General features: G+C 44.2%; 201 protein-coding genes, 2 tRNA genes, 1 other RNA gene, 2 pseudogenes and 1 riboswitch (2 of these 207 only partly in view). Of the genes and pseudogenes, 144 read left to right on the top strand and 62 right to left on the bottom strand.

What is annotated here, in order from left to right:
• Positions 1 to 428, top strand: the 3' portion of a protein-coding gene (locus tag MHI32_RS09725; protein ID WP_036679228.1) for an RICIN domain-containing protein. The gene continues 811 nt to the left of window position 1, outside the view; only the last 428 of its 1239 coding nucleotides appear in the window; the start codon falls outside the window, past its left edge; it ends in the stop codon at positions 426 to 428.
• A gap of 17 nt (positions 429 to 445) precedes the next feature.
• Here MHI32_RS09725 and MHI32_RS09730 read toward each other — a convergent pair whose 3' ends face one another.
• Entirely contained in the window at positions 446 to 1399 is a 954-nt protein-coding gene (locus MHI32_RS09730) for a glycosyltransferase family 8 protein (RefSeq protein ID WP_076184303.1), read from the bottom strand.
• A 165-nt stretch (positions 1400 to 1564) separates the two neighbouring features.
• The gene (gene coaA, locus MHI32_RS09735; protein ID WP_076124954.1) at positions 1565 to 2500 is read right to left on the bottom strand and encodes a type I pantothenate kinase; all 936 of its coding nucleotides are present in this window, start codon (positions 2498 to 2500) and stop codon (positions 1565 to 1567) included.
• A gap of 180 nt (positions 2501 to 2680) precedes the next feature.
• Here coaA and MHI32_RS09740 point away from each other — a divergent pair, with 180 nt between their 5' ends.
• Positions 2681 to 3772 carry a hypothetical protein gene (locus tag MHI32_RS09740; RefSeq protein WP_340012250.1) on the top strand — a complete coding sequence of 364 codons (1092 nt, stop codon included), beginning with the start codon at positions 2681 to 2683 and terminating at the stop codon, positions 3770 to 3772.
• Between the two features lie 60 nt (positions 3773 to 3832).
• The gene (locus tag MHI32_RS09745) at positions 3833 to 4483 is read left to right on the top strand and encodes a suppressor of fused domain protein (RefSeq protein ID WP_076124958.1); all 651 of its coding nucleotides are present in this window, start codon (positions 3833 to 3835) and stop codon (positions 4481 to 4483) included.
• Positions 4484 to 4514: 31 nt separating this feature from the next.
• Here MHI32_RS09745 and MHI32_RS09750 read toward each other — a convergent pair whose 3' ends face one another.
• On the bottom strand, positions 4515 to 4895 hold the full coding sequence (locus tag MHI32_RS09750) for a VOC family protein (protein ID WP_340012251.1): 381 nt from the start codon (positions 4893 to 4895) through the stop codon (positions 4515 to 4517).
• Between the two features lie 246 nt (positions 4896 to 5141).
• Here MHI32_RS09750 and MHI32_RS09755 point away from each other — a divergent pair, with 246 nt between their 5' ends.
• Together MHI32_RS09755 and MHI32_RS09760 are read left to right on the top strand one after the other, a co-directional pair.
• Positions 5142 to 6179, top strand: a complete 1038-nt coding sequence (locus tag MHI32_RS09755) for an NADH:flavin oxidoreductase/NADH oxidase (protein WP_076191218.1) — start codon at positions 5142 to 5144, stop codon at positions 6177 to 6179.
• Positions 6180 to 6387: 208 nt separating this feature from the next.
• Positions 6388 to 6825, top strand: coding sequence for a helix-turn-helix domain-containing protein (locus tag MHI32_RS09760; protein ID WP_081386204.1), 438 nt, complete (start codon positions 6388 to 6390; stop codon positions 6823 to 6825).
• Positions 6826 to 6925: 100 nt separating this feature from the next.
• On the opposite strand, the gene MHI32_RS09765 is transcribed toward MHI32_RS09760, so the two are convergent.
• Positions 6926 to 7513 (bottom strand): GNAT family N-acetyltransferase, encoded by a 588-nt coding sequence (locus MHI32_RS09765; protein ID WP_340012252.1) that lies wholly within the window; start codon positions 7511 to 7513, stop codon positions 6926 to 6928.
• Between the two features lie 223 nt (positions 7514 to 7736).
• Here MHI32_RS09765 and MHI32_RS09770 point away from each other — a divergent pair, with 223 nt between their 5' ends.
• The 6 genes from MHI32_RS09770 to MHI32_RS09795 all read left to right on the top strand — a co-directional run bounded on the left by MHI32_RS09770 (position 7737) and on the right by MHI32_RS09795 (position 22090).
• Positions 7737 to 11495 (top strand): alpha-L-arabinofuranosidase C-terminal domain-containing protein, encoded by a 3759-nt coding sequence (locus tag MHI32_RS09770; protein WP_340012254.1) that lies wholly within the window; start codon positions 7737 to 7739, stop codon positions 11493 to 11495.
• A gap of 262 nt (positions 11496 to 11757) precedes the next feature.
• Positions 11758 to 12279 (top strand): serine acetyltransferase, encoded by a 522-nt coding sequence (locus tag MHI32_RS09775; RefSeq protein ID WP_036679239.1) that lies wholly within the window; start codon positions 11758 to 11760, stop codon positions 12277 to 12279.
• A gap of 115 nt (positions 12280 to 12394) precedes the next feature.
• Positions 12395 to 14230 carry a UbiD family decarboxylase gene (locus MHI32_RS09780; protein WP_076191224.1) on the top strand — a complete coding sequence of 612 codons (1836 nt, stop codon included), beginning with the start codon at positions 12395 to 12397 and terminating at the stop codon, positions 14228 to 14230.
• Between the two features lie 148 nt (positions 14231 to 14378).
• Positions 14379 to 14927, top strand: a complete 549-nt coding sequence (locus tag MHI32_RS09785; RefSeq protein ID WP_175618910.1) for a GNAT family protein — start codon at positions 14379 to 14381, stop codon at positions 14925 to 14927.
• A 360-nt stretch (positions 14928 to 15287) separates the two neighbouring features.
• On the top strand, positions 15288 to 21476 hold the full coding sequence (locus MHI32_RS09790; protein ID WP_340012256.1) for an SGNH/GDSL hydrolase family protein: 6189 nt from the start codon (positions 15288 to 15290) through the stop codon (positions 21474 to 21476).
• A gap of 149 nt (positions 21477 to 21625) precedes the next feature.
• Positions 21626 to 22090 carry a DUF2269 family protein gene (locus MHI32_RS09795; RefSeq protein ID WP_248549305.1) on the top strand — a complete coding sequence of 155 codons (465 nt, stop codon included), beginning with the start codon at positions 21626 to 21628 and terminating at the stop codon, positions 22088 to 22090.
• On the opposite strand, the gene MHI32_RS09800 is transcribed toward MHI32_RS09795, so the two are convergent.
• The 5 genes from MHI32_RS09800 to MHI32_RS09820 all read right to left on the bottom strand — a co-directional run bounded on the left by MHI32_RS09800 (position 22062) and on the right by MHI32_RS09820 (position 29259).
• Positions 22062 to 23222 carry a glycosyltransferase family 1 protein gene (locus MHI32_RS09800; protein WP_340012258.1) on the bottom strand — a complete coding sequence of 387 codons (1161 nt, stop codon included), beginning with the start codon at positions 23220 to 23222 and terminating at the stop codon, positions 22062 to 22064. The two genes, MHI32_RS09795 and MHI32_RS09800, sit on opposite strands and share 29 nt — an antisense overlap.
• A gap of 152 nt (positions 23223 to 23374) precedes the next feature.
• Complete coding sequence (locus MHI32_RS09805; RefSeq protein WP_076124970.1) at positions 23375 to 24217, bottom strand: sugar phosphate isomerase/epimerase; 843 nt, start codon at positions 24215 to 24217, stop codon at positions 23375 to 23377.
• A 17-nt stretch (positions 24218 to 24234) separates the two neighbouring features.
• A complete protein-coding gene (locus tag MHI32_RS09810; protein WP_076184308.1) occupies positions 24235 to 25335 on the bottom strand; it encodes a mandelate racemase/muconate lactonizing enzyme family protein in 1101 nt (366 codons plus the stop codon).
• 13 nt (positions 25336 to 25348) lie between these two features.
• Positions 25349 to 26803 (bottom strand): GDSL-type esterase/lipase family protein, encoded by a 1455-nt coding sequence (locus MHI32_RS09815; RefSeq protein ID WP_339172825.1) that lies wholly within the window; start codon positions 26801 to 26803, stop codon positions 25349 to 25351.
• Positions 26804 to 26913: 110 nt separating this feature from the next.
• Positions 26914 to 29259 carry a helix-turn-helix domain-containing protein gene (locus MHI32_RS09820; RefSeq protein ID WP_076184310.1) on the bottom strand — a complete coding sequence of 782 codons (2346 nt, stop codon included), beginning with the start codon at positions 29257 to 29259 and terminating at the stop codon, positions 26914 to 26916.
• 180 nt (positions 29260 to 29439) lie between these two features.
• Between MHI32_RS09820 and MHI32_RS09825 the strand changes: the two genes are divergently transcribed.
• The 8 genes from MHI32_RS09825 to MHI32_RS09860 all read left to right on the top strand — a co-directional run bounded on the left by MHI32_RS09825 (position 29440) and on the right by MHI32_RS09860 (position 39503).
• The gene (locus MHI32_RS09825; RefSeq protein WP_340012259.1) at positions 29440 to 30957 is read left to right on the top strand and encodes an extracellular solute-binding protein; all 1518 of its coding nucleotides are present in this window, start codon (positions 29440 to 29442) and stop codon (positions 30955 to 30957) included.
• Positions 30958 to 31146: 189 nt separating this feature from the next.
• Positions 31147 to 32703 carry an extracellular solute-binding protein gene (locus MHI32_RS09830; RefSeq protein WP_076191234.1) on the top strand — a complete coding sequence of 519 codons (1557 nt, stop codon included), beginning with the start codon at positions 31147 to 31149 and terminating at the stop codon, positions 32701 to 32703.
• A 133-nt stretch (positions 32704 to 32836) separates the two neighbouring features.
• Positions 32837 to 33811 carry a sugar ABC transporter permease gene (locus MHI32_RS09835; RefSeq protein WP_036679252.1) on the top strand — a complete coding sequence of 325 codons (975 nt, stop codon included), beginning with the start codon at positions 32837 to 32839 and terminating at the stop codon, positions 33809 to 33811.
• Positions 33812 to 33832: 21 nt separating this feature from the next.
• Complete coding sequence (locus MHI32_RS09840; RefSeq protein ID WP_036679255.1) at positions 33833 to 34708, top strand: carbohydrate ABC transporter permease; 876 nt, start codon at positions 33833 to 33835, stop codon at positions 34706 to 34708.
• 40 nt (positions 34709 to 34748) lie between these two features.
• On the top strand, positions 34749 to 35852 hold the full coding sequence (locus tag MHI32_RS09845) for a glycoside hydrolase family 88 protein (protein ID WP_076124980.1): 1104 nt from the start codon (positions 34749 to 34751) through the stop codon (positions 35850 to 35852).
• Positions 35853 to 36002: 150 nt separating this feature from the next.
• Entirely contained in the window at positions 36003 to 37124 is a 1122-nt protein-coding gene (locus tag MHI32_RS09850; protein WP_076308268.1) for a glycoside hydrolase family 88 protein, read from the top strand.
• A 21-nt stretch (positions 37125 to 37145) separates the two neighbouring features.
• Positions 37146 to 38507: a glycoside hydrolase family 28 protein gene (locus MHI32_RS09855; protein ID WP_340012260.1), complete on the top strand. Its 1362-nt coding sequence runs from the start codon at positions 37146 to 37148 to the stop codon at positions 38505 to 38507.
• Between the two features lie 39 nt (positions 38508 to 38546).
• Positions 38547 to 39503, top strand: coding sequence for a pectinesterase family protein (locus MHI32_RS09860; RefSeq protein WP_340012711.1), 957 nt, complete (start codon positions 38547 to 38549; stop codon positions 39501 to 39503).
• A gap of 88 nt (positions 39504 to 39591) precedes the next feature.
• Here the strand turns inward: MHI32_RS09860 and MHI32_RS09865 are convergent, their stop codons facing one another.
• Both MHI32_RS09865 and MHI32_RS09870 read right to left on the bottom strand, forming a co-directional pair.
• Positions 39592 to 40590 (bottom strand): NADP-dependent oxidoreductase, encoded by a 999-nt coding sequence (locus MHI32_RS09865; RefSeq protein WP_340012261.1) that lies wholly within the window; start codon positions 40588 to 40590, stop codon positions 39592 to 39594.
• Positions 40591 to 40608: 18 nt separating this feature from the next.
• The gene (locus MHI32_RS09870) at positions 40609 to 41073 is read right to left on the bottom strand and encodes a MerR family transcriptional regulator (RefSeq protein ID WP_076124989.1); all 465 of its coding nucleotides are present in this window, start codon (positions 41071 to 41073) and stop codon (positions 40609 to 40611) included.
• Between the two features lie 176 nt (positions 41074 to 41249).
• Between MHI32_RS09870 and MHI32_RS09875 the strand changes: the two genes are divergently transcribed.
• The 5 genes from MHI32_RS09875 to MHI32_RS09895 all read left to right on the top strand — a co-directional run bounded on the left by MHI32_RS09875 (position 41250) and on the right by MHI32_RS09895 (position 48497).
• Complete coding sequence (locus tag MHI32_RS09875; protein ID WP_340012263.1) at positions 41250 to 42101, top strand: SDR family NAD(P)-dependent oxidoreductase; 852 nt, start codon at positions 41250 to 41252, stop codon at positions 42099 to 42101.
• 99 nt (positions 42102 to 42200) lie between these two features.
• Entirely contained in the window at positions 42201 to 44180 is a 1980-nt protein-coding gene (locus MHI32_RS09880; RefSeq protein WP_076184363.1) for an ATP-dependent DNA helicase, read from the top strand.
• 218 nt (positions 44181 to 44398) lie between these two features.
• Positions 44399 to 45442 carry a YeiH family protein gene (locus MHI32_RS09885; RefSeq protein ID WP_076184311.1) on the top strand — a complete coding sequence of 348 codons (1044 nt, stop codon included), beginning with the start codon at positions 44399 to 44401 and terminating at the stop codon, positions 45440 to 45442.
• Between the two features lie 110 nt (positions 45443 to 45552).
• Positions 45553 to 46362 (top strand): MerR family transcriptional regulator, encoded by an 810-nt coding sequence (locus MHI32_RS09890; RefSeq protein ID WP_076124994.1) that lies wholly within the window; start codon positions 45553 to 45555, stop codon positions 46360 to 46362.
• 200 nt (positions 46363 to 46562) lie between these two features.
• Complete coding sequence (locus MHI32_RS09895; protein ID WP_340012264.1) at positions 46563 to 48497, top strand: FAD-dependent oxidoreductase; 1935 nt, start codon at positions 46563 to 46565, stop codon at positions 48495 to 48497.
• Positions 48498 to 48573: 76 nt separating this feature from the next.
• On the opposite strand, the gene MHI32_RS09900 is transcribed toward MHI32_RS09895, so the two are convergent.
• Positions 48574 to 48990, bottom strand: coding sequence for a helix-turn-helix domain-containing protein (locus MHI32_RS09900; protein WP_340012265.1), 417 nt, complete (start codon positions 48988 to 48990; stop codon positions 48574 to 48576).
• Between the two features lie 135 nt (positions 48991 to 49125).
• Between MHI32_RS09900 and MHI32_RS09905 the strand changes: the two genes are divergently transcribed.
• Entirely contained in the window at positions 49126 to 49587 is a 462-nt protein-coding gene (locus tag MHI32_RS09905) for a DUF2798 domain-containing protein (RefSeq protein ID WP_076218537.1), read from the top strand.
• A gap of 108 nt (positions 49588 to 49695) precedes the next feature.
• Here the strand turns inward: MHI32_RS09905 and MHI32_RS09910 are convergent, their stop codons facing one another.
• Positions 49696 to 50637 carry a MerR family transcriptional regulator gene (locus MHI32_RS09910; protein ID WP_340012267.1) on the bottom strand — a complete coding sequence of 314 codons (942 nt, stop codon included), beginning with the start codon at positions 50635 to 50637 and terminating at the stop codon, positions 49696 to 49698.
• Positions 50638 to 50982: 345 nt separating this feature from the next.
• Between MHI32_RS09910 and MHI32_RS09915 the strand changes: the two genes are divergently transcribed.
• Positions 50983 to 52779, top strand: a complete 1797-nt coding sequence (locus MHI32_RS09915; RefSeq protein WP_340012269.1) for a methyl-accepting chemotaxis protein — start codon at positions 50983 to 50985, stop codon at positions 52777 to 52779.
• 461 nt (positions 52780 to 53240) lie between these two features.
• On the opposite strand, the gene MHI32_RS09920 is transcribed toward MHI32_RS09915, so the two are convergent.
• From MHI32_RS09920 to MHI32_RS09930, 3 genes and pseudogenes are all read right to left on the bottom strand, one after another.
• A complete protein-coding gene (locus tag MHI32_RS09920) occupies positions 53241 to 54128 on the bottom strand; it encodes an NAD-dependent epimerase/dehydratase family protein (RefSeq protein WP_248549292.1) in 888 nt (295 codons plus the stop codon).
• 467 nt (positions 54129 to 54595) lie between these two features.
• Positions 54596 to 55516: a sigma factor-like helix-turn-helix DNA-binding protein gene (locus MHI32_RS09925; protein WP_340012713.1), complete on the bottom strand. Its 921-nt coding sequence runs from the start codon at positions 55514 to 55516 to the stop codon at positions 54596 to 54598.
• Positions 55514 to 55615: pseudogene (locus MHI32_RS09930) on the bottom strand (sigma factor); the annotation flags it as partial. The pseudogene MHI32_RS09930 and the gene MHI32_RS09925, both read right to left, overlap by 3 nt.
• A 243-nt stretch (positions 55616 to 55858) precedes the next feature.
• Here MHI32_RS09930 and clpP point away from each other — a divergent pair.
• Positions 55859 to 56440 (top strand): ATP-dependent Clp endopeptidase proteolytic subunit ClpP, encoded by a 582-nt coding sequence (clpP, locus tag MHI32_RS09935; protein ID WP_036679301.1) that lies wholly within the window; start codon positions 55859 to 55861, stop codon positions 56438 to 56440.
• Between the two features lie 21 nt (positions 56441 to 56461).
• A complete protein-coding gene (locus tag MHI32_RS09940; RefSeq protein ID WP_076125006.1) occupies positions 56462 to 56668 on the top strand; it encodes a hypothetical protein in 207 nt (68 codons plus the stop codon).
• Between the two features lie 48 nt (positions 56669 to 56716).
• Here MHI32_RS09940 and MHI32_RS09945 read toward each other — a convergent pair whose 3' ends face one another.
• Positions 56717 to 57712 (bottom strand): LacI family DNA-binding transcriptional regulator, encoded by a 996-nt coding sequence (locus tag MHI32_RS09945; protein ID WP_256717185.1) that lies wholly within the window; start codon positions 57710 to 57712, stop codon positions 56717 to 56719.
• A 274-nt stretch (positions 57713 to 57986) separates the two neighbouring features.
• Here MHI32_RS09945 and MHI32_RS09950 point away from each other — a divergent pair, with 274 nt between their 5' ends.
• Together MHI32_RS09950 and MHI32_RS09955 are read left to right on the top strand one after the other, a co-directional pair.
• Positions 57987 to 59735 (top strand): alpha-glucosidase, encoded by a 1749-nt coding sequence (locus MHI32_RS09950; RefSeq protein ID WP_340012271.1) that lies wholly within the window; start codon positions 57987 to 57989, stop codon positions 59733 to 59735.
• A 239-nt stretch (positions 59736 to 59974) separates the two neighbouring features.
• Positions 59975 to 63577 carry a M14 family metallopeptidase gene (locus MHI32_RS09955; RefSeq protein ID WP_340012274.1) on the top strand — a complete coding sequence of 1201 codons (3603 nt, stop codon included), beginning with the start codon at positions 59975 to 59977 and terminating at the stop codon, positions 63575 to 63577.
• Between the two features lie 69 nt (positions 63578 to 63646).
• On the opposite strand, the gene MHI32_RS09960 is transcribed toward MHI32_RS09955, so the two are convergent.
• A complete protein-coding gene (locus MHI32_RS09960; RefSeq protein ID WP_340012276.1) occupies positions 63647 to 65524 on the bottom strand; it encodes an LTA synthase family protein in 1878 nt (625 codons plus the stop codon).
• 304 nt (positions 65525 to 65828) lie between these two features.
• On the opposite strand from MHI32_RS09960, the gene MHI32_RS09965 reads away from it, so the two are divergent.
• The 11 genes from MHI32_RS09965 (at position 65829) to MHI32_RS10015 (ending at position 78945) form a co-directional block, all read left to right on the top strand.
• Positions 65829 to 66830, top strand: a complete 1002-nt coding sequence (locus MHI32_RS09965) for a DUF4830 domain-containing protein (RefSeq protein WP_340012277.1) — start codon at positions 65829 to 65831, stop codon at positions 66828 to 66830.
• A 43-nt stretch (positions 66831 to 66873) separates the two neighbouring features.
• Positions 66874 to 68367 (top strand): stalk domain-containing protein, encoded by a 1494-nt coding sequence (locus MHI32_RS09970; protein WP_340012278.1) that lies wholly within the window; start codon positions 66874 to 66876, stop codon positions 68365 to 68367.
• A gap of 659 nt (positions 68368 to 69026) precedes the next feature.
• Positions 69027 to 70226, top strand: a complete 1200-nt coding sequence (locus MHI32_RS09975; RefSeq protein ID WP_036679313.1) for a saccharopine dehydrogenase family protein — start codon at positions 69027 to 69029, stop codon at positions 70224 to 70226.
• 10 nt (positions 70227 to 70236) lie between these two features.
• Positions 70237 to 71373 carry a carboxynorspermidine decarboxylase gene (gene nspC, locus MHI32_RS09980; protein ID WP_076125019.1) on the top strand — a complete coding sequence of 379 codons (1137 nt, stop codon included), beginning with the start codon at positions 70237 to 70239 and terminating at the stop codon, positions 71371 to 71373.
• A gap of 500 nt (positions 71374 to 71873) precedes the next feature.
• A complete protein-coding gene (locus MHI32_RS09985) occupies positions 71874 to 72497 on the top strand; it encodes a deoxynucleoside kinase (RefSeq protein ID WP_076278612.1) in 624 nt (207 codons plus the stop codon).
• Positions 72494 to 73147: a deoxynucleoside kinase gene (locus MHI32_RS09990; protein ID WP_076125023.1), complete on the top strand. Its 654-nt coding sequence runs from the start codon at positions 72494 to 72496 to the stop codon at positions 73145 to 73147. The genes MHI32_RS09985 and MHI32_RS09990 overlap by 4 nt, the downstream gene beginning before the upstream one ends.
• A gap of 283 nt (positions 73148 to 73430) precedes the next feature.
• Positions 73431 to 74624 carry a collagen-like protein gene (locus tag MHI32_RS09995; RefSeq protein WP_303048559.1) on the top strand — a complete coding sequence of 398 codons (1194 nt, stop codon included), beginning with the start codon at positions 73431 to 73433 and terminating at the stop codon, positions 74622 to 74624.
• Positions 74625 to 74934: 310 nt separating this feature from the next.
• The gene (locus MHI32_RS10000; RefSeq protein ID WP_076278615.1) at positions 74935 to 76116 is read left to right on the top strand and encodes a MalY/PatB family protein; all 1182 of its coding nucleotides are present in this window, start codon (positions 74935 to 74937) and stop codon (positions 76114 to 76116) included.
• A gap of 117 nt (positions 76117 to 76233) precedes the next feature.
• Entirely contained in the window at positions 76234 to 76524 is a 291-nt protein-coding gene (locus tag MHI32_RS10005; protein ID WP_036679330.1) for a hypothetical protein, read from the top strand.
• A 63-nt stretch (positions 76525 to 76587) separates the two neighbouring features.
• Positions 76588 to 77538: a nucleoside hydrolase gene (locus MHI32_RS10010; protein WP_076280989.1), complete on the top strand. Its 951-nt coding sequence runs from the start codon at positions 76588 to 76590 to the stop codon at positions 77536 to 77538.
• 189 nt (positions 77539 to 77727) lie between these two features.
• Positions 77728 to 78945: a stalk domain-containing protein gene (locus MHI32_RS10015; RefSeq protein ID WP_254847646.1), complete on the top strand. Its 1218-nt coding sequence runs from the start codon at positions 77728 to 77730 to the stop codon at positions 78943 to 78945.
• 581 nt (positions 78946 to 79526) lie between these two features.
• Here MHI32_RS10015 and MHI32_RS10020 read toward each other — a convergent pair.
• Both MHI32_RS10020 and MHI32_RS10025 read right to left on the bottom strand, forming a co-directional pair.
• The gene (locus MHI32_RS10020) at positions 79527 to 80081 is read right to left on the bottom strand and encodes a hypothetical protein (RefSeq protein ID WP_076191281.1); all 555 of its coding nucleotides are present in this window, start codon (positions 80079 to 80081) and stop codon (positions 79527 to 79529) included.
• 40 nt (positions 80082 to 80121) lie between these two features.
• The gene (locus tag MHI32_RS10025; protein WP_139331008.1) at positions 80122 to 80517 is read right to left on the bottom strand and encodes a hypothetical protein; all 396 of its coding nucleotides are present in this window, start codon (positions 80515 to 80517) and stop codon (positions 80122 to 80124) included.
• A gap of 1163 nt (positions 80518 to 81680) precedes the next feature.
• On the opposite strand from MHI32_RS10025, the gene MHI32_RS10030 reads away from it, so the two are divergent.
• The 3 genes from MHI32_RS10030 to MHI32_RS10040 all read left to right on the top strand — a co-directional run bounded on the left by MHI32_RS10030 (position 81681) and on the right by MHI32_RS10040 (position 86031).
• Entirely contained in the window at positions 81681 to 82634 is a 954-nt protein-coding gene (locus tag MHI32_RS10030) for a radical SAM protein (RefSeq protein WP_038569765.1), read from the top strand.
• Between the two features lie 120 nt (positions 82635 to 82754).
• Positions 82755 to 83801 carry a bile acid:sodium symporter family protein gene (locus tag MHI32_RS10035; protein ID WP_076125035.1) on the top strand — a complete coding sequence of 349 codons (1047 nt, stop codon included), beginning with the start codon at positions 82755 to 82757 and terminating at the stop codon, positions 83799 to 83801.
• A 196-nt stretch (positions 83802 to 83997) separates the two neighbouring features.
• The gene (locus tag MHI32_RS10040) at positions 83998 to 86031 is read left to right on the top strand and encodes a methyl-accepting chemotaxis protein (protein ID WP_340012280.1); all 2034 of its coding nucleotides are present in this window, start codon (positions 83998 to 84000) and stop codon (positions 86029 to 86031) included.
• Between the two features lie 165 nt (positions 86032 to 86196).
• Here MHI32_RS10040 and MHI32_RS10045 read toward each other — a convergent pair whose 3' ends face one another.
• Positions 86197 to 87474 (bottom strand): histidine--tRNA ligase, encoded by a 1278-nt coding sequence (locus tag MHI32_RS10045; RefSeq protein ID WP_340012281.1) that lies wholly within the window; start codon positions 87472 to 87474, stop codon positions 86197 to 86199.
• A 354-nt stretch (positions 87475 to 87828) separates the two neighbouring features.
• On the opposite strand from MHI32_RS10045, the gene MHI32_RS10050 reads away from it, so the two are divergent.
• The 3 genes from MHI32_RS10050 to MHI32_RS10060 all read left to right on the top strand — a co-directional run bounded on the left by MHI32_RS10050 (position 87829) and on the right by MHI32_RS10060 (position 90608).
• Entirely contained in the window at positions 87829 to 88482 is a 654-nt protein-coding gene (locus MHI32_RS10050; protein WP_076276371.1) for an HD domain-containing protein, read from the top strand.
• Between the two features lie 86 nt (positions 88483 to 88568).
• Positions 88569 to 90014, top strand: coding sequence for a DEAD/DEAH box helicase (locus tag MHI32_RS10055; RefSeq protein WP_076184329.1), 1446 nt, complete (start codon positions 88569 to 88571; stop codon positions 90012 to 90014).
• Between the two features lie 255 nt (positions 90015 to 90269).
• Positions 90270 to 90608: a hypothetical protein gene (locus MHI32_RS10060; protein ID WP_280767909.1), complete on the top strand. Its 339-nt coding sequence runs from the start codon at positions 90270 to 90272 to the stop codon at positions 90606 to 90608.
• Here the strand turns inward: MHI32_RS10060 and MHI32_RS10065 are convergent.
• A complete protein-coding gene (locus tag MHI32_RS10065) occupies positions 90576 to 91034 on the bottom strand; it encodes a hypothetical protein (protein WP_280752718.1) in 459 nt (152 codons plus the stop codon). The genes MHI32_RS10060 and MHI32_RS10065 overlap by 33 nt on opposite strands.
• Before the next feature lie 334 nt (positions 91035 to 91368).
• On the opposite strand from MHI32_RS10065, the gene MHI32_RS10070 reads away from it, so the two are divergent.
• Positions 91369 to 93684 carry an endo-1,4-beta-xylanase gene (locus MHI32_RS10070; RefSeq protein WP_340012282.1) on the top strand — a complete coding sequence of 772 codons (2316 nt, stop codon included), beginning with the start codon at positions 91369 to 91371 and terminating at the stop codon, positions 93682 to 93684.
• Between the two features lie 337 nt (positions 93685 to 94021).
• Here MHI32_RS10070 and MHI32_RS10075 read toward each other — a convergent pair whose 3' ends face one another.
• Positions 94022 to 95737, bottom strand: a complete 1716-nt coding sequence (locus MHI32_RS10075) for an ABC transporter ATP-binding protein (RefSeq protein ID WP_076125049.1) — start codon at positions 95735 to 95737, stop codon at positions 94022 to 94024.
• 286 nt (positions 95738 to 96023) lie between these two features.
• Between MHI32_RS10075 and MHI32_RS10080 the strand changes: the two genes are divergently transcribed.
• Complete coding sequence (locus tag MHI32_RS10080) at positions 96024 to 97202, top strand: MFS transporter (RefSeq protein WP_248549329.1); 1179 nt, start codon at positions 96024 to 96026, stop codon at positions 97200 to 97202.
• A 91-nt stretch (positions 97203 to 97293) separates the two neighbouring features.
• Here the strand turns inward: MHI32_RS10080 and MHI32_RS10085 are convergent, their stop codons facing one another.
• Positions 97294 to 98055, bottom strand: a complete 762-nt coding sequence (locus MHI32_RS10085) for a methyltransferase domain-containing protein (RefSeq protein WP_076125053.1) — start codon at positions 98053 to 98055, stop codon at positions 97294 to 97296.
• Positions 98056 to 98292: 237 nt separating this feature from the next.
• On the opposite strand from MHI32_RS10085, the gene MHI32_RS10090 reads away from it, so the two are divergent.
• The 8 genes from MHI32_RS10090 to MHI32_RS10125 all read left to right on the top strand — a co-directional run bounded on the left by MHI32_RS10090 (position 98293) and on the right by MHI32_RS10125 (position 106543).
• Positions 98293 to 98376: transfer RNA gene (locus MHI32_RS10090), tRNA-Leu, on the top strand.
• Between the two features lie 174 nt (positions 98377 to 98550).
• A complete protein-coding gene (locus tag MHI32_RS10095; RefSeq protein ID WP_076125055.1) occupies positions 98551 to 98991 on the top strand; it encodes an OsmC family protein in 441 nt (146 codons plus the stop codon).
• Between the two features lie 57 nt (positions 98992 to 99048).
• A complete protein-coding gene (lpdA, locus tag MHI32_RS10100; RefSeq protein ID WP_076125057.1) occupies positions 99049 to 100737 on the top strand; it encodes a dihydrolipoyl dehydrogenase in 1689 nt (562 codons plus the stop codon).
• 186 nt (positions 100738 to 100923) lie between these two features.
• Positions 100924 to 101337, top strand: a complete 414-nt coding sequence (locus MHI32_RS10105; RefSeq protein ID WP_312149251.1) for a MarR family transcriptional regulator — start codon at positions 100924 to 100926, stop codon at positions 101335 to 101337.
• A gap of 530 nt (positions 101338 to 101867) precedes the next feature.
• Complete coding sequence (locus MHI32_RS10110; protein ID WP_076125061.1) at positions 101868 to 102197, top strand: helix-turn-helix transcriptional regulator; 330 nt, start codon at positions 101868 to 101870, stop codon at positions 102195 to 102197.
• Positions 102194 to 102751, top strand: a complete 558-nt coding sequence (locus tag MHI32_RS10115) for a DUF2812 domain-containing protein (protein WP_076125063.1) — start codon at positions 102194 to 102196, stop codon at positions 102749 to 102751. Before MHI32_RS10110 ends, MHI32_RS10115 begins: the two co-directional genes overlap by 4 nt.
• Positions 102752 to 102956: 205 nt before the next feature.
• On the top strand, positions 102957 to 106061 hold the full coding sequence (locus tag MHI32_RS10120; RefSeq protein WP_340012283.1) for a PAS domain S-box protein: 3105 nt from the start codon (positions 102957 to 102959) through the stop codon (positions 106059 to 106061).
• 86 nt (positions 106062 to 106147) lie between these two features.
• Positions 106148 to 106543, top strand: coding sequence for a NusG domain II-containing protein (locus MHI32_RS10125; RefSeq protein WP_036679457.1), 396 nt, complete (start codon positions 106148 to 106150; stop codon positions 106541 to 106543).
• On the opposite strand, the gene MHI32_RS10130 is transcribed toward MHI32_RS10125, so the two are convergent.
• Genes MHI32_RS10130 through MHI32_RS10140 form a run of 3 tightly spaced genes read right to left on the bottom strand, consistent with a single transcriptional unit; the run spans position 106536 to position 109476 of the window.
• Positions 106536 to 107411, bottom strand: a complete 876-nt coding sequence (locus MHI32_RS10130) for a TIGR03943 family protein (protein WP_339281911.1) — start codon at positions 107409 to 107411, stop codon at positions 106536 to 106538. The genes MHI32_RS10125 and MHI32_RS10130 overlap by 8 nt on opposite strands.
• Positions 107412 to 107461: 50 nt before the next feature.
• A complete protein-coding gene (locus MHI32_RS10135) occupies positions 107462 to 108451 on the bottom strand; it encodes a permease (protein ID WP_248549273.1) in 990 nt (329 codons plus the stop codon).
• Positions 108448 to 109476, bottom strand: coding sequence for a GTP-binding protein (locus MHI32_RS10140; protein WP_036679372.1), 1029 nt, complete (start codon positions 109474 to 109476; stop codon positions 108448 to 108450). Before MHI32_RS10140 ends, MHI32_RS10135 begins: the two co-directional genes overlap by 4 nt.
• 203 nt (positions 109477 to 109679) lie before the next feature.
• Between MHI32_RS10140 and rpmG the strand changes: the two genes are divergently transcribed.
• The 10 genes from rpmG to MHI32_RS10190 all read left to right on the top strand — a co-directional run bounded on the left by rpmG (position 109680) and on the right by MHI32_RS10190 (position 116542).
• Positions 109680 to 109829, top strand: coding sequence for a 50S ribosomal protein L33 (gene rpmG, locus MHI32_RS10145; RefSeq protein WP_076098468.1), 150 nt, complete (start codon positions 109680 to 109682; stop codon positions 109827 to 109829).
• Positions 109830 to 109877: 48 nt separating this feature from the next.
• Positions 109878 to 111086, top strand: coding sequence for a GTP-binding protein (locus MHI32_RS10150; protein WP_076125069.1), 1209 nt, complete (start codon positions 109878 to 109880; stop codon positions 111084 to 111086).
• A gap of 218 nt (positions 111087 to 111304) precedes the next feature.
• Positions 111305 to 112012 (top strand): metal ABC transporter ATP-binding protein, encoded by a 708-nt coding sequence (locus MHI32_RS10155; RefSeq protein ID WP_340012716.1) that lies wholly within the window; start codon positions 111305 to 111307, stop codon positions 112010 to 112012.
• Positions 111958 to 112824, top strand: a complete 867-nt coding sequence (locus MHI32_RS10160; protein ID WP_076125073.1) for a metal ABC transporter permease — start codon at positions 111958 to 111960, stop codon at positions 112822 to 112824. The genes MHI32_RS10155 and MHI32_RS10160 overlap by 55 nt, the downstream gene beginning before the upstream one ends.
• Positions 112814 to 113893: a metal ABC transporter substrate-binding protein gene (locus tag MHI32_RS10165; RefSeq protein ID WP_076301230.1), complete on the top strand. Its 1080-nt coding sequence runs from the start codon at positions 112814 to 112816 to the stop codon at positions 113891 to 113893. The genes MHI32_RS10160 and MHI32_RS10165 overlap by 11 nt, the downstream gene beginning before the upstream one ends.
• A gap of 26 nt (positions 113894 to 113919) precedes the next feature.
• Positions 113920 to 114189, top strand: coding sequence for a 30S ribosomal protein S14 (gene rpsN, locus MHI32_RS10170; RefSeq protein WP_038569786.1), 270 nt, complete (start codon positions 113920 to 113922; stop codon positions 114187 to 114189).
• Between the two features lie 149 nt (positions 114190 to 114338).
• Positions 114339 to 114773, top strand: a complete 435-nt coding sequence (locus MHI32_RS10175) for a DUF6157 family protein (protein WP_340012285.1) — start codon at positions 114339 to 114341, stop codon at positions 114771 to 114773.
• Positions 114751 to 115521: a GNAT family N-acetyltransferase gene (locus MHI32_RS10180; RefSeq protein WP_081390515.1), complete on the top strand. Its 771-nt coding sequence runs from the start codon at positions 114751 to 114753 to the stop codon at positions 115519 to 115521. Before MHI32_RS10175 ends, MHI32_RS10180 begins: the two co-directional genes overlap by 23 nt.
• Positions 115522 to 115537: 16 nt before the next feature.
• Positions 115538 to 115903 carry a hypothetical protein gene (locus tag MHI32_RS10185; protein ID WP_076125079.1) on the top strand — a complete coding sequence of 122 codons (366 nt, stop codon included), beginning with the start codon at positions 115538 to 115540 and terminating at the stop codon, positions 115901 to 115903.
• A 3-nt stretch (positions 115904 to 115906) separates the two neighbouring features.
• The gene (locus MHI32_RS10190) at positions 115907 to 116542 is read left to right on the top strand and encodes a class I SAM-dependent methyltransferase (protein WP_076125081.1); all 636 of its coding nucleotides are present in this window, start codon (positions 115907 to 115909) and stop codon (positions 116540 to 116542) included.
• Positions 116543 to 116654: 112 nt separating this feature from the next.
• On the opposite strand, the gene MHI32_RS10195 is transcribed toward MHI32_RS10190, so the two are convergent.
• Both MHI32_RS10195 and MHI32_RS10200 read right to left on the bottom strand, forming a co-directional pair.
• A complete protein-coding gene (locus tag MHI32_RS10195) occupies positions 116655 to 117458 on the bottom strand; it encodes an MBL fold metallo-hydrolase (protein WP_076184343.1) in 804 nt (267 codons plus the stop codon).
• Between the two features lie 152 nt (positions 117459 to 117610).
• Entirely contained in the window at positions 117611 to 118195 is a 585-nt protein-coding gene (locus MHI32_RS10200) for a helix-turn-helix transcriptional regulator (protein ID WP_036679391.1), read from the bottom strand.
• A gap of 164 nt (positions 118196 to 118359) precedes the next feature.
• Here MHI32_RS10200 and MHI32_RS10205 point away from each other — a divergent pair, with 164 nt between their 5' ends.
• The 9 genes from MHI32_RS10205 to MHI32_RS10245 all read left to right on the top strand — a co-directional run bounded on the left by MHI32_RS10205 (position 118360) and on the right by MHI32_RS10245 (position 124246).
• Positions 118360 to 118647 (top strand): Dabb family protein, encoded by a 288-nt coding sequence (locus MHI32_RS10205; RefSeq protein ID WP_036689213.1) that lies wholly within the window; start codon positions 118360 to 118362, stop codon positions 118645 to 118647.
• Positions 118648 to 118854: 207 nt separating this feature from the next.
• Positions 118855 to 119295, top strand: a complete 441-nt coding sequence (locus tag MHI32_RS10210) for a HepT-like ribonuclease domain-containing protein (protein ID WP_076184344.1) — start codon at positions 118855 to 118857, stop codon at positions 119293 to 119295.
• Positions 119296 to 119353: 58 nt separating this feature from the next.
• Positions 119354 to 120019 (top strand): metalloregulator ArsR/SmtB family transcription factor, encoded by a 666-nt coding sequence (locus tag MHI32_RS10215; RefSeq protein ID WP_076184345.1) that lies wholly within the window; start codon positions 119354 to 119356, stop codon positions 120017 to 120019.
• 100 nt (positions 120020 to 120119) lie between these two features.
• A complete protein-coding gene (locus MHI32_RS10220; RefSeq protein ID WP_076125087.1) occupies positions 120120 to 120599 on the top strand; it encodes a YtxH domain-containing protein in 480 nt (159 codons plus the stop codon).
• Between the two features lie 255 nt (positions 120600 to 120854).
• Entirely contained in the window at positions 120855 to 121661 is an 807-nt protein-coding gene (racE, locus tag MHI32_RS10225; RefSeq protein WP_036689641.1) for a glutamate racemase, read from the top strand.
• A gap of 306 nt (positions 121662 to 121967) precedes the next feature.
• The gene (locus MHI32_RS10230) at positions 121968 to 123176 is read left to right on the top strand and encodes a M14 family metallopeptidase (RefSeq protein WP_340012286.1); all 1209 of its coding nucleotides are present in this window, start codon (positions 121968 to 121970) and stop codon (positions 123174 to 123176) included.
• A gap of 110 nt (positions 123177 to 123286) precedes the next feature.
• A complete protein-coding gene (locus MHI32_RS10235) occupies positions 123287 to 123541 on the top strand; it encodes a hypothetical protein (RefSeq protein ID WP_076125091.1) in 255 nt (84 codons plus the stop codon).
• A 121-nt stretch (positions 123542 to 123662) separates the two neighbouring features.
• Complete coding sequence (locus MHI32_RS10240; RefSeq protein ID WP_036689223.1) at positions 123663 to 123965, top strand: heme biosynthesis protein HemY; 303 nt, start codon at positions 123663 to 123665, stop codon at positions 123963 to 123965.
• A gap of 41 nt (positions 123966 to 124006) precedes the next feature.
• A complete protein-coding gene (locus MHI32_RS10245; RefSeq protein WP_036689224.1) occupies positions 124007 to 124246 on the top strand; it encodes a DUF1450 domain-containing protein in 240 nt (79 codons plus the stop codon).
• 13 nt (positions 124247 to 124259) lie between these two features.
• On the opposite strand, the gene MHI32_RS10250 is transcribed toward MHI32_RS10245, so the two are convergent.
• The 3 genes from MHI32_RS10250 to MHI32_RS10260 form a co-directional block, all read right to left on the bottom strand.
• Positions 124260 to 124424: a hypothetical protein gene (locus MHI32_RS10250; RefSeq protein ID WP_175617317.1), complete on the bottom strand. Its 165-nt coding sequence runs from the start codon at positions 124422 to 124424 to the stop codon at positions 124260 to 124262.
• 393 nt (positions 124425 to 124817) lie between these two features.
• Entirely contained in the window at positions 124818 to 126857 is a 2040-nt protein-coding gene (locus MHI32_RS10255) for an LTA synthase family protein (RefSeq protein ID WP_340012288.1), read from the bottom strand.
• Positions 126858 to 127062: 205 nt separating this feature from the next.
• The gene (locus MHI32_RS10260; protein ID WP_036689227.1) at positions 127063 to 128202 is read right to left on the bottom strand and encodes a class I SAM-dependent RNA methyltransferase; all 1140 of its coding nucleotides are present in this window, start codon (positions 128200 to 128202) and stop codon (positions 127063 to 127065) included.
• Positions 128203 to 128404: 202 nt separating this feature from the next.
• On the opposite strand from MHI32_RS10260, the gene MHI32_RS10265 reads away from it, so the two are divergent.
• The gene (locus MHI32_RS10265) at positions 128405 to 129034 is read left to right on the top strand and encodes an O-methyltransferase (protein ID WP_076184347.1); all 630 of its coding nucleotides are present in this window, start codon (positions 128405 to 128407) and stop codon (positions 129032 to 129034) included.
• Between the two features lie 4 nt (positions 129035 to 129038).
• Here the strand turns inward: MHI32_RS10265 and MHI32_RS10270 are convergent, their stop codons facing one another.
• Positions 129039 to 130259, bottom strand: coding sequence for an MFS transporter (locus MHI32_RS10270; RefSeq protein ID WP_038569803.1), 1221 nt, complete (start codon positions 130257 to 130259; stop codon positions 129039 to 129041).
• A gap of 231 nt (positions 130260 to 130490) precedes the next feature.
• Between MHI32_RS10270 and hemE the strand changes: the two genes are divergently transcribed.
• The 10 genes from hemE (at position 130491) to MHI32_RS10320 (ending at position 140947) form a co-directional block, all read left to right on the top strand.
• On the top strand, positions 130491 to 131552 hold the full coding sequence (gene hemE, locus MHI32_RS10275; protein ID WP_340012290.1) for a uroporphyrinogen decarboxylase: 1062 nt from the start codon (positions 130491 to 130493) through the stop codon (positions 131550 to 131552).
• 54 nt (positions 131553 to 131606) lie between these two features.
• Positions 131607 to 132563, top strand: coding sequence for a ferrochelatase (gene hemH / locus MHI32_RS10280; RefSeq protein ID WP_076125099.1), 957 nt, complete (start codon positions 131607 to 131609; stop codon positions 132561 to 132563).
• A complete protein-coding gene (gene hemG, locus MHI32_RS10285) occupies positions 132560 to 133984 on the top strand; it encodes a protoporphyrinogen oxidase (protein WP_340012291.1) in 1425 nt (474 codons plus the stop codon). Before hemH ends, hemG begins: the two co-directional genes overlap by 4 nt.
• Before the next feature lie 162 nt (positions 133985 to 134146).
• Complete coding sequence (locus MHI32_RS10290) at positions 134147 to 135544, top strand: CapA family protein (RefSeq protein ID WP_076125103.1); 1398 nt, start codon at positions 134147 to 134149, stop codon at positions 135542 to 135544.
• A gap of 18 nt (positions 135545 to 135562) precedes the next feature.
• On the top strand, positions 135563 to 136297 hold the full coding sequence (locus MHI32_RS10295) for a glycerophosphodiester phosphodiesterase family protein (protein ID WP_235219576.1): 735 nt from the start codon (positions 135563 to 135565) through the stop codon (positions 136295 to 136297).
• A gap of 36 nt (positions 136298 to 136333) precedes the next feature.
• Entirely contained in the window at positions 136334 to 136957 is a 624-nt protein-coding gene (locus tag MHI32_RS10300; RefSeq protein ID WP_036689251.1) for a fumarylacetoacetate hydrolase family protein, read from the top strand.
• Positions 136958 to 136979: 22 nt separating this feature from the next.
• Positions 136980 to 137783 (top strand): DUF92 domain-containing protein, encoded by an 804-nt coding sequence (locus MHI32_RS10305; protein ID WP_076184351.1) that lies wholly within the window; start codon positions 136980 to 136982, stop codon positions 137781 to 137783.
• A gap of 44 nt (positions 137784 to 137827) precedes the next feature.
• A complete protein-coding gene (locus MHI32_RS10310) occupies positions 137828 to 138397 on the top strand; it encodes a TetR/AcrR family transcriptional regulator (protein WP_036689257.1) in 570 nt (189 codons plus the stop codon).
• A gap of 87 nt (positions 138398 to 138484) precedes the next feature.
• A complete protein-coding gene (locus MHI32_RS10315; protein ID WP_340012292.1) occupies positions 138485 to 140419 on the top strand; it encodes an ABC-F family ATP-binding cassette domain-containing protein in 1935 nt (644 codons plus the stop codon).
• A gap of 42 nt (positions 140420 to 140461) precedes the next feature.
• Complete coding sequence (locus MHI32_RS10320; protein WP_256716069.1) at positions 140462 to 140947, top strand: tetratricopeptide repeat protein; 486 nt, start codon at positions 140462 to 140464, stop codon at positions 140945 to 140947.
• Positions 140948 to 141299: 352 nt separating this feature from the next.
• Here the strand turns inward: MHI32_RS10320 and MHI32_RS10325 are convergent, their stop codons facing one another.
• The 6 genes from MHI32_RS10325 to MHI32_RS10350 form a co-directional block, all read right to left on the bottom strand.
• On the bottom strand, positions 141300 to 142037 hold the full coding sequence (locus MHI32_RS10325; RefSeq protein WP_254857037.1) for a hypothetical protein: 738 nt from the start codon (positions 142035 to 142037) through the stop codon (positions 141300 to 141302).
• Between the two features lie 76 nt (positions 142038 to 142113).
• A complete protein-coding gene (locus MHI32_RS10330) occupies positions 142114 to 143154 on the bottom strand; it encodes a M42 family metallopeptidase (protein WP_076184364.1) in 1041 nt (346 codons plus the stop codon).
• A gap of 2 nt (positions 143155 to 143156) precedes the next feature.
• Positions 143157 to 143468, bottom strand: coding sequence for a lipopolysaccharide assembly protein LapA domain-containing protein (locus MHI32_RS10335; protein WP_042126298.1), 312 nt, complete (start codon positions 143466 to 143468; stop codon positions 143157 to 143159).
• An 88-nt stretch (positions 143469 to 143556) separates the two neighbouring features.
• Complete coding sequence (gene pepF, locus MHI32_RS10340; protein WP_076125113.1) at positions 143557 to 145347, bottom strand: oligoendopeptidase F; 1791 nt, start codon at positions 145345 to 145347, stop codon at positions 143557 to 143559.
• A gap of 212 nt (positions 145348 to 145559) precedes the next feature.
• Positions 145560 to 145730 (bottom strand): hypothetical protein, encoded by a 171-nt coding sequence (locus MHI32_RS10345; protein ID WP_036689267.1) that lies wholly within the window; start codon positions 145728 to 145730, stop codon positions 145560 to 145562.
• 6 nt (positions 145731 to 145736) lie between these two features.
• Positions 145737 to 145970, bottom strand: coding sequence for a hypothetical protein (locus MHI32_RS10350; protein ID WP_036689271.1), 234 nt, complete (start codon positions 145968 to 145970; stop codon positions 145737 to 145739).
• Between the two features lie 173 nt (positions 145971 to 146143).
• On the opposite strand from MHI32_RS10350, the gene MHI32_RS10355 reads away from it, so the two are divergent.
• A complete protein-coding gene (locus MHI32_RS10355) occupies positions 146144 to 146341 on the top strand; it encodes a cold shock domain-containing protein (protein WP_036689272.1) in 198 nt (65 codons plus the stop codon).
• A gap of 214 nt (positions 146342 to 146555) precedes the next feature.
• On the opposite strand, the gene MHI32_RS10360 is transcribed toward MHI32_RS10355, so the two are convergent.
• Positions 146556 to 147806: an MFS transporter gene (locus tag MHI32_RS10360; protein WP_076125115.1), complete on the bottom strand. Its 1251-nt coding sequence runs from the start codon at positions 147804 to 147806 to the stop codon at positions 146556 to 146558.
• Positions 147807 to 147999: 193 nt separating this feature from the next.
• On the opposite strand from MHI32_RS10360, the gene MHI32_RS10365 reads away from it, so the two are divergent.
• Together MHI32_RS10365 and pfkA are read left to right on the top strand one after the other, a co-directional pair.
• On the top strand, positions 148000 to 149082 hold the full coding sequence (locus MHI32_RS10365) for a tetraprenyl-beta-curcumene synthase family protein (RefSeq protein WP_036689648.1): 1083 nt from the start codon (positions 148000 to 148002) through the stop codon (positions 149080 to 149082).
• Positions 149083 to 149148: 66 nt separating this feature from the next.
• On the top strand, positions 149149 to 150120 hold the full coding sequence (gene pfkA, locus MHI32_RS10370) for a 6-phosphofructokinase (protein ID WP_036689277.1): 972 nt from the start codon (positions 149149 to 149151) through the stop codon (positions 150118 to 150120).
• Between the two features lie 71 nt (positions 150121 to 150191).
• On the opposite strand, the gene MHI32_RS10375 is transcribed toward pfkA, so the two are convergent.
• The 4 genes from MHI32_RS10375 to MHI32_RS10390 form a co-directional block, all read right to left on the bottom strand.
• Positions 150192 to 151565 carry an MATE family efflux transporter gene (locus MHI32_RS10375; protein ID WP_340012295.1) on the bottom strand — a complete coding sequence of 458 codons (1374 nt, stop codon included), beginning with the start codon at positions 151563 to 151565 and terminating at the stop codon, positions 150192 to 150194.
• A gap of 135 nt (positions 151566 to 151700) precedes the next feature.
• Positions 151701 to 152912 (bottom strand): putative glycoside hydrolase, encoded by a 1212-nt coding sequence (locus MHI32_RS10380; RefSeq protein WP_076125118.1) that lies wholly within the window; start codon positions 152910 to 152912, stop codon positions 151701 to 151703.
• Between the two features lie 231 nt (positions 152913 to 153143).
• Entirely contained in the window at positions 153144 to 153332 is a 189-nt protein-coding gene (locus tag MHI32_RS10385) for a hypothetical protein (protein ID WP_036689649.1), read from the bottom strand.
• A gap of 180 nt (positions 153333 to 153512) precedes the next feature.
• Positions 153513 to 154346 (bottom strand): YitT family protein, encoded by an 834-nt coding sequence (locus MHI32_RS10390; RefSeq protein ID WP_036689285.1) that lies wholly within the window; start codon positions 154344 to 154346, stop codon positions 153513 to 153515.
• Between the two features lie 335 nt (positions 154347 to 154681).
• Between MHI32_RS10390 and MHI32_RS10395 the strand changes: the two genes are divergently transcribed.
• Positions 154682 to 156334, top strand: coding sequence for a DEAD/DEAH box helicase (locus tag MHI32_RS10395; RefSeq protein ID WP_036689288.1), 1653 nt, complete (start codon positions 154682 to 154684; stop codon positions 156332 to 156334).
• A 127-nt stretch (positions 156335 to 156461) separates the two neighbouring features.
• Here the strand turns inward: MHI32_RS10395 and MHI32_RS10400 are convergent, their stop codons facing one another.
• On the bottom strand, positions 156462 to 156560 hold the full coding sequence (locus MHI32_RS10400) for a hypothetical protein (RefSeq protein ID WP_036689290.1): 99 nt from the start codon (positions 156558 to 156560) through the stop codon (positions 156462 to 156464).
• A 187-nt stretch (positions 156561 to 156747) separates the two neighbouring features.
• Here MHI32_RS10400 and MHI32_RS10405 point away from each other — a divergent pair, with 187 nt between their 5' ends.
• The 3 genes from MHI32_RS10405 (at position 156748) to MHI32_RS10415 (ending at position 158429) form a co-directional block, all read left to right on the top strand.
• A complete protein-coding gene (locus MHI32_RS10405; RefSeq protein WP_076125120.1) occupies positions 156748 to 157584 on the top strand; it encodes a DUF624 domain-containing protein in 837 nt (278 codons plus the stop codon).
• Between the two features lie 104 nt (positions 157585 to 157688).
• A non-coding RNA gene (gene ssrS / locus MHI32_RS10410) (6S RNA) lies at positions 157689 to 157880 on the top strand.
• A gap of 159 nt (positions 157881 to 158039) precedes the next feature.
• On the top strand, positions 158040 to 158429 hold the full coding sequence (locus tag MHI32_RS10415) for a DUF1499 domain-containing protein (protein WP_036689295.1): 390 nt from the start codon (positions 158040 to 158042) through the stop codon (positions 158427 to 158429).
• Positions 158430 to 158618: 189 nt separating this feature from the next.
• On the opposite strand, the gene tpx is transcribed toward MHI32_RS10415, so the two are convergent.
• On the bottom strand, positions 158619 to 159137 hold the full coding sequence (gene tpx, locus MHI32_RS10420) for a thiol peroxidase (RefSeq protein ID WP_076125122.1): 519 nt from the start codon (positions 159135 to 159137) through the stop codon (positions 158619 to 158621).
• 117 nt (positions 159138 to 159254) lie between these two features.
• Here tpx and MHI32_RS10425 point away from each other — a divergent pair, with 117 nt between their 5' ends.
• Both MHI32_RS10425 and MHI32_RS10430 read left to right on the top strand, forming a co-directional pair.
• Positions 159255 to 159890, top strand: a complete 636-nt coding sequence (locus tag MHI32_RS10425) for a rhomboid family intramembrane serine protease (protein ID WP_076125160.1) — start codon at positions 159255 to 159257, stop codon at positions 159888 to 159890.
• A 4-nt stretch (positions 159891 to 159894) separates the two neighbouring features.
• Positions 159895 to 160809 carry a LysR family transcriptional regulator gene (locus tag MHI32_RS10430; protein WP_076125124.1) on the top strand — a complete coding sequence of 305 codons (915 nt, stop codon included), beginning with the start codon at positions 159895 to 159897 and terminating at the stop codon, positions 160807 to 160809.
• 36 nt (positions 160810 to 160845) lie between these two features.
• Here MHI32_RS10430 and MHI32_RS10435 read toward each other — a convergent pair whose 3' ends face one another.
• Both MHI32_RS10435 and MHI32_RS10440 read right to left on the bottom strand, forming a co-directional pair.
• Complete coding sequence (locus MHI32_RS10435; RefSeq protein ID WP_076125126.1) at positions 160846 to 161517, bottom strand: zinc metallopeptidase; 672 nt, start codon at positions 161515 to 161517, stop codon at positions 160846 to 160848.
• Positions 161518 to 161552: 35 nt separating this feature from the next.
• Positions 161553 to 161984, bottom strand: coding sequence for a MerR family transcriptional regulator (locus MHI32_RS10440; protein ID WP_036689305.1), 432 nt, complete (start codon positions 161982 to 161984; stop codon positions 161553 to 161555).
• A 548-nt stretch (positions 161985 to 162532) separates the two neighbouring features.
• Between MHI32_RS10440 and MHI32_RS10445 the strand changes: the two genes are divergently transcribed.
• Genes MHI32_RS10445 through MHI32_RS10455 form a run of 3 tightly spaced genes read left to right on the top strand, consistent with a single transcriptional unit; the run spans position 162533 to position 165786 of the window.
• Positions 162533 to 163927 (top strand): ammonium transporter, encoded by a 1395-nt coding sequence (locus MHI32_RS10445; RefSeq protein ID WP_036689307.1) that lies wholly within the window; start codon positions 162533 to 162535, stop codon positions 163925 to 163927.
• A gap of 39 nt (positions 163928 to 163966) precedes the next feature.
• Positions 163967 to 165040, top strand: a complete 1074-nt coding sequence (locus MHI32_RS10450) for a DUF294 nucleotidyltransferase-like domain-containing protein (protein ID WP_340012717.1) — start codon at positions 163967 to 163969, stop codon at positions 165038 to 165040.
• On the top strand, positions 165037 to 165786 hold the full coding sequence (locus tag MHI32_RS10455) for an exonuclease domain-containing protein (RefSeq protein WP_038569828.1): 750 nt from the start codon (positions 165037 to 165039) through the stop codon (positions 165784 to 165786). The genes MHI32_RS10450 and MHI32_RS10455 overlap by 4 nt, the downstream gene beginning before the upstream one ends.
• On the opposite strand, the gene MHI32_RS10460 is transcribed toward MHI32_RS10455, so the two are convergent.
• Positions 165768 to 166247 (bottom strand): M67 family metallopeptidase, encoded by a 480-nt coding sequence (locus tag MHI32_RS10460; RefSeq protein WP_340012299.1) that lies wholly within the window; start codon positions 166245 to 166247, stop codon positions 165768 to 165770. The two genes, MHI32_RS10455 and MHI32_RS10460, sit on opposite strands and share 19 nt — an antisense overlap.
• A 160-nt stretch (positions 166248 to 166407) precedes the next feature.
• On the opposite strand from MHI32_RS10460, the gene MHI32_RS10465 reads away from it, so the two are divergent.
• Positions 166408 to 166971 (top strand): TlpA disulfide reductase family protein, encoded by a 564-nt coding sequence (locus MHI32_RS10465; protein ID WP_076220683.1) that lies wholly within the window; start codon positions 166408 to 166410, stop codon positions 166969 to 166971.
• Between the two features lie 597 nt (positions 166972 to 167568).
• Here MHI32_RS10465 and cimA read toward each other — a convergent pair.
• The gene (gene cimA / locus MHI32_RS10470) at positions 167569 to 169188 is read right to left on the bottom strand and encodes a citramalate synthase (protein WP_340012301.1); all 1620 of its coding nucleotides are present in this window, start codon (positions 169186 to 169188) and stop codon (positions 167569 to 167571) included.
• 156 nt (positions 169189 to 169344) lie between these two features.
• Here cimA and MHI32_RS10475 point away from each other — a divergent pair, with 156 nt between their 5' ends.
• From MHI32_RS10475 to MHI32_RS10485, 3 genes are all read left to right on the top strand, one after another.
• Positions 169345 to 170637: a DNA polymerase IV gene (locus MHI32_RS10475; protein WP_076130151.1), complete on the top strand. Its 1293-nt coding sequence runs from the start codon at positions 169345 to 169347 to the stop codon at positions 170635 to 170637.
• A gap of 161 nt (positions 170638 to 170798) precedes the next feature.
• Positions 170799 to 171041 (top strand): ferredoxin, encoded by a 243-nt coding sequence (locus MHI32_RS10480; protein ID WP_036689316.1) that lies wholly within the window; start codon positions 170799 to 170801, stop codon positions 171039 to 171041.
• 134 nt (positions 171042 to 171175) lie between these two features.
• Positions 171176 to 172609: a L,D-transpeptidase gene (locus MHI32_RS10485; protein WP_340012302.1), complete on the top strand. Its 1434-nt coding sequence runs from the start codon at positions 171176 to 171178 to the stop codon at positions 172607 to 172609.
• On the opposite strand, the gene MHI32_RS10490 is transcribed toward MHI32_RS10485, so the two are convergent.
• On the bottom strand, positions 172606 to 172743 hold the full coding sequence (locus MHI32_RS10490) for a hypothetical protein (RefSeq protein WP_167348489.1): 138 nt from the start codon (positions 172741 to 172743) through the stop codon (positions 172606 to 172608). The genes MHI32_RS10485 and MHI32_RS10490 overlap by 4 nt on opposite strands.
• 209 nt (positions 172744 to 172952) lie before the next feature.
• On the opposite strand from MHI32_RS10490, the gene MHI32_RS10495 reads away from it, so the two are divergent.
• From MHI32_RS10495 to MHI32_RS10520, 6 genes are all read left to right on the top strand, one after another.
• A complete protein-coding gene (locus MHI32_RS10495) occupies positions 172953 to 174047 on the top strand; it encodes a quinone-dependent dihydroorotate dehydrogenase (RefSeq protein WP_076305905.1) in 1095 nt (364 codons plus the stop codon).
• A gap of 34 nt (positions 174048 to 174081) precedes the next feature.
• A complete protein-coding gene (locus MHI32_RS10500; protein ID WP_036689325.1) occupies positions 174082 to 174894 on the top strand; it encodes a GTP pyrophosphokinase family protein in 813 nt (270 codons plus the stop codon).
• A complete protein-coding gene (locus MHI32_RS10505; RefSeq protein ID WP_340012303.1) occupies positions 174884 to 175336 on the top strand; it encodes a DUF309 domain-containing protein in 453 nt (150 codons plus the stop codon). Before MHI32_RS10500 ends, MHI32_RS10505 begins: the two co-directional genes overlap by 11 nt.
• A 101-nt stretch (positions 175337 to 175437) precedes the next feature.
• Positions 175438 to 176958, top strand: coding sequence for an RsmB/NOP family class I SAM-dependent RNA methyltransferase (locus MHI32_RS10510; protein WP_076280261.1), 1521 nt, complete (start codon positions 175438 to 175440; stop codon positions 176956 to 176958).
• A gap of 2 nt (positions 176959 to 176960) precedes the next feature.
• On the top strand, positions 176961 to 177725 hold the full coding sequence (locus MHI32_RS10515) for a pseudouridine synthase (protein ID WP_076186699.1): 765 nt from the start codon (positions 176961 to 176963) through the stop codon (positions 177723 to 177725).
• 261 nt (positions 177726 to 177986) lie between these two features.
• Positions 177987 to 178787 (top strand): Cof-type HAD-IIB family hydrolase, encoded by an 801-nt coding sequence (locus MHI32_RS10520; protein ID WP_076280260.1) that lies wholly within the window; start codon positions 177987 to 177989, stop codon positions 178785 to 178787.
• Positions 178788 to 178939: 152 nt separating this feature from the next.
• Here the strand turns inward: MHI32_RS10520 and MHI32_RS10525 are convergent, their stop codons facing one another.
• Both MHI32_RS10525 and MHI32_RS10530 read right to left on the bottom strand, forming a co-directional pair.
• Entirely contained in the window at positions 178940 to 180553 is a 1614-nt protein-coding gene (locus MHI32_RS10525) for a DUF4179 domain-containing protein (protein ID WP_340012304.1), read from the bottom strand.
• On the bottom strand, positions 180537 to 181055 hold the full coding sequence (locus MHI32_RS10530) for an RNA polymerase sigma factor (RefSeq protein WP_036689341.1): 519 nt from the start codon (positions 181053 to 181055) through the stop codon (positions 180537 to 180539). Before MHI32_RS10530 ends, MHI32_RS10525 begins: the two co-directional genes overlap by 17 nt.
• A 204-nt stretch (positions 181056 to 181259) precedes the next feature.
• Positions 181260 to 181351, top strand: a riboswitch (cyclic di-GMP riboswitch).
• Between the two features lie 117 nt (positions 181352 to 181468).
• Here MHI32_RS10530 and MHI32_RS10535 point away from each other — a divergent pair.
• Together MHI32_RS10535 and MHI32_RS10540 are read left to right on the top strand one after the other, a co-directional pair.
• Complete coding sequence (locus tag MHI32_RS10535) at positions 181469 to 182317, top strand: DUF6612 family protein (RefSeq protein WP_076301216.1); 849 nt, start codon at positions 181469 to 181471, stop codon at positions 182315 to 182317.
• A 172-nt stretch (positions 182318 to 182489) separates the two neighbouring features.
• A complete protein-coding gene (locus MHI32_RS10540) occupies positions 182490 to 183593 on the top strand; it encodes an NADH-dependent flavin oxidoreductase (RefSeq protein ID WP_076301374.1) in 1104 nt (367 codons plus the stop codon).
• Positions 183594 to 183671: 78 nt separating this feature from the next.
• On the opposite strand, the gene MHI32_RS10545 is transcribed toward MHI32_RS10540, so the two are convergent.
• Positions 183672 to 184688 (bottom strand): CapA family protein, encoded by a 1017-nt coding sequence (locus MHI32_RS10545; RefSeq protein ID WP_076305902.1) that lies wholly within the window; start codon positions 184686 to 184688, stop codon positions 183672 to 183674.
• A 269-nt stretch (positions 184689 to 184957) separates the two neighbouring features.
• On the opposite strand from MHI32_RS10545, the gene MHI32_RS10550 reads away from it, so the two are divergent.
• The 22 genes from MHI32_RS10550 to MHI32_RS10655 all read left to right on the top strand — a co-directional run bounded on the left by MHI32_RS10550 (position 184958) and on the right by MHI32_RS10655 (position 213566).
• Positions 184958 to 186196 carry an FprA family A-type flavoprotein gene (locus MHI32_RS10550; protein WP_036689344.1) on the top strand — a complete coding sequence of 413 codons (1239 nt, stop codon included), beginning with the start codon at positions 184958 to 184960 and terminating at the stop codon, positions 186194 to 186196.
• Between the two features lie 16 nt (positions 186197 to 186212).
• Entirely contained in the window at positions 186213 to 187427 is a 1215-nt protein-coding gene (locus MHI32_RS10555) for an FAD-dependent oxidoreductase (RefSeq protein WP_036689346.1), read from the top strand.
• Between the two features lie 28 nt (positions 187428 to 187455).
• On the top strand, positions 187456 to 187638 hold the full coding sequence (gene rd, locus MHI32_RS10560) for a rubredoxin (protein WP_076130123.1): 183 nt from the start codon (positions 187456 to 187458) through the stop codon (positions 187636 to 187638).
• Positions 187639 to 187685: 47 nt separating this feature from the next.
• Entirely contained in the window at positions 187686 to 188396 is a 711-nt protein-coding gene (locus MHI32_RS10565) for a Crp/Fnr family transcriptional regulator (RefSeq protein WP_051491610.1), read from the top strand.
• Between the two features lie 167 nt (positions 188397 to 188563).
• Complete coding sequence (locus tag MHI32_RS10570) at positions 188564 to 189973, top strand: extracellular solute-binding protein (RefSeq protein ID WP_076191356.1); 1410 nt, start codon at positions 188564 to 188566, stop codon at positions 189971 to 189973.
• A 222-nt stretch (positions 189974 to 190195) separates the two neighbouring features.
• Positions 190196 to 191260 (top strand): GDSL-type esterase/lipase family protein, encoded by a 1065-nt coding sequence (locus tag MHI32_RS10575; protein ID WP_076191358.1) that lies wholly within the window; start codon positions 190196 to 190198, stop codon positions 191258 to 191260.
• 16 nt (positions 191261 to 191276) lie between these two features.
• Positions 191277 to 192830 carry an extracellular solute-binding protein gene (locus tag MHI32_RS10580; protein ID WP_076130127.1) on the top strand — a complete coding sequence of 518 codons (1554 nt, stop codon included), beginning with the start codon at positions 191277 to 191279 and terminating at the stop codon, positions 192828 to 192830.
• A 74-nt stretch (positions 192831 to 192904) separates the two neighbouring features.
• Complete coding sequence (locus MHI32_RS10585) at positions 192905 to 197158, top strand: alpha/beta hydrolase fold domain-containing protein (protein WP_340012306.1); 4254 nt, start codon at positions 192905 to 192907, stop codon at positions 197156 to 197158.
• A 103-nt stretch (positions 197159 to 197261) separates the two neighbouring features.
• Positions 197262 to 197468, top strand: a complete 207-nt coding sequence (locus MHI32_RS10590) for a tautomerase family protein (protein WP_076130129.1) — start codon at positions 197262 to 197264, stop codon at positions 197466 to 197468.
• A complete protein-coding gene (locus MHI32_RS10595; RefSeq protein WP_076130130.1) occupies positions 197458 to 198414 on the top strand; it encodes an ABC transporter permease subunit in 957 nt (318 codons plus the stop codon). The genes MHI32_RS10590 and MHI32_RS10595 overlap by 11 nt, the downstream gene beginning before the upstream one ends.
• 21 nt (positions 198415 to 198435) lie before the next feature.
• A complete protein-coding gene (locus MHI32_RS10600; protein WP_139329962.1) occupies positions 198436 to 199320 on the top strand; it encodes a carbohydrate ABC transporter permease in 885 nt (294 codons plus the stop codon).
• Between the two features lie 64 nt (positions 199321 to 199384).
• Positions 199385 to 200416 carry a response regulator gene (locus MHI32_RS10605; protein WP_340012309.1) on the top strand — a complete coding sequence of 344 codons (1032 nt, stop codon included), beginning with the start codon at positions 199385 to 199387 and terminating at the stop codon, positions 200414 to 200416.
• Complete coding sequence (locus MHI32_RS10610; protein ID WP_076316549.1) at positions 200416 to 202212, top strand: sensor histidine kinase; 1797 nt, start codon at positions 200416 to 200418, stop codon at positions 202210 to 202212. The genes MHI32_RS10605 and MHI32_RS10610 overlap by 1 nt, the downstream gene beginning before the upstream one ends.
• Before the next feature lie 47 nt (positions 202213 to 202259).
• Positions 202260 to 203021 carry a glucose 1-dehydrogenase gene (locus MHI32_RS10615; protein ID WP_076130134.1) on the top strand — a complete coding sequence of 254 codons (762 nt, stop codon included), beginning with the start codon at positions 202260 to 202262 and terminating at the stop codon, positions 203019 to 203021.
• Complete coding sequence (locus tag MHI32_RS10620; RefSeq protein WP_340012311.1) at positions 203018 to 205096, top strand: heparinase II/III family protein; 2079 nt, start codon at positions 203018 to 203020, stop codon at positions 205094 to 205096. The genes MHI32_RS10615 and MHI32_RS10620 overlap by 4 nt, the downstream gene beginning before the upstream one ends.
• A gap of 2 nt (positions 205097 to 205098) precedes the next feature.
• On the top strand, positions 205099 to 207393 hold the full coding sequence (locus tag MHI32_RS10625) for a DUF4962 domain-containing protein (protein ID WP_340012312.1): 2295 nt from the start codon (positions 205099 to 205101) through the stop codon (positions 207391 to 207393).
• A gap of 57 nt (positions 207394 to 207450) precedes the next feature.
• Complete coding sequence (locus tag MHI32_RS10630) at positions 207451 to 209007, top strand: extracellular solute-binding protein (protein ID WP_076130137.1); 1557 nt, start codon at positions 207451 to 207453, stop codon at positions 209005 to 209007.
• Between the two features lie 167 nt (positions 209008 to 209174).
• The gene (locus tag MHI32_RS10635) at positions 209175 to 209567 is read left to right on the top strand and encodes a hypothetical protein (RefSeq protein WP_139332023.1); all 393 of its coding nucleotides are present in this window, start codon (positions 209175 to 209177) and stop codon (positions 209565 to 209567) included.
• 143 nt (positions 209568 to 209710) lie between these two features.
• Complete coding sequence (locus MHI32_RS10640) at positions 209711 to 210883, top strand: serine hydrolase domain-containing protein (RefSeq protein ID WP_076191371.1); 1173 nt, start codon at positions 209711 to 209713, stop codon at positions 210881 to 210883.
• A 49-nt stretch (positions 210884 to 210932) separates the two neighbouring features.
• A complete protein-coding gene (locus MHI32_RS10645; RefSeq protein ID WP_340012314.1) occupies positions 210933 to 211754 on the top strand; it encodes an ABC-2 family transporter protein in 822 nt (273 codons plus the stop codon).
• Positions 211751 to 212533, top strand: coding sequence for an ABC-2 family transporter protein (locus tag MHI32_RS10650; RefSeq protein WP_036689373.1), 783 nt, complete (start codon positions 211751 to 211753; stop codon positions 212531 to 212533). Before MHI32_RS10645 ends, MHI32_RS10650 begins: the two co-directional genes overlap by 4 nt.
• A gap of 34 nt (positions 212534 to 212567) precedes the next feature.
• Entirely contained in the window at positions 212568 to 213566 is a 999-nt protein-coding gene (locus tag MHI32_RS10655) for an ATP-binding cassette domain-containing protein (RefSeq protein ID WP_248549246.1), read from the top strand.
• Here MHI32_RS10655 and MHI32_RS10660 read toward each other — a convergent pair.
• On the bottom strand, positions 213557 to 214126 hold the full coding sequence (locus MHI32_RS10660) for a TetR/AcrR family transcriptional regulator (RefSeq protein WP_076309873.1): 570 nt from the start codon (positions 214124 to 214126) through the stop codon (positions 213557 to 213559). The genes MHI32_RS10655 and MHI32_RS10660 overlap by 10 nt on opposite strands.
• A 163-nt stretch (positions 214127 to 214289) precedes the next feature.
• Between MHI32_RS10660 and MHI32_RS10665 the strand changes: the two genes are divergently transcribed.
• The 3 genes and pseudogenes from MHI32_RS10665 to MHI32_RS10675 all read left to right on the top strand — a co-directional run bounded on the left by MHI32_RS10665 (position 214290) and on the right by MHI32_RS10675 (position 216271).
• Positions 214290 to 215228 (top strand): 2-dehydropantoate 2-reductase N-terminal domain-containing protein, encoded by a 939-nt coding sequence (locus tag MHI32_RS10665; protein ID WP_340012315.1) that lies wholly within the window; start codon positions 214290 to 214292, stop codon positions 215226 to 215228.
• Between the two features lie 27 nt (positions 215229 to 215255).
• Positions 215256 to 215897 carry a histidine phosphatase family protein gene (locus tag MHI32_RS10670; protein WP_076191382.1) on the top strand — a complete coding sequence of 214 codons (642 nt, stop codon included), beginning with the start codon at positions 215256 to 215258 and terminating at the stop codon, positions 215895 to 215897.
• Between the two features lie 15 nt (positions 215898 to 215912).
• Positions 215913 to 216271 (top strand): annotated as a pseudogene (locus MHI32_RS10675) (hypothetical protein).
• Positions 216272 to 216342: 71 nt separating this feature from the next.
• Here MHI32_RS10675 and MHI32_RS10680 read toward each other — a convergent pair.
• Both MHI32_RS10680 and MHI32_RS10685 read right to left on the bottom strand, forming a co-directional pair.
• Entirely contained in the window at positions 216343 to 216438 is a 96-nt protein-coding gene (locus tag MHI32_RS10680; protein WP_081383126.1) for a sporulation protein YjcZ, read from the bottom strand.
• Positions 216439 to 216550: 112 nt separating this feature from the next.
• Entirely contained in the window at positions 216551 to 217951 is a 1401-nt protein-coding gene (locus MHI32_RS10685; protein ID WP_076305890.1) for an RsmB/NOP family class I SAM-dependent RNA methyltransferase, read from the bottom strand.
• Positions 217952 to 218108: 157 nt separating this feature from the next.
• On the opposite strand from MHI32_RS10685, the gene MHI32_RS10690 reads away from it, so the two are divergent.
• From MHI32_RS10690 to MHI32_RS10705, 4 genes are read left to right on the top strand one after another with little or no spacing between them, the layout of a single operon-like run.
• Entirely contained in the window at positions 218109 to 219245 is a 1137-nt protein-coding gene (locus tag MHI32_RS10690; protein WP_076191391.1) for a glycosyltransferase family 4 protein, read from the top strand.
• A gap of 6 nt (positions 219246 to 219251) precedes the next feature.
• Entirely contained in the window at positions 219252 to 220604 is a 1353-nt protein-coding gene (locus MHI32_RS10695) for a DNA repair exonuclease (protein WP_076191394.1), read from the top strand.
• Positions 220594 to 222399 (top strand): AAA family ATPase, encoded by a 1806-nt coding sequence (locus tag MHI32_RS10700; RefSeq protein ID WP_340012318.1) that lies wholly within the window; start codon positions 220594 to 220596, stop codon positions 222397 to 222399. The genes MHI32_RS10695 and MHI32_RS10700 overlap by 11 nt, the downstream gene beginning before the upstream one ends.
• A complete protein-coding gene (locus MHI32_RS10705) occupies positions 222396 to 223832 on the top strand; it encodes a hypothetical protein (RefSeq protein ID WP_340012319.1) in 1437 nt (478 codons plus the stop codon). The genes MHI32_RS10700 and MHI32_RS10705 overlap by 4 nt, the downstream gene beginning before the upstream one ends.
• Here the strand turns inward: MHI32_RS10705 and MHI32_RS10710 are convergent.
• Entirely contained in the window at positions 223819 to 224940 is a 1122-nt protein-coding gene (locus tag MHI32_RS10710) for a GerAB/ArcD/ProY family transporter (protein WP_340012320.1), read from the bottom strand. The two genes, MHI32_RS10705 and MHI32_RS10710, sit on opposite strands and share 14 nt — an antisense overlap.
• Positions 224941 to 225136: 196 nt before the next feature.
• On the opposite strand from MHI32_RS10710, the gene MHI32_RS10715 reads away from it, so the two are divergent.
• The 3 genes from MHI32_RS10715 (at position 225137) to MHI32_RS10725 (ending at position 226462) form a co-directional block, all read left to right on the top strand.
• Positions 225137 to 225709 carry a xanthine phosphoribosyltransferase gene (locus MHI32_RS10715; protein ID WP_038569895.1) on the top strand — a complete coding sequence of 191 codons (573 nt, stop codon included), beginning with the start codon at positions 225137 to 225139 and terminating at the stop codon, positions 225707 to 225709.
• A 101-nt stretch (positions 225710 to 225810) separates the two neighbouring features.
• Positions 225811 to 226128 carry a hypothetical protein gene (locus tag MHI32_RS10720; protein WP_036689410.1) on the top strand — a complete coding sequence of 106 codons (318 nt, stop codon included), beginning with the start codon at positions 225811 to 225813 and terminating at the stop codon, positions 226126 to 226128.
• Positions 226129 to 226243: 115 nt separating this feature from the next.
• Entirely contained in the window at positions 226244 to 226462 is a 219-nt protein-coding gene (locus MHI32_RS10725) for a hypothetical protein (RefSeq protein WP_036689413.1), read from the top strand.
• Between the two features lie 96 nt (positions 226463 to 226558).
• On the opposite strand, the gene MHI32_RS10730 is transcribed toward MHI32_RS10725, so the two are convergent.
• Positions 226559 to 227005 (bottom strand): hypothetical protein, encoded by a 447-nt coding sequence (locus MHI32_RS10730; protein ID WP_051491615.1) that lies wholly within the window; start codon positions 227003 to 227005, stop codon positions 226559 to 226561.
• A 182-nt stretch (positions 227006 to 227187) separates the two neighbouring features.
• Here MHI32_RS10730 and MHI32_RS10735 point away from each other — a divergent pair.
• Positions 227188 to 227271 (top strand) — tRNA-Leu (locus MHI32_RS10735).
• A 1789-nt stretch (positions 227272 to 229060) separates the two neighbouring features.
• Here the strand turns inward: MHI32_RS10735 and MHI32_RS10740 are convergent.
• The 3 genes in view from MHI32_RS10740 to MHI32_RS10750 are tightly spaced (each overlapping or abutting the next) and all read right to left on the bottom strand, a layout consistent with a single transcriptional unit that may run on beyond the window.
• Entirely contained in the window at positions 229061 to 229744 is a 684-nt protein-coding gene (locus MHI32_RS10740) for a hypothetical protein (RefSeq protein ID WP_076219465.1), read from the bottom strand.
• On the bottom strand, positions 229744 to 230634 hold the full coding sequence (locus tag MHI32_RS10745; RefSeq protein ID WP_076280938.1) for an ABC transporter ATP-binding protein: 891 nt from the start codon (positions 230632 to 230634) through the stop codon (positions 229744 to 229746). The genes MHI32_RS10740 and MHI32_RS10745 overlap by 1 nt, the downstream gene beginning before the upstream one ends.
• Positions 230631 to 230686 carry the end of a GntR family transcriptional regulator gene (locus MHI32_RS10750; RefSeq protein WP_036689422.1) on the bottom strand. Its footprint extends 316 nt past the window's final position, so the window shows 56 of its 372 coding nt (coding positions 317-372); its start codon lies beyond the right edge, outside the window — the gene reads right to left on this strand; it ends in the stop codon at positions 230631 to 230633. The genes MHI32_RS10745 and MHI32_RS10750 overlap by 4 nt, the downstream gene beginning before the upstream one ends.

Below are 230686 nucleotides of genomic sequence, written 5' to 3' on the forward strand. Positions count from 1 at the left end.
GTGGTGGGATTTACACTTTAGCTGACAAGGCTAGTGGTAAGGTTCTGGACGTAGTAGATGTATCCACAGCAAGCGGGGCGAAAATGCAGCAATGGACCAATTACACTGCCAATAATCAGAAATTTAAAGTGGAGAGTACAGGCGACGGTTATTACAAGCTTACGGCGGTGCATAGTGGAAAAGTGTTGGATGTGCCGAACTCATCAACCGCGAGCGGTGTACAGCTGCAGCAATGGGATGACAATGGTACCAACGCTCAGCGATGGAGCATTATTGATGTTGGAGGGGGCTATTATAAGCTTATTTCAAAAGTGAGCGGATTAGCCATGGATGTATCCGGAGCATCAACAGCCGATGGTGCAGCAGTTCAGCAGTGGACGGATAACGGGAGTGATGCTCAGAAATGGTTTTTTACGAAAGTGAACTAAAGAAATGCCGCCCCATATCAAATGGGGCTTTTTCTAATCGGTCTAATCGGTCTAATTTGTTTTAAATCGGCTAAAAGAATAGGGGTTAAGTTCAACTGAACAATTTTTATTTTCTGCTTGTTTCTTTTTCGGGTGAGGTGTGGTTTTAAAGGGCTGCTTTTCCGTTTTCTTCGTCTGGTTTTGGCTCTGGTGATTCTCCAAGGGGTTAGCTTTAGGAATTGCTGATATAGGGATGAACCCGCGGAATCTTTATTCCAGCATTTATCATCTCCGGCAAAATGGATGATTTTGTTAGTGAAATCATGGTCCGGAATGTTTGTGTTGAACGAATTAAAACGGATATCAAGGGGGAGGTAATTCCCACCAAAAACTGCATTCAGAACATCCTGATCTGGCATGGTGACATCAGGAAAGGTACGTAGGAAGGTTAGCATTTCTTCGTACCAGTTGGTATTCTGGCGGATATTATGCAAAGAAAATAAAATCACTCCGGAATTAAAATAAAGATCAGGATTTAATCCCTTAGCGCTCACAATATGAGCAACCTCTCTAATTCCCTGGTCCCAAATTGCAGCCAAATACTTGTCATTCAGTTCAACCTGCCATAATTCAGTAATGTCCATATTCACTAATACATCGCAGTCCAGATAGATGATTTTGTCCACGGGTATTAGTGCAGGAAGAAGCAATCGATACATACATGCCTGCGTCCATACATTAATGGAGTTAACATTGGCTAGCACCTGAGTTAGATCATCAGGCATAGTGATTGAATAAAAGCTAAGGGTATGATTATGTTTTGTAGTTAATGCGCTAAGCCTGCGCTTATTAGTTTCACTTAAAGAAACATCATGTAAAATATGAATATGAATTGGGGAACTCGTATGATGAAAAATTGACGCTAGAACGACTCCGGCATGTTCAGCATATTTCCCATCCTTATCTTGAAAAGCCAAGGCGATATCGATCATTTGATTTATCCTCTCTTCACGTTTGTGTACGAATGTACCACAGTATACGTTCGCCTTGATCAGAGGACAGAGACATTAAACCCAGAATATTCACCCAATTTCATGTGAACACCAAAAAACCAAGTGCTGAATCTCAGCAACTTGGTCGGCTAAGGACTTCAATCTTTATTTTCGCAGCTTAATTTGATCTACGTGATGATTGTTGTCCTTATGCATTATAAGATCGGCACGATTTCGGGTGGGCAGAATATTTTGCTGCAAATTAACGTAGTTTATTTCTTTCCAGATCCGCTTTGAGATTTCAATAGATTCCTCTAGAGACAGCTGTGCATATTTTTTGAAATAAGATTGTTCATCTTGGAAGGCAGTATCTCTGAGTTTAATAAACCGATCAATGTACCATGTCTCGATATCGTTCACATCGGCATCCACATAAATAGAAAAATCAAAGAAATCAGATACAAAATAGTTAGGCATATTATGATTATTTGTAATCGCAGTCTGAAGAACATTTAAGCCCTCAACAATTAGAATATCCGGATTCTCAATCGTAATATATTCATCTGGCACAATATCATAAGTTAAGTGAGAGTATACAGGGCTTTGGACCCGCGGCACCCCAGACTTCACATCCGTTAAAAAAGAAATTAAACTACGCGTGTCGTAGCTTTCAGGAAAGCCCTTTTTCGTCATTATACCGCGCTTTTCCAGCTCTGCGTTGGGATGTAGAAAACCATCAGTCGTAACTAAATCCACTTTTGGATGGGAAGGTAATTGTGAGAGGAGTTTTTGTAGGAGTCTGGCCGTAGTGCTTTTACCAACAGCGACACTTCCCGCGATACCTATGATAAATGGACCTTTTTTTAGATCATTGTTCAGAAAGTGATTTATAGACTCATTAAATTTATGAGCAGATAGAAGTTGCAGATTTAGTAAATTGGACAGAGGAAGATAGACTTCGTTAACATCCTCGCTGGAGATTTTTTCATTAATACTTTGGACTTCCATAAGTTCTTCTTCTGATAATTGGATAGCGGTGAAATCGCTTAGTTTTTTCCAATCCTCACGTAAATAAAGTGTATATGCTGAATTATTCACCATTAAATTTTCCACATCCCTGAAGTTTTTAGAGATTTCTTATGCACTTAGGTATTATAACCGTTCATACAGCTTCATTCCATTCATTGTAATCGACATAATTATGGACATTAAGGAGATTGCATTTCAGTAAATGGGAAAATCAATTAAAATATAGAATATTAGGAAGGATGGGGTGGGGCAATGGGAATTTTTCGAAAAGTTGAATTATTGAAGGATTACACACGCACGGAAACGTTCCAAGAAGAGTCAGAGGGAAGGAAAATAGTTATAAGTATTTATTATCCGGATACAGAGGGTGTATTAAATAAAAACGCATCTGCAATGAAATATATGGAGCTTTTCGGGCCCTGTGAACAACAGGCGAGAGAGCTTCTACAAGATATTGGCATGAACATGGAAATCATAAATACATTATCTACCTCAATCAGCGATCGGACCTTTCAAAGCAAATCCAAACGCTCCTATCCAGTCATCATCTACTCACCTGCATTAGGTTTAGATAGAGATATGTATATTTATAATATAGAAGCGCTGGCCAAGCAAGGTTTCATAGTGGTAACGGTCAGTGCTGCGTACGAAGCTATGTTTACTGTTTGCCCTAGTGGAGAATTTATTAATCAATCCGAAGCCATGAGGCAAATAAAAGCTGCGGATTATACCGATTTACATAACTTAATTTCCATTCGAAAAAAAGATATTCAATACGTTCTGGATCACCTGTCCACGCTTAATTCTATGGATAAAGATGTGAAGGGCTTATTTGATATGAATAAGATTGGTATTATCGGCCATTCCATCGGCGGTGCTACTGCATTAGATTTAACTATGGAAGACGATAGAATTAAAGCTGCTATTTTATTAGATGCAAGCATGCACTTATATATTGAGAATGAAGAGAAGAACAATACTGTGCCGCTTCTTGTATTAAGGCAAAAGGCCTCGACCTTAAAATCCTTAAGTAATATATTACAGGAGAAACTGGCAAATGATTTCATCAAAGGACAAGAGGCGCTTTTTCAGAATTGGAAGGGACATAAATCTTTTCTAAAAATACGAAAGGCTACACATATGTCATTTAGCGATCTGCCCCTTTATGAGGAAGGAGAGACTTTAAAACAAAGAACCTGTGAAATTCATACTTGCCTAAATGAGCTTATAAGTAAGTTCCTTTTGGAGCATCTTTTAGATCAGGGGCAAGGTTATTCGGCATTAATTAGTAGGGTTCATAAAGATTTTTGCGAGATCCATGGTAGTGGAGAAGAAATTCTGTGAATTAGCAATAAACTCTCCTTTGTTTATACCGATAAACATATATAAGGGAGGGAATTATGAATGCATTCTGCTCAGTCTAATGAGAAAATATGTAATCATATTGAAAAATACATAGGTGTTATTGATAATGTTTTTAAAGAAATTATTTCAGGTGTTCTGTCGATAGATATTCTAATTCTTGATCCGACGCCTGAGCGGAACTTCTATACTTTAATTACCTCTGGAATGAGCGAATTACCGATGACGGTGCCAGAAGGTGCAGAAGAATATCAATATGCTGAACTAATGATTTGTCTCCCTCCTACCTGGAAGCTGTCGGATGAGGCTTTTAAGGATGAACGGAATTATTGGCCGATTCGAGCCCTGAAAACAATGGCTAGGTTTCCGCATGAATATAATACATGGCTTTATATGGGGCATACGCTTGTGAACGGTAATCCCGCCCAGCCTTATAGTGAGGATACAGGATTTCAAGGGATGTTCGTTTGGGTTCCAGATGTAAAAGATAAAGCCGGTTTCTTTAATTTAGAAATGAGCCATGAGAAAGTGGTGCACTTTTATACGTTAATTCCGCTCTATGGGGAGGAGTTAGATTATAAAATCAAGCATAGCGAGGAAGAGTTACTACACAAGTTAAATAAGATTGGGGTTACGGATGTTTTGGATCCTTCCCGTAAAAATAGTTGTAAGAAGTTATGGGGACTCTTTTAAATACAAGAAAAAACGGCTGAGAGCCGTTTTTTTATTTTTTGATTCCAAAAGCAATCCAGCGACCATCCACATCTTCGATCACAAATTCCTTGTTATTATAATCGGTGTTTGATAAAGAACGAACAATATGAACACCGGCGGCTTCGAACTCCTTCTCCAACTCTTGTTGCTGCTTCGTAATAAAATAGGCATCGTATCCATAACCGTACAACTCTCGATTGGGAATGACCTTTTGTCCATGGGATTGCGTAAGGATAATCTCTGTATCGTCACGATACAAACAAAGATGTGGTTCTTGTGTATCTAAATAGGGTACAGCTTTAAAACCTAAGTACTGGCTGTAGAAGTCAGCGGTTTGCTCAATATTCAACGTAGGGAAAATACTATGCGATTGTAAGAGCTTTTTGTCCACGAGTGAGGTCATCCTTTCAAAGAAAAATAGATATCCATATATTACCTTAAGATAGAAGTTTCAACAATACACGGAGTTTCCATTAAGCTGAAGATTATTCACGGTTGACATCATCGCTATTCTATAATAATATACATGCATGAGCATGCATTTATAAATATTTTATATAAGATGAACTTAGAAACTCATGTTCACTGGAAGCATTGATCATACTATACTTAGTTTTTTATAAAGAGGAGAGATATCATGAAGGACTTGTTCACCCCGTATGAATTGAAGGATTTGAAGCTGAAGAACCGCGTGGTTATGCCTCCAATGTGTCAGTATTCAGTGTCTAACAAAGACGGAATTGCTACGGATTGGCATTATAATCATTACGTAAGCCGCGCTGTTGGCGGAACCGGATTAATTATTATTGAAATGACGGACGTGGAGCCTGATGGCCGGATTACTGATTTTGATCTTGGTATTTGGTCTGATGAGCAAATTCCTGCACTGGCCAGAATCGTTGAAGCTTGTCATTCTTATGGCGCTAAAGTAGGTATTCAAATTGCACACGCCGGACGTAAAGCAGAAGATGCAGCAGTTCCTGTATCCTCCTCTAACGTTCCTTTTGATGCTGACTCCAAAACACCACGTGCCTTAACAACTGAAGAAGTGAAAACTATGGTTGAGAAATTCCGGTTGGGCGTGAAGCGGGCGATACAAGCGGGATTTGATGTTATCGAGCTTCATGGAGCGCATGGTTACCTTATTCATCAGTTCCATTCCCCTCTAACCAATCAAAGAACAGATGAATATGGCAAGGATTTAACACTGTTTGGTACAGAAGTCATTCGCGCAGCAAAAAGTGAAATGCCGGAAGGAATGCCATTGATTATGCGTATCTCCGCTCAAGAATATGTTGAGGGCGGGTACGGTATCAAAGAAAGCTTGGAATTTAGTAAAGCTTACAAAGAAGCAGGCGCAGATATTTTCCATATCAGTGCAGGTGGTGAAGGTCCTATCGCAGCTGCCGGGAAACCAGGGACGCATGCAGCTTATCAGGTTCCTTTGGCCAGAGAAATCAAGTATGGCTTGAATGTTCCGGTTATTGCGGTTGGCAGATTGGATGAGCCTGTACTTGCTAATGCCGTGATTGGGAATGAGGAAGCTGATCTTGTTGCCGTGGGCCGGGGCATGTTGAGAAATCCATACTGGACGCTGGAAGCAGGGGTTGAGCTTCAGAAAGATGCGGGTATTCCCAGACAATATTCTTTCGGGTTTCCAAGAATTAATGGGTAAAGACTAATTTAAATAGTGTGAAGTCTAAACAAAATAATTGTAAAGTGTGGAGGGGCCGGCTTCTTGGAGAAACGGTCTCTCCTTTTTTTTAAAATAAAATAAAGTATAAGTATCGAACCTATACTTTATGTATGGTTGTGGATTGTAGTACTATTATATAGAAGGAAAAAATCATGAAAAGCCATACACCCGGGAGATGAATAATAAAATGGGCGACATTCTTAACAATGAACTTATAACGAGTTGGTTGACGTTAACGCATATACAAATGAATGTGACGAATGAATTGGAAGCTAATCTACAAGCCAAACATGGCTTATCCTTAAAAGAATTTTATTTGCTGTTATTTTTGTCGGAAGCGCCGGAGAAGAAACTGAAATTGCAGAAACTCGAAGCTATGGTGGGTTTAAGCCAGAGTGCAGTTTCCCGACTGGTTAGTCGGTTTGAGGCCAAAGGCTGTGGCGCTTTAGAAAGAAAAGCGTGTGATGCTGATCGCAGAAGTATCTATACTGCCTTGACTGCCATTGGCGAAGACAAGCTCCTTCGTGCACAAGATACCTTTCAAGAGACCCTGCTTGCAGCTTTTCCAGAAAAAGATGTGAAAGAGCTTTTGGATCAAATGCTTCGCATGAAGCAACAGTCATGAATTCACAATAAAACCTCTGTTTTGGTAAATGGACCGAATCTCCATTTCCCATACAGAGGTTTTTTAGTGTGGGGCGCTATTTACATCCTACCTGTTCATTCTACTGTTGCTGGGAAAGCCGGTAATAATTATAGTCTTCATGTTCAATTGTAATCTCGTCAAGAAGCTCGAAACCACATTTTTGAATGACTCTATTAGACGGGGTATTGTGTTTCAGAGCAATGGCGTTTAATACATCGGTAGAGCTATTATCAAACAAATACTTAATTAATCCCTTGGCAGCTTGAGTAGTGTAGCCTTTACCGCGATGATCCTTGGATATGGCATACATAATCTCTCTGTTAGGAACGGGCAATTCATCCTTAATTCCTGTACAACACCAACCAATAAACTCACCGGACTCTTTTAAAATAATGCCTAAACGAAGACGAAGCTCTCCGATATCTCCGCCCGCTGAGATCGCTTGAAGAAACTGCTGGTTCTCTTTTATTTCATAGTTTATTAACCAGTCCAACCGTTGTTCTTTAGGAACATTCCAATCTGGCAAGAATTCAATAATTTCAGGCTGTAGAGTAAGCGCATGAAACTCCTCTAAATCCTCCACGCTATACTCCCGCAGAAAAATATCTTTACAATCAATCGTAAATAAATCACTAGAATTGGCCTTATCATTCACAACCTCGCTCACTTGTACCACTCCTTTATTAACTAACAGATATTTTACCATGAAACAAATGATTGATTTGGTAATATTTGATTATAAAAATTGTTTTCTTTTATTTCACATAAATATTAATTGGTTAATATATTAATTGACTATAAAATATGTTATTATGTTTCGTATAAACGGCAATGAACTAATTTGGTTAGGTTTTTAAGATTTCTACTATAAAGATAACAGGTGATCTTCTATGAAAAATGACAACGGTAACAAATTTATTAATGGTAGTCTAATTGCGCATTATAAGTTTGATAATCCAGAGGATGTAGGTCAAGATTTCTCGGGGAACGGCAATGATGGAACCGCTTCAGGTACGAAGCTGCCGGCTATTAAATCCGTAGCAGGTAGACAAGCTGTTTCGCTTGCTGGGGGAGAACATGGCACATCCTATATTTCATTACCTAACGATCTGCTTAAAGAGGTCAGTGACCATACAGGAATTACGATTTCGACCTGGATGTATGTAAGCAAAGCTTCAAGCTTATGGGAAAGAATTTTTGATTTTGGTAAAGGTGAAACAGGACCTTATCTTTTTGTAACCCGCAATTTACGGGGCACTTGTTTTGCAGGGGAAGACTTAATTGCAGATCCAGGGAAATCCTTTGCGACTGATGAATGGGTACACGTTTCCTTTGCAGTTACAGGCACAAAAGGTGGAACACTAAGCAGTGCAGGTCCTGTGATGTATGTAAATGGTGAAGTAGTTGCGGATGGAATGATCAGCCAAACCTCTAGTGGCACATATGCTAAGCTGCGCACATGGTTTGCTACTTTTGAAGATCAACTGAATTATAGCAATAATACAATCGGGAAATCCCAGTACGCGGCAGATGTTGATTTTGGCGGCTATATTTCGGACTTCCGTGTATATAAAGCTGGCTTAACTCAAGATGAAGTGATTGAAATTATGTGCGAATCTTTGACGGATGAAGATATCGTTAAGCTTGCAAAAGATAAATACTTAACCTTCCCAAGCTCGATTATTACCAAAGATATCGAATTGCCAGCTTCGCTGATGGGCGGGAAAGTTGACGTATCTTGGGTATCCAGCGATACCAAAGTTATTTCTAATGAAGGCGTTGTGAATAAAGGAGTTCAATCTGCTCAAGGCGTAACACTTACAGCACATTTGAAAAAGGGAGCTAATATAGTAGAAAAGAGCTTCACTGTGTCTGTGCTTCCGGAAGATTTGCCACCTTACACCTTAACGATAGACGGCAATCAGGAGATTTTGGATGTTAGCCAAATTCTATATGGTTTATTCTATGAGGACATTAACAATGCAGCAGACGGTGGGATCTATGCAGAGCTAGTGCAGAATCGCTCCTTCGAATCTTTTGCTTTTGACAGCTATTCGCATGTATGTGGTGTACATGGTGCTTCCACCGGAAGAAATTATACACCTCTTCACGCATGGTCTGGGGATACAGACCAAATGACTGTCCATAATACAGGCGGATTAAACGATTTCTTCGGCATCGATGATAAAGATATGAATGCGCATTATGTGACGGTAGCGGATGGCGCGACGATTAATAATAGAGGTTTTGCCGATTCCAATCAGCACTGCTCGATGTTTATTCAGGAAGATGCCAAGTACAACTTCACGATTTGGGCGAAGGCAGAAGCAGCGGGCACAATTACCTTGCAATTGCTCGACAAAGACGGTAAAGCCATCAGCGATACTGCAGTTGTTGAAGTAAACGGTGACGGCAGCTGGAAGAAGTATGGTATCGATTCAAAGCTTGTATTAACAGGATCTGAAACTGTGCTTGGTCAGCTGGCTTTAACCTTTAACGGTGAGATCTCCATTGATATGGTTTCCTTAATTCCTGATGACGTTTGGGGCGCTGGTGAAGAGGAACGTTCTGCTACAGCTCATGCTAACTATAAAGGAAATTCAAACTATAGATTGCGAAAAGACTTAGTGAATGCACTCGTTGATCTTCATCCTACCTTCCTGCGTTTCCCTGGGGGTTGTATTTCTGAAGGTTCTCACATTTGGGAGAACGTGTACGATTGGAAAGAGTCCGTCAACGATATCGAATTGCGCAAAGAGAACTATAACGTATGGGGCTACATGATGACCATGGGTCTTGGATATATGGAGTATTTCCAATTAGCCGAGGATTTGAACGCAACACCACTTCCGGTTATGGCCTGCGGCGTACTCTGTCAAGCTCGTTCGGATTATGCGAATCCAGCTGGCGGTGCGTTAAGAGATTATTATGTGAAGAACTTTACGGATCTGATTGATTTTGCGATTAGCATGGATTTTGACAATAATGAGTGGGCTGCATTGCGTAAAAAGATGGGCCATGAAGCAGCGTTTGATCTGCGTTATTTGGGTGTGGGGAATGAAAACTGGGGTACAGAGTTTTTCGCCAACTTCGAATATTTTAAAACAGTGATTGATGAGTATATGGTGAAGAACTATCCTGATCATGAATTGACTATTCTCTCTACCGTGGGTGCACAGGCAGATGATGATGCTTACCAGCAAGGTTGGAAATTCCTAAGCGGAAATTTACAGGGCTCGGAAAAAATCAGCTTTACGGATGGTACATCGAGCATCGAAGAGACTGTTACCTGGTACGAAAAACAAAAGAACTACATGGATACCATTGCGGATGAGCATTACTACCGTTCCAATGAATATTTGTTAGAGAATGCTGATCGTTACAACTACTATTACAGAGCCTATAAGGAAGACGGCAGCTTGGATGAGGCTGAAACTTCAAAGGTTTTTGTGGGTGAATATGCTTCCACAGATAAAAACACATTGGCAGGAGCTGTTGCTGAGGCGGCGATTATGTCCAGCTTCGAGAATAACTCTGATGTGATTAGATTGGCGGCAACGGCACCGTTGTTCAACAAGGTTCTGACAGATGGCACCTATAGATGGACACCGGATTGCATCTGGTTCGATGATGAAACCGTATGGTACACACCGAACTATTATGTTCAGCAGCTGTATGCTAAATACCTGGGAACCAAAGTGGTTGGCACCTCATTTTCGACTTATCGCAACGGGGAGAAGGTAGACCTCATTCCTCATGGAGGAATTGAAGTGGCTGCCGGGAAATCAGCTGTGATCGTGAAACGGGTGAAAGTGACTTCGAATGTAGATGGCAGTGTATGGTTGGATCAAGATTTCACGCAGCCGCTGGATGAAGCTTGGAAAGTGATTCCTGGCTCTGCCGGATATACGATTGATCCTTCCAAAGGTCTGGTATTGAAAGCGCAGAATGGCGGATTGAATGGATTGTATATCCTTAATGATGCGTGGACTAATTATAAAGTAGAGGTTGTAGCTGAAAAAGCTTCTGGCGAAGATGGCTTCTATGTCGGCGCAGGTCTGACAGAAATCTCACCGGAAAATAAAGATGTTATCGAATATGCAATTGGCTATAATGGCGATGCCACAGGAGTCAAGGTGTACAAGCAAGGGATTGAGGCTTATACTCTCGGCGATTATTCCTCTAGTACCGCTGCTGGTAACCTTAGAGCCAGTTGCTATGAAGAGCTTGCGGATCATACGGAATATACCATCACCGTTAATTATGGCGGAGCAGATGGCAAACATTTGATTTGCTCTTATACAGATGGCAAGGTAACAAGCAAAGTACTGGATTATAAGCTTGAGGCTTATAACAGAGAGGTATACAATTCCGTAACTAAAGATGATAAGCATCTTTATGTGAAGCTTGTAAATGCGGATGGTGTAGAAAAAGCAACGAAGCTTGATCTAAAAGGCTTAAAAGTAGCTGCTACGGGTAAACGGATTACCTTAACCGGAGAAGCCTCGCTGGTTCACACACCTAATGTGAACAGAAAAAATGATGAGAAGGTTACACCAGTTGAAACGGAAATCGTAATTGATAAAGACACGGCAATTGTGAAGCTAGCTGCCAATTCCGTGAATGTGATTGTTCTGGATCTGATTTAATAGAAAATATGCTGTTCAACACGCGCCGATCTTTTTGTTCGGCGCGTGTTGTTGTTTAACAAGCCTCTAAATCGGTTGATGATTATATAGAGAGAACTGTCCACTTGCTTGATGAATCTCAGAATCTATCTTACACTGGTGAAAGTACATCACCCGACTGACCCTCCAGTCTGCGATCCTTCCAGATGTTTTTTCCACAGCTGCCTTCATTACTCCAGAATACAGTGCATACCCCCTAGCCCCTAAAAAGGAGAACGATAAAATGATGAAATCATTCAAAACGGACTGGAAAGCAAATCTGAAAAATCCTCAAACGATTATGGCCTTGTTTACTTATCGTTATGGAAATTGGGTGTATTATCGAGTGAAGAATGGCATCGTGCGAAAACCTTTGTGGCTTTTGTATCGGATAATGGATGTGCTTTTTGTCCGTATTCTTGCGAATGGCGAGCTTCACGCTCAAGCTCAAATTGGTGACGCGCTTCATTTACCGCATGGTTTAAATGGGATTATCATTAGTCCTAAAGCGGTGCTTGGAAGCCATGCTACTATTTTTCATCAAGTGACTATTGGCGGGAGAAATAACTTAGGAGAGCCAGTGATTGGAGACAGAGCTTTTATTGGAGTAGGCTCCAAGATTCTTGGACCGGTTGTCATTGGTAACGATGTTAATATCGGGGCCATGTCTGTCGTGGTAAAGGATGTGCCGGATAACGCTTCGGCTGTAGGTATTCCTGCTAAAAATATATTGCGGAGTGAACCGAAACCAGAGAATACAAGATAAAGACGTTAGGTTCTAGTACATAGGGTACGCGTGCGCTTTATTTTAATATCTTACAGGGTATAATTAAAGCATCCAAGTAATCTTGTAATAACCTTCTAGAGATCGGAGTAATGAAATGAAATATAGCAATTTAGAAGAGTGTGTTAATGATTTAGAGAAACACGGACATTTAGTTCGTATTCATGAAGAAGTGGACCCTTATCTAGAGATGGCGGCGATTCACCTAAAGGTTTATGAGGCTGGCGGACCTGCATTATTATTTGAAAATGTAAAAGGCTCGAAGTTTCGGGCCGTATCTAACCTTTTTGGAACGTTAGAGCGCAGTAAGTTTATCTTTCGGCGTACTTGGGACTCCACACATAACGTAATTGCCCTTCGCAACGATCCCGTAAAAGCACTCAAAAATCCATTTAAATATGTTGGTACCGGATTATCCGCGAGAAAAGCATTGCCTATTAAAAAGCCAGGGGGTCTGCCAAGCGGTTTTCAGGAAATTAGTATCTCTGATCTTCCGCTAATCACACATTGGCCGGGAGATGGTGGTGCTTTTGTAACCTTGCCGCAGGTGTATTCAGAAGATCCGGACAAGCCGGGCATTATGAACTCCAATCTGGGAATGTACCGTGTGCAGCTGACTGGAAATGAGTATGAATTAAATAAAGAAGTGGGCATTCATTATCAAATTCATCGCGGCATTGGCGTACATCAGGAAAAAGCGAACCGCCAAGGACAACCGCTTAAAGTAAGTTGTTTTATCGGTGGACCACCCGCTCACTCTTTATCGGCGGTTATGCCTTTGCCTGAGGGAATGAGTGAGATGATCGTTGCAGGATTACTTTCAGGACGCCATTTCAGCTATAGCTATGTGGATGGTTATTGTATCAGCAATGATGCGGACTTTGTAATAACAGGTGAAATTCACCCTGGTGAGACGAAGCCGGAGGGGCCTTTTGGCGACCATTTAGGCTATTATAGCTTGGTTCACCCTTTCCCAGTAATGAGAGTACATAAAGTGTACGCCAGAAAAAATGCAATCTTTCCATTTACGGTTGTCGGCCGGCCGCCACAAGAGGATACCGCGTTTGGTGAGTTAATTCACGAGCTGACAGGTGGGGCTATCCGCCAAGAAATTCCGGGCGTCAAAGAAGTTCATGCAGTCGATGCTGCGGGTGTTCATCCCCTGCTGTTCGCCATTGGCAGTGAACGTTATACGCCTTATCAGCAAGTAAAGCAGCCAGCAGAAATTCTGACCATTGCTAACCGGATTTTAGGGACGGGTCAGCTTAGTTTAGCTAAGTTTTTGTTTATTACAGCAGAAGAGAATCAGCCTATCAGCACACATAATATCGAGGATTTCTTGACGTATATCTTAGAGCGGATTAATCTTCATAGAGATATTCATTTTTATACCAATACCACGATTGATACACTTGATTATTCCGGCACAGGATTAAACAGCGGAAGTAAAGTGATCTTCGCAGCAGTAGGGGATAAGAAAAGAGAGCTATGTACAGAGGTGCCAGGCCTGCTGAAAGAATTACAGGGATTTGAACATGCACGAATGGTGATGCCTGGTCTTGTTGCCCTTCAAGGCGCTAAATTCACAAGCTACGCTGAAGCAGCACTGGAAATGAACAAGCTTAGTGAAGCTATTCAGGAGCAAGGGTCACTTCCTTCTTGCCCAATGATTATTTTGTGTGATGATAGCGAGTTTTTGAGTGAAAAGATCGACAATTTCCTATGGGCGACATTCACCCGCAGTAATCCATCTCATGATATCTATGGAGTGAACAGTTCTACTGAGTATAAACATTGGTCCTGTGATAACGTGATTATTGATGCTCGGGTAAAACCCCATCAAGCCCCGCCACTGATCCCAGACCCAACCGTTCAGAAGCATATCGAACGATTATTTGCGTCAGGTGGCAGTTTAAGCAGAGTTAAGATATAGAGAAACATTCATCGGCCTTCTTGGGAATCCAAGGAGGCCTATTTGCTGTTTGTGAAATGATTTTACTCATATGAAATAAAAAAGGAATAGGGGTATTATGGGGTGTATGGTATATATTTACTATTAATATTGGGGAAGTGTTGTTCTGATGGAAATTATGGAAACCGAACGTTTATGGATTAGAAGGTTCTCAGCAGAGGATTGGAAAGACCTTCATGAATATTTGTCGCAAGAAAGTGTTGTGAAATATGAGCCCTATTCCGTGTTTAATGCAGATGAATCTCGCACTGAGGCGCTCAGACGGTCATCGGACCGTGCTTTTTGGGCAGTCTGTCTTAAATCTACGACAAAAATGATCGGCAACTTATATTTTCAAGCGAGCGAACCAAAGGTTTTTGGCGTTTGGGAATTTGGATATGTTTTTAACCCTGATTTTCAGGGAAGCGGGTATGCTACAGAGGCTTGTAATCAATTGTTAAACTATGGCTTTGATAATCTGAAAATGAGACGTGTGATTGCGAACTGTGATCCCGAAAATACACGCTCATGGAAACTGCTTGAACGATTGAAGCTTCGTCGAGAAGGACATTTTTTGCAGACGGGTTATTTTAAATACGATAGTAATGGAGAGCCAATCTGGCATGATACTTATTCCTATGGATTGCTCAGAAGCGAATGGTTAAGGATGAAGGAATAGCAAAACTGTTGTCGTAATCTCAAAAGCGGGTGTCCCCTCACTGATTCTTCTGTCCTAACTTCTTCCCAAATCGTAGGTTTTTATAACTATAGGCGAAGAAATTGAACGGTTTAGTGTATGATAAAATCTGTTTTTTAAATGTTCAGAGTGACACTTAGGTGGTAGTATCGTGTTGGATATGAGTGAAACTGGAATCATCTACCATCCAGCTTCCTGAGCAAAGAGGAGGGGATACGCGCACGAAGTGAACTTATATTTGAAGAACGAATGACAACGAAGCTTATTGTAAGCGTTTACTACAACGGGGCTAGATGCGTACTAAGTTCTTTCAATCATAAGAAAGCGGGTGAAGCACGGAAGATGAAGAGGAATAAGCTTGGAAATAAAATATTTATGGTGTTATTGTCGTGGATCTTCATTTGTTCATCAATACTTCCATCTACAACATTTGGGGTGCAACAGGCCAGTGCAGCTTCAGGTCCAATAACCTTGCAATATGATTTTGGAACAGCAACAAGTCCTGTTATGAGTGGTTATACAGGCGTGCATGAATCTAAGTTATATACGAATGAGCTAGGGTATGGTTTAGATCAGGCGGTTGCTTCAAGGAATCGTTCGGGTGGAGACGATATGACCAACGATTTTGTATTGGGACTGTCCTATTCTTTTTTGGTGGATCTTCCTAATGGGGATTACGATGTGACTGTATACTCAGGAGATTTACTAGCGGGTACAAGTACAACCAAAACTACGATTACTTTGGAAGGTAGCACGGCTGGGTCGATAAGCAGCAAGCAAGCTGTAAATCAAGCTACCTACCGGACGACTGTTCAAGATGGTCAACTGACCGTCGGCATTACGGGTACAGGGGTTGGCGGATATTTAAATGGACTAATTATTCAGCAGATTGTACCAGGTCCATTGAAAGCCCCTGAGGGATTAGTGGTTCATAATATCACTCCCACTGAGGTATCTCTAGGGTGGAGCAGCGTGACCGAAGCAGTCTATTACAATATTTATCGAACGGTTCTTCCTAGTGGAAGCCTTCAAGCCATAGGTCAAGCTGCTGCTAACAGCTACGTGGATTCAGATGTAAATGAAGGCAGTGGTTACATTTACAATGTGTCAGCAGTAAATGGAAAGGGTGAGGAGTCTGCTTTGAGCGCATCTGTGACCGTAGACAAAATTCCGGGGGTAGAGGTTCCCGCAGCACCAACCGGTCTTTCAATTGTCAGTGTCGGTGTAAGTTCTGTTCAACTGAATTGGAACAGTGTGGCTGGAGCTAGCCGCTATACGATCTTAAGGTCTGATTCAGCAGATGGAACATTCCATGAGATTGGTCAGTCAGAGAAGACGATATTTACGGATGCCTCAGCGGACACCTCAAAACAGCAATATTATGGGGTGAAGGCAGCCAATGACCAAGGCGAATCAGAGCTATCTAACAAGGTGGAAAGCGCCGTGTATACGCCTCCTGGAACTTTGCCAGAAGGGGATGTTTATTCCTTTGATTTTGGTCCGGGTGCTGTGGCTGAAGGTTATCTTAAGGTAGATGCAGGGGTATCTTATTCCTCTGAGGTTAAATATGGATTTACAGATATATCGAGAGTAACTGGGGTAGACCGAGGAACCTCAGATCCTTTGCGATCAGATTTTGTGGTCCCTAAGGATGCAACTTTTAATGTAGATTTACCGAATGGCGATTATACAGTGTCACTTATCGCTGGTGACAGCGCCGGAGATACAGAGATTGGCATCAAAGTCGAATCCATTCAAAAAGTTCAACAGACGAGCAAAACAGCAGGCCAGTATTTGGAAATGAGCTTTGACATTGCTTTGGTGGATGGACAAATGAACTTGGTGTTCTCTGGCACTAAGCCAAATATCAATGCACTGGTGATTACTAAGCAGCCAGACCGTCCTGCTAATGAATTGCCAACGGTTTATATTGCGGGTGATTCAACCGTGCAGACTTATGATCCTTATTGGATACCACAAGCAGGCTGGGGACAAATGATTCCTGATTTCTTTAGTGAGGAAGTAACGTTTAAGAATCACGCTATCGGAGGCCGCAGTTCTAAGTCATTTATTGTCGAGGGAAGGCTGGATGAAGTGCTGCGTAAGATCCAACCGGGTGATTATTTCCTGATCCAGTTTGGTCATAATGACGCAACGATTAGCGTTCCAGACCGATATGCTTCTCCAGCCGATTACAAAGTTTATTTAAAAACATATGTCAATGGAGCTAGGCAAAGAGGAGCAACTCCGATTCTGGTGACCCCCATGGGGCGCAGAGATTATAATGCTGCGAGCGAAAAATTCAATGTGAGCTTTCCAGAATATGTGCAGGCTATGAAAGAGGTAGCAAGTGAACTTGATGTTGATTTGGTCGATCTTAGCGCACTCAGTGTAGCTTTTTACAATTCTATCGGTTTTGCAGCTACACGCTCTGTATTCCTTCACCTCGATGCAGGGATATATGGTGCTTTCCCAAATGGCTCGACAGACGATACTCACTTTCAAGAATACGGAGCCATTCAAATGGCCCGTCTGCTGGCCAAAGGAATAGGGGAATTAAATATTCCACTCTCCAGCTTTGTGCAGGACATCAAACAGCCGGAAACGGTGCCTGTGAAGCCTGAAGGTCTTGTAGCTGGGAGTATCAGTAATGCAGGTGCAGTACTGAAATGGAATAAAGTAGAAGGTACAGATATCTATAAAATCTATCGTAAGCTAGCGGCAGAAGCCGAATCTGCTTATACATTAGCGGGAACTTCAACTGTCCCTTCATTGACATTAAGCGGGTTGGTTGAAGGTCAAAGCTACTCGGTAAGAGTGACTGCAGTGAACGGGCTAGGAGAGTCTGAGCCTTCAGATGAAGTGAAGCTGACTACGAAATCCGCTCAGTATCGTTATGATTTTGGACCTGTTGGTTCACCCGTTGCTGCGGGTTATACGGAAGTGAATGTGAATGTCCTGTATACCCCAGAACGTGGATATGGTTTGACCTCGAGTGCAGGGATGATTGATCGGGATCGGGGAAATGCGACGGACGATCTGCGCAGAGATTTTGTGATTTATTTTGGAGGATCGTATGAATTCAAAGTTGATTTACCCAATGGTTATTATTCTGTTAAGACCTATACAGGAGATTGGATTGGATCTGCCAAGACGAATGTAGCCATTGAAGGCAAAGATTACGGAACAGTCTCCTCAGGTAAGGAAAATATTGCTGAGAAGCTGTATAACCAGATTGCTGTCAAAGACGGGCAGATGAATCTTGTCTTTAGTGGCACAACCGCTCATCTCAATGGGCTGGAGATCACACCGTTATTATTAGCCCCAACGAATCTGAAACTGGGTAGCCTGGATTTAAACAGTGAGCCTATCACTGCTAATCTTTCTTGGGATAGTATGGAGGGTGCGCTGAAATACCGTGTATATCGTCAGGCTACGGTTGCGAATAGTGCAGAGCTGCTGGGCGAGACAACAGAGCCGCTCTACACAGATACCACTGCGGATATTGGTATGGAATATATCTATACGGTAACTTCGGTCGACAGCACGGGACTGGAATCTGTAGGCTCCAATGCGCTAAAAGTGTCTATGATTGACCCCTCCGTAGCAAAAGCAGCCGTACCTAGTGGTCTAGCTGTACAATCTACGAACAAAAATGATGTGACCTTTACTTGGAATGAGGTACCGGATGCACGGATGTTCAACATTTATCGTGCGAAATCCTCAGACAGTGAGTTCATCCTGATCGGCAAATCATTCGAAGCTTCGTACACAGACACGACCGTTCTGACTACCATTCCTTACTATTACAAAGTAGCCTCGGTAAATGCAGGCGGCATCTCTGATCTATCCGCTACGTTGGAAACCTCAGCGGTGACAACTTTATACCGGAAGATGGAGGCGCTGGATCGTGCGCCTGTAGCGGTTAAGACAGATGAGGGTGTTTATATCAGCTGGCGGATGTTAGGTCTGGATCCAGAAACGATAGGATTCAATCTGTATCGTGGCGATAAGAAACTTAATGATTCGTTGATTACTCAAAACACGAACTATCTCGATACTAAAGGCACGGAGGATGCCAAATATAGAATCACATCAGTAATCAATGGAGTCGAGAAATCTGCTTCGGAACCATTCAGCGTATGGCAGAAGCAATATCTATCGATCCCTTTGCAAAAGCCAGCAGATGATTACACCAAGGATGGTCAACCGTATACGTATAGTGCGGGAGATGCAAGTGTAGGTGATTTGGACGGTGATGGTGTATATGAAATCATCATGTTGTGGTCACCTTCGAACAGCAAGGATAACTCTCAAGCTGGGTATACTGGACTTGTCTATATGGACGCTTATAAATTAGATGGAACTCGCTTATGGCGGATTAATTTAGGGCCTAATATTCGTGCCGGCGCACACTATTCTCCATTCCTGGTATATGATCTGGATAGTGATGGACGTGCCGAAATTATGATCAAGACGGCAGATGGCACAGTGGACGGTCAAGGAAAAGTCATCGGCAATGCCAGTGCAGACTATCGTAACAGTTCGGGTTATGTGCTGCTGGGCAATGAATATTTAACGGTGTTCGAAGGGGCAACAGGCCGGGCATTGGATACCGTTGATTATGATCCGCCACGTGGAGATGTTGGCGCTTGGGGGGATACCTATGGTAACCGTGTAGACCGCTTTTTGGCAGCTGTAGCTTATTTAGACGGCGAGCAGCCAAGCGTGATTTTTAGCCGCGGTTATTATACTAGAACCGTACTTGCAGCTTACAATTATCGCGAGGGCAAGCTCGAGAAAGTATGGCGTTTCGATTCTAATGATGAAGGATATGGAGACTACGTTGGTCAAGGAAACCACAATCTTTCTGTAGGAGATGTGGACGGCGACGGCAAGGACGAAATAACCTTCGGCGCGATGGCAATCGACGATGACGGATTGCCGCTGTATAATACAAAGCTTGGCCATGGTGATGCAATTCATTTCGGAGACCTTGATCCTACCAGACCCGGGCTGGAAGTCTTTGATGTTCATGAGCATACCGATTCGAAGTATGGGATTGAAATGCGTGATGCAGCTACAGGAGAAATATTATGGGGTGTATTCACGGGGATTGATACTGGACGGGGAATGTCAGCAGATATTGATCCGCGATATGCTGGCGAAGAGGTATGGGCTGCAACGATCACCAACGAGGAGCATATACCTGTTACGGGCCTATACAGTGCGCAAGGGGAACTAATCACTAAAAAACTGCCTTCCTCCACGAATTTTGGTATTTGGTGGGATAGTGATCTTTTACGTGAATTACTGGATGCGAATCGAGTGGATAAGTGGGACTATACCAACCAGACAACGGTTAACTTATTGACGGCTGTAGGTGCTTCTTCAAATAATGGCACCAAGGCGAATCCAAGCTTGCAGGCAGATCTGTTCGGGGATTGGCGTGAAGAAGTGATCTGGCGGGCAACGGACAGTTCTGAACTACGCATCTACACAACAACGGATATGACAGATTATCGTATTCGCACATTGATGCATGATCCGATCTACCGCCTGGCAGTAGCTTGGCAAAATGTAGGCTATAATCAACCTCCGCACCCTGGATTCTTTCTTGGTGAAGGGATGGAACAACCAGCGGCTCCAAAAATTCAATATGTAGGCTCACCGGGAGAAACTGAAGATACTACACCACCTACGATTTCTGGTTTACCTTCTGCTCAAATGAGTGAAACGGATGTATTGAAGGTGCAGGTCGTAGCGGAAGATCCAGAGTCTGGCATTCGCAGTCTGGATATTACCTTTGATGGTAAACCTGTCGTTTATGGAGATGAGATTCTACTCACAGGGCTTGCGGGAGCGCATACGTTCATCGCAACAGCCATTAATAACGCTGGACTTTCGACGACAGAACAAGTGATTGTGTTCGTAAGTGGACCTCAGAAGGCTACAGGTGTTCCGGGGCAATGGGTTCTATCCAATAATAATGGGCAGGATACAGGACTTTTGGACGGGGATTACCAAATCACAATGAATATGTGGTGGGGCAATAATGGTACGGTCTACAAGCTATATGAGAATGGTGCCTTAATCGACACGCAAACCTTACGTGATGATTCCCCAGCTGCACAGACTGCAGTGACTAATATTACCGGAAAAGAAAACGGATCCTACACCTATACGGCTGAGCTGACCAATTCTTTTGGCACAACGGTGTCTGCTGCTCATGTGGTTATCGTGAAGGATGCTGCACCAGCTAAGCCGGTGTTGTCCAATGACAACTGGGATGGTGATGGAGAGTATAAAGTGACTATGAATTTATGGTGGGGGATGAACGGCAAAGAGTATCGCTTGTATGAGAACGGAATACTGATCGATACTCAGACTTTAACAGCGGGTACCCCAAACGCACAAACGGCTTCTACTTCTATCACTAACCGTTCTCCAGGCGTCTATGAATACCGGGCTGAGCTGTTGAATGATCAAGGAGTAAATGAGAGTGCGATCATGAAAGTTACGGTAAAATAACTGAATATTTGTTAAAAAAGCGCCTAAGTCGGTAATATCCGGCTAGGCGCTTTTTTAAGATTATCTAAGATTTAAAGGATTCTGCAAGACTAATTCTCCTATCAGCCTCATATGAATCTAAACAACGAATGATAGGGGGGATTGTAAATATGGATTTGACGCATATGATCTCAAAGCTTGTGGTAGTTATACATGTTATAGCATCCATAGTGGGAATTGGACCAGCTTTTGTGCTGCCAATACTGACAAGCTCAGCCAAGACAGGCAGTCAGCTTCGTTTTGTATTTGGTCTTATGAAGAAAATAAACAGATTCCCTAAGACAGGTGGGATCACCCTGATCGTTACAGGTATTTTGTTAATGATCATAGATAAAATGGGCTTGTCGGTGTTGTGGTTAAATCTGTCGTTATTATTTTTTATCGTGATCGAAGTGATTATTATTGGAATGGTTGAGCCCCGATTGAAAAAGCTAACCCAGCTCGTAATGAGCAGCGAAGGGGAGGAAATTCCTGATGGTTACACTACCGCTATGAACAAAATCGCTCCGCTAGAAGCGGCGGTTCATGTACTTACTATCGTCATTATTATATTAATGGTAGTAAAGCCGGTATAAGATCATAACGTCTATTCTCAATGATCTCTTCATAATCGCGGATGAGTCCATCAAAAATATTCTCCCAAGAGCGGCCGAGTGCGAGCTTTCGACCTTCATGCCCCATAGCAGCCAGCTTTTGAGGGTGCTCTACACATGCACAAATCTCACGAATAAAAGCATCCGGGCAGCGGGGCTCGACAATCATTCCTGTGCGGCCGGGTGTGACCAGATCCTTCACCCCACCTTCATTTACTGCGAGGACAGGCAGTCCCGAGGCCATCGCCTCAAGGAGAACATTACCGAAGGTTTCTGTACTGGAAGGGAAGACGAATAGATCTGCTGAGGCATATAATTGGGCAAGCTCGTCACCATGTTTATAGCCTGTAAACGTGACATTATGCGGCGCCTGTGCCCGCATTTCCGGCAGAAGGGGACCGTCTCCAACGACCAGCCAATGAACCTGAGATTGCGTAGATTCGGGCAATTGCTGCATGGCGAGAGCAAGGGTCTGTATATCTTTTTCAGGAGCGATCCTTCCCACATATAGAAGCAGTAACGGTGCGGTAATTCCGTAGCGCTCACGGACCTCATGGCTGCGTTTTTTGGGGGTATACAGCTGGCAGTCGATGCCTCTGGACCATAGCTTCAGGCGATGAAAGCCTTGAGCTTGGAGGGAATTGAGGGTTTCGTAGGATGGTGCAAAGGTGGCATCACAGGAGCGGTGAAACCACTTCATGTATTTCCAATAGAGCGGAGCGATTTTTTTCATCCGGTAATATTCAAGATAGCGGTCAAAATGGGTATGATAGGAGGCGACATGGGGCAGATCATGTTTTCGCGCATAACGAAGGCCGCAGAGACCGATATTGAACGGAGTTGCCATATGAAGCAGATCGGGACGAAAAGCTTTCAGCTCTGATTGGATAGAGGACATATTGGGCAGTGCGAGTCTACATTCAGGGTATAAGAAAAAGGGGATGCTGGTAATGGGTCGTATGGGATCGGCATAACTGTCTTCAGGAGCAGATTTTGGTGAGAAAAGCAGATGTTCAATACCGCGCTCTTTCAAATGGGTGGTTAATCGTTGAAGCGTACGTGAAACTCCGTTGGTTTGCGGAAGAAATGTGTCCGTGAATAAAGCAAGACGCATGGAACCCCTCCCAGGTACTCTTGATGCCCTGATCATAACAGGCGATTATTTGATGGAGGTCAAACGGATGTTAAACAGAATATAAAAATCCACTGCACCAGGTAAGATAAAGAGGTGTGCAGTGGATTTATTAGTTTTAATGGGATGAAGCCCTACAAGGATTCGTATATCTGTTGCAAAAAGGTAATGCTTTCTCCTAAATGTGACTCAGGAGTGCTTTCCAGGATTCCTTGAATATGAGGACGTTCATATTTCATATAACGAAGGATCGGCTCAAACTCTAGCCACCCTTGACCTACAGGGACTATTTTTATGGCTCCTTCTTGGACGATAAAGTCTTTTAAATGAATGACAGCAATTCGATTTCCTAGAAGCTTCAAAGCCTCCGTAATAATAGCTTCTTGATGCAAGTAATTTGTAGGCGACATTAGATTTGCGCAATCCAATATGACCTGAAGATTGTTAGAAGGGACTTCATCCAGAAGTCGGCGGGTTAAGGGCGCGGTGTACAGCGGATGATGAAGTCCTGCTTCGATTCCTACCGTCACACCAAAACGTTCGGCCTCCGCCACCATGGCCTTAACTGATGCCACCACCTCTTGGAAGGCTTCTTCTGTAAAATTATCTATGGTATACCCAAGTCCCACACTTCCGGTTTCCGTACCTACCAGACTAGCGCCGAAATCTCTGGCCAAGCGCAGATGGGTATTAAACGCGGCTAACGCTTGCGCCCGTTTGTGAGGATCGGTGTCTACAATATTTACATAGCAGCCCAGAACCGCAATCTGAATACCTGCCTGTCTAAAGGCATTGCCATAATAGCTGGCTGTTCCAGGGCTTATAGCCGTCAGGCTAGGGGCACTATCAGGAAAAGATTTCTTAAGTGCGAACTGGATATGAGTGAAATGATAGGACTTAATCTTCTCAATTAACTCTTGCAATGGAACTTGTGTGAAATCATGTGCTCGAACACCTAGTTGAAGGGGAATGCTCATATGATCGATCGCTCCTATTAGTATTGTTGTTTGTGAGGTGCTAATTTGTCCCAGTCAAAGGTAACACCAGTGCCCGTTACTTCTGGCGCAACTGCCATCCCATTGTCTTTATTAATCACTAGCGGACGTGTAGTGTATTGATCGATAGGGAAGCTATGCATTTCGAGATAACCTGCATTTGGCATAGCTGCTAACAAACTAACGTGCAATTCCTGCATTCCATGTGTGGAAACGGAAAGGTTATAGGCTTGTGTTAAGTGAGCTACCTTTAACCAGCCCGTAATTCCGCCTATATTGGAAGCATCAGGTTGAGGAAAATCAACATGACCATATTGCAGCATGTGATGGAATTCGGTTAATGTGCGCAAGTTCTCTCCGCCTGCAACGGCCATTCCTGTTTCTTCAGCAATCCGTGCATAGCCGGCATAATCCTCCGGAATCGTTGGTTCTTCTAGGAAGAGAATGTCGTATTTCAAAAATTCACGTGCGGCTTTTATCGCTTTTTCCACACTCCAGCTCATATTGGCATCGACCATAAAGGCTACATCCGGGCCGACCAATTGGCGTACCGCAGCCACTCGTTCCACATCTTCAGCTAATGTTTTTTGGCCTAGTTTAATTTTGACAGCCTGGAGGCCCATATCTAAGTATTTTTGATTGTTGCGCAGGAGCTTTTCTAATGGGAAGTTTAAATCAATCGCTCCACCATAACATTTGACCTCATTGCTTGCGCCACCCAGAAGTTTGTAGAGAGGTTCATCTGCTTTCTTTGCACGTAAATCCCATAACGCAATGTCACATGCCGCAATGGCGAAGCTAGCCAAGCCCCCGCGAGCAACATAATGTATTCCCCAGTTCATCCGCTCCCAGATACTTTCCACACAGCTGGCGTCTTTGCCAACTAAGATATGTGTTAATTCATTAGCAATTAGTGAGCAGATCGCTTTGCCGCCAAATCCGCCAGTATAGGTATAACCTACACCTTCACGACCGTCATCCGTTCTAATTTTGACAATGGGAACTTCAAAATGAGTATGCAAGCCATGTTTAGCATCCTCCATGATTTCTGGCAAAGGGATACGATAGTATTCCGTAATAACTTCTTTAATTAGAGACATCTTGGATCACTCCTTATAAAAGTTGTTGTAAGTTTGATAGAGATGAGGCTGTATTTTGTTTAAGAGCTTGAACCACAAGTTTAGCAATTTCCCGGGCACCTTCATCTGAGAAATGAGTATCATCCGTAACCCCATTTGGGTAATTGGGATGTGTTTTCGCTGGCAAATGCATGAATAACTTCTTGGATTCCTCTTCGCCTAATGAACGATAGAGCGCTTGCGAGGCTGCGAAAATATCAAGTAGCGGAGTGTGCGTTTCTTCAGCCACTTGTCTCATTACCTCGGGATAAGCACCTACAGCAAACGGGTCCAGCTCTCCATCGGCGTTAAAGCGGCGGCGACTTACAGAGGTTAACAGAACCGGAGTCCCCCCTAGCTGCCTAGCAGCATCTATATATTGAATGAGATTATGGCGATATTCGGTTTCAGGATCGGTGTAACGTAATGGATCCTCTTTTTTCTCATCGTTATGTCCAAATTGAATAAACAGGTAGTCGCCGGGTTGGAAGTCTTTTCTGATAGCATCGAGGCGGCCGTCTGTTATGAACGATTTGGTGCTTCGACCATTAATTGCACGATTCTGGATTTGAATAGAAGTCCGAAAATAACTTTGCAGGTATTCTCCCCAGCCGGTCATAGGTTTTTCTCCAGCGCCTTTAATGGCCGCAGTGGAATCGCCTGCAATAAATAGTTGTTGTCTCATAAGGTCTTCTTCTCCTTTAACGTATTGGCGTTCCCTTAACCAATTCTCAGCAAGGGAAAGCCATTGCTGGCAATGAGGGTGTTCTTTTGCAAGCCCTAAACCATGCCGCCCTTCTTCAAAGATATGTAATTCAAAAGGAATTCCCTGATTGGACAGGGCAGAGGCGAACAACAGACTATTCTCCACGGGAACGCTGGCATCGTTCGCTGTTGTCCAGATAAAGGTTGGAGGTGTGAGTGAATCCACCTGGGCTTCTGAGGAAAAGGAGTCAAGCTCCGTTTGTGATGGGTTGTCTCCAAGAAAATGTAGCCGGCTTCCCTTGTGGGAATGGGGCTCTTGGAAAGTGATTACAGGGTAACCTAACAGAAGAAGGTTTGGTTTCTCTGCTCTAGTGGTAGAAAAGATGGAAGCTAAGTGTCCTCCTGCCGAGAATCCAATCATCCCTACTTTGTCTGAGATCACATTCCAAGCTTTGGGTGCTCCCCTAATCCATTTGAGAGCTTCCTCAACATCATTTAATAAAGAAGAGACGTTGAAATCTCCGACCTGATAATCTAGTACACCTGCATGAATACCTAGACTGTTTAGCCATTGAGCCACAGGTTCTCCTTCATGGTTGGCTAAGTGCTGATAACCTCCACCAGGTAATACCAATATAAAAGGACGGGGGTGATCCGTCTCGAGCGGATAGAGGGTGAGCAGTGAGGATTCCTGAGAAATCGCATCTTGTTCTACACGGTTAGTATTTAGACGAAAGTTCAACATTGCGTTCAAATTCCTCCCTAAATGGTTATATGCACACGTTAACATATTTTCCGAAAAAAAGAGAGACTCTTTTTTTTTAGATTCGGCCTTGAACGATTTTTTTGTGATTTTTACATAGATTCGTCAAATGTTGGTTTGGATTTAGTGCCTGTATTGTTATCCCGGTACTGTCCAGGGGTCATCCCTTCCTGTTTACGGAAAGATCGAATGAAATTTTGAGAATTGTTGTATCTTAATTTGGCTGCAATATCTTTGATCGGCATATCGGTTTCCTGCAGCCATTTTTTTGCCATTTTAAATCGGTACATCGTTAAATATTCGCTGAAATAGTATTGGGTCTCCTTACGGAAGACACTGCTGATATAGTTGGCGTTGTAATGCAGCCGTGAAGCGCATTCTTCCAAGGTTAGATCCGTATCATATTCATGTTGGATCAGATCAATGATTTTCTCAGAGATGTTTTGGTACTGGGCATTTTGCCTGCTGATAAAAATTTTGATCATCGGGTAAATGACCATGCTCCAGAACCAATCCTCAATCTCAGCCACGGTATGAAGGTCATGTAATTCCTCAAAAATTGAGCCATTAGCATGATAGATCTGATTTAAGCTAATGCCCGATTCCTGCATCATAATGAGCAAGTTATTGAGTAAGCGGGTCAACGGGATTTGATATTCCTGTGGTGAAAGCTCTAGGGCAAAGATAGATTTAAAAAGCAAATGAATCAGTTCCTTGGCTTTATCCGTTTCAGCCAGCTTGATAGCATCCATTAGATCGTTTTCTTTATGCGTAGGGTAGTTCAAGTTCAGATAATGTTTGCCGGAGTTAATGTTCTCATATTGAATAATAACGCCTTTGCCAAGCTTAATGCGATGTTTCAGTGCTTCAAGACCTTCTCTGTAGGCGATGGCTAGTTTATCGAAGGCGTTGAAGGGCAGGCTCAGCCCAATACTCACCTGCACCTTTAGATAATTATTTATTTCTTGCTGCAGCTTCTCCGTTAACGAATACAGTGTCTTATGAAAAGACTGGGTATCGCAGTCTGGACTGCCCAATAATACGACTACCGCATGGTCCATGATCACTGGAGCCAGCCGTTGTTCAGGACAGATTAATTCTTCGATCATATTGTGGGCAGCGAACAATAAGAGGCTGAGATCTTTTTTCTCATAGCTGGAATCCTCGGCATAATCAATAGACAACGTAATTACTGCCATGGTTTTCCATTCTTCAAGCTGGGTTTGGTAGCCGAATTGCCCTAATTCTTCGAGCAAATCACGTTTCTTAACATTGCCGTGGAAGGCATTGATCAGAAAAAACGTACGAACCTGCTGAAAGTGTTGCCGGACTTCTTTTTCCAGCTGTGATTTGGATTGGAACAAAGAATGAACTTGTTCTCCTATAATCTGAAATTCATTGCGATGTCTCGATTTAATATCCGGTTTGCGTTGGCCCATCTGATTAAGTAGTCTTTCGATAGGGGTGTACATACGCCTGGAGCCGATCCAGGCCAGAAGAATGGAGAACAAGAGCATAATGGTACACACGATTATCGTAAACATACCGATTTTATTGGACTCCTTCGTCAAGCTTTCCATGGAAGTAACCGATAGATAAACCCAGCCATTTAACTGAGAACGCATGAAAGTGACGGAGTAATTCTTTTTGTTGATCACAGTCTTGAACTGTCCGGATTGTTTAGAAGGATCAGAGATTAAAGGGACTTCTTTAAATCCGCCTTGCTCTTTAGGTTTTCCGATTAAGCTGGTATCCGGGTGGAGCAGGAAACGGCCAGCTTGATCCAGAACGATAATATCGTCGAGTGGCTGCACATCTGAATTAATGAAATCCTGAAGACTGCAGACCGGAATATTAGCTAGGGCAAGCCCATATTTTTGCAGCTTATTGGTGGGAAGCTTTTTGATAAGACTGATGCTGTAATTGCAGCCAGTGACGTTAATGCTCTCCTCGCTATAAAATAAGGACGATGGATTCAAAATCCATGAAGTATCGTCAGCTATATTCATTAGATTAGAGAGTTGCGCGTGGTTTTTGTATTCATTCAGACGGTAGACGCCTGAATTTTTGATCATCCAGTTCTGCTGCTGATTGAGCAGGATGACATCCTCAAGTTTCGTATCGAAGGATTGCATATTACGGATTTCGTTTCTTAAATCATTATATAAAATGAAATCGGTTTCACTTAAAGGGTTATTTAGTGCTTTTTTTAATACACTAGAGTTGATCACTTGGTTTAATGTTTGATTGACAGTTGTTAACTTATGTTCTACATTTGAGGTGATTTGTAATATAAGTTCCATTTTACTGTTGTTTACGTTCTTTTGGATCTCATTAGATGATGTGAAATAGGAAAAAGAACCGATGAATATCACCGGCAACGTGCTAATTACAAAGGCAAAAATCGTTAATTTACTTAAAAAGCTTAATGGTCTCACGGGACTCAGCACCTTTACTTATGTAGAAGTAGACACTTGTTCTTAGTGTATGAAACCTGGTGGAAAATAACAATAATCATCTCGTTCTGCAATAATCATTAACCCTAATTATGACTACAAAATGGAAAATCTTCAAGCTGTAGGGTGAAAATCCTTACAATACCTTAGGAGGCTGTAGAAATGTTTAGACAATTTATGTGTAGAAGGGCAACGTTTTGTTGCTGCTTATTTTTCATGCTTGTTTTCCCTATGTTAAGCGCTTGCAGTGATGGAAAGTCAGCTGGTTCTGTACTGCAAGAAGCTCGCCCGAGCATCTCCATCTTGGCACCCCTTCATTTTCCACAGCAGCCTTCAAAAAAGATTATAGCTGAGATCGAAAGATTAACAGGGGTGGAGCTTGATATCACGTGGGTGCCTGAGGGTGTTTATACCGATAAAATGAACACAGCGTTGACCACTAATTCCTTGGGAAAAGTCACCTTTGTGAAGTTCTCAGACTATAATCTGGTGAAAAACGCCATCCGTTCTGAAGCATTTTGGGAGATCGGCCCATATCTTCAGGAGTTCCCCAATCTTAAAGCACTGGACCCCGCTATTCTTAAGCAGACCGCTGTTGATGGTAAGATCTACGGCCTGTATACAGAACGCCCTTCCTCCAGACAGGGTGTCATAATACGTAAGGATTGGCTGGACAATCTTCATTTGAGCAATCCACAGACCTTAGATGACCTATATGAAGTAATGAGGCAATTTACATATAACGATCCGGATCAGAATGGCAAACAAGATACCCTTGGATTAGTCGATCGTAATGATCTTGTTTATGGTGTATTTAAGACACTAAGCTCTTATTTTGGCACACCAAATAATTGGAAGCTAGAGAATCATCAATTTGTTCCGGAATTCGTAACAGCGGAGTATATGAACACAATGAATTTTATGAAGAAATTATATGATGAAAAAATCATAAATCAGGACTTTGCTCTTACCAGTAAAGAGGTTCAACGCGATAAATTCATTAACGGTATCGCTGGTGTGTTTATTGGCAGCATGACTGATGTGCAGCGGTTGTCAATTGAAGCTCAAGCATACAATCCAAAGGCTGAACTTACGCTGATCAATCGTATCGAGGGGCCTGATGGATATAAAGTGTGGTCTATCCCCAATTACAACGGACTGTATCTCTTTTCCAAAAAGTCCATTGCCACAGAGGAGGAGCTTCGGCAGGTGCTTGGATTTTTTGATCGGACCATGGATAAAGATGTAGCCAATATAATGATGTATGGCTTTGAGGGGCGGCATTATAAGCTTGAAGGCGGCAAAATTATCCTTCCCGAGGAAACCTCACAACTGCGGGTACAGGAAGTGAATCCGCTATATGCTTTAATGATTGCGGACATTAGTAATAAAAACATTATGGAAGTGGCTCAGAAGGAGCAATTAACCTCTCTAGCAGATCAGCTGAGTAAAGATAATGAATCTTTTCTGGTTGATGACCCGACAGTTTCTCTGAGCTCATCTACTTTTGATGAGAAGAATATGGAGTTATCTACAATCATTGTGGATGCTACATATAACTATATATTAGGTAACATTACCGTCGAGGGATTCCAGCAAGAGGTTGAGAAATGGAGAGCTCGTGGAGGCAATCTTATTATTAAGGAATATGCTGAGGCTGAGTTTGGGACAGAAAAGTAAATAGGTTAAAAAGGTTTTGATCCACTGCGGATAATGCGGTGGATTTTTTTTGTGCTGCGATATCCCGATAATCATTTGCTCAGATCCCTTTCAGAACGCACCGTTATGGGGAAATGATTGTTTTCGTAACCTTGCCGACGATGTAACGTGGAATTCGTAACCAATACAATTTATGGAGGTCAAAATGGTATGAAGAAGAAATCCTTCACCATGTTGTTAACAGCACTGTTAACATTCAGCACATTATTAGCTGGATGCGGTGGTAACAACAATAACAAAGAAGAAGCAGCAGCCCCAACTACAAGTGCAGAGAACACTACGAAGGTGGAAGAGACTGAAGCACCTAAAGAGGAACCTACAGAAATCAAAATCATGCTTCCATTGAATACATCAGAGACTCCGCCTGATACGATTAAGAATGAACTTGAGAAATTGACCAACACGAAGCTGACTTATCAATTTTTTCCGGCTGATACTTATGAAGAAAAACTGAATTCATCTTTTGCAACGGGTTCATTGCCGCAAGTAACATATTTGAAGAATCAGACAACCTTCATTCAGATGAAAGAAGCGATAAAAGACGGACAATTCTGGGAAATCGGTCCACTATTAAGCGAATTTCCGAATTTGAGCAAATTGAAACCAGAAATTCTTAATAACACGAAAGTAGATGACAAGCTTTATACCCTATATATCGGGCGTCCACTTGCACGCCAAGGGATCATTTACCGCAAAGACTGGGCAGATAAATTAGGACTTGCTGCACCAGCTAATGTAGATGAATTATTTGAAATGGCTAAAGCCTTCACAGAACAAGATCCAGACGGTAATGGAAAGAAAGATACTACCGGTATTATTGACCGTAATGAGTTGACCTATGGAGCTTTCAAAACTGTTTCGTCTTGGTTCGGAACACCGAATACCTGGGGTGAGAAGGATGGCAAATTAGCGCCTGAATTTACCTTCGATGAATATTTCGACACAATGGATTTTTTCAAAAAAGCTCGTGATGGCGGATACATTAATCAAGATTTCGCTGCCACCAGTAAAACGGATGCAGTAAATATGTTTAAGGCTGGAAAGGGTGGACTCTATATTGGGGGCTCCATGCAAGATATTGATTCCCTCAATAAAGATACTATTAAGAATAACCCTGACGCTGTTTTGGATGCGCATAGTATGGTTGCAAGTCCAGATGGAAAATATGCTCAATGGATGATTCCAGGCTATAACAATGTTGTCTTGTTCCCGAAATCTGCTGTCAAGGATGAGGCAGAGCTGAAGAAGATTCTTGCTTTCTTTGATCAAATGATGACCCCAGAAGTAGCTAATTTGATGTATTGGGGAATTGAAGGTACTCACTATACCGTTGAAGACGGTAAAGCGAAAGCTACTGACGACAAAGAATTGATTGAACGTGAAGTAAAGGGATATAAGGACAGTGTTATCGGCGAAGCTGAAACCAATGGAATGTACGAGAACTATAACACGCTGCCAGGAAGAATTCATGCAGATCAATTGGTTCTTGAGAATGTCAAAGTTGGTGTAGCGGATCCAACAGCTGCTATGGATTCGGCTACCTATACAGAAAAAGGCGTAGAGCTTCAACAGATTATTACAGATGCAACCTATAAATATATTTATGGTCAGATTGACAAGGCTGGATTTGAGAAGGAAGTAGAGAACTGGAAGAGCCGTGGTGGAGATAAGATTATTGAAGAATACAACGCGTTATACAAAAAATAGTAACCCGTACTCGAATAGTTAAGCGACAAATTGTAGCTGAAAAGGTTGTTGATCTTGTTTCAACAACCTTTTCTATTCCTCACTGGGTTCAGAAATATCGTGTTTGAATAAAGAAGGAGAAAGGAAGAATATCATGCAGGAAGTCACCGCACAGCCCAGCTCAGCTCCTCAAATGAATCCTAAGCCTGAAATTTATAAAAGCAGCAGCGAACTGAAAAAGCGGCTGTGGAGAAATAAATGGCTCTACGTCATGCTAACTCCGGGAGTACTGTATTTTTTGATTTTTAAATATCTTCCAATGTACGGATTAATTATCTCATTTCAGGATTACAAACCCTATCAAGGGATCAACGGTAGTGACTGGGTAGGGATGAAGCATTTCAGCAGGTTGTTCACAGAGCCGGATTTCTTAAATATATTAGTGAACACACTTATTCTTTTCGGATTAAATATTCTTATCTATTTCCCGATGCCGATTATTCTTGCCCTGATGTTAAATGAACTTCAAGGCAGCTTTTTCAAAAGAACCTTTCAGACGATCTTCTATTTGCCCCATTTTCTGTCATTGGTTATCATCGTCTCCATTTCTTATGTAATGGTCACGATGGATGGAGGGATTATCAACGAGCTGCTTGTCTATTTTGGCTTTGAACCAATCAATTTCCTGCTTAATCCAGGGTGGTTCAGGCCCATGTATATTATTCAGGTGATTTGGAGAGAAGCAGGTTGGGGAACGATTATTTATCTAGCTTCCATAGCTGCGATTGACCCAGGGCTTTATGAAGCATCGCGTATGGACGGAGCTGGAAGACTTAGACAAGTCTGGCATATCACTCTTCCAGCGATTAGAGGCGTAATTATTACATTATTTATTCTGAAAATTGGTTCCGTTCTTGATCTTGGATTTGAACATGTATATCTGCTACTTAACTCCATGAATCGAGAAGTTGCGGAAATTATCGATACGTATGTATATACTGCTGGTTTGAGACAGGGGCAGTTTAGTTACAGTACAGCTATTGGATTCTTTAAATCGATTGTAGGCTTTGTAATGGTGATGATGGTGAATAAATTATCCAAGAAAATGGGAGAAGAAGGCGTTTATTGATATTTTGTGGGAGGAATCGAAATGGTAGAAGATAAAACAATCAGTGGTAGAATCTTTTCTGCTATAAACTTTACGCTGCTTGCGATCATTGCTTTAATTACTGTGCTTCCCCTTGTTCACGTTGTAGCAGGCTCTTTCACAACGAGTGCAGAACTAGCTTCTAGCAAATTTGTACTGATTCCAAAGGTATGGAGCCTGGAAGCGTACAAGTTCATCTTTTCGACGAATACAATATTTAAAGCCATGGGTGTTTCCATTGGTGTCACGGCAATTGGTTCTATTTTTAGTTTGTTTATAACTTCTTTGATGGCCTACGCTCTTACCAGAAAAGATCTGGATGGTCGTAAAGTGGTTAACTTCATGGTTGTGTTCACCATGCTTTTTCATGGTGGGATGATTCCAACGTTCCTCGTGGTGAAGGAATTAGGACTAATTGACACGTACGCCTCACTGATTCTACCGTCAGCGATTAGTGCCTTTAATATGATCATTTTGAGAAACTTTTTCCAAAATATACCTGAAGGTTTGGAGGAATCGGCCAAAATTGATGGTTGTAATGATTTTGGAATATTATTTCGGATTGTATTGCCACTATCCTTACCTGCGTTAGCGACGATCGGATTGTTCTATGCGGTAACGTATTGGAATACCTACATGAATGCGATTCTGTATTTGAATGATAGTGCGAAATGGCCAATACAGGTTCTGCTCAGACAAATTGTCGTCCTTGCCAGCGGTATGGATCACAGCGCTACACTGGATGCTGCTGTTCCACCGCCAGATCAATCAATTAAAATGGCTGTTATCGTTGTAGCTACCTTACCAATAGTTTGTGTGTATCCGTTCCTGCAAAAGCATTTTGCCAAAGGTGCCATGCTGGGTTCTATGAAGGGCTAGCAAGAAAGAGAGAGACTATACTTAGGGGAGGAGCTTCGAGATGACTGTACAGATACCTACAACGCCGATAGAGTGGGCAAAAAAAGCTTGCGATTCACTAATGGATACTTACAGGGCGGGAGAGCTTCCCCCCGCGCATCGATGGCACTATCATCAAGGTGTATTTCTGTGTGGCATGGAGCTTTTGTGGAATGCTTATCAAGAAGACCGTTATATCAACTATATTCAGGAATATGTAGATGATTTGGTGGATGAATACGGGAACTTTTATTTTGCACGTGATGAGCTGGATGCGGTTCAAGCAGGACAGCTACTATTCACTCTTTATGAACGGACAGGCAAACTAAAGTATCGTATTGCAGCAGAGAAGCTAAGGAATTTACTGCTCACACTAAATAAAACCTCTGAGGGCGGGTATTGGCACAAGGATAAGTACGCCAACCAAATGTGGTTGGATGGACTTTATATGGCAGGCGTATTCTCCTTGAAATATGCGAATGTCTACGATGAACCAAGCTTGCGTGAAACGGTCCTTCATCAGGAAATGTTAATGCGCAAGCATATGAAGGATGAGACAACGGGTTTGTTATACCATGCCTGGGATGAGAGCCGGCGGATGCCTTGGTCGAATCCGGAGACGGGTTGTTCACCGGAGTTCTGGAGCCGATCATTAGGATGGTATGGTCTCGCCTTATCGCAATTTCTGGATCTGTTACCTTCCCATGATTCAGCCCGGACAGAGCTTTCTACTACGCTGAGAGATTTTGTGGATGCACTTATTCGTTACCAAGATCAAAAAAGTGGACTTTGGTATCAAGTCGTAGATAAGGGACATGAGCCAGATAATTGGCTGGAGACTTCAGGGTCATGTTTGTTCGTCTATACGATTGCCAAAGCCGTGAAGCATGGCGTTGTAAGTGATGTGACTATCGCTACAGCTGCCGCTAAAAAAGGATATGAAGGGTTAACCAAAGTAATCCAGTGGGATGAGCATAACCGATTAGTTCTGCCGGACATTTGTATCGGTACCTCAGCTGGAGATTACGAGAGTTACGTGACTCGGCCTAAGGTTAAAAATGATCTGCATGGTGTGGGCGCATTGGTGATGGCTTGTGTTGAAATACAGTCAATGCTTCAAGAGTGAATCGCTCCGTATCCTTACTAAACAATGACTTGATTCTCTGAGATTTCAGAGAATCAAGTCGTATTATTTTATGTGCAAAGAATCCTTAAATCGGCTGAACCTATTTTTAGTTTTTGAGCTCTTAAATTTATAAATATTTTGGGGGTTGGGATGAAGAAATCACAGTGGGCAATTCAAACGGCAGACTCTATTATGGCGCGGACACCGAAGCTTTATGAAGATAAAGGCTACAAAGGAAGCTGGACCTACGATTATGGCGTGGTATTGAACGGTTTTGAATGGCTTTGGAAGCAGACCGGTGATTCGAAGTATCTGCAGTTCATTCAAGATAATATGGACTACTTTATTCAGGAAGATGGCAGTGTCAAGGGCTACCACCTAGAGGAGTATAATATCGATCATATTAACAACGGAAAATTATTATTGACTCTATATAAAGAAACGAAGCAGGAAAAATACAAAAAAGCGGCTGCTTTACTTAGAAAGCAACTTGAGACCCATCCGCGAACCTCGGAAGGTGCTTTTTGGCATAAAAATATATATCCCTATCAGATTTGGTTAGATGGACTTTATATGGGCGCTCCTTTTTATTTAGCCTACTTGCTAGCTTTTGAAGAAGGGCAGGGACTTGAGGATGTAACCAAACAATTTATCTTGTGTGAGAAGCATACGAAAGATCCGGTAACAGGTCTGCTATATCATGCATGGGATGAACAGCGTATTCAACCTTGGTGCGACCCTGAAACAGGACTTTCGCCTAACTTTTGGGCCCGTTCACTTGGCTGGTATCTCATGGCTTTAGTTGATGTTCTGGAATTGCTGCCTAGTGAGCACTCAGATTATCCAGAGCTGGTACGAATACTAAATGATACCTTAACTGCGGTGAAGAAATATCAGGATAAGGAATCCGGGGTCTGGTATCAAGTGATGAATCTAGGGGAACGCAAAGGAAATTATCTTGAGGCCTCTGCTTCAAGCATGATCGTGTATGCCATGGCTAAAGGTATCCGATTAGGCGTGTTAAACGCTGGATGGTACGAAACATTAGATCTGGCTCAACAAGGACTTATCTCGGAGTTTGTACTAGAAACCAAAGAAGAATGGGTCAATTTAAATAAGAATTGCCAAGTAGCCGGATTAGGTGGAGTGGACCAACGTGACGGTACTTTCGCTTATTACATTAGCGAGCCTATTGTCACTAACGACCAAAAAGGTGTGGGTGCTTTCCTACAGGCTTGTGTGGAATATGAACAATTAAGAGGCTGGATCTGATATAGAACAGGGGGGATATGAATGTTGATCTACAATATTGAGGATTTTGGAGCGCTTAAGAATAGTAAAAAGTTAGCGACGGAAGCGATAACGCGTGCGATTGAAGCGGCAAATAAAGCCGGTGGAGGAACCGTTTATGTACCGGCTGGTACGTTCTTAACCGGTGCAATTCATATGAAAAGCAATATCGAATTGAATTTAAATCCTGGTGCCATTCTTTCATTCAGTACGAACCCGGAGGATTACCCTGCAGTGGAATGCAGATGGGAAGGAGTGAAGCAGCAGGTTCATTCACCTTGTATTTATGGAAGAGAGTTAGTTAATGTATCGATCACTGGCAGCGGAATGATTAACGGAAATGGTGAACTCTGGTGGGATAAGTTTCGGAACCGCCGGGAAGAGCTTCAGTATCCCCGGCCGACTCTAATCGGCTTGGACAGCTGTCAGCGGGTAACCCTTAAAGATATCGCGCTGGTCAATTCTCCAAGCTGGACCGTTAATCCGATAGGCTGTTACAATGTGACTATTGATAATATTTCCATTCTGAACCCGGCGGACTCTCCGAATACAGATGGCATTAATCCAGAGTCTTGCACCAATGTGCGAATTAGCAATTGCAATATTGATGTCGGTGATGACTGCATTGCGATCAAGGCAGGAACTGAGGATACCAAAGAACGAGTTCCTTGTGAGAATATCACGATCACCAACTGTACTATGGTACATGGACACGGGGGTGTCGTACTCGGTAGTGAAATGAGTGGAGATATTCGTAATGTCACGATTAGTAATTGTGTGTTTAAACAAACCGATCGTGGAATCCGGATGAAATCAAGACGGGGACGCGGGGGAACGATTGAAGATATTCGGATCAGCAATATTGTAATGGAGGACGTTATTTGTCCGTTTACTCTAAATCTATATTATTTCTGTGGACCACGCGGGAAAGAAAAATATGTGTGGGATAAAAATCCTTATCCGATTACAGAGGAAACGCCGTGTTTTAGACGCATTCATTTTGCCAATATTACTGCACGTAATGTTCATGCCGCAGCGGGTTTCTTATACGGGCTTGCGGAGCGGTATGTATCCGAGATTACGTTTACCAATGTGGACATCTCCATGGCGACGAATGCAATTCCCGGCCATCCAGACATGATGACAGGGATCGAAAACATGAATAATCGCGGGTTTTTCCTCGGGAATGCAAGAGATGTTCAATTTCATCAGGTGACGATTGAGAACCATGAAGGGCCTGCTTTTTACATTGAAAATGGAGAAGCTGTAGAGATCATAAATTGTCGATCAAAAAACACGAAGAAGCCGGAAAAATTAGTAGAACAAGCTACAGTGTCACCTGAAGAACAGAATGTCAGTCCATAAGAGAGAGTCATCAATTTATTGAGAGGAAAAGAATCCACTATGCTTGTTGTAGGAAAAGAATCCTTTTGCGCTTATCACACGATTCAAGAGGCGATAGATTCTCTAGAGCAGGAGCTATCCGCTCAAGCGGATACGCTTTATATCTTGTCAGGGGTCTATAAAGAGGCAGTGCGGATTTATCGTTCTAATCTTACGATCATAGGGATTGGCTACGTGGAGATTGTTATGAATCGTTACGCGAAAGAGCGTGATGAAGCGGGCGAAGAAATCAATACATTCTCTACACCAACGTTATTTCTGGGCGGCAGCCATCTGGTCTTGGAGAATCTGGTGATTACCAATAATGCAGGGCAGGGTGAAAATATCGGGCAGGCGGTAGCCGTATATGCTAATTGTGATCAAACCGTATTTAGAAATTGCACCTTAAAAGGGCATCAGGATACGTTATTCACAGGACCTTTGCCACCTGCACCCAAAGAGCGATCTACGTTTGGAGGTATACCACTGAGAGAACACCATGCCCAATATCGGCAGTTGTATCAGCATTGCTATATAGAGGGAACAGTGGACTTTATATTTGGTGGGGCTACAGCATATTTTGACAGATGTGAAATTCGCAGCTTGTGTCATAGTGAGAATCAAGCAGGTTATATTACGGCTGCCTCCACACCTGAGGGACAATCGTATGGTTATATTTTTAAAAATTGCTTTTTAACAGCAGCTCCTGATATTGCTCCGGTGTTTCTGGGCCGTCCTTGGCGTGAGTATGCTAAAACCGTATTTGTAGATTGCCAGTTGGGTGCACATATACATCCACTTGGCTGGGATAACTGGGACAACACCGCTAATGAACAAACCGTTAGTTATCAGGAATATGGCGTGAAGGATGCAATTCCCCTGAGTAAGCAACGTGTGTTTTGGGCAGATTGCTTTGAAGATGGGGACGAGACGCTGGATAAAGAGTTTGTTTTTGCTGGCACGGATTTTTGGAAATAGATAATTTAACTAACGAGTACACAAGTAAAAAACGGTAGTCTAGACAGAAGCATAAAGTCTTAGACTGCCGTTTTATTTAAATGTTGTATCACTTTATTTTTAATATGATATTTCCTTTAGCTCTGCCCGATTCGGAATACTCCATCGCTTTCTGCGCCTCTACAAAAGGAAACACTTGATCAATAACAGGTTTTATTTGTCCGGATTCAATAAGCTCTGAAATGATTTCTAATTGACTGCCACTTGGTTTCATGAACAGAAAGCTGTATTTAACCTTGTACTTTGCCTCTAATTTGCTCAGCTTCCGGGTAATCAAGCGAAAAATATTAGTTTTTATAAACCCAGCTCCATACTCTTTTCCGAAGCGTGCATTAGGCAACCCTGAAACCGATACAATTTGTCCTCCTTGTTTGACTATTTTAAAAGCTTTTTCTAATGTTTCACCGCCAATGGTATCGAATACTCCGTCATAATTTTGTAAAATCTTATCATATGCTTCGGTTTTATAATTGATAATTTGATCGGCTCCAAGTGACTTGACCAATTCTGCTCCAGCATCGCTTGTAGTAGTAGCCACGTATATCCCCATCGCTTTGGCAAGTTGGATAGCAAAGGTGCCAACACCGCCCGCTCCCGCTTGAATCAATACCTTTTGTCCTGCCGTTAGCTGTAATATATCATGTAATGCTTGATAAGAAGTAAGCCCGACTAATGGGATGGATGCAGCTTCCTCAAAGGAAAGATTGTGAGGTTTGAGAGCTATATCCTCTTCATGTACGGAGATATATTCTGCGAAGGTTCCAATTCTATCTTTTCTGGGCCGTCCGTAAATCTCATCACCTATCTTGAATTTTTTAACATTCTTTCCTACTTGGATGACAATCCCTGAAAAATCATTTCCTAAAACTAGGGGCATGTTGTATTTCAACAGCGTACGTACTTTGCCATCCCGCACTTTGAAATCGATAGGATTAATACTTGCTGCGTGGATCTCTGCCAATACATCGTAATCACCCACTGCGGGTGTTGGGATGTCGGCTAGTTGAAGAGGGTAATTCCCGTATTTTTTTATGATCATTGCTTTCATCCTAAAAACTCCAATTCATTAATTATTCATTTTTGCTGATCCAGAAAAATAACTCATCTCAACAGGGGAGATGTTTTTTGATTTCGATTTGTCCTCGCTTTTATCTGAGCAGTCTCGGCGATATTTCCCTTGTTCCAGCTTCATATCAATAAAATCGACAACCTGCTGCAGCGAGGAGATTTGGCTGACGATGTTTTCTCGATGGTTTCTTAAATGCTCCACCAGTTCAGGATAATCCGCGGGATCAGCGTCGGCGGAGACCGCCAAAAATGGCTGCATTTCCTGCAAGGGCATGCCTGTTTTTTTGAGGCAGGATAGCAGCAGGATTGTATCTATGTCTTCCTGCCGGTAAACGCGATGCCCGTTGTCCTTCCGGTCTGCCCGGGGAAGCAGCGCGATCTTTTCGTAATAGCGGATTGTATCCTCGGATATTCCGGTTTGCACGGCGGTTTCTTTTATCGTAAACGTTTGCTCTGCCTTCATACTGTACCTCCTGGAGATTGCTTTGTGTGTGCATTATACAACTTGGAGCTGACTCCAAGTCAAGACCTTATCTCTGGGACAAAATCTTTTTATTACGCCTTGACTTGGAGTCGACTCCAATTAATAAAATGTGCGTTATAAGAGGAAGATATCCCGAATTCAGGAGGAGATTTACAATGAGCACACAGCAACGTGAAAATATCGCATTGATTACAGGCGCTAACGCCGGGATTGGATTGGAATTAACTCGAAAATTGCTAGCGGAGGATTGGCAGGTGGTTGCTTTGAACCGTTCCGGTTTTCCAGCCGATGATGAGAACATCCAAAAAGCCATCAAAAACGGCTGGCTTCGTATTTATAAAACAACCGATCTCGCGGATTTTGCCAGCTTGAGAGGGACACTGGAAGAGATCAAAGGCAAGGAGCAGCGGATCGATATTTTGTTCAACAATGCCGGCGGGAGCTTCCCTGAACTGAGCTATTCGACACAGGGGCGCGAAAAGCACTATGAGTTGATGACCGTTGTGCCGTATATTATTTTAATGGAATTGAAGGATATCCTACAAAAAGGACGCTTAAAAACGGTGATCAACACCTCATCCTCCGCGCTTAAGTTTACGAAAGAGTTTACGATTGAAATCCTGGAGCGTCCCACCACCTTCCGCAAGCTGCTTGGTCCTTACGCCACCTCAAAGCTGGCATTATCGTTATGGACACAGGCCGCTGCGCCGCAGCTTGCTAACGAGGGCATCATGATTCGCAGTGTTGATCCGGGTAGCAATAACACGCTGCGAAAAGGAAAAAATTCTGGACTGCCTCTAATAGTTAAACCGTTGATGAAGCTGTTTTTCTCTCCGCCTACCCACGGCGCCGACCAATTGTATGAGGGTGCTCTGGGAGAACACCGTGGGGAGACGGGGGTATTTCTTTGGAAAGGCCAGGTTGCGGATTTGAAATTTAAGGATCAAGCCCGGAATGTTTTGGAAAGGATTAGTGATATTTACGAAAATGAGTATCTTCGTTATTAATCAGATCTTTAGTTGTCTCTAATTATTTTTTGTAATTCCTCCAAACGTATGAGATAATAGAGTTTTTCCGTTGATTCTATTTTTCATGGCATGGTAGAGATGCCTGATCAAATATTGGAGGTAGGCTTGTTGGCGAAACAGTATCCTTTTGAATATGATCGGACCAAACCTTTTATGGAGCAAGTAGGGGAATGGGTCGGAGATGTATTCTATGAAATTCTTCCTGAGGCTGGATTTGAAGTACGTGATGAACAGATATATATGGCCTTTCAGGTAGAGCGGGCTTTTGCCGAGAAAAAGACGATTTTTGCTGAAGCAGGGGTCGGAACAGGCAAGACATTAGTGTATTTGTTGTATAGCATTTGTTACGCGCGTTATATGGGCAAGCCTGCGATTATTGCATGTGCGGACGAGTCCTTGATTGAGCAGCTTGTGAAACCGGAAGGCGATATCGCCAAGCTTGCGAAGCATCTGAACATGAATATTGATGCTAGACTAGCGAAATCTCCGGATAAATATATGTGTCTGAAAAAGCTGGATCAGGCTCGGAACCATGATGATGAAAGCTTACCACTGGAGAGCTTGTACAGTACATTACCTGATTTTGTACATTCACATGCACCGATGCAGCAATTCCATGCTTATGGAGACCGCAGAGATTACCCTGATCTGAATGACGAACAATGGAACAAGATTAACTGGGATACGTTTCAGGACTGCTTTACTTGCGATATGCGTCACCGCTGCGGGCAGACCTTGTCCCGTGATCATTACCGGAAATCAAGTGATCTGATCATTTGTTCCCACGATTATTACATGGAGCATATTTGGACCTATGAAGCGCGTAAGCGGGAAGGGCAAATCCCTTTGCTTCCGGATCACTGTGCGGTTGTATTCGATGAAGGACATTTATTAGAATCAGCGGCCATGAAGGCGCTTGGCTATAAGATGAAGCATGTCGTCTTTGAAGAATTGATTTCTCGCCTGCTACAGAACGAGATTCGTGAAACGCTGGCGGTTCTGATTGATGAAGCGATCATGCAAAGTGAGCAAATGTTCAAAGCGATTCGCCGTCAATGCCGAAACATACCGGGATCAGATCGGAAAAGCATTGCGCTGAATGCTTCATTGATTCGTGAGGTACACCGGATGAGGAGTGTAATTGCTGCTATCGAAGAAGAATTAGTATTCGAAAGCGGACTCTACACGATTGATGAATATCAACTGCGAATTGTGGAGGAACGTTTGGAGACCATAGAAATCGCTTTGCGATTGTTTGAGGATTCAGGGGCTCTAATCTGCTGGGCGACAGAAGAAAGCGATGGTCTAACGCTGTCGGTCATGCCACGAAATGTCAAAGAGGTACTTCAAGACAGTCTGTTCACGCAAAAAATGCCAATCGTATTCTCATCGGCTACATTGTCTGTGGATAAATCATTCCAATACTTGAAGGACAGTCTTGGGATACAAGATTTTTTATCCTTCTCTGTAGACTCACCTTATGACTATGAGCACCAGATGAATGTCTATGTGCCAGAGCTTCAGAGTGGGGATTTTGCTGAGAAAATGGAAATTTCCCTGAAGCTTATTCAGCGGACTGAAGGTAGAGCACTGCTACTGTTCCGTACTCGTGAAGAGCTTCTGCAGTTCAAGCAGCTTAACTCGTTAAGACCGGAAAGCAGTTCATATTCATTTTTATATGAAGGGGATCAAGAAATCAGCTATTTAATTTCGGCGTTCCAACGGGATGAGCATAGCGTGTTATGTGCGGTCACCTTATGGGAAGGGCTGGACATTCCTGGACCTTCATTATCTAATGTGATCATATGGTCGCTGCCGTATCCTCCGCTTGATCCAGTGTTTATGGCAAAACGGGCGGAAACCTCCACTCCCTTTGAAGATGTGGATTTGCCTTACATGCTGTTAAGACTCAAACAAGGGATGGGGCGGCTGATTCGAACCGGTACAGATCAAGGAATTGTAACTGTACTTGCGGAAGAGGAAGGGCAACATCCGGTACACGAATATATAACTTCTGTACTTCCAAAAGGGACTCGACTACAGAAGCTGGAAGCTTAAATATCACTAACGATTATAATTGCTCCTTTGGTGAGGCAGATGCTACGGCATTTATGTTTCACTCGAAGGAGCTTTTTTGTCTAAAATTAAGCATAAGTATTCCTAATCTTACGGATAGGATATTGGTATTTAACTTCCGGGCGGTGTCGTATTATTGTTGAGTCATGGGATGTATTTATACAGCATCATCTAGAGATTCATCAAGGAGTGTATACGACATGGGTCAATCAGAAGGTTTGTATCAACCAGATCACAACAAAAAGGTTGGGTTTGCATTAGGGATAGGGCTAACCTTAGTTATCGCATTATTGGCGAAATTTTTAGCGGGTTTTCCATTCCTATCTATTATGGGGCAATTGGTCATTGCCATCTTAATCGGGATTATTTGGCGAGCTACGATAGGAGTGCCAAATAGCATCACACATGGCACCGATTTTTCCAGTAAAAAACTGCTTCGTCTTGGGATTATCTTGCTCGGTATGCGGCTTAATCTAAAGGATATCGTTGCGGCAGGACCTCGGGTATTTCTTTTGGCAGTCATCGTCATTATATTTGCGATCTCCGTTGTATACGGACTGGCTCGACTGTTCAAAGTAGATAAGCGCCTCAGTATCTTAACTGCCTGCGGAACTGCGATTTGCGGTGCGGCAGCTGTGGTTGCCATCGCTCCACAGATAAAAGCCAAAGATGACGAAACTGCTATTGGTGCAGCTATAGTAGCTATATTAGGCACAATATTTACACTGCTGTACACATTTTTATATCCTTTTCTCGGCTTATCAGATTTAGGTTATGGGGTATTCTCAGGAGCGACTTTACATGAAATTGCTCACGTTATCGCGGCTGCGGATGCAGGTGGAAATGCTGCCGTTGATATGGCGGTCATCGTTAAATTGACCCGGGTGGCTTTACTTGTGCCGGTGGCTATTTTAATTGGGATTTGGTCCAATCGTGAAGAAAGAAAAGTGCAAGGTGGAGCGGCTAAAGCTTCGTGGAAAAGCATTCCAATCCCTTGGTTTATTCTAGGATTTTTAGTTGTCAGTGGTGTGAATTCGTTAGGAATCGTCTCCGCATCAGTAGCCAATGGGATCGTTACGATTGCTTATATGTTAATCGCTATGGCGATGGCAGGGCTTGGATTAAACGTTGATTTGGCGGCATTTAGACGGCTTGGAATGAAGTCTTTTGCTGCGGGACTTATAGGTTCGGTCATGTTATCTTTAGTTGGATTTATGTTAGTTCACTTACTTGCGCTAGCGTAGTTAGCATGTACACCCTGAGTATGAAATGAGTTACTTCATATCCAAACAGCATCCTTCTCTTTATCATTTAGTGTGGTAGGGTATGCATGAAATGAATGGAGGGACTTCAAGTGAAGTATTGCATAGGTGAATTTGCTTCCATTCTCGGGGTAACTGCGGATACGCTGAGATTATACGAGAAACATGATATTGTTAGGCCTACAAAAGATAACAGCAATAATTATAGATATTTTAATGATTTAGATGCAAGGGATCTGTTAATGAGCAGATGGTATCGCAGTATGGAAATTCCATTGCCCGAAGTGGCACTTCTGATGAAGGATTCCTCTATTGAGCAAGTTATGGGATTGATGCAGCAGTCTCAGCAGAGTTTAGAAGAAGAGATTAAGCAAAAGACGATGCTGCTAAACAAGATGAATGAAATTCATAAAGAGCTTAAGGAAATAGAGTCCTCATTATATATATGTAAACTTAAACAACTGCCAGGCATGTACAGGCTTAAGCAAACGGATAAAAATGCATTATTAAAAAATGATATCGTAAAAAGCCTCGTCAACACTTGGATGGATAGGCTTCCTTATGCGTTTTATTCTTTTAAGATTGAGGACGCGGGGGTGTTATCCGGTGATAATAACTTTGACTATAGCTGGGGGCTTACCTTACCCGAGGAGGAAGTGCAGAAATTTGCAATGGATATCGATGAATATGTAGAGTACATTAGCCCGAGTACCTGTATCTCTGCTATCATGTTATCTACGGATGGACATTATATCACGAAGAAATCTTTGCAGTTTATGATAGATTACATCGAAGCAAATGGTTATACCATAGCGGGTGATGTGGTGGGTAAATTAATGCTTACTGAAAAAATAGAAGGCAATAACCGCTCATATTTGGAAGTGAATATTCCAATTGTATAAGTTTGTTTTTATAAACACCTGCTCTAAGAACGGGTGTTTTTTCTTTTTGGACAAGAATTGGACATTGACCTTGGTGCTGCACCAATGTTTATACTTCGGTATATAGCTTGGCAACGTTCGGTAGATATGTATAGATATGAATGTGAAAAATATCACGTTCTTGGCGAGCTATAAGATATTAGATACTGGGGGAGAAGAGAATGCGCAACAGAAATTTCACCAAGAAAATGCTCATGTTAACTTTTTGTATGGTGCTGATCGTTTCCATGCTGAGCGGATGCAAAGGAAATGGGGAGTCGGCAAATTCGTCATCATCTTTTAAAGCCGGTACATTCGCAGGGGAAGCGGAAGGCAAAGAGGGCGTGATTAAAGTAGAAGTCACTATGGATGAGCCAGATAAAATTAAAGATATCAAGATCGTAAGCCAGTCAGAAACGGGTGGTCTAGGCGATAGTGCACTTGAAAAAATAAAAGATCAAATTCTGGAAGGACAAACCTTGGCAGTAGATGCTGTTAGTGGTGCGAGTCTTTCCAGTGAAGCAATGCTCGCGGCAGTTGAAGATGCCGTAACCAAAGGTGGAGGAAATCTGGAAGTCTTCAAAGCCGGTGGCGTGCAAAAAGCAGGTGAAGGTAAAACGGAAAAGCTTGAATCAGACGTAGTGGTAGTAGGCGCCGGTGCATCTGGTGTGTCCGCAGCGGTAACCGCTGCTGATAAAGGTGCCAAGGTTATTATTATCGAAAAAACAGGAGTTATCGGGGGAGCAAGTAATCTATCCTGGGCCGGTAAGTTCTATAATTCTTCCGCAGCTACTGACAATAATCTTAAAGTAAATGTGGAAAAAGAAATTGCCGATTGGATTGTCAACAATCACTGGAGAGTTGACGCTGCAGCGATTAGACAATACGTAACGAAATCCGGCGAAACTTATGATTGGTTAGCAGAAAAAGGGTATAAAACCAGCTTCCTAAACTTCTTCGGAGAGCAGCTGCATGTACTGCCAGCTTATGAAACCCGGGAAGAGACCCTTCGGAAAATGTTGGCTGAATCGGTTGAACAAAAGGGTGGACAAGTGATCACCGAAACCACTGCCAAAAAGCTGATTACCAATGAAGCAGGAGAAGTTACAGGTATTGTGGCTGAGAAATCGGACGGGACTACTCTTGAAATCACAGCAAAAAGTGTCGTAATGGCAACAGGTGGTTATGCTGCAAATTCGGAAATGGTTAAAGAAGCTTTTGGTTTTGAAGGGGTTAACGGAGGACTAGGTCAGAATGTTGGGGAAGGTCTGAAGATGGCTTGGGAAGCAGGAGCCAAGGTTCCTGATAACTTCGGTGGACAAATGCTGCACCAAACATTAGCCAGAGCAACACAAGGACTAAAAACACAATATGAGCCTTTTGAAGCAAGTTATCCGCTGATGTTGACGTATCTGCCTAACTTCATGAATGTCGGTTCTTCCGGAGCACGTTTCAGAGATGAAGCAGCTACATTAACATCGGTCGCAGCAGCTAATACGAGTGCATTTAATGGTGCTTATCATATGGTTATCGTATCAAAATCTCAATTGGCTGCTCTTCAGTCCAAGGGGATGAAAGGTGTTAACGCACCAAGCCTGCCAGGAATGCCACCAGAATTTTATGCCGAATTTGCAGATCAATTCACGTTAGAGAATCCATGGGTAAATGCAGAAAAGGTGTTTGATTCTATGGTAGAAAACGGAGATGGCTTCAAAGGAAATACAATCGAAGAATTAGCAACAAATGCAGGTATGGATGTAGATGTGTTTGTAGAAAATTACAATAGTTATAAAGAAGCTACAAAAACTGGTGTGGATACTGAATTTGGTAAAGCTGCTGATTATTTAGAGCCAATGGGCGAAGAAGGACCGTATTATGCCATCGTCGCTGAAATCAACAACTTGGGTTCTGTGGGTGGCTTGCTGGTAAACACTAAGTTCCAAGTGCTAAATGAGAAACGTACACCAGTAAAAGGATTGTTTGCTGTAGGGCTTGAATCGGAAGGCGTATTATTCAACGATACCTATGTGGGCAATGGGGTCGGAATTGGTTATTCCTTTACCTCAGGTCGTCTAGGTGGAGAGAGCGCGGCAAACAGTGCTTTGAAAGCTAATTAACGACAATTTCCCGGAAAATAATTCAATCTTTTTAAAGCCGCAGAGTAAACAACTCTGCGGCTTTTTTTGCTGGAGATTAGAGCCAATCTTCTTTTAGCAAAGATTTAAGAAGCTCTACATTTGTTACTCCCAGCTTGGCAGCGATCTGCTGCTCTAATTCAATTTTGGTGATCATCATTCTGTTATTGCATTCTATACCCTTTGGAGTGAGGACAATATTTTTGTCACGCTGATTTCCTTCGACTTCAACGGCTTCAACATAACCACGGGATAACATGCCTTGAATGCTTTTATGCGTGCCCTGTCTTGAAATGTGAATTATTCTACTGATTTCTGAGATCGATAACATTTCTCGGGCCTCAAGAACTGCAAGAATGTGGGATTCGGTCTTATTGATTTGATCCGGGTCTTTGTTTGTCACTATTTTACGTAAAGCTAGATGCTTCTCACTGAGTAAATCAATCAGGTTCATTTTTTGCAGCTGCTTATTCATTAGAACACTCCTAAATGATGTCTCGTTTATCCCAGTATAAGTCATTTGCGATTATTGTCAACTTGGTTGACTTGATTTGAGAATTTGTGTTATTGTAATCCAAGTTGACAATACAGAGATAAAAGGAGCTTGAAGATGGGAAGAAACAAAAAAGAAGCATTTTTATTTACGTTCATCATGTGTTTTTTGATGGTACTGGGGATGAGTATTTACAATGTAGCACTAATGGAGGGTTGGTCAGGCACGTTAGTTAAGGATGTGATTGTCGGCTACTTGCCTGCATTTATAGTTGCACTCATTCTAGATGTATTTGTTGTAGGCAAGGTTGCGAAGGGGATCGCGCATAAGCTGGTTAAAGAAAATGATCCGATGATCAAAAAAATCATGTTCATATCCTTTTTTATGGTGACCGGAATGGTATTGTTCATGTCCTTCTATGGCGCAGTTCTCCATGTTGGATTTTCTGCTGAACTACCAAGAGCTTATCTGTCTGCCATAGGTAAAAATTTTATTTTTGCACTTCCACTGCAAATCATTTTAGTTGGGCCGCTTACACGATTTATTTTTGTGAAAATTACTCCAGCTGTGTCTGCGTAGGGAATAAATCAATAGAAGCAATATACAACAAAACGCTCTCCGTCTGCCCGAATAAGCAGAAGAGAGCGTTTTTTTTAGATGAGAAACGTTTATCTATGGCTCGCTCGTTTACGCAAGCGCGTGAACTCTCTTTTTTACAGGTTCGAGTAGATTTAGGGCATACTCATTTCCGCTACCTTTGGGACTATCGTTACGGATATGCTCCTCCAGACATAATCTGGAATTGTGATCCGCTTGATAATCAGGATGATTATCCAGATACCCCATTAGGGCTTGCCATGAGCCGTAGATATCATCAGTACTTTCTGTCAAAGCATAGAGGCCGCCGTCGAGGCGCATTTCCTTTAGGTGAGCTGGTATCATCACATTTTCCGGAATTGAGGCACAGAATCCATATCCGTAAGGTTTATTCTCACCACTTGGATGCGGGTTCGTATTGCCGCCAAACAGCCGTGCTGTGCCTAATAGTTGACTAGCTTCCAGCCATTCATTAACTGGGATCATAGATTCATCTTCTGGTGAGGTACTAACCGCAACATTGTAGGCAAATCTCATAGCTGGAAGAGTAATGAATCTTACATGAATAGGGGTAGAGTGATTAATAGTTGGCATAGATATAACCTCCTCAGTTTCAGTCATACCATCCGATGGACTGCATGACTTTTCGTTTAGTTCAGATAATAATTGATTTGTAATGGGTTCCTCGAGATGGGCGGATATCCACTGTAAAAAGAGATGGATTTCACCTTCTCTATTTGTTAGTTCTGTTTTTTGATTGTGAATAGAAGCCGCTTGCTGGCTGAGCGCTTCGTACATGGACTGAACGGACATATTTTTAAGCACGGTTCCAATATCCTTGATGCTAATATCCCGCTTTCTTAATAATGAGGTAACCCGAATGGCGAGTATTGCTTTCTCATCATAAATCCGCCAGCCAGAGCTGCTATCCCGCTTACTTTCAAACAATCCTTGAGCTTCCCAGTGACGCAGAGTCCGACTCGTCAGCCCGAATTGCGCAGAAAGCTTATCAATGGTAACAAATCCGCTCATAGACAACTCCCATTTCATAGTTTGATAAGGCGCCTTATGTGGATTATTTTAGCATTTAACGTTACGTCAATTGCAAGGAGAATTAATGATTGGGTATTCGAGATAATTTACATTTCTCATACAAAACATTGTCCAGTATTTAACGTCCAGCTTCTACAATCAAGATATTGGTAGAATGTACCTATTGCAATATGAGGCTTTATACGGAGGATGATATTGTTGAAAGCTAGGTCTATGCATCTAACTATGAAATGGAAGTTGATTTTGAGTTTTTCCGCCGTTGTTCTTTTCTTTTTGGGAGTAGCGTTTTATCAAAACCATAAAATCAGCCAAGTGGAGATTTCTATGGAAACGCAAAAAGCTGAGATGGAAAAACGAATTACCGTGTCTATAATTACGCAACTGCTGCAGGAAATGAATGCGGTAGAATCTTCGTTAGCGGGTTCGAGTGATTTGGAATTCGTCCAACCTTTTAAGGACAAGCAAACAAAGCTGACTAAAGAGTTGGCGACGGTGAATTTTGCGGCAGATTCGCCGGCATTTAAAGAGTTAGAACAATTACATAGTCAGATTGGGGAATATACGGGATATTTTGACGAATTGGTAAAGACCATAGAAGACGAGCAGCTTGATCCCATGAGTGTGCTGGAACAAATCGATGAATTACATACGAAAGCTACAGCGTTGAGTGAAGTCATGCTAGTGACTAATGAACAATTGTATACGGCAGCAGCAGAGAATGCAGAAAAAGCACAGGATTATTCTTTTGATCTGCTTAATCTGACCACCTCTATAGTTGCTTACGCAGCTGTGCTAGTGTTTATTTTCACATTAGTGATTGCGGTTATGCTCATACGTTCCTTCCTCAATCCTATTCATAAACTGCAAGTGGCTCTGCGAAAAATAGCCGAAGGAGATTTGCGTCAGCAGATTAATTCACCTTACAACGATGAGTTGGGCAGTTTGAGTCATCATTTTGATCATATGGTGGAGCGGGTCCGGGAAATGCTTCAGCATACCCAGTCAGTAGCCTCTTCGCTGGCAACTTATTCGCATTCTTTTCAAGAATCTTCATCTATAACGGCGCATACGAATCAAGATATCGTAAGCACTATACAGGAAATCTCGGTAGGCGCAGAACAGCAGGCAGGACAATCTGAGCAGAGCGCTGGCCTGATTCAGGAGCTGGAACGTGAAGTGAATGAGATCACGGAGTATACCGAGGTTATGCTGGCTACCAGTCAAACGGCTAATCACAATACTCGTAAAGGATCTGAATCCGTCATCGCCCTCCGGGAGGTGTCTGAGCATTCGCGAGAATCTGTTAATAAAGTATATCTGGCTTTAACCAAACTGAGTGATCAATCAAAGGACATCTCGCGCATCACTAAATCCATAACAGATATTTCTAATCAGACCAATATCCTCTCACTTAACGCAGCAATTGAAGCAGCCCGGGCGGGTGCCTACGGAAAAGGGTTCGCTGTCATCGCTGATGAAGTAAGACAATTATCAGTGCAGACCAAAGAGTCCTCCGTACATATCAGTCAGATTATTAGCGAGCTGCAATCCGGGATGGATGAATTCCAGCAATATATGCTGGTGACCAAAGGAAATCTTGAGGAACAGGATCATAAAGTGGCCGAAACGTTGTCCTCTTTTGAAGCGATTGATCATTCTATTGTGGAGATTAGTAAACAGATTGGGCAAATTCACGACAAAGTGGATATGACTCAGACTATGAACCGTAGACTCGCGGAATCTGTTCATGCCGTCGCGGCCATCGCCGAGGAAACTGCGGCAGGGGTACAAGAGGTGAACGCCTCCAGCGTACAGCAGGATCATGCTATCCGTGATATAGCCCGTCAAGCCATTGAGATTAATGAAATTTCGCAGAATTTATTCAAAGAAATCAACATTTTTAAGATTGATTCGGATGGGGACGATGGGGTCAGATATGAAGGTGACAGGGATACAAAGCATGCTGGCAATCCAGAAGCCGGGGACACATTAGGAGACGTATTAGGAGATGATACATTAGGTGCTGGTGATCCTCCAGATGATAGCGGTACTCCAAATGATGGTGGTACACCAAATGCAGACGGTTCTAAAGAGGGGGCTTATCTGACAATCTCTGCTTAGCTCAGCGGGAAATGGCATTCGTAGCGTAAGGTGGAGTAGGGAGTAGGGAGTAGGGAGTAGGGAGTAGGGAGTAGGGAGTAGGGAGTAGGGTCTAGAGATTAGAGTTTATAGAATAGAGTTTAGAGATGAGAGGCTAAAGTTTAGCGCTTAGTGAGGTTCTACCTGCCGTTTTGATTTTAAGTGTATTTTATACAACTAAAAAAGTTTGTATTTAGCTTGATTAGGGTTTAGTTGTATTTAGTGCAGTTATTTCGAGGCGAAATGACGATAACGGTGGTTTGGTGGGGATATAATTGCATGAAATACAACTAAAACCAGATGGGAGTACACATACCTGAAAATAGTTGTATAGAGTGCAATTAAATCAACGTATAATTGTGTTTGGTTACATGAAGAAGCTGGCTCATTCGTGAGAGTGTCCACGAAAAGCCAGCTTTTTATCGTAGTAACATAGTTGGTAATTAGTCCTCATAAGTTTGATTTAGGGTGCTAACTAACTCTGGGAGCCAGTCGCTTAGAGTGAGAAACTTGTATCCCTCCGATTGAGCTTTAGCTGTATCCATAAACCAGGATTGTGTGATCCCGAATGGAGAATTATGCGCATCCGCTGTTTCGCTTTGAATGACGGCTTGTTTTCCGGTCTCTTTTTCAATCAGCGAGATAAGGTCTTTAATACTAACGGTACCGTCTGAGCAAGCGTTGAGAGGACCCGTCACCGTCGAGTTGCCGAGCCAATACAGAAAATCAGCGGCTTCGTCCGAGCGGATAAAACAGATATTTGCATCTGGATTCGGAATCCCGATGGGCAGTTCGTTACGTACGTGTTCTATATGAAAATGGAGTCTTCGTGTATAATCGTCAGTTCCCAGAACAATCGGAAAGCGGACAGCAGCTACCGGGAACGTAGCTTGTTGGATAAGGACAGCTTCCGCAAGTCTTTTCCCCTCCTGATAGGTGAAATCCTTTCGTCCTCCATAACGAATTGGGTACGTTTCAGGATCGAATATCTCTTCCGTCAGCGCTTGCTCACTGAAATCATAGACAGATAAACTTGAAGTCAGTATGTAACGCGTGGTTTTGCCGTCAAAAATACGGCGCGCCTGATCCGCTTCATCAGGTGAAAAACAAATATTATCGTAAACCACATCCCAACTCGTATCACCTAATGCTTGAGCGAAGGCCTCCGGTTGAGACCGATCCACCTGTATCCGGTGAACGAGATCGCCAAAAGGATCGCTTGTTTCCCCGCGCGTTAATATGGTGACTTCGTTCTTAGAATCCTCAAGCAGACGCTCGACCAAACGTTTCCCAAAAAAGCGTGTGCCGCCTAAAATAAGAATCTTCCTCATCAACCTCACTCCTTGATTGCTATTAATGGTTATTAAAACGATTGTTTTTTGGTTTGTATAAAGCTTCTGACTCATTGTAGCAGCGGGATCAGCCAGATCAGCAGCAATGTATTGAGTTTTGAGTGATACAAATTGGACTAAAGGGAAAGAGTTAGTTTGATTGTACTTCGTGCAATAGAATTCGTATTAGAGTTGAGAAAATTAGATCCTATTGCACTCTCTACAATCAATGGATGAGCAAGTGGCATTAAACTAACTTTTCACCAGAATCTATTGCAGAAAGTGCTGCAGATTCAATTTTTGCTGCCAGGACGGCGGATTCTGTTGCACAATATGCAACGTTTGTAGCTAGTTACCACAAACAGCCCAAATGTTAATTACACATTAAGCGCACTAATCACAATCATATCTGTTCGTTTTTAACGTAACGAGACACTTAGCTGCCCGAGATCCAGCTTAACGAAAAACTACGCCACCATACACATTCCTGGCGTGGTATAGTTCCAGCTGTTTGAACTGAATCCACCAGTTTGGAAGGTCTGGAAGCCTTGCAAGCTTTGGCTCGATACCGCCATTACAGGTTCCTGACTTTCGTCCGCAAATACAAGCTCGATCAGCTCGGCAATTTCCCCATGTTCATACGCGGCTGCAAGGCGGCTCAAGACGATCTGCATGGCTGTGTCCTGTGGTAAGGAAGGACCATCGGCCTGAAGAAGCTCTTGTCTTACGAGAGGGAGGGCTTGCCGGGCTCGGTGCAGAGCGGCTTTTATTGCCCCTTCTGTGGTATCGAGAATGTCGGCAGCTTCCATTGCAGAGTGTCCCAATACTTCTCGAAGCAGGAACACCGCCTGTTGCAGCGGAGACAAATGACCCTGTAGTGCTTGAAAAGCAGCTTCAATCTCAAATGAACCATACTCCGCAGAGGCCTCAGTGGGGGACTGATCCAGCTCCAATACTCGTGACAAGGTGGCTTTTCGCCGCATGATATCAATCCATGTGTTTCGGGCAATCCGAAAAAGCAATGCCTCAGGATTTGGGTGATTTGTAGAACGGGTATGATGAGTAGAATTTGTAGGAATCGTAGAATGCATTGCAGATTTTGTAGACGGTGCAGTCTTAGATGGCGTTACAGCCTTGGCTGACATTGCAGTATTAGCAGCCGTTGCAGCCGTAGAAAACGTATAGTTCATTTTATTAGTTTTATTAGTTTTATTAGTTTGATTAGTTTCAAGTTTTTGATTAGCTCTATTAGCTCTATTAGCTCCGTTAGCTCCGTTAGCTCCGTTAGCTCCGTTAGCTTTATCATTTTCAATGGTTTCTTTATTTTGTTTAACTTCATTCATTGGACTGTTCCTATTATTTGCGCTCGTTGAGTCCGAAGTCTTCATATAACCTAGGGCCTTGACCCATGTATCCTGAGCTAAATCATCGGCATCCCACGGGGATTGTGTCAATGCAAGACAATATCGCTTCAGAGCTATCTGCAAAGACCTGGTGTTACTTTCATCCGGCGCATCTCCGGTGCTAAGCTTCTCAAGGATGATCACTCTGCATAACTCCTTTTCCAGTAAGGTGATTTCGATTACTTCTAATAATAAACGAATGAGCAGGAAATTAAGATACGCAATTTTAAAAAATAAAAATTCTCACGCCTAACGTATCCTATCCCCATACTAATCCGTTTACAGGGTAGATTTCAAAACTCTAAAACAGATGGAGGTCGAATACGGATGGCGTACGTTCCTTATGTAGTCGAACAAACGAATCAAGGTGAAAGATCTTACGATATTTATTCGCGGCTGTTGAAGGACCGGATAGTGTTCGTAGGTGCGGAAATTGAGGATCAGCTGGCTAACAGTATTGTTGCCCAGTTATTGTTTTTATCAGCAGAAGATCCGGATAAAGATATACACATGTATATTAATTGTCCAGGTGGCTCTATCACCGCAGGCTTCAGTATTTATGACACGATGCAGCTTATTAAACCGCCGGTGAATACCATTTGTACAGGAATGGCGGCTTCTTTTGGTTCTTTGTTGTTATTGGCTGGGGCCAAAGGGAAACGTTATGCCTTGCCGAATAGCGAGATTATGATTCATCAGCCGCATGGTGGGGCGCAGGGGCAAGCTAGTGACATTGCGATCAGTGCCAAACGTATTTTGAAGGCAAGGGAAGTGCTTGTGCAAATTACAGCGGACCGAACTGGGCAGACGGTAGAGAAGGTACTGCAAGATATGGATCGAGATTATTTCATGTCAGCCGATGAGGCGGTTGAATACGGAATTATCGATAAGGTCATCACAAATCTCTAAGACGAAGGAGTGAAGAAGGCTATGCTGGAGGTTTTGCAGGGAAAAGAGGTAACAATCTATTTTGTGGATGGCTCCAACGCTACAAAAGGAGTGCTGGAAACGGTAAGTGAAAAGTTCGTCAAATACCGGACGGATTTTGAAGAGTTTTATATTCCAATCAGCTCGATCTGTTCTATCTCTCTAGATACCAAAACGCGTGAACGAGCCAAAGTAGGATTCACACAATAACATCAATAACATCATCTGTATAAAAATGGGCTAGGAGCTCCTCAGCTCCTAACCCGTACTTTCCCGAATAGCCAAATAATGAGCCACATTTGCATGGTGCGGCACAACGGTCTCCCCTTTAATCAGCTTGATTAAGGTTCGGGTGGCGGTCATCCCAATCTCCGTTCCTGAGTATTCAACCGAGGAAAGCTTAGGTCGAACGATAGAGGCAATGAAGCTGTTATCAAATCCGAACACGGCAACATCAGCTGGCACCCGTAGACCGTTATCGGTTAAATGATTCATGGCTCCAACTGCCATCCAATCTGTAGAGCAAAACACCGCAGTAGGTAACTCCCCGCTATCCATAATTCGGCGCATGGCGTCGCTCCCATCTTCGACGGCCATCGCACTTTCTACTACCCATTCTTTTCTTAAGGTTATGCCTGCATCCATAAGGGCTTGTAGATAGCCTTTATACCGATCCCCGCCCACCGCATTATCTCCCGAGCCGCGAATCATAGCGATTTTGCGATGACCTTTTTGAATCAGATAAGTAACAGCTTCATAAGAGGCAGTTATATTGTCCAGATGAACGGAAGGAATCGTATCCACCTGCGATTGTTGCCCGACAAGCACGCAAGGTGTATTTGAGCTGCGGATGATCTCCAAATGTTCATGGTTTGGAATAGAACCCACAAATATATTTCCTTCTGTCCCCATCCGCTGGAACATCTTCAAATAATGTTGTTCACTTTCTGCACTGCCGTCCGTTAATCCGACCATAATGTCGTATCCATACAAATCCGCGAGATCGCGAATGCCAACATTGAAGTCATCCAGTACAGTGTTGCTATTCTGCGGAATGATCACACCGATCAGCTGTGTATTAGCTTTGTCCGTTTCAAGGCCGATGACATTCGAACGGTAGTTGGTTTGTTTAATAGCTTCCAGTACTCGTTTACGGACATCATCGTTAACTGGTTTGCTGTTATTGATTACCCTGGACACCGTAGAGATCGAAACGTTCGCCAATTGGGCTATATCTTTTATCTTTACCTTCAAGAAGATCACCATAACTTTCCATATGATTCACTTGGTGTTTCAACTCTCGCAAGCATATCACGGATAGCTTCAAGAATCCAAAAGATTGTTGTTGACCTAGGAAATAAAAGGTCCTATAATGATCGCTGAAGGAAAATTATTTCCTTGAAAAAAGCTTGTTTTGAACGATAAAGTTGAATTTTTGCTAAAAACAATAACTGAATTATTAATTCTAATGAATTTCGGGAAAATATTTTCCTGTGAAGGGTATATGAATACGAAGGAGCTGCATGCATTGAACAGAACATGGTGGAAAGAAGCCACAGCGTATCAAATTTACCCACGGAGCTTTATGGACAGCAATGGTGATGGTGTAGGCGATCTGCAGGGAGTCATTTCTAAACTTGATTATTTGCAGGAGCTTGGCATCAATGTCATTTGGATCTGTCCTATTTATAAATCCCCAAATGATGATAATGGTTATGATATTTCGGATTATCAGGATATTATGGCGGAGTTCGGCAGCATGGCCGACTTTGATCAGCTGCTGCACGAGGTTCATGCACGAGGCATGAAGCTGATTCTGGATCTAGTGATTAATCATACTTCGGACGAACATCCATGGTTTGTTGAAGCACGTTCAAGCAAGGATAATCCGAAGCGGGATTATTATATTTGGAGTGATCCCAAGGACGGGAAGGAGCCGAATAACTGGGAGAGTATTTTCAGCGGTTCGATTTGGGAGCTTGATCCCGCCACAGAGCAATATTTTATGCATGTATTTTCCAAAAGACAGCCAGACCTCAACTGGGAGAATCCTGAGGTGCGCCGTGAATTGTATAGCATGGTCAACTGGTGGCTGGACAAAGGAATCGACGGCTTCCGGGTGGATGCCATTTCACATATTAAAAAAATCACCGGACATCCCGATCTGCCGAATCCACAGAATCTTCCGTATGTTCCGTCTGGCGATGGGCACATGAACCGTGAAGGGATTCACGATTTCTTGCAGGAGCTCAAGCAGGAGACGTTTGACCGATATGACATCATGACAGTTGGCGAAGCGAGTGGTGTAAATGTTGATCAGGCGGAGTCGTGGGTGGGTGAAGAGCAAGGCAAATTTAATATGATTTTTCAATTCGAGCATTTAGCTCTTTGGAATAAGAGTGTGACAGGTGGATTGGATGTTCTGCAGTTAAAATCAGCGCTCTCCCGTTGGCAAAAAGGTCTTGAGGGCAGAGGCTGGAACGCATTGTTCATCGAAAATCACGACCAGCCGCGTTCAGTTTCTACTTGGGGAAATGATGGCCAGTATTGGAAAGAGTCAGCTAAATCGTTGGCTACGATGTATTTCCTGATGCAGGGAACACCATTTATTTATCAAGGTCAAGAAATTGGGATGACCAATGTAAGATTTGAATCAATGGATGATTACGATGATGTGGCGATGAAGAACTTGTATCGTTTGGAGACTGAAGCCGGTAAACCACATGAGGAAGTCATGGAGGTAATATGGAAGAACGGTCGGGACAACTCTAGAACACCAATGCAATGGAGCGACTCTGAAAACGCTGGTTTCAGCAGTGGCAAGCCATGGATGAAGGTGAATCCGAATTATACGGAAATCAATGTGGAGCGGGCGAAGCAGGACCCTTATTCCATCTATCATCATTACAAAAAGCTTATCGCTCTTCGGGCTGCTAATCCCGTTACTGTTTACGGGACTTATGATCTCATTTTGCCTGAAGATGAACGTATTTATGCTTATACGCGGACGCTTGGAAATGAAAAACTGCTGGTCATGTCTAACCTGACAGCAGAGGAAGCGCTGTTTGACCTTCCATTTGATTTGGAGTTTGATACTAGTGAATTGCTCTTGCATAACTATGAGGTTGATCCTGCGGAGCCGATTGAGACTGTCGCATTACGGCCTTACGAGTCCCGAGTGTATATGCTGGTTAACGCACCTGTAGAGCAAGAGGGTAGCAGTGAACTTGTACCTGCACAAGAGTTAAGTGAAGCTTCTTTTCCAGAAACCGTTTAATATATTTATTGTAATTCAAAGCGCCCAGTTATCCGGGCGCTTTTTTTGTTGCGTTAGTGTAGGACTCTTGCACAAAATGAATGCGCTTACCTAGGCAAGTCGTATAAAAATATTATTTTTTCTATTATTTTTGTTCCCAAAATTAATAGAATACTATATTATGTTATGAATACAGATTCATATAAGTGTATATTCATTCAATTCGGGGTGAAAGTAGACAAAATTATAGGAGGTAAAAAATGTCCAAGAGAATACTATCTTTATTACTAGCTTTTACACTTATGATGTCGGGTCTGCTTCCAGCTGCATATGCAGGTGAAGTTGCAACCGAAATTAACCCGCAGGCGGTTGTTGCTCCGGTTTCTACGGAGAACACAGCTGATCCAGCGGTGCTTTCTTCAGAACAAACTACGGTAGCGACTGCTGTCTATGAACAAATAGCGGCGACAGTTTCCACAGAAGTATACAAAGCTTCTATGACGGAAGCTAGAACATTAGAATTGACTTTAGATCTTCCTGATGGGGCATCGCCTCAAGATATCATCTGGAATTTTGGCAGAACGGCGGAAGAGATGAAGCCGCTGGCAGAGTGGAAGAAATGGAATAAAGATGCGAAAGATTATTCAGGTAATCCTTTCGTAACAGTGACCTATGAGCCGATCTCAGGTTCAAAAGTAAAGGCTTTAATTCATTTTGATTTGCTGTACGGAGAGAATCTTTCATTAACGGGTATACGTGCAGAGTACGTCAAACGAGTGGGAATTTATAATCTAATCGGGACATTACCTGCTGGAGATGTGCTGGTAGAGCAGCAAGTCAAACTAAATCCATATGAAACCTATCATACATATGATGAGATTAAACCGGCGATCGATAGGATTACTGCTGAAAGCAATAATAAATATGATCGATATGTAGAGTATCAGCAAATTGGGACCTCAACTCAAGGTCGTGCCATTCATTTCTCTATTGTTGCTAAGGATAAGTCCTCAGTAGATCAATATTTGAACGAGACCTTACCACTTATGATGAATGATCCTGAAGCCCTGCAAAAGAAAATTAACGACGGGGATCTGCAGGATTATAAGGTACCTATCTGGTTGAACAACATTCATGCCGATGAAGCCAATGGTGTCGATGTAATCATTAAGTTTTTGGATACGCTGATGACACAGCAAATTGTCACCTATGATACCACTGATGAGAATGGAAATCCGAAAAAGGTAATTCTGAACATCGACGAAGCGCTTGACCATGTGATTTTCCTGCTTGATTATGTAGAGAATCCTGACGGTCGCGCGTTAAACACGCGTCAAACTTCAACACTGCTTGATCCAAATCGGGACAACTCTTACCAGACCCAGCCTGAGACACAAGCGGTAACTGCACAAATTGCTAAGTGGACGCCGCTTACCTTTTTGGACATGCATGGATTTGTAAGTGGCTTCTTGATTGAGCCTTGCACACCACCTCATGATCCTAACATTGAATATGATCTTGTAATGCCAAGTATGCTTGAGCAAGCAAATGCCATGGGGAAGGCGGGAATTGCTAATACTAAATATGATTCCTACCATATCCCTTATGAAGAATACGAAAAAACACAACAGGATCCGAACTATAAAGGAACGAATGCAACAGGTTGGGATGATGCTTCACCAGCCTACACAGCTGTATATGCCATGCATCAAGGAGCACTTGGGCATACGATTGAAGTGCCTGAATTGAATGAAGATTCACTGGATGCCTTTTATTATGCGGCTTTGGGGGCAACCGATTATGTGATCAACAACAAGCAGGAACTGTTCCTGAATCAATTGGAAATCTTCAAACGGGGTATCCAAAATGAGAATACTAATGCTGCTGTTAAAGATTATCTAATCAATGCACAGAATGAGTCCATTGGACGTCCAGGGGTAGATGAGAATACGAATTTCTTCCCTGAGTATTACATTCTTCCGGTTGCAAAAGATTTGCAAAAAAATGATCTGGAAACCTACAAAATGGTTCAGTACCTACTGCGTAACAATGTGAAAGTAGAACGGACAACAGCCAGTGTAACTGTAGATTCTGTAGTCTATCCGGCTGGAACCTATGTGGTGAATATGCATCAAGCCAAAAGAGGTTATGCGAATCTTGTCTTGTATGATGGACTAGATGTCTCGGATTTTAATGAGATGTATTCAGATACGGTACAGAATTTCTCGGCTATGCGTGGTTTTGACCGATATATTAGCCGTTCTGTTGGAGCATTCACTGGGAAAACAGAACAGGTTAGCAGTGTAACGATCCCTAGTACGAATCTGGATCAATCTCCGTTCGAGCAAAATTATGTGATTAAAAACAGCAACAATGATGCGATAAAAGCTGTGAATGAGCTGCTAGCCAACCATAAGGCAGTGACACTGCTGGAGAATGGGGGGACGGGTTACGAGAAGGGAAGTTTCCTTGTTTCCAGATCCAACCTTAGAACGGTATCGTCTAAATATCTGCTGGATATTGTGCCGTTTAGTGCTTCAGAGAACAGAACGGGTAAATTGCTTAAGGCTCCTAAGGTAGCTATTGCAGGAGCGACTGCATTTATGCTGAAGGATCTTGGATTTAACGTAACTACGGATACAGTGGCAGCAGATGTTCTAATCAATTCGGGAACGAATCTGATTGCTACAGGTAAACCATTTATCGGTTATGGAAGAACGATGCTGAAAACTGTTAAAGGGCTTAAGGTCCTCCCTGGACTGGACTATTCAACTCCGGTCAATAAGGAGGGCAAAGAAGATGCTCATGAGGGATTGTTTAAGGCTGAGGTCTCTCAGGACAATGTAATTACAGCGCCTTATGCCGATAGCGAATACCTCTACACGGTTTCCGCGGCTTATATTACAAAAGTGCCTGAAGGCGCAGAGATCTTGGCGAAATACGGATCAGGCGCTGACTTTTTCAAAGCAGGCTGGTGGCCGAATAACGAGGCTGCACAAGACCAAGTATTGGCGCTTACTTACAATACAGACAACATTCATGTGACGTTATTTGCGAATGATCTGATGAATAAATATCATCCGCAAAATCAATTCAGATTGCTTGCCAATTCAATCTATGCTGCCGCTCCAGCGGCGACTGAAGAGGATGGTATGGATAACGGGGTGAATGAACAAGAGCCAACAATACCTTCGACACCGTGGCAGCCATCTGTAACATCAACACCTGCACCGACCGTGCAGCCGTCTGCAACACCAACGCCAGCTCCAACTCCAACTGTGCAGCCGTCTGCGACACCAGCCCCAATAGGTTCTAACTTCACGGATCTAGGTAAGGTGGCGTGGGCAGCATCGGCGATTAAAGAGCTGGCGGCAAAAGGGATTCTGCAAGGGGTGAGCGATAATACCTTTGCTCCGCTTAAAGAGGTGACGCGTGCCGAGTTTATTACCATGATCGTGCGAACTTTTGATCTGCTTGATGTGAAATCATCCGCTGCCTTCAGTGACGTGAAAGCTTCTGACTGGTCTTACGGATACATTGCATCCGGGGTCAAGAACGGATTGATTAACGGTGTAGGCAATGGAAAGTTTGATCCTAACCGTGCGATTACACGCGAGGAAATGGCAATCATTGTATCCAATGCACTTGAGAAATTTAAAGGCAAGTCGGTAAGTGATACAAATGCCGCTTTGGCTAACTTTAAAGATCAGGCAACAATCGCTGCTTACGGTAAAGAAGCGGTGGCATTACTAACTCAGGAAGGTATTGTGCAAGGTCTGACTGCGGATACCTTCGGTCCTAAAAACATTGCCAACCGTGCTCAAGCAGCAGTGATTATCGATAGGATGTTGAAGCTTAATTAAGTTTTAGATTCTTATAAAAAAAACAAAAATGCCCCTCAGCTATTTGGCTGAGGGGCATTCTTTTTATAGTTACTTTGCATCATCCGTAGAAGGTAAATCCGGCAGTTGTTGAATGTAGCTGTTTGACATATTTAGAAGCCGCTGAACGGCGTCAAATTGTTCTTTTGTCGAACCGCCCTCTGTTTCAGAGCCATCGATTAGATTAAAGTTGTCTCCATCGTCGTAATCGACACCAGTTAAATACATGCTTGTGTCATTAATGAAAGAGCCGGTAGGCAAAAAGTGTCTGACAGGCAGCATGTTGGTCTGTTGGTTCATCAGGTCTTCTCCGAAGTGGAGCTGGTCTTTCATTGAAATCCCTAACAGGTTAGCTACAGTTGGCATAATGTCGATTTGGCCGCCAGTTTGGCTGTACACGGCAGGTTCACCTACACCAGGGGCATGAACGATGAAAGGAACATTGAACATATCGGTATAACCATATTCGTGGCCGACCATTTCTTCCATTAACGATTTCTCGTTGCCATCAAGGGAATATAGCGATACACCCTGATGGTCACCGTAAAAGACAATGACGCTATCATCCCATAGACCACTGGACTTTAATTGATCCAGGAATTGTCCCATTGCATAATCTGCGTAATTTTGAGCTAGAATATAGTTGCCAACTAGGGTGCCTTCATACCGTTTAGGCAGTGTCATTTTATTTTTTAACTCTGGCATTTTATAAGGGTGATGAGCACTCATAGAAATGACCATCGCGTAAAAAGGATCATCTTTAGCATCCATTTTGACTAATTCTGGAACAGTCTTGGCATAGAGTACCTCATCTGAAGCACCGAATGCGATATGATCATCATCCCCATAGAACGCTTGATCATAATACTTATCAAAGTCTAGAACTTTGTATAGGGTTTTGCGGTTCCAGAATTCTACGCTATTGGTGTGAAAGGTTGCTGTGCTATATCCATTAGCTTTCATTAACTTAGGCAGGCTCGGAAGCGCCTTATCCATATAATTGGATGAAGTGGCTACTTCGTGGTGAGGAACGTACAACGAAGTATTCACTACAAATTCAGCATCCGAAGTTGTTCCTTGCCCGGCATTAGTATAGAAGTTATTGAAATAATGTTCGCTTTTCAAAAGCTTATTTAGATTGGGTGTTACTTCCTGCCCGTCAATGCTCAGGCCCAGCAAAAAGTTCTGAAAAGATTCCATTTGTACCACGATTAGATTCTTACCTTGAGCTGCCGCCCAGTACTTCGGTGAGACAGGCTCTGTAATCCCTTTGGTCTCGTTAATGGATGGTTGCGTGATTTCTTTGCTGTCGATTATTTCTTCTGTTTCCCTTGTATCGGCAAAAATAGTATAGACCTCGTAATTAAGAATCCCCATACTCTCCGCTTTTTTGTTCTCGTTCATACTGGCATGATTTGGCCAAACATTAAAGACACAGACCGCCAAAGAAACACTGATGATTCCAAACAAAGCAGTCCGGTTCATGCGGCGGTTCATACCTCTTTCTTTCCAGATCGCAATATATTTCGGACGGAACATAAAAAACATGAAAACTACAATATCCACAAAAATGAACAAGTAGTAAGGGTCCAGCAATGAGTATGTGCTTTCTCCCACCTTAGTTACTTTATCTGCTTGTTCTAAGGCATGATAAGTAGCAATTACACCGTAATATTTGTAATACATTAGCACGGCAAAATATATGACTGAAATCAATAGGTTGGCTATCATGTAATACAGAAACTTTCGTTTGGAAGCCATCCATTCTATGAGTCCAAATACGATAAAGAAAAATGGGATCTCTGTCAGCAGCATGCTCCAGTTAGGACCGTCGCTAAAAACTACGAACCAGGCCACTGCGCATTTTAGCAGCAGGACGAAGCTAAAGACTAGGAAGGGTTTGTTTTTTATATCAAAATCTTTTTTCACTCGTTATCATCCTCTCTGATGCAATTACACCAAGGTCCTGCATATACCTGTATTTCATGGAAATCCGTTGCAATATGCCGAAGCTTATTATGCTCTCGAAGTTAACAAGTGTCAAAAGGTGGACGAGAGCCCTAGAGCGAAGCAACAGGCGATTTATGCCGCATAAGCAGGTAAAATCAACGCCAATCCCAAACTACAGGGTCCTATGCGTATAAAATGATTTTAATAATTTCCAGTATCCCGCAACTTTGTATAATATTCCTCAGTCTAAATATAGAGGAGTGATTAGAGAGGCGGGAATCAGATGACTAAGCGGCAGTTTGTAACGATGGTAACGATTTGTTTTTTTGTACTCTTAAACTCTGGATGTAATCAAGGGGAGAACTCCATAGGTGTGGAACCTGCTGCCTCTATAGCTTCAACGTCTGTACCACAGGTAACGCCGACATCTGCTCAAGTAACTATGATTCCCGAAGACTTTTTGCAAACACTGGATTATAAAGTTCAGAGCCATCCGGAGGTATTTGCAGTTGAGGTACCGCAGAACTGGGAGGTTAAGTTGGGGGAGTATCCAGTGGGACTTTACTGGCAATTAGCGAATGAGTTCTCTAAAGATGCAGGATTGGATTTGACACTGCTGAAGGGGACCACGGTAGAGGTGCAGCGGTATTCCTTAGTCGATGGTTTACCTGGTTCTGGCGAACAAAAAGAATTTTCTTATCCCTCCAACCTCGTTTTGCTTGTGCAATCAGGGAATACCGTTGGTGCGTGGCTGGAATTTAATATTCAAAGTATCGGGCCGTCGATTAAGAAGCGTAGCTTGACCGACATTACAGGACTTACATTTGAGGAGTGGACGGAGAGAGAAGGTTTGTTTGCTGAGGAAGGTGAGAATGGTGACTTAGCCTCATTAGGCCATTTCGAACTTCTGGATGCATTCTTTCAGGCTATTCAGGATGGTAATCATACCCGTGCCCGCGCATGTTTGAATCCTAATGCCTTACTCACTGCATTGACGGTTAACCGTCAAACGCATCAACTCTATAACCCGGATTTTGGTGGTGAAAATGCTCTCAGTGAAAGTATTGTTGAGGCTAAGCCTACCTCTTATAAAGTGATGGATTATGATACTGGCTTAGAAATTAAAGACATCGGTGATCGCACAACGTTAAATATTGTGGTCGATCTGTATATGAAATCACTAAATCCCGTCTTCAATACCCCAGATGGCCGGGAGATTCGCTTCGCAGTGTTGAACAAACACGCTAACGGCTGGAAGATTGGAGGTTTTGGAACGGGACCGTGAGTTGTTGCGTTATCTTTATTTTTAATAAAAGGAGTGATCTCAAGTGTTTAAACAAAGCTTGATGTCAAAAGTGCAGGTAAGTCGGATTTGTAGAGTTGTTGTCGGGACTGTTCTTTGCCTGACTATAGTCTCACCCTTAGTGGCAGCAGCAGATAATGTTGTGAATTCACCTGAAGAAAAGAAATTATTGTCTGGCATCACCCAACTGGACGCTGGTGACAGAAGTGCGTATGCCGTCACTGCGGATGGAACAGCCTGGGCGTGGGGTGGTGGGTACGGCTCTATTGGTAATGGGGCGACCACACCAGCGTATACTCCCGTCAAAATGCATATCGATCATGTAAAGCAAATCTCAGGTGGTTATCGCCATAACTTGATGTTGAAGGACGATGGTACAGTGTGGGCGGTAGGGGGGAACGAGCATGGACAACTTGGCATTGGAACACAGTCTTCTAAGATTCTTGTAGAGCCTGTTCAAGTGCAAGGGCTAACAGATGTGAAAGCTGTTTCTGCGGGGGGCACCTTTAGCTTAGCTCTTCTTAAAGATGGAACGGTCTGGGCGTGGGGAGGCAATGAACAAGGAGAACTCGGTGACGATTCGCGGAAAAACAAGCTAACCCCGGTGCAGGTGAAGGGACTACCCACCGTCCTGTCTATAGCAGCGGGATCGAATAATTCAGTGGCTCTTGGTAACGGCGGAGAGGTATGGGTGTGGGGATCACAGCAACCACTGGGAACTCAGAAGGGCGTAATCTTAAAGCCTACGCTTATTAAAGGAAGCGGAGAATATAGAGCGGTTGATATGGATGGAGCCTATGGACTTTATGGGGCGGCATTGAGATGGGATGGCACAGTATGGATTTGGAATAATTACATAGATCCATATCTGGGAGAAGCTCTAAAGCCTGTTCAGGTTCCAGGACTTACAGACGTCATTTCGCTGACAACAGATTCCGCAGTGAAGGCGGATGGGACCGTGTGGCAGTGGACGGTTGGCGATAAGAACAAGATTAATGTTACACAGTCTAAAGGCATCCAGAATGCAGTTTCCGTTTCTAAAGGGAGCAGAAATCATTATGTACTCTTAAAAGATGGTCATGTCCTTGCCTGGGGGGCAAATGAATTTGGACAGACGGGTCTGGGGGTCAGAGAGATCGAGGTGAGTACGCCTCAGCTGGTGAAAAAATCTATTCAAGTGTTGTTGAATGGGAATGAAATGGAACTGACTATGCCGCCGTTACTAATCAATAATTCGACATATGTTCCTTTAAGAGGAGTCTTCGAGCAGATGGGAGTTAATGTTCGTTGGGATGTTCCATCGAGAGCTGTGGTTGCTGTGAAGGGATCTACAACGCTGATCTTGAATTCGGTAACTGGACAAACGACTGTTAATGGAAAGATTATCGCAACAGATCAAAAACCGGTCTTCATTAATGATAGCGTTTATGTACCCCTCAGATTGATAAGTGAAATGTTGGGGGCGCAGGTAGAATGGGATGCAGGTGCTTATGCCGTTCGAATAAATTCCAATAAATAAGTTGACTATATATTAGAAGCTTTAAGCTGAACTCTCCTTCAGGGGAGCTCAGCTTTTTTGCGTGGAAGGCAGAAGATTTAGGGGGATATGCAATGACCGTAAACAAAGCGTACGCGATTTTGAAGAATGTGTGCGGGAATCTTTTCGAGGATTCTTTATACGGATGATGATGAATATTGGAAAAATGGGACAACTTATAATTATCCCAATGATCGTTCAATTATGGGCGCGAAACGGATGGGCATAGCAACAACGATTAATATTGGGACAAAAACGGGTAAGAGTATATATTACGGCCTCTTTGTATTTGCTGCAGTGCTGTTGATTGGAATGTGTGGAAACCGAACTTCTTTAGGCGGAGTTGAAAGGGTGGTGAGATTTTTCATTGATTTTAAAATAAATCGTATGAAGTATAACCCTCTTGTGATAGAATAATCTAGTTGCCCTAGTTTCTGAGAATCCACTCTGTTCCAGCAAAACACCTGATCTATACACGTGGATAATCGAGGAAATATGAGCATTTAAGAGTATTAACAAGATTTCTTAGAGATTTTACACAAAACACATCATTTTTTGTCGGTTTTTATTGATTTATTCAAAAATATTATGTATAATCAGCCTTGTTGATTTTGCAAATGGAATTTTAGGAGGTTTTTATTTTGGGAAAAGCGTTAATTATTGGCGCTGGCGGCGTAGCAAGTGTTGTTGTTCATAAATGCTGCCAGAACCCGGATGTATTTGAAGAGATCTGCATTGCTAGCAGAACTGTCGCGAAATGTGACGCTCTGAAAGATAAATTAGCCGGAGGCCGCACGAAGATTTCTACTGCTCAGCTCGATGCAGATAACACGGACGAAGTCATTGAACTGATCAAGAGCTTTGAGCCGGATGTCGTTATTAATGTCGCTCTCCCATATCAGGACCTGACGATCATGGATGCGTGCCTGGCAACAGGAGTGCACTATGTGGATACTGCCAATTATGAACCACAAGATACAGCGAAATTTGAATATTCCTGGCAGTGGGCTTACAAAGAAAGATTTGAGAAAGCTGGCCTTACCGCTTTGCTCGGCAGTGGATTTGACCCAGGAGTAACTGGCGTATTCACGGCTTACGCGCAAAAGCACTATTTTGACGAGATCCATACCATTGATATTGTAGACGCCAACGCTGGCGATCATGGATATCCATTCGCTACAAACTTTAATCCTGAAATCAATATTCGTGAAATTACCGCTAATGGCCGTTATTTCGAGAATGGCGAGTGGATTGAAACTGCACCACTTTCTGAGAAGAAAGTTTACGATCTTCCGGAAATTGGACCTAAAGATATTTATCTTTTGTACCATGAAGAGCTGGAATCCTTGGCTGTTAATATCAAGGGCGTGAAAAAGATCCGTTTCTGGATGACTTTCTCACAGAACTACCTGACTCACTTGAAAGTGCTTGAGAATGTGGGTATGACTTCTATCGAGCCTATCATGTACGAAGGTAAAGAGATCGTTCCTTTGCAATTCTTGAAGGCAATGCTGCCTGACCCAGCTTCCCTGGGACCAAGAACAAAAGGTAAAACTAACATTGGATGTATCATCCAAGGTACTAAAGACGGTAAGCCAAAAACTTATTATGTATACAACGTTTGCGATCATGAAGAATGTTATGCAGAGGTTGGCTCCCAAGCCATTTCCTATACTACAGGCGTTCCTGCAATGATCGGAGCAATGTTAATTATAAAAGGAATCTGGAAGAAACCAGGCGTGTACAACGTAGAAGAGTTCGATCCAGATCCATTCATGGAAGCTTTGAATAAACATGGTCTGCCTTGGCAAGAAGATTTCTCGCCAACGCTGCTAGACTAAGGCGCGATTGATGGATATTGATATCAGCGTTGTCCCGTCACCATGTTACCTTGTAGATGAAAGATTGCTTACCCGCAATCTTGAGATTATGAATTCTGTACAAGAACGTACAGGAGCTAAGATTTTGCTCGCGCAAAAAGGCTTCTCTATGCACTCCTTGTATCCGCTAGTTGGCAAGTACTTGCATGGCGTAACTTCCAGCTCCTTATTCGAAGCCAGACTTGGCTATGAAAAAATGGGCAAAGAGGTTCATGTCTACGCACCAGCTTATGTGGACAGTGAATTCGATGAGCTTCTTGAATATTCCGATCACATTGTGTTCAATTCTTTTGACCAGTGGAATCGATTCAAGGATCGTGTGAAAAATGCACCGAAGCACATCAGCTGCGGCATTCGAGTGAATCCGGAGTATTCCGAGATCGAAGTTCCGCTGTATGATCCATGCTACAATTATTCCAGAATGGGAGTAACTCTCCCTAACTTTAGACCTGAAGAGCTTGAGGGGATTGATGGATTACACTTCCATACCATGTGCGAACAAAATTCAGACACACTGGAGCGTACGCTCAAGGTAGTCGAAGAGAAGTTCGGACCTTATCTCAAAGGGATGAAATGGCTTAATTTTGGTGGCGGTCATCATATTACACGTCCCGATTATGATCTGGAGACCCTTGTCCGCTGCATTTTGCATATGAAAGAGACTTACGGTGTGGAAATCTATCTGGAGCCAGGTGAGGCCGTTGCGCTTAATACTGGATATTTGGTAGCTACCGTTCTGGATGTTATGCATAATGGAATGGACATTGCGATTCTCGATACTTCGGCTGAATGCCACATGCCAGATGTACTGGCTATGCCATACCGTCCGAACATTATCGATGCTGGACAACCTGGGGAATATCCTTATACGTACAGATTAGGTGGAATGACTTGCCTAGCCGGAGATGTTATTGGAGATTATTCCTTCAAGGAGCCTTTGAAATACGGCGATAGACTCGTATTCCTAGATATGGCGCATTATTCTATGGTGAAGAACCATATGTTTAACGGCGTGAATCTGCCAGCTATCGTCAGCTACAATGACGAAGAAGGAATTAAAGTAATCAAACAGTTCGCTTTCGAAGATTTCAGCGGACGTTTATCTTAATAGAATGATCAAAAAAGGTGTCCCTTCTGGGACACCTTTTTTGCTATGGTTCCAGTCCTTTGAATGCGCGATTACATCTAGGAAAAGAGAAGTGATGCTAAAGGACCGTATGACAACTATTGGTGTTTATTAGCTCGTTTAGCTAAGGTTATGGACAGTATGGCTCTTATTGGCCGGATAATGACTATAATTAGGGCGCATTTGGTAGAATAGCTACAACTGAGTCCGATTGTATGCTGATACAGCCGATTTTTCGGAAATAGAGTCTCCTCGGTCCGCTTCATGTTCGTGGGGATGGGGGGGAGATAGATATCGAACCGTTTTTTCATAGGGATTCTTCTCTTGTTATTGGGTTTATCTTACAGTTGGATACTTGTATTACTGGAAAAGTTTCTTCATAATTAGCCGCTCACAAGTAAGGTCTCATGTGATACAATAATTTAGTCTGTTTTTAAAAATAGTTATTGAAGGGTCCGTATCTGAGGAGGAAGTCAGCATCAATGAAACATGCACCGTTTATTGCAGTGGAAGGCCCGATCGGGGCTGGAAAAACAACATTAGCTTCGATGCTTGCAGAGGAATTAAACTTACCGATTATTAAGGAGATTGTTGATGAAAATCCGTTTCTGGCTAAATTTTATCAGAACATGGATGACTGGAGCTTTCAACTGGAGATGTTTTTTCTCTGTAATCGGTACAAGCAGCTTGAAGATACAGTAACTCAATACATAGATAAAGGTAAACCGGTGATCTCGGATTATCATATTTATAAGAACCTTATCTTTGGGGAACGAACGCTGAAGGGAACGAAACGAGAAAAGTATCGACAAATCTATCATGTGCTGACGGATGACCTGCCGAAGCCAAATATTATTCTCTATATAAAAGCGGATCTCGATACCTTGTTAAAAAGAATTGCCAAACGCGGACGCCCTTTTGAAGGGGATATGGATACTGCGTATTTGCAGCAATTGATAGAAGATTATGATGATGCGATGGCCTCTCTAGCGATTCAAGAGCCGTCTACCGTTATTATTACCATAGATGGAAATGCAGTCGATTTCGTGGAGAACCCAGAACACTTCGTCGAAATTGCCTCTCACCTAAAGGAGCTAATGAAATGAATCCATATAACATCCCAGATAACGCCATAATTACCGTGGCAGGAACCGTGGGGGTGGGGAAATCCACTTTAACAGGTGCTTTGGCTAAAAGGTTGAATTTTCAAACCTCGCTGGAGCAAGTTGATCATAATCCTTATCTTGAAAAATTCTATCATGATTTTGAGAGATGGAGTTTTCATCTACAGATTTATTTCTTAGCCGAACGTTTTAAAGAACAGAAGAAAATGTTCGAAATGGGCGGTGGTTTTGTTCAAGATCGCTCGATTTATGAGGACACTGGTATTTTTGCTAAAATGCATGCGGATCAAGGCACGATGTCTAAGACAGACTATGAAACCTATACAAGCTTGTATGAAGCTATGGTTATGACACCCTATTTCCCGCACCCTGATGTACTGATTTATATTGAAGGCAGTCTTCCTTCTATTTTAGCGCGAATTAATGAACGTGGCCGTGAAATGGAAATTCAAACGGACGTGTCCTACTGGGAGCATATGCATGGCAGATATTCGAAATGGATCAATGAGTTTACAGCTTGCCCAGTGCTCCGACTGAACATTGATGATTATGACGTGAATGATTCGGCATCAATGGCGGATATTCTTACGAAGGTAGGCAACACCATTCGTAAGCCTGTTGATACAATATAATAGTTGATGATTAGCAGCTCCCGTGGTTTGGGGGTTGTTTTTTTATATGCTCATAAAAAAAGACCCAAATCTATGATTTGGGCTAATAGGGAAGTGTCAGTTGTCCTAATCATAAAATACGAAAAGTAAATTAAAATGGTGTGGACATTGTAATGTGCTTAAGGGCCACCTCCTATTTTATTAGCCTTTTTTTATAAAAATAGGTTCCAGTCTAATAGAAACTAGTTATTGGTCCATGTCTAAAATTAATAAGATGCGTACACTGAACTATCTTTATAGGGAGGTGTACGCATTGAGTTGTCCAGACGATAAAAAGTGTCATAAGAAAAAAGTCGCCACTGTATTTCCTTCGAAAAGAAAAAGAAAAGAACATCGCCGAAAGGTTATTAAGAAGATTGTAAAAGTAACCTGTCCTCCACCAGAAGTGAATGTTACTACTCCCACAGTCGTTGGTGCTACAGGACCGCAAGGGCCACAAGGAGCACAAGGACTCCAAGGAATACAAGGGGCCCAAGGCATTCCCGGAGCTCAAGGAGCACGAGGACTCCAAGGAGCTGAAGGACCTCAAGGACCTGCAGGCGGCCCTCCGGGACCCCAAGGACCTCAAGGTGAACCCGGGCCAGCGGGAGCGATTGGTCCTCAGGGTGTAGCGGGCCCCGTTGGTCCTCAGGGTGCGCAAGGCGTTCCGGGTGCCCAAGGAGTTGTAGGTCCTCAGGGATCGCAAGGTTTACCGGGTCCTGCAGGAGCTATAGGACCACAAGGTTTTGTAGGAGCAACCGGAGCGCCGGGAGCACCAGGAGCACCGGGAGCAACCGGAGCAACAGGAGCACCGGGAGCGCCGGGAGCGCCGGGAGCGCCGGGAGTAGCTGGAGCAACAGGAGCACCGGGAGCGGCCGGAGCACCGGGAGCAGCAGGAGCACCGGGAGCAGCAGGAGCAACGGGAGCAACCGGGGCGCCGGGAGCAGCAGGGGCGCCGGGGGCAGCAGGAGCCGCGGGAGCAACCGGAGCACCGGGAGCAGCAGGAGCAACGGGCGCAACCGGGGCAACAGGAGGCGTATTAGGTTTTGCTGATTTTTTTGCCCTAATGCCTCCTGATAATGCAGCAACTGTAGCACCGGGCACAGACGTAAGTTTTCCTCAAAACGGACCTACTAGCGGGACAACAATAGCAAGAACAGGTCCTAGTTCTTTTAATTTAGCGGCAATAGGGACTTATCAGGTGTTGTTTCAGGTTAGTGTAACCGAAGCGGGACAACTCATCTTGACTCTTAATGGCGCAGATCTCGCTTATACCGTAGTTGGACGCGCAACAGGTACATCGCAAATCGTAGAAATGGCTATAGTGCAAACAACGGTCATTAACACCATCCTGACCGTTCGGAATCCTGCTGGTAACTCTACTGCGCTTACTATTACTCCTCTCGCTGGAGGAACAAGATCTGTTTCAGCACATCTCGTTATTACACAATTAGCGTAACAAGGTGTATTTCGTATAGATAAGTTAGTCATCTTAATATTGGTGATTTTACTTATGATTATTGTAAAGAGGAGGACGAACGAAGGTCTTCCTCTTTACTCAGAGTATTTACTGGCTTTCAAAAAAGCAGCAATCGAACAAGTTCATTTTTTAATCAAGGTGATGCTAACATTCTATTGTTTTTCTATCGTCTAACAACTTAAAATTCATCATCTATTTATGTGAATTCTTTTGATTCTATCTTAAGATGCCATATCGGTTTCCTCATGATACAATAAAAGATAAGTTTATAAGGATGAGGTGACTTTAGTTGAAGTATGATTTCGATCGCGTAATTGACCGCCGTAATACTAGCTCTTACAAATGGGACCAATCCGAGAAGTTGTTTGGTGAGAAGGATATTATGCCGCTTTGGGTGGCAGACATGGATTTTGAAAGTCCTCCCGCAGTGAAGGAAGCCATTCTGCGCCGCGCAGAACAAGGAGTTTACGGTTACAGTGTACCTAGTGATACTTATAAAGAAGCCATCACGTCATGGTTTAAAAGACGGCATGATTGGCAGATCAAACCGGAGTGGATTTCAGATTCTCCCGGAATTGTAACTTCCTTAAGCCTCTCTGTTGAACTGTTTACTGAGCCTGGGGACGGGGTTATTTTACAATCGCCAGTTTATTATCCCTTTTATGATGTCATCCAGATGAATGACCGGAAGGTTGCCAAGAATCCGCTTATCGTCCGTAATGGGCGCTTTGAGATGGATTATGAGCAATTGGAAGGGTTGATGTTGGGTGGAGCGAAGCTGCTGCTGTTATGCAGTCCGCATAATCCAGGCGGTAGAGTATGGGAAAGAGAAGAGCTGTTGAAGCTCGGTGAACTGTGCTTGCGTCACGGAGTGACAGTTATCTCTGATGAGATCCATTGTGATTTGGCGCTTCCAGGTTATGAGCATATTCCTTTTGCATCCTTGTCTGAGGAAATTGCCAATATTACGTTAACCACCCTTGCCGCTACCAAAACCTTCAATCTTCCGGGGCTTCAATCCTCTTTTATCGTGTCCTCGAATCCGGAATTGAAACGTAAATTTGATCAAAAAATGAAAGCCTTGAGCTTACATATGGCTAGTTTCTTCGCGCAAGGAGCGGTACAAGCCGCTTACAATGACGGAGAAGAATGGCTGGATGAGCTGTTACAATATGTATCAGATAATGTGGATTATACGGTCAGCTATTTGGCGGAGCATTTACCACAGGTTCATGTGATGCAGCCGCAAGGAACCTACCTGCTCTGGGTGGATTGCCGCGAACTGAACTTGGAAATAGACGGTCTGAAGCAGCTGATGTACAAAGAGGCTAAAGTGGCTTTTAATGAAGGTTCTGTTTTTGGAACAGAAGGCAAAGGCCATCTACGGATTAATCTGGCTTGTCCGAGATCCACATTAGTTGAGGCATTGGAACGCTTTTGCAAGGCAGCCGCAGCTTATACAACGAAATAAACGGTGATTACTGAAGCTTGATGATTCCGCTAATGGGATCGTTAAGCTTCTTTATTTTGCAATAGGGTAAAAAGAATAATAAAATAGAGTCCATTACGACAAGCAGGAGGACTGCAAATGAAATGGGTAGCTCAGCTTCCGTATTATAAGATACAACGAGAAATTAGGGATGGAGAACAACGAAGTGTTGCTTCCAATCGGCTAATGTATCTGTATCAAGATAGAATTGTAACACGCCATCGGGAATTCCCGCTAAAAGATATTTTCGATATGTCTTATCGCTCAATGGGGGATATGGGCGGCATGTTCTATCTCCACACGAGTAAGGGCGTGTATGCTTATTTGATAGAGTGCGATCCTGAGCGGTTTATTGAAGCCTTTAAAGAACAGGAATTGAATAAAAATTGAGCGACCCTCGTTGGCCGTGATATGATAGCTTTTATGAAAAAAACATAATGGGAGAGAACATAAATGAGCAAAACACGAATTATTATTGATGCAGATACAGGTATTGACGATGCACTGGCGATTCTATATGCCTTACGTGCTCCAAACGTAATTGTAGAAGGAATTACAACCGTTTTTGGAAATATTGAGGTCGAAAAGGCGGCGGACAATTCACTGCGGCTAATTGAGCTTGTTAAGCCCGGTTATGAGATTCCTGTAGCGATCGGAGCATCCAAGGCGCTTGTTCGTGAACACTCAGGCTACGCCACTCATGTGCATGGTGAGAACGGTATTGGCAATGTGGAAATTGCTCCATCCAGCCAGCGTCCTATTAGCGAAACTGCATCTGAGTTTATTGTTCGGATGGCTAATGAGAATCCCGGAGAGATTGTATTAGTCACACTGGCACATCTAACCAACCTTTCAATGGCGCTTGATATGGACCCTGGTATTAAGAATACTTTGAAAAAAGTAGTGGTGATGGGCGGTACGATCTTCAGTCCCGGCAATAGAACACCGGTTGCGGAAGCAAATATTGCCGGGGATCCGGAAGCTGCTGATCATGTATTTACATCTGGGCTTCCTGTTATGATGGTGGGTCTAGACGTTACGCTTAAGACGCGGATTACACAAGAGCATATCGATTTATTAAAACGTTTTGGACGTGAAGAAAATAAAGCGATCATTTCGTTTATGGAACAATCGCTTACTCATTATTTTAATTTCTATCGTGAAGCGAACTTTTTGATCAACAGCGCACCGCTGCATGATCCACTCGCACTTATGGTTGCGCTGCAACCAGATCTGGTAACCTACAAAGAGATGAATGTTCGTGTGGAGCACAAAGGTGAGTTTACATCGGGAATGGTCGTAGCGGACTTGCGGGCTCAGCCAAAAGTGGGTAAACCCATACAAGTTGCAGTGGATGTAGATGTTGAACGAGCAGTGGGAACCTTTTTGAGCGTGTTTATGTAATTTTGCCGACCTCTTCTAATATGAAAAATAATTTCGCAGCTCATAGATGACAATCTATTAATTTTACAATTGGATAATCTTTGGTAAAATGGTAGAGGACATATAAGAGTTTACAAGATTAGACTGCATATCATAGAAGAGGGAGACTTAACATTCATGAATAAGCGAATCGGTAAAGTAGTATTATGTATGGCTATTTCGCTAGGAGGCACCACGGCGTTATTCCAAAATACTACACAGGCAGCCACAGCTGGTGGAGTTAGTATTGTGCTGGATGGTTATCCACTACCATTTCCAGTAGAACCTGTTGTGATGAGCGGAACAACGATGGTGCCATTCCGAGCTATATCTGAAGCTTTGGGAATTAATGTCGAGTGGAATCAAGCGCAGAAGAAAATTACGGCTACCAAAACAGATACTGCAGGGACCAAAGTGGTAACCCTGACCCTTGGCAGCAAAAATGCAGGTGTTAACGGCGCGGTTGTGAAGTTAGGAGTTGCTCCGCAGACGATCCGGGATACAACGATGATTCCCCTTAGCTTCTTCGGCCAGCAGTTTGGTGCGGGTGTAGCTTGGAATCAATCCACGAAGACCGTATCTATTACTTCGCCGAAGACTGAGCTGTACACTCTTGGTTTCTATGCGCTGAGTTCTTATAGTGAGATTTCCTTACTTCCTAATTTTGATGCTATGGCCTTCGGTTGGAGTGGGATTGATAAAAGCGGGCAATTCACCACAACGGGGACTGATTTCAAATGGCCTCAGGCGGCTGGTGACGTAACACCAGAATCAATTGTCACGAATGCAGCGGCAGGTGGAACAGCTCCTTATCTGATGGTCTTCTCTGGAGACACCGCATCAGAGTTAACTAAGAACCTGGAAGATAAGCAGCTTCAAGAACAGACGATTACTGGAATCGTAGATCTTGCAACGCAAAAAGGATTCCAAGGCATTACCCTGGATCTGGAGGGCCTAGGTCTAACCGGTGATAAGGCGAAGGTGCAAGCAGATTACAATGCTTTTGTGAAAAACCTATCACAAAAAGCACATGCAGCAGGACTTAAACTTACCGTTATTCTTCATCCATTAAATAGTTCTTATAAAGGTTATGATTACAAAACTTTAGGAACACTTGCAGATGATTTGGTCATTATGGCGTACGATTATTTACAAGAGAAAAAAGTTCCAGAGCCGATGAGTTTAGTTGATGAAGGCATCCGGCTTGCGCTTCAGCAAGTGAGTAAGGATAAGCTGATCCTCGGGATCTCTGTGTATAGCGAAAACGAATCTTCAGTGAATTCTAAGGTAGGACTTGCTAAACGTTATGGTCTTAAAGGAATTGCAATCTGGCGTTTAGGTCTGATCGGACAGCCTGTCTGGAACGAGATGGGAAAGTCAGTAGAGTAAGCAGCAACGATCAAAAAGAGTGGTACCGCGAAGGTTAAACCTATCGCCTCTTTGGAGGCGATAGGTTTTTTCTGTTCTCTATTGAATAAATACTATTGAAGGTGGGTGTTTTATCTACCTAAGGTTTTTTTATGGGCAGAATGCAACTGTTTAGAGAGAATATCAGACGAGAGTGTTGAACAATTGGACTGCTATGCCGCTGCTTGCGAGTATCTTTTAATACCAAAGTATGAAGAACGTTATTTAGATACGGAGGTTACACTCAACGATATAACTATGCACATGCAAAATCTCAAGAAAAAATGGATAAATGGATGGCGTGGATAATTAGCCGCCGTAACTGGCAGCCGATTGCTGTCTTCATAAGCGTTTAACGCCAATCTTTCGAGTGTTGGAGGTGAACACAACTGAGGGCATAAAGAGACCAAAAATACGAAACCAGTCCGAAGTTCGGAGCAGGTGTTGTGTTTTATCGTTCATTAAGCAGTAGCACAGAAAAATTGTAAGTTCTTCATTGGCCTCTGCATCTGCAGAGGGCTTTTCTATTGATCGGATCAATTCCATTAATCGCAATACTCAAGTCATTTAACTAACGAATCATATTCATGAGGAACAAACATATCACCAAATTTCTTTCTCATCATTATTTGAGTTTGTAATGCTTGTTCATAATTAGAACCCGTAGCAATGAAAGCCAAATTCTTCTCTTTAACATCTATCCAGTTAGTAGATGGCCAAATATTGATGTTTTCAAATCTATCATCAAACCACATTAGACCGTATTGATTTATTTCGTATGGTGCGGAGGAGTCTAGATAAAATAGAGTACTCATATTTATGCCTTTATTTCTTTTAGTGATATATACAGTGACCTCTTGATCTTTTGTGAAGTCATAGGCATCTATTGAGACATTTCCAACAAATTTCTTTTGACCAAATATTGGTTTATATAGTGTCCCATTAACCTTAATTATGGTACTTTTAGCTGAAGAAGAGTTGTTAAGGGTGAACACGACGGCAGTACGTTCTACGTTAACCTTTTTCGGGAAATTGTAGTTATATAAAAACAAAGCAACACCTATTAGCACTAAAAATAGTACAACTGAAATTAAGGTTATAGGTTCCTTTAATCTCATAATTCCCCTCCAAATCTCAACTTCAAATAATTGAAATCTATTACAATAAATAACCCATACCCATAGGCATAGCAGGGGTAATAGTTTGAACGGTTTTACCATCAATCCCGGTAAGAGTAATTTTTGTTATGAAAGAAGTTGCAGTAGGCCCGCTGAGATAATAATTTATTGCGGCAGAAGAATCTCTATGATACAGGGCAGTATAACTAAATTGTTTCGATGATCCCTGATTTATTGTTGCATTTGTTGTGGCACCAGTTGTTGAAGCATAGCTAAACGTAGGAATAGAATATGCACTAGCGCCGCTAACTGTACTAGTAATTAATGCTAAACTTTGATAAGAATCAGAAATAAAGTTCTTTACCGCGTCATATATAGTTATGGTAGCACCTACATAACTATTAAATGAACCAAGAGTAGTTGTCGCAGCTGACACCAAAAGATTGGAAGCCCCCGCTTGAATTTGAGTTTGAAAGAAACGTTACTCCCGTATTCTTGAGTGCAGAATTTTGAGCATTAGATTCTGCCGTTACATGTTGAACTTCATATGTAACCCCATTTTTGACCCAGTTAGACCGGAAACTAGACCAAACAATATTTGTGCTCGCCGGTAAATCAACAAATGGTTGTATTTGTGAGCTGTCTGTTCCTAAGAATTTTTTGTCCTATTACAACTTGTGCTTCCTCTGGAGTTAAATAATCTACCCCCAAAGATTCTAGTTCCTTCCCTAGCTTTTCATATTCTATTTCGTAGCCAGCCTTATGTTCTCCCAGTAGATCCGCTCTTTCTTGATAAATCTTACTAATCTGTGCTTCGACATCGTTGTTGTTGCTACTTGAAGCGCTTACAACACCTCTTGATCCAAGAAGTAAAGAACTAATCAGTACTAATGAGGCAATTTTTCGGTATATCAGATTCCTCTTTTTTACCAAAAATACTATATTTCGGATTTTTATTAGTATATAAGATCTTATGAAAATCTGTCAATGATTAACATAATCGAATGAAGGAGAGATTCAGGAATGCGCTTCGAGAGTACCATACAAGGGAGATATGATTGTAACTTCTGATGATCGTAGGTAACTTTGTGTCATTGACTTTTGCGTGTTCTTCTAATTCCTCAAATGAAATACTTGTGAAGCTCACGTGCTCTTCTCTTACTTTAGGGGCTTCGCCAACAACGCCTACAGATAAACTTTCTTCATATAGAAGCTCCTTTAATTTAAAATGGTCTATATAATCCAGAGTGAAAGTAATGTAAAATATAACCTTTATTATATTGTATAACCAATATATAGTGGTAAAGGAAATTTTGAAACTGTGGCGTGTTAGCGACTGTCCGAAAGCTTTCCGAAGGAAAATTCGCCTCGTTAGCAGAGGTTGTCTCCGGAATCCGACCAATTGATACGGTAATAACAAAGAAAACTGGAGACAAATCCGGTTGGAAGAACGGATATTTCCGTAGTCACGATCGTTAGCTGTTATAGCTGGCAATCCGAATGTTATAAAACTCACATTAACCTAAGCCATAAACCTATATAATCTCTAAGGTTGAACTTTTGAACTAAATTCATTATTTTTCAGGAGGACATTAGAGTATGAGATATAAAGCATTAGAGCTCGACAAACCGCTTACTTATGAGCTGGAAGGGTTAGAAATAGGGGTAACTTCGAACTGTAATTTCCGCTGCGATTATTGCTGTGCATATAATAGAAATGATGGACAAAGCATTAAAGCCAAAGAGGTCATCCGCATTCTGGACGAACTTCCAGGCCTTAAAAGAGTACGCTTATCAGGTGGAGAAGTGACGCTGAAATTCGATGACTGTGTGGAAATTGTAACCTACTGCGCATCCAGAGGGATTCAGACACAGTTAAATTCCAACGGCAGTCTTTTAAATGCTGAACGAATTGGCCAATTGGTCTCCGCAGGATTAACGACTATACATATTTCCTTCAATTTTACTACTGCGGAAGCTTTCTCAAAATATTATAATATTCATCCAAGCATCTATGAAAAAATAAGAGAAAATATTACCCTATTCGCTGCAACAAGTGTGGATACCGTACTGGAGACGCTGCTGTTCAGTGAAACCCAGGATAATATGAAGGAGATCAGCGATCATGTCTACGCAATGGGCGTGCGCACACATGAAATTCAGAACAGTATTATCATGGATCATACAGGTTGGAAGTCTATAGCTGCACGGGAACAATTAAAGAATGCAGTGAGTGAGCTGATCGCACGGAAGAAAGAAGATACGATTCTGTATTTCACCTGTATGGACCGCTTTATGGACGCCCTTGGGTTCGAAGAGCAGCCGGGTGTGTATTTTCCTCACTGTATCGAGGGGAAGAAGCAGCTTCATCTGCATGGAAATGGCGACATTTTGATTTCAGAGCTTTGCCATCCGGTGATTATCGGCAACATTTATCAAGGAACTTCACTAAAAGATTTATACAATAATATGCCAGCGCCATTGGCACAGTTTTTGGATAAGCAACCCTGCCCAGCACTGGATGCATTGTTTCCACAAGGCATAGAAGTTTAACACTCTATATAGATTACTTCGAGGGACCAATTTAAGAATTGGTTCCTATTTTTTATGGTAGACTGAATAAAAAACATAGATAAGGGATGTATGAGCTTCATACATAAGGTGTACTGCCAAGTGTTTGCTAATATAAGAAATGGACTCATCAAATCTAATGTTGTTCTAGAAAAGATTATGCCGTTATTAACACCCACGGCCATCGTGGTCGGGGTACTTAACGAAAGCAGACTGCTGCCGTTCACAGGTCTCGTGCCCTGGATTTTCGCTGTAATGACGCTGATAGGGAGCTTGAAGTCCAATCTAAAGGATCTGCTGGGGGTACTTCTGAAACCTCAGAAGCTGATTATTCTAATGGTAATTTTACATATTGTAATGCCGCTGATCGGCTGGCTTGCAGCCATGGCTTTTTTTCCGGGAGATCCATATACAGTAACTGGTTATGTATTGCTGTTCGCGATTCCTACAGGTGTTGTAAGTGTGGTATGGGTGTCGATGTACGGAGGGAATATTGCGCTGACATTGGCGCTTATTCTGATTGATACGCTCTTGTCGCCAATTGTTGTCCCGGGTACCTTATATTTGCTGATGGGAGCGAGTGTTGAAATTCAGCTAGGCGATATGATGAAAGGGCTGCTATGGATGGTAGTCATTCCTTCTGTAGTTGGGATGCTGCTGAATCAATGGACAAAAGGGAAAGTAAATACGGTATGTGGACCGCCGCTTGCTCCGTTTGTTAAAGTCGGATTGTTTGTAGTTGTTTCTATTAATGGGGCCAGCATTGCCCGTTATCTGAAACATCCGGATGGCAAATTAGCGATCATAATTGGAGTGACCTTCATAACCGTTGTGCTTGGCTATGTAATCGGAGCTTTGGTGTCACGCCGCTTCCGCTTTAGTTATGAAGATTCCGTGGCTGTACAGTTTAATTCGGGTATGCGGAATTTAAGTGCGGGAGCTGTATTAGCGGTGAAATATTTTCCTCCTGCTGTTGCGCTTCCAGTAATTTCGGGGATGTTGTTCCAACAAATACTCGCTGCGATGTCTGGTCTATTTTTACGTAGTAGAACTAAACGACTGTTAAGTGAGGGTGCATTAATGCAAGCGAATACTGTCTCTCAGCTAGAACCACATAGTTCATCTAGGACAGATGACAGGCCTTGTTAACCACCTTATGAAGGATATATGACCTAAAAGCTGTGATATTTTATTCATTTACATGAAAAATTTCGACATTTTATGATATATTTCTTATTTTTGCGCGATTTATATTCACTATTCAACTTTGCCACCCGATAGTAATTGTATTATTTACAATTTCATTGTTCGCAAATGAACAAGCAGTCGGAAGGATGAAAAGAATATGAAGATTCGCCTAAAGTTATCACTTGTTATGATAGGTGTGACCCTTTTATGTATTTCTGTAATGGGGATATTTACGTATTTGAAATCAACTCAGGCGATTGTGAATCTTACTGAGAATTCTATGAAGCAGGTCAATACGAACAAAGCTCAGACCATATCAGCCATGATAGCAAAAGAGCAGAGAAGCACAGAGCTTATTGCGAGTCGCTCGGAAATTGTTAATCTACTGCTGCAAGCTGGGAATGGTGGAGTTAACAAAGGAGATAAGCTTCAGAATGAGGTGAACGCCAGTCTTCAAAGCATTGTGGAGGAGGCCGGGAACCTTGAGCACATTCTAGTCAGTGATATGAAAGGTATTAGTGTGGCTGACAGTGATACTAAGCTTATAGGGACAGATTTTAGTGAAAGAGATTATACGAAAAGAGTAATGGAGACGGCTGAGCCTGTGATCAGTGAAACGCTGAAATCAAAATCTACAGGAGCTTATGTAGTGGCTTTTGTACAGCCCGTAAAGAGTAATGGAAAGATGATTGGATTTATTGCGTCAGCTGTTTCCGCAGATAGTATGATTAAGTATTTGGCGGATACCAAAGTGGTAAACACGACGAGCTCTTACGCTTATTTACTGGATGAGAACGGCAATAAATTATATTATCCGGATAAAACACAAATTGGTCAGCCTATTGAGAATACGCAGATCGCAGCTGTTATGGAGCGTGTGAAATCTGGTGAGAAGGTAGCGGATGGCCTGCTCAATAATACATATAAAGATGTGGAAAAAAAATCAACCTATACAGTTTTACCTGAGACGCACTGGTTGCTTGTATTAACCGCAGACCTCGATGAAATCGTGAAACCTGTCACTGATATGAGAAATTTCAACTTATTTCTTGGTGTGGGAAGTTTGATTATTGCCTTGCTGATTGCTCTTTATTTTGCTAAAAAAATCTCTTCTCCGATTGTTAAACTAACGGACATGATTAATAAAACGGCAGAATTGAATTTGACGCATGACTCAGAGTATGAGTATTTGACTAAAAACAAAGATGAGACAGGGACGATCGCCAAAGCGATGTTCAGCACCCGGGCTACACTTCGTGAGATGGCTGGAAGCTTAATTACGATCTCGTCCAAAGTGCTTGAAAATGCAGAAACGCTGGAGAAGCTGTCTATAGATGTGCGGGAAAATGCCCACGATAATTCAGCGACTACGCAGCAGCTATCGGCAGGTATGGAAGAGACCGCAGCCTCCACAGAGGAAATGACAGCAGCAATTACTGAAATTGATAACAATGTATCCGGGATCACCAATAATGTGAAGGAAGGCGCTGCCGTTTCTAGACAAATTAGTGAGCGGGCGCTGACTCTCCAAGATGAGGCAACAGAATCTACGACGAATGCTAAACAAATTTATGAATCCGTGCGAATCGATATGGAAAAAGCGATTGAGCAGTCGAGCGCGATTGCAGAGATTAATGTACTGACGGATACGATTCTATCCATTGCCAGTCAGACCAATCTGCTGGCCCTGAATGCAGCTATAGAAGCGGCAAGAGCGGGTGAGGCAGGCAAAGGTTTCGCGGTTGTAGCTGGTGAGATTCGGAAGTTGGCGGAGAAGTCGTCTAAGATTGCGGCTGGAATTCAAGGTGTGGTAACAGGTGTATATTCCTCTGTTGAATCCATGAAGGAGAATTCTGAGGCATTACTTTCTTTTATTGATCAGAATGTTCTAGCAGATTATGAACGATTAACTGAGGTAAGTCAGCAATACAACAGTGATGCTGCTACTGTAAATACGCTGTTAAAACAATTCGAGAGCGCAGCCGATCATTTGAGTATGGCCATATCGAGTATTAATATTGCCGTTAATGAGGTAGCTGCTACAGTAAACGAAGGAGCTATAGGGATTCAGGATATCGCGGTGAAAACGGCGGATATCGTGGAAAAAACATTCCTGGAGGTTACTATGGCCGATGAAAATACTCAAAGTGCCAAAGAGCTTCAGGGGTTAGTAGATAAGTTTAAGATCTAAGGGTTTGAAATGAATTAAGGGAATCCTTATCTCTTTTTCATAAAATATTAAGCTTGCAGGGTTATAGTACATGTATAACCTCCCTTATATATAGACTTTACCCCGCCGGTCGCCGGCGGGGTCTTTTTTTATGCAGATCTTTTTAGGAGGATATCAGGCAGCAGTTTAGCCAGTAATAAGGTAGATAGCTTCATCTAATGGAACTATAACCTCTGTTTGTTCCTTCATATCCTTCAGCCGCACCTTATCCACACTGGATTCACTCTCGCCGATCAGAATAACGTAACGGATTTTTTTGGATGAGGCTGTGGCGAGTTGCTTTTTAAGTTTTCTTTTACCGGATACCAGAGTGGTCCGGATAGAACAGGCACGGAGCTCGGCGGCTGCAATTAAAGCCTGTGGGAGCGTCTCGCCAATCGGAATGACCATAACCTCTGCTGTCTTGCGCTCTTGGATAGGACGTTCTGCAAGGAGCGCCATGATAGACTCCATACCAAAAGATAAGCCAACCGTAGGATATTGAATATCCTCTCTGCCCACTAGCTGTCCGATGATAGCGTCATATCTGCCTCCACCACCCAAGCTTGAGGTAAAGGAACCGGATGCATCAAAGATCTCGTAGACGGTTCCAGTGTAGAAAGAAAGCCCGCGGGACAAGAAGGGATCGAAACGGCAAGTCTGCTGCAGCTGAATGTCTTGGAGCAGCTTTTGCAGGACAAGAACCTCCATTGCTCCCGGTTGTCCGGTAAGACTATATTTTTGGCATAACTGCTCAAAGCTTGGATTGTCCATTTCAATAAGCTCTAGAATAGCAGCGATGGTTGTAGGATCTATTTCCTTGCTGATCAATTCATTTTTCACGCCGCTGAGGTTGATTTTTTCTAATTTATCCAAGGTTAGCATAACGGACAGTTGGTTCTCGGCAGGTACACCCAGCGATTCCAGAATCTCACCGAGAAAACGTCTGTTGTTCCATTTTAGGATGATCGGGATGTCCAGCTTGCGAAAAGCTTCTGTGGCCAGCTGCATCAATTCAGCTTCCGCCTCAGGTCCTGAAATACCAACAACATCCACATCGCATTGCAGAAATTCACGCAGGCGCCCACGTTTCACGGGACCATCACGGAATACTTTTCCGATCTCATAACGCTTGAAGGGAAACACTATTCCAGGATTTAAGGCGATCACTTTGGCAAAAGGGATGGTCAGATCATATCGTAAGCCCAGCTTGCGGTTGCCTTGATCGGTGAGTTGGTACATCTCCTTGAGAATTTCATCCCCACCTGCATATTTCGAGGTTAATAACTCCAGTTCATTTAATAATGTGGTGTCCATGGATTCAAAATCATAGAGTTCGAACAAATCCTGCAGCGTATTTTGAATGTTCTTTCTGAGCGCCTGCTCTTTTCCGAAGTAATCATAAGTTCCTTTAATGTTTTGCATCGTTAGTAGCTCCTTTGAATTGGCATAGTTTAGAAATAAAAAAACGCGCAGGACCTCATGGTCCTGCGCGTGATCTATGCCGCAGGGAGGCCAACGCGAGTAGCGTTAGCCTCCCTGAGAATTTCAGGGTTGCTAACGCTGTTTGTGATAATAATGAAGTTGATTCAGCATGATTGTTATGGTGTTCATCAGAATCAATTCCCTTCGACATTTTGATTACTGCCGATTATAGCGGATCATTTGGAGTCGTGCAAGTAAGAATTTGTTATAACGAAGATTTTTAGTAGGCGAATGGACAGGCAATCAGCTATAATAGGGCTTCGATATTTCATAGGCGAGGGGAGCTTGTTGACGATGAATCAACCTTTAATAATAGCCCGGGCGGAAGAATTTGTGAAAGAACAACTAGGACAAGATACTACGGGGCATGACTGGTGGCACACCCATCGGGTCCGCAGCACGGCATGTGAAATTGCTGAGATCGAGCGTGCGGATGTTTTTATCTGTACGATGGCAGCCTTGCTGCATGATGTTGCAGACGAGAAGCTTAATCCGTCAAAAGAAGCAGGTCTGCTTAAAGTCCACACTTGGCTTACGGCAAACCTTACAGAGGAGGAGCAAATTCGTCATATCATGCTGATCGTTGAAACGATGTCTTTTAGTGGTGGTGGAGGAGAACCTATGCAGACTCTGGAAGGTCAAGTGGTGCAGGATGCAGATCGACTAGATGCACTTGGCGCGATTGGCATTGCCAGAACCTTTATTTTCTCAGGCGCAAAGGGACGTCCGGCCTATGATCCGGAAGTTTCTCCACGCGAGGAGTCGCTGCAGAAGGAATACAGGGATTATAGCAAAGGGACGGCTGTGAATCATTTTTATGAGAAGCTGTTGAAACTAAAATTCTTAATGAATACGGCTTATGGACGCAAGTTAGCGGAAGAACGGCATGATTTCATGTTGAATTTTCTGGACCAGTTCTATAAGGAATGGAATCAAGGACGCCAATAACTGTTATAATGATAAGTATGCACAAGATGGAAGGATCGCGGAGTTTCCGCTTTAACCAGAACAATCGGCATAGAAGAGGTTGAACGATGAGTGAATTGCAATTTAGAGATTATGAGTTAGACGAAGAGATAATTAAAGCACTGGATGTTCTGAAATTTATGACACCTACGGAGGTACAGAGCAAGGTAATTCCTGTGGCTTTGCAGCAAAAGGATCTGATTGTGAAATCGCAAACAGGCAGTGGCAAGACGGGAGCTTATGGTATTCCGCTTTGCGATCTGGTGGATTGGGTGGAGAATAAGCCGCAGGCTTTGATTCTTACGCCAACTCGGGAGCTTGCGATGCAGGTGAAAGAGGATATTACGAACATCGGACGTTTTAAACGGATTAAAGCAGTTGCTCTTTTCGGCAAGCAGCCCTTTGCCCCTCAAAAGATAGAGCTTACGCAAAAAACACATGTTGTCGTAGGTACGCCTGGACGCGTATTTGACCATATTGAAAGAGGCACACTTCCGCTAAATCGAATCAAATATTTGATCATCGATGAAGCTGACGAAATGCTGAGCATGGGCTTTATTGAGCAGATCGAGAAGATCATTAAGCAGCTGCCCAAAGAGCGAGTAACGATGTTATTCTCAGCTACCTTACCCGAAGTCATTAAGAATTTGTGCCTAAAATATATGAGCGATCCAACGGATATCGAGATTCAGGCAAGTGGAATTACGACGGCTACGATTGAACATGCGTTGATTGAAGTGAGACAAGCTGCCAAATTCTCTTTGCTAAGCGATATCATAACGGTGGAGAATCCGGATAGCTGTATTATTTTTTGCCGTACGCAGGAGCAGGTAAATGCTGTATTCAGAGGATTGGCGGATCTGGAATATCCTTGTGATAAGATCCACGGAGGTATGGAGCAGGATGAGCGCTTTGAGGTCATGAATGCTTTTAAAAGAGGGCAATTCCGCTATTTAATCGCTACCGATGTAGCGGCTAGAGGGATTGATATCGAGAATATCACCCATGTGATTAATTACGATATTCCACTGGAAAAAGAAAGCTACGTGCATCGTACAGGCAGAACCGCGCGTGCAGGCAAGACGGGTAAAGCGATCACTTTTGTCACTCCGAATGAGCAGAAGTGGGTAACTGAAATTGAAAGCTATATTGGCTTCAGCATTCCGCATATGAAAGCTCCTTCGGACGACGCAGTTGCCTACGCAAAGGAAGCGTTCGAGCAGAAGATCAATAAGCAACCTGTCCGCAAGAAGGACAAAAGCGAAAGCTTAAACAAAGAGATTATGAAGCTATACTTCAACGGCGGCAAGAAAAAGAAGCTAAGAGCCGTCGATTTTGTCGGCACAATAGCAAAACTTGAAGGTATTTCCGCCGAAGATATCGGGATTATCTCGATTCAGGACAATGTGACCTACGTGGATATTTTGAACGGTAAAGGCGCAATGGTGCTGCAAGCGATGAGAGAGACCACCGTGAAGGGCAAGCAGCTGAAGGTTCATATTGCGAAAAAATAAATCAAGGATGACAGCTTATTGCTAAGCTCCTTGCAAATATGCCGCTACTGATGCGGTTTATATGAAGAGGGAGTCGTGTTCACAACACGGCTCTTTTTTTATTTGTTGTTGTATCTCAGTATCTCCATTTTTTCATTGTAAAATTATAGAAACTAGAATATAACTTGTGAGAGGTGATAGATTGAAAGGTGAATCTAGAAGCACAAGGATGAAAGTACTCCTACAAGTCACCATTTGGGAATGAAAACGGGGAAGTTGGAAGTAGAAGTAGTAAAAAAAATGTTTATAATGTATGCAGCACCAATAATTCTTCTGAATGTGTCTTGCAAGATAGCTTTAAAGACGGAAAAGCTTAGGTACAATATTTCTTGGTTAGTTATTAGTATTGTTCCTAGCACGAGAATTCTATTTTATTTAAAAGAATTACAAGGAAAAGAGTCTAGAGGTTCAGGGGTTGTTGATTTAAGTTTTTTTGATATTAAGCCTGACTTTGATCAGATAAGACTTATCTATTTTTTTCCTATAATATATTTAGGTATTCAACTAGTTTTGATTTTTTTACTACTGATCATGATAGTAACGAAAGAAAAATAAATATCTGACTAGCATAATGTTCTTGTACATACTAGGAATGCCGAAATGAACGGTAAAAATCCCGTACAATGTGTTGATCCCGCTGGAAACGTCCAAATGAACGGTAAAACTCCCGTACAATGCGATGATCCAGCTGGAAACGCCGAAATGAACGGTAAAAATCCCGTACAATGCGTTGATCCAGCTGGAAGTGGCGAAATGAACGGTAGAAATCCCGTACATTGTGCTGATCCAGCTGGAAGTGGCGAAATGTACGGTAAAACTCCCGTACAATGCGCTGATCCAGCTGGAAATTGCGAAATGTACGGTAGAACTCCCGTACAATGCGCTGATCCAGCTGGAAGTGGCGAAATGAACGGTATAACTCCCGTATAATGAGCTGATCCAGCTGGAAGTTGCGAAATGAACGGTAGAAATCCCGTACATTCAGCCAGCATGTTATGTAACCCAAGAGACAACACCATAATGGTGTCGTCTCTTGGGTTTTTTCGGCGCTAAATGGAGCTGATAACGCAAATCCCTTCAGCTTAAGTAAAATAAGATCGAAAATAATTTATTTTCATTCCATAAATGGAAACAAATGTGATATTATGGCGATATAGAGCCCATACTTCACGGATGACCTGCCTAGCTTGGTTCCTCCTGAGGATAGGCTCTGATTTTTTTTATGAGGAAGGTGGTGTGGCCCGAGCGGTATCGGGGAACAGGAAGTATCGAAGCAATAAGGTTCGAACCTAATTCAGAAGGGAGAATCGAAGCGATGAAAAAAGGAACTTTTTTGAAAGCGCTTAATTTTGTTTTGGTTTTATGTTTGCTTGTACCTGTGTATTGGGCTGCACCCGCACATGCGGAGAACACGCTTATTCAGCAAAGCGATTTTGAAGATGGCACTGTTCAGGGCTGGAATGGACGTGGGGAAGTTGAGGTGCTTACAGCTAAAACAGATGCGGCACGCAGCGGCACATATGGCCTGGAGGTAAGCGGCCGAACAAAAACGTGGCATGGACCTTCACTGGATGTGACTAGCCAGCTGGAAGTAGGACAAACTTATGTGTTTATTGGATGGGTGAAGCTGCCTGCCGGATCATCTAACGCGAATATCTATATGTCACTGCAGCGGACATTACCTTCTACCATTCATTATGACAATTTGACCTTTGGTGCAGTGACAGCGAACGGTTGGGTGAAGCTTCAGGCGCAGTACAAGCTATTGGAGCCGGCAGATCAGCTTTCTATTTATTTTGAAGTGCCGGCTAGCGCGACAACTTCTTTTTATTTGGATGATTTTCGATTGGAAAAGCTACCCGATCTCGGTCCAATTGTCATCGAGGATGCGATTCCTTCGCTGAAGGATGTGTTTGCAAACAAATTTCTGATCGGCTCGGCGTTTACGAATAGTGAGCTGCTGACAGCTCCGGATCGGCAATTGTTGGCCAAGCATTTTGATAGTGTGACGCCAGGAAATGTTCTGAAATGGGACAGCACGGAGCCGCAGGAAGGTGTGTTTAATTTCGCTGAAGCTGACACGGCAGTAGCTTTTGCCACCGCAAATGGACAGCAGGTACGTGGACATACCCTAGTCTGGCATTCGCAGACACCGGATTGGGTGTTCCGTGACGCCAGCGGTAATTTGGTCTCCAAAACGGTGTTATATGAACGGATGAAGAGTCATATTAAGACTGTTATGGAACGTTATAAAGGTGAAATCTATGCTTGGGATGTCGTTAATGAAGTGATTGACACTTCGCAATCTGATGGCATGCGCCGCAGCCTGTGGTATCAGATCGCGGGTGAAGAGTATATTGAGAAGGCGTTCCAGTTCGCTCATGAAGCTGATCCTAACGCAAAACTGTTCATCAATGACTACAATACCCATGAGCCAGCCAAAAGCCAAGCGCTATACAATCTGATTGTACGACTTCAGGCTAAAGGGGTTCCTATTGACGGAGTAGGGCATCAAACGCACATTAGTTTGTATTATCCTTCGCTCTCTGAAATCGAAAATTCGATTATCAAGTTCAAGGCTTTAGGGCTGGAAACTCATATTACTGAGCTGGATATTAGTGTGTATTCTGATAATTCTCAAGCCTATGAGACCTTCCCTGATAATTTGAAGCAGCGCCAAGCGGCTTTATACAAATCATTATTTGAGATCTTCCTGCGGCACACGGATACGGTCACGAATGTCACTCTCTGGGGGAAGGATGACAGTAATACTTGGCTGCGCACTTATCCGGTAGCCCGTAACAATTGGCCTTTATTATTTGATGAGCGCCTTCAATCTAAGCCGGCCTACTGGTCCGTATTGGAGACAGTGGCAGCTCCCGTAGTTCCAGCAGCTCCTGCTAACTTGAATGCAGCTGCAGGCAATGGGCTTGTGAATCTTAGCTGGAGCACCTCAGCGGGCGCAACTTCCTACACGGTGAAACGGTCACTTACGAGTGGTGGTCCTTATACCACTCTGACTACGGCTACCGGGACGAGCTATAGCGATGCGGCGGTTAGCAACGGAACGACTTATTATTATGTTGTGAATGCTGTCAATAGTGCGGGTACGAGCAGCAATTCTGTACAAGCGATGGCTACACCGCAAGGCTCGGGGCCTGTCGAACCGGTCACCGGGCTTGCAGTGGCGTATCGGACAGCGGATACTAACCCAAATGACAACCAGATGAAGCCCTATTTTAATATTAAAAATAACGGCACAACTGCAGTCGATCTTAGCGAGCTGAGCATCCGTTACTGGTATACGATCGATGGAGACAAGCCGCAATCCTTTTTCTGTGATTATGCCCAGATCGGCAACAGCAAGGTAGCAGGCAGCTTTGTAAAGCTGGACACGCCTCGAACGGGAGCAGATTACTATTTGGAAGTGAAATTCAACGCAGGTGCGGGCATGCTTGCCGCTGGAGGAACTTCCGGGGATATTCAGACCCGGATACACAAGACAGATTGGAGCAATTTTAACGAGGCCAATGATTATTCGTTTAATTCACTTCAGACCGCTTATGCGGATTGGAACAAGGTGACCCTTTATCGGAACGGGGTGCTGGTATGGGGAACAGAGCCGCAATAGCGAAAGTAGGAGAACTGAGCTTTAATTGTGCCGTTTTTAATTTTTAGGGAAAACCTCCCTGAAAATAGCAATTTTTGCTGGTTACTTAGCTTTTCAGGGAAATCCTCCCTAAATATCGCCTGAATTCCACTATTATGAGTAAATTGGGGTGAATTGCGGGAGGTTTTCCCTGATTGCAGGGGTTAGAGCAATAAACCAAAGAAAATCAGGGAGGAATTCCTTAATCAAGCATCACGTTTGCTGCAAACAGAGGAGTTACGTGAAAAAGCAAGCCTAGTCGCCAAAAACATGGTGACTAGGCTTGCTTCATTTTTGCCCAGCTGTGGCAAATTACTTTTTAAAAGTTATATTGTGCCTGATGCAGACGGCTGTAAATTCCACCAGCATGGACTAATTCTTCATGTCTGCCTTGTTCAGCGATTCCTTCTTCATTCACGACCATAATCCGGTCGGCATTTTTGATCGTCGTCAAACGGTGAGCGATGACGAGTGTGGTTCTGCCTACGGACAGATCAGCCAGGGATTGCTGAATCGCGGCTTCGGTCTCTGTGTCCAGCGCGGAAGTAGCTTCATCCAGAATCAGAATCGGCGGATTCTTGAGGAACATGCGAGCGATAGCCAGGCGCTGCTTTTGTCCACCGGACAGCTTCACACCGCGCTCCCCGATGACTGTCTCCATTCCATCTGGCAGATTCTGAATGAGCTCCTCCAGATGAGCACGTCGCGCAGCTTCCCAGATTTCAGGCAGCTTTGCATCCAGTTTCCCATAGGCGATATTCTCGCGAATTGTCCCGGAGAACAGGAAAACATCCTGCTGCACGATCCCGATTTGTTTGCGCAGCGATTCCAGCTTCATGTCACGGATATCGATGCCATCAATCGTGATGGCCCCGGCTGTGACATCATAGAAGCGCGGAAGCAGGCTGCAGATTGTTGTTTTGCCTGCGCCGGACGGCCCAACAAAGGCAATGGTTTCGCCAGCCTTTACGTTAAGGCTTATATTTTGCAGAACCGGACGATTCTCTTCGTATCCAAAAGATACATCCTGGAATGTAATATCACCGCGCAAAGCGTTGATCTCCACGGCATCCGGTTTGTCACTGATGTCAGGTTCCGTGTCAATGATCTCCAGATAACGTCTGAAGCCGGCAATTCCTTTAGGATAACTTTCGATCACGGCATTGATTTTCTCGATAGGGCGGAAGAAGATATTAGACAACAAGATAAACGCCACAAATTCACCGATTTGCAGCTCGCCATTGATAAAGAACCATGCGCCGCAGATCATCACCAGGATGGTAATGAGGCGGGTCATCATATAGCTGACGGACAAGCTTCTAGCCATGATTTTATAAGCCATAAGTTTTGTTTTGCGGAACATTTGATTATCTACTGCGAATAGCTCTTGTTCATGCTGCTCATTGGCAAAAGATTGCACGACCCGAATCCCGCCGACATTATCTTCGATACGGGCATTGAAACTGCCTACATTTCCAAATAGCTGGCGATAAGTTGAAGTCATATTGCGGCCGAAGTAGATGATTACCCAAGCCATAATTGGAACGATAATAAAAGTAATAATCGCCAGCTTCAGATTAATATCAGCCATTAGGAGAAAGGCTCCGACAAGGGTCATGATTGCAATAAATACATCCTCAGGACCGTGATGCGCCACTTCGCCGATATCATTTAAGTCATTGGTGATTCTTCCGATTAGATGGCCTGTTTTATTATTATCAAAGAATCGGAACGAGAGTTTCTGAATATGGTCAAACATTTTTTTGCGCATATCAGTTTCGATATTTATGCCCAGCATATGACCCCAGTAAGTGACAATATACTGCATCACCGTATTTAAGGCGTAAATCGCCAGCAGCGCAACACAAGCGATAAGAATAAGCGGCCAATCTTGACCAGGAAGCAAATCATCAATAAATTTATTGACGGCTACCGGAAAAGCCAGTTCTAGCAGTCCCGCAAAAACAGCGCAGGAGAAATCCAATATAAATAATTTTCTATACGGACGATAGTAGGAAAAAAATCTTCGAAGCATTCTGTTCACTCTTTTCTGTGGTTTAAATATGAGTTCAAATGAAATTGATTCTCAACTACCCGATGATATGGATACTAAAGATGGTCAGCGGTTTTGTCAATAATTCGGGTATAAAATTACTTAAGGGTTGTAACTTCTAATAGAATAGTAGATGATGGTTCATAGTGTTTAAAATATTTCAAATCCTTGACAAGCTCTGTGCTTGGCGGGGTTATTTGTTTGTAATTTAGGAGGATACACGATGAAAGCTTCACAAAGCGAAGGACACATTCAGAATAATAGCTTAATGGACAGCAAATATGATCGCTGGCTGCTTGTGCTGGGAATTATTTTTATCGCTGCAGCGCTGCGGGCTCCATTTACTTCTGTGGGTCCATTAATACAATTGATTCAGGATGACCTCGGCTTATCCAATACTCTAGCAGGAGCTATTACTACTTTACCATTATTGGCTTTTGCCATCTTGTCCCCGTTTGCTCCAAAGCTGGCCCGCCGTTTTGGTTTAGCTAATGTGTTATTAGTTGCCATGGTCATGCTGGCTATGGGAATTCTAATTCGCTCGGGATCTGGAGCAGGTCTGTTGTTCACAGGTACTGCTATACTTGGATTATCTATTGCCGTGTGTAATGTACTGCTTCCAGGTCTTATTAAGGGGAAGTTTCCTCACAAAATCGGGCTAATGACAGGTATCTACACGGTTTCTATGAATTTATGCGCAGCTATTGCCTCAGGAATTAGTGTACCGCTGGCAACGAATGCTGGATTCGGTTGGAGAGGGACCTTGGCTATCTGGTTTATGATCGCAGCTCTAGCAACAGTGTTCTGGATTCCGCAAATGCGTAAGCTTAATCAAGGAACCGGCTCTAAGAGTGCAGCCTCAAGCAAAAATATGTGGCGTTCATCTCTTGCTTGGAAAGTCACGATCTTTATGGGCTTACAGTCACTGCTTTATTACGTCTTTATTGCCTGGTTTTCGGTTCTCCTTGGTGAACGGGGAATGTCGTCGAGTAATGCGGGTTGGTTTCTCTCGCTCATGCAATTGGCACAGCTACCCTTTACTTTCTTCGTACCGCTGTGGGCAGGCCGGATGAAGAACCAACGTATTCTAGTTATAATCACTGCTGTTCTTTATTTTATCGCATTAGGTGGCATCTGGCAGGGCAGCGGCGCTTTAATGGCTGTCTGGGCGGTATGCTTTGGTATTGCCGGAGGATTTGCCTTCGGTCTTGCGATGATGTTCTTCAGTCTAAGAACAAGAAGCACGCAAGAAGCGGCGGAGCTGTCAGGAATGGCCCAATCTGTGGGTTATGTACTGGCAGCAATGGGACCGGCATTATTCGGCTGGCTGCATGATGTAACGAACAGCTGGACGGTGCCATTGATTTTACTGCTGGGTGCAAGTGTGCTGTTGATGGTTGTGGGACTTGGCGCTGGCAGTGATCGGTACGTTGGAGATAGAAAATAGGATCCCGTGTAAAAAGAGTGTGCTAGCGCGTGTTAAGCGCCAGTGCACTCTTTTTTTGGCTATTGAACATGAGAAGTATTTCTTATCTATTCTAGCTTCGTTTGTAAGCAACAATCCGGATTCTGCGATAATCCATTACCCAGCGGCCGTCCTGATATAGCTTGGGTTTCAATTTCTGTTCCATAGAAGAGAGAACTTCTGCGCGTTCGGTGGGTGTGAGCACACTTAAGATTCCATCGGCAAAAGTATTCAGCCACCGCTGAAATCCTTGCTCCAAGCCTTCCAGTGGTGTTGGCCGGTCAAAACAAAGGGCGAGGTCCACGGTCAGTCCGTGCTTCTCTAGTAGAGTTGCATACTCGCCAACGCTTGGAAAGTACCAGGGCAAATGCAGCTTATGACTACAGCCAATGGCTGCAAAAGCTTGTGGAAGGCCAGCGACGATGGAAGCAATATTACCCAGTCCACCGAACTCGGCCACGAAACGGCCGCCTACCCGCAGGCTGGCCACGATGGACGCCGCCGCTCCGTTTGCGTCTGTTAGCCAGTGAAGGGCAGCGTTGCTGAACACAGCATCGACTGGCTGTTCCGCGACATAAGTTTGCCCATCAGCTAAGACAAAGCTTAGATGGGGATGTTTGTCACTGGCTGTCTGAATCATTTCGGCAGAGGCATCAATACCTGTCACAGTGGCGCCCCTAGCAGCAATGGCTGCCGCCAAATCCCCGGTTCCACAGCCCCAATCGATAATCTGTTCGCCAGGCTGTGGGTGAAGCAGCTCAATTAATGATTCTCCAAACTGAGACACAAAGGCCATATCAGTATCATAGGTTTGGGTATTCCACTGCTGGTTCATAAGTATTCATCCTTTCTATTGATCGATTATTCCGACATCTCCGTCATAGCGCCTTACTTTATCTATGTTGTACCATAGGAGGCTTTATAATAGAAATATATAAACTGAATAATATTGATTGGTTGTGCCTATGAGTCTATATGAAGCCTATTTCAAAAACACAAAAACCTTGCGTTTTAAGTGCAGAGGGAGTATAGTATTATGTACAGGCGGTTTTGGTCGCCAGTTACATAATATGCGGTCATGGCGGAATTGGCAGACGCGCTGGCTTCAGGTGCCAGTGGTAGCAATATCGTGGAGGTTCGAGTCCTCTTGACCGCATCCTATCAACAAAAACAGGTTTCTGATTTACCTATTCAGGTAGATTGGAAACCTGTTTTTTTTTATTGAATCAGGTTCAAGTTCTTCTTCGAAAAAATACTTACTTAGCTAAGTATTGATATTCACCGATTACTATGTTATTATTTTCACAATCTTAAGGAGGAGGTAATACATATGTTAACTACTTTTAAAGCGACAGCTAAAAAACTGCCTAATGGAATGCAAGTTGAAACCAATTCTAGAGGTTTTAAGATTATTATGGACGAACCAGAGGATTTGGGGGGGACCGATGTTGGTTTGAATCCCGTCGAGGCGTTATTGTGTGCCTTTGGTGCATGTCAGTCCATTGTCGCTAGTGCCTTTGCAGATGCTAACGATTTTAGCTTCGAAGAATTTTATGTTGAACTTGAAGGAGACTTAGATCCGGATGGTTTCATGGGTCTTGCAGATGTGAGAAATGGTTTCCAAGAAATTCGTTTTGTTATGCATTTTAAAACCAACGAAAGCCAAGAAAAGGCAGATGCTTTTGCTGACTTTATCGAGAAGACATGTCCTGTTGGAGATTGTCTTGCTAACGGTGTGAAGCTGGTAAAAGCAGGCGTAGTCATTCACTAATACATTCGCTTGAGGGGGCTCTTTATGAGTTCCCTCAAGGATATGAGGAGCATAACGATGGAAATAAAAATGTCTATGATTCCAGGTGGCAAAAAGGGGAAAGCAGGCAAGATAAATGTAAATATCGGAGACAAGATATCTGCAGGAGATACCTTGGTACAGATTGAAACTGGAAAAGGCAACAGATCGATTGAAGCGGCAGAAGAGGGTATTATTATCAATATATTATTTGAAGAGGGGAGCGAGATTGCCTCAAATCAAGTCTTATTTGAAGTAAATCCGATCCAGGTGGAGGCTCCGGTCCAATCATCTGTCCCACAACCTGCAGTCGCCGTGCAACAAACTCATGCTATAAACCCTGACTTGCTTATCATTGGAGCAGGACCAGGAGGTTACGTTGCCGCTATTTATGCAGCAAAAAAAGGACTTCAGGTAGCGATGATTGAGAAAGAAGAATTAGGAGGTACCTGCTTAAATGTTGGCTGTATCCCTACAAAATCTTTAGTCAAATCATCTGAAATCTGTCATGAAATAAAAAACTCCTCTTTGTTTGGTATAACAACAGGATCTGATCTTCAAGTGGATATGAAGCAGGTTATTCGTCGTAAAAATGAAGTCAAAGAGAAATTGGTCTCCGGCGTTGGTTATTTAATGGAAAAAAACGGTGTTCAGGTTGTTCGCGGCCACGCTTCGTTCCTATCGGCGCATGAAGTGAAGGTAACCGGCGAAAATAGTTACCATATTTCAGCAAAAAATATCATTGTGGCAACAGGCTCGAGGATTTCCAAGGTGAATATCCCAGGAATTGATCTGCCATTTGTAATGAACAGTACTGAAGCGCTCGCCTGCGAAGAGTTACCAAAGGTAATAACTATCATCGGTGGTGGGGTTATCGGCATGGAATTCGCCTTCATTTACCGTAACCTAGGAGTTGAAGTTCATGTTGTAGAATTTATGGACCGTCTGCTAACGATGCTGGACAGTGATATTTCGGTAGAAATTATGTGTTTAGCTCAGCAGGCTGGGATTCATATTCACACCAACTCCAAAGTTTCCAAAATCCAACGTGCGGATGATGGTCAGGCGATTGTAACCTACGAGAATAGTGAGGGTGAGCATCTGCTAGTTAGTGAAAAAGTATTGGTCGCTATTGGACGAGAGCCTAACCTAGAGGGTCTGGATATCGAAAAAGCAGGTATTCAACTAAATGAACGTGGTAAAGGTATTGCCGTTGATAAACAAATGCGTACGAATGTAGAAAATGTGTATGCGATTGGCGATGTAACTAACATTATTCAGCTTGCTCATGTTGCTTCACATCAGGGCATTACGGCTGTAAACACCTTACTCGGTGAATCCCAAGATATGCATTATTCCGCGGTACCGAATGTAATTTTCACCTCTCCAGAGATTGCCAGCGTCGGGCTGTTGGAAGATGAATGTAAGGAGAATGGGCTGGACTATCGTGTGAGTAAGGTATCTTTTGCAAGTAACGGAAAAGCATTGACAATGAATGAACCGGAAGGTTTTATCAAATTAATCAAAGATAATGGCTCCGGAAAGATTGTGGGAGGGTCTATCATTGGTCCCGATGCGTCTTCTCTGATTAGTAGTCTTACACTTGCGATTGCCAATGGGCTTACGGAACAACAGATTACACAGACAATCTTTGCCCATCCAACTACTGGGGAAGTAATTCATGAAGCTGCATTCGGTTTAGGAATTGGGGCGTTGCATCAAGGATAAGTTGTTCTATGTATCTCAGGAGACGGATCCTGCTGCAGCCTAAATAAATGAACTATGTGATCACTTGAAAAGTATGTTCAGCTTCCTTAATATATTTTGCTATAATAAATTAGAAAAGAGTTGATTATTTTAAGATAAAACAGTTGGGATTGGTTGGTGTAAACAGTGTTTAATTTAGATGACTGTATGGCCTTTATTGCAAACCGTAGTGCAAAAATATTCGCGGAAGCCTTGGAAAAGGAATTTCGGCCGTATAATATGACCCGGAGCCAATGGATTGCGATGTATTACATCTATACCAGTGAATCCATTACCCAGAGAGAACTAGCAGATAAAATGTCTATAAAAGAGCCCAGCGTAGTCAGGCTGCTTCAAAAATTAGAATCTGAGGGTTTCTTGCATCGCTCTGGCACCCATGCGGATAAGCGAGTCAAGCAGTTGGAATTGTCAGATAAGGGAGTACAGATCTATCTCGATTTACTGCCGGTTGCCGAAAAGTTTAAAGATGATACGATCACCAATATTTCCGAACAGGATCTTCAAACGTTTAAAAATGTACTAGGTGTCATGGTTAAAAATGCCTCAAAAGAGAGACCATAAAAGACTATGCAGAACAAAATAAAGAATAGGTCAGGTTGGGTATGTTCCTTTTTTACATATCCTATCTGGCCTATTTTTTGTATAGACTTTTGTAGTTTTAGTATATGTACGAACAGTGTCTGCTAACGGACCGTATGGCCGTTATTATTGATTTTTGGCACATTTTACAGGGGTTTCGGACTGCATAGCGCTTATTGCTAAGGAATCGTGTGAAAAGCGAGTGTTTGGAGACGAATAGCTGCATCTGAGTCCGAACGTAAGCTGAAACACGCTATTTTTCGGAAATAGCGGCATCTCAGTCCGATACTTCATAATGAAGAAGGAATAGGTGCCACGGTGGGAGTATCTAGCTGCTGAGTAGCCCCCCAACAAATCCGTCCTAGCTAAGTGCTAGGTGTTTTTTTTGTTGCGCTCATAATCGCTGCGATGAAAAAATGGGTGTTTTTGTATTGACAATTATATCGGCTTCCGTAATAATGGTATTACGGAAGCCGATATATCGACAACAGTAATAGAATGGGGATGAAATGATGCCTGAAAGCACAGAAAGAGGCGCATTAACTGAAGCTGTATTTTATATCTTATTGTCTCTATATACAGCAATGCACGGATACGCAATTATGCAGAATGTGAAGGACTTAAGTAACGGTCGGGTTGATCTGGGCGCGGGCACTTTATACGGAGCACTTAACACTTTACTGGAAAAAGGCTGGATAAAAGGAGTGGAAGGGGAGCAAGGTTCTCGTAGAAAAGAATACGAAATTACCGGCTTAGGAAAGTCAGTGATTCAGGGAGAGATCATCCGTCTGGAAGAATTGATAGCCAATGGTAAGAGAATAGCTGGAGGTGAGTCCAAATGAAACATGTGGTTCGCAAGCTGATTTGGGATTATGAGAAGGAAGAAAAGTGGCTTAATGAAATGTCTGCGAAGGGGATGGCTCTATCAGAATTATCTTGGTGCAAATATGTGTTTACAGAGACCCCCAATAATGAGTACACGTATAGAATTGAGCTTTTAGATAACTTGCCGGATCATCCGGATAGCATCAAATATCTCAAGTTTTTAGAGGAAAACGGTATAGATTGTGTGAGTACTTACATGCGCTGGGTTTACCTTAGAAAGAAGTCAGTGGAAGGTCCGTTTGATATTTACACAGATCTGGAATCCAGAATAAAACACTATAAGCGAATCAACAGGTTATGGAAATCTGTAATGTGGCTAGAGTTGATTTTAGGCCTATTTAATGTGATGATTGGTGTAATAAATTATTCTTTTTCATCACAGAATCTCAGCATGGTAAACGTAATAATGGGCGGTATGTTGATTTTGTTAGGTCTTGTTTTTTTAATTATTGGTGCACCTATCCGTAAGAAAATTAAGAAGCTTCAGCTGGAAAATTTGATAATAGAATAGGACTTTAGAGTTGTAACATGCACACACGGCAAGTTTCCTTTTCAGAGGGAGACTTGCTGTTTATTTTTGCGGAGTTTTACTGCGAAAGTTACCAGTCTATCATTTAGGACTCAACTATCAAGCTTATTTACCGAAAAAAAGGTATACTGAAATTATTACAAGTTTGTTAATATAGTCCCCCATTTTCAAAAGAGGAGGCTTACAGGTGTCTGATTTTCTTTTTAAACAGCTATACTTACGGTCTTCTATCGGGATTGCGGTAGTCTCTCCAAAGGATGGGACGTTATTACAATCGAATCCTGCGCTATGCCAAATGTTTGGTTATGCAGAAGAAGATCTTTTGAATATAAATTATCTGGATCTTGTGTATCCGGAAGATAAAACTAATAACGATCATTCCGTTATCCTGAACGATTTGCTAGCTGAGCCTGGGACTGCATTGGAGAAAGAACGGCGGTTCTTGCGTAAGGATGGAGAAATCATCTGGGTAGCCCAACATATATTTTTAATCTATCAGGAGAACTCCAGTGAACCCTATGTCCTGATTTCTGAGTTAACGGATATCACTGACCGAAAACTTGCTGAACAAAAGATTCAGGAAGATGAGCAGTTATATAATTTGATTACGCAAAATACACCGGATATGATTTCTTTTGGCGATCCTGACGGGACACTGCACTACGTATCTCCCTCAGTGGAGCTGCTATTAGGTTATTCTGCACAAGAAATGATAGGTACCAAAAGACCCGAGTATTATCACGTAGATGATGCTCTAGAGATGATTGAACAAGGTAAGATATATTCCGATACGGACGTATTTACTCGTAGAGCCCGTCATAAAGATGGACATTATTTGTGGATCGAGAGTTCTTCCCAAGTGGTACGTGATGAGCAGGGGAACGTTAAACAGATATTAACCATTGGTCGCGATATTACTCAGCGCAAGAAATACGAGGATATGCTGGCTAAAGCGCAACACCTTGCGAAGATGGGATCCTGGGAATGGGACATGACAAAATCACGGCTGACGGTTTCCAGAGAGATGCGTAATATTTTTGGCTTTTTGGAAGATGAGAGCAATCATTCTTATTTTGATTACAGACGTGTTTTTGCTTGCATTGATCCTGACGATTTCATCAGACTTGAAAGGTTAGTACATCAATCCATGGAGAATGGGACTAATGGCGAAGTAACGGTCCGTATTCATAGTGCGGATGGAGAGCTGAAATTTCTGGATGCGCACTGGGAAGTGATTACGGATGAAGAAGGAAGACTGCTGCAGATCAGCGGGATAGCCCAGGATGTCACCGAACGTCAACGAATGGAAGAACAACTGCGGGAAAGTGAGCAGAACTATCGTCTGATCTCAGAAAATTCTATGGACTTCATTTCACGTAATGCAGCGGACGGGAGCTTTACCTATCTGTATGCCTCACCCATCTGCCAGACTATGTTTGGCTATGCACCAGAAGAAATGTGCGGAACTAGAGGGATTGATTACATACATCCGGAGGACAGAATCAAATTAACTTCATATCTCAGCAATTGTATGGAGGGGAAGAAGCTTGAGCCTGTTATTCTCCGGTTTATTTGCAAAGACGGAACCTGTATTTGGACAGAAACGACACTGCGGTATATTTACTCTGAGACCTGCGGGAATCAGGAGCTTGTCTGTGTAACCCGCGACATTGGGGAACGTACGCGTCATTTTGAAGAAATACAGAAATTAAGTAACGAGTATGCCTTGATCTTGAATTCGGTCTCTGAGGGCATATTTGGGATGAACCTTGAAGGCAACACGATGTTCATTAATCCAGCAGCCATTACTATGTTGGGTTTCGATCCTACTGAGTGGGGAAACAGCAAATTTCATGCGATTCACCAAACCTGGCTGGATAACGAGTCTTTTACAGGAATTCAGAAGACGTTGCTTCCGTCGCGCTCTAATAATCTCACTATTGAAGATAGGGAGGGTGTGTTTTGGAGACAGGATGGTTCAAGCTTTTTAGTCAGATATCGAATGACCCCACTGTTTGATGGTGATGAACGGATTGGGGCGGTTGTCGTCTTTCGTGATATCACGGAGGAGAAGGAGATTGTGCGGGCGAAGGAGTCTGCCGAGGAAGCCGACCGGGCAAAATCGGAGTTCCTAGCGATCATGAGCCATGAGCTGCGTACGCCTATGAACGGTATTATTGGGATGGCTGATCTTTTATCTGGGACGGAGCTGGATGAAGAGCAAAGCTACTACACACAGATCATTAACAAAAGCGGAGAGGCATTGCTTCATATTCTGAATGAAGTGCTGGATTTCAGCAAAATTGAAGCAGGCATGATGACGCTTGAACTGCAAATGGTGGATTTGCATGAAGTGATACAGAACGTTTGTGAACTGTTTTATCCGAAGGTTAAGGAAAAAGGGCTTTTACTTACTAGCGAGTTATCTCCTGAGCTTCCAGCCGTCATCATGACTGATGGGGCGAGATTGCGTCAAATTCTCGTAAATCTGGTTGGGAACGCAGTGAAATTTACGGAGACAGGTGAAATCAGTATCTCTGTTATGCTAGAAGCCTCAGAGGCATCCGGAAATCTTATCGTGAAATTTGTTGTAAAAGATACTGGGTTGGGGATTCCAGTTTCCAGCCAAGGTCTATTATTTCAATCCTTCTCGCAATTGCATCCGTCGATCAATCGTAAATATGGCGGAACAGGGCTTGGCCTTGCCATTAGTAAAAAGCTGGCCGAGCTTCTTGGCGGATCTATCGGTGTAAATAGCTGTGAGAATGAAGGCTCGGAGTTTTATTTTACAGTGGAGGTTTCTCTACCCAAAGAGGAATGGGATCAGAAATTGACCGTCAACGCCTCAACGGATTTGGTCAGAAATGATAAATCCACTGTTAAAGAGTTAACTACCGGTGAATATGGACCGATGTCCATTCTTATTGCTGAAGATCATCCTGTGAATCAGCAGCTTATGCAGGCGTATCTGAAAAAGAGGGGATATGTTCCTGACATCGCCTTAAATGGTGAGGAAGCAGTTCGGGCTGTGCTTTCCAATCATTATGATCTGGTATTTATGGATATTCAGATGCCTATTATGGATGGAATAGAAGCAACAGGAATCATACGTGAGAAGCTTGGGCTGAATCCAATTATCATTGCGGCTACAGCCTTTGCCAGAGATGAAGATAAGATGATGTGTCTTAGTGCTGGAATGCAGGATTTCATTTCTAAACCCATCTCGATAAAAGAGCTCGACCGGGTATTAAGAGAGTGGTCTGCCCAAATTCGTTTAGGTGAGCATCATTGACAAATAAGGTTATGATTAATATATTGATATTAATCGTAATCATTACGTATATTATTTGTCATGAAAGGATTCTTATCTTGCTAACAATGAAGCGCGGGGATATTTTAATTATTGTGATAGCCTTGTTAGCTGCGGGCTTGATTTATGGCATGAAGTGGTGGGACAGCAGCAATGAGCAGTATCAGCAAGGGGATTTGAAAGCTATAATTACGGTGGACGGTAAAGAGTACAAAACCGTTTCTTTGACTAAAGAAGAACAAATTATAGATATTCAAACGAAATTCGGCCACAATACGCTAAAGGTGTTTGATTATGGAATCCAAATGACCTATTCTGATGCTCCCTTAAGAATTGCTTTGGAAATGGGGTTCATCTCAAGACCCAAACAGCAAATTATCTGTATTCCAGCTCGTATTATGGTAGAAGTATTTAATCCTAATAAGTCTGAGAATGATGAGGATGAGCTAGATGCGATTATTTAGTAATCTTAGATGAACCTTCTAGCTCCTTCCATGCGGTGATAGAGTCAGGACTGGTGTAGATGTAAGGTGTTACGGGTTGTTTGATAGGTGTAATAGACTCTGCACTAATTTGCATAATTTCTTGACCTTTATAGGGAACAACTTGAAGCTTGCCCCGGACCTCTATCCAGGTATCGGTAGGCAGGCTTTTTAGCTTGCCGGAATCCACTAATATCCCAAAAGGTGTAGCATCGGCAGTACAGCATTGGACCAGAAATCTACCTATGGCAAAAGAATTCTCTGAATGTTCACCTTGATCACGATATAAAAAGCCGGAAATAGTAATTTCTTTGCCTGCAAATTGTTGTTTGTACAGCTCAAGCGCACCTAAAGTTTCGGAGAAAATCGCCGAATAAACTGGGACCACAGGTTGTGCATAAAGGATCTTGGCCAGCTCGGTAAGCTCTTCATGGTAAGGATCAATGGACTCGAATCTCGCGGAATTTTTAGCTTCAGTGGGCAAGGAGGATAGGGAGATTCCTTTTTTAGCAGCAGCCATACTTCCCAATGCGCGATCAGGAAGAAGAAATCCGAGCAGCAGTGGAAAAAGGAATAATCCATATAGCGCTGTACTTTTGAAAAAAGAATGTGGGAGCCGATGCTCGCAGTCACAGAGAACACTACCTTTGCCAAATAAAGCCTGTATGGTCAGACTGAGCGCCATAAGTGTCAGCGGGATTGGGCATAATTGAACCCAGCGTGCCAGTTTAGGAGCTACATAATAATGCAAAGCGTCCTGCTGTACCAGATGCCCGATATAGAGGGCGAAAGCGAGCAGAATGACCGCCCTTAAGAAATAGTGAAACCGGATGCTACGAGAGTCATTCATGCTCTATCCTCCTACCCATGTTGTAAGCAACAGCTTACCACCTCTATGAATTACAGCCACAAGGACATGAATACCGCCCCAACAAACACGCTTGCGAAGATCAGAAAGAACAAATAAAGAGCGAATTTGGTCTTAAACAGTGAGAGCAACATCAATGAATTTTTGAAATCCAGCATGGGTCCGAATACCATAAAAGCGAGCAGAGCCCCCGATGGAAAAGAATGTACGAAGGTGGAAGCTACAAAGGCATCTGAGGTGGAGCAGAGCGAGAGCACAAATGCCAGTCCCATCATGAAGAAATATGACCCCAGCGGCTTAGCTCCGATCGCGGCCAGACTGTCTTGAACCATAAATGTCTGAATACCAGCGGTTAACAAGCAGCCGATAATTAAATATTTCCCCATCTCAAAAAACTCATCTGAGGTATGGACGAAGACAGCGGCTATTTTTCCCCCGCGAGAATTATTCTGATGAGCTTCCCCCGTTTCACGCTGAACATTTAGGCGGATGGGAGATTTTTTGACCGTTGCGTAGATTATCAAGCCTATGAGACAGGCTACAACAAACGCCAGACCCATACGGGCATAGGCCAGCTCCGAGTGGCTGCGAAATGCTGTCATGGTCGCCCCATAGACGACAGGATTTAGGATCGGTCCGGACAAAATAAAGACGATAGCCACGTAAACAGGCATACCTTTATGGATAAGCCGGCGGACGAGTGGGATCATTCCACATTCGCAGACCGGGAAAATAATTCCGAGCAGACATGCGAACAGAATGGCCGGAAGAGGTCGCCGCGGAATCCACCGAGAAATCATTTCATCCGGGATAAAGACGCGAAGCAGTGAAGATAACAATGCTCCTGCTAATACAAACGGCAAGGCTTCCAGCAATATGCCGATAAAAGCGGTTTTGAAGGTGTCGATGTACGCATTATCCAACAGTTCCAGATGATACGGCAGCCATACAAAACCAATGATAATCAGGAACGAGATCGGGAGGAGCAACGGCAGTATTTTTAATGGTGAAAAGGTAGTCAAAACTCGAATAAGGCGGACCACCGATCTGCCAGCTGTTCTTCATCTATATTCATCCCGATGAACACTACATAAGGCATACCAGGATAACGAGAGGCTTCCCAGGTAGTACGCATCCCCGCATATTGAACAAGCTGAACCGGCTCCTGTTCGGACAAAAGAATATGCCCCTTGGCACGTAATAGGTTGTCACCCCATTCTTGGAAGAAGGCCTCTAGGCGTTCTTTAGAAGGCATAGTTGTCCTTACCTGCGGAATGGTTAACGTGATGGCTGTTACCTGCGAGAAAGAAGCATGCTGCTCCTCATGCAGCTCTTTTACAGCGGTTCCCCCATGCTCTGAATGCATTTGTTTCAGTGATGCTCCTTTGAAGGTTTGAGGCGCTCGCTGCGGAGCCGGAGCTATGATTTTACGTGGGATAATTCCTGACAATATCGGAGACAGGTTGATTTCACTGTAATGGGTGTACACAATTTCAGCCTCCGTATTTTGTTTACGAACTCCCTTTTCAATTCGCCATAAGGTTTCCGGTTCTACGAGATCACTTTTATTAACGACAATAAGATCAGCTGTGGAAAGCTGCTTACGCAGGGTCCGAACGAGCTGTTTGTCAGAGGAGAGTCTGCTGTTATATTCCAGAGCATTTTCCGCATCTAACAGAGTGATGGTATAGTGCAGCTCCACCAGATCCTGTAGAGGAGTTTCCTGCAACGTTTTGGCGATTTCTTCAGGATCGGCGACGCCGGTCAACTCCATATAAATGGCATCTGGACGTCCTCTCAGCAGCACCATCAGGCTATCTGCCAAATCCTCTTTACGGCTACAACATACGCATCCGTCCAGCAGTTTAGTTACAGCTGTACCGGTATGCTCCTGCAAAATATACCCGTCCACATCTCGTTTGCCCAGTTCATTCATTACTACTCCTGGATTCAGCCCTCTTACCTTGCTCTCTTTCAGCAGGGACAACAGCAGAGTTGTCTTCCCGCTCCCCAGAAACCCGCTCAAAATAATTACTGGTATCTTCATGATCTCCACTCCTGCCTGATTCTCTAGGAATTACAAGAATCATATTTTTTATAATTCCATCTATACGTAATTTGTCCACCAGAAAGACCACAAAATTAAGAGAGTTGAAATTTTTACAAGATCATAGTTGACAGATTGTGAATAAACCGTGTACGATGTGTTAATCGTAATTATTACGATTTAATAAAAAGGAGATGGAAACGATGAGAGTAATCATTACTTTGGCATGTACGGAGACAGGAGATCGCAACTATACCACTACCAAGAATAAACGAAATCATCCAGGGCGTATGGAAATGAAAAAATATTGTCCACGCCTAAAGAGAGTAACCTTACATCGCGAAACCCGTTAAGGGCGGATGTTTTTAATCTTGATTTTATAAACGATAGGAGTGGTATAGTTGAAAAAGCTCCCTGTTACCGTGCTCAGTGGATATTTGGGCTCTGGGAAAACAACATTGTTGAATCATATTCTGCACAACCGTGACGGTCTTAAAGTAGCTGTTATTGTAAATGACATGAGTGAAGTGAATGTGGATGCGAATCTGGTGAAGTCCGGAAATACGCTTTCCAGGACTGAAGAGAAATTGGTTGAGATGTCCAATGGTTGCATCTGTTGTACACTTCGTGATGATTTGATTGTCGAAGTACAAAAACTGGCTGCGGAAGGGCGATTTGATTACATCCTGATTGAATCCTCAGGCATTAGCGAACCTGTACCAGTAGCACAGACCTTTACCTATGCCAATCCCGAGTTGGATATTGATCTGACTTCGCTTGCTCAATTAGACACGATGGTGACTGTTGTGGATGCTGGGCGTTTCTGGCATGACTTCTCCTCAGGTGATAGTCTGATGGACCGCAACCAAACGGCTGGAGAAGGGGATTTCCGCGATATTGTGGATCTGCTTATTGATCAGATCGAAACTTGTGATGTCTTGCTGCTTAATAAGTGCGATCTGTTGAAAGAAGATGAACTCAATAAGCTTGAAGCTGTGCTGCGTAAGCTTCAGCCGTCTGCTAAGCTGATCCGTACAATTAACGGCGTAGTAGATCCAAAGGAAATTCTAAATACCGGATTGTTTGATTTTGAGAAAACAAGCTTATCCTCTGGTTGGATCGCCGAGCTGAATAAAGAGACCCATACCCCTGAGACGGAGGAATACGGGATTTCTTCTTTCGTCTATCGCCGGAGAACACCGTTCCACCCGCAAAGATTAAGTTTTTTCTTTAGCAACTGGCCGGAAGAGGTCGTTCGGGCAAAAGGGGTGGCATGGGTAGCGGCAAAAGGTGATCTTGCAGCTACTGTAAGTCAGGCAGGACCTTCCATTCAGTTCGGACCTGCTGGTTACTGGTTGGCTACAATGCCTAAGGATCAGCAGCTGGAGGTGCTGGAAAGCGAACCTGAGCTGCGGGCAAAATGGGACGAGCAGTGGGGCGATAGAATAAATGAAATCGTATTTATCGGTGTAAATATAGATCAGGCACAACTCGAAGCCAGATTGGACAGATGTCTGCTGACAGCGGAGGAGCTGAAGCAGGATTGGACAAAGTTCAACAATCCACTTCCGTGGCCTGTTGAAGAACTCCTTGCGGCTGCTGAGGAATAGATACTTAGTAAATTAACGGTGGAAATCCGGAATCCAGAAGGTGGGATTCCGGATTTTTGTTGTATTCGAAAAAGGACTAATAGTTATTATTACGATTAATTTTCAGTTTTGGGTTTACAAATCGTAATGATTACGATATTATCAAATTTGTTAAATCGTAAAACTTACGATTTAATCTGGGTTGGACATAATATCAGTCAGAAGGGAGGCGAGGCATGATGATCCTATCATCCATGCGGAATGTAGTGTTCGGGTATGGGGATGAACCTGTTCTTGATGATATCTCATTAGATATTCATACCGGACAGTTTATTGGTATAACGGGACCCAATGGTGCTGCTAAAACCACCCTGCTGAAGCTAATGCTCGGCCTGCTTCGTCCATGGAGTGGAACGATTCAGTTGAATAAAGAGTTATCAGATAACGGAAAGATGGTTATCGGCTACGTTCCACAGCAGGTAGCTTCTTTTAACGCAGGGTTCCCAAGTAAGGTGATCGAACTGGTTCGCTCGGGTTGTTATCCAAGGCTTGGATTATTTAGACGCTTTACACCTGAGCAGGACGAGATCGTTGAGCGAAGTTTAAAGCAGGTGGAGATGTGGCATTTGCGAGACCGGAAGATAGGAGAACTGTCAGGCGGCCAGAAGCAGCGGATTTGCATCGCTCGAGCATTGGCACAACAGCCGCAGATATTGGTTCTCGATGAACCTACTACGGGGATGGATCTGGACAGTCGTATTGGGTTCTATAAGCTGATGCGCCATGATGTCAGTGAACACGGCCGGACCGTAATCATGGTGACGCATGGCCTGGAAGAGACCAGCTCCTATCTGGATACGTTGATCAGCCTGGAACGAAAGGAGAATGAGGGTTGGCAATGTTTAGTTACGAATTCATGCAACGTGCATTTTGGGCCGGTGGATTAATTGGCATTATCGGTCCGCTACTCGGGGTATATCTCATGCTTCGCCGTCAGGTCCTAATGGCGGATACCCTCTCTCATGTTTCGCTTGCAGGAGTAGCACTAGGCTCAATACTACAGCTTAATCCGGCACTAAGTGGCTTCATGGTAGCGATTCTCGGTGGTATTGTCATCGAACAGCTTCGACGTTCTTATCGTACATATAGCGAGCTTCCGGTAGCGATTATTATGACCTCTGGATTAGCATTGGCAGTTGTACTTATGAGCTTAAAGCAGAATTTAAGTAAAAGCTTCAGTTCCTATCTGTTTGGTTCCATCGTTGCGGTCAGCGACACTCAACTAAAGATTATCGCTGTGGTTGCTGTAATCGGTCTGATCTATTTTATTGTGTTACGCAGATCCTTATATAATCTGACCTTTGATGAAGAGACCGCTAGTATCAGTGGAGTTCATGTGGGCTGGTTATCATTTTCGTTTGCTGTACTAACTGGAATGACAGTCGCTGCTGCGATGCCAGTTGTTGGAGTGCTGTTAGTCTCAGCGCTTATTGTTTTGCCAGCTTCGATTGCTTTGCGTATAGCGTCTGGTTTTACGACAGCTATATTGATCTCAATCGGCGTAGGATTACTCGGCGTTTTTAGTGGCCTAAGTGCCTCGTATTACATCAATACACCGCCTGGTGGGACGATTGCTCTTATACTGCTATCGTTCTTATTAATCGCAATTTTGGTACAGAAGCTGATCCGACTAAGAAATCGTCGGCGAATTCATAAAACTATTTCCAGTAAAGGAGTTACACCTCTCAATGAAATTTAGAATCCATCATTTAGCCATTTTGTCCCTGTCCGCGTTACTTATTGCCGCCGGTTGCGGTAATAATGCTGTTAATTCTTCTACTACTACGAATGCTTCTGGAGCCGCAGAAGCTACAGCCCTTCCGGAGTCATCTAAATTAAATATTAAAGTCAGTTTCTATCCTATTTACGAGTTTACCAAAAATGTGGCAGGAGATCTGGCGGACGTGGAAGCACTCATACCGGCAGGAATCGAACCCCATGATTGGGAACCGACTGCAAAAGATATGGCAGAAATCTCAGATGCGGATATGCTGATCTATAATGGCGCAGGAATGGAAGGCTGGGTAGATCAGGTGCTGGAAAGTGTATCTGGCACTCCGTTAATTACTGTAGAAGCGAGCAAGGGTCTGGACATCATGGAAGGCACGGAAGAGGAAGAAGCTGACCACCACCATGAAGAAGCTGACCACCACCATGAAGATGGAGAGCATGCTCATGAAGAAGAGGAGCATGCTCATGAAGAAGGAGAACATGCTCATGAAGAGCATTCGCATGATCACGGTGGATTAGATCCGCATGTGTGGCTCAATCCTACATTAGCCATTCAAGAAGTGCGTAACATTGAAGCAGCTTTAGCTGCTGCCGCACCTGAACATGCCGAGGATTTTAAGACAAATGCAGATGCTTATGTAGCTAAGCTGGAGCAACTGGATCAAGAATTTAAGGACGGTCTTAAGGATACTAAACGCAAGGATTTTATTACTCAGCATGCGGCTTTTGGATACCTTGCCAAGCAGTATGGATTAACTCAGGTCCCGATTGCCGGACTATCTCCGGAGCAGGAGCCTTCTGCCGCAAATATGAGTAAGATTGTGGAGTTTGCGAAAGAGCATAAAGTGAAGACGATTTTCTTCGAGACACTTGTATCCTCCAGTGTGGCAGACACAATAGCAAAAGAGATTGGTGCCAAAGCAGCCGTTCTAAACCCAATTGAAGGATTAACAGAGGAAGATCGCAGTCAAAACCTGGATTATTTAGGAATCATGCGTCAGAACCTGGAAGCCTTGAAGAGTGCATTGAACGAGTAGATTTAAAGGATGGAAGGAGAACGAACATGGCCAAGAAATCTAAAGTTGTGAAAGAATTGAAGAGACAAGCACTAGTCGCCAAATACGCTGTTAAAAGAAAAGAACTAAAGGAACAGGGGGACTATATGGCTTTGCAAAAGCTGCCACGTGATTCCTCCGCAACTCGTCAAAAAAATAGATGCCAAGTGTCTGGCAGACCTCGAGGCTATTTGCGGAAATTTAATGTTTCCCGAATTGTATTCCGCGAATTGGCGCATAAAGGTCAGATTCCGGGCATTACCAAGTCGAGTTGGTAAATGAGAACGGCTAATCCTCCGTAGTTTAGAGGATTGGCCGTTTTTGCTGTTCATCCATCATGGGCTTTAGAAAATTCGGCTATGCTTAGAATAGGAAAATGATTTATCATAGAAGGAATATATTTCTATTTAAGATGGAGGTGATGCAAATGAGCTATACCGATACTTTTATTCGTGTAGCAGAGGACTGTCCTGAGGAAATAGGAGTTCTTCCGATGTCTTGCCGAACGCTCCCGCCTGCACATGTGATTCAATATGAACTGTTAATCAATGAGCCCTACAAATACAATCATGAAGAACTTCTGTACGAGGTTCATGTGCGCCATAAACAAATTCCACAGGAAGAACGTTTGGCCCGTAAGGAAGAAATATGGAACGAACTATTTTCCAAAAATCATCCTTGTCTAAGGGCTTCACTGTTGCCGAAGCGTTTTGGTTGGGGTGTTCATTATAACGGTGAGGGGAAAATAGCTCTCTATGGCAAAGAGTCTCCCGAATATGACTATTTCACCTCCCAAGGGGAGGGAGCTGTGAAATTACTGCCTGCGATGCGTAACAAACGTGCTTCAAAAGGAGCGGATTAAGCTGTATAAATTCATAGAAGAAATCACACTTAATACTTGGCCGGCGGAGCAAAGCGTTCTCCTGCAGGGCTGGATTCTACGTTCGGCAGCTGGTTATACAAAAAGGGCCAATTCGGTCAATCCATTATACGGGGCTGACAGCTCTCAGGTTGAACTCACAGAACAAATCAAGCTTGCGGAGCGTTATTATGAGCATGCTGGACTACAGTCCGTGTTCAAAATAACCCCCTACATCCAGCCGCCAAAGCTTGATGAGATTCTTGCAGAGCGTGGCTATACAATTGCCGAGCCTTCATCTGTAAGGCTTCTTGATCTGGGGGACTTAGCGAGCCCCGATCTGCGTTATACGGTTCAGATACAGGAGAGCTTGACTGAAGAGTGGCTGCACACCTTCAGTGAGCTTACCGGCTTGTCTGATAAGAACCGGGAAACCTTAACTAGAATGTTGTCTGCATCACATTTGCAGCAGGGTTATGTCCTGTTGTTTAATCATGGTGTTCCTGTCACCTGCGGTCTTGGTGTGATTCAGAACGGGTACTTGGGTCTGTATGATATTGTCACTTCCCCTGCTCATCGTAGAAAGGGAATGGCGGAACAGCTGCTGCTAGCGTTGCTTAATTGGGGGAGAGCAAAGGGAGCAACAACTTCCTTTCTGCAAGTTGTGCAAGCGAATACGGGGGCTTCAGCCTTGTATGACAAGCTGGGTTTTAAGGAGATCTATCAGTATTGGTATAGAGTGAAAAACTAGCTGAGGAGGGGATGCGGTGAGAAAATTAGGATTGAATCTCCTGATCATTATTGTGTACTGTTTTCCATTTGTCTATTTCGCGATGGATAAAGATTTCAATAATGGTTCAATGGTTGGTTATTTAATGATGATCGTCATAACATCACTAATAGCTTTTTTGGGAAAATGGTCTAATAATATAATTGCTATAGTCATTGGGAATATCGCTTCTGCATTTGTCTCTTATTATTTTATTAGCAACTTGTCAGGGGAAGGCGGTTGGGACGGGACGTTTTTCAAACCACTTGGACCTACAGGATCGTTTATATTTTTTAGTATGCTAAACCTGATCCCTCAGTTCCTTGCGATGAAATTAGCGAATAAATTTAAAAAGAAGGTCTAATCTATGTCCGAATACTGGAGTCGAAGATTTGCTCAGGAAGGAATGATCTGGGGGAGTGAACCTAGTCCTACAGCTCAGGCAGCAAGGGATATATTCCGGCAACATAACGTGAAATCAGTTTTAGTCCCGGGTGCGGGATACGGAAGAAATACGAAGGTGTTCTCAGATGAGTTTAAGACCTTAGGCATTGAGTTGAGCGAGGACGCGTTAAAGATGGCGGCAGAATGGGATCCCAAGAGCCATTTTATCTCAGGTTCCGTATTAGATCCTATTTCTGAAGTACAGGTTGATGCTGTCTACTGCTATGACGTATTGCATTTATTTCTCGAAGAGGATCGCCGCAGGCTCGTAGCTAATTGTCTGGAACAGCTGCGGCCGGATGGCTTGCTCTATTTTACCAGTTTTTCCGATGAGGATGCGAACAACGGCTGTGGAACACTTTTGGAACCGGGAACCTACGAATACAAAGAGGGAAAATACGCCCATTTTTTTAGTGAAGAAGATTTAAGACAACATTTTGCAGGTACGAAAATAATTACGACCGGCTCATGTGTGGAGACTTTATGTGGGCCGCTTGGAAAAAAACATCAATACATACTGAGATATATCGTCGCACGTAAATCTGCACTAAGCAAGTAATTTAGGGAGGAACTCCCTATAATTTCGTTGAATATCCGTAGAATCGGCTATATCAAATGAATTATAGGGACTTTTTCCCTAGACCTCTGTGCGCTGATCAGGAGTACCTTTTTTACACAAATTTACCTTGACCCGGTAGCGCCATTTTTTTGAAATTTTTGCACAAATGAGCAAGCTGAGTAGACAGCTCCTCACCTTCCATGGGTACTCCATGTCCCGAAAGAACAAGATGTGGATTCAGCAAGGCAAGGGTACGGACCGATTTCTCAGCAGCTTCCCAGTCTGTCGTGAAATAAGAGGGTGGGCCATGCACCACCTGATGCTGCGTAGCCACTGCAAATACGGATTCCTGTTTGACCGTAAGGAACGTATCACCTGCGATCAGAACTCTATCCTCAGGCCTGAACAGGGAGATATGTCCGGGACTATGTCCAGGGGTATGGATCCATTCCCAGCCCTTCGCACCAGGAACAGTCCTGTCTTCCGGCAAGGGATGAACGGCTGAACCAAGGTCAATGCCATGATGTGAAAATAAAGGGGAAATCATGCTCATAAGCCCGCCGCCTACGGCCGGATCGGCTGGAGGGTAGTCTTCTTTACCTGTCAGAAAAGGTAGTTCTAGCGGATGAGCATATACAGGCACATTCCATTCCTCAACAAGCCTTTTTACACCCCCAATATGGTCAAAATGCCCATGCGTCAGGATAATTGCCACCGGAGGTTTATCATAATGCTCCGTAGCAAAATCAATAATATTGCCTGTATATGAGCTAAGACCAGTATCTACAAGAACCCAATCCGAAGAGGGCTGGCCAATTAATGCGACATTTACAAACATAGTGCGAAGTCCAATGACACCAGGGGCCACTTTCCAAGTATCGGTATAGCCCTTTGACAGAATTCCGTTAAGTTTCATCTTGCGCCTCCTGACCCGTTCTTTAGTACTAGACAATATATTTACACACAGTAGTATGACCTCTTTTTAAGAAAAAAAAGGTATGGCAAATAACCCTTCTCATGATTTCTTGAAGAAGGGCTGTGTTAGACGTGTTTTGTGAGAGGATTGTATTAGAGCGTTCCGCAGTCTGCAAATAGAATATGGCGTGGAATCCGAAAGAAAGCCTCGGCTTTTTCCTGCAGAGCAGGGGTCGGCAGATGGCTGTTGTGGAGCCATTTTCGAAATGTTCCAGGATGGACGCCTATCCAGATACTTACATCCGTTACTGAGAAATCGTAAACCATACAAAGTCCGGTCAGGATAACATTGCTGCGCGGTGAACTGGTAATACTTCTTTTCATAAAACGTGAAGGTGTAGGCTGACATACAATGGGGCTTTGACGAATCAACGCTTCATTGAACAGAATGTGGGGTGGGTACCCCAATAGGCGGCAGGTCTTGTCAATGTTATTGTTGGAAGGGATACGACCTTCGTATACCCAAGCGCTTACACTGCGTGAGGATATACCAAGCTCTTCTGCGAGTCGTGACAGCTTGATATCCTTAGCCATCAATACAGCAAGCAGCACACGGTTTCTAATCTGGCTGCGCTTTGGACGGCGAAATCTTTTGACTCGAACGCCTTGTCCAAGGTATTTGCGATTGATCAGAGACCACGCCTGGATATTATGAGTTTCTTGTTGGTTATTAGGCATAATTCCTCCGATTTTTTAAAAATATACTACAACACTTTCTGGTATATCGGCAATGGTTAATGCTGCTATTTCTGACAACACCGTTTAAGTTTCTTTCAGAACAGCTACGCTTATGATATATTTTTAATATCTAATTACAATATTACATTAGGGAGCGATATAGAATGATCAAACATATTGTGTTTTTCAAATTAAAAGATCGGTCCGAAGAAAGCGTAGCGGCAACGGTAGCGGTACTGCGTAATATGGAAGGTAAGATCCCGCAGCTTCTCTCCATCGAGGTGGGTGCTGACATCATTCATTCCGATCGTTCCTTTGATATTGCTCTAGTCACAGAAGTGGCTTCTCTAGAGGATTTACAGGCGTATCAGGTTCATCCGGCGCATAAAGAAGTTATTGCTCACATTAATGAAGTCAAAGAGCTCTCGATTGCTGTAGATTACGAAATTTAAGCAGCTGCTTGAATATAGTATCATCATTTTATACCGGAAGCGGTGACAGGAATGCGTGAGCTTGAGTATCCAATGGAAGCGTTAACTTATTTAGTCGTTTTTCTCGGAGCATGTTTCGTAATGTTCTTCTGGCTGAAACGCCGTGGCAAACGCGGTAAGTAGAGATTAGGACGATTCTCTAACAATTATCGACATGGGGGTATTGCTGTGTATTATGTCAACCGCAATCAAATCGAAACCATTCTTGCTCAAATCCCTGATATTACCGCTGGTCTTCGGACTGTAGCAGCTTCCTGGGATGGTACAACATTAACTGGACTAATACAGGAACGCTGCCTCCATCTGGCAATAGAGGTTGTAACAGACGTTGGTAGCTGTCTCATTGACGGGTTTATTATGCGTGATGCTGGAAGTTATGAGGATATAATTTCTATTATTCATGAAGAGAAAGTGCTAGGTCAAAGTGAAATTTATGAGAGATTGATAGAATTAGTTGCTCTGCGTAAGCCACTCGTTCAGGATTATTATGCCTGGGAGAGAGGTGATCTGCATCCACTTACCCCCATTCTTTCGGAAGTACTTGAGCAGTTTGCCGTTGAGGTACGGAAATATTTGGACCAGGAGCTTGGAGCCAGCGTACCGCTATAATAGCATAGGATAGAATCACATAGAATAGGCGATAGCCGTGAAAGAGAGGGGTTCCTTTATGATGAAGATGGGGCAGGAAAACGGATCGACAAGACAAATGATTATGACGCTCCTGAAGACGAAAGGAACACTGACCATCGGCGCGCTGGCAGAAGAATTGGGAATTACAGAGATGGGTGTCCGTCGTCATGTGCTTCAGCTGGAGCAAGAAGGGCTTGCAAAGACAAAAGTGGTCCGGCAAGCGATGGGGCGGCCTTTACATATGTACTCATTAACGGAGAGAGCCGAAGAATATTTCCCAAAAAGTTATCACAACTTGGCTTTGGAGCTTCTGCGTGAATTGGATTACGGCAGTGGACTGGATGCTGTTAATACATTATTTGAAGGACGCCGCCGCCGAATGCTCGCTCAGTATGCTCCGATGATGGAACGGCGGAATTTGGAAGAACGCGTCGCCGAATTATCTTCCATCCAAAATGCCGGTGGATATATGGCAGAATGGAACCGCGAAGAGGATGGCTCATATGTCATAAAGGAGTACAATTGCCCGATTCGCCAAGTGGCTACCCAGTATCGTAAGGCTTGCCAATGTGAGCATAGTCTTTTCGAAGAACTGCTGGATGCTAAGGTAACACGTAATGAATGTATGGCAGAGGGCGGCCATTGCTGCCGCTACGCTATCGTACCCAAAAATGTTACAGACAAAACTTCTGAAAAGTTATAATAATTAGTCACAAGACAATCCCCTGCTGCTTATGATATAGCAGATATAGGCATTAGCCCGGTAGAGCGGGGAGCAATGAATTTAAAGGAGAGATGAAACGATGAAAAAGGACACCAAAGGCTTATTATGGGGCGCTTTAGTCGGCAGTGTGGTTGGATCGGTGACAGCATTGCTGTTCGCACCTAAACCAGGTAAAGAGCTGCGCAAGGATATTGCGGAAGGAACTGCCGCTGGTATTGAGAAGGTTCAAGAAATTGCTGTTCAAGCCGGAGACAAGAGCATTGAAATTTATGACAAAGCAAAAGATTCGATTGGGCATGTAGTGCATGAAGTTCGGGAATGGAGCAAATCATGTGCGAATGCTGTTGATGAAGAAGAAAAAATCACAGTAACTGTAAGCGGTATTGCTACAGAAGATGCTGTAGAAGCAGTTGACGCTGTAGAAGCTGTTGAAGAGGCTGCTGCCACTTTGGAAATGGAAACTGAGTGGGTTGAGGCCACTATAAGTGAAGATGTAAGCGAAGAAGTTAGCCTGGAAGAAGTCGTTCAAGATGACAAGGTTGATAAAGAAATTCTATAATGGGACCGTGGTTTAAATCCTCTGTTTCAGTGGTAAAAGAGTACTCATTCTCTTATAATAGAGCCGCTTTTTCGCATTGGGCGGAGGGTGGCTTTTTTAATTAGTTTGCACCCGCTTGTTAAATGATGGAAGAAGACTAGTCTTGAACTAAGAGGGCAAAAGGAGTAATATCTGCAATTGGGGCTGAAAGCCAGGTACATTTTGTTTTCACCTTACATAAGCTACACAAAACAAGTAGAAGGAAGCGGTGTGTTCGTGCAGCAAGCTATAGCAATATTAGACTCAGGTGTGGGAGGGTTAACAGTTGTCAAAGAAGTGATGAGGCAACTCCCGCGGGAGAAGATCATTTATTTCGGAGATACTGCCCGAGCTCCGTACGGACCCCGTTCGACCGAGGAAGTACAACTGTTTACTGAACAAATTGTAGATTATTTGATCCAGTTTAATCCTAAAATGATCGTTATCGCTTGTAATACCGCAACAGCTGCGGCACTCGATTATATCTCAGCCAAGGTCTCTATCCCTGTAATTGGGGTGATTCATCCCGGAGCCCGCGCAGCAATTAGCGCAACCAAAAGCGGACATGTCGGCGTGATCGGTACGGTAGGAACCATCAACAGCGGAGCTTATACTAACGCATTAAAGCAGTTGTCCCCTTTTGTTGAGGTTGTAAGTCAAGCCTGTCCAGCGCTTGTCCCACTTGTCGAGCAAGGCAAGTTCCGCTCAGAGAAAAGTTACGATATCGTAGAAGAGGCACTCGAAGGCATTAAAGACACTAACATCGATACTTTAATTTTAGGATGCACTCATTATCCATTTCTTGTAGAACCCATTGGTGAGACTATGGGATCAGGAGTCAAGCTGATCAGTTCTGCAGATGAGACCGCTCGTGAGATCAGCACAATTTTATATGACAAAGGCAAGCTGTCCATCGGCGATGAAAGTCCAATTCATCAGTTCTTCTGCAGCGGTGATGCTGAGATGTTTCAAAGCATCGCGCGAGACTGGCTTGGAGAACAAATTAGACGTACTCCAGTAGTGTGGCAAGTATCCACGTTATAAGCAGGAGCAATGTTGAATTGAATAGGGACAAACTCCATGGGAGTGTAAAAAGAAAAACAGACTGGGAAAGCACATTTCCCAGTCTGTTTTTTTGAAATATAAGCATTTATACGCTGCGGATCTGTAATATCCTTATTTTCATGAGAAATGGTTGCCATCTATAAAGGGCGATGACGTTGTTTTTTCTTGTGATTCATTTCTCCTTCATGCCGGGTAGTGGCGCTTGCATACAATAGAGTTAAGTGCTGTATGCCGCTGTTTTTGTATTGCTGTATCAGCAATTTAAGGCCGAGAGGATGAGACCTAATGCGACAATATATTGCAAACAGGGGAGATACCGTAAGCCGAATTGCCGCTCTACATGGATTAACTCCTGAGCATGTTATTCAAGGTAATCCATGGGTTGGGAGGCAGTCTTATTTATACCCAGGCCAGGTTTTATTTCTGCCATCTTCGCCGCGTAAAAGGTATGCTGTGCAGGAAGGGGACACTCCAGAACGGATAACCTCATTATTTAATGTGAATTTAGAGGATTTGGAGAAGCTTAATCCTGGTGTGACCTCAGGGCGCTGCTGTACACCTGGAAAAATACTTGTCATTCCACCCCCGATTCCAGACCGCGTGGTGTTTCTGCGCGGGGAGTACGGTCCGGCTGATGTTGAGAGTGACATTGACAGCTTGCTTGTCCAATACCCGTTTATACAAGCAGCCACAATAGGCACGAGCGTACTCGGCAAGCCACTCCATGTACTCAAGATCGGGAACGGCACTCGTCATCTGCATGTTAACGCCGCTTTGCATGCCAATGAATGGCTGACTTCGCCATGCTTGATGTCCTTCATAGAGGAGTATGCAGCAGCTTATGCTGAAGGCTTGGAATGGAATGGACATAACCCTGAGGTTTGGTTCCAAAACTGGACATTATGGGTCGTGCCTATGGCTAATCCAGATGGTGTGGAGCTGGTTCAGGAAGGGGTTTTGCCTGACCATCCGTTTTATGATGACCTCATGAGATGGAATGGTGGACGAAGCAGCTTCCGGCATTGGAAAGCTAACATCCGCGGTGTGGATCTTGGGGATCAATTTCCCGCTCATTGGGAAGAGGAGCGGGAACGTCGGGGAGTAAGGCAGCCCTCACCGCGGGATTACAGCGGCCCTGAGCCGCTGAGTGAGCCTGAAGCAGCTGCTCTGGCAGCCCTGGCTGAGGAAGCGCCTGGCGAAGCTGCAGTGTCTCTGCATAGCCAAGGAGGAGAGATTTATTGGAACTACCGCGGGTATGAGCCTCCCGAGAGCCGTGAATTAGCCGTGCAGCTGGCAGTTGCGAGCAGTTACCGGGCAGTGGAGCTGACGGGAAGTGATGCCGGATATAAGGATTGGTTTATTCAGACCTTCCGCAAACCTGGATTTACTGTGGAGCTTGGGATTGGCAAAAATCCGCTGCCACTAGCAGATTTTGAAGATATGGCCCTGGAAACAGGACTTATATTAGCAACGCTCCTTTCCAATGTGAAATAATTATGAAACATTTGCAGTAAACTTGCGTAAAATAAACCATAGGGTATGGCCGCTGTCGTCATTACACGTTATCCGCGGCTGTATCCTTTTTACTTGGGAGGAGGGTCACCATGAAACTGAAAAAAATACTGTCACTAAAACAATGGTCCCATATCTTCAGTAGCTCCTGGCAATACATCCGCTCCCCTAAAGTAGCAATGGGGGACAAGCTGTTATTTACAATTCCAGTATTGCTCTATTGGGTCTTGCCGGACTTCATGCCATTTATTCCGATCGATGATATTGGAGTGACCATGCTGCTAATGGGCTGGTTCGTGTCACGAATGGGCCGGAAATATCCTACCCTTCAGCAGGGTGAAGGATAGCACCGCACATTTTCGACAAGAACTTCAGAGCTAATTAGCCAATATAGTTGCTTTTAGATGTCATTTACCTTTAAAATAAGTAATTGAGTATTTAATTTTCGGACTAGGAGATGGAATATAGATGAAGGTCAAAATTACCCGTAATGCGGCTAAAGTGATAAAGAAACAAATGGAGCTGGAAGGAAACAGTGAGTTGAAGCTGCGCGTAGCAATTACACATGCACACGGTGATCATGCTCACTACGGACTGGACTTGGACACGCCTAAAGAGAACGATGTTGTAGTATCGACAGATAAGGAAATCGATGTTATTCTTGATCCGAGCCAACCACTCCTTGATGGCGTGGTCGTTGATTATTTGTATCTTCCACAAGAAGGTTTTGTCATTACGAATCCCTCTAAAGGTAATCACGGCGATCACTAAACACTCGCCTGTAAATTTCGAACACAAAGAAGGGTTGCTCCATGGCTAACGAAATACAAGTGTGCGATGAATGTAATTTCATGAAGTTGAAAAGTATTATCCCAAAGCTGCAAAAAATGGCACCTGATGCCGAGATCAAGGTCGGCTGCAAGTCGTACTGCGGTCCATGTGGCAAACGGGCTTTTGTTTATGTGAATGGTCGTTATGTGAGTGCTCCAACGGAGGATGAAGTGTTGAAGAAAGCGGAAGCTTTTATCAAACAGCCCTCCGTTCAGAAATAATACTGAGTTCTTATCAACTAAGATAATAGGGTCGATCCCTCTTCATTCTCAGAATAAGTAAAAGTAAACAGAGCAGCGATTCTCCTGTTAATTTGGAGGATCGCTGCTCTGCGTTTTCTGGCCATTGACGGCTTACTTCAATCGTGCCCATCATCCCATCATTTCTCCGTCTCATCATCTCATCGTCCCACCATCTCACCGTCTCATCGAGCCCACGATCCTATCATTCCACCATCCCACAGGATTTACGGACTCAGATGACGTTATTTGCCTGTTTTTAGCCTTTAAAGCAAGATTTCGGACCCCAGTGACGCTATTCCTTAAAAAGAGGCTCATATCGGCGTTTTCTAGGCTAATAGCTGCTCTGGAGTCCGTTAGCATTCCAAATCTCGGATAATGCTGCGTTTAGGGTCAGCTGTGTCCGTTAGTGAGATACTTCGCGGATCCAAGTCGGAAAACCAAACGTGCTTCCAACAACAATCAAGTGGTAAATGTCCAACATAGAGAGGATATCGCAGCAGCCCTTTTCGATAGTTTTTTGGACAGTCTCTTCGTTTACCCGGATGTAAGCTTAAGGTGCAGATTGTGTGTTCTTGAGCTTCTTGATTCCATCATATTTCATGATATCGTCGGAGATCTGTAGCCGGAGCTTGCTGGTCTCATACCCGATGCTGCACTCCCCTACGTCAACGGCTTCGCGGCTTTCGAGACTATAACAGGTTCCGCTGGCAAATTGCCCATTTTCGCTGGGGAGATAAGACAGCTTTGCATCGGCATAGGCGCCGGATCGCAGCGTTACAAGACGCTCATGCCCGCTAAACAGATTATTGCCCATGAGATAATAAGGATCACGTGAGATCCCCAGCAAATGGAGCAAGGAAGGTGTAAGATCCAACTGACCAGCTGGAGCTGAATCTAGGACAGAGGCGTTAGAGCCTGGCAGATGAATGAGCAAGGGAACCTGATGCATTATTTGCTGCATATCGAGTGCGCTAAGGCTTTTGCCGAGAAATTGTTCGTAATAAGAGGTCTCCTGGATCGAATTATCATGATCTCCATAGAAAGCAACAATGGTATTATCCCACAGCCCACGCTGCTTCATCTCTTTGACCATTTCCCCTAAAGCTTCATCCGTATAGTGAACAGCCTGCAAATAATCTCCGAAGATCGTGCCCTTGAACTCTCCAGTATCAAGCCCTTGTTTATCTGCAGGGAGAGAATAAGGATGATGGCTGGATAGTGTAGTCAAAAATGAATAAAAAGGCTGCTTTATCTTTTCTGAAGTGTCCATAATATCGAGGGATTGCCGCAAAAAGGATTTGTCACCCAGAGACCAGCCTAGAGGTTCGTCTATTGTATAGTCTTTTTTGTTATAAAAATGGTCATAACCCATCGCGTTATACATAATCTGCCGATTCCAGAAGCTACCTTCGTACGCATGAAAAGCATTGGTACTGTAGTCCTTTGATTTCAAAATAGCAGGCAGCGTGTCAAACTGATGATCCGGGTAACGGACAAATACCGAGCCGGAGACCAGCGGGTACAGGGAAGCGTTGGACGTGAAATCCGCATCGGAAGTTCGTCCTTGTGAGGTCTGATGGTAGTAATTGCTGAAATAGGTGTTTTCTTTGATTAGAGCGTTCAGATTAGGCGTGATCTCCTGGCCGGATATTGAGCGTCCAACTACAAAGTTCATAAAAGCTTCAGCTTGAATAACAACGATGTTGCTTCCGCTGTATTTTCCAAAGCTGTCATTATTGGCATTTTGCTCAGTGTTTTGTTTATTGAACCAGAGCTGCATTGAGGTGGCTTCTTCTTGCGAAAGCTCGGGCTGCGGACCTAGATGATCTTTAGCATATAAGTAAATATCATAACCGTGAAAACCGATTAGTCCGGTTACGTTATACATCGCCAGACTCCACCAGTTGCCAGTGAATAGATCTTTAGCCCAGGTAGTAGCGTAGGTGTGGATAGGGCCAAAGGTCAGCACGCAACCTAGCGCCAGAGCAACGATGCCATTCACGCTTCTTTTTAGCATCCTGCTCAGGCGTGAAGAGCGGCGGGAATAACCGGTTTGAGAATAAGAGTGAGATTGCCCATAACGGCGAGGGGCGGCATTAGACAAGTATGTATGGGTTTTCTGGTGGTAGAACCCTATTCCGATTCCATAGGCAATAAGCAGAAGCCAGTCAGCGAACAAATAAAGATCGGAAGGACGCAGTAGGGCGAAGATACTTCCACCAAGCGCATCCATCTGTCCAGCCTGAAACAATACAGGTACCGTGATAAAATCCTGAAAATAACGATAGTAGACGATATCCGAATAAATAAGCAGTGTCAGAAGCAAGTTTATACTTAACAACGCTATCGTCTGTCCCCGGCGGGGAAGCCACAGAGTCCAAAAAGACAATAACATGACTGAACCTACAGCAATCCATTTGTCCTGCCGGTTCATATCTATATTGGGAGCATGCAGCCCACTATGCAGAAATAATAACTTGGCCAGCATGATGCCAAGAAAAAGGAGATAACCGATATATCGGGAGCGAATCACAGCAGCTATTGTACTTGTTACGGTTCTGTTGCTCCGAATTGATGGAAAGTCAGACATTATAAAACCTCCTAACACAGAAAATAATTAAAACCAGAATAAACAATGTTGTTGTCTTTTTCAGATGATAAACGTTTCTCATAGAAATATATGAGCGAAAAGTTATAGGCGCTAAACTAAAACAGTCTTATACTCGGAGAAAAACGGACACCCTCCTCATACGAGGTAGATGTCCGTTCTGCATTCAAAGCAATGGTGATCCTAATTATTTCGGATTTCTAGGTGGAAGTGGACCCAAGTATTGATAATATTGACACTCGATACGTCCGTTATACAGTTTGCGGCGTTTGTCTGCCTTACGACCGTAAAATTGTTCGAATTCCTTGTATGGGCTGATCGCAAAAAATGACCATGTTGGCAGATATATCATCATTTCACCAAACTGGCGGGTCAGCTTTTCCACTTCTTTGTCATTACTGATTCGTTCCCCATAGGGAGGGTTGGTAATGATACAACCATATTCTCCTTCAGGTCTTGCTTTGGCGGCAGCCATCACTTTGAAGGTGATTTCTCCGGACAGTCCAGCACTCTTGGCGGCAGCTTCAGCAATTTCGATCGCTTCTGGATCAATGTCCGTACCTGTTAATTGCAAAGGATAATCGTCGCGCACCGCATCGAAAGCTTCTTCGCGCGCCTCTTCCCAAAGATGTTTGGGGATGACTGGCCAATGTTCAGATGGAAATGAGCGGCGTAGTCCTGGAGCAATATTCCAAGCGATCATGGCAGCTTCAATTAACAGTGTTCCCGAACCACAACATGGATCGAAAAGCGGCCGATGGCCATTCCAGCGGCTAAGCTGGATTAGTGCAGCAGCCATTGTTTCCTTCAGCGGAGCCTCTGTTGCATGTCTGCGGTAACCCCGTTTGTGAAGCGCGGGTCCTGTGGTATCTAATGTGATCAAAGCGATGTCATTTAATAAAATCACTTCGATCACATATCGAGGACCGTTCTCCGGGAACCAGTCTGTATGATACGAAAGCTTCAGCTTCTCGACGATAGCTTTTTTGACAATCCCTTGGCAAGCGGGTACACTCGTTAGTTGTGATTTATGGGACCGTCCTTCAACCGGGAATTCTCCATTCTCTGGAATCCAGTCTTCCCAAGGCAACGCTTTAACCCCTTCGAATAACTCGTCAAAGGTTTTAGCAGGGAATTGGCCCATTTTAACCAATACGCGGTCAGATGTACGCAGCCACAAGTTACAGCGACAGATATCGATGTAATCACCGCTGAATAATACTCGTCCGTTCTCGACCTTGGTCTCATAACCCAGTTCGTTTAATTCGCGCGCTACCACAGCTTCTAAACCCATAGGGGCAGTAGCGATTAATTGTAATTTGCTCAAATACTCTCAACTCCGTTTAACTTGTAGATAAATACAAAAAGCCAGTACAATAAGAAGAGACGGCATTGTCGTCCTTTAAAGCATCCATACAAGTATAGGGGAATGTGGGACACTTCACAATGCCCGGCATTCCATAAATCATAAAATGTTCCCCGTCATCCCTTACTATGAGCAAACGGGGGATCCTCAAAGGAGAATCTTTATGCTTACGCAAGAAGAATACAGTGAACAACTTTATACAGAGGACGAAATTCTGCTTCAAGTAAAAGAAGCAATCGTCCAAGCAGGCATGCCGCCGGTGTCTGTCGAGCCAGGGTACGGAAGACTGCTCACCATGCTAGTTAGACTGTCTCGCTCTAAGCGTATTTTGGAAATTGGCGCACTTGGCGGTTACAGCGGAATTTGTTTGTCCCGCGGTTTCTCTGAAAGTGGCACACTGACTTCGCTAGAGCTGAGAGCAGACTATGCCGAGCTTGCCCGCCGTAATTTAGAGCTGGCAGGCTTCGGCGATACTACGGAGTATAGAATAGGACCCGCAATGGACAGCCTGAAGGCACTGGAAGCAGAGGGCGCTAGGTTCGATTTCTTTTTCATTGACGCAGATAAGTTGAACTACACTAACTACTTGGAATATGCCATCAAGCTGGCCAATCCAGGAGCGATCATTGCGGGTGATAATATTTTTCTCCGTGGACGGACCTTAAATACAGATAGAAATGGTCCTGCCATCCTGGCTGTGCGCCACTTCAATGAGATGATCGCTACGGATGAACGTCTTATCAGTACATGTCTGCCTGCCTATGATGGACTGGCACTAGCGATGGTCAAATAGCTGATTAGCGAAATAACCGCGGTGTTGTTACTTTGTACAGCTTCAATCGAACCCAAATCGTATTAACCAGCAGCAAGCAGCCGGATATAATGAAAAGCCCCTCAATTCCGATGTAACCTGATAGAAAGCCGCCCAAGATAGCTCCCAGCATATTGCCTAGCGCCAATGTACTGCTGTTGAAGCCGAATGCGCGGCTTTCTTTTCCGTCAGGGGTATAGGAGCGGATAAGCGCATTAACGCTGGGCAACAGTCCGCCCATGAAGACTCCCATTAGGAAACGGACTATAATCAGCTGCCAGACACTAGTTACGAATGCCTGCGGAATTAGGAAGAGTGAAGCGCCAATTAACGCATAGGTCAGAATACGATGTGCGCCGACTTTGTCACTTAGCTTCCCAAGCAAGGGAGAAGCCAGCATATTGGAGATCCCTGTAACGGCACTGACCATCCCGGCCAAGAAAGCTATATTCTCAGCGGGTCCATTTAATTTTTCTACATAAAGTGGCAACAAGGCCATAGGACTAATCATTGCAAATTGCAGCAGAAAGGTTACACCGAATAGAGCTGGAAGCTGAGGAATTTTGATTAATTCCTTCAAGCCTGCGAGTACAGAAACCTGTGGCTCTTGTGCGGCTTCGGCGCGGTCGAATTTTTCTTTAACAAGAAATAATGCCAGCAGAGAGGCGATAAAGAGCAAGGCTCCAACGACATAAAAAATCGGCCGAAATCCGATTAAATCGGCAAGTAAGCCACCAATCAGTGGCCCTAGAATTGTTCCTGCAACAGATCCTGATTGCATCAATCCCATGGAGAAGCCCATACGTTCTTTGGGGGTAGTACCTGACACCAGTGCGATGGAGGCGGGATTGAAGCCAGAGATTGTACCGTTTAAGAGACGGAGCAGGAGCAGCTGTAAAGGGGATTGTGCGAAGCCCATTAATACCATGACAATAGCCATGCCAAAGCTGGAACGCAGCAACATGATTTTACGTCCATATTTGTCTGCAAGCTTGCCCCATAATGGCTGGAATATGAAAGAGGTTAAGAAGTTTGCGGCAAAAATAAGTCCCGCCCAGATTCCAATTTCATGTTCACCCTGGACACCAAGATCCTTCGCAAGGTACAAGGTCAGGAAGGGTGTAATCATTGTCATTCCAGCATTCACCAAAAATTGCCCGAACCAAAGCACTAAGAGGTTGACCTTCCAGGTCTCCCATTTCTTCATAGTGCTTTCACATCCTTTCAAAGAATTTCAGAGAATATATGATTCACGGAAAAAATGCCATTTTATCAGTATATCATTTTTTGCAGCTTCATGTGTGCAACACATGTCATAGTAATGTCATAGGATTGTCATTCCAAACTCTTCGTATTAGTTGTTACAAGCTTTTAAAAAGGGCATAATAGTAGATATGCCGATTAAAAAAATCTAATAAAATATAATGGAGATCTTATCATGACCTACAATGACACTTTTATCCGCGCCTGCAGAAAGCAGGACACGGAGCACGTTCCCGTATGGTACATGCGGCAGGCCGGCCGTTATGATCCCGAGTACCGTAAAATTAAGGAAAAGTATTCGTTGCTTGAAATCTGCAAGCAGCCTGAGCTGGCGGCAGAAGTAACCATGATGCCCGTTCGCAAGCTGGGTGTGGATGCGGCCATTTTGTATTCCGACATTATGAATCCAGTTGCTTCAATCGGAGTGAAATTCGATATCGTTAAGGATATCGGTCCAGTGATTGAGAATCCGATCCGTAGTGCAGCTGATGTGGAGAGACTAAAACCCATTGATGTGGAGGGTGATCTGAGCCACATTTTGGAAACGATTGCTATTCTGGATAAGGAACTGTACGTTCCTTTGATCACTTTTGCAGGCGCGCCGTTTACAATTGCCAGCTATTTGATCGAAGGTAGACCTTCCAAAGGATATATCCGTACGAAAGAGCTAATGTACAGTGAACCCCGTGTCTGGGAAATGCTGATGGACAAGCTGGGCGATATGATTATCACTTACCTCCGAAGTCATGTGCGGAGTGGAGGCAAAGCCTTCCAATTGTTCGACAGTTGGGTTGGTGCGCTTGCTCCACGCGATTTTGAAACATACGTGCTGCCGACGGTTTCTCGTATTTTTTCCGAATTATCTGATCTTGATGTACCTAAAATATACTTTCCTGGCGTAAGCTCTGGAGAATTGCTGCCAAGTCTTACGAAGCTTCAAGCAGACGTAATCGGGCTGGATTGGCGAGTTAGCTTGACTGAAGGCCGACGCAGAATAGGCAATAAATTTGCGATTCAAGGAAATCTTGATCCATATTTGCTTACAGCTCCGATGGACCTCTTGAAAGAACGCGCGAAAGCACTGATCGATGAAGGTGTGCTTGAGCCAGGTTATATCTTCAATCTGGGCCATGGATTATTCCCGGAGGCCTCATTAGACAAACTTAGAGAATTGACGGAGTATATTCACACTTATTCTCAGGAAGTATTACAAGAAACGGCTAAGCAACGTTCGTAAAAATATAAGAATTTATTTGTTCCACGCTATTAAATTGTAAAGGGGACGGAATCCGTGACAGTAAAAATAGGTGTTCTCGTCATGTCGTATGGCACTCCTAAGAGCCTAGAAGATGTTAAAGCTTATTACACGCATATTAGACGGGGGAATCCGCCAACAGCGGAGCAGCTTAAAGAGTTAACCGACCGTTATGAAGCAATCGTCGGGGGGGTATTCCCACTGCGGGAGAATACAGACCGGCAAGTAGAAGCTTTACAAGCAGCATTAAATGCGGATAAAGCGGGAGCAGATGTTGAATTTGTCTGCTATCAAGGCTTGAAGCATGCCAGTCCCTTTATTGAGGACGGCGTGGAGGCTATGGCGAAGGATGGCATTACTCAAGCAGTGGGTATTGTTTTAGCGCCACACTATTCCAGTATGAGTGTGGGGAGCTACATCAAGCGTGCACAGGAAAAGGCTGATGCATGCAAGATTGACATGGGTTTTGTAGAGAGTTACCATATGCATCCTGAATTGATCGATGTGTTAAGCCAAAGAGTGTCGGCGAAGCTGGATCAATATATTGAAGCAGGTGCGACCCGTGATGAGATTCGCGTATTATTCAGCGCTCATAGTCTTCCAGAACGTATTCTGGCTATGGGTGATCCATATCGGGATCAGCTGCTGGAAACTTCGCAGGCAATTGCAGCTCAAGCAGGTGTAACCAACTGGCAGTTTACTTGGCAAAGTGCTGGCCGCACAGCTGAACCGTGGCTTGGTCCAGATATTCTGGACACGCTGCAACAGCTTAGTAAAGAACAGGTGGAATACGTATTGGTGGCCCCTATCGGATTCGTATCCGATCATTTAGAGGTACTGTACGATCTCGATATTGAGGCAACAGCCGTAGCTGCAGAGCTTGATATGCGTCTTATGCGGATTGACTCACTGAATAGTGATCCCGCATATATGTCTGTATTGAGCGATGTAATTCGTAAACGACTGGAGCAGATGAAGGCCGCTCAATCATGATTGGCCCCACAAGAAAAATTGTTATCATAGGCGGAGGGCTGAGCGGACTCAGCGCCGCCTTTTATATTCGTAAATTTTATAAAGAAGCGGGTATTAAGCCTGATATTGTCTTGCTTGAGAAAGAGAAAAACCTCGGTGGAAAGATTGAAACCTTACATCGCGATGGTTTTGTGATTGAAAAGGGACCGGATTCATTTCTGGCGGAAAGGGCGGAGATGTGCGAGCTGGCTAAGGAATTGGAATTGGATCACGAGCTGGTATCCACTAACCCTCTTGCTAAGAAGCGATATATCTTGCAGCGGGACAAGCTTAATCCTTTGCCAAACGGTCTTGTACTCGGTATCCCTACCGAACTGAAACCTTTTTTATCAAGTGGGTTAGTTTCGTTTGGGGGCAAAATACGTGCGATGATGGATTTTATTCTTCCTCCGCGGCGTAATGATGAAGACGAATCGCTTGGTGAGCTTATTGAGCGCCGTCTAGGGTCTGAAGTGCTGGAGAACTTAACCGAGCCACTCCTCTCTGGCATGTACGCCGGAGATATACAAAAAATTAGCCTGCATGCTACTTTTCCGCAATTTGGACAATTAGAACAACAGTACGGCAGCCTTATTCGTGGAATGCGCACAGGGCGAAAGAATAAAAAGGCACAGGAAGGTACTACACAGAGTACCTTCTTGACGTTCCGCAAAGGGCTGCAAAGTCTCGTGCATAGTCTGATTTATGAGCTGCATGATGTAGAACAACGGACGGAATCTAACGTAGTTTCTATTCAGGCTGTTGGGAGTCCTGCTATTTATGAGGTAGAGCTGGAGAATGGCGAACGGTTGCTTGCGGATGATGTATATATCACTACGCCTAACTTTTCGGCTGCTGACTTACTTCGTCCCCATATGGAGGTTACGGCGCTGGAAGCGGTGGATTATGTTTCAGTAGCGAATCTAGTCATGGCTTTTAACAAAAAGGATATTGTTAACGAATATGATGGATCAGGTTTTTTTGTGCCTCGTAAAGAAGGGCGAAATATTACTGCCTGCACATGGACATCTACGAAATGGCCGCATACGGCTCCTGATGATAAGGTGCTTTTGCGCTGTTATGTGGGTCGTTCTGGTGATGAACAGAATGTTCAGCTGCCTGATGAGGCTTTGACGGAGCTTGTGCTTAAAGATTTGCGAGAGATCATGGGCATTACTGCGAATCCAATATTTACGGAAATCACCCGCTTAGAGCATTCCATGCCGCAGTATCCTATAGGACATCTTGATAATATTACCGAATTCCGCAAAGAATTAGCGGCTTCGCTTCCTGGTGTGTATGTCATTGGCGCCGGATTTAATGGCATAGCAATGCCGGATTGCATCAAGCAGTCCAAGCTTATTGCGGAAAGCGTTGCTAAACAGCTAATGAATGAAATGTGAGTACGATGACTAAATAAAACAGTGAAGCGAAGCATGAGGCGCTTCACTGTTTTTCTTTAGTTAGTAAAATTTTCTATTTCTATCGACTCTCTTATTTGTAGGGTGCTGTGATAGATATGCTATAATAAAAACAATTTGAGAGTAGAGGAGATCACAGAAACCATGTATCCGCCGCGATCGCGTTCTAGACAAAAGAACAAACATAAGAGCAAACGCAAGCGCAGAACGGCCTGGGCTTGGATCAATGCAGGTCTTCTTTTGATGATTACCGTGTTATTGACTTATAGCTTTACGAATGACCCTGACAAGAAAAGCGCCTCACCGCCTCCGGTAGCAGAAGCGACAGCTACGCCTATACCAGAGAGTAGTGATCAGCCTCAGACAGCACCTCCGGTGGTTGCAGTTGCAACGCCTGAAGCTACAGAGACGCCAAGCCCTTCTCCTACGGCAACTCCAGAGCCAACGCCTACACCGCAGGAGGAGCCCGAAGAGATTATTGAAACACAAGCTCCTGAAGCGACAGCGACCCCTGCGAAGGATGAGGACAGCTCGGAAGCAGCAAATAATGATGCAGTGTCTGGTCTGCCGTCAGATGATAACGCGTCTGGTAAGACGGTAACTTTGAATTTTGGTGGAGATGTTATATTTTCCGGGAAAGCTGGAGAACTGCTGGAGAAGAAAGGTTATGATTATTCGTATGCCGCATTGGAGGGTCTGTTCAAGAAAGATGATCTTACGATCTTGAATCTGGAAACTCCAGTGACCACAGGTGGCGTAAGTGCCACTAATAAGCAATTTGTATTCAAAGGATCACCACTCGCTCTGGATGCGCTTAAGTCAGCGGGTGTGGACGCAGTAAATATGGCGAATAATCACACGCTTGATCAAGGAGAGCAAGGCTTGCGGGATACCCTTAACCACCTTGCTGAAAGAGGAATTCCTTATGTGGGTGCGGGGCTTAACAGTAAAGAAGCATATTCGGCGCAATATTTTGAACGTAAGGGCATTAAGATCGCTTTGCTGGGATTCACCCGGGTGATTCCTGCGTCGGATTGGATGGCAGGGAAAAATAAGCCGGGACTTGCCTCCGTATACGATAGTGCAGAAGGACTGAAGGCTATTGCTGCAGCCAAAAAGAAAGCCGATTTGGTGGTCGTAGTGGTCCATTGGGGTAAAGAACGGGTAGAACAATATGATAAAACGCAACAGTCGCTGGGCCATAGCTTTATCGATGCAGGAGCCGATCTTGTCATTGGCGGCCATCCACATGTGTTGCAAGGCGTGGAGCCATACAAGGGCAAATGGATTGCCTACAGCACCGGGAATTTTATTTTTACGAGATCTACAGTGCCTGCCACTTGGGAAACTGCGGTTTTTCAGGCGGAATGTAGTGTAAAAGGTCAATGCTCCTTAAAGCTGAAGCCTATGAAAGCCGAGCTAGCACAGCCTGTGCCGATGAACGAAGTGGATGGAAAGCTTTTGTTAAAAAGAGTAGAAGCTCTATCCGCAGGACGGGTAAAGATCGGTAGCGACGGTAAAGTCACTCAAGTTACCAAATAGGGTTCCTGGGAGGTCCTTATGATGAACAATTTGTGTGTAGCCCATCGAGGGTTTTCCGGTAAAGCTCCAGAGAATACATTGGCAGCCATTCGGATGGCGATTGCCATGCCCTATGTGCACTGGATGGAAATTGATGTCCAGCTCTCCAAAGACGGCGTTCCTGTTGTCATTCATGATTATACGTTGGACCGGACGACCAATGGTCATGGCAAGGTAAAGAACATGGACTGGGAATATATCCGGCGTCTGGATGCGGGGAGCTGGAAAGGGCGTGTTTTTCAGGGCGAGCGGGTGCCTTCTTTGGAAGAGGTGCTGTCACTAGCCTCTGGAAGATTGCGTCTGAATATTGAACTGAAAACAGTGGGAGATATGTATCCTGGCATTGAGAAGACGGTGACGGATCTTATTTCTGCAAAAGGTATGCGGGACGACGTGATCTTGACCTCTTTTGATACTGGAGCATTAAAAAAAGTCAAGGAAATTGATCCCCGTTTTCGTACCGGATTGATCTTTGATTCCAGATTTGGCAATCCTGCACGCAGGCTGCATGAACTGGATTGCTCTTTACTTTCGATTAGCTTCTCGCGTCTGAATCCTAGACTGGCTAAGCTTTTGTCCGAGCGTGGGGTGGAAATTATGGCTTGGACTGTGAACAAAGCGAAAGAGATGCGTCGCTTAGCCGACATGCATTCTGATATAATGATCTGTACAAACCGCCCGGATATATGGGGCGACACCTTTCTGAAGGTATAAATAATCCAAATCGATGGGAAAGAGAGCTGACTGTTTATGTGCGCTGCTGTTAATAATCTATATTGTGTTGGACGCAACTACAAGCTACACGCGGAGGAATTGGGTAACAATGTGCCCGTGGAGCCGCTCATCTTCATGAAGCCCTCACATGCGGCTGTTTCCCTCGATAAAGCAGTAATTAAGCTGCCAAAGGATGCGGGTCAGATTCATTATGAAGGTGAACTTGTACTGCGTATTGCACGTGATTATACACCAGGCATGAGCGTGGAGGATCTGGTAGATGTAATGGCACTGGGACTGGATTTCACGCTGCGTGATGTGCATAATGATCTGCAGAAGAAAGGTTTGCCGTGGACGCCAGCTAAAGGCTTTAAAAATGCCGCACCACTCACCCCTTACATAGCGTTTCCAGATAAGGAAGAGCTGGAGGGAACTGATTTTACAGTGGTGAAAAATGGGGTGGAAGTACAACGCGGCAATGTTAAAAACATGATTTTTTCACTTCAAAAAATTGTTGATTTTATCGCGGAGCGCTACGGGTTAGGGAAAGACGATGTGATATTTACAGGTACTCCGGCAGGCGTGGGTCCTACTGTAGCTGGCGACGCTTTCGAGCTGTACTGGGGCGACAAGCTGATGGGGACTTGCCTGATCGGTTAATAGATCTGTTGGAGATGAATCTATGCAGTGGGTTATTGGCGCTTTAGGCGCTTTGATTGTTGCGGGAGCGGCATATTGGAAGCAGTCTTTAAGTCTCTCTGGCATGATTGCCGCGGTAGTGATGGGCACTATTTATTTTGGTGCCGGAAATGCTTTTTGGTTTGGGATATTGCTGATCTTCTTCATCACTTCAAGCCTGCTGTCCAAACTTCATCATGATAATAAAGCAGAATTAGAGCTGACGTATGCTAAGACGGGCCGCCGCGATGCCGGGCAGGTCTTTGCTAACGGTGGACTTGGCATGGTTCTGGTTTTTCTGAATGCGATCTTCCCGAATGAGCTATGGGGGTTCCTATTTATTGGTGTAATGGCTACAGTAACCTCGGATACATGGGCTACGGAGATCGGAACACTGAGCAAGAAACCGCCTCGTTCTGTCCTTACGGGTAAAGTTCTTCCTGCCGGAGCTTCGGGTGGTGTATCCAGCTTGGGTACGCTGGCGGCAGCAGCAGGAGGCGCACTCATCGGTGCGTCAGCTTGGCTGCTGCGTATGATATCCGGCATGCCGGATCACTCTTTCGTGCTGCTTACCCTAGCAGGACTTGCCGGAGGATTAGTCGGCGCCTTTGCCGACTCTATCCTTGGTGCAACCGTGCAGCAGATGAACCGCTGTACCGTATGCGGCCGCGAAGTGGAAGGCTCACAGCATTGTGGGGCTCCAGCTGTACACGCAAGAGGCTGGAAGTGGATGAGCAATGACGCAGTCAATGCCATCAGCTCTATCCTAGGAGGTGCGGCAGCCTTACTGCTGAGCATGATCATTTAGCATTTGAATTTAAGCTTTGAACGGCACAGTTTAGGGAGGGACCGATGAGTAGCACATCCAATCAAAAACATACTGCTATTCTGGATGCCGCATACGAGCTCTTCGGTTCAGGTGGATTTTACGAAACGAAGATGTCGGAAGTGGCGGAGCAAGCCGGGATAGCAAAGGGCACCGTTTATTTATACTTCAAGAGCAAGGAAGAATTATTCATGGCAGTGACTCGCCGCGATTGTGAGGGATTTCTCCTGCAATTACAGGAAAGGCTGAAGGCTAGTGATACTTTGGCCGGTAAACTGTCGATCATTGCTAAACATCACCTGAATTATTATTATGAACGCAAGCGGCATACGAAGCTCTTTTTCCGTGCCCCTAACAATAATCCTGAATTAGTGGCGTATATGACTCAATTTATGGAGCAGTACATGCAAGATGTGGTCAAGGTATTATTAGAAGGTGGAGCATCCGAGCCTGAGCTTATGGCACAGTCCTACATAGGGATGCTGGATCGTTTGAAGATGGATATTTTATTTGATCCGTCTTTTACGGAGGAGGACGCGTATAAACGCGCTGATTTCGCTGCTGGTCTTTTTATTAGAGGGGCCATGATCACCTGAATTTTGGATAGGATGATAGACCGGATAAATAGCATTGGTTAGATGCGGGCCGGTTTTATGAAAATATAAGGCAAGCGAGGAAATAGCATGAATATTATGACCGTGGAACATCTTTCCAAGAGTTATGGCGAGAAAGTACTCTTTAGCGACGCTTCATTTGGTATGGACGATCGGGATAAAATTGGCTTGATCGGTGTGAATGGAACGGGTAAATCAACCTTTTTACGGATTATTGCCGATCTGGATACTCCGGATGGTGGACAAATTGCCATCGGGAATAATGTAAGAGTACAATATTTGGCGCAGAATCCTCCTTATGATCCTATGAATACAGTTTTGCAGCAAGTGTTCGCCGGGGATGATCCAGACCTTGCTACCATGCGTGAGTATATGGAGACTATGTCCCAGCTTGAACAGCAGCCTGGTAATGCTGAACTGGAAGGAAAACTAGTAAAGATTGGGCAGGCGATCGACGCTGCGGGAACATGGCATTTGGAGAGTGAAGCCAAAAGCGTGCTTACCAAGCTAGGCATCTTAAAGTTTGATGCGTTAATGGACACACTTTCTGGTGGACAACGTAAACGTGTGGCTCTGGCAGCTGCACTGATTACCCCCTCTGAACTGCTGATTCTTGATGAGCCTACCAACCATATTGATACGGATTCCGTGGCTTGGTTGGAGCAATATTTGCAGAAACGGCGCGGCGCTCTTTTGATGGTGACGCATGATCGTTACTTCCTAGAGCGTGTGGCAAGTGTCATGCTAGAGCTGGATGGTGGCCAGCTTTATCGGTATGAAGCTAACTATTCACGGTTTTTAGAGCTTAAAGCCGATCGCGAAGAACGAGAAGCCTCTGCCGAACAGAAGCGTAAGAACCTGCTGCGTACAGAGCTGGCTTGGATTCGTCGCGGTGCCAAAGCCCGTTCAACGAAACAGAAGGCAAGAATCGACCGCTTCGAAAAGCTGAAAGAGAGTACAGGAAGCAGCTCGAACGGTTCATTGGATATTTCTGTGGCTTCTACACGTTTAGGGCGCAAGATCATTGAAATTAATGACCTGTCGAAAGCGTTGGATGGTCGTCAGCTAATCAAAGATCTCAGCTATATCGCTGTACCTCAGGATAGAGTGGGCATCGTCGGCCCGAACGGCAGCGGCAAATCCACACTCTTAAATATGATTGCAGGTCAGCTGCAACCCGATAAAGGTGAAGTTCAGCTTGGCGCTACGGTTAAGCTTGGTTACTTTACACAAGAGCATCAGGATATGGATGACAGCATGCGTGCCATTGAATACGTGAAGGAAGAAGCAGAAGTGATACGGACAGCAGATGGCAGTGTGATTACGGCTGGTCAAATGCTGGAACGCTTCTTGTTCCCTCCTGCGATGCAGTGGACACCGATCTCCAAGCTGTCCGGGGGCGAAAAAAGACGCTTGTATCTGCTTCGTGTATTGATGGGAGCGCCTAACGTATTGCTTTTGGATGAACCTACGAACGATTTGGATATCGGCACATTGGCTGTTTTGGAAGATTATCTGGATGAATTTCCGGGTGTCGTCTTTACCGTATCCCATGACCGTTATTTCTTGGACCGTACGATAGATAAGCTGATTGCTTTTGAAAATGGCGATATCCGGATTCACGTTGGCGATTATACGGAATATGAAGAATGGCTGGCCAAAAATGTACCGTCACGCATTGGAGAACCGAACAAAGAAGGAAGCTCAAAGCAAAAAGAGGCCGCGGACACTGCCAGCAACCCTGCAGCTTCAACGGCTCCCAAAACAAAACTCAAATTCAGCTTCAAGGAACAGCGTGAATATGAGGGCATTGATGAGCAAATTGAGCTTGCAGAGCAACGTTTGACGGATATTAGTGTACAGATGGAGGCGGCTTTTGCTGACTCTGGAAGGCTGCAGGAGCTAGTAGAGGAGCAACGCCTAGCCGAAGCAGAGCTGGAGCGTCTTATGGAACGCTGGACCTATCTGAACGAGCTTGCGGAGAAAATCGCTGGTAAGGCTTAAACCCGTTGGATAGCTTTGAATGAAAATAGGGGAGGGCTCTGTGTGGAAGATAAACTTAAAGCTGCCGTAGCCCTACGCAACGCTGGTAAAGCGGAAGAAGCCCAAATGATGCTGTTTGAGCTATATGAGCAGAATGCTGGGGACGCTGAACTTCTATATCAATTGGCCTGGACGCATGATGTGCTGGGTTTGGAGCGGGCGGCAGTACCCTTTTATGAGAAAAGCTTGGCGTTAGGATTACCTTCTGAGCAGAGAGTTGGCGCTCTATTGGGACTGGGCAGCACCTACCGGACACTCGGAGAATACGAGAAGTCAAAAGGTCTTCTGATGCAGGCTGTTCAGGAGTACCCGGAGAATAAGGAATTTCCGGCGTTCCTAGCCATGACCTTGCACAATCTTGGAGAGCATAGTCAAGCGATGGAGCTGCTGCTTAAGCTGTTGGCAGAAACCTCTGCGGATGAAGGGATAAGAAGTTACAGTAAGGCCATTTCTTATTATTCAGATAAGCTGGAGCAAGTCTGGGATTGATGCTTGTTTTTAGATCACATTAATACTTACGAAGTACTATCCGGACACCACTGACCTTAAACGCAGCATTATTGCACATTTGGAATGTTAACGGACACCACAGTCGCTATTGACACTAAAAGCACCCGATACGTTCCTTTTTTGCGTGAATAACGTCGCTTGGGTCCGAAACAATGCTCCAAAGGCTAATAATTTGCGAATAACGCCATCTGGGTCCGTAAGCACCAGCCGTAAGTGATGACCACCGGAAAGTCCGGCAGTGTCTGTTGAAGAACAAGCGAACCACCAATAAAAAAAAAGAGTAGGGTCCTCCACTAATTGGAGAATTCTACTCTTTTATTTTTCTACTTATTTATTTCGTTCCGTCCACAGCAATCATTTGTACTACAGACCGAGAATCGCCGGGTACAATGATTTCCTTCGCATTCATCTGGGAAGAGCCATCTCCGTCCAAGAAGATGCCCTCCAGACCCTTAGCAGGAACTGTCTGGAGGATCGCTGAGCGGAACTCTGCCGCTGTTGAGAGCGTTGGGGTAACAATCAGCCAGAGCTTTCCTGTGTTGTCATACACCATGCCTGAGCGCAGGCGTTTCTCATCAGCGTAAGGAAGATGCTCTTCAGCTACTGCCGCTTCCCATAAGTCTTCGTGTCCCAGATTCATACTAATGCCACCTTGCGCAAAATAATGCTGGCGATCAGTAATCTTCAATTCTTCTCCAGAAGAGACAACCTGTACGGAGAAGCTACGGCTGGCACCATCCCAGACAAGGGTTCCACGTGCGTATTTAGCATTGAACCAGCCAGACCCATAACCCTTCTGGGCTCCGTTGACTGGAGTATCATTCATGATAGCCATGGATAAAAGCGCATCTTGATAGAAAAAACCACCGTTAATCCCATATGCATTAACTTGCCGTAAAGGGACACCCGCGGCCCTGAGCTTAATATCCTCAGGTGAAAGTGACATCATATAGAGCTGCACGTTATCTGTACTCACTGTTTCCAAAAAGCTATAGGCGTGAGGAAGACCTTTAAAGGGATCTTCCTTATGATTTCTAAATACCAGAAACAACGATAGCGCTAACCCCACTATCAATAACACCAGAAGTGAGACGATAAGTCCCTGTCTGCGCCTCCAGAGCTGGTTCAGCTTGCCAGAGCTACCCTCAGTTTGTCCCCACATAAGCAGCGAGAAGCTTAGCAGTGTTCACTACAGCTTGCTTATGCGTACGTTCCATGGAGTGAGAGGCATGTACACCTGGGCCAATCAATGCTGCACGGATATTGTTTCCGCCTCTGAGCGCTGCGGAAGCATCGGAGCCGTACATAGGATAAATATCAACGGCATAAGGAATTGCTAGTGCTTCTGCCAGTTCAATCAAACGACCTGTCATAACATAATCGTAAGGGCCGGAAGAGTCTTTAGCACAGATGGATACATCGGTTTCTTTACAGCTGAGATCATCACCCATGGCGCCCATATCGACGGCAATCATTTCATTGATTTCACCAGGAATCCAAGCTGTACCATGTCCCACTTCCTCGTAGTTAGAGATGAGGAAAGAAAGGTTGTGGAGAGGTTTCCAGCCTTCACGTTTAATACTTTCCAGCAATCCGAGAAGGGCAGCCACGCTTGCTTTGTCATCTAAATGACGGGATTTAATGTAGCCGCTAGGCGTAATCACTGCACGTGCATCGAAAGAAATGAAATCTCCGACGGAAATGCCAAGCTTGAGTACGTCTTCTTTAGAAGATACCAGCTCATCAATACGTACTTCCATGTTCTCCTCTGATCGTTTGAAGTCACGAGCGTCTGGATATACGTGTACAGATGGATGGCTGGTTAAGATGGTTCCTGTATAAGTTTTGCCGCTACGGGTATGGATCGTGCAGTATTCATTCTCAATGCTGTGCATGGCGAAGCCACCCACAGAGGTCAGACGCAGTGTGCCATTAGCTTTAATCGAGCGGACCATGGCACCAAGTGTATCCACGTGAGCGCTGATGCCAATAGTACGAGAGGGATCTAAGCCAGGGACGTTAAGGATTACGCCGCCTTTTTCATTCCAGCTTAAAGGTACGTTCAGCGCAGCTGCTTCTTCAGCAACTAGTGTCATTACCTGTGCGGTGAAACCGCTTGGGCTGGGGGTGTCGAGTAATTTTTTTAGGATGGAAAGTATGTAGTCTTCATTAGGTTGAATGGTAATCATTAGTTAAGCCCTCCTGTTAAGCCATCATTGTCTGTGTTAAAAGAATCCAGTGAAGTGTCGGCATCACGAAGCTTGGTAAGCTCAGCAGTTAAGCTTTTAATTTGCTTTTGTAGTTTGTATTGACGAAAAATGCCGTAAGAGCCCACGATGATTCCGCCAATTAACGCGCAGCCAAGAATAACGAGTATAAGTGGTATATTAACCACATCAAAACCGAAATTGACTTGAACGGGATCAACGTTGATGACTGCGAATATGGCGGTTAGCAGCGCGAAGATTAGACCCGCAATTAGTGACCATTGAATTCTCATTGAATTCTTCCTCCTCAGGGGGATATAACAATATAAAATCCCCTGCCCAGATAGGGCAAGGGATTAATGTAATACTAAGCTCTCTGCCTTATTTGGTCAACTGTTCCATTTGCTCGATAACACTTTCGAACACACTCATCGCTTCGCGAATCGGCTCAGGAGACGACATATCAACGCCTGCTTTTGACAAAATATTGATGGAGTAATCACTGCCACCGCTCTTCAGGAAGCCGAGGTAACGATCTACCGCCGGTTTACCTTCTTCAAGGATTTGTTTGGCAAAGCTAGTCGCTGCCGAGAAGCCTGTTGCATATTTGTAAACATAGAAGCTGTTATAGAAATGCGGAATTCGTGCCCATTCCATCTCGATATCCTGATCCACAACCATTTCTTTGCCGTAGTATTTGACATTCAGGTCGTAGTAGATACTCGAAAGATCTTGTGGGGTAAGCGAATCGCCCTCTTCAACACGCTGATGAATGATCTTTTCGAATTCTGCGAACATTGTTTGCCGGAAAATCGTTGTCCGGAACTGATCGGCATAGTAAGTGAGCAGATACATTTTTTCCTTAGGATCTGTAGACTTTTTGAGTAGATAATCCATAAGCAAAGCTTCATTGGTAGTTGAAGCAACCTCTGCAAGGAAAATGGTATACTGTGCATCCCGATAGTTCAGAGCGTTGTCTGAAAAATAAGAGTGTAGAGCATGACCCATCTCATGTGCCAGAGTAAACATACTGTTCAGATTATCGTTATGGTTCAGCAGGACGTATGGGTGTGTGCCATAAGGGCCCCAGCTGTATGCTCCAGAGCGTTTATTCTCGTTCTCATAGACATCAATCCAGCCATTGTCGTAGCCTTTTTGCAGCACATTCAGATAATCTTCACCCAGCGGTTTGAGGCCTTCTTTGGTAATTTTCTTCGCTTCTTCGTACGTGATATCCAGCTTATATTCATCTACTAGTGGTGCAAATAGGTCATACATATGTAACTCATCCACACCAAGCAGCTTTTGACGCAACTTCATGTAACGGTGCATTAAAGGAAGACTTTCATGAATCGTATCAATCAGGTTGGTGTATACCTCTTTTGGAATGTTATCACCGTAGAGAGACATTTCCATTACAGATGGATACTTGCGGACGTGTGAGAAAAAGACGTTTTTGTTCACATTGGCGCTAAGCGTTGCTGCGATGGTGTTTTTTTGCTTACGATAGGTGTCATAGACTGCTTTAAAAGCATTTCGGCGAACCTCGCGATCGGAGCTTTCCAAGAACTTGATATAGTTGCCGTGAGTCAGCTCGACCTCTTTGCCATCTTCATCTTTAATCTTAGGGAATTTCAGATCTGCGTTGTTCAGCATACTAAAAATATTCTGAGGCGCTTGTGCTAGGTTTCCAACTTGGGCAAGCAGAGCTTCCTCAGCCTTGGACAATACATGCGCTTTCTCACGTTTCATCTCTTTTAAAGTGAAGGTGTAAGCGGACAGTTCAGGATCAGCAATAAATTGATCCAGCTTCTCAATAGGCAGTGCCAAGATTTCTGGGGTTACAAAAGAAAAGGCTTCGCCTGCTTCGATCCCAAGCTTCTTCGCTTTGGAGGACAAAGCTTGATATTCAGGATTAGCAGTGTCTTCATCCTGACGCATATGAGCATAGACAAAAAGTCGCTCAGTGGAGACGGACAGCTTGTCATCCAGCTCAAAACATTGTTTCACAGCTTCTGCGGAATCAAGTTTACCTTGGAAATCAGCAGCTTTTTTGATCAGTGATTTAGCTTCAGCATATTCTGCATCCCAATCCTTCTGAGAGGCAAATATATCTTCAAGCTTCCAACGATTCTCAGCAGGTACTTCACTTCTCTTCAATAATTGTTCCATAGAAACCCTCCTAGAATGATGAGATGTAGTAGGCATAATCTCCCTCGGCAATACTGTGGATGATATTTCACCCGGTAGCAAGCTGAGCACAAGTAGAAGAGGGATGGACTTGAGTGTAATAGGCATGACGTCCTCCTCTTTGAAAAGTAGAGTCAGCTTATTATGTCCTGCTAAGTCCTGATTATTAATATTTAGTCTTCTTTATATGGTAGTTATGCCAACAAGCTATAAATAACAAAGATGAAAGCAAACAGAATCATTACGACCGCAGCCATGGCCATGCCCCGCTTTAGTTTCGGCGGGACACGATCCTTGGTCATAATTAATACTGCGCCTAGACAGAGGACTAGGACAACATAAATCGTGAGATTTTCGTTATTCATTTCCTGTTATACCTGTTTGAAAGCTGCAATGATGTTTTTGTACTCTTCTTCATTGTCTTTATAAGATTCTTTGTTGAAGCGGTTATTCACCCATTGCATCATCGCTGGACGACTCAGGAAGGTATGTGTTTCTTCTCCCCATTGATCGGAAATTTCGCGGAGTACAATGTAGCGGCCTTGAACTTCTACCGTCATCATATTCCATTTGTCTGTTTTGTATATTTCATGTTTTTTGATCATTATCATTACCACCCTGGCGATTTTTAGCTTTTGGCTCAATGATAACGCACTGGAGAAGGGAAAAGCAAATTAAATCATATATTAAGGGTTGGGTTTGATTGATTTGAACAGAAGATTGCAGTATACTATAGTTATACGCCATATATGGCGGTTATTTTTAGGAGGTTGTTCAATTGAAAGGTACAGTAAAATGGTTTAACGCAGAAAAAGGTTATGGTTTTCTTCAAGTAGAAGGCGGCGAAGATGTATTCGTACACTTCTCAGCAATTCAAGGTGAAGGATTCAAGACTTTGGACGAAGGTCAAGAAGTAGAATTCGACATCACTGATGGTAGTCGCGGACCGCAAGCTGAAAACGTAGTAAAATTATAAGAAACAGCAGGACAGTTAAGCTGTCTGCTACAAATATATAATTTACTTGGCAAGCCCTTGCAAGAGTGGTTACCAACTTACAGAACACAGTTCTTTCGGGAACTGTGTTTTTTTACGCCCACTATAGATGTTCTCCTAAATGAAAAAGGTCGTTGCACTCCATTGAAGGGGAGTGCAACGACCTCTTTGTATTATGGAATAATACCAACCCTAATTATAGGGAGGCTTTTTTGTTCTTTTTTCTGAAATAATTGATCGGCTCCAGGTTGGATTTCAATAAATGCTGTCCCAGAAACCCTGCAAAAGCAAGCAAGCTGAAACCCGTAGCCACTATATAAAAAATATAACGCCCCGCCTCTTGATAAATAATGCCGCCAAAGGTACCGCTAAGCAGCCCAGAGGCACTTGACCAAACGACGGTGAAAATGGCAAGACCTGTTGCCCGAAGGCGATCCGGGATAATCCGGGTGATATAACGGACAGATGTTACATAAAAAACACCAAATGATATACTGTGCATGGCTTGAATGGCAATCATTGAGCCTGGATGATCCGCCAGGGACATCAAAAGAAAACGCAGAGCATACATCAGACTCCCCAAGGCCAGCAAGGGCAATTCTTTGAATTTGTCGCCGTATCTGCTGAGGATAAATAATACAGGGATTTCACTAAGAGCTGACGCGAGCAATGCCCAGCCAATGATTTCCTCACCTGCGCCTAGTTGTTTTAGACTGATCGTCAGAAAGGCTTCGTTCATTCTATGGCCTAACGCGAGTACAAACACACAGCCGAAGAACCACAGCACCTCTTTTTGCAACAATATATCTTTAAGTCCATTTTTGCTATTATCAGCTTCAGCTGTGTCCTTATCTTGATTCGTTGTTTCTATAACAGCAGGTCTTTTAACATCCTTAAGACCTAGGGTAATTAAAAGTGCAGCAATAATGATGATGATACATAGGGTCAAGCTCCAAGTAGAGCCCAATGCTCTTAATGCATAGCCAACGGTTAGAGCAAAGAAAGAATAGCCTAAGGAGCCAAAAACGCGAATGGTAATGAAGTTCCGTCCGTGTCTTTCGGCAACTTTGATAGCCATTGTATCGGCAAGCGGAAAAACTGGGTAATAGAAGAAGTAGAAGAAGGACAAAATAAGCATGACAGATGAAAATTCGGCCGCTCTGGCTAATAGAAGACCAGTTACTAATTGACCCGCAAGTAGTATGAACATGATCTTTCGAACGGTGCCTAACTTATCGCTTATCATACTCCAGAATAGATTGGATAGGATGGAGATAAGGGGGCCGAGGGAATACAAGTAGCCTATCTGAGAACTGCTAAACCCTAAATGTGTGTAGAATAAAGGAAAGTAGGATACTACAAGGACGCTGGTACCATATATGGTAAAGAGAAAGGAACGCAGCCAGTTTTGATCACTGTAAAGGCTGCCGGTCCGTTTTGAAAACATGGATTGCACTCCTCCGAAATTGAAATATGCCTAGTATAGCATAAAGCAATGGGGAGATGTTTTTAAAAACTGCTGTATTTCTGAATCTTTCATGATTTTACGAAAGTGATTTTGTTGTTTGTACAAATACGCCTGATCATATTATAATAAGTGGTGATTTGGATAAGGAGACAACAATGTGGAGGCACTGTCATTGAGTGAATTAGAGCAAGGCCGTTACCTTAGCCCGCGTGGTCCACTGGGACTTATGAACAGGGTCTATAAGTACGTGCTGCCGGAAGTGAGAGAATGTCTCCATTTCTGGCGCCAAGATGCGAACGGGATTCCCGATCCCGAGCTCCGGAAGCAAGCACTTGCCAGCATTGAAACTAAAGAGTTTCATTGCATAGGCGGTGGTATTTATGCCGCCGGCAATTTATCGATGAAACATATACTGATTCCGCTAATTGTTGCTTATCAAACTATCAGTGATTATCTGGACAACTTATGTGATCGCAGTACTTCGCTTGATCCTGCAGATTTCAGGCTGCTGCATCAATCTATGCTGGATGCTATTGATCCAAATGCTGAGCCAGGTAATTATTATGCGCTTCGAAGTGAACAGAATGACGGCGGATATTTGTACAGGCTGGTTCGTAAATGCCAAGAAATGATTTCTTTGTTGCCAGGTTATTCCGCTGCTGCAGCGGAGATTCGAGAACTGGCTGTGCTCTATACAGATTTACAAGTGTATAAGCACATCCGCCCGGAACTCAGGGAAACAGCCCTGAAGGAGTGGTGGGAGGAACAGGGCAGTCGAGCGCCGCATCTGCAATGGAATGAGTTTTCGGCTGCAACGGGATCAACACTAGGTGTATTTATGTTATTTCTTTCCGCATGTGATCCGAAGCTGAACCAAGCTTCTGCGGCTTCGATTCGAGCCGCCTATTTTCCGCATGTATGTGGTCTGCACATTATGCTGGATTATCTGATTGATCAGGAAGAGGACCGAGCAGGCGGTGATCTTAATTTCTGCAATTATTATGATGACACGGATACCATGCTGAGTCGGATCGCTGCAATGGTTGAGTGGGCCCGTAAGGATGTTCGTAATCTTCCAGAGTCTTCGATGCATCGTATGGTGATTGAGGGATTGCTGGCACTTTATTTATCTGATCCCAAAGTTAGCGAACAGCGGGAAGTTCGCTCTGTATCTAAAAGCCTGATGAAAGGCAGTCCGCTTACAAGACTGTTCTTCTTCGCTAACAGCCGTTGGATACGCAAACGCTTTTTGTAACCATGTCGCGAAGTTGTTTTTATAAGATGTATCAGGCTTCGCACAATTTTAAGGAGGAACAACAGAATGTCTAAAATTCAAAAAATCGCAGTATTGACTAGTGGTGGAGATTCACAGGGAATGAACGCCGCTGTTCGTGCGGTTGTAAGAAGCGCACTTTATTTCGGTATTGAGGTATTTGGGGTGCAACGTGGTTATCAAGGTCTGCTGAATCGCGATATTTTCCCAATGGATCTTCGCAGTGTAGGGGATATTATTCAACGTGGCGGTACTGTTCTGCAGTCTGCAAGATGTCTGGAGTTCACGAAACCGGAAGGACAACAAAAAGGCGCGGATATCCTTAATGAACTGGGTATCGATGGTCTAGTAGTTATCGGTGGAGATGGTTCTTATAAAGGAGCTAACAAATTAAGTAAACTTGGTATCAAGACTATGGCTTTGCCAGGTACGATTGATAACGATATCTCCTTCACAGACTACACTATCGGGTTTGATACAGCGGTTGGCGTTGTTGTAGACGCTATTAACAAGTTGCGTGACACTATGTCCTCCCATGAACGTTCTTCGATTGTAGAGGTTATGGGACGCCACTGTGGCGATATCGCGCTGCATGCTGGACTGGCTTCCGGAGCAGAAACAATTCTTGTGCCGGAAATGCCGTATGATTTGAATGAAGTTGCTGACCGGATGCGCGATAACTTTATCAGAGGTAAACGTCACAGTATCGTAATTGTTGCCGAAGGCGTTGGCAAAGGTGAAGATGTGGCTCAAGCTCTGAAAGACCGTCATGCTTCTCTGGATGCACGTGTTACTGTACTCGGACATATCCAACGTGGTGGAACACCAACTCCTGGAGACCGGAATCTGGCTAGCCGTCTTGGCGATTTTGCCGTACGTAAGCTAATCGAAGGTGAATCCGACAAGGCTTGTGGTATCATCAAAGGTGAATTAACCCTTACGGATATTGATCTCGTTGTGAATACGAAAAAGGGCTTTGACCTGGAGCTGTACGAGCTGGCTTCCCGTCTTTCCCAATAATTAGCGACCCTATATATAAAAAGGAACAGCTGCGAAATTCGCACTGTTCCTTTTTTGTGTAATATGGATCGTTAACTCTGTGGTTGTTCCTGTGTGTATTGTGCGGCATAACGCCGTTGAACTTTGATAAGCCGAGACAATAGCAGGGTCGCACCGATGGCAAGACCGGTGATAAGACCAATCCAGTAGCCGAATGCTCCTAGATCTGTATAAGTTGCAAGTATATAACCTGTAGGTAAGCCAATTACCCAATAGGCAATAAAACAAATGATAAAGGCTGGGTTAACATCCTTATATCCGCGAAGCGCCCCTTGAGTAGGTGTAGCAATTGCATCTGAGATTTGAAAAAAGATTGCATAGATCAGGAAATGCTGAATCAACGAGATGACATCGGGTTCATCTGAATATAGACCAGCTACATGATTTCCGGCAAACAAGAGTAATAAAGCTGTGGCCAGCGAAAGGATTGCCGCCAGCCCGATACCCATTATGGCATATTGGCGTGCATCCTTTTGTCTGCCAGACCCGGTCTCGAAGCCGACGAGGATGGTAAGGCTGATGCAAATACTGAGCGGAATCATATAGAGTGTTGTTGCAAAATTGATTGCTGCCTGATGCGCGGCAATTGTTACGGTGTCAAATCGGCTCATTAACAAGGTTACAGCGGAAAAGACAGCCGTTTCGAAAAAAATCGAGAAACCGATGGGTACTCCGATTTTGAGCAAATCTTTAATGCTGTTTAACGATATGAAGTAGAAATTACGGAATAATCTGAGATTTACAAAGGCCTGAGAACGATATATGAACAGTAGAGCAACGGCAAATATAACCCAATAGGTAATGGCTGAAGCTACGCCTGCACCAACACCCCCGAGACGAGGGAATCCGAAGTTCCCGAAGATGAGCAAATAGTTCAAACCTACATTTACAGGCAAAGCTATTAGTGTAATACACATGGATACGCGTGTTTGTCCTAAAGCGTCTATACAGCTACGAAGTACCGTATATCCAAACAGGGGGATAATTCCGAACGAAATAGCACGGAGGAAGCGGAAAGCAACATCTCTTACACCAGGCTCCAAGTTCATAAAATTAAGAATAGGTGACAAGGCAAAGCTGCCAATCAGCAAGACGATGATCGAAACAATTAGTGACAGCCAAATACCTTGTGTGACTTGAAAGGCGACATCCTTATCTTTTTTGCTCCCGATGAGCTGTGAGACAATAGGTGTGATCCCCATAAGAATACCGCTGAGACCGGTTTGGATTGGAATCCAAAGACTAGTTCCTATCGCAACTCCTGCCAGATCGACGGTCCCGAATTTACCGGACATATTAGTATCAAAGAAGGTGATCGCGGATAAAGCAATTTGTGTAACAAGGATTGGGAATAAAATATGAAAAAATTGTCCTGCCTTTTGTTTTAAAGAGGTGGTCTGTATCATAATTCTGTGCCTCATTCTTTATGATTTTTCATGGAATAGGTTAAATAGTTCAATAAGTTTCCGTTAAAAGACCCGGCAGACGCCGGGTCTTTAGCATACGTATATCAGATCAGCTATAAATAATAAGGGCTGTATTCATTGTTTTTCGTAATCAACATCGGCTGTATAGCGATTGTTGGCGTTCCAGAGAAGGAACTCATCCACGTTCTCATCTTTTAAAGCGCGGATTTGATCTTCCACCTGTTTTTTACCATATTTCACATAATGACCACTTCCGAGCCAGCTTGCTGTAAAGTCTTGAATCCAAGGCCGAATAACGGGTTTGTAGCTGCCCAGTGGATCAAGCTTCTTATGTGTATCAACCATGGAGCCTTTGATTGTAGCGTAAGGATCTAAGTCGGGCTCTTTCACGCCAAACCATCCCGTTGAATAGTGACTTGGATAAACCATTGGACTGATAACATCCACATTCTTGGATATTTTAACAAAGTCTTGGCCGATACCCTCAGCAGGGGCAGATGCGGCATATCCAAAAATATCTACGGACACACGGACACCAAGTGGAGCTAGCTCTGCTTTGGCATATTTAACAAAATTAGATACTATTTCTACGCGTGAATCACTGGTTTTAGTGTATTTAAGGGTTTCAGCACGTTTTTCGAATCCTTCCGGAAAACGAACATAGTCGAACTGAATTTCTTTGAAGCCGAGCTTGACAGCCTCCTTGGCGATATCCACATTGTATTTCCAAACATCTTCATTATAAGGATTAACAAAGCTGTCGCCGCCTTTATTCTTCCATACAGTGCCATCAGAATTAACAAAAGACATCTGCGGGTTCTTCTTGGCAAGAATGGAATCTTTAAAAACAACAATCCGGGCGATAGGATAAACATCATGTTTCTTCAAACGTTCCATTAACTTGCTGATATCTCCAATAAAAGGCTGAGGGTTACCGAGCTTCTGAAGGTCGGCATTATCGGTCTTATATGTGATATAACCCGCATCGTCCTTAATGTCTATAACCATTGAGTTAAGTTCGGTTTGGTCAAGCAATGTAAGCAGCTTTTCCATTCGTTCCCCACCAGCACTGTAGGCGGTAACATAAATGCCTTTTACTTTGGGTGCATCTGGCTGTGGATCGGTGTGTAACATACTTTCTGAGTTTGTTGCTTCAGGTGAAGCGCTTGGAGCTGGAGTTGCTACATTCGAATTGTTGTTTTGTTGTGCAATGATGGGGGGATTCATGGCGGACTTCAAAGCGATCGCCACTTCAGCGTCATGTTGGTTCTGTTGTACGCCTACGCTTCCCAAGGCCATCATCAGTAGAGCCCAGGTGATGTTCATTCGTTTTTCTCTCCCTTTATGTACTTTCCCCTAAATTATATAGGAACGGTTGCTCCCAAAAAGAACAGTGTTGTAACAATATTAGCTCAGATTGGGAATAAAAAACCGCCTTTGTTGTTTATAAACGAGATGTATGGATTCGAAACGGTATGAAAAAAGTAAATGCCGCCTTAAATCGGCAACAGGGCCGAACCCAAGGCGGCAACTATCAAGACTTCTCTTGCGGCTTGCTCATTGAAGATACGCAGAATTCTGATGTTCACAGATGCTGTAATGGATAATATCCATGGCATCTGCAGGTTCCAGAATACTTAGCCCGTCTCGCAGAACGATTACTGAATTTAATTCGTCCTGTTTGAGAAACGGCATCATATCAGGATACCACCTCATGACGATTGCTGACAGTTTTACCGTTTCCATTTCCACAAAAATCACCCTTTCCTTTTTCGATAGTTCTGAATAGATTCAGTGTTCATCGGAAAACGAAGTGCTTTGGAAAAAAGAGGGGTAAATCTCAATCTTTATGAAATTGTTAGGGTTCTGCGTGTGTATAATATATCATAATTCTGAGTTTGGTGCATTTTCCAATACTAGGAATTTTTATTTCCTCATTTTGTCTTTCCGGAAGGAGCCCATGACACCCACTGTTTCAACAATATTTACAAAAGCTTGAGGATCTGTCGTGCGGATGATACGTTGCAGCTCTGCAAGTTCGTAGCGGGTTGTTACCGTCATTAGCATGTCCTTTTCAACGTGAGAATAAGCGCCTTCTGTTTTAATCTTTGTGACACCTCGTTGAAGGCCTATTAGATGTTGCAGTAATTCATCTGTACGGTTTGTTACAATATATACGGTTACTTTTAAGTGGCTGATATGAATCATATCCAACACTTTACCTGTTACATATATAGATACCATTGATGAAAGTGCTAAATTCCAGTTCTGGTCAAGATAAGCGGCCGCCAGGATAACTAGTCCATTTAAACTTACCACTACATTACCGACCGGGAAATCACGGTATTTAGTGATAATTGAACCCAAGATGTCAAAACCTCCGGAAGAACCTCCTGCACGAAAGGAGATACCACAGCCAATCCCAACAAGAACTCCGCCAAATACAGAGGACAGCAGCATATCTGTAGCCACCAGATGCTCAGGAATCACCGTTAAGAACCAGGTTGTAAACACAACGGACAACATGCTCATAATAATAAATCTCCGGCCTAACTGGAACCAGCCAGCAGCCAGCAGAGGAATATTAAAGAGCAAGTATAGGAGGCTTATGTTTAATGGAGTGAAATAACCCACTAACATGGAAAGCCCAGATACGCCACCACTTAGTAAACGGTGTGGAATTAAAAATAGATTAAATCCACTGGCGATTAGTGCTGCCCCTAAAAAAACAACCAAACAATTCAAAATCTGTCTTAACAAGTAAATCCACCCTTATATATATATTTAAAAAAATAAAACATGAAAGCAATGAAAAGAAAGGAACCCACTGGTATTCTCACATGTGTTTGTGATATAATGTATAGGATATTCTTGAGTAGAACGTTACAATGGTATTTTTGCATTGCATCGGATGTAAAGCTACAGTTGCTCAGGTACAACAAGGTACCTGATGATTAGGGAGGCTTTTCGTCCCAAAAGCGCTATATCATGCAGAAAATAGAGCATGATTGGACAGCCTATAAATGTGTTTACCGCTACTTAAGAATACAGACAAGCATGTGGAATGTCCACTGTATAGAAGGAGCATGAATAATTTGAAAACATTCGCAGAATTTGGCTTGGAGCCAAAAGTGCTACAAGCAATCACAGAGTTAGGATTTGAGGAGGCAACACCGATACAGGAACAGTCGATCCCATTAGCATTGACTGGGTCGGATCTGATCGGTCAAGCTCAGACTGGTACAGGTAAGACTGCTGCTTTTGGTATCCCCCTCATTTCGAAGATTAACCGTGAAGACGAAAAAATCTTGGCCCTTATTATGGCACCAACTCGTGAGTTGGCCATCCAAGTGTCAGAAGAAATTGGCAAGCTAAGCCGTTTCAAAGGTCTTCGCTCGTTGGCGATTTATGGCGGACAGGATATTGGACGTCAAATCCGTGGATTGAAAAAGAAACCACAAATCATTATTGGTACACCTGGTCGTTTGCTCGATCACATCAACCGTAAAACGATCCGTTTGGATGATGTTCAAACCGTTGTATTGGATGAAGCAGATGAAATGCTGGATATGGGCTTTATGGAAGATATTCAGACGATCTTGAAGCTCGTTCCTGTAGAACGTCAAACCATGTTGTTCTCTGCTACAATGCCACCAAACATTCAACGCCTAGCTCAACAATTTCTTAACAACCCGCAACATGTCTCCGTTATTCCGAAACAAATCAGTGCCCCACTGATTGATCAAGCTTATGTGGAAGTGCCTGAGCGTCAAAAGTTTGAAGCTCTTAGTCGTTTGATTGATATGGAATCACCTGAATTAGCTATCGTATTCGGACGTACTAAGCGCCGGGTTGATGAGCTTGCTGAAGCTTTGCAAAAACGCGGATATTCTGCTGATGGATTGCATGGTGACTTGTCACAGAACCAACGTGATGCTGTAATGCGTAAATTCCGTGATGGCAGCATTGACGTGCTGGTAGCTACTGACGTAGCGGCACGTGGTCTGGACGTATCCGGCGTAACTCACGTAATTAACTTTGACTTGCCACAAGATCCTGAAAGCTATGTACACCGTATTGGTCGTACAGGACGCGCAGGTAAAGAAGGTACGGCTTGGTCATTCGTTACTCCACGCGAAATCGATCACCTGCATTTGATCGAACGTGTTACTCGTCACCGGATTACTCGTAAACCTTTGCCAACAATGGCTGAAGCTATTGAAGGTAAACAACGCGTTACTGCTGAGCGTTTGCTTGAAGTGGTAGAAAGCGGAGAATTGAACGAGTACAAAGGAATTTCTATTCAATTGCTTGAGCAATATGATTCCGTACAATTGTTGTCCGCAGCTATGAAGCTTCTCACTGGCGACAAGAAGGATTCCGCAATTGAATTGACTCCTGAAGATCCAATTCGTGCTAAACGTCGTGGTGGCAAAAACGATATCCGCAGTGGCCGTAAACCTAATGGTGGTTATGGCGGAAACCGTGGTACTTCCGGTGGCAGCGGTAGCGGTGGCGGATACCGTGGTAACCGTGATAATAACGGTGGCGGTAGTCGTGGTGGCTATAGCAGCGGTGGCAGCAACTACGGTAGCGGCAGTGGCGGCTATGGCGGTGGCTATAAAGGCAACCGTGATGGCGCACCAGCTCGTGACGGTGGTGCAAACCGCAGCGCAGAGCGTAAACCATACACTCGTCCAAGCAGCACGAGCACTCGTCCTGCAAAACGTGAAGATTTCGATAATTAATACTTCGTCAAGATACCAAAGAAGACGAGATGCCGCATTGCGGTTCTCGTCTTCTTTTTGCTGAAATATAAGGATGTTTGGTGAATTGTTGTGTCCTTAGTAGGGCGCGAATTTGTTTTGTGAGATATTAGTATCCGAATGTACGAGTGATGATAACGAGCAAGATAAACAATACGAGGATCGTGCCTGTAGAAGTCCAACCGCCGAAGCCAACAGGTGTAGACATGAGATAACCTCCTTTAGAATGTGGGGATTTTGGTATTTCTTTATGGTTACAATCCTAATATATGGACTATAAAGGCTTTACGTATAGACGATAGTCTATAATTCAGAAAGTTGGGCTATGGAAATGAGGAGGTCAAATGAGGTATAGTTAAGATATGTAGTATGTAAGAGACAGAGGAGGAAGGGAATTGGAGTTTAAAGGAGCAATGGGCGGCTTATACCGCGTCACAGAATGGATTTCACGTATCGCAGGAAGTAATATCTTATGGGCACTATGTTCCGCCCCGTTTTTGTTTTTTGGTGTTTTAAAGATGATTATGTTAGGGACAGGCGCAGGTGGAGCGAACGAGCAAATTACATTGAACTGGGCAATGGGGATTCTAGCGCCCTTTACGGTGTTTCCAGCTTCAGCCGCTTTATTTACTGTAGTACGTAAGTGGGTAATGGGGAATACGGATGTAGGAACTTTTCGTACATTTTTTCAGGGGTATAAAGAGAACTATGTAAAAAGTATGCTCGGAGGAGTTATCTATACATTGATGTTCGTTGTTATGTACGTTGATGTAACAGTTTACATGACACAAATGCCTAACTTCAGAATTGTTGGTATTTTGATGTTGGTGCTGATGATACTTTTGTCGGTATCCATGTTTAACTTCTTTTCCATTGTGGTTCATTACCAAATGGGCTTCAAGCAAGTGATGACCAATTCTATATTGCTGACTATAGCACGCCCAATTCGTGTGTTCTCTACATTGATTGCAGCCGCGGTTCTTGTTTATATCGGTCTTAGATATCCGGCTCTGTATTTCATTTGTATTCCAACGTTGATTGCAATGGCGGCCTTCTTTAACTTCTACGCTACTTATAATAAGCTACAGCTGCAAGTAGAAAAGAAGAAACTGAAAGAGCAGGAAGAAGCAGAAGCAGCAGCATTGAACAATCGGGCAGATGAATATGACGACGATGACGATGATGATGACTACGAGGATGAAATTGATGAAAAGGACACCAAACGCATTTAACAAAATGCTGGATTAAGCGTTGGATATTTCTAGGTAATTAATTCCTGTGTAAAAATAAAGCGCATACAGGTTTACTTTTTCGTTAAAACGCAATATAATAATAACAAATCCTGCGATGTACGTTACGGTTACTCGTTGTTTTGAACCAATGATAATGTCTTGGGAGATCTACACGAAGCGCAGCTGAACCGCCCTGTCTATATGACTTGGGGAATTCAAAAACGTTTTCTGCGATCACCCACCTGCTCTAGCAGGTTCAGAAGACACTGTAGCCGGACGGCATAAGCGGGTTTTCTCTTGTTTAAGCCAAGGCGCCCTGTTTCCCGTGAATAATGGGAGCGGGCGCTTTTTTGTATGTCTGGAATAAAGGGAAAGTGAGTTATACCCTTTTGTTCCTGAGACAAGAGTGTTACACTTAGAATAATGAACTTGGGATTTGTAGAGGGGGAAGAATTTTGTCGTTAAAAAGAACCTTGGTTGGCTTATTCCGCAGTCATGATGGAACAAGCGACCGCGCCAAAGATCCGACATTAAAAACGCGTTATTACAATCTAACTAAAGACAAAGCATGGGAAGAAGTTTCATCAACTTTAAAGAAAGTTCCTGGATTTAAGGTGCTTCACGAAGTGGAGTCTGTAGGGGAGATTACTCTTGAGAAAAGAACGGCATTTGGCCGTACGCTGGACATTACGGTATCGGTGCTAAATACGACGCCTGTTCGTTGTGGTGTAGACATGTATTCTGCATCTAGAGGTTCACTTGGTGATCTCGGGGCGAATTACCGTGTGATTCAACGCTTGTATGCATCTTTGGACAAAAAATTAGGAAAATACAAAGCAGACTGATTTTTAGAGGCCCGTCAAACCCTTCTTGCTTAGGGATAGTATGAATGCGTTTACGTAAACGGTGAGCTGCTCAGTGTGTTATCGATAAATCTTTCTATTACAAAAAAAGCGGGAGAAGGATGGACCTTCTGCCGCTTTTTTAACAGAGATAATTAAGTATTGTTGGAATAACCGCTACTGATTAAAGAATTAGAGCAGCTTCTTCACAGCAGCAATAGCATCTTCATAGTTAGGGTGCTCGGTCATTTCACTCAAATATTCAACATATACGATCTTGTCGTTCTTATCCAGAACAAAGATGGAGCGCATATCTAAGCGGAATTCTTTAATCAGCACACCATAGGCTTGTCCAAATGAGGTTGCTTTGTGGTCGGATAGAGTAATTACTCGATCGATACCGGCAGCACCGCACCAGCGAGCTTGGGCAAACGGCAGGTCCGTGCTTACCGTGAGAATTACCACATCGTCACCAAGCTCTGCGGCTTCACTGTTGAACCGGCGGGTCTGTGCGTCACATACCCCGGTATCAAGAGAAGGGACAACACTGATTAGCTTGATTTTACCGGCATAATCACTTAGAGACACGTCTTCTAGAAGATTCTTGCTCAGAACAAAATCGGGTGCAGGATCACCAGCTGTTAGCTTAGGTCCTACGAGAGTGATGGGGTTGCCTTTAAAAGTAGCTACGCCTGTTTTTTCTTGCGTCATATCCTTGTTTTCCTCCTCGAATTATAATATTGGATTCTTACTGCCACAATAAATTATAATCTTAATAGCAGGAAGATGTCCAACCGGACAAGATATATATGTAAAGGGATGGGTGTTATGATATTTATTCGATACGAAAATTGGAAAAGTTATGTCCGGTATTATCCGGTAACCTGTCTGCTCATATTGGCCAATGTGATCATGTTTATCCTGACGGTAATTAACGGAGGATCAACTAATATTCAAACGCTTATTGATTTTGGTGCTATAGTTGATGTGAGTCCGTACAAAGAGGAACTGTGGCGCTATCTGGCCGCTATTTTTTTACATAATGGGTTTTCCCATCTGTTCTTTAATTGCTTCGCTCTCCTGGTGTTTGCACCGCCTCTGGAGCGATTGCTGGGCTGGTGGCGTTATGCGCTGCTCTATGTGGCGGGTGGTTTTCTGGCAAATCTGCTTACAATTGCGATTAGTGCCCGCTCAGTTGTGGAGGTTGGTACGGTTTCGGTTGGCGCTTCTGGAGCAATCTACGCCATTTATGGTGCATTTTTATACATTGCCGTTATTCAACGGGCGATGATGGATGAGGGCTCGCGTAAGACTTTATACGGATTGCTAATGATCGGGATCATTATGTCGTTTGCTACACCGAATGTGAATTGGGTTGCACATCTCGGAGGTTTGGTTTCTGGCTTTTTCGTATATGGGCTAATTATTCGTATATTCAAAAAAAGCCTAAGACAGGGGCGATGATGGAGTGGAGCTAAGACAGCTGCAATATTTTTTAAAGGTAGCTCAAAAAGAACACGTAACAAGAGCGGCAGAAGAGCTTCATGTAGCGCAGTCTGCGGTAAGCCGTCAGATTCATCAGCTGGAGCAAGAGCTTGGGGTTGATCTATTCATGCAAAAAGGGCGCAATCTGCAGCTTACCCCTGTTGGGCAGCTCTTTTGCAAGAAGGTTGAGAGTATCCTTAAGGAGTTGGAGCATTCAGTAAATGAGGTGCATGAATTTCTGGATCCCGAGCGTGGTGAGATTCGGATTGGATTCCCGCATAGCCTTGGCACACATCTAATCCCGACTATCGTTGCAGATTTTCGTAAGTATTATCCTCATGTCAAATTTCGTTTTAAACAAGGATCTTACCCTTCTTTGATAAAAGACGTATTGTCTGGCGAAGTGGATTTAACTTTCATTTCGCCTTTTCCGGAGAATGATGAGCATGTCTCGGGGGATATTGTAATGACTGAAGAGTTGTTTGCGATTCTTCCTCAGAATCACCGGCTGGCAGGAGAATCTGAAATTCGGTTGGAACAGCTGCAAAAAGAGAAGTTTGTTCTATTCAGCCAAGGCTATTCGTTGAGACCTATCGTTTGGCAAGCTTGCTTGCAGGCGGGATTCCAACCGCAGATTGCTTTTGAAGGTGGAGAGACCGATACCATTCGTGGTTTGGTGGCCGCAGGGATGGGTGTAAGCCTGCTTCCGGAGATGGCGTTCTATCAGACGAATCCTCTTCAACCAGCCCAGGTGAAGGTTGTGGAGCCTGCGGTGACGAGAACGGTTGGCTTGATCTACCGTACAGATAGTAAATTACCGCTGGTGGCACGTTCCTTTCGGACTTTTTTAATCTCCTACTTTAAAGCTAGGCAAAATAATACCCCGGTCGGCTCTTAGCCTTCCGGGGTTTTTGTTGTTTAGAGGTATGTGATATTAGTCGCGGTTGCCTAAAAAGACGGTGATCAAGCGGAGCAATTCAAGCAACGATACTAGAGCGGCTGCAACATAAGTTAAAGCAGCGGCGTTGAGAACCTTTGCTACTCCGCGTTCTTCTTCGTTGCGGATGAAACCTTGTTCTACCATGACCTGACGAGCCCGGTTACTGGCGTTGAATTCTACAGGCAGCGTTACGAGCTGGAATGCAACAGCTGCTGAGAAGAAAATGATACCCAAGCCTATAAGATTAAAGTAACCGAAGATGAAACCTGCCATCAGCATGAAAGGCGCGATGCCTGATGCGAAATTAACTACCGGGAACATCCGGTGACGAAGTGTCAACATAGGATAACTTACTTTATGCTGAATCGCGTGGCCTACTTCGTGACAAGCGACAGAAATTGCAGAGATGGAACTTTCATAATAGACAGGCTCAGATAAGCGTACAACTCTGTGGATGGGGTCATAATGGTCTGAGAGTGTACCTCTTACAGGTTCAATCGGAACATCGTGTAAGCCATTAGCGTCGAGCATACGTCTCGCGGCTTCATATCCAGTCAGGCCGTTCGAATTGGCTACCTTTGACCACTTGCTGAAGGTTCCTTTAACTCTAAACTGTGCCCACAATGAGAAAAGAAAAGCAATAATTACTAATAGGTACATAAACATAGATGCATTCCTCCACTGTATTGTAAATATGGTATTTACATTGGCGGTCCTTGCGTAAGCAATAGCCGGATCGCTTCCATGCAGGCTAATCCCTGAGGGAGCAGATTTGAAAGTACGCGACTGGCCTGTCCTGGCTTCAAACCACTAATAAGAGGTTCAAGGGCTTTAACTTCCCGTTCTAGCCGCTGCATTTGCTGCTCTAACTCAACTAATTTATCAGAGACGTCAGTTTCTGGTGTTGCCTCGTTCCATTTGCCTAGCATAGATTTGATTTCTTCCAATGAATACTTGTCATGCTTTAATTGAGTAATACGTTCTAAAGCAGCCAAGGTTTCATGGCTGTATAGCCGATAATTTTTGGTGCTTCTAGATTCCGGGGAGATTAATCCCAGTTTCGTGTAATAATCAATAGTTCGTTCACTAATGTGAGCAGCCTTAGCTAATTCTCCAATTCGATACAAAATCATATCCCCATTTAATCTCGCCTCACTAATTGAATACGACTGCCGATAAGTGGCGGTCATCTCCTAAATTGATGGTTTCTTATGCTATCTGTAATGATAACAAACTGGAAACCATACAGTCAAACGTCATACTTTCATAAAGTATATGCAGTAAAGAAGGGTTAATTCATGAACGGTGATCTGTAGTTTCTATACAATACACTCAAACTCAAAGGGATATCAAATTTGAAGAATGATTGGGGTTGAAAACTATAAGTTACCCCAATATATAACATTAAATGTTATGTATTTTGTGATTTTGGTAAAAGATGCGTTCAATTATCAGGTAATATAAATGAGGTTGTGCGCGTAGTTATTTTAATGAAAATGCAGCTAGAATCAGGCCTTTAGGACCTCTAGTCCATTAGTACTGTGAAAATTTCGTGTGCTCAAATAAAATAAAATAAAAACATTCCTAAAATAGTCTTGTCAATTTACCTGACTTCTGATTATAATGACATTAAGAGTTTCACGCTTTGTTAGAAAATATAACATTGGGGAGTGGGGTAAAAATGAAAAAGAAATGGTTGATGATGTTACTGGCCATGATTACACTGATGATTTATCCGGTAAGTGCTTTTGCAGCAGACGGTCCGACGAACGTAGACTTACAAGTCGGATTGGACACAGCGTTTACCTTCCTGGCATTCATTTTAGTATTCTTTATGCAAGCAGGGTTTGCAATGCTCGAAGCGGGTTCGGTTCGGATGAAGAATGCAGGGCACGTAGCAGGTAAGACAGTACTTACCCTGGCTATCGCAAGTCTTTGCTTCTGGGCTATCGGCTTTGGACTTGGTTTCGGTAACGGCAATGGCTTCTTCGGTACTACAGGCTTCTTGTACGGAGGAGATTCAACCGCAGCTTCTTTTGAATCACTTGCATTTTCTGATGTTACTTTAAATGTTAAATTCTTATTCCAAATGGCCTTTGCAGCAGTTTCCTTGGCTATCGTATCTGGTGGTATGGCAGAACGTGCGAAGCTAAGTGTGTATATCATTTTCGGAATTTTGTTCTCCGTCGTAATTTATCCAGTTGTAGCTCACTGGGTATGGGGCGGTGGCTGGTTGGCTGAGCTGGGTATGCAAGATTATGCAGGTTCCACGGTTGTCCATCTTACAGGTGCAACGGCAGCAGTGGTAGCAACCATATTGCTTAAGCCTCGGCTTGGTAAGTTTAATAAAGAAGGTAAACCCGTGATCATTCCAGGTCATAACCAAGTATTTACTGTACTCGGTGTTATTATCCTCTGGTTTGGTTGGTTCGGATTCAATCCAGGTAGTGCTTTGTCCCCAATGGGCGGTTTCTTCGGTCACGTAGCCCTAACAACGAACATCGCAGCAGCAGCAGGTGGTTTGGCAGCATTGATTGCTTCTTGGTTGTACTTTGGTAAATCTGATATTCCAGCAATGCTGAATGGTGTTCTGGCTGCATTGGTTGCAATCACAGGAGCGTGTGCTTTCGTTGATCCATGGGCAGCAATCATTATTGGTTTTGTAGCCGGTGCTTTTACATTCATGACTTCCCAATGGCTGGAACGTGCAGGGCTTGATGATCCAATCTATGCTTTCTCGGTGCATGGTATTGCGGGGATGTGGGGTGCAGTTTCAACGGGTCTGTTCGCTGTACCTGAGCTTATCACTAAAGGCGGCTTGGTAGGTGAAGCTGGGTTGTTCTACGGTGGCGGTTTCCATCAACTAGGCGTTCAAGTGCTTGGTGTGGTTGGAACATTTGTTTTCGTAGCCGTTCTTTCTTTCATCATCTTGTATGTAATGAAGGTAACTATCGGACTTCGCGTTACAGAAGAAGAAGAATTAATGGGTCTGGATATCAGTGAGCATGGTACTTACGGATACCCTGAGCAAATGAAATTGATCGCAGATTCGGAATCCAAAACCCTTAAACAATAACATTTCAACTCGGACAGGGAGGCGGACCGTGTGGCATCGATGGAGTTAACAGATGAGTATAATGAAGAAAGCTTTAGGACCATCGTATTGGCCGGTTCGTCAGAGGAGCTTAGGGAGAGGCGTGTTGCCTGTCAAAAAGTACTTCTCGAACAGTTGAATGTTATTCCTATAGAGGAATGGATGTTCCGTGTGAATACTATGCATGATCTTATTGCCCAAACCGCAGTACTCATATGTGAGGCGCAGATGAAAGAGGCGGGCTATGGCCCGCCTCCCTGTGCTTATTCCTTTATTGTGTTTGGCAGCAGTGGGAGGCAGGAGGCAACGCTTTGGAGCGATCAGGATAATGGCCTGATAGTCGAAGGAGAGCCTGATGGGGAAAAAAATCGCTATTTCGAATTTTTCGGAACTTTGTTATCCGATATGCTTGAAGAAGTAGGATATGAGAAATGTGCGGGGAAGGTAATGTGCTCCCAAGTCATGTGGCGTAAGACATTATCTGAATGGATAGAGCAGCTTGATAGCTGGAGAACTCAGTTGGAATGGGAGCCGATCCGGTATCTTATTATCTCTTCGGATATGCGTCATGTGGCAGGAAGCGTGAAGTTATCAGCGAAGTGGCAAGAAGCTTTCTATGAAGGCTTTGCGGAAAATGAGCAGCTGTCTAATGCTGTTCTTCGCAATACAGTACGCCACAAAGCGACTTTGAATTTACTGGGACAGGTGTTAACAGAACGGTTTGGTGATTATGCAGGCGGATTTGATGTTAAGTATGGGGTCTATATTCCGTTAGTGAACATTGTTAGACGGTTGTCATTACTACATGGCATTAGAGCTGGCTCGACATTAGAGCGGATTGAAGCGCTTGATAGGCTTGGGAAATATCAACATTTAGAGGATATTCACAGAGCTTTCTTATTAGCAATGCGGTTGCGAGTGAACACGCCATATAGTGTTCAGGATGGATTGTTAATCAGCAGTGATTATGTAGCTGAGAGTGAATTGAAGAATAAGCAGCTGCTGTCTGAGCTGCGTGAAAGCCTGCTGCTTGTCAGACGCCTTCATCGGGCGCTGCAGCGTCAGCTCCGCTCAGCGGAAAGGTGGCGGTCATGAGGGAGCCGAACAAAAGCGGAGGATTCTGGAGTAATCTAAGACAAGGTGGAATGCCCTCGGCAATTGCTTCGATGAGAGGTGGGGAAACTGCGCAACAGACTGCGCAGCAAATGGCCTTTATTAGATCTTTGATGCGAGAGAAGCGGCGGCCTGAGGTGCTGCATACCCCATTGTCTGAATTAGAGACAGTGATCTTTGATCTAGAGACTACAGGCTTTTCCCATCAGCATGGGGATGAGATTATGTCTTTCGGAGCCGTCAAGGTTGTTGGAGAGCAGATCAAAGAAGAGGAATGCTTTTATACACTGGTGAACTGTCAGACGGCTATTCCGGAGGATATTACAAGGCTGACTGGGATTACGGAAGAAATGACACAATCCGCTCCCTCCTTAATGGATGGCCTTCATAATTTTATGTCCTTTGTAGGTCAGAATGTGCTGGTGGCACATGCAAGCTCACATGATAAGGCTTTTCTTAATGCTGCTTTATGGAAAACCTCTAAAGTTCAGCTAACACACCGTGTGCTGGACACGATGATGTTAGCGCGATGGCTTGAGCCACAGCGAAGTAATTATTCGCTGGATGAGCTGCTATATGTGCATGAAATTCCGATTCATGGCCGTCATCATGCCTTGGAAGACGCAAAGATGACAGCACAGCTGTGGGTGATCTACCTGCGGGAAATTTCGGAGCGCGGCCAAGTGGATACCTTGGGTGATCTTTATGCTTATTTAAGTAGAACGTGAAGCGGGGCTTGAGATAAACCGCGGAACAAATTACCGCCGCGGTCATCAGGCAAACGCTCAATATAAAATCCGTTCAGAATGGGATTGCCGCTATCTTTGGTGTTGGGAGAACCTATAAGATAAAGCGCAAACTCAGGTCCTAGTGCTGTTAGTCCTTTATAATCGGCAACTGAAGGGATAGGTGCTGAATGTGGGTGGGAATGAAATAGTCCGATGATAGTTGGTTCATTGTACAGTACATTAATCCACTCTTCAGGGTGGGGAGTAAAGGTGTGCAGCGGGTCTGGCGCTACGTTGCGCAAGGGTACGTAAGTATCTATGAGCATGCCACCCGCTGCGGCAGCACCCAGCAGGACTCCGCATGCTTCATGCGGATAACAGGACAGCAGGTGCTTCCCCAGTGCTTGCTGTACGGAATATTTCAGTCTAATAGGCTGGACATTTCCCTGGAATGCTGCCATTTGTTCACCCCTCTCTCTTCATTAGGGTTTCGTCGCAGACGAAACCCTCTTTTTTATTATAAAAGTATATATTATTGTGTAAAAAATGGATGGTTTGAAATTTAACCTATTGAGGGTACAATAGTAGAAAACTATTCCAATCGTAAAGGAACAGATGACTATGAAAGCAAGTAATAAATTAAATATAACAGTATTACTCATAGTTGTATGTGTTGCTGTGTTTGCGGTGTGGCATAATCGTGAGCCCAAAGCAGAAGCTGTGCTTGCGCAACAAAATGAGCTGCCGATGAAGAGCGGACCTAAGGCTGGACTGCGTGCACCTTCGTTTTCACTTCAGGGAACAGATGGGACTACCTATGTTGTTGATGGCCCCAGAGATAAAGCGGTAATCCTTAATTTCTGGGCTTCATGGTGTGATCCCTGCCAGCAGGAAGCTCCTGAACTTAATACCATGGCCACTAAGTATAAGGATGTTCTAGATATTTACGGTATTAATGTGAGCAGTCAGGATTATAAACCCAATGCTGAACGTTTTATCAAGAAATACGGTCTTGTGTTTCCGGTTATGTTTGATGTAAAAGATGAGGTGTACAGCAAATATAATGGAGCTGTTTTTCCCACCAATGTGCTCATTGATAAGAATGGAGTGATCTCTGAGATTATTCTAGGTATTCTTAGTCCTGAAGAGTTGGAGGAGAAAATAATCAAGCTTACCGAATCATGAAGCAGGCTATCCCATGTGGAGCCAGATCTGTTTTTTTCTCCAAACAGCAAAAGTCTATAGATCAGCGATTCTTCTTTTTGGAGGATCGCTGATCTGCGTTTTTGGTCAGCCGTGATTTGCTTTAGTTGACCCCAAGCATTAATTTCACTATACAGTGGAGCAGAAATGGCTGGAACCCCGAAGTAAGCCTCGTTAGAACAATTGGGGAATTTCTCCCTATTATTTCGAGATCTCGGGTCATTCAACGAATAATTAGGGAAAATATCCCTCTAATCTAGCTGTTTTGGTGGAAAATAATAAAATCACCCTGATTTTTAGGGAGGAATTCCCTGGTTCTGTTCATTTATAGCGAATATCGGCTATTTTCAGGGAGTTTTTCCCTAATTACTCTACCGCACCCGCACCCCGCACTCGCCCCTGCGCATCCCGCACCGCACACTGCCCATTGCCCATTGCTCACCGCCCACCACCCAAAGTCTATGGGCTAAAGCAATAGTCCGTTATATAGCCTATTTAATAAAAAGAAGCTGCCCTATAAGTAGAATTCTACTTTTGGGAAGCTTCTTTTTTGTCTTACAAAATTCTATAAGTGATCAATTAATGATTGACCAGGCCTCTAGGTTCATTGCTGGTCGTCTTCTCATTCTCCAATGAGAGCTCATTGAGAAGCGCGTAGCGCATACTGTCAACAAGAGCCTCCCAGCTGGCTTCAATTACGTTACTGGAGACACCAACCGTACTCCAGGTGTCTGTGAAGTTCTTGGATTCAATCAATACCCTTACCTTCGCTGCAGTCTGATCCTGTTCATCTATTACACGGACTTTATAGTCGGATAGATGCATTTCCTTTAATTGTGGGAAATAGGTCTGTAATGCTTTACGAAGCGCGTTATCGAGTGCGTTGACTGGACCGTTACCTTCAGCAGCAGTATAAAGATTCTCACTGCCAACTTTCAGTTTCACGAACGCTTCAGATACTACTGGATGTTCTGCGGTTTTCTCAACTAACATCTTGAAGGATTCAAAGGTAAAGGTTTCATTCATCTCGCCGGTAGCTTCCCGAAGGAGTAGCTCCAGTGAGGCATCGGCACCTTCAAATTGATAACCTTGATGTTCCATCGTTTTAATCTTCTCGATCACCCGGCGAGCCTGCTCGCTGCTTGGATCCAGATTTAAACCCATGTCCTGTGCTTTGGAGAGTACATTGCTCTGTCCGGCAAGTTCGGAGACCAGCACACGCTGCTTGTTCCCGACAAGCTCAGGAGCGATATGCTCATAGGTCCGTGAATCACGCATGATGGCGGAGACATGGATTCCACCTTTGTGTGCGAAAGCTGCATTTCCGACATAAGGCTGATTTACCGGCAGATTAACATTGGCAACTTCACTAATGTAGCGGGCAGTGTTGGTAAGCTGTGACAATGAATCGCCTGGAATACAGTGATAACCCATTTTGATCTGTAGTGTAGGAATAATAGAACATAGGTTGGCGTTGCCACACCGTTCACCGTAACCATTAATGGTACCTTGTACTTGCCGTGCTCCAGCTCCGATGGCGCTAAGTGCATTGGCAACCGCTAGCTCACAGTCATTGTGAGTGTGAATTCCGAGATTGGCTCCGGGCAATTGTTGATTTAGAGCGGTAACAATCTCATGAATTTCGTAAGGTAAGGTCCCACCGTTGGTATCGCACATTACAAGCCAATCTGCTCCGGCTTCCCGGGCTTTGGACAGAACAACTGCTGCATATTCAGGATTATTCTTGTATCCGTCGAAGAAATGCTCGGCATCAAAAATCACTTCAAGGCCTTGGCGTTTCAAGTAGGATATGGAGTCGCCGATCATGGCGAGATTCTCCTCAAGCGTAGTCTGTAATGCAGTGTGTACATGGAAATCCCAAGATTTTCCGACGAGTGTAGCAGCAGGAACCCCTGCGTCAATCATACGTTTTAAATTGTCATCGTTTTCGGCCAAGGAATTCTTCCGCCGAGTGCTGCCGAACGCTGTAATTTTGGCGTTCAGATGAAGCTCCTTGACTCTTTTGAAAAATTCAATGTCTTTATTGTTGCTTCCCGGGATGCCACCTTCAATATAGTGCACACCCAGATCATCGAGTTTCTTGGCAATCTTCAGCTTGTCGTCAGCCGACAGACTGATGCCTTCACCTTGGGTGCCGTCGCGTAATGTAGTATCGAAGATGGAGATGGACTTAGACATGAGAGTCCTCCTTATAGGGAAATGAATTTATATATTATAGCATTTTTACGCGGGAATGTAACAAAGAACTTTACAGCCTCTTAAGTTGACCTAACCGCAGCGGAGAGTTATTCTAAATTGGACAATAGAAAACCTGAGGATAAGAAGGTAGATATTGTGCAGAATGTTGATCAGTATTATCCAACGAGTGGCAGGGTTATCCTGCATGTCGATATGAATGCTTTTTACTGCTCTGTGCATGAGGCAGAGGACCCTGACCAATATAGAGGCAAAGCTACTGCGGTTGCGGGTAGTGTTGAATTGCGGAAAGGGATCATAGTGACTTGTTCCTACGTCGCCCGCAGAATGGGGATTTCGACGGGAATGCAGGTTCAGAAGGCGCTTCGTATTTGTCCATCGCTTATCGTTATTAAACCGGACTTCCATTTATACCGCAAATATTCTAATGCTTTTATGCAGATTGCATATAGCTATACTCCGTTACTGGAAGCAGTGTCCATCGATGAATGTTACCTTGATATAACTGGCTCCAGACAATTCGGTACACCCATGGAAATAGCGGAGACGATTCAGCGCCGTATAATGGAAGAATTGGGCTTGCCATGCTCAGTGGGGATCGCTCCCAATAAGCTACTTGCGAAGATGGCTTCCGATTTAAAAAAGCCAAACGGCATTTCGGTGCTGCGGCTGCGGGATGTGCCCAAGATATTATGGGACAAGCCCTGTAACGAAATGTTCGGCATTGGTGGAAAAACAGCAGAAAAGCTCCGCAAACTGGGCATTTACAGTATTGGTCAATTAGCAGCGGCTGATGAAAATATGCTGGTTGAGAATTTCGGAGTTATGGGCTCATGGCTAAAGCGTGCTGGCAACGGTATTGATCATGGGATCGTTAACCCTGAGCGGGAGCAGAGTAAGTCGATTGGACACACCACAACATTGCCGCGGGATGTCATAGGTCTAGCTGAGGTACGACCGATTTTGTTGAATTTAAGTGATCAGGTAGCCCGGCGCTTGCGTAAGCAAGGTCTTGTTGCCTCAGGGGTGCAGCTGACCATTCGGACACCGGATATGAAGACCATAACCCGTTCGCGTCAGCTAGAGGCTCCTTCGGAGAGCGGGGAGGATATCTACAAGTCCGTCTGCGATCTATATGTTCGTCATTGGAATGGGGAGAAGCCTGTGCGGCTGCTGGGTGTGACTCTGCAGGGCTTGATTGCTAAAGAGGATTCCGCCATTCAGCTTGATTTGTTCGATTACGAACGTCAGCCTAAGAAAGAATCTCTTAACAAGACTATGGACATGCTACGTAATAAATTCGGTGAAAATGCAGTGTTGACCGCCGGGATGTTAAGCGATTCTCACTCTGCAAGGCTCCGCAATCATAAAGAACGTGGCACTTCGTTGCAAAAGGATAATCTTCTATCTGTCGAGTCTGATAAAGAGTAACAAGAACATTCTATGACATGTCAAAATAGATGCCGTAGAATGCGTCAGAAATGCAAACGTATTGAAAATCGATTGAAATTGTATTCTTTTTATATTAATATGAGAAAATATAAGACGCTGGTACAACAGCGCTGTATTGTTCAACGGGAGGCAGAGATAAAATGGCTAAGTACACTTGGGTCGAAAAAGACACTTGTATCGCTTGCGGTGCATGTGGCGCAACGGCTCCTGATATTTTTGATTACGATGACGAAGGTTTGGCAGAAGTTATTTATGAAAATGACGGAAACCACGGCATCACAGCGATTCCGGATGATTTGTTTGATGATCTCCAGGATTCTTGTGATGGATGCCCAACCGACTCTATTAAAATTGCGGATGAGCCTTTTAACAAAGAGGGCTAATTAGCCGGGATTTTGTAACTTCTAGCACAACATAAAGACATCTCTCGCGAACTTTTGTTCAGCTAGGGATGTCTTTTTTGCGATGTCTGACCGATATTAATGTAGGAAGGAATTATAAAATTTCGGAGGTTCCGATGAAAAATTCTCAGCACCTCAAAGCATATGTACAGATGCATCCAGACAATAAGATGGCATGGTACTTGCTGGGTAAGGAATACTATAAGAACGGTCAACAGGGGAAAGCTAACTATTGCTTCAATCAGGCTGGAGAAGTATATGAAGCTTTCGAGCATAGTAAGGTGCCTGCGGAAACGCTACGGGAATATGAGGAAGGGCTGCTTCAGGCAAGCCGCCAGCGGGACCGAAGGCAGCAAAGATTCCGCTACATTATGCTTGGGCTGATGCTTCTATTACTGGTTATGGTGCCATCGGCTGTGGCTCCGGGTCTAGATATTGCGGGAGATCAGGATACGGTCCAAGACACGGTTACTTCTGAAGTTAAAGATCCGCTTGATCAAAAAGATGTTGAGAAGGAACCCGTTCTAGAGGCACGAAAAATGATGTATACAGCGCAAGAGAGTGGAGCTTCGGCTTCGTCAGGGAAGCTGATGGCAACTATGCTAATGCGTGAGGAACCGTTTCAAGCTGCTATTTTGGGCATGGAGCGGGAAGGGAAGTGGCTGCTGTGGAAAGAGAAGCTTCCGCTTAATTCCACACTGCAGAAGAATGGGAACGGACGGTTGGTATACCAATCCTATGATCCAGCGGCATGTGCATGCGAACCGCCAGAGCAAGGGGAACTTGCGGTGGATGCAGCTAAGTGGCAGGGGGCTCAAGAGGAGCTAGCTACATTATGGAGTGCAATGAGGTCTTATCAGAATCATAAAGGCAAGCTTCCGGCTTCTCTGGCGGAATTGACCAGACCTTTTCCGGAAAATTGGATTGGCGGGACGACACCAGTTATGAAACGTGAGTTCAAATCTCTTAAGGAAATAGCAACTGCTAAGGCACTGGGTACACCGGAAGTTGCGGGTGAGCCTCCAAGCTCAATTGCTGAGGCGGGAATGGGCATACCGACGGCGTTAAGCGAGAGTGGAAGTAGTGGAAAGGGCGTTCCTTTTTTTGACCAGCCGCTTAGAGTGATTGTGGATAAACAAAAACACCGCTTGGCAGTAGTCAGCGGCTCTGTTATTCTACGAAATTATGAGGTAGGGCTTGGGGGAGACAAGACTCCGGAAGGCAATTTCATCATTACAGATAAAGTGGTCAATCCAAACGGTCATGATAATGGGGAGTTCGGAAGCCGCGGACTACAACTTTCAGATAGTAATTATGCTATTCATGGCACCAATGAGCCAGAAAGTGTCGGCAAGGATGAATCCCTTGGCTGTATTCGGATGAGTCGAGAAGATGTGGAAGAACTATTCGCTATGATTCCAAAAGGAACAAAAGTGGTGATTAGTAAAGGGGTTCTGCCTGACAAGCAGCTGCTGCCGGCGAAACGCTTCAACCCTGCTGCTCCATATGATCAGACCAACCCCCACAAAGTATACCACTGGCTGAATTAGTTCCCGGCAACTATAAACAGAACGATGATGAGAAGAATTAGTAAAGTTAAACTTACGCCGATCCACATTAGCGCTTTACGATTAACTTCTTCTTTCTTTTGCTGCAAAGTTGGTGGTTTACGTTTAGTTGACATCCAGCATACCTTCTTTCTCTCTTAATCGCTGATTACCCCTATATTGTAATGCGTTTACAAGAAAATTACTATACTTTGGGTTAAGCTCTCTGCACACTTACAGGGTAAAATGCTTTTCTTTTGTTCAAGAAAAGGCTAAAATTAAGAAGAAACCTACAGAATCGGGTAGACACGTGGATTAGTGAAGTACCCCTTAAGGAGCGAGAACGGTGTTGTATCGTAATTTTGGTAAACCAATTTTCTTTAAGCTGGACCCTGAGAAGGCTCACCATCTCGTCATAGGTGGATTGGATAAATCATCATCAGTTCCAGGGGGAAGCGCGGCATTGCGTTTAATGTATGGCGTTCCTGAAACGGCAGATTTAGCAGTTGATCTGTTTGGCATACATTTTCCGACTCCAGTTGGACTGGCAGCAGGCTTGGATAAGAATGCCGAGGCCGTTACTGGATTCTCTTCGATCGGATTCGGATTTATGGAAGTGGGGACGGTTACCCCTAAGGGTCAACCGGGAAATGATAGCCCGCGTTTGTTCCGTCTTCCCTCTGATGAAGCTCTGATCAATCGTATGGGCTTCAATAACGAAGGGGCTGACGCTATGGCAGAGCGTCTAAAAAAATTAAAAAATCGCAGAGTTCCAATAGCAGTAAATATTGGACGGAATAAAATAACTAGTAATGAAGCGGCTCATGAAGATTATCGTCAGTGTATCCGTACGCTTTATCCGTACGGTGATTTTTTTGTGGTCAATATCAGCTCACCAAATACACCGGGGCTGCGCAGTCTCCAGCATGGCAGCGAATTAGCGTTCCTGCTGGCACAAGTAAAGGAAGAAATGGAGATTCAGCGTAAAGCCACAGGCATGAATAAGAGCTTGTTGGTTAAGATTGCTCCAGATGTAAGTGACTCTGAGTTGGAGTATATGGTTCAATCACTGACAGAAGCTGGTATGGATGGTATTATTGCTACGAATACTACATTGAACCGGGATGGACTTAGTCATGAAAAGGCTAATGAGACAGGTGGATTAAGCGGTAAGCCACTTCGTGACCGGTCAACGGAAATCATTCGTAGGATTTATCGCCAGACTGAAGGGAAGATGCCGATCATAGGTTCAGGGGGCATATTCACCAGTCAGGATGCGTATGACAAGATAAGAGCAGGCGCAAGTCTGGTCGAAATTTATACAGCACTCATCTACGAAGGACCTGAGGTTAACCGCAGGCTGCATGCCGGATTACGGCAGCTCTTACGGCGGGACGGATTCAGTCATATCTCTGAAGCAGTGGGTGCTGATCATCACTGATTGAAGGAGTCGAAAGGACAGGAGGACGAAGGCGATGGACGGCAGGGACTGGGGAACTTTTTTGCTTCCATATGAACAGACTGTGGAAGAATTGAAAGTTAAATTCAAAACAATGCGTTCGGAGTTGAAGAAAAGAGAGGAATACACGCCGATTGAATTCGTAACTGGTCGTGTAAAGCGGCTGTCAAGCATTTTGGAGAAGGCTAAGCGCCTGAATGTGAAGATGGAGGATCTGGAGACAGGCATTGAAGATATAGCCGGGATCCGGATTATGTGCCAGTTCGTGGAGGATATCCGCAGAGTGGCCGAATATATCCGGGCTCGTAAGGATCTTGAAGTCCTGTATGAGAAGGATTACATCACCAATTATAAAGAGAGCGGGTATCGCAGCTTTCATATGATTATTAAATATCCTGTGCAGACAGCTCTGGGACAAAAAATAGTGCTCGCAGAGATTCAAATTCGTACACTAGCTATGAATTTCTGGGCAACCATAGAGCACTCTCTGAATTATAAATATCGGGAAAGCTTGCCGGATGAAATGCGAGTGCGCCTGAAAACCGCAGCTGAAGCAGCCTCCATCTTGGACAGCGAAATGTCCAGTATTCGTGATGAAATCCTGGAAGCGCAAAAGACCTTCGAGGAAAACTCGAATATGACGACTCAAATTCTCAAATCTATTCATCAATTGTATTTCTATCATTTGGTGAATGAGGCTATAGATACTCAGGCTCGATTTAACGAAATATGGCAGGCTCAGGACATGGAAGCGATGAAGGAGCTTCTGGATCATGTACGGGGACTTCTCTCCGCAGCTAAAAAGGATAGTTTGCCGGATGGTTTATGATCCGTTGTACTTGGCTTATCTAGTGTACTTTAATCGTGACCGGGATTATTTCGAATGTCACGAGGTGCTCGAGGAGCTATGGCTTGCCAAGCAACGCGACCCATTGTACAAAGCACTTCTCCAAGTAGCTGTTGGGTTGTACCATTGCCGCAATAATAATATGCGTGGTGCAACGATTATGCTAAGCGGGGCTGCTGCCAAGCTGGAAGAATATTCAGCAGTGACACTCGGCATTAATTTGGCTAAGCTAGTGGTGGAAGTGAAGGATTATGTTCGCCGCATGGAGTCGTGTGAGCAGCAGCCATTTTCTTATTATGATCTGACTATAGAAATCATTGATCAAGGTCTAGCGGATGAAGTGAACTCTGCGGCTGAGGTGATCACACCGAATAATCCTCAACGACGAGGTCCTCAAAGACCGACCTCTTCTCATCGTAAATAATGATCCTCTATAAATGAGTATTGCCAAAGGAACACCCGTAAGGGTGTTCCTTGAATCTTTAAACACCTAAATTTTAGCAGTACTATCAGGAGGACGGCATCATGGCGGCACAACTGCCCAGTTCTTTCAGCGAGCGTATGATGGACTTGCTGGGAACGGATTATAATCAATTTGCGGATTCGTACAAGGAGACCCCTAACGGAGGCGTTCGTGTTAATACCTTGAAAATTTCAGTGGAAAAATTGCAAGCTCTTTCCACTTTAGAGCTGGAACCCATTCCGTGGTGTCCAACCGGATTCTATACAGAGGATGGGGCCAGACCAGGTAAACATCCACATTATCACGCGGGATTGTATTACATTCAAGAGCCAAGCGCTATGGCACCTGTGGAACTGCTTGATGTACAGCCAGGAGATCGTGTCCTTGATTTATGCGCTGCACCTGGGGGCAAATCCACACAGATTTCTGCCAAGCTCTCAGGAGAAGGCTTGTTGATTACCAATGATCTTCATCCAGAACGCACGAAAGCCTTAGCCAAAAATCTAGAGCTATATGGGGTGCGCAACGGTATCGTACTAAACGAAAGTCCAGATCATATTGCAGCGGCATTCCCGCTTTATTTTGACAAAATCTTGATTGATGCTCCATGCTCAGGTGAAGGGATGTTCCGTAAAGACGAAGACATGGTGAAGCAGTGGGATTCAGGTACACCTGCCAAATATGCTGCCATGCAGCGGGATATTTTACGTTCTGCTGCAATAGCGTTGGCACCGGGAGGCACACTTGTCTATTCAACCTGTACATTTGCTACAGAAGAAAATGAAGAAATTATAGCGGAGTTTATTTCTGAACATCCACAGTTTTCGGTGATTACAGTTGGAGGCACTGGCTCATTTGCTCCTGGTTTTGGAGAACTATCAGGGACAGCAAGACTATGGCCGCATAAAGTAAAAGGTGAAGGACATTTCATGGCTGTGCTGCAGCATGTGGGGCCAAAGGTATCTGCAGAGGAACGTGATCAAGCCGAAGTTAAGTTGAGTGCAGTTACACGGAATACGAATAAAAAAGGCACTGCTCATATTAAATCCGCAAACAAACCAGAAGCCAGACGAGGGAAAGAAGGTAAGTTCTCTAATAAATCTGCTGCTGGCGCTGAACGTGGCCGTCAAGGTTCAGGAGAAGAGCAAGCCTTAGCTGCATATGGAGATTTTATAAAAGACCAGCTTGGCTGGGAGCCAAAAGGGTATCCGATTTTCTTCGGTGATCATCTGTACATCTCCCCACTACCTAAGGAAAGATTAAATGGATTAAAGGCGATTCGTCCAGGATGGTATGTAGGACATGTCCGTAACGGCAGATTTATCCCAGGACATCCAATGGCTACCGCGTTACACCCTGAAGAGAGCTGCCGAAGTGTCTCACTTTCCAGTACGAGTAATGAAGCTATTTCCTATCTTAAAGGAGAGACATTGTTGATTAGTCAAGAACGTCTCTCTATTAAAATAGGAACTACCCAAAAAGGATACGTACTGGTCTGCATAGATGGTTATAGTGCAGGCTGGGGGAAGTGGCAGGACGGTGTGCTCAAGAATGAATATCCCGCAGGCTGGAGGTGGATGTAAGAATGAGCCTATCAGGGAAAACTGCAAAAAAGCAGCGTTTAGATAAAGTATTGTCCCATATGGGGGTAGGATCACGCAGCGATATTCGTAAACAAGCCAAGCAAGGTTTAATTACCGTGAATGGTGCAGTCGTCAAGGATAGTGGATTTCATGTAGACCCTTATCACGATAAAATTGTGGTTGGCGGCGAGCTTGTTACCTATCGTGAATTTATTTATCTTATGATGAATAAGCCACCGGGAGTTCTGTCGGCAACAGAGGACAAGCGGGATCGGACCGTTCTGGATCTTTTAAAGCAGGAATATGTACAGTTTGAACCTTTTCCTGTAGGAAGGTTAGATAAGGACACAGTAGGGCTGCTTCTGCTCACCAATGATGGAAAGCTTGCTCACGAGCTACTATCGCCACGCAAGCATGTCCCTAAGACGTATGAAGCAACAGTTGAGGGAGACGTAGATGCAGACGATGTAGCGGCTTTTGCGGCAGGTGTCGAGCTGGAAGATGGATATGTTACTTTACCTGCACAGCTAACTATATTGGGAAGAGAACGCGGCAGTAAAGTAATCTCACATATTTCGCTGATCATCACAGAAGGAAAGTTTCACCAGGTTAAGCGAATGTTCCAAGCTGTCGGCAAAAAAGTCACTTTTCTGAAACGAGTATCTATGGGAGAATTGAAGCTGGACGAAAGCCTGCCACTGGGAGCTAGTCGTGAACTTACGCTAGAGGAACTGGCACTCTTAAGTACAGAAGCATTAGAACAATAATATAGAGAAAAAATGGTATGTAAATTGAATTTGGAAACTTGGGATTAGGGAATGAAGTGGCGGAGGGGAAATTTGGAACTGTAAAAGCGATAGCGACCGCCTTTGTTTCCGGATTTCAACCACTAGTAAACGGTATAAATCAAGAAATCTGGAAACAACAGCGGCTGGAAGTCCAAATATTAACCGCAGTTGCGACTGAAACTTAACTCAAATAGCCAGGTTCAATATATATAGAAAAAGAAAGACAAGGATGGTGGGAGTATGAGATACAAACTGATTGCACTAGATGTAGATGGTACACTGTTGAATGATGATCACCACTTGAGCACTGAGAATAAAGAAGCTATTGCTGAGGTTACGCGTCTTGGCGGGCAGATCGTGTTATGTACCGGCCGCAGTCCGCAGAACTCGATTCCTTTTATGGAGGAAATGGGGCTGTCTGGTTATGTGCTGGGTCATAATGGAGCTGCTACGGTTCGTGTGAAAGATCGGGAAGTGCTGCATCAATACGGTATGGATGCTCGTGGTCTTGACCCTTATATTGATTATTGTAGAAAGCATGATATTCATTATGATGTGAATACGGCTTTTGATATGTATGTAGATAATGTAGAAAACCTGACCAAAGAAGCCAATTATATGTATGAACACTTCCGTATCATGCCGGCTACACTGCCAGCATGGGAAGATTTCCGTGAACCGGTTGTTAAGTTTACTGTATTTACACAACCAGAAATCCTTGACGAAGCTGAACGTGAATGGCGTACTTGGACCCATGAGTACAATATTTTGCGCAGTGGTGAATTTTTCGTTGACTTGATGCATCCGGAAGCCTCCAAGGGCAACGCCTTAAAGAATCTGGCTGTGAAGCTGGGAATTCCGCAAGAGGAAGTTCTTTCGATCGGTAATTATTTTAATGATATTTCTATGCTTACATACGCGGGTATGGGCGTTGCGATGGATAATTCTCCGGTTGAGGTCAAAGCGGCAGCGAATGCTGTCACGGGGTCTAACAACGAGCATGGTGTGCGAGATGCGCTGGTTAAATATTGTTTATCTTAATAATGGAAAGCATAAAGCGGACTTGAGTCCGTTCTATGCTTTTTTTGTTGTGAAGGAAATAAAAGAGATACATAAACAGAAATGATTTTATCCATAAATAACCCGCCCTTAGGATTAACTAGAAAGGGCGGGACATAGATTAACTTCCTGCATTAAAGTTTAATTTCCTCGTTCCGGCTAGGATCGCTATATTTATAGATTCCAGGGTTCAGTTCGATTTTTTCGTCGAAAGGGATATCTTTGTAGCTATCAATATTAGTTCCTGTAGATATCATGCCCTTAGGTGTAATTTCAGGCACCACTTCTTTGCCATTAATCCGTAACGTAGTTTGGTTAACGCTTTTGAAGCCAGAAGATTTGGATGTTGATTCGACAATCAAATTTTCGCCCTCAGTATAGTAAGTGAATTCAATTTTTAACCCATCGACATCAAGTGAAGTGAACTGCTTTTCTTCTTTAGGTTTGTTTATAGTGATCCAATTCTTAGTAGTATCACGTTTCTCAATGACAGCATCCTTTAATATAAGTTTCATTGGAACATCGGACCAGTCGTTATACCATTCCGGAGATTCGAATTGAAATAAATGCTGGTAGCTTTCGGAATGATCTCCTTTCAAATTCCAACCCCCAGTGATTGTTTGATCACCTATAACCAACTGAGCGGTATTATAGTGGACAATTCCTTTTTTAAGCGAATCATTTTCATCTATTAGAATTTGGATATCCAAAGGGGTAACCACTAGCTGATCTAAGGTTATGCCGGTCTTTTCTTGAAATTCAGGACTGTTATACAGTTTCTTAGTGTAAATCGCCTCACTTGCTTTTTGTCCATCTGCTTTAAAATCGAACTTCCACGTACCTGAAAATCGTTTCGCTTCTTCAATGTAACTAAAATGAAGACTAGCTTCCTTCCAATCTGATTCAGTTATATTGAAAACCTGTTCAATAAATAAATCCGATCCTTCGTTAGGCATGATGGTTGGAATTGCTTCATTCTTTTGACCACCAGTACTAACTACCAAATGTGGATTACCCCGTCCTAAGTCAGATGGTGATGCAGCGACTTTGTAACGGATAATGGTTTGATTGGAAACATATCGAACGGATTCGATTTGAATGCTTGGATATTGCTTAACTCCAGTATTGATAGTATCCCCTGCTTGATGATTAGATTGTAAGGGAATATTCCGATCACTGTAAAAAATGAGATTCCGTGCTTCAAACCTGTAGTCCTTTTTATCATCCTTTAATGTATCAGGTGTCTCATATACTCCAATGAGTTTCTGGCTTTCAGGATCGTATTCTAAATAACCGTATACCTTTGCCTTGGCACCGGATTCACTAGTCATGATGTTTTCCTCTGTAGCAAATCCAGTATATTTGGATAGATCAGATTTAGTATCAAGTGATAACAGCATTTTCATTTTTTCTCCATCAGTTACAACACCGTTCAAATTCATTGTTACTCCTGAACTGGAAGTTTGAAGATTATACTGTTGACCGATGCCGTTATTTAATGCATTGCTCACACTTCGACCACCAATTTTATCCCAATTAATCGTCATACTAGCGAATACAGGAATGGCTACAAGTAAGAGGCAAGAGAAGACAATACTGATAGGAATAACCTTTTTATTAGACCTAGGAGTATTCTGGGAGGCATGCAGATTTCTTTGACGTGTATAAGCTTCTTGTTTTATGGCAGTCCACATCAAATCATAATCCGGTCGGGGAATATGTTTATCTTTTTCAATATAGAGACTCATTACTATTCAGCTCCTTTAGTTGGGTTCCACCCATTCTATTTAGTATTTTAAGTCCCTTGTTCAGTCTGGATTTTACAGTTCCTTCGGGTATGCTCATAACTTTAGAGATCTCGGGTACAGTCAATTCGTTTATAAAACGAAGGACTACTACCATTCTGATTTTGTCGGGAAGCTGACTGTATAACCCTTGTAATTCTTTTTTAGTTTCCTGTCGATCCAAACGTTTTTCTACAGGGTTTGATTCCTCAGACCTGGATAGTAAATAATTACGTACTTCTTTCATCCACCCCGTCTTACGCCTTTTGATCACACTGTTGCACTCATTCGAAGCAATTCGTAAAATCCAAGCTTTCAAGTTTCTTACCTTCGACTTATCCGCTAAGATAACTTTTACAAATACCTCTTGGGAAATATCCTCCGCATCTGCCTGATTTTTCATTAAGTAGTAACAAAAATAATATACTTGTTCTTTATAGAGCTCGAAAATTTCCCGGTCACTCATTTTGCTGCACCCCCTGTCTTTGCTGTTCTCATTAATAAGACTTATAAGCGTATGTAATCGTTCATTTTTCATTTTGATTGTAGTATTTCTTCTGAGTATCATAGCGAATTCGAATGGAAGATAAGTCGTTTACAGGTAATTATAACCATGATAAAATTAGCGGTGGGACATGCGTCCGTAATCTAATTAAAACTAATTGAATGTCCGCGTTAAAGGTAAAATCATCGAAAGATGATGACACAAAGTCATGGGTCTAAAGCCTTTCGACAGAAGGAAATGATCGCCAGGCCGCCATAGGGATGTCTTATGAAGCATAAAGGATAGCTCTAAGAATATGTAGTCTATTTTGAGCTCTTTTATTATTTCGACCTATACGGCGTTACATTATCGCAAGGGGCCGAAAGGGGAAGTACATGAACAGTTTTTTCAAAACAATAGGTACTAGTTTGGCAGTAGGTGCTTTATTGCTGTCCGGAACGATCGGATGGATGTCTAATCCAGGAGTAGTGTCAGCAGCTACCTCAACAGTAGTAACCGCGGATCAGATGATCAGCAAAGTAACGGCAGCCTCCAAAGCAATAAAGAATTTCCATCTGGATGTGACCAAAAAACAGGATATTCAAAGCGGCGGGGTGCGTATCAGCAACACCAACACTCTGAAGCTGGATATCAACCGTCTGCCGAATTTTGCCGCAGCAGGCACTGTCGCTAGTAGTCTTTTAGAAACATCGTACAGTCTATATGCCAATGACAAGGAGTTTTACTATCTTGTAGACGGAAGTGAACTGATCGATGAATCTGAAGATGAAGGTTACGACGATGACGGGGAGCCAATCGATCCTGATGCACAATATTGGCTTGGACTGGAGAAAACGGAATGGGATGCCTTTTACTCTAAAGGCCAATACGATCCTGTTTCCATGCTTGATTCGGTCAAAAGTTATAAAAAATCCATGAAAGTCAGCACTGCTGGCGCACAAACAGTCTTACAATTCACGGTAACCGATCCGACAGCAGCTAAGGGGATAATCAAACTCTATGACCAGGAGAACCTCTGGGATGGAGAGACAGTTCAACCCAAAAGCGTAACGTGGAAATTATTCGTCAATACTAAGACCTGGCAAACGGAAAAGCTGATAGTCGATCTGAGTTATGTGCTGGTAAGTGATGGAGCCAAAGATACATACACCACGAAAATCGAAGCTAAATATTCCAAAAATAATAAAGGTGCAGCCATTGTAAAACCGGCCGAACTAGAATAATAAGGACGATTCATAACGAGCGAAAAGCGCTGTTCAGCGGAACAGCGCTTTTTGTTGTATCCAACAGCAGTTCTTTATTAGTTGACAAGAATAAATCATTGCTGTAATTTATATGTATGCGCATGTATATAATAATTTATCTAAATATAATTTAATGAAAGTTGGGAAAAAGATGATAGCACTAGACACAGCATTAACTTTTCGCAGAGGGCTGACATTAAAAAACCGAGTGGTTATGGCTCCAATGACCACTCGAATGAGCTTTTATGACGGTGTAGTAACACAAGATGAATTGAAATACTATTCGCTAAGAACGGGCGAAGTAGGTGCGGTCATCACTGCGGCAGCAAATGTACAAGAGGGTGGAAAAGGATGGGAAGGTGAACTTAGTGTTTCCTCCGATGAATTTATTCCTAGCCTCAGCCGATTAGCATCTACTATTAAACGAAATGGAACAAAGGCTATTTTACAGCTATTCCATGCAGGAAGAATGACAGATTCAAAAATATTGCGTGGCGTACAACCCGTTTCCTCCAGCGCCATTGCTGCCGAACGCCCGAATGCAGAAATTCCAAGAGCATTAACAGAAGATGAAATTTTCGGTGTAATTGAGGATTTTAAAAAAGCGACTCAACGTGCTATTCAAGCTGGATTTGACGGGGTAGAAATTCATGGAGCAAACACATATTTAATCCAACAATTCTTCTCTCCACACTCCAACCGTCGTGAAGATCAATGGGGCGGAAGCTTAGAGAAAAGATTTAATTTCATTAACCAATTAGTGGATGCAGTTATTGCTGTCGTTGACAATTCAAAGGTTAAGGATTTTATTGTCGGGTATCGTTTTTCTCCAGAAGAATATGAAGAGCCTGGAATTAAAATCACCGATACCTTTTATCTTATTGATAAATTAGCTGATAAAAAGCTGGATTATCTGCATATTTCATTAGGGGATTTTAAGAAAGTATCTGCATCAGAAGATTTTAAAGAAAAATCAATCCTGCAATATGTGCATGAGAAAATCAATGGCCGAGTACCTTTAATTGGGGTAGGAGATATCCGTACCAAACAGGACGCAGAGGACACGTTGACAAATGCTGAATTAGTAGCAGTAGGACGATCTCTTATCATTGATCCTCATTGGACAAGTAAAGTACTGGAGGGTAAAGAAGATCTCATCAGAAGAGTACTTGCTGATCAAGATAGAGAAGAACTTGTAGTAGAGAATGGTATTCTAGAATTCCTTAAATTAATGATGCCTGATCGTTTACGCTAAACCCAAACCCAGTTTTGAGGTCTAAATCTATAACGTTCCGCGGTAAATTCCGCGGAACGTTATTTTTCTGTAACGACTCTATTCCCTCTTTAAGATTGTTGTCGTATGTTTCAACATTCGATTCATGAGATTTCGCCGCTCTGTTTTTATGTCGGTGTCGCTTCTCTTTAATGCGTCGCGGATGGGGATGATCTCTGTAATTTTCCTGCCGCTTTTTATTCTTCGATCTACACAAGTCGGGATGTAACCTACGTTAGTTATACTCGTGTGTCCTTTTTCATCCTTCTTTATTTTAAGCGTAAGAATGATACCGCTTTGTGTATAAGGAATATTCATTAGTTTAGTAGAAACAAAATTCCCCAATGAGTAAATAACGAATTGTTTTTTTCCACGAAGCGCTAACGGTTGAAGAACATGTGGGTGAGACCCCAGTATGATGTCGGCGCCATTTTTAAAAAAGAGATTGACCAGCTCTTTTTGCCTCTTGTTTGGAGTGTAACGATATTCGCTTCCGAAATGCAGATAAAGCAAGACTAGATCGACTTTCTTTTTTAAATCTCGAATCTCCCGAATGATCTTGGGCGTAGATATCCGGTTAACCAGCCATGGCTTACTCACTGGTACAGGAATTCGGTTGGTTCCTGCTGTGTAGGAGAGGATGCCAATCGTAATTCCTTTGACGTTTTTAATAAGCGTTCTCTTGGATTCTTCTAATGATTTAGCTGTTCCCGTGTGGTCGATTCCATTACGGTCCAGAACTCGTAACGTCCGAACCAGACCCGGGGCACCATAATCCATGCAATGATTGTTGGCCGTTACTAATACGTCGAATCCGGCTTCCTTAAGTGCAGGGGCCAGTTCGTCTGGACATTTGAATATCGGACCGCCTGATCGGGGGCTTTTCCGGCATTCGGGGCCGCTTCCAGCAAAGGTGGTTTCGAGATTGCCAATCGTCAAATCAGCCTGATTCAGATAAGGAGCTACTTTTGCAAACAGGGGGCTGAACGAATAGGTTCCGTCAGGCTGTTTAGCATCCGAAATAATATAACGTTTGACCATTAGATCTCCCACAGCAGCTATTTGTATTTCAGTCATGGATATCCACCTTTTTATTATTTTCATTAGGATATGGCATAAAGTTGTTAGGGGTTATTCTTTCTTTAAGGCGAAGTGCAAACATTTGTGTGGCTTTTTATTTAAAATGTGACCCAACGCATAATCACTTTATTTAGATCGTCTAAATTTAAGGTATTCATTTTTTTCAAACTTTTATAATTTGATTCAAATCCTCTTTTTTGTTTGGCAGCCATAATAAAATAAGGTTGTTGATAAACATTATCAATCAAACATTGGAGGTTAAAGAAATGAGTACACAATTCAAAAAAATCGCCGAGGATACTTACTGGATAGGCAAAATCGATAACCGCCAGGTTCCATTTCACCGCCTGATTCTGGCAAAAGGAACTACCTATAATTCTTATTTATTAAAAACAGGTAAGCCAACTGTCATTGATACCGTAGATATGGAATTCGGACGTGAATATGCCGAGTGTCTGGGTGAAATGATTGATCTTCTAGATATCCATTACATTGTAATTAATCATACAGAGCCTGATCACTCTGGTGGACTGGCAGCTCTCGCTGCCAAGGCTGCAAATGCCACGATCGTATGCACCGAGATTGCTGTTCCCGAATTGCAGGAAATGTACAAGCTTCATAGCCGGAACTTCCTGGTGGTTAAAGACGGAGATAAGCTGGATATTGGCGGGAAAACGCTGCTGTTTAAAGAAACACCGTATCTCCATACCGCAGAAACGATGATCACCTATTGTATCGAAGATCAAATCTTATTTCCTTGTGATATTTTCAGCACGCATGTTGCGGTGGAGAATCTATTCAGCGATGAAGCCGGGTTTGATATTACGGAAGATTTCGAGGGCTATTACGCAGCAATTATTCATCCTCACAGAAGATATGTAAGAACCCTGTTAGAGGCTGTTAAGGATCTTGAGATCCGGATGATCGCTCCTTCCCATGGATTTGTGATCCGGAAGGACATACGTAAATATATCGGGATGTACGCCACATTGAGCCGTGAAACAACGCAAGGAAAAAAGGCAACCATCGTATATACCACCATCAAAAACAGTACCAAGAAGATGGCCAAAATCATACAGGATTGCTTGCAGGAAAATAATATAGAGACAGAGGTCTGGGATGCAGATAAAAGTAGTGCCACTGATATTCTGAACAGCATAACGTCAGCGGACGCGGTCTTTATTGGCAGCTCCACTAAATACGCGGACATGATTGGGAACCTGGAGAACATTCTGAAAGAATTGCACAATATGAATCTGGAAGGTAAACTTGCTGCAGCCTTTGGCTCCTACGGCTGGAGTGGTGAAGCCATTGAAGTCATTCAGGATTATCTGAATGGAACAAACATGACGGTGCAAAGCACATCTGAGGTTATTAAAACCACGGGGATGACACATGTAGAGTTCCCTGTACGAATCAGATTTTCCCCGAAAGAGCCTGAGAAAGTTCAAAAAATTAAAAATGCGGCTGAATTTGTTTCGGATTTGCTGCTGAGTTCATTTTAGGGAGGAGGAACATAGGATGACAAAACATTACGTTATTGTTGGCGGAGGAGTAGCCGCCGTCCATGCCGCCAAAGCCATCCGTGATCAAGACGCAGAATCGGAAATTTCGATCCTCGGGGAGGAAAGTCTACTGCCCTATAACCGGATTAAGCTGACCAAAGGGCTGTTTACCGACCTGCACAGTGAGAAGGTGCTGATTAAAAAGGAAAAATGGTACCGCGATAACCGTATCTCCGTAAAAACCTCGACCCGAATCCGTTCTGTCCACCCGGACCGGCAAATAGTTGTGACAGAAGATGGGCAGAGTGTTTCTTATCATAAGCTTTTATTGTGTATGGGAGCGAAGAATCGTGCACTCTCCCTTGAGGGCTTCGCCCTGAACAATGTTCATACCCTCCGGGATATGAACGACGCGGACAGATTGAAAGAAAACCTGCAGGATGGCAGCCATGTAGCCGTAATCGGTGGGGGAGTGCAGGGAATCGAAACCGCTTGGGCGCTGCATGAAGCTGGATATCAGGTAACGGTGATCGAAGCTTTTCACCGGTTGATGGGCAGACAGCTTGATGAGAAATCCTCACAGCTTCTTAAAGAGAACCTTGAACAAGCAGGTGTGAAGGTTATTCTTCGAGCTGATGTAGCGTCTATAACAGGAACTGAGTATGTTACCGGAATTACGCTGCACGACCAATCTCATTTTTCCTGTGACCATGTAGTCTACTCTATTGGTATTGTACCGAATACGAAACTGGTAAGTGGCTCGAATATTCAAGTCCGGCAGGGCATTATCGTAAATGAACAAATGCAAACAAATGATCCGCATGTGTATGCAGCCGGAGATGTGGCTGAAATTAACGGGCATGTGGAAGGACTGTGGGGCGGAGCGATTGAGCAGGGCAGGATTGCCGGCAGTAATATGGTCGCCAATCTGACGGCGTATCGTAGAGCTGTTCCGGTTACCTTGTTTACCGCCTTTGGTATCTCTTTATTTTCGATAGGCAACGTGGATGAACAGTGTTGCGATACGGCGGTAAGCGGAGATGACAATGGGGCGTATACGCGTATCTATGTGAAAGATAACACAATGATCGGTGCGATATCCTGGCAAGGTGCAGCTGCTTCTCTTGGGTATAAAACCGCTGTTGAGTATGGCATCTCCCTTGAGGGGATCGATGTTAACGGGAGTAGCATCGAGGAGATTATGGCTGAAGTACAAACCAGGTTGAACTAAACTATTAACTTTTTAGGAGATGATAAAGATGAAAAAATACATTTGTCTACCCTGTGGTTATATCTATGATCCGGCATTAGGCGATCCCGATGAGGATGTTGTTGCAGGCACTGCATTTGAAGATTTGCCTGAAGATTGGGTCTGTCCGGTATGCGGTGAAGATACCAGTCATTTTGCGCCGGTTGAAGACAAAAAAACTTCTGTATCCTAAAGGAAAGTAGGAGTTGTACAAAAAAATGAACAACAGGGGGGACAGTTATGAAGGAGTATTCTTGCCAATACGCTGCTGAACCTTGTACCCGCAAGGTGCCTATTTTTGCTGCGTTAAGCGATGACGATCTCTCCCGGATCAGCGCTATGATCAAGCATCGTAAGTTTACTAAAGGTCAACCTTTAATTCTGGAAGGGGCGCCGTCAGATACGCTGTACATTATTCAGCGAGGGCATGTTAAATTATCCAAAACAACTCCTGAGGGCAAGGAACAAATTTTGCACATCTTGACGAATGGAGACTTTTTCGGAGAACTGAGCATTTTTAACAGCGATGAGCTGAGTAACTTCAGTGCTTATGCTCTGAAAGACACTAACATTTGCATGCTGACCCGAACGGATATGGAGCAGCTAATGAGGGATAATCCGGATATTTCGCTCAGACTACTGAAGAGTGTGACCAAAAGACTAGCCCATACGGAAAATCTGGCGCAAAGCCTGGCGACCAAAGATCCCGAAATACGAATTGCTTATATGATCATGGAACTCAGCGACAAATATGGTAAGCAGCGTGGCACTCATATTCATATTGACCTTCCGTTGTCTCGTGAAGAGCTGGCCAGTTATGTTGGGGTCACCCGCGAAACTATTAGCAGAAAATTCTCAAGGTTTGAAGATTCAGGTCTTATTGAGCTAATCGGAAACAAGCAAATGCTCATTATAGATCCAGCCGGTTTGGAGAGTTATATGGGGTATTAAGAGGATTACGGTGTATTGACCGCTCTTTATGACAACGTGGGTGCAGAACATACGCTATATGGGGCCAGACTCCGATACTTGTCGTTCCCAAAGGATTTCAGTATGATGAATACTATATAAACTTGTCCCTATGGGCTCGATTAATCGGAAGATGGCGAGGAAACCCAATGCAGAAAAGGAATAGCAGAAAATTTTTCCGTATCAGGCTAGAGGAAATGATTCAAACCTTGCGACATGAAATTCATTCGGGAAGTATAGCGATCGGCAGTTATCTTCCTTCAGAAAGCGACTTAGAGGTGCGCTTCGGACTTAGCAACGCTTCTGTGCGCAACGGGCTCAAGGTGCTGGTGGATGAAGGCTTAATTGAGAAAATTCCGCGTGTTGGCAATCGGATAATTCCTCCGGTAGAGGAAGGCAGAACGACGATCAAGTTCGGATATGTGAACACCATCTCCAAGCTTGTAGAGATGCAAGAGCTACTGAATGAGTTCGGTAAACGCTATCCGCATATCGACGTTCAGCCGCTCGAGTTGTCTTCAGGAAACTACTCGACATCTTTGAAGGAATATTTGCAGTCGGAAATCATGGATGTCGTACTGATGAATAATAACAATTATCAGGATTTTTTGGAGCAAGGCTGTACGGAGCTGCTGGAGCCGATGGAGGAACAGCCGGACACGTATCGTTTTCTTTCCGACCCGTTCCGGTATGGTGACCGTAATCGCGTTCGCCCCTTCATTTATTCTCCAGTCGTGCTTTGTTATAATAAACAGCACTTTAAGGAAGCCGGCGTATCACCACCAGACAGTAGCTGGACCTGGGACGATTTGTTTGCTAATGGTCGAAAGGTAGCTGAAGGTCATGACTGGTATGGTTTTTATTTTTATTTGCCTTCTCGTAACCGGTGGCCGTTGTTCCTGCTTCAGAGCGGTACGACGTTTGCGGCAGAGCAGGATGACGAAGGCAAATTCCGGTTCAGTGGCTCAAAGCTACTCGACAGTTTAGGAACCATTCGTAAGCTGATAGGCATGAAAGATGTATTTCCAGCCGTATTGTCCGAGAGCGATGCGGATGCGGAAGCCTTGTTCTTGCAAGGCAAAGTGTCCATGATTATGACGACCTATTACTTCTTGAATCAATTGCGTCAATCCGATTTGGCATTCGATATTGCTCCATTGCCGCGGCTGCAAAATGCTGATACGCTGCTGATTATAAATGGACTGGCGGTTAACAGCAAATCACAGAACAAGGATGCATCCATGCTGCTCGTTGATTTTCTCACCTCACATGAGGCACAACTGATCATTAGGCGCAAGACGCTGAATATTGCAGCCAACCGTTTGGTGATGGATTGGGAAGGTGAGGAAGTGGGTTATCGTCCGGCCCGTTTTCAGCTTTATCGTGAGATCTTCCCTACCTATCGTCTGGTTACAGAGCTGGGTTTGAGCAACCTCCAGTTGAAAGAGATTCAACGTGATATCATGTTGTTTGTTTCAGGTCTACTGGACAACGACGAGTTATGCCGCAGGCTTGAGGAAATATTGAATGCGGTAAATCAGGAGACTCAGCACTCTTGAGGACTGAAAGTTTATGTGAAAATCCCGGCACAGGTTCAATTCTGAATCTGTGCTTTTTGTTATGTTGAAGTATTTGTTTGTTGCACAAGACTTGACTCATATATGACTCATAATAAACATAAAAACTTGTTGACTGTGCTTTTGTTGTTATTATATGATGCAATAGAAGTCAGATATGAGTTAACGCGAACTCGATTTTATTAAGGTGGTGTAGCTGCAAAGATGGAAAAGGAAGGCGTTTATTTTCACAATGTTTCGGAGCTGGTTCATAAACCCTATCAATCTGGATTGCATCTCCAGCGTTTTCCACAGCATGTGCGCAATGGCTTGTCAGAGAAAGGAAGAACCAAAGCTATACAATCGAACGGCTGCGAATTGCGGTTTGTCACCGAATCCAAGCATGTTAGGGTCACTGTCGGATCGAATGATAGTAACGGCCGCGTTGTGGTATGCAGAGGGGATTTTTTTCATTCTCAGCATTTTCTGCAGGCGGGTACGGTAACCACTCTGCACTTGGAGGAGCCGGAACGTTTTACAGAGGTATCAAGTAAGCGGCTGAATCAGTCTGGATTTTCCTCTAACGTATGGCGTTTGCATTTTGATCGTTTCGGAGCTGTTTTCTACGACGTGGATGCTTTTGGTTGTGAAGTACGTGCGCCTAGACCGGAAGAGGTACCGAAGCTTACGATGCTCGCCTATGGATCTTCCATCAGCCAGAGCGCGGGATCCACGCATCATTTCAATGGTTACTTACAGCAGACAGCGCGCAGACTTGGTGTGGATGTGCTAAATCTTGCGCTTAGCGGATCTTGTTATTGCGAGGACGTAGTTGCCGATCATCTGGCTGAACGTGAGGATTGGGATTTTCTGTTTCTGGAACTTGGTGTCAATATGCGTGCTGTAGTGTCTCCCGAGGAATTCAAGCGTAGAGTGTCTTACATGCTGGACCGGGTTATCAAAAATCATCCTGACAAACCTGTGTTCGTTACTACGATTTATCCGAATCGTGCAACGTATTTTCTTGATACAGGCCATCTTCTTCATGTCCAAGAGGCGGTTTTTAACGAAGTGCTGCTTCGTTACTGTGAAAGCAATAAACATCCACAACTACATCTGCTGGATGGCGCATCAGTCATGCGCGATCTTACCTCGCTGACCTCCGATCTGATTCATCCTTCCGATTATGGACACACGCTAATGAGCGAGCATTTAGCCAAGCTGTTGCGGCCCATGATCGAACCCCTCCGAACTTCTAGTCATTCTACTGAAGTGTCCCCAATTTTATAATAGGGAGTTGATGGAAATGAAGCGTTGGATGCTTACCATGGTGGGAGTTTCATTATTAGCCGTCTCTATGAATGGATGTTCCTCTTCTAATAAGGGGGGAGAAGAACAAGCAGGGGAGAGTCCGGAAAAAACCACTGCTTTCTCCATATCGTTCCGGAGCGGAAACATTTCGTATGCAGACAATCATCCGAATATCAATGATGACAAATGGGTCAAAAAGCTGGAGGAACTTACAAATACAGATCTTAACATCCGTTTGATGCAGCAGAAAAATTTTGATTCGCAAATGATTCAAATGTTCGCGATCAACGACATTCCGGATGTCGTGCAAGCAAGCTCTGGGTTGACGAACCCTCAGTTGGCAGGTTCCGTGGAGGCCGGAGTATTCATGCCCCTAAATGAATTGCTTGAGCAGTATGGGCAGGATCTTCTCAAGAAAGTTCCGAAGGAGGCATGGGAGAAGGAGACCGATGCCAAAGGTAATATCTATGCGATTCCGGAATGGCTGTCCAATCCGTCACGCCGGGCAACTTGGATTCGTGCGGATCTTTTGGAACAAACAGGGCTGCCAGAGCCTAAAACAGTAGATGACTTCCTGAATGTCATGCGTGCTTTTAAGAAGCTGGGTGTGGAGAATCCTTATATGGGCCGGGAGGACTTTGTATATTCGGATATGTTCTTCGGATCTTACGATACCTTTGCTAATTTCTTTATGAAACAAGGGGATCAAATTGTCCCGAAATTTATGAATATCGAAAATATGCAAAAGACGATCCAAACGTACAAGACAATGTTCGACGAAGGACTGATCAACAAGGAATTCGTCACAATTAATCCCACGAAATTTAAGAACGATATTCTTGCAGGCAAGGCGGGCATCTGGAACATGAATGCGAACCTGTTGATCCAATGGGATCAGCAGCTAAGAGAACAGGTGCCTACTGGTAAAATGAAGCTGATCGCCTCGCCCACAGGGCCAGACGGTAAGGGGGGACTTCGTCTTGTCGGTACGGTGCCGCGAGCGTATTTAATTAACAAGAATGCGAAAGACCCTGCCGGGATCGTCAAGTTTTTCAACTGGATGGTTAGTGACGAAGCGGAGAAGTTTTTTACCTTCGGAATTGAAGGGGAAAACTACACTGTAGAGAACGGAAATATTAACTATAACAGACCGAAAACAGCTGATGAAGTTGATGAAGAAACGTTCCGTCAAATCCTGCTGTGGTTCGTACAGGATACTACCTACAATAAAGGTGCGCTTAGTCTCACACCCGAAGGAAAAGATTTGATGAAGCTCTACGACACAGTACTTGCGAATGAGGGACGCGACGGGATTCAATTTGAACCGCAAGTAAAAGGCTATCAGAAAAACCCGGACATCACCCCAGGTGGAGATAAATTGCCACCAGTTATATTGACGCATGTGATCAATATGGTATACGGAAAAAAGCCGATTTCTGACTATCCGAAGGTGGTGGAGGAATGGCTGCAGAAAGGGGGAAGTGACGTCGTCAAGGAAGCAACAGAACGTTATAACAATAACGACGGTGTGATTTTGTCCCGACATTAATAAGCTGCATCTCACAAGAGGTTTGAACTCCATAATGCTTGTGATTACCTATACCATGTCAGGGAGGAATTCATTTGAGAAACGGACTATATAGGAAAGCTTTTCGAGTGGGCATTAGAGTACTGTTGGCTTTGGCTTTGTTATATTCGCCTTTGAAAATGCAAGCGCTTACTGAAGTTTATGCAGACGGAATAACCGATGACTATGTTACGCTCTACGAGGAAAACTTCGATGACCCTGACAATTTTGGATCTACCGGTGGTATTGCCATTCCGGGGCCTTGGCTGCAGGAAGGCGAAGGAAACAGTATGGCGAAAACTTCGGTTTCGTCCACGGCCCCGTCCGTACCGAATCTGGTGAAAATCGATGGCAAGGATGCATTGGCGCTGCCAGTGAATTCGACGGGGTACCGCAATCTTCAATTGAGTTATTATACACGGGCATCCTCCTACATCGGAGGAAGCGTCATCGTAGAATGGTCAAGTGACGGAGGGATAAATTGGACAACGTTGGAGGAATTTAAGCTGCCCCCAGGAACGCTGGAACAAAAGAACAGTGAGCCGAACCAACTCAAAGTCCAAAACTTGGGCAGCGGAGCTGACAACAACCCGAACGTCAAAATCCGGGTTCGTGTGGGGGAGCTTATGAGCGCGAATATGTACATTGATAGTGTCGCCCTCAAAGCTCAAGCGATTCCCGGAATACCACCCGCAGAGACACCGGTGCCAATCCCTACACCGGCTGAACCTAAGCCGTTTGTGGTTCCTGAAGGCGTTAAGCTGTATGAAGATGTGCGGATTGGGAATGCTGGAACGCGGCCGATTTATACTTCGATTGCCGTACCCAAGATCCTGCCTCAAGCACCCGTGCCAGTGATGGTATACATTCATGGCGGAGGTTGGAATCACGGAGACCGGAAGCAAGCCCTTGCCAGTATCTGCAACTATGTAACCAAGCGAGGATATATCGGAGTATCGCTGGATTACCGCTTAACCCCGGAAGCGCCATTCCCGGCGCAAATTCAGGATGTGAAGCTTGCTATTCGTTACTTGCGCGCGCATGCGGCAGAATACCATCTGGACCCGAGTCGGATCGGTGTATGGGGTTCGTCATCAGGGGGGCATCTGGCCTCACTACTCGGTACGACTGGGAACATTAAGTCAGGCGAGACAATCACATTGGATACAGGACATACCGTAAATGTTCCGGATTTGGCAGGGAATGGCGGTTGGCAGCAATATTCTGATCAAGTGCAAGCCGTTGTCGATCTCTACGGTCCAGCGGATTTTACAACAAACTTCGCTAATAGCTATAAATCTGTAAAAGCGCTTTTAGGCGGGAACGACGCGTTCTCTGTGCCAGACCAGGCAAGGTTGGCTATGCCTGGCACTTATGCGTCACCGGACGATCCGCCTTTTTTCATCCGCCATGGGGATGTGGATTCGACGATCCCATATACGGACAGTATTACGTTCTCCAATCAATTGAAGGATGCAGGCGTGAAAGTGGTCGATGTCAAAATTGTACCTAAACAAGGTCACGGTTTTATAGGCGAAGCGGCTGAGCAAGCAAGCGCCGAGGCTTGGGCTTTTATGGATCAATATGTAAAGAATCGAACGGCAACAACACCTGATGATGAGGTTGTATATCGCGATCTAGCCATTCTGGCACCGAGCGACGATGCAGTCATCGACAGCAGCAAGCCCACTGTAAACTTCAATAGCGCGACGGGCAGCAGCAATGGATTGTTCAGTATTTCTTCTGGCGCCGAGAACAAGAAATATGTGTATTTTAAATTTGATGTCTCTTCATATAGCAATCCTGCAAACAGGTATATTTTTAATGTTGCTGCCAAAAAGGGTTCATCCAATGCGGACCTCGAACTTTCGTTATTCGGCCTAAAGGATACAAATTGGACTGAATCGGAGCTGACTTGGAGCAATGCGCCTGTCACGGATCTGACCATTGCTTCGTTAAGTGGGAAATTTACCGTAACGGCAGACAAATCAGGAGCTCCACAGGTTTACAGCATCGATGTGTCCGAGTTTGTCAGAGAAAGATTGTCCGCATCGGGCGGTAATATCGCTTTTCTGCTTGGTGATGCGGCAAGCACTGGAATTTCCCTCAATGTCTATTCGAAAGAAGCTAATGGCAACAGCAACCCCCGTCCACAGCTGGTTGTTCAAGAAGCGGTTGCACCTTCAAGCGACCATGAGAAACCTTCCTGGCCGGATGGAAGTTCTCTGAAAGCTGTCAATATAGGTACAGAGTTCATTCAACTTTCTTGGCCGGCCGCCAGCGATAATCAAGGTATCGGCTCCTATCGCGTATACCGGGATAGCACCCTGTTATCCAATGTTACCGATGCAACGTATACAGCCGTCGGGCTTAGCCCTAGCACGGCGTACAGTTTTAAGGTTGAAGCGGTGGATCAGTCGGGCAATACATCCGTACCGCTTTCTTTTACCCGGTCAACGCTTACAGAACCCATCATTCCTTACGCGATTGCAAACGTGACAGCCAGCGACAGCGATGGCAATATCGCAACGAATACCATCGATAATAACTTGTTCACCCGTTGGTCCGCCGCAGGTAACAGCCCGTGGATCCAATACGATTTAGGCGAACGGAAGCAGATCAGTTATTTAGGTATTGCCGTTTATAAAGGTGACACGCGTACGGCTCAATTGAGTATCGAAACTTCAAATGACGGTTTGGCTTGGACTACCATATGGACTGGTGCAAGCATGTACAGAACCATAGAGATGCAACCTTTTGATTTTCCTGACACAGAAGCCAGATATGTGCGTATCGTAGGTCTTGGGAATTCTGATGGCAGCGCGTTTACAAGTTTATCGGAGATAAACATCTATGCGCCGTTCGCAAATGGCGATACACCTGTAGCCAGCATCCCGAACTACACGCCTAATCCACCCCGGGAACCGATCCCATTCAAAGCTCCCGGATTAACCGAACCTGAGGGTACGGTGCATCCGGTTCATTCCTCACCTACAACCACTGGGCGCATCTTGAACGTGCTGGACTATAATGCTGATCTCGCCGATAACGACACAGATGACGGTATTGCTATTCAAGCTGCCATAAACAGTGCTGAGTCCGGCGATGAGGTCTATTTGCCGTCTGGGGTTTATAATTTGAACTCAACATTGGATACTCTTGTCAATTTGAAGCTCAAGTCAGGAGTAAACCTTCGCGGTGAGGATCAATCAACAACCATCCTCAAGACATCTCTCAATAAGGTAAAAAACAGCGCCCTGATGAAAGTATCCGGACAGCATGATCTGTCCATAACTAATCTCACATTGACTTCTACATGGAACGGTGTCTACACGACGGATCACAAAGTGAACAACCCGGACGCCGGTGGTCCCGACAGCATGATTACCATCGCAAATTTTGGTGAAGTTCCGTCATACAACGTCACGGTTGATGGAGTTACTGTAGAGAAGTATTCACGTATGGGTGTGCGTATCGACAACAGCCGTGATATCGTCGTACGCCGCAGCACGTTCCGAAATGCGACAGATGTAGGTCCGGGCGGTGCTGGCTATGGTGTGTCGATTCAGGGCATGGCCAAGCAGGATCGCAACGGGTATGAGAACGACACGGTTTGGAATGTTGTGGAGGACTCCCATTTCGAAGGCCCTTATTTGCGGCATGGGGCGCTGATCCAATTTGTTGCCCATAACAATGTCCTGCGAAACAATCAGTTTATGAATACAAAGCTGGATGCCATCGATCTGCACGGAGAACTCGAATATTTGAACGAGATATACGGCAATGTGATTAGCGATATTCCCTACGGCGCGGCGATCGGACTGGGAAACACCGGGGGTACAGCACCCAGCAATCACAGTAAGTCAGGACCGCGTAACTATATCCATGACAATACGATTCGTAATACAAGAGAAGGAATCAATGTAACTATGGGCACCCCGGATACAGTCATTGAGCGAAATGTGATTGAGAATACAACGCATATAGAGAACGCCAAGGGCATTCAGATTTTGAACGGGCCAGGTACTATCATTAAGGAGAATATCATTCGCAACAACACCGCGTCGAATTATTGGGCTGTATCCCTTGAGCATGATCCCGGCGATAGCAAAGCAAATGATATCGGAGCGGGCGACCCGCAGGACGTTCAATTGATCGCAAATTCGCTGATTGGCAATACGAACGGTATTCGACTTCTTGCTGGAAAAGGGATCATCCTGCAGGGGAATCTTATTAACAGTATAAGTTGCAATTATTTCAAAAATGATCATGTAGTAGTAGAGGGTTGGCCGTTACCGATTATACCCTAAAGAAAACACAAGCTCACTCATAGAAACTCCATATTGCAAGCGCTTTATTGTAGGTAGAATGAGGTTAGATTCATTCACTATTTAAGGAAATGGAGGAAAGCCGATGCCACATATTGAGATTAGGATGTACGAAGGCCGAACGAGTGAGCAGAAGGAGGAGATAGTCACCGTATTCACGCGGGAGTTATCCCGAATTATTGAACGGGAGGAACGATTTATTACCGTCGAATTTCAAGAAATTCCCCTGGATGAGAATGCTCCGGCGAACCTGCTGAAAACAGGACCTATAGGAAACGGTTATGAAAGCTAAGTTAACTGGGGTTGACCTTATTAACTACAAAGCCGACACGAAAAGGTCCTTGCTTTTAAACATGTGGAAATTCAGAGCACTCTATGTGATTGCGATTCCCGGGATCTTGTATTTTATTATTTTCAAGTACTTGCCGTTGGCTGGTTCAGTTATTGCGTTTCAGAACTACAATATTTTTAAAGGCTTTACAGGCAGTGAATGGGTGGGACTCGAGCACTTTAGGACGATGTTCCAATACCAGGATTTCGGAAGAATCTTGAGCAATACAATTCTGCTAGGCTTGTATGATCTTATATTCGCCTTTCCGGCTCCAATATTGCTTGCGCTTCTGCTGAATGAAATTCGGCTTGTGTTTTACAAACGGTTTTTGCAAACGGTGGTTTATATGCCCCATTTCCTATCTTGGGTAATTGTCAGCGGTATCGCCTTGGGTATCCTCTCCCCAGGAACAGGGATTGTGAATCAGGCTTTACAAGCTTTCGGCTTTGAACCGATTTATTTTCTTGGTGAAAATTCATACATTCGCACGATTTTGATCAGTTCCGGCATTTGGAGGGATTCCGGGTACGGTACGATCATTTATCTGGCCGCGTTGGCAGGAATAAACCCAGATCTTTATGAGGCTGCTGAAGTAGACGGAGCCGGGCGCTGGAAACAAACCTTAGCCATTACACTGCCGTCTCTGATACCGACGATTATGATTTTGTTCCTTCTCCATATCGGGAGATTTCTTGATCTTGGCTTCGAGCGGGTATGGGTATTCCTGAACGCGCTTAATACCGGGAACGGGGAGATTCTGGACACTTATATCTATAAGGCGGGGCTGCTGTCTCAGCAATACAGCTATACAACAGCAGTGGGGCTATTCAAGTCGGTAGTTGGACTCATTCTGGTGCTCATCGGCAACATTTTGAGCAAAAAAACAACCGGTGAATCGCTGTATTAATCGCTCTTTATGGAGGTAGGGATGATGAGAGTACGCTATACTCGCGGCCAGAATCTATTTAATGTGTTCAATCTTTTGTTTCTGACCGCTCTCGCTTTGGCTATGTTTCTTCCGTTTCTGAATGTGATTGCCCAGTCCTTTAGCAGCTCTGAAGCAATTATTAATGGCAGGGTAGGCTTGCTGCCAAAGGAATTTACCGCGATCAATTATCAGTACGTTTTCAGCGATCATTCCATTTGGCGGGCGTTCGGTGTCTCCGTCTATATTACGGTACTGGGAACCGCCATTAATCTGATTGCGACAGCTTCTCTCGCTTATCCGGTGTCGCGGCCGGAATTCGTAGGACGTAAATACATCGTCATGATGGTATTGTTCACTATGGTATTCAGTGCCCCTCTTATTCCAAACTTTATCCTGATCAAAAATTTGGGGCTTATGAACTCCTTATGGGCACTTATGATTCCGGGCGCCATCAGCGCATTTAACTTTTTCGTGATGAGAAGCTTCTTCATGCAGCTGCCTCAGGAGCTGATAGATTCCTCCAGAATCGATGGGTGTGGCGAGCTGCGGATCATAGTCAATATGGTACTGCCGTTGTCCAAACCGGTAATGGCCTCATTGGGGATTTTCTACGCCGTCGGGCACTGGAATACGTACATGAGCGCTCTGTATTATATCAACAAGCCGTCATTATGGCCTCTGCAGGTGATGTTGAAGAAGCTCTTCGAGACGGACGATATCAGCATTGATCCGGCTTCCTCAGTTTATAGCTCTTTGGCCCACACCTCACCTGAGGGCATCAAAATGGCTGTTATCATTGTCGCTACTATTCCGATTATCATGATTTATCCGTTTCTTCAACGCCATTTCGTTAAAGGAATGATGGTCGGATCCGTCAAATCCTGATCTATCGTATTGTGGTAGAATAGGAACGCGTTAAGCGAGACGAATCGGAAGGTGGTATCCATGGATGAGATGTGTATTAATCGTAGACGACGAGCCCATGATTCGAAAGGGACTTTCTATCATGATCCAGCAATGCGGCGAGCATCCGTATAACATTAAGCTGGCCCAGAATGGCGAAGAGGCCATCCAGCTCATTATGGAGGAGCAGCCGGATTTTCTTTTTACAGATATCCGTATGCCCAAGGTAGACGGACTGGAGCTATGCCGGCGGCTGTCGGAGATGGAGACGGATATTCAGACTGTTGTCATCTCGGGTTATGGGGATTTTGAATACGCCCGCCAATGCGTGTCCTATGGAGTGAAAGAATATCTCCTGAAACCCGTGAGCAAAGGGAACCTTCAAAATGTGATCGCCAAACTGGAAGCGCATAGAGAGAAGTTAGAGAGTTTTGTCTCTGTCGCTAAGCTCGATGAATGGGTCATGCGTATGGATGATGCCATCTGGACCTTGGATAAAGAAAGGCTGTACCTTGTACTGAAGGAATGGGAAACTGACTTCCTCCAGCGTAAGATGAGCCGAATTCAGCAAAAAGAGCTTCTGGAAGAGGGCTATGCTTTACTCGTGAAGAAGCTGCTTGTCAATTCAGTTACACCCGGTAAAAGCGTGTTAGACTTGTCCGCAGCAGCTGGACCTGAGCAGTTATTTCACTGCTTCGCAGAAGCGTCAGCAGCTATATTGGAAGAGCTTCGTAGAAAGCGCAAGGGTAAAGCGAAGGATCCGATAGAGGAAGCTAAAGCATTTATTGAAAAGCATCTCGCCCAGGAAGTATCGCTGGAAGAAGTGGCGGAAGTGCTTGGGCTAAATGCCTCTTATTTCAGCCAGATGTTTAAGCACTCAACAGGAGAGACCTTTGTGCATTACCGCATAAAACGCAGGATGGAGAAGGCCAAAAGATTACTTGCCGATGCAAGCTATCGGATCACCGATATTTCCTATGAAGTCGGGTATGCAGACCATCCTCATTTTACGAAGACGTTCAAAAAGTTCACCGGGCTGGCTCCTTCGGAGTACCGCAACCAGCTGGGGATCGATTAATGAGAAAGAGTCTGTCGAACAAGCTGTTTGCCTCCTTTCTCACCGTCATTCTTCTATCCTTGTCCATGGTTGGATTTATCTCTTATTTTCAGGCTTCGGCTGAGCTGGATAAGTCTTCTGAGAAGTCCATTGCTCAAGTCATCAGAAGTGCGTCTTATCAAACGGATCTGTATTTGCAAAATTATGAAAAGGCTAGCGATTCCATCCTGTCCTACAATCAAGTCAAGGAGTTCTTGGATATGGACCCGGAGGATAGCTTCTCCTACTATCAATATACGAATGACATTCAGAAGTATTTGTTTCGTTCTTTGTTTATTCTGTATCCCCAGATTAATCTGATGTACGTCATCGGTGAACACGGCAAGGCCATTAGCGATGATAACTCCTATCAGGCACATAGCCTGCAGTTTCATCCTCAGGAACGCTACCGTTTCTTAAGCGAACATACGCCGGAGAGCGGCCGCATTACCATTCTCAACACGAATGTGATGAATGAAGGGGATAAGAACATTATTACGATGGTCCGCCGAATCAGAGGGGTCTCTTCCTATCGTTCCAAAGGTATAGTCGCCATTGAATTCAAGGCTGAGGATCTGGCCCGTATATGGGAACCTCTTGATCTGGGACAGGGCGGGTCCTATTTTATCATGGACGAATTCGGCAAGCTCCTTTACCGGGCGGAAGGGAATAATAACCACCCTGGGTTATCTGCTGAGCACATTCAGAATGTATTTCAACACCCAAATGACTCTGTGGTGGAAAAAGTAGACGGGAAAGAGTATTTGTTCGTGTCGAGAAAATCCGAATATTCCAAATGGCAGCTTGTAGTATCCATACCCGTTGGTGAGCTGCGCAAGCCTATTTCTACCATTCGTACGACCACGCTGGTGGTGGGAGTTCTCACGCTTGTCGGCACACTGCTCCTTGCAGCCTGGTTCGGACGATCCATCACGAAGCCCATCCTGATTCTTAAGGAGGGCATGAGGGAGACGGAAAAAGGCAAGTGGCGCAGGCTTGAGATGAACGGCCGTCAGGATGAACTGGGGGGATTGATGCGCAGCTACAATCTCATGGTGACCCGGCTGTCCGAAATGATTGAGCGGGTATACGAAGCGGAGCTTACCACCCAGAAGGAGGCTCTGGAGCGTCATCAAGCTGAATTCCAGGCACTCCAGCTGCAGATTAATCCGCACTATCTATATAACACATTAGAGACTATCAAATGTTATGCGGTCGTTCAGGATTCGGATGAAATCACAGAAATAGTGGAGGCCATGGCATTCATGCTTCGCTACTCCATCCAAACTAATCTGGAGGAAATTACGATTGCCAATGAGCTTAATCATGTACTGAGCTACATGACGATTCTCAAGCACCGGATCGGCAGGGAGTTCGAAATTGACGTAGTGATTCCGCCGACGCTGCTACTGGCTAAGATGGTCAGGCTTACACTTCAGCCCTTGATCGAAAATATTTTTCAGCATGCGTTTCCCGAGGGAATTGAAGACAAGCACTATATTAGAATCGACGCCAGAAAAGAGGGAGATCGTTTTCTAGTTCTTGTAGAGGATAACGGCGCAGGGATGTCCCGCGAACGGCTTGATAAGCTTCGTGAGAAGCTGAATCTGAATCAGCTGGCGGATACGGAAGGAGACTCCCTCTATCATAGAGGTGGAATCGGGCTCATGAACGTGCACCGGAGAATTCAAATGGTGTTCGGTGAACAATACGGATTAAGTGTCGAAAGCGTGGAGAATGAGGGAACCCGGTTGATCTTATCCATGCCTGCGGAGTGAGGAAAAAGATGTTTTCAGAAAAAATTACTATTAGGAGGAAATAGGCAATGAAAATTGATTTGACTGGTAAAATTGCGCTTGTTACAGGGTCCAATGCAGGGATAGGCCGACAAATCTTGGAGACTTTGGCTGCTTCCGGCGCCAAAGTGGCGGTAAACTATTTGTTCGGTTCTGCGGAGGAGACGGTGGACGCGATCCGTCAGGCCGGAGGAGAAGCTTATGCTTTTCAGGCAGACGCAACAAGTCCTGCCCAATTGGATAATATGGTGAAGGAAATTGAGGAGCATTTCGGCGGAACCATCGATATTCTCGTCAACAATGCAGGCGGCATGATCAATCGGGTTCCCAATACTGAAATGAACGAAGAGCATTACAACAAGGTGATGGACGTCAATTTTAAATCATGCGTGTTTGCCTGCAAAGCCGTATCCGCAGGAATGATTGCCAAGAAAAGCGGTAAAATCATCAATGTATCTTCCCTTGCGGCCCATGACGGCGGCGGACCGGGGGCTTCCATTTATGCAGCGGGCAAAGCTGCGGTATGGTCTTATACCAAGGGACTTGCCAAAGAGCTGAGTCCTCACGGGATTAATGTAAACGCTATCTCTCCTGGATTTATCGGTCAGACCGCTTTCCATGCTACCTTTACTGCGGATGCGGCAAGACAGGCAACGATTGCGAAGATTCCGCTGGGCCGGGAAGGTGCTCCACAGGATGTGAGCAATGTGGCACTCTTCCTCGCTTCAGAGCTGTCGGATTATCTGACAGGCGAAATTATTGAAATTAACGGAGGCTTGTTCATGCGATGATGAACCTTAAGGAGAAAGCAGATACTTTTTCCTGGGTTGGTCTTGAGGTGGATAAATTGAAAATGGAGCTGGATCCCTTCCGGAGAGAAGAGATTCTGCTCCCGACAGAACCTGGTGGCTGGTGGCACCAATATGTATGTCCCCAGCATCATACTGAGCTAATCTTCGATGTTATGGAGCAAGATGCGGTTGTCTTTTCTTGCCCGAAGGGCTGCAAGCTGGAAGGTGAGCCCTACCGGGCAGCATGGCTGGTATACCGGCATCAGGCAATGGCGCGAAACGCCCTGCAAGCTGCCGTGGTATTCGCCGCAGATGGAGAAGAATTCTATAGCAGCCTAGCCCGGAAGATTCTTATCGGTTATGCGGAGCAGTTCCCCTTGTATCCGGTTCATCCCGATGCTCAACCCTGGATGCTTAGTGGCCGTGCCTTTCATCAGGCGCTGACAGAGGCTATCTGGTCCACTACGCTTATTCGGGCCTATCTGCTGCTTGTGGATCATGGAGTAACGTTCACTGGGGAGGAAGAGGTAAAGCTGCAAGTGTTCTTCACGATGCTGGAGGAGAGTATGGAGCAATACCGCCACATCCTCATTTACGAGAAGAAGAATGCAGAGAACAATTATACCGCATGGCTGAATGCTAGCCTGGCTTGTGTATATGCCGCCAAAGGTACCAGAGAAAAGCTTGCTTCTTTGCTGGAGGGAGAAGGCGGATTCTATCATCATCTGTCCATTGGCGTGAAGCCAGATGGTTTTGAATTTGAAGGCAGCACGTACTACCATATTTTTGTATTGCGGGCTTATCTCATAGCAGCCGAGATGTACGGGCGCTTCGGGATTGACCTCTATGCTGCCAAAGGAGAACAGGGACAATCCATCCGTGGCATGTTTCAGTTGCTGGCAGAGCTTAGCGGCGATAACGGGGAGCTTCCAGCCGTGCATGATGGTCCTTATGCGCGCGTTCCTTTCGCCCGAGAAATTGCTGAAGTATTTGAAATAGGTATTGCGGTTTACCAAGACCCGAGTCTCCAGCCAATACTGGCGAATGCTTATAGATATCTATACGGGCAGGAATTAAGGACTGGTCTGGAGGCAGTGCTGTATGGAGCAGGTGAGAGTAAGGAGCTTCAGACCAGTTACAGGGTGAGAGACTCTGTCCTACTGCCGGATTCCGGATTCGCCGTGCTCCGCCACCCGGGCAATCCGCTGTCCGTGCTGGCGAATTTCGGAGAGCATGGCGGATCACATGGACATTTCGACAAGCTTCATATCACGATTATGCACCGATGGGGCGAGGTTGCTCCCGAACTGGGTATGGTTCCTTATGGATCTGTTTTGCGCAAGGAATGGTATTCCGAAACTGCGAGCCATAACACGGTCACCATCGGAGGTCGTTCCCAAGCTCCACATACCGGAAGCTGCTGTCAATTTCGCCAGGAAGGCAACGCTACGTACTTATGGATTCGTTCAGACAGCGCCTATGAAGGAGCTGTTCTAGAGCGGCATCTTGTATTGGCCGACGGTTGGCTGCTGGATTGGTTTCATGTTGAGCAAGTAACGGAGCGGAGTCAGGAAGTAGACTTATGGTTTCATCCGACGGGACATTTGCTGTTACCGTTCGACCCTCACCGTGTCCAGAAGGATTCTCCGGCAGTCCTTGGACTGGAAGCGGGTTATGGCTCAGTAGAAGTACTGTCCGCAATGAAAAATGAGACGGACTGTCCGTTAAATACGGAGTGGAATATCCGTTATGATGGAGTGAGCACCGGCCGGGAGTATGAAGTATCCACGAGTACTCTACTGGCGCCCGGCTCCACTATGTATGAAATCCGCACACCGGGTAATGCCGAAGACCCGAGTAGATTGCTACGAGGCATTATGCTTCGGTACAAAGGCCCGTCGGTTGATTTTATCACGGTTTATCGGGACGGGCACGAACCTGCTGTAATGAAGCTAGTGAGTCTGGTGGGCGAACCGCCCCGAATCCAAATAGCAACAACTGGGCAAGCAGTGGTGTATTGCCTTGACCCTAAAGCGGGACTGATTCAGGAAAAGTCCCGGAATACGGAGGAGTAGAGATGTTAGAACCTTTATTTCAACCTACCAGCGGCGTACTCGACCTGTCATATGGGCCAGATGAACATACAGATGTTGGAGAGAATCCTCCGCGGTTTACTTGGATGCCTGCATGTCTGGAAGAGAGTATGTATGAGCTACAGATCTCCTCAAACACTGAATTTAAGCCGGAAGGCACATTGACCTACAGTAGAATTCCCTATAATTTGTTTACCCCGGATAAGCCGTTGGCGCCCGGCTCGTATTATTGGCGATATAGTCTTATCGGGGAGAAAGATATCCGTTCCGAGTGGAGTAAAGTAAGAGCTTTTGTGGTGGAGGATGAATTGCCGCTAACGCCACTGCCTTCCCGTACAGAACGATATTCAGCTGCTTCCGCCAACCATCCGCGGCTTTGGCTTCAAGCGGAGCAACTTCCGTTTTACCGGGAAGTTGTCCGCCAAGACCCGATTTCAACTGGCTGGGAAGACTTCCTGAAGCATTCCGTTCTACCCTGGACAAAGCGCGAGCTTATTCCCGAGCCTGCACCGTATCCAGATAATAAGCGTGTCGCCACACTATGGCGGCAGATGTATATGGACTGCCAGGAAGTCTTCTATGCTATCCGGCATCTTGCTATAGCTGGAGTTGTGTTGGAGGACGAGGCGCTTATCGCCAAAGCTAAAGAGTGGCTGCTTCATGCTGCAAGCTGGAACACAGATGGTACCACCAGCCGGGATTACAACGATGAATGCTCCTTTCGCATAGCCGGAGCGTTGGCATGGGGCTATGATTGGCTTCACGGCTCTCTGACGGAAGAAGAACTCCTTAAGGTAAGGCAGGCGCTACTGCGAAGAACCGGGCAGATCGCATTCCATGTCATCGAACGTTCCCGCATCCATCAAGTTCCTTATGACAGCCATGCGATCCGCTCTTTATCCTCTGTACTCGTACCCTGTTGTATTTCCATGTTGGGTGAGGAGGAGAAGGCGCAGGAATGGCTTGATTATACGCTGGAGTACTTCTCCGCCATGTATACCCCATGGGGTGGCAAAGATGGCGGGTGGGCAGAAGGTCCGATGTATTGGACCACTCAGATGGCATTCGTTACGGAGGCGCTCAATCTAATTCGCAAATACATGGCAATCAATTTCTATGACCGTCCTTTCTTTCGCAAAACAGGTGACTTTCCGCTCTATTGCTTCAGTCCGGATACCATGAGGGCTAGCTTCGGCGATCAATCGTCACTGGGAGATCCGGTCAATCTCAAGACGGGCTTCAATATCCGCCAATTCGCCGGTTTAACCGGAAATGGCCAGTACCAATGGTATTTTGAGCAAACTAAGGAACTGAACCCTGACACCCAGATGATCTTCTATAACTACGGCTGGTGGGATTTCCGGTTCGATGAGATGGTTTATCGCACAGATTATCCGCAGATTTCTTCAGAGCCACCGGTGGCTGCAGAACCTTTGAAGTGGTTTCAGGATGTGGGATGGGTGGCCATGCATCATCGGATGGAGGATCCGCAGGAACATATCATGCTGTTGACCAAGAGCAGCCGTTACGGCTCTGTGAGCCATAGCCATGGGGATCAAAACGCCTTCCTGCTGCATGCCTTCGGCGAGCCCTTGGCTATTGAAAGCGGCTATTACGTTGCATTCAACAGTACGATGCATATGCAGTGGCGCAGGCAGACCCGCTCCAAGAACGCAATTCTTATTGACGGCAAAGGCCAATATGCTGGCACGGACAAGTCGAAGAACATGGCAGCCTACGGTAAGGTGTTGAAGGCGTATAGTACGCCCGGAATCAACTACACGCAAATGGATGCCACCGAAGCCTACCGCGAGAATGTACCCTATATCAAGCGGTATGTGCGGGAAATATTTTTCTTTGATAGCGCTTACTTTGTTATCACAGACAGTGTCGAGCTGGAACGTCCGGGAAAATTGGATTGGCTGTTTCATACGCTGTATCCCATGAAGCTGAAGGATCAATCTTTTAAAGTACATGGTAAAAAAGCTCAGATGGAGGGCAGATTTGTCTATAGTTCCTCGGGAGAAATGGCACTCAGTCAAAGCAATCAATTTACAGATGTAGATCCGAAAGAATGGGAAGGGCTGCCCGAGCATTGGCATTTGACTGCCTCTACCCAAGAGGCTGTAAGCCATCGGATCGTCACTCTTCTGATTCCCCAAAAAGCAGGAAGCCGGGATTACGTATCGTACTTTATGGACGATCAGGACCATGGGGTTCATGTCTACTTTACGAATCAGGGAATTACCCACCGTGTTGAGATCCCAAAAGCTTATTAGTCTTAAGATATCTTCATTTTACGTATACACCCCATTGTACAAGGAGAGGGTTATATTATGAAAAAATGGATTGGCATCTGTCTGGCTATCGTAATGGGTGCTACCGTTATTGCAGGTTGCTCGAACAAGGACAAAGAAGAGACTGCCGGAGGCGCGTCAAATACGCCGCAGAAAACTGAATTCTCGATCTCGATGCGGACGCTGGCTTTTAACTACGTTGAGAAATCACCCGACTTGAATAAGGACAAATGGGTGAAAAAGCTGGAGGAGATGACAAACACAGACTTGGATATTGTGTTGGTTCCTCATAAAGAGTTCGAGCAGAAAATGGTGCAGATGTTCGCTACTAATGATATACCGGATGTCGTTCAAGGTTCGGGCGGCGTAAATGGCAAGGAGATGGCTGGTTCTGTTGAAGCTGGTGTGTTCATGCCCTTGGATGATCTGCTGCAGCAAAACGGCCAGAACCTTTTGAAAGTAATCCCAAAGGAAGCTTGGGAGAACGTCACCTATCAAGGGAAAATTTATGCAATACCGGAGTTTCTGTCCAATCCCTCCCGCCGGGCGACTTGGATTCGCAAGGACCTGCTGGATCAAACCGGCTTGCAGGTTCCAAAAACGGTCGATGAGTACTTGACTGTGTTGCGTGCCTTCAAAAAGCTGGGGATAGAGAACCCGTACATGGGCCGCCAAGACTTCAAATATGCGGATGCTTTCTTTGGCGCTTATGATGTTTTTCCGTATCTGACTATGTTCGAGGAAGTAAACGGCCAGGTTCAGCCGAAGTTTATGGATAGCGAAAATATGATGAAGGCGTTACAAACCTACAACACCATGTATACAGAGGGTTTGATCAACAAGGAATTTGCCACCATTAACCCGACCAACTACAAAAATGCGATTCTCTCAGGCAAAGCGGGCATGTGGACGATGAATGCCAACGAGCTTCTGCAGTGGGAGCAGCAACTGAAGGCTACGACGCCATCCGCCAAGCTGGAGATTATTCCTTCGCCAGTGGGACCTGATGGAAAAGGAGGCTCCTACTTGTACGGCTCCGCCACGCGCACCTATTTTATTAAGGAAGGTACGAAGAATGCTGCGGATATTGTGAAATTTTTTGACTGGATGCTGAGCGAAGAGGCAGAAACCTTCTTTACCTTTGGGATTAAGGACGAAACCTATAAGGAAGAGAACGGCAAAATCGTATACACTTCTCCTGCGGATTCCGCCGCTATAGATGAGGAGCGCTACCGCCAGTCATTCCTCTGGATGGTGCAGGATACTACTTATAATAAGGGTGTCCTTAACATGACAGAAGAAGGTAGAAGCTTGATCAATGTATACGATACTATTCTGGCTAACGAAGGCCGTGACGGAATTCAGTTCGACCCGCGGCTAGATGCCTTGGTGAAGAATCCAGACATTGCACCTAACTCGGACACGGCTCCTCCGGTACTGCTGACGCACATGGTAAAGATGGTATATGGCAAGGAACCTATCAGCGACTGGCCGAAGGTTGTGGAAGAGTGGCTTTCTAAGGGCGGTAACGATGTCATCAAGGAAGCTACGGAAAAATATAACAACAAAGCTGGCGTCACCATGCCTCGCAGATAGACTTATCCTACAGGGGAGTTGGAATTCAATTAAGGGCTGCCGAGAGGTAGCCTTTTTAGTTAGGGCCAGTTTACTTTAATATAATATCCAAAGTATGGATTATATGGTAAGTTAAATGGAGACATTCTAATGAACTATATAAAAAGAAATGGAGTGATTTCATGAAGATGCGGAATTCAAAACTTTTATATTATCTTGTCTGGATCATAGTGGGGGCGCTCTTATTACATTATGGAAACTCGCTAATTAGTCATTACACTGAAGAGGCACAAAAGAACTATCAATTAGAAAATACTGTATGGATCACGGCTATTATCCCGTTTGTCTATGGAATCTATCTGGCATTATTAGAAGGATTACCTAAAGCTTTTGTTGTTAATTGGCTTCTGTTGTTTATTGTGTTTCTTCCAAGTTTTCTTCTGCTTATGTATCCAACTTTAGTAATGTATTTTAACATTTCGAATATCGAGATCTACAAATTTGCAAGCATACATGATGGAATAGTATTTGGTCTGGTTAGTGGAATGGCACTAGTTAAATCTCTAACGACAAACCGTTAACGAGATTACAGCATTGCTGTTACAGAATTATTGGAGCAGTATAAAATAGTTATATGTAAAATCACCCTTTCAATTATTTGGGTTTTATTGCAAGATATTTATGCATCATGTATTTTATTGAATAATAAGGGGGAGTGCGAATAATGTTATCATCCACAGAGCTTAGCAAGCTGAACGAAGTGAATTACAGGGAGGACCGTTTAGAGGTAGTTAATCATTTTTATGAGGATCTCTGTGATAAAAAAGTAGTCGATGGTTATATTTATTCTCTTAGTCGTTACGGGAAAATCTTTGCTAGTGCTGCCGGAGGACGTTTCAGTTACGAAGAAGAAAGCACCCAGGAAATGAAAACGGATACAATTTTTCGTGTTGCTTCAATTACGAAGCTGTTTACGGCGACAGCGATTTGGCAGCTTGCGGATGATGGTAAGATTTTTATGGGGCAGCCTGTGAGTTCTATTCTTCCAGAGTTTGATGCCGACCCTTTTAAGCCGATTACCATTGCACATTTACTGACTCATACCTCTGGCATCGCTCCCGATCCTGGCACTATAAGTGATACTTACTATAAAAGTGCATGGTGGTATATTTTTGAATCAGAGCTTGGAAAAGAAAACTGGATTAAAGCCGGTCTATCTAAAGGGATTCATTTTCCGGTAGGGACTCAATGGATGTATTCATCGTTTGGATACGCGATCTTGGGTGCAATTATCGAGAAAATAACGGGTGTTTTTGCAGAAAAATACATAATGGACCACATTGTAAAACCGTTAGGCATGAAAGATACCTTCTTTGATATACCAGCAGAAAAAGCTGGTAGGATCGCCATTCGTTCGGAAAGGGCTAAGGAATATCTTCAGAAGCTGCAAAACGGGGAAATTACGGATGCGGGACAAAGGTCTGAGGAAGAAATCAACGTTCCCGAAACTGGTGGTGGGTTATATTCCACAGTTGCTGATCTGCAAAAGTTCGGAATTATGCTGCTTAATCAAGGGCAATACGAAGGGAGTCATATCTTAAGCCGAATGGCTGTACAAAGAATGACCAAGCGGTTTAATTCTGAGAAAATTCCAAACTACGCATGGGGAGATGCAGGAGCGGATCGACCATACGGACTTGGACCAGACCTTCGCTATAATGTGAGTACTTCTTACTCTGAAGGCACTTTTTTTCACGAAGGGGCTGGGGCCTGTGCCTTATTCGTTGACCCGGTTGAAAAGCTGATTGCCGTTTGGTATCTTCCTTTTCACAAAGGGGTATGGGACGGTAGAGCGGTATTTGGCACCCACAATGTGATCTGGTCCGGACTCGAATAAGAAAAAGACTTTTTTTATGTGATATCTATAGATAGGCAGGATGTGACTTATGTTTGAGATGATAAAGCACCGCTTTCGTATTATGAGGGCGGTTGCTTTTGTTACTTATAAGGAATGGAGTGCGTACAGGACGCATTCGATGGTTTCTATTTTTGTTGGCCCAGTGTACTTTTTAGTGCAGTATTATATATGGAGTGCTGTTTATAGCGGGGAATCTTACATCAACGGGATGTCTCTCTCCCAAATGCTTTCCTATTTTTGTGCTACGATGTTGATCAACTATTTGACGATGGATTTTGCCGATTGGAATTTACAAATGCTTATTCGCACCGGGAAATTCATTACGTTTTCGTTAAGACTGCTAAATCATATGTTCTTCGCTTTGTCTCAGAAGGCAGGGCATAGGGTACTTGGGCTTTTATTTGAATTTTTACCCTGCTTTATGATCTTTTTCTTTATTTTTCATATTGATGTCTTACCCGCAAATTTACTATACGCGATTCTTTCGATAGCTATGGCGTTTATGATGAATTTTTTCATTCATTATAGTATTGGAATGGTCGCCTTTTGGATGGTGCAATCCTCTAGTATTCGTAATTTTTTTAATCTTTGCGAAGGGATATTTTCAGGATCGCTGATTCCATTAGTATTTTTCCCAAAATCCTTACAAATGGCGTCCTTTTTCTTACCCTTTCAATACACGGCCTTTCTTCCCGCAATGGTCTATACAGGTAGCTATACTTTAGCGGATATAACCTTACCTATTCCTCAAGTGTTATTGCTGCAGCTCATAGCGGTAATTATTGCCGGAGTTATCTGCCGGGTGCTGTATGCGGTGTCGCTTAAGCATTTTACGGGGGTGGGCGCATGAAACGTATGTATCAAATATATAAAACCTGCATGAAGGCGAATATTGCTTCTGCTATCACTTATCGTGTTAATTTTATTCTTAATAGTCTTATCATGCTCATAGGGAATGTGCTGTTTCCTCTAGTAACGGTATTCATTTATAATTCGAATGCTTCATTTGCAGGTTGGACCTTTAAAGAGGCGCTGTTGATTCAATCCGTTTTTATTCTGTCTACGGCTTGTGCCGGGATTTTTTTTAACGGAATTATGTGGAATACGATGTCTCATGTTGTAGAAGGGACTTTGGAAGTGGTATTAATTAAACCGACCTCGAGCCTTTTTCTGCTGTTGGCCAGATCTTTTGAGTTCGAAAGTATCGGGCTTTTAGGCGGAGGAGTAATCATGTTCGTATACGCACTTAGCGGAATCGATGGGATGACCATCGGCTCTTGGTTATTGTTCCTGTTGTTGTTTGGCGCAGGGCTGCTTGTTATGTTCGGCGTGGCGCTTATTGTGGCAGCGATTTCCTTCAAATGGGTAGCCAATTCCCGCTTGCCGGAGATGTTTGAGAGCATTAAGTCTTTTGGACGTTATCCAGGGACGATTTTTCCTAAAGCAGTCGTAGCCGTGAGTTCTTTTCTGTTTCCGGTTTCCATGATTGCTTACTTTCCAGCATCTACACTGATTGGCCGATGGGAACCCTATTTTTTTATAGCGATTATCCCTTGTGTGTTATTTGCTGCCTTCGGAATTTGGCTCTATACATACATGCTTCGCAGTTACAAAAGCGCCGGAGGATAAAAGATTAGTTTAGCTCTAAGAAGGAGAATTTCACTTGGACATTATTACCGTCAAGAACTTAACCAAGCAATATGAAACCTATCACCGTGGACAAGATGCAAAAAGTGTATTTAAAAGTCTGTTTCACCGTGAAAAATCGATCATTACCTCTGTAGAAGATCTTTCGTTCAGTGTTGGAAAAGGAGAAATCATTGGGATTCTGGGTCCAAACGGTGCGGGGAAATCTACGACTATTAAAATGCTGACAGGCGTTCTCTATCCTACATCGGGCGAAATAAATGTTCTAGGGTACAACCCTCATAAGCAGAAAAATCAATATGTAAAACAAATCGGGGTATTGTTCGGACAGAAATCGCAGTTAATATGGGACATTCCCCCATTGGATAGCTTTTATATGAACAAGGAAATCTATGATATTCCTACGAACGACTTTCGTACAAGACTAGACCGATTTGTAAACATGTTTGAGATTGGCGATATTATTACTAAACCCACACGAACCCTTTCCCTGGGAGAACGAATGAAATGCGAGTTTATTATGGCGATGCTTCATTCACCACCTGTGGTTTTTTTGGATGAGCCGACGATCGGGCTGGATGTGATAGCTAAACAAAGAATCAGAGAATTCATTAAGCAAATGAATCAGGAAGGCACCACATTTATTCTGACAACACATGACTTGGAAGATGTAGAGCGTTTGGTTCAAAGAGTACTTATAATTCATCAAGGGAAAAAAGTATATGACGACAAGTTTTCTGAACTTCGACTGCATCTGGGCGCCAAAAAAGTAGTTAGGCTTTCAGCCGCCACAACTATTGGAGATATTGATCTGCCTGGGACTCTGATATCGGAAAGAATATCGGATTACGAAGTGGAGCTGCTGATCGATACCGAGCAATGTAAAATGGGCGAGTTTCTGCATATTCTTAGCGAAAAGGTAGAGATCCTTGATATATCTATTAAGGAGATTCCCATTGAAAAAATCATCAGCTCCATTTATGAGATGGATACGGGAGAGCATATTCAAGCTTGAGAACGGATCATCTGCAGATTTAGATCGACCATGGACCATAACTTTTCAGTGATCTCTTTTGCAGAGCAAGGATTACTATGAGTAAACCACCATTCAATCACTCCGACAGTCGCCGAACTCAAAAATTGCACAGATATATCTTTACTCAGCTCATCCAGGTTAAAATTGTTTTCTAAAAATTGTACCTTAATCTGCTCATTTATCATTTCTTGTAATTGGTTTCTAAAGGAGAGTAAAGCTTTGTTTCTTAATAAAGTCTTATAAAAGAGAGCATTCTCCTCCAATTGTTCCAGCGTGCGGAGCAATGACGCCTTCGAGGGATTAGGTTCGGTTTCATCCTCCACTGCGGAGCAGCTTTCGATTAGTTGCCGGAGCTGAGCCTCCAGACATTTATCCATCAGATCGTATTTATCCGCATAATGGGAATAAATCGTTCCGCGGTTTACATCAGCGCGCTCTGCGATTTCGTTGATCGTTATTTTTTCAAAATCTTTTTCAGCCATCAGTTGAATTAATGCATTCATGATGGCTGTTTGGTTTTTTTTAATTCTTCTGTCCATGGTAAGACTCCCTTTTTATTAAACAATGTATTGTATTCTGTTGAAAAATCAACAAACCCGATCAAACTAACGATTGAACCCTACCGGAGATGTGATAATCTAATTTTATCGAACAGTTGATCAAAATTCAACAAATGTCTAAAAAGGGATAGAGGAGTTAAATATGAGAGTTTTAGTTTTTGGAGCGGGAGTATTAGGCAGCTATCTTGCACATGTTCTAGTGCGTGGGGGAAATGATGTCACCATGCTTGCCAGAGGAAAGCGAGCAGAGCAATTGACGAAAGACGGACTTGTGCTTCGCCATTATTTTCAAATTAAAAACACTGTGGATACAGTAAAGGTCATCTCTACGCTTCGATCCGATGATCTCTATGATCTTATTTTTGTTGTTATGAAATATAATGATTTTCCATCTGTGCTACCTATTCTAGCTGAGAATCAGAGTCAGAATATAATTCTTGTGGGGAACAATGGCGATGCTCTTGGCATGCAAAAGGCTCTCCAGGAAATGAGCAATGTGAGGAAAAATATACTCTTCGGATTTCAGCTTAGTGCAGGAATTCGGGAAACGAGCGGTCGTGTTATCAAAATACACGCAGGAGGGCAAATGGTACTTGGCAGTTTAGACGGTGAGATCTCAATAAAACACTTACTGGAAAAAGCGTTTGAGAACGCTAAGTATAAGCTAACTTATCATGAGGATATGGATGCTTGGCTCAAAAGTCATATCGTGCCTATAGTGGCTTTGAACTCCCTTAGTTATCTGCATGACGGGGATTTGAAAAAGGTATCCAAAGATAAGAAGCTATTAAAACAAGCCATTTCAGTAATGGACGAGGGGTTTCAAATCATGGAGCAATTAGGTTATACTGTCACTCCAGCAGGGCAAGTTAACTTTGTTCGGAAGCACAAGCAGGCTGTATATTATGGTCTGACAATAATTCATAAATTACCGTTTATGAAATTAGTGGACGGTTCTTTCAGCGAAATAGCAGCTTTGTTTGATTCATTTGATATTTTGAAGCAACAAGCAAACATTGCAACGCCCAATTGGGATCAACTTAAAAAACAAACGTTTTCGAAATTTAATGCAAATGTATAACAATCTTGTTCAGGAGGTATACAATCGATGGCTATATATTTTATAAGGCATGGAATAGATGAAGAAGGCTTTCGTGGGGGTTGGAGTCAACGTGGACTTGTAGTAGAGGGATATAGACAAGCCGAACGTCTTGGATATTATCTTAAGGAAAATCAATCTAGCTTTAACATAACCCGTATTCTTTGTAGTGATTTGCAACGTGCGTTAGATACAGCAAATGAGATCGCCAGAGAGCTTAATTTGCCTGTTGAAAGCAGCCAGTATTGGAGAGAAACGAACAATGGTGTAATCGCTGGAATGCCCCATGAAATCGCAAATGAACGATACCCGGGTCTTTATTTCTCGGCTTTAAGAATGGATGAGAGATTTCCAGGAGGAGAAAGTCCCCAGGAATTTTTTACGCGAATAAGTTCAAGTTTCTCAAAACTATGTAATGAACTGGAGAGTACTGATCCAAATGAAAATGTAATTATGGTCACTCATGGTGGCGTAATTAATGTTATATACCATATTTTAAAAGGGCTAACGTGGACGAATAAGAATGCTCATTTCCCGACTTCATATACTAGTATTCATAAAATAGAGTATCAAGCAGATAAGTGGGCAGTTACAGCAGAAAATCTTACGGAACATATATCAAGGGATCAGGCTGCTGGTATGGCCAATTGATTGGGAGGTACAAATATGGGTTTATTGAATGCGCTGATTGAGCAAGCCAAGAATCCTAGAGGGTTCGTAGGAAATATCATGATCAAAATCATGAATCAGGCACATACCAGCATCACCGTTCAACGATGGATTTTTTGGGACGATCACAGCGATTCAGACGCATTATTTCTGTCGAACAAGATATAAGTGAAGCATTTAGGGTGCTGATAGCAGGCGGTACATTTGTTATTATTTCTGAGATCTATAAAATCAATTATCATATGAAGCAATTCACTAAGAACGAAGAGATGGAGCAGTTATTACGGAAATCGGGCTTTCAGACGGTAAATATTCACGAGAATAACAAATGGAGATGTTATGTCGGAAAGAAATAAAGCGGCCGCACCGCCCCAAAAAAGGACGACACAGCCGCTTCGTTTCACCAGCTAATTAAGCCGGGAAGGTTTTAAACAAACAACGAACGGGAAATGATGACCAGCAAGATGAAAAGTACCAAAATCGCTCCGGTCGAAGTGAAAGCTCCTCCTTGAAATTCACCCATGATTTATTCCTCCTCAACTTATGTCTTCTTCTCAATTGCTGTGACTGGTGTCGCAGCTTTCTGAGATAATGACATCATATGCCGAAGAGGGCCTGTTGCACTGGTCTATGGCCTATTGCTCGTCAATATGGGCTTTTAGGATACGTAATCCTTTAGGAAGATGATTTTTAAGCTGGCCTAAACTCGCCTTGCCCCAACTAATCGGCAAACCATCTAAAGTTACAAGTGTCCATCCATGTAATTCGCTGGGGACAGGCAGGCTTTCACCGCGGAGCCAAGCATGTATTTCCGGGCCCTCACTGCTGAGATCAAAGCTTCGTGATGCTTGTAGGGGCTGAAGTGCCATAGCTAATGCATGAGCAGGTTCAATCCGATTTTTCTTCAAATGGGCAATATGTAGTCCAGCTCGTGGAATACGCAGTCCGTCCAGCAGCCCGGTATGGAGGTTGCCATTAAAGGATTCTGGCAGCAAATAAAGAGATTCGCCGAAGAGCAGGGGTACACCTTGGCATGAAAGACCAGGCAGTTCTACCGCAGCCCAGTCTTGAAAAAGCTGGTAGGCATCACGTACAGAAGAATTAGTTTTTGGGTTGTTTTTGCTTCGGCGTTTTTTGGCGTTGCGGTTGGCATCGTCATTTACGGATACAGTGTCAATTTGCTTACGCAGGAGTGCAACAAAGTGACCTTCGCCCTTTTCTAAATGCGGCCAAAGGCGTTTGCAGGTGAGTAGTTCCATATCGGGGTAACTAGCCGTCAATCGAGCAATGGTTTCTTCATTCTCTTGACGGTTAAAGGTGCAGGTAGAGTAAGCTAAAGTACCCCCTGGTTTAAGCATAATGTAGGCGTCTTGCAGGATATCCCATTGTCTCGCTGCGCACATAACTACATGAGCAGGAGACCATTCTTGAATGGCTTTTGGATCTTTTCGGAACATGCCTTCTCCAGAACAAGGAGCATCCAGCATAATTCGGTCAAAAGCTTGCGGGAAACGCGCAGATAGCTGTTCTGGTGTTGCACAGGTTACGAGGGTATTCTTAATGCCCAGACGTTCAACGTTCTCTGCTAGAATTTTTGCGCGTTCCGGATGGATTTCATTAGAGATTAAGAGGCCTTGTCCCTGCATTAAACCAGCGATATGCGTAGTTTTACCTCCAGGGGCTGCTGCAAGATCGAGGACGGTTTCACCGGGTTCAGGTGCCAGCAGTTCAGCTGCGGACATTGCGGAAGGCTCCTGAATATAATATAGTCCAGCTGCATGGTAAGGATGTCTGCCTGGTCGAGCGGGCTCATCATAATAAAACCCGCCCTGGCACCATGGGATAGGCTTCAAAATAAATTGTGAGACTGTACGGTCCACCGCAACTTGGCCTATGGCTGAGGTGCTTTTTAGCGGATTAAAGCGCAGTCCTTGAGTTCGTGGCGCTGAATAACTTTCTAGAAAAGCATCTGCCTCTTGCCCCAGCATTTCTTTAATAGATGCGGTGTAAGAGGCAGGCAGCTGTTCTTCCTTCATAGATCATTCTCCTTTTTCTTAGTTGCTGTTTCATGTTTATACCGATAAAATCAAGGTATGGGGAACGTAATCGTACCTGAAATTCTACATATATTCAACTATATCATAATTGCCAAGTCTTACAGTACACAGGGCAATTGTAAAGGGGATGTACCATATGAATTTGCTGCAAGCGCTCTTCTTCCCGCCGGAGCAACCCGGTGGTGTATCATCTATGATCCCTTATCTTCAGGAAAGATTCCGTTCAAGCCGTTGGGAGATGGATTTGTTTTGGCTGCCTAAGCGGATTCGCAATAAGGGGCATGAAGAAGTAATATTCGAGACGTTTGATTGGACGCAGTATGGAGAAAGTCCGATCGTTCAGAAATATATTCAGACCTATCGTGATTATTTATGGTGGACAAAACTGCGGATGAGTAAGCCTTATGATCTTATTCATTCTCATCATCCGATTGCTGGCTTAGCGATGAAAAAAGTGTTCCCTGATACTCCGTTAATTCATACCCTGCATTCCAGTTACGAGCGGGAATTGATTCTAAATGGAGCGATTTCCGAGGATGGCTTGGAGCATCGTTTTCTAGTCTCACTTTATCGTGAACTTGAGCATGTTAGTGATCGATTAATGACGGTGTCGCGATCTTTTGCAGAGTATGTGGCCCCTTATATTATTGATCCTTCTAATATAGGTGTTATACCGAATGGTTTTGATGAAAAAAGATTTAAGCCTGTTCCGCATGATAACGCTATTCCGCAGCTAGTGACCGTGACACGTCTGGTTCCGGCTAAAGGAATAGATATATTACTCAACGCTTGCGCGGAGCTTAAAAATCGCGGCCATGAGTATGTACTGCATATTATTGGCGACGGTCCTTCACGTGCGGATCTGGAAAAGATGGCCCAGCATTTAGGGATCTATAATGAAACGATCTTTTACGGATATACGCTGCACCCTGAAGAATTCATGCCATTCTTTGATATTTTCGTATTGCCCTCTCGGGCGGAGGCGTTCGGTTCAGTGTTTGCGGAAGCGGCACTTAGCTGCCTGGCTCTAGTGGGGACAAATGTGGGCGGAATACCGGAGCAGATTGAAGATGGTGTGAATGGTTTATTGGTCAGTCCTGACGATGAGATTGCTCTTGCTGATGCATTAGAGAAGGTGATATCTGATCCGGCTTATCGTTATGAGCTTTCGCGCTCCGCATGGGATAAAGCCAAAAGCCTATATTCGTTGACACGAGTTGCTAATGAACTTAAAAAAACCTATTTACAGTATCCTTCAGGAACGAAAGGGTGAGCACCTATGATTCCATTTCGCTTTCTGCATACTGCTGATTTACATCTGGATAGCCGTTTTGCCGGGCTGGCGCATATTTCGCCAGCCATTCGTGCTTATTTACGTGAGTCTACCTTTGCCGCCCTCGGGCGGCTTGTCCGCGTTGCGATCCAAGAGAATGTTGATTTTATTGTCATTAGTGGAGATGTGTATGATGTTTCAGATGCATCATTACAGGGACAGCTGCGATTTCAGGAAGCGCTCAAAGAACTCGGTGAGCACGGGATTCACGTGTTCCTGATTCATGGCAACCACGATCCGCTTGACGGACTGCGTCTGACAACGGAAATGCCAAAGCATGTTACCGTATTTGGCGGAGAGAAGCCAGATCACGCTACAGCTTGCCGCCGTATAGATGGCCAAGAAGTTGCCATCGTTAGTGGAATCTCTTACCCAACGGCGAAAGTGACGAACAACACAGCAGTAACCTTTTCTCGTAAACCTGGCAGCAGCCTGTTTCATATTGCGATGCTGCATGGCAATGTAGACGGTGATTTGCTGCATGAGACCTATTCTCCTTGCAGTCGCAGGGACCTTATCGAACGGGGGTTTGATTATTGGGCGCTTGGACATATTCATAAACGTAGTGTACTGCATGAGAAGCCTGTGATTGTATATCCAGGCAATATACAAGGGCGCAGCATTAAGGAAACCGGAGCTAAAGGTTGTTATATTGTGGATGTAGATGAGGCTGGAAGATCCACTCTGCAATTTCATGAACTGGATTTCGTTCGCTGGCAGGTTAGAGACTTATCTATAGAAGGATTAAGCAATGAAGCAGAATGGATACAGAAAGTGGAGCAGGTTATTGAAGACATCCGCGCGGAGCTCCCGGAGCTCATGTCGGTGGTCAGATTTCGTCTGATTGGGCGAGGGGACGTACATAAAGTATTGGCTGAAAAAGGGGCAGCAGAGGATTTGCTGTCTGAACTCCAGCGCCGTGAGGCGATTAGGGCTGAGCGTAAAGATTACAAAGGGCTTGTCTGGACGGAAGGGTTCGCTATAGAGTCCGGTTTAGCTATTGATCGCCAACGCTTATTGGAAGAGGATAGTTTTCTTGGAGAAATGCTGCGCATTGCAGAGCATACGGAACATTCCCCGGAAGCGCTCGAAGAACTATTAAATAGTGCGCTTAAACCGCTATTGGAGAATCAGGAGCTGCGAAAGCTGTTGTCTATGACTAGTCAAGAAGAGAAATTGAGCTGGCTACGTGGTGCAGCAGAGCAGGGAATCACGATGCTTGGCGGGATGGATGATACTGTTGAAGCGGCGGAAAGTCTTTCGTATCAACAAGCCGGAGGGCAAAACGATGAGAATTGAACATTTGCATATCAATGGCTTTGGGCGTCTTCACAATCGAGAGATTCATTTAACGCAGGGAGTGACCGTACTTTATGGGCGTAATGAAGCAGGAAAAAGTACGACACTGCAATTCATACGCTCTATGCTGTTTGGAATTCCAAGCCGTGGAAATCCCTTGGAAAGGTATGAACCTTTGCAAGGCGGATTGCATGGGGGAACCTTGAAGATACGTGACAGTAATGATGGTTTGTGGACCATTCGCCGTTTTGCTTCAGGTGCTGAGGGATCAGGAAGAAATGAAAAGCTGAACATTACAGTAAATCATCCAAATGAAATGACTCAAGAGCTGGGACAAGCTGAAATGGAACGACATTTACTTGGGGGGATCTCTAGGAGTATGTTCCAGCAATTGTTCGCAGTTTCACTGGACGAGCTGCAGGAGCTTGCTGCCCTTCAATCTGAGGAGATGAGCAGCTTTCTTTTTCATGCAGGTATGGGCGGTGGCGGTGCAATCATGCGTGCGGAACGCCGTTTGGTGCAGGAAGCTGAGAAGCTGTACAAACCTCGTGGCAAGCTGCAAGAAGCAGCAAAAGTTGTGCAAGCCATTGAAAAGCTTGAGCGACAAATGGTTGAGAGCCGTTCTTATCTTCCGCGATATAACGATAATATAGTGGCATTGAGGGTAACGGAGTCGGAGCTAGATGAATTGGAGCAACAGCGCAAGCTCACTGGAGAGCAGCTAGTGATGTTTCGAAAAGCACAGGAAGTCCGTGAGCTGTGGTTAAAATGGAGCGAGGCTCAGCTAGAGCTGCAAGGATTGCCATTGATTTCAGCCTTTCCTGAAGAAGGAGCAACTCGCTTTCAGGCGTTTGAAGGAGAAATTCGGAATGCACAGGGATCAGTAGTACGTTATGAACGTCTTCTAAGCGAGCTTACTATTGAACTGGCAAAGAACCCTCCAGATGAAGTATTAGCAGCACAGGGGCCTGTTTTAGAGCGGCTGGACCGGCATCGGAGCAGTTACGAGAACCGTAGAACGGAAAGACAGCGGCTTGAGGGAGAATTAACGGCGCTGAATGAGCATTTGCGGCGAATTCTGCGCGGCATTGATGTGAGCTGGGGCCCTGCAGAGCTGACTTCATTCTCTGGGACAGCGGCGGATCGTGAAGCTGCACGGAAGTTTGCGGCGGCGTTCGCTAGTTATGACCGCCGCATGGAGGCGGAGGGTGCAACGCGGCAGTCGTTGCGCTCCCGTTTGGCCGCTGCCTCAGCGTCGCTCCAAGCAGCAGAACGGGCGCTGGCGCGTGAGCACGCTACCGGCGCGGAAGCTTTTGCGCAGCTGGCTCCGCGCAGCGCCCGTGAAGTGCTGCAGCTGTGGGACGAGCTGCAGCAGGCGGCCGAACGCTGGCGCGAAGCGCAGCTCAGCGAAGGGCCAGCGCGCGGCGCCGGAAGTGACGGCCTTGGCGCGAAGCGCATGGCCGCGCTCTACCGGCGCCTGCTGTGGGCTGGGGCAGCACTAACCGTGCTGCTGCCCGCAGCGCTGTGGCTGACCGGTGCTCCGCCGGCCAGCGCCGTGCTTGCGATCGGCCTGCTGGGCGCGGCCGATCTGGCCCTTTGGGCCGGCTTGCGCGGAGCGCGCCGGCCGGAAGCGTCCCCGCCAGAGCATGGCGGGGACGTCAGCGCAGCCGCAGCCGAGATGCTGCGGCTGCGGGGCAGCTGCTCTCCGGGGCGGAGCCGGAGAGCGTTGTGCCGGGGCGGCGGACGGCCGACCCGGGGTCCAGCCCTGACGCAGGCGGGCTGGAGGCCTCCATGAGGGAGCTTCGCAGGCTCATGGAGGCTTGGTCAGCTTGGCGGCAGCGCATCGAACGCTATGCCGCCGAGCGTGATGCCTGCCGCACGGAGCTGGAGACGCTGGCAGGCCAAGAGAAGCTGCTCGCTGAAGAAATGCACCGGGCGGAGGCGGCATTCACGGAAACGGCTGAGCAATATGAAGAATGGCTTCGCCAACGCAGGTTGCCTGAAGGATTATCTCCTGAAGGGCTGCCGGATATTTTTGCTATGGTTGAACAAGGGAATGAGCTGCTGCGCCAAGAGAATAAACTCTCCTTACGATTGAAGGAGCTGGAAGCAGAATGTAACGTGTTTGAGGAGGAGCTGCTCGCTCTTATTTATGAGTCGGGTGCTGATCTTGGCGACGAGTCTGGTGTAGCGGCAGCTGGCTTTGAAATAGATCCGCAAGAGGGGAAACGAGTATCTGCATTAACCTTACTAAGCTGGCTGGAACTGCGAAAAAGAGCATGGGATGATCTGAAAAAGGACTTGATTCGCCGGGAAACTATGCAGTCAAGATTGCAGGATGTGGATGAAGAACTCAAGGAGAGCCACAGGATATTAGGTGAGCTGAGAGAACAGTGTGAGCTTCTGATACAGGAAGGCGGGGCGACTGGTGGAGAGGATTTCTTACGCAGGTCAGCAGCTGTGCAGCGGCGCAGTGATCTGAATAAATCGATTCGCCAGTGGGAGCTTGCTATGTTCGGTGGTTGGGAGGAAGAACGGGTTACTGCTCTGCTGGAATTATTAAATCATCATGATGCGGAAGCATTGCAGCTGGAGCGGTCATTGGCTGAAGAGTTAATGGAACGGCAGGAAGAGGGTTGGAACAGCCTGCTGGAGCAACGAGGTAAGCTGCTTCAGGAAAGGGAGTATTTGAAGGAGCGCTGCGTGGAGGATTCTGTTATTCAGCAACTGGAAGAGCAGAGAGCAGCCTTGCGGATCGTGGCTGATAAATACGCAGTGGCAGCGATAACTGCCGAACTAATCGGGCGAACTCGCCGTGTGTATGAGCAGGAGAAGCAGCCACAGGTATTACTGCTTGCTTCAGATTATTTCTCCAAGCTGACAGAAGGGGAATATAAAAGGGTTGTTATGACACTAGGGCATAAAGAGCTGAAAGCTGAACACAAGAATGGGGGATTACTAGACAGCGGACTGCTCAGCCGAGGGACGGCAGAACAGCTGTATCTTGCCATCCGGCTGGCATTGGCAGAGACCATGTCACGGCAAGTATCCCTGCCGATGTTATTCGATGATCTCTTCGTTAATTTTGATGAGTCTCGTCTTCATGCTGCGCTTGGACTTCTTGGAGAACTGTCGATCTCCCGCCAGATTGTGATGATGACCTGTCACAAGCATGTGGCGGAAGCGGCAGCACGTATGATTCCTACAGCAGCGGTTATTTCCGTGTAGTTCGGGTGATTGGTTTTACAGATACGAGACTGTTCCCCTTCTCCTTTGAGTTCGATAAGGTATTATCTCCTGGTGGAGTGGACCATGGCGTTCGCAGCAGCTTGACAGCCCAGACTAATGATAAGCCTCCGAAGATTGGGTAGAACACCGAGAGAAGTGAACTAAAGCCAAACTGGCTCAGTAAATAGCAGACCAACATCAGAAGAGGTGTGATTAGTGCAGTTGATAGGGGAAGCCGTTGCTTAAGCTGTACAGCTACTCCATAAATATCGGCGACAAAAGTGCTGAAGATCTCCAAAAAGATCAGCAGCAGATATATAGTTTGCACTACAGTACCCAACCGGACGGCGATGCTGCCCATCGGAATTTCAAACTTGAGAATCCCTGGCATCTGTGAGCTCATTGCGAAATGTGCGGCAATCAACATAAAACCAATCCCGGTACCCCCAATAATACCGCCCCATACAAGGGATTTTTCTTCCTCTGTGTGACGAGCCATAGGGACTAAAACAGCTTGTGCCATCCCTAAATTAAAGGCGGTGTAGAGCAGCGGTGACATCCATGCCCCAAAGAGAGAGCGATCGTTATCAAGGAACAGGAACCGTCCAGCTCCCGGAATTTGAAAAGTATTAAAAATAATGATAAGTGACAGAGTAAGCATTAAAGGAACTACAATACTGTTCATTTGCAGAATACCGGAAATTCCTCGTTTTAGCAGAAAGTATGAACCAAGCAATGTGATAATTAGTCCAGTCTGATAATGAAGTCCGAGATGCTCCTGAAAAATAGCGCCGGCCCCTGCAAGCATAATACTGTTTACTCCGATCAGGACGACCATCGTGAACAAACTGATGGTGCTTCCGACCTGTTCCCCGAAGAGGTGACGGTTAAAGTCCTCATAGGATTCCGCTTCTATTCGCCGAGCAATGACCACCATTTTTGTACCCAGCCATATGAACAATATAGTTGAGAGCAGGATGGTCAGGACTGCCCAGTGCCCGTAACGTGTGAAGAATTTTAATATTTCCTGCCCGGTGGCGAATCCGGCTCCTACAATGGTGCCAATATAAGTGAAAGCGATCTGTAATGTTCGGACATGTGATTTCATGGCTCCCCTCCTAATAGTTTTACGAAGCTAAAGAAAAATCATAATGAGTGCTATGCAGGATAACCTTGTGTACTCTGTATAGTACAGGTTATGATGAGGATCAGTAGGACATGACTTCCGTCGTAATTGCTTTATGATCAGTGATTAATTTGTACGGAATGTCTGCGATTATAAAGGGTATTGGAGGTTCAAAGTCATGGAAGTGTTGAAACAGCGGATTTTGGAAGAAGGTGTCGTCGTTTCGGATGAGGTGCTGAAGCTGGATGCACTGCTAAATCATCAGGTTGATCCACAGCTTACGATGGAAATGGGACGGGAGTTTGCCGGGAGGTTTGCGGACTCAGGAATTACACGTATTGTGACCGTAGAATCCTCGGGCATTGCCGTGGCATTTGCCACCGCGTATGAATTAAAGGTGCCGCTAGTTTTTGCACGCCGCAAAAAAACACTGTTAGCTGATCCGGATGCGCTTTGCGAAAGAGTTCCGTCTTTTACAAAAGGTATCGTTACCGATATTATGTTGTCTCGCCAGTTCATCTCTCCAGAGGATAAAATCCTCTTTATTGATGATATTATTGCCAATGGTGATGCAGCGCGTGGCTTGATTAAGATCATTCAACGTTCTGGCGCTGAGCTAGTTGGTCTTGGTGTTGTAGTAGAAAAAAGCTTTCAGGCAGGGGCTCGGACGATCAGAGAGCAAGGCATTCGTCTGGAGTCACTCGTAAGAATTACCTCTCTAAATGGAGGCACCATCGAATTTGGGGAATAACCTAATTGGCAATAAGAACAGGCCTATTTTTTAAACAACTGCTTTTCACCCTATGGATTTTCCTTTATAATAAAAATTAGACATAGGGAGGAGGCGTCACAATGGGGAAAGAACCGGTGACTGAACAATTTTTTATTGATAAATTAACCGAGGCCAAGGATCATTTCGAGCGTGCGCTGGATTGCAAACACACGGAATTCGACGATCTGTATCCCTATATGATTGAACATCCTCAGTTTTTTTGGTACAAACGCTATGTAGCCTGGTCAGAGCTTCTGACAATCAAAGGTTTGTGCGAAGAGTTATCCTTCCCGTGGAGGGAGAAATTCACAACTAACCAAGTGGAGTATCTGGAGCAACGTGTGATGTCCGCTAAAGTTCTTGACTTCTGGTTTGAGAAGAATGAAGCGCTGATATAAGAATGCTTTAGTAGACATGCAAGTCGTTAATTGCCTACATGAGACCCAGATGATTTATCATTTGGGTCTTTTTTCTGAGACTAAATAGGACAAGCTATGACAGGAGGGATTAATGATGATTAGCGATGAGCAATTGGATGCCTATCGGATTTCCGGTGAGAAAATTCGTGTAGTGCGTGATGGCTTGGAAAGTAACGATGTAAAAGGGATAGTTCTTGCTTGGGATGATTCTCAGGTGATGATACGTCGTCAGAATAGACGAGTAGTGAAGCTGGATCGCAATTATTTATTCCAGCCATTTAGTGAACCAAGACAAGATCCGGATAATATATAATCTTCACAGTAATAATTTTCGCAGTAATCATCTTCATAATACAAAACAGCTCCTCGCCCTACTGGGCGGGAGCTGTTTCTGTAATATCATTTGGGATTATATAGTTAGAGCTAGTTCAGACGCATTCTCTTCTCTGGAGAGTATGGAGAGTTCTGTGGACAGTCCAAGATACGCGCGCATGCGCAGCATCATTTCTCTACGGAAGCCTGGCCATAATATATTCATCTCTCCTTGAAATCCTCTGCAGGAATATAAGGCTTCGACTCCTCGCTGATCTTGGCGAACGGTAGTAATCTTCAAATCATGGGAGCTCAGCTCGCGCGTAACCTCTTGAAGCATTAGTGACGTCTTCTTTGTGGCACCAGATACGAGCTCCATATATAGCTGAGGGGTCTTAAACAGGCCGCTTCTACTGATTACACGGCAGTCACGTTCGAACACTTTATGAATAAACGTTAGCAGCAAATAGCTTCTGACCAGGGACAGTTCTTCTTTAGTTACTTCTTCATCAATAATGGATGTGTTTAGCTTTGTAGTCGCCATTATAAATCACCTCATTTATATTATGCGAACTTTTGTTCTCATTATACCTTATATTCGGCAACAAAAGCAATAATTATCCATAAATTAATGAATGATAAGAAAACGGCGAAAATATATTGACGTTGGATTCTCAGCGTGGTATGATCTATCTTGTGACCGCAATAAGCGAGTCATTATAATACGCGGTCATGGCGGAATTGGCAGACGCGCTGGCTTCAGGTGCCAGTGGTAGCAATATCGTGGAGGTTCGAGTCCTCTTGACCGCATAGCTAAAAGGATTATAGAACTGCTCTAGTAGCAGTTCTATAATCCTTTTTTTATGTTTATCAGCAGACGGTAGTGCGAAAGAGGAAGGTATCCTTAAGATCCATCACCTGAGGCTAACGGACCCAGATGAAGCTATTTGCTCATTTATAGACTTTTGAGCGTAGTATCGGACCCCAGTGCAGCTATTGCATGGAAAAAGGATCACAATTGGCGTTTTTTATGCCAATAGCGACTGTGGGGTCCGATAGGAATCCAAATCTGCTTTAAAGCTGCGAATAAGGTCAATGGGGTCCGACAAGAATTCAAAGTGCTCTAATGCTACAAATAAGGTCAGTTGGCCCGATAGAATCCAAGTGTACTCTAAAGCTGCGAACAAGGTCAGTTAGTCCGATAGAAATCCGAGTTTGCTCTAAAGCCACGAATAAGATTAGCTGGGTCCGATAGAATCCAATATGCTCGAATGCTAGAAATAAGGTCAGCTAGCGTCTCTCCACGCGCAGATTGGATAAAAACTAATTTGTATTTTTGCTTCTAAGCTACTCGCCCCGCGGAGTCGTCATCATCTCCTGAGGCTTACGGATCTAGCTGAAGCTATTTGCTCATTTATCACCTTTTGAGCGTAGTATCGGACCCCAGTGCAGCTATTGCATGGAAAAAGGATCACAATTGGCGTTTTTTATGCCAATAGCGACTGTAGGGTCCGATAGGAATCCAAATGTGCTCTAAAGCCACAAATAAGATCAGCTGGGTCCGATAGAATCCAAATGTGCTCTAAAACCATGAATAAGGTCAGCGGGGTCCGATAGAAAACCAAATGTGCTCTAAGCTGTGAATAAGGTCCGCGGAGTCCGATAGCGTCTCTCCACGCGCAGATTGGATAAAAACTAATTTGTATTTTGCTTCTACGTTACTGCCCTGTGTAGTCATCATCATCACCTGATGCTAACGGACCCAGATGAAGCTATTTGCTCATTTATCGCCTTTTGAGCGTAGTATCGGACCCCAGTGCAGCTATTGCATGGAAAAAGGAACGAATAAGGCATTTTTTATGCCAATAGCGACTGTGGGGTCCGATAGGAATCCAAATGTGCTCTAAAGCCACGAATAAGATCAGCTGGGTCCGATAGAAAACCAAATGTGCTCTAAGTTACGAATAAGGTCAGCGGGGTCCGATAGAAAACCAAATGTGCTCTAAGCTACGAATAAGGTCAGCGGAGTCCTATAGCGTCTTTCCAGGCGCAGATTGGGGAAAGACTAATTAGTGTTTTGCTTCTACGTTACTCGCCCCGCGGAGTCATCATCATCACCTGAGGCTAAAGGACTCAGATGAAGCTATTTGCGCATTTATCACCTTTTGAGCGTAGCATCGGACCCCAGTGCAGCTATAGCATGGAAAAAGGATCACAATTGGCGTTTTTTATACCAATAGCGACTGTGGGGTCCGATAGGAATCCAAATGTGCTCTAAAGCCACGAATAAGGTCAGCTGGGTCCGATAGAATCCAATATGCTCTAAAGCCACGAATAAGATCAGCGGGGTCCGATAGAGCCTTCGCACACGCTGATTAGCGAAATACTAATCTGTGTTTCGACCCGTCGTTACCTGCAATAGCGAACTGCGTTTGCTTTTAAGCTACTCGCCCCGCTGGGTCCGATAGCACCATCGCACGCGCAACTATGCTCGAATCCAATAAAGTTTGTTGTCTAGATCAAAGTCTAAGACACGAAAGAAAACAGGTGCACCCGGCATGGCTTTTGGGACACACCTGTTTTTTTATAGGATAATGAATTACACTGTTGCTCTACGCAGCATCAAAAACGATAAAAGAGCGTACACAACTGTCAAAGGCATGGACCACAAAGCAAGTTCAAATGCGGTATATCCAGCAAACCAGTTGAAGAGGTCTACCCACCACTGATTATAGGTCATTAATAATACACCGAGACTGCACAGGATAAACATAGCCCCTGAGAAAATGAACAAACCGCTTCGGCCAAATCTCCGGAAGATACTGGATATCATTAGCCCCAGAAAAAACATATTAAGAAAGAGCACAAAATACATCCACAGCTGTTCTATGGCATTACCATCATTTAAATAGGGCAAATGAAAATAATGTAGTTCCAAACCCCAGCCACCCGTGAGCTTGCTTTCAATGATTGCGAGCAGGTAGAGGAGAATTGAGTAGGTGGCGCTAGTTATAATAGCCATTAAGGAAGTGCCTATGAAATAATCCGTTCTGCGTTGGCTTAGGCCCAGAGCAAAAGGGAAGGTCTGCACCAAAATGAGTATACCGGTGATTAACATATAAATGAAGATGGAGACGAGACCGCCGGTATAGATTGGTTCTTGGATGAAAGAAGCGACGATGACATTTACCAAGAAGCTGGATAACAAGATTACCCAAGGCATATACAACCATAACCACTTATCTCTGAAATGCATTTTTATCATGCCTGCCGTAGGATTCATTACACGGTCACTTCCTTTCCTAGAGATTTTTTATTTGTGAGATGAACGATTAATTGCTGTAAAGATACAGGTGAGATCTCTAAGCCTAACTTTTCAGCATGTGCGTGATCTTTCGCGTTGAAACCGATAATGGTGGCCGTAAGCAATCCGCCAAAAGACTCGCGGGAAATGACTTGTTTGCCGGCGATAAAATCTTCGATCTTCGCTGTCGCGCCGATTACCGTAACAGCTTGCCCGCGAAGGGCTTCAGCATCTTCGTTAATAATTAGCTTGCCGTTGTCGATGACGATAACATGCTCTAAAAGCTGACTTACCTCATCGATCAAATGGGTGGACAAAACAACTGTGCGTGGATATTCAGCATAATCTTCAATTAGGCGATCGTAAAACAGGCTTCTAGCTACAGCATCAAGTCCTAAATAGGGTTCGTCAAAAATGGTAAGCGGAGCACGGCTGGCTAGACCTACTACAATTCCTACAGCCGAGAGCATACCTCGGGATAGCTTTTTTATTCTTCTTTTTAATGGCAGATTGAAATCCTTGATTAAAGAGTGGGCATATTCCCGATCAAAGTTTGGAAAAAATAATTCGGATACCTCCAGTACATCGATAATTCGGTACGTGTCCGGATACCTTTGGCTTTCCTTAATGAAGCAAATCTGCCTGAGAACCCGGTTATTCTCGTATGGATGTTCACCAAATACGTTCAGGACACCACTTGTGGGGAAAAGCTGAGCTGTGATCATATGCATTATTGTGGTTTTTCCTGCACCGTTTCTGCCGAGAAGCCCGTATATCTTGTTTTTCTCCAAAGAAAAACTGAGTTCATGGATGGCAGTGACATTTCCGTATGACTTAGTCAATCCTTTGATTTCAACAACTTCATTCATGACTTGTTGTCTCCCCTCTGAATCATAATTGTTAATTGATCCAACGTAATTC

It is taken from the genome of Paenibacillus sp. FSL H7-0690, assembly GCF_037980415.1.
GTDB lineage: Bacteria > Bacillota > Bacilli > Paenibacillales > Paenibacillaceae > Paenibacillus_AQ > Paenibacillus_AQ odorifer.

Excerpts from the sequence above, each read along its gene's own strand:
- MHI32_RS09845 (WP_076124980.1), top strand. The coding sequence starts at position 34,749 with ATGACTGTACAGATACCTACAACGCCGATAGAGTGGGCAAAAAAAGCT.
- MHI32_RS09855 (WP_340012260.1), top strand. The coding sequence starts at position 37,146 with ATGTTGATCTACAATATTGAGGATTTTGGAGCGCTTAAGAATAGTAAA.
- MHI32_RS10375 (WP_340012295.1), bottom strand. The coding sequence starts at position 151,565 with ATGATACAGACCACCTCTTTAAAACAAAAGGCAGGACAATTTTTTCAT.
- MHI32_RS09770 (WP_340012254.1), top strand. The coding sequence starts at position 7,737 with ATGAAAAATGACAACGGTAACAAATTTATTAATGGTAGTCTAATTGCG.
- MHI32_RS10110 (WP_076125061.1), top strand. The coding sequence starts at position 101,868 with ATGCCTGAAAGCACAGAAAGAGGCGCATTAACTGAAGCTGTATTTTAT.
- MHI32_RS10505 (WP_340012303.1), top strand. The coding sequence starts at position 174,884 with ATGGTTTATGATCCGTTGTACTTGGCTTATCTAGTGTACTTTAATCGT.
- MHI32_RS10095 (WP_076125055.1), top strand. The coding sequence starts at position 98,551 with ATGTTAACTACTTTTAAAGCGACAGCTAAAAAACTGCCTAATGGAATG.
- MHI32_RS10250 (WP_175617317.1), bottom strand. The coding sequence starts at position 124,424 with ATGATGAGACGGAGAAATGATGGGATGATGGGCACGATTGAAGTAAGC.
- MHI32_RS10580 (WP_076130127.1), top strand. The coding sequence starts at position 191,277 with ATGAAGCGTTGGATGCTTACCATGGTGGGAGTTTCATTATTAGCCGTC.
- MHI32_RS10730 (WP_051491615.1), bottom strand. The coding sequence starts at position 227,005 with ATGGCGACTACAAAGCTAAACACATCCATTATTGATGAAGAAGTAACT.
- MHI32_RS10440 (WP_036689305.1), bottom strand. The coding sequence starts at position 161,984 with ATGATTTTGTATCGAATTGGAGAATTAGCTAAGGCTGCTCACATTAGT.
- MHI32_RS10555 (WP_036689346.1), top strand. The coding sequence starts at position 186,213 with ATGACAAAACATTACGTTATTGTTGGCGGAGGAGTAGCCGCCGTCCAT.
- MHI32_RS09850 (WP_076308268.1), top strand. The coding sequence starts at position 36,003 with ATGAAGAAATCACAGTGGGCAATTCAAACGGCAGACTCTATTATGGCG.
- MHI32_RS10635 (WP_139332023.1), top strand. The coding sequence starts at position 209,175 with ATGCGGAATTCAAAACTTTTATATTATCTTGTCTGGATCATAGTGGGG.
- MHI32_RS10600 (WP_139329962.1), top strand. The coding sequence starts at position 198,436 with ATGATGAGAGTACGCTATACTCGCGGCCAGAATCTATTTAATGTGTTC.
- MHI32_RS10715 (WP_038569895.1), top strand. The coding sequence starts at position 225,137 with ATGGAAGTGTTGAAACAGCGGATTTTGGAAGAAGGTGTCGTCGTTTCG.
- MHI32_RS10740 (WP_076219465.1), bottom strand. The coding sequence starts at position 229,744 with ATGAATCCTACGGCAGGCATGATAAAAATGCATTTCAGAGATAAGTGG.
- MHI32_RS10550 (WP_036689344.1), top strand. The coding sequence starts at position 184,958 with ATGAGTACACAATTCAAAAAAATCGCCGAGGATACTTACTGGATAGGC.
- MHI32_RS10360 (WP_076125115.1), bottom strand. The coding sequence starts at position 147,806 with ATGTTTTCAAAACGGACCGGCAGCCTTTACAGTGATCAAAACTGGCTG.
- MHI32_RS10255 (WP_340012288.1), bottom strand. The coding sequence starts at position 126,857 with ATGTCTGACTTTCCATCAATTCGGAGCAACAGAACCGTAACAAGTACA.
- MHI32_RS09775 (WP_036679239.1), top strand. The coding sequence starts at position 11,758 with ATGATGAAATCATTCAAAACGGACTGGAAAGCAAATCTGAAAAATCCT.
- MHI32_RS10200 (WP_036679391.1), bottom strand. The coding sequence starts at position 118,195 with ATGCCTAATAACCAACAAGAAACTCATAATATCCAGGCGTGGTCTCTG.
- MHI32_RS10575 (WP_076191358.1), top strand. The coding sequence starts at position 190,196 with ATGGAAAAGGAAGGCGTTTATTTTCACAATGTTTCGGAGCTGGTTCAT.
- MHI32_RS10540 (WP_076301374.1), top strand. The coding sequence starts at position 182,490 with ATGATAGCACTAGACACAGCATTAACTTTTCGCAGAGGGCTGACATTA.
- MHI32_RS10455 (WP_038569828.1), top strand. The coding sequence starts at position 165,037 with ATGAGGGAGCCGAACAAAAGCGGAGGATTCTGGAGTAATCTAAGACAA.
- MHI32_RS10500 (WP_036689325.1), top strand. The coding sequence starts at position 174,082 with ATGGACGGCAGGGACTGGGGAACTTTTTTGCTTCCATATGAACAGACT.
- MHI32_RS09825 (WP_340012259.1), top strand. The coding sequence starts at position 29,440 with ATGTTTAGACAATTTATGTGTAGAAGGGCAACGTTTTGTTGCTGCTTA.
- MHI32_RS09985 (WP_076278612.1), top strand. The coding sequence starts at position 71,874 with ATGAAACATGCACCGTTTATTGCAGTGGAAGGCCCGATCGGGGCTGGA.
- hemG (WP_340012291.1), top strand. The coding sequence starts at position 132,560 with ATGATTGGCCCCACAAGAAAAATTGTTATCATAGGCGGAGGGCTGAGC.
- nspC (WP_076125019.1), top strand. The coding sequence starts at position 70,237 with ATGGATATTGATATCAGCGTTGTCCCGTCACCATGTTACCTTGTAGAT.
- MHI32_RS10380 (WP_076125118.1), bottom strand. The coding sequence starts at position 152,912 with ATGAACATCACCTGGGCTCTACTGATGATGGCCTTGGGAAGCGTAGGC.
- MHI32_RS10720 (WP_036689410.1), top strand. The coding sequence starts at position 225,811 with ATGGGGAAAGAACCGGTGACTGAACAATTTTTTATTGATAAATTAACC.
- hemE (WP_340012290.1), top strand. The coding sequence starts at position 130,491 with ATGACCTACAATGACACTTTTATCCGCGCCTGCAGAAAGCAGGACACG.
- MHI32_RS10515 (WP_076186699.1), top strand. The coding sequence starts at position 176,961 with ATGAGCCTATCAGGGAAAACTGCAAAAAAGCAGCGTTTAGATAAAGTA.
- MHI32_RS10215 (WP_076184345.1), top strand. The coding sequence starts at position 119,354 with ATGATGAAGATGGGGCAGGAAAACGGATCGACAAGACAAATGATTATG.
- MHI32_RS09905 (WP_076218537.1), top strand. The coding sequence starts at position 49,126 with ATGGGAAGAAACAAAAAAGAAGCATTTTTATTTACGTTCATCATGTGT.
- MHI32_RS09785 (WP_175618910.1), top strand. The coding sequence starts at position 14,379 with ATGGAAATTATGGAAACCGAACGTTTATGGATTAGAAGGTTCTCAGCA.
- MHI32_RS10050 (WP_076276371.1), top strand. The coding sequence starts at position 87,829 with ATGAATCAACCTTTAATAATAGCCCGGGCGGAAGAATTTGTGAAAGAA.
- MHI32_RS10565 (WP_051491610.1), top strand. The coding sequence starts at position 187,686 with ATGAAGGAGTATTCTTGCCAATACGCTGCTGAACCTTGTACCCGCAAG.
- MHI32_RS09815 (WP_339172825.1), bottom strand. The coding sequence starts at position 26,803 with ATGTTGAACTTTCGTCTAAATACTAACCGTGTAGAACAAGATGCGATT.
- MHI32_RS09740 (WP_340012250.1), top strand. The coding sequence starts at position 2,681 with ATGGGAATTTTTCGAAAAGTTGAATTATTGAAGGATTACACACGCACG.
- MHI32_RS10705 (WP_340012319.1), top strand. The coding sequence starts at position 222,396 with ATGAGGGAGCTTCGCAGGCTCATGGAGGCTTGGTCAGCTTGGCGGCAG.
- MHI32_RS10130 (WP_339281911.1), bottom strand. The coding sequence starts at position 107,411 with ATGAATGACTCTCGTAGCATCCGGTTTCACTATTTCTTAAGGGCGGTC.
- MHI32_RS10335 (WP_042126298.1), bottom strand. The coding sequence starts at position 143,468 with ATGAGAATTCAATGGTCACTAATTGCGGGTCTAATCTTCGCGCTGCTA.
- MHI32_RS09860 (WP_340012711.1), top strand. The coding sequence starts at position 38,547 with ATGCTTGTTGTAGGAAAAGAATCCTTTTGCGCTTATCACACGATTCAA.
- MHI32_RS10640 (WP_076191371.1), top strand. The coding sequence starts at position 209,711 with ATGTTATCATCCACAGAGCTTAGCAAGCTGAACGAAGTGAATTACAGG.
- MHI32_RS10725 (WP_036689413.1), top strand. The coding sequence starts at position 226,244 with ATGATTAGCGATGAGCAATTGGATGCCTATCGGATTTCCGGTGAGAAA.
- MHI32_RS10670 (WP_076191382.1), top strand. The coding sequence starts at position 215,256 with ATGGCTATATATTTTATAAGGCATGGAATAGATGAAGAAGGCTTTCGT.
- MHI32_RS10435 (WP_076125126.1), bottom strand. The coding sequence starts at position 161,517 with ATGTTTATGTACCTATTAGTAATTATTGCTTTTCTTTTCTCATTGTGG.
- MHI32_RS09965 (WP_340012277.1), top strand. The coding sequence starts at position 65,829 with ATGACTAAGCGGCAGTTTGTAACGATGGTAACGATTTGTTTTTTTGTA.
- MHI32_RS10235 (WP_076125091.1), top strand. The coding sequence starts at position 123,287 with ATGAAACTGAAAAAAATACTGTCACTAAAACAATGGTCCCATATCTTC.
- MHI32_RS10085 (WP_076125053.1), bottom strand. The coding sequence starts at position 98,055 with ATGAACCAGCAGTGGAATACCCAAACCTATGATACTGATATGGCCTTT.
- MHI32_RS10525 (WP_340012304.1), bottom strand. The coding sequence starts at position 180,553 with ATGAGTCTCTATATTGAAAAAGATAAACATATTCCCCGACCGGATTAT.
- MHI32_RS10290 (WP_076125103.1), top strand. The coding sequence starts at position 134,147 with ATGTATCCGCCGCGATCGCGTTCTAGACAAAAGAACAAACATAAGAGC.
- MHI32_RS10745 (WP_076280938.1), bottom strand. The coding sequence starts at position 230,634 with ATGAATGAAGTTGTTGAAATCAAAGGATTGACTAAGTCATACGGAAAT.
- MHI32_RS10345 (WP_036689267.1), bottom strand. The coding sequence starts at position 145,730 with ATGAATAACGAAAATCTCACGATTTATGTTGTCCTAGTCCTCTGTCTA.
- MHI32_RS09780 (WP_076191224.1), top strand. The coding sequence starts at position 12,395 with ATGAAATATAGCAATTTAGAAGAGTGTGTTAATGATTTAGAGAAACAC.
- MHI32_RS10230 (WP_340012286.1), top strand. The coding sequence starts at position 121,968 with ATGCGACAATATATTGCAAACAGGGGAGATACCGTAAGCCGAATTGCC.
- MHI32_RS10205 (WP_036689213.1), top strand. The coding sequence starts at position 118,360 with ATGATCAAACATATTGTGTTTTTCAAATTAAAAGATCGGTCCGAAGAA.
- MHI32_RS10700 (WP_340012318.1), top strand. The coding sequence starts at position 220,594 with ATGAGAATTGAACATTTGCATATCAATGGCTTTGGGCGTCTTCACAAT.
- MHI32_RS10695 (WP_076191394.1), top strand. The coding sequence starts at position 219,252 with ATGATTCCATTTCGCTTTCTGCATACTGCTGATTTACATCTGGATAGC.
- MHI32_RS09895 (WP_340012264.1), top strand. The coding sequence starts at position 46,563 with ATGCGCAACAGAAATTTCACCAAGAAAATGCTCATGTTAACTTTTTGT.
- MHI32_RS10400 (WP_036689290.1), bottom strand. The coding sequence starts at position 156,560 with ATGTCTACACCTGTTGGCTTCGGCGGTTGGACTTCTACAGGCACGATC.
- MHI32_RS09940 (WP_076125006.1), top strand. The coding sequence starts at position 56,462 with ATGCTGGAGGTTTTGCAGGGAAAAGAGGTAACAATCTATTTTGTGGAT.
- MHI32_RS09805 (WP_076124970.1), bottom strand. The coding sequence starts at position 24,217 with ATGAGCATTCCCCTTCAACTAGGTGTTCGAGCACATGATTTCACACAA.
- MHI32_RS10295 (WP_235219576.1), top strand. The coding sequence starts at position 135,563 with ATGATGAACAATTTGTGTGTAGCCCATCGAGGGTTTTCCGGTAAAGCT.
- MHI32_RS10680 (WP_081383126.1), bottom strand. The coding sequence starts at position 216,438 with ATGGGTGAATTTCAAGGAGGAGCTTTCACTTCGACCGGAGCGATTTTG.
- pepF (WP_076125113.1), bottom strand. The coding sequence starts at position 145,347 with ATGGAACAATTATTGAAGAGAAGTGAAGTACCTGCTGAGAATCGTTGG.
- rpsN (WP_038569786.1), top strand. The coding sequence starts at position 113,920 with ATGGCCAAGAAATCTAAAGTTGTGAAAGAATTGAAGAGACAAGCACTA.
- MHI32_RS09745 (WP_076124958.1), top strand. The coding sequence starts at position 3,833 with ATGCATTCTGCTCAGTCTAATGAGAAAATATGTAATCATATTGAAAAA.
- MHI32_RS10595 (WP_076130130.1), top strand. The coding sequence starts at position 197,458 with ATGAAAGCTAAGTTAACTGGGGTTGACCTTATTAACTACAAAGCCGAC.
- MHI32_RS10245 (WP_036689224.1), top strand. The coding sequence starts at position 124,007 with ATGGCTAACGAAATACAAGTGTGCGATGAATGTAATTTCATGAAGTTG.
- MHI32_RS09875 (WP_340012263.1), top strand. The coding sequence starts at position 41,250 with ATGAGCACACAGCAACGTGAAAATATCGCATTGATTACAGGCGCTAAC.
- MHI32_RS10105 (WP_312149251.1), top strand. The coding sequence starts at position 100,924 with ATGGCCTTTATTGCAAACCGTAGTGCAAAAATATTCGCGGAAGCCTTG.
- MHI32_RS09925 (WP_340012713.1), bottom strand. The coding sequence starts at position 55,516 with ATGAAGACTTCGGACTCAACGAGCGCAAATAATAGGAACAGTCCAATG.
- MHI32_RS10610 (WP_076316549.1), top strand. The coding sequence starts at position 200,416 with ATGAGAAAGAGTCTGTCGAACAAGCTGTTTGCCTCCTTTCTCACCGTC.
- MHI32_RS10570 (WP_076191356.1), top strand. The coding sequence starts at position 188,564 with ATGCAGAAAAGGAATAGCAGAAAATTTTTCCGTATCAGGCTAGAGGAA.
- MHI32_RS10040 (WP_340012280.1), top strand. The coding sequence starts at position 83,998 with ATGAAGATTCGCCTAAAGTTATCACTTGTTATGATAGGTGTGACCCTT.
- MHI32_RS09885 (WP_076184311.1), top strand. The coding sequence starts at position 44,399 with ATGGGTCAATCAGAAGGTTTGTATCAACCAGATCACAACAAAAAGGTT.
- MHI32_RS10590 (WP_076130129.1), top strand. The coding sequence starts at position 197,262 with ATGCCACATATTGAGATTAGGATGTACGAAGGCCGAACGAGTGAGCAG.
- MHI32_RS09865 (WP_340012261.1), bottom strand. The coding sequence starts at position 40,590 with ATGAAAGCAATGATCATAAAAAAATACGGGAATTACCCTCTTCAACTA.
- MHI32_RS10155 (WP_340012716.1), top strand. The coding sequence starts at position 111,305 with ATGATCCTATCATCCATGCGGAATGTAGTGTTCGGGTATGGGGATGAA.
- MHI32_RS10450 (WP_340012717.1), top strand. The coding sequence starts at position 163,967 with ATGGAGTTAACAGATGAGTATAATGAAGAAAGCTTTAGGACCATCGTA.
- MHI32_RS10175 (WP_340012285.1), top strand. The coding sequence starts at position 114,339 with ATGAGCTATACCGATACTTTTATTCGTGTAGCAGAGGACTGTCCTGAG.
- clpP (WP_036679301.1), top strand. The coding sequence starts at position 55,859 with ATGGCGTACGTTCCTTATGTAGTCGAACAAACGAATCAAGGTGAAAGA.
- MHI32_RS10165 (WP_076301230.1), top strand. The coding sequence starts at position 112,814 with ATGAAATTTAGAATCCATCATTTAGCCATTTTGTCCCTGTCCGCGTTA.
- MHI32_RS10530 (WP_036689341.1), bottom strand. The coding sequence starts at position 181,055 with ATGAGTGACCGGGAAATTTTCGAGCTCTATAAAGAACAAGTATATTAT.
- MHI32_RS10520 (WP_076280260.1), top strand. The coding sequence starts at position 177,987 with ATGAGATACAAACTGATTGCACTAGATGTAGATGGTACACTGTTGAAT.
- MHI32_RS10690 (WP_076191391.1), top strand. The coding sequence starts at position 218,109 with ATGAATTTGCTGCAAGCGCTCTTCTTCCCGCCGGAGCAACCCGGTGGT.
- MHI32_RS10265 (WP_076184347.1), top strand. The coding sequence starts at position 128,405 with ATGCTTACGCAAGAAGAATACAGTGAACAACTTTATACAGAGGACGAA.
- MHI32_RS10115 (WP_076125063.1), top strand. The coding sequence starts at position 102,194 with ATGAAACATGTGGTTCGCAAGCTGATTTGGGATTATGAGAAGGAAGAA.
- tpx (WP_076125122.1), bottom strand. The coding sequence starts at position 159,137 with ATGACGCAAGAAAAAACAGGCGTAGCTACTTTTAAAGGCAACCCCATC.
- MHI32_RS10315 (WP_340012292.1), top strand. The coding sequence starts at position 138,485 with ATGAATATTATGACCGTGGAACATCTTTCCAAGAGTTATGGCGAGAAA.
- MHI32_RS10010 (WP_076280989.1), top strand. The coding sequence starts at position 76,588 with ATGAGCAAAACACGAATTATTATTGATGCAGATACAGGTATTGACGAT.
- MHI32_RS10625 (WP_340012312.1), top strand. The coding sequence starts at position 205,099 with ATGTTAGAACCTTTATTTCAACCTACCAGCGGCGTACTCGACCTGTCA.
- MHI32_RS09800 (WP_340012258.1), bottom strand. The coding sequence starts at position 23,222 with ATGCGTCTTGCTTTATTCACGGACACATTTCTTCCGCAAACCAACGGA.
- MHI32_RS10665 (WP_340012315.1), top strand. The coding sequence starts at position 214,290 with ATGAGAGTTTTAGTTTTTGGAGCGGGAGTATTAGGCAGCTATCTTGCA.
- MHI32_RS10710 (WP_340012320.1), bottom strand. The coding sequence starts at position 224,940 with ATGAAATCACATGTCCGAACATTACAGATCGCTTTCACTTATATTGGC.
- pfkA (WP_036689277.1), top strand. The coding sequence starts at position 149,149 with ATGTCTAAAATTCAAAAAATCGCAGTATTGACTAGTGGTGGAGATTCA.
- MHI32_RS10350 (WP_036689271.1), bottom strand. The coding sequence starts at position 145,970 with ATGATCAAAAAACATGAAATATACAAAACAGACAAATGGAATATGATG.
- MHI32_RS10605 (WP_340012309.1), top strand. The coding sequence starts at position 199,385 with ATGAGATGTGTATTAATCGTAGACGACGAGCCCATGATTCGAAAGGGA.
- MHI32_RS10190 (WP_076125081.1), top strand. The coding sequence starts at position 115,907 with ATGTCCGAATACTGGAGTCGAAGATTTGCTCAGGAAGGAATGATCTGG.
- MHI32_RS10005 (WP_036679330.1), top strand. The coding sequence starts at position 76,234 with ATGAAATGGGTAGCTCAGCTTCCGTATTATAAGATACAACGAGAAATT.
- MHI32_RS10015 (WP_254847646.1), top strand. The coding sequence starts at position 77,728 with ATGGCTATTTCGCTAGGAGGCACCACGGCGTTATTCCAAAATACTACA.
- MHI32_RS10460 (WP_340012299.1), bottom strand. The coding sequence starts at position 166,247 with ATGGCAGCATTCCAGGGAAATGTCCAGCCTATTAGACTGAAATATTCC.
- MHI32_RS10480 (WP_036689316.1), top strand. The coding sequence starts at position 170,799 with ATGGCTAAGTACACTTGGGTCGAAAAAGACACTTGTATCGCTTGCGGT.
- MHI32_RS09830 (WP_076191234.1), top strand. The coding sequence starts at position 31,147 with ATGAAGAAGAAATCCTTCACCATGTTGTTAACAGCACTGTTAACATTC.
- MHI32_RS09915 (WP_340012269.1), top strand. The coding sequence starts at position 50,983 with ATGGAAACGCAAAAAGCTGAGATGGAAAAACGAATTACCGTGTCTATA.
- MHI32_RS10030 (WP_038569765.1), top strand. The coding sequence starts at position 81,681 with ATGAGATATAAAGCATTAGAGCTCGACAAACCGCTTACTTATGAGCTG.
- cimA (WP_340012301.1), bottom strand. The coding sequence starts at position 169,188 with ATGTCTAAGTCCATCTCCATCTTCGATACTACATTACGCGACGGCACC.
- MHI32_RS10080 (WP_248549329.1), top strand. The coding sequence starts at position 96,024 with ATGGACAGCAAATATGATCGCTGGCTGCTTGTGCTGGGAATTATTTTT.
- MHI32_RS09880 (WP_076184363.1), top strand. The coding sequence starts at position 42,201 with ATGCCTGATCAAATATTGGAGGTAGGCTTGTTGGCGAAACAGTATCCT.
- MHI32_RS10445 (WP_036689307.1), top strand. The coding sequence starts at position 162,533 with ATGAAAAAGAAATGGTTGATGATGTTACTGGCCATGATTACACTGATG.
- MHI32_RS09910 (WP_340012267.1), bottom strand. The coding sequence starts at position 50,637 with ATGAGCGGATTTGTTACCATTGATAAGCTTTCTGCGCAATTCGGGCTG.
- MHI32_RS09835 (WP_036679252.1), top strand. The coding sequence starts at position 32,837 with ATGCAGGAAGTCACCGCACAGCCCAGCTCAGCTCCTCAAATGAATCCT.
- MHI32_RS10195 (WP_076184343.1), bottom strand. The coding sequence starts at position 117,458 with ATGAAACTTAACGGAATTCTGTCAAAGGGCTATACCGATACTTGGAAA.
- MHI32_RS10645 (WP_340012314.1), top strand. The coding sequence starts at position 210,933 with ATGTTTGAGATGATAAAGCACCGCTTTCGTATTATGAGGGCGGTTGCT.
- MHI32_RS10685 (WP_076305890.1), bottom strand. The coding sequence starts at position 217,951 with ATGAAGGAAGAACAGCTGCCTGCCTCTTACACCGCATCTATTAAAGAA.
- MHI32_RS10270 (WP_038569803.1), bottom strand. The coding sequence starts at position 130,259 with ATGAAGAAATGGGAGACCTGGAAGGTCAACCTCTTAGTGCTTTGGTTC.
- MHI32_RS10075 (WP_076125049.1), bottom strand. The coding sequence starts at position 95,737 with ATGCTTCGAAGATTTTTTTCCTACTATCGTCCGTATAGAAAATTATTT.
- MHI32_RS09955 (WP_340012274.1), top strand. The coding sequence starts at position 59,975 with ATGTCCAAGAGAATACTATCTTTATTACTAGCTTTTACACTTATGATG.
- MHI32_RS09900 (WP_340012265.1), bottom strand. The coding sequence starts at position 48,990 with ATGAATAAGCAGCTGCAAAAAATGAACCTGATTGATTTACTCAGTGAG.
- MHI32_RS09755 (WP_076191218.1), top strand. The coding sequence starts at position 5,142 with ATGAAGGACTTGTTCACCCCGTATGAATTGAAGGATTTGAAGCTGAAG.
- MHI32_RS09920 (WP_248549292.1), bottom strand. The coding sequence starts at position 54,128 with ATGAGGAAGATTCTTATTTTAGGCGGCACACGCTTTTTTGGGAAACGT.
- MHI32_RS09760 (WP_081386204.1), top strand. The coding sequence starts at position 6,388 with ATGGGCGACATTCTTAACAATGAACTTATAACGAGTTGGTTGACGTTA.
- MHI32_RS10300 (WP_036689251.1), top strand. The coding sequence starts at position 136,334 with ATGTGCGCTGCTGTTAATAATCTATATTGTGTTGGACGCAACTACAAG.
- MHI32_RS09790 (WP_340012256.1), top strand. The coding sequence starts at position 15,288 with ATGAAGAGGAATAAGCTTGGAAATAAAATATTTATGGTGTTATTGTCG.
- MHI32_RS10055 (WP_076184329.1), top strand. The coding sequence starts at position 88,569 with ATGAGTGAATTGCAATTTAGAGATTATGAGTTAGACGAAGAGATAATT.
- MHI32_RS10305 (WP_076184351.1), top strand. The coding sequence starts at position 136,980 with ATGCAGTGGGTTATTGGCGCTTTAGGCGCTTTGATTGTTGCGGGAGCG.
- MHI32_RS10045 (WP_340012281.1), bottom strand. The coding sequence starts at position 87,474 with ATGCAAAACATTAAAGGAACTTATGATTACTTCGGAAAAGAGCAGGCG.
- MHI32_RS10545 (WP_076305902.1), bottom strand. The coding sequence starts at position 184,688 with ATGACTGAAATACAAATAGCTGCTGTGGGAGATCTAATGGTCAAACGT.
- MHI32_RS09840 (WP_036679255.1), top strand. The coding sequence starts at position 33,833 with ATGGTAGAAGATAAAACAATCAGTGGTAGAATCTTTTCTGCTATAAAC.
- MHI32_RS10535 (WP_076301216.1), top strand. The coding sequence starts at position 181,469 with ATGAACAGTTTTTTCAAAACAATAGGTACTAGTTTGGCAGTAGGTGCT.
- MHI32_RS09810 (WP_076184308.1), bottom strand. The coding sequence starts at position 25,335 with ATGTCTCTAATTAAAGAAGTTATTACGGAATACTATCGTATCCCTTTG.
- MHI32_RS10660 (WP_076309873.1), bottom strand. The coding sequence starts at position 214,126 with ATGGACAGAAGAATTAAAAAAAACCAAACAGCCATCATGAATGCATTA.
- rd (WP_076130123.1), top strand. The coding sequence starts at position 187,456 with ATGAAAAAATACATTTGTCTACCCTGTGGTTATATCTATGATCCGGCA.
- MHI32_RS10070 (WP_340012282.1), top strand. The coding sequence starts at position 91,369 with ATGAAAAAAGGAACTTTTTTGAAAGCGCTTAATTTTGTTTTGGTTTTA.
- MHI32_RS10510 (WP_076280261.1), top strand. The coding sequence starts at position 175,438 with ATGGCGGCACAACTGCCCAGTTCTTTCAGCGAGCGTATGATGGACTTG.
- MHI32_RS10425 (WP_076125160.1), top strand. The coding sequence starts at position 159,255 with ATGATATTTATTCGATACGAAAATTGGAAAAGTTATGTCCGGTATTAT.
- MHI32_RS10650 (WP_036689373.1), top strand. The coding sequence starts at position 211,751 with ATGAAACGTATGTATCAAATATATAAAACCTGCATGAAGGCGAATATT.
- lpdA (WP_076125057.1), top strand. The coding sequence starts at position 99,049 with ATGGAAATAAAAATGTCTATGATTCCAGGTGGCAAAAAGGGGAAAGCA.
- MHI32_RS10140 (WP_036679372.1), bottom strand. The coding sequence starts at position 109,476 with ATGAAGATACCAGTAATTATTTTGAGCGGGTTTCTGGGGAGCGGGAAG.
- MHI32_RS10240 (WP_036689223.1), top strand. The coding sequence starts at position 123,663 with ATGAAGGTCAAAATTACCCGTAATGCGGCTAAAGTGATAAAGAAACAA.
- MHI32_RS10465 (WP_076220683.1), top strand. The coding sequence starts at position 166,408 with ATGAAAGCAAGTAATAAATTAAATATAACAGTATTACTCATAGTTGTA.
- MHI32_RS09990 (WP_076125023.1), top strand. The coding sequence starts at position 72,494 with ATGAATCCATATAACATCCCAGATAACGCCATAATTACCGTGGCAGGA.
- MHI32_RS09730 (WP_076184303.1), bottom strand. The coding sequence starts at position 1,399 with ATGATCGATATCGCCTTGGCTTTTCAAGATAAGGATGGGAAATATGCT.
- MHI32_RS10220 (WP_076125087.1), top strand. The coding sequence starts at position 120,120 with ATGAAAAAGGACACCAAAGGCTTATTATGGGGCGCTTTAGTCGGCAGT.
- coaA (WP_076124954.1), bottom strand. The coding sequence starts at position 2,500 with ATGGTGAATAATTCAGCATATACACTTTATTTACGTGAGGATTGGAAA.
- MHI32_RS10485 (WP_340012302.1), top strand. The coding sequence starts at position 171,176 with ATGAAAAATTCTCAGCACCTCAAAGCATATGTACAGATGCATCCAGAC.
- MHI32_RS10020 (WP_076191281.1), bottom strand. The coding sequence starts at position 80,081 with ATGAGATTAAAGGAACCTATAACCTTAATTTCAGTTGTACTATTTTTA.
- MHI32_RS09795 (WP_248549305.1), top strand. The coding sequence starts at position 21,626 with ATGGATTTGACGCATATGATCTCAAAGCTTGTGGTAGTTATACATGTT.
- MHI32_RS10065 (WP_280752718.1), bottom strand. The coding sequence starts at position 91,034 with ATGTACGGGATTTCTACCGTTCATTTCGCAACTTCCAGCTGGATCAGC.
- MHI32_RS10630 (WP_076130137.1), top strand. The coding sequence starts at position 207,451 with ATGAAAAAATGGATTGGCATCTGTCTGGCTATCGTAATGGGTGCTACC.
- MHI32_RS10310 (WP_036689257.1), top strand. The coding sequence starts at position 137,828 with ATGAGTAGCACATCCAATCAAAAACATACTGCTATTCTGGATGCCGCA.
- MHI32_RS10385 (WP_036689649.1), bottom strand. The coding sequence starts at position 153,332 with ATGGAAACGGTAAAACTGTCAGCAATCGTCATGAGGTGGTATCCTGAT.
- MHI32_RS10490 (WP_167348489.1), bottom strand. The coding sequence starts at position 172,743 with ATGTCAACTAAACGTAAACCACCAACTTTGCAGCAAAAGAAAGAAGAA.
- MHI32_RS10615 (WP_076130134.1), top strand. The coding sequence starts at position 202,260 with ATGAAAATTGATTTGACTGGTAAAATTGCGCTTGTTACAGGGTCCAAT.
- rpmG (WP_076098468.1), top strand. The coding sequence starts at position 109,680 with ATGAGAGTAATCATTACTTTGGCATGTACGGAGACAGGAGATCGCAAC.
- MHI32_RS09870 (WP_076124989.1), bottom strand. The coding sequence starts at position 41,073 with ATGAAGGCAGAGCAAACGTTTACGATAAAAGAAACCGCCGTGCAAACC.
- MHI32_RS10620 (WP_340012311.1), top strand. The coding sequence starts at position 203,018 with ATGATGAACCTTAAGGAGAAAGCAGATACTTTTTCCTGGGTTGGTCTT.
- MHI32_RS10125 (WP_036679457.1), top strand. The coding sequence starts at position 106,148 with ATGAAGCGCGGGGATATTTTAATTATTGTGATAGCCTTGTTAGCTGCG.